General features: G+C 66.6%; 215 protein-coding genes, 6 tRNA genes and 1 pseudogene (2 of these 222 cut by a window edge). 134 read left to right on the top strand and 88 right to left on the bottom strand.

The features are described 5' to 3' along the window. Positions 1-31, bottom strand: the 5' end (the start) of a protein-coding gene (locus KK131_RS04870; protein WP_214555568.1) for an energy transducer TonB. Its footprint begins 839 nt before the window's first position; only the first 31 of its 870 coding nucleotides appear in the window; the start codon lies at positions 29-31; its stop codon lies off the left edge, out of view. Next, positions 28-1,005 (bottom strand): glutathione synthase, encoded by a 978-nt coding sequence (gene gshB / locus KK131_RS04865; RefSeq protein WP_214555567.1) that lies wholly within the window; start codon positions 1,003-1,005, stop codon positions 28-30. Before gshB ends, KK131_RS04870 begins: the two co-directional genes overlap by 4 nt. 351 nt (positions 1,006-1,356) lie before the next feature. Here gshB and KK131_RS04860 point away from each other — a divergent pair, with 351 nt between their 5' ends. The 7 genes from KK131_RS04860 (at position 1,357) to KK131_RS04830 (ending at position 13,165) form a co-directional block, all read left to right on the top strand. Beyond that, positions 1,357-1,767 carry a response regulator gene (locus KK131_RS04860; RefSeq protein WP_345777213.1) on the top strand — a complete coding sequence of 137 codons (411 nt, stop codon included), beginning with the start codon at positions 1,357-1,359 and terminating at the stop codon, positions 1,765-1,767. Between the two features lie 22 nt (positions 1,768-1,789). Further along, complete coding sequence (locus KK131_RS04855; protein WP_214555566.1) at positions 1,790-2,161, top strand: response regulator; 372 nt, start codon at positions 1,790-1,792, stop codon at positions 2,159-2,161. Continuing rightward, a complete protein-coding gene (locus KK131_RS04850; protein WP_214555565.1) occupies positions 2,158-2,697 on the top strand; it encodes a chemotaxis protein CheW in 540 nt (179 codons plus the stop codon). Before KK131_RS04855 ends, KK131_RS04850 begins: the two co-directional genes overlap by 4 nt. A 129-nt stretch (positions 2,698-2,826) precedes the next feature. Beyond that, positions 2,827-4,857, top strand: a complete 2,031-nt coding sequence (locus KK131_RS04845) for a methyl-accepting chemotaxis protein (protein WP_214555564.1) — start codon at positions 2,827-2,829, stop codon at positions 4,855-4,857. 103 nt (positions 4,858-4,960) lie between these two features. Next, positions 4,961-10,951: an Hpt domain-containing protein gene (locus KK131_RS04840; protein ID WP_214555563.1), complete on the top strand. Its 5,991-nt coding sequence runs from the start codon at positions 4,961-4,963 to the stop codon at positions 10,949-10,951. Then, positions 10,944-12,659, top strand: coding sequence for a chemotaxis protein CheB (locus KK131_RS04835; RefSeq protein ID WP_214555562.1), 1,716 nt, complete (start codon positions 10,944-10,946; stop codon positions 12,657-12,659). Before KK131_RS04840 ends, KK131_RS04835 begins: the two co-directional genes overlap by 8 nt. Beyond that, complete coding sequence (locus KK131_RS04830) at positions 12,656-13,165, top strand: chemotaxis protein CheW (RefSeq protein WP_214555561.1); 510 nt, start codon at positions 12,656-12,658, stop codon at positions 13,163-13,165. Before KK131_RS04835 ends, KK131_RS04830 begins: the two co-directional genes overlap by 4 nt. A gap of 21 nt (positions 13,166-13,186) precedes the next feature. Here the strand turns inward: KK131_RS04830 and KK131_RS04825 are convergent, their stop codons facing one another. Next, positions 13,187-13,921 carry a 16S rRNA (uracil(1498)-N(3))-methyltransferase gene (locus KK131_RS04825; RefSeq protein WP_214555560.1) on the bottom strand — a complete coding sequence of 245 codons (735 nt, stop codon included), beginning with the start codon at positions 13,919-13,921 and terminating at the stop codon, positions 13,187-13,189. A 176-nt stretch (positions 13,922-14,097) separates the two neighbouring features. Between KK131_RS04825 and KK131_RS04820 the strand changes: the two genes are divergently transcribed. Next, entirely contained in the window at positions 14,098-14,403 is a 306-nt protein-coding gene (locus KK131_RS04820; protein ID WP_214555559.1) for a hypothetical protein, read from the top strand. A gap of 12 nt (positions 14,404-14,415) precedes the next feature. Here KK131_RS04820 and KK131_RS04815 read toward each other — a convergent pair whose 3' ends face one another. After that, a complete protein-coding gene (locus KK131_RS04815) occupies positions 14,416-15,780 on the bottom strand; it encodes an adenosylmethionine--8-amino-7-oxononanoate transaminase (RefSeq protein WP_214555558.1) in 1,365 nt (454 codons plus the stop codon). 67 nt (positions 15,781-15,847) lie between these two features. On the opposite strand from KK131_RS04815, the gene KK131_RS04810 reads away from it, so the two are divergent. The 5 genes from KK131_RS04810 to mazG are packed head-to-tail and all read left to right on the top strand — an operon-like array spanning position 15,848 to position 19,633. Beyond that, the gene (locus tag KK131_RS04810) at positions 15,848-16,633 is read left to right on the top strand and encodes a type II secretion system protein N (RefSeq protein WP_214555557.1); all 786 of its coding nucleotides are present in this window, start codon (positions 15,848-15,850) and stop codon (positions 16,631-16,633) included. A 15-nt stretch (positions 16,634-16,648) separates the two neighbouring features. Further along, positions 16,649-17,425 carry an inositol monophosphatase family protein gene (locus KK131_RS04805; RefSeq protein ID WP_214555556.1) on the top strand — a complete coding sequence of 259 codons (777 nt, stop codon included), beginning with the start codon at positions 16,649-16,651 and terminating at the stop codon, positions 17,423-17,425. 23 nt (positions 17,426-17,448) lie between these two features. Next, positions 17,449-18,006 carry an ADP compounds hydrolase NudE gene (gene nudE / locus KK131_RS04800; protein WP_214555555.1) on the top strand — a complete coding sequence of 186 codons (558 nt, stop codon included), beginning with the start codon at positions 17,449-17,451 and terminating at the stop codon, positions 18,004-18,006. After that, positions 18,003-18,824 (top strand): 3'(2'),5'-bisphosphate nucleotidase CysQ, encoded by an 822-nt coding sequence (gene cysQ / locus KK131_RS04795; RefSeq protein ID WP_214555554.1) that lies wholly within the window; start codon positions 18,003-18,005, stop codon positions 18,822-18,824. The genes nudE and cysQ overlap by 4 nt, the downstream gene beginning before the upstream one ends. After that, positions 18,821-19,633 (top strand): nucleoside triphosphate pyrophosphohydrolase, encoded by an 813-nt coding sequence (gene mazG / locus KK131_RS04790; protein WP_214555553.1) that lies wholly within the window; start codon positions 18,821-18,823, stop codon positions 19,631-19,633. Before cysQ ends, mazG begins: the two co-directional genes overlap by 4 nt. Positions 19,634-19,684: 51 nt before the next feature. Here mazG and KK131_RS04785 read toward each other — a convergent pair whose 3' ends face one another. Continuing rightward, positions 19,685-20,182, bottom strand: coding sequence for a hypothetical protein (locus KK131_RS04785; RefSeq protein WP_214555552.1), 498 nt, complete (start codon positions 20,180-20,182; stop codon positions 19,685-19,687). A gap of 139 nt (positions 20,183-20,321) precedes the next feature. Between KK131_RS04785 and KK131_RS04780 the strand changes: the two genes are divergently transcribed. Continuing rightward, positions 20,322-21,098 carry a DUF4097 family beta strand repeat-containing protein gene (locus KK131_RS04780; protein WP_214555551.1) on the top strand — a complete coding sequence of 259 codons (777 nt, stop codon included), beginning with the start codon at positions 20,322-20,324 and terminating at the stop codon, positions 21,096-21,098. A gap of 2 nt (positions 21,099-21,100) precedes the next feature. On the opposite strand, the gene KK131_RS04775 is transcribed toward KK131_RS04780, so the two are convergent. The 4 genes from KK131_RS04775 to KK131_RS04760 all read right to left on the bottom strand — a co-directional run bounded on the left by KK131_RS04775 (position 21,101) and on the right by KK131_RS04760 (position 26,126). Beyond that, a complete protein-coding gene (locus tag KK131_RS04775; RefSeq protein ID WP_214555550.1) occupies positions 21,101-22,234 on the bottom strand; it encodes an SLC13 family permease in 1,134 nt (377 codons plus the stop codon). A gap of 84 nt (positions 22,235-22,318) precedes the next feature. After that, positions 22,319-22,813 (bottom strand): AmiS/UreI family transporter, encoded by a 495-nt coding sequence (locus KK131_RS04770; RefSeq protein WP_214555549.1) that lies wholly within the window; start codon positions 22,811-22,813, stop codon positions 22,319-22,321. 131 nt (positions 22,814-22,944) lie between these two features. Then, the gene (locus tag KK131_RS04765; protein WP_214555548.1) at positions 22,945-25,428 is read right to left on the bottom strand and encodes an FtsX-like permease family protein; all 2,484 of its coding nucleotides are present in this window, start codon (positions 25,426-25,428) and stop codon (positions 22,945-22,947) included. Beyond that, a complete protein-coding gene (locus tag KK131_RS04760; protein ID WP_214555547.1) occupies positions 25,425-26,126 on the bottom strand; it encodes an ATP-binding cassette domain-containing protein in 702 nt (233 codons plus the stop codon). The genes KK131_RS04765 and KK131_RS04760 overlap by 4 nt, the downstream gene beginning before the upstream one ends. Here KK131_RS04760 and KK131_RS04755 point away from each other — a divergent pair. From KK131_RS04755 to KK131_RS04745, 3 genes are all read left to right on the top strand, one after another. Beyond that, a complete protein-coding gene (locus KK131_RS04755) occupies positions 26,125-26,736 on the top strand; it encodes an arylesterase (RefSeq protein WP_214555546.1) in 612 nt (203 codons plus the stop codon). The two genes, KK131_RS04760 and KK131_RS04755, sit on opposite strands and share 2 nt — an antisense overlap. Positions 26,737-26,845: 109 nt before the next feature. Beyond that, positions 26,846-27,577, top strand: a complete 732-nt coding sequence (locus KK131_RS04750; RefSeq protein WP_214555545.1) for a response regulator transcription factor — start codon at positions 26,846-26,848, stop codon at positions 27,575-27,577. Positions 27,578-27,613: 36 nt separating this feature from the next. Then, a complete protein-coding gene (locus KK131_RS04745) occupies positions 27,614-28,633 on the top strand; it encodes a HAMP domain-containing sensor histidine kinase (RefSeq protein ID WP_214555544.1) in 1,020 nt (339 codons plus the stop codon). A gap of 40 nt (positions 28,634-28,673) precedes the next feature. On the opposite strand, the gene KK131_RS17720 is transcribed toward KK131_RS04745, so the two are convergent. Then, complete coding sequence (locus KK131_RS17720) at positions 28,674-30,035, bottom strand: 3-oxoacid CoA-transferase (protein ID WP_214555543.1); 1,362 nt, start codon at positions 30,033-30,035, stop codon at positions 28,674-28,676. 189 nt (positions 30,036-30,224) lie between these two features. Here KK131_RS17720 and KK131_RS04735 point away from each other — a divergent pair, with 189 nt between their 5' ends. From KK131_RS04735 to KK131_RS04705, 7 genes are all read left to right on the top strand, one after another. Further along, complete coding sequence (locus tag KK131_RS04735; protein ID WP_214555542.1) at positions 30,225-31,223, top strand: sulfate ABC transporter substrate-binding protein; 999 nt, start codon at positions 30,225-30,227, stop codon at positions 31,221-31,223. 5 nt (positions 31,224-31,228) lie between these two features. Beyond that, positions 31,229-32,053 carry a sulfate ABC transporter permease subunit CysT gene (cysT, locus tag KK131_RS04730; RefSeq protein WP_214555541.1) on the top strand — a complete coding sequence of 275 codons (825 nt, stop codon included), beginning with the start codon at positions 31,229-31,231 and terminating at the stop codon, positions 32,051-32,053. Further along, on the top strand, positions 32,050-32,901 hold the full coding sequence (cysW, locus tag KK131_RS04725) for a sulfate ABC transporter permease subunit CysW (RefSeq protein ID WP_214555540.1): 852 nt from the start codon (positions 32,050-32,052) through the stop codon (positions 32,899-32,901). The genes cysT and cysW overlap by 4 nt, the downstream gene beginning before the upstream one ends. A 10-nt stretch (positions 32,902-32,911) precedes the next feature. Next, entirely contained in the window at positions 32,912-34,048 is a 1,137-nt protein-coding gene (locus KK131_RS04720) for a TOBE-like domain-containing protein (RefSeq protein ID WP_214555539.1), read from the top strand. A 100-nt stretch (positions 34,049-34,148) separates the two neighbouring features. Then, entirely contained in the window at positions 34,149-34,520 is a 372-nt protein-coding gene (locus tag KK131_RS04715; RefSeq protein ID WP_214555538.1) for a BlaI/MecI/CopY family transcriptional regulator, read from the top strand. Further along, positions 34,507-36,060: a M56 family metallopeptidase gene (locus KK131_RS04710; RefSeq protein WP_214555537.1), complete on the top strand. Its 1,554-nt coding sequence runs from the start codon at positions 34,507-34,509 to the stop codon at positions 36,058-36,060. Before KK131_RS04715 ends, KK131_RS04710 begins: the two co-directional genes overlap by 14 nt. Before the next feature lie 98 nt (positions 36,061-36,158). Then, positions 36,159-37,160 (top strand): isoaspartyl peptidase/L-asparaginase, encoded by a 1,002-nt coding sequence (locus KK131_RS04705; RefSeq protein WP_214555536.1) that lies wholly within the window; start codon positions 36,159-36,161, stop codon positions 37,158-37,160. Between the two features lie 6 nt (positions 37,161-37,166). Here KK131_RS04705 and KK131_RS04700 read toward each other — a convergent pair whose 3' ends face one another. The 6 genes from KK131_RS04700 to KK131_RS04675 form a co-directional block, all read right to left on the bottom strand. Further along, the gene (locus tag KK131_RS04700) at positions 37,167-37,628 is read right to left on the bottom strand and encodes a hypothetical protein (protein WP_214555535.1); all 462 of its coding nucleotides are present in this window, start codon (positions 37,626-37,628) and stop codon (positions 37,167-37,169) included. Next, on the bottom strand, positions 37,625-38,791 hold the full coding sequence (locus tag KK131_RS04695) for a sialidase family protein (protein WP_214555534.1): 1,167 nt from the start codon (positions 38,789-38,791) through the stop codon (positions 37,625-37,627). Before KK131_RS04695 ends, KK131_RS04700 begins: the two co-directional genes overlap by 4 nt. Continuing rightward, complete coding sequence (locus KK131_RS04690; protein ID WP_214555533.1) at positions 38,791-41,049, bottom strand: TonB-dependent receptor; 2,259 nt, start codon at positions 41,047-41,049, stop codon at positions 38,791-38,793. The genes KK131_RS04695 and KK131_RS04690 overlap by 1 nt, the downstream gene beginning before the upstream one ends. Before the next feature lie 152 nt (positions 41,050-41,201). Next, positions 41,202-41,786: a response regulator transcription factor gene (locus KK131_RS04685; protein WP_214555532.1), complete on the bottom strand. Its 585-nt coding sequence runs from the start codon at positions 41,784-41,786 to the stop codon at positions 41,202-41,204. A 72-nt stretch (positions 41,787-41,858) separates the two neighbouring features. Further along, positions 41,859-43,133: an ATP-binding protein gene (locus tag KK131_RS04680; RefSeq protein ID WP_214555531.1), complete on the bottom strand. Its 1,275-nt coding sequence runs from the start codon at positions 43,131-43,133 to the stop codon at positions 41,859-41,861. A gap of 66 nt (positions 43,134-43,199) precedes the next feature. Continuing rightward, complete coding sequence (locus tag KK131_RS04675; protein ID WP_214555530.1) at positions 43,200-44,750, bottom strand: oligopeptide:H+ symporter; 1,551 nt, start codon at positions 44,748-44,750, stop codon at positions 43,200-43,202. Between the two features lie 275 nt (positions 44,751-45,025). Between KK131_RS04675 and KK131_RS04670 the strand changes: the two genes are divergently transcribed. The 4 genes from KK131_RS04670 (at position 45,026) to KK131_RS04655 (ending at position 47,483) form a co-directional block, all read left to right on the top strand. Beyond that, complete coding sequence (locus tag KK131_RS04670) at positions 45,026-45,400, top strand: diacylglycerol kinase (protein WP_214555529.1); 375 nt, start codon at positions 45,026-45,028, stop codon at positions 45,398-45,400. Between the two features lie 84 nt (positions 45,401-45,484). Next, a complete protein-coding gene (locus tag KK131_RS04665; RefSeq protein WP_214555528.1) occupies positions 45,485-46,102 on the top strand; it encodes a LemA family protein in 618 nt (205 codons plus the stop codon). Beyond that, on the top strand, positions 46,102-46,980 hold the full coding sequence (locus KK131_RS04660) for a TPM domain-containing protein (RefSeq protein WP_214555527.1): 879 nt from the start codon (positions 46,102-46,104) through the stop codon (positions 46,978-46,980). The genes KK131_RS04665 and KK131_RS04660 overlap by 1 nt, the downstream gene beginning before the upstream one ends. Continuing rightward, positions 46,980-47,483, top strand: coding sequence for a TPM domain-containing protein (locus KK131_RS04655; RefSeq protein ID WP_214555526.1), 504 nt, complete (start codon positions 46,980-46,982; stop codon positions 47,481-47,483). Before KK131_RS04660 ends, KK131_RS04655 begins: the two co-directional genes overlap by 1 nt. Before the next feature lie 111 nt (positions 47,484-47,594). Here the strand turns inward: KK131_RS04655 and KK131_RS04650 are convergent, their stop codons facing one another. Next, entirely contained in the window at positions 47,595-49,562 is a 1,968-nt protein-coding gene (locus KK131_RS04650) for a S9 family peptidase (RefSeq protein WP_214555525.1), read from the bottom strand. Positions 49,563-49,792: 230 nt separating this feature from the next. Between KK131_RS04650 and lgt the strand changes: the two genes are divergently transcribed. Further along, positions 49,793-50,608, top strand: coding sequence for a prolipoprotein diacylglyceryl transferase (lgt, locus tag KK131_RS04645; RefSeq protein ID WP_214555524.1), 816 nt, complete (start codon positions 49,793-49,795; stop codon positions 50,606-50,608). A gap of 68 nt (positions 50,609-50,676) precedes the next feature. Here lgt and KK131_RS04640 read toward each other — a convergent pair whose 3' ends face one another. After that, a complete protein-coding gene (locus tag KK131_RS04640; protein ID WP_214555523.1) occupies positions 50,677-51,690 on the bottom strand; it encodes a TIGR00266 family protein in 1,014 nt (337 codons plus the stop codon). A gap of 92 nt (positions 51,691-51,782) precedes the next feature. Between KK131_RS04640 and KK131_RS04635 the strand changes: the two genes are divergently transcribed. The 3 genes from KK131_RS04635 (at position 51,783) to KK131_RS04625 (ending at position 53,617) form a co-directional block, all read left to right on the top strand. Beyond that, complete coding sequence (locus tag KK131_RS04635) at positions 51,783-52,577, top strand: thymidylate synthase (RefSeq protein WP_214555522.1); 795 nt, start codon at positions 51,783-51,785, stop codon at positions 52,575-52,577. A 126-nt stretch (positions 52,578-52,703) separates the two neighbouring features. Then, a complete protein-coding gene (locus KK131_RS04630; protein ID WP_214555521.1) occupies positions 52,704-53,192 on the top strand; it encodes a dihydrofolate reductase in 489 nt (162 codons plus the stop codon). A gap of 26 nt (positions 53,193-53,218) precedes the next feature. Beyond that, positions 53,219-53,617 carry an NUDIX domain-containing protein gene (locus KK131_RS04625; protein WP_214555520.1) on the top strand — a complete coding sequence of 133 codons (399 nt, stop codon included), beginning with the start codon at positions 53,219-53,221 and terminating at the stop codon, positions 53,615-53,617. On the opposite strand, the gene coaE is transcribed toward KK131_RS04625, so the two are convergent. The 5 genes from coaE to pilB form a co-directional block, all read right to left on the bottom strand. Next, positions 53,607-54,227, bottom strand: coding sequence for a dephospho-CoA kinase (coaE, locus tag KK131_RS04620; protein WP_214555519.1), 621 nt, complete (start codon positions 54,225-54,227; stop codon positions 53,607-53,609). The two genes, KK131_RS04625 and coaE, sit on opposite strands and share 11 nt — an antisense overlap. Further along, positions 54,224-55,081 carry an A24 family peptidase gene (locus KK131_RS04615; protein WP_214555518.1) on the bottom strand — a complete coding sequence of 286 codons (858 nt, stop codon included), beginning with the start codon at positions 55,079-55,081 and terminating at the stop codon, positions 54,224-54,226. Before KK131_RS04615 ends, coaE begins: the two co-directional genes overlap by 4 nt. A 14-nt stretch (positions 55,082-55,095) precedes the next feature. After that, positions 55,096-55,488 carry an endonuclease domain-containing protein gene (locus tag KK131_RS04610; RefSeq protein WP_214555517.1) on the bottom strand — a complete coding sequence of 131 codons (393 nt, stop codon included), beginning with the start codon at positions 55,486-55,488 and terminating at the stop codon, positions 55,096-55,098. Between the two features lie 150 nt (positions 55,489-55,638). Further along, a complete protein-coding gene (locus KK131_RS04605) occupies positions 55,639-56,910 on the bottom strand; it encodes a type II secretion system F family protein (protein WP_214555516.1) in 1,272 nt (423 codons plus the stop codon). Positions 56,911-57,055: 145 nt separating this feature from the next. Beyond that, entirely contained in the window at positions 57,056-58,777 is a 1,722-nt protein-coding gene (pilB, locus tag KK131_RS04600) for a type IV-A pilus assembly ATPase PilB (protein ID WP_214555515.1), read from the bottom strand. Positions 58,778-59,146: 369 nt separating this feature from the next. Between pilB and KK131_RS04595 the strand changes: the two genes are divergently transcribed. From KK131_RS04595 to KK131_RS04570, 6 genes are read left to right on the top strand one after another with little or no spacing between them, the layout of a single operon-like run. Further along, positions 59,147-60,001, top strand: coding sequence for a glycosyltransferase family 2 protein (locus tag KK131_RS04595; protein WP_214555514.1), 855 nt, complete (start codon positions 59,147-59,149; stop codon positions 59,999-60,001). Next, positions 59,994-61,154 carry a glycosyltransferase family 4 protein gene (locus KK131_RS04590; protein ID WP_214555513.1) on the top strand — a complete coding sequence of 387 codons (1,161 nt, stop codon included), beginning with the start codon at positions 59,994-59,996 and terminating at the stop codon, positions 61,152-61,154. Before KK131_RS04595 ends, KK131_RS04590 begins: the two co-directional genes overlap by 8 nt. Then, positions 61,147-61,914 (top strand): class I SAM-dependent methyltransferase, encoded by a 768-nt coding sequence (locus KK131_RS04585; RefSeq protein WP_250887058.1) that lies wholly within the window; start codon positions 61,147-61,149, stop codon positions 61,912-61,914. The genes KK131_RS04590 and KK131_RS04585 overlap by 8 nt, the downstream gene beginning before the upstream one ends. Continuing rightward, positions 61,911-62,984: a glycosyltransferase family 4 protein gene (locus tag KK131_RS04580; RefSeq protein WP_214555512.1), complete on the top strand. Its 1,074-nt coding sequence runs from the start codon at positions 61,911-61,913 to the stop codon at positions 62,982-62,984. Before KK131_RS04585 ends, KK131_RS04580 begins: the two co-directional genes overlap by 4 nt. Continuing rightward, entirely contained in the window at positions 62,977-63,996 is a 1,020-nt protein-coding gene (locus KK131_RS04575) for a class I SAM-dependent methyltransferase (RefSeq protein WP_214555511.1), read from the top strand. Before KK131_RS04580 ends, KK131_RS04575 begins: the two co-directional genes overlap by 8 nt. Then, positions 63,993-64,844, top strand: a complete 852-nt coding sequence (locus KK131_RS04570) for a glycosyltransferase (protein WP_214555510.1) — start codon at positions 63,993-63,995, stop codon at positions 64,842-64,844. Before KK131_RS04575 ends, KK131_RS04570 begins: the two co-directional genes overlap by 4 nt. On the opposite strand, the gene KK131_RS04565 is transcribed toward KK131_RS04570, so the two are convergent. From KK131_RS04565 to KK131_RS04515, 11 genes are all read right to left on the bottom strand, one after another. Then, positions 64,841-66,022, bottom strand: a complete 1,182-nt coding sequence (locus tag KK131_RS04565; protein ID WP_214555509.1) for a polysaccharide biosynthesis C-terminal domain-containing protein — start codon at positions 66,020-66,022, stop codon at positions 64,841-64,843. The genes KK131_RS04570 and KK131_RS04565 overlap by 4 nt on opposite strands. A 71-nt stretch (positions 66,023-66,093) precedes the next feature. Then, positions 66,094-68,088: a hypothetical protein gene (locus tag KK131_RS04560; protein WP_250887059.1), complete on the bottom strand. Its 1,995-nt coding sequence runs from the start codon at positions 68,086-68,088 to the stop codon at positions 66,094-66,096. Beyond that, on the bottom strand, positions 68,085-70,058 hold the full coding sequence (locus KK131_RS04555; RefSeq protein ID WP_345777214.1) for a tetratricopeptide repeat protein: 1,974 nt from the start codon (positions 70,056-70,058) through the stop codon (positions 68,085-68,087). Before KK131_RS04555 ends, KK131_RS04560 begins: the two co-directional genes overlap by 4 nt. Before the next feature lie 114 nt (positions 70,059-70,172). Then, positions 70,173-70,616 (bottom strand): pilin, encoded by a 444-nt coding sequence (locus KK131_RS04550; protein ID WP_214555507.1) that lies wholly within the window; start codon positions 70,614-70,616, stop codon positions 70,173-70,175. 342 nt (positions 70,617-70,958) lie between these two features. Beyond that, on the bottom strand, positions 70,959-71,399 hold the full coding sequence (locus KK131_RS04545) for a pilin (protein WP_214555506.1): 441 nt from the start codon (positions 71,397-71,399) through the stop codon (positions 70,959-70,961). Between the two features lie 119 nt (positions 71,400-71,518). Further along, positions 71,519-72,913 (bottom strand): glycosyltransferase family 39 protein, encoded by a 1,395-nt coding sequence (locus KK131_RS04540; protein WP_214555505.1) that lies wholly within the window; start codon positions 72,911-72,913, stop codon positions 71,519-71,521. 142 nt (positions 72,914-73,055) lie between these two features. Continuing rightward, the gene (locus KK131_RS04535; protein ID WP_250887060.1) at positions 73,056-73,412 is read right to left on the bottom strand and encodes a GtrA family protein; all 357 of its coding nucleotides are present in this window, start codon (positions 73,410-73,412) and stop codon (positions 73,056-73,058) included. Positions 73,413-73,446: 34 nt separating this feature from the next. Then, a complete protein-coding gene (locus KK131_RS04530; RefSeq protein WP_214555503.1) occupies positions 73,447-74,181 on the bottom strand; it encodes a class I SAM-dependent methyltransferase in 735 nt (244 codons plus the stop codon). After that, positions 74,171-75,217 (bottom strand): glycosyltransferase family 2 protein, encoded by a 1,047-nt coding sequence (locus tag KK131_RS04525; protein ID WP_250887061.1) that lies wholly within the window; start codon positions 75,215-75,217, stop codon positions 74,171-74,173. Before KK131_RS04525 ends, KK131_RS04530 begins: the two co-directional genes overlap by 11 nt. 90 nt (positions 75,218-75,307) lie before the next feature. Beyond that, positions 75,308-75,997 carry a nucleotidyl transferase AbiEii/AbiGii toxin family protein gene (locus KK131_RS04520; protein WP_214555502.1) on the bottom strand — a complete coding sequence of 230 codons (690 nt, stop codon included), beginning with the start codon at positions 75,995-75,997 and terminating at the stop codon, positions 75,308-75,310. Continuing rightward, on the bottom strand, positions 75,990-76,478 hold the full coding sequence (locus KK131_RS04515) for a helix-turn-helix domain-containing protein (RefSeq protein WP_214555501.1): 489 nt from the start codon (positions 76,476-76,478) through the stop codon (positions 75,990-75,992). The genes KK131_RS04520 and KK131_RS04515 overlap by 8 nt, the downstream gene beginning before the upstream one ends. Positions 76,479-76,616: 138 nt before the next feature. Between KK131_RS04515 and KK131_RS04510 the strand changes: the two genes are divergently transcribed. From KK131_RS04510 to KK131_RS04500, 3 genes are all read left to right on the top strand, one after another. Next, a complete protein-coding gene (locus tag KK131_RS04510; protein WP_214555500.1) occupies positions 76,617-78,746 on the top strand; it encodes a S9 family peptidase in 2,130 nt (709 codons plus the stop codon). 316 nt (positions 78,747-79,062) lie between these two features. Next, entirely contained in the window at positions 79,063-79,353 is a 291-nt protein-coding gene (locus tag KK131_RS04505; RefSeq protein WP_214555499.1) for a nucleotidyltransferase family protein, read from the top strand. Continuing rightward, entirely contained in the window at positions 79,350-79,697 is a 348-nt protein-coding gene (locus KK131_RS04500; RefSeq protein ID WP_214555498.1) for a HepT-like ribonuclease domain-containing protein, read from the top strand. Before KK131_RS04505 ends, KK131_RS04500 begins: the two co-directional genes overlap by 4 nt. 274 nt (positions 79,698-79,971) lie before the next feature. Here KK131_RS04500 and KK131_RS04495 read toward each other — a convergent pair whose 3' ends face one another. From KK131_RS04495 to cdd, 3 genes are all read right to left on the bottom strand, one after another. Then, complete coding sequence (locus tag KK131_RS04495; protein ID WP_214555497.1) at positions 79,972-80,877, bottom strand: 5'-3' exonuclease H3TH domain-containing protein; 906 nt, start codon at positions 80,875-80,877, stop codon at positions 79,972-79,974. Continuing rightward, a complete protein-coding gene (locus KK131_RS04490; RefSeq protein WP_214555496.1) occupies positions 80,874-81,443 on the bottom strand; it encodes a nitroreductase in 570 nt (189 codons plus the stop codon). The genes KK131_RS04495 and KK131_RS04490 overlap by 4 nt, the downstream gene beginning before the upstream one ends. 62 nt (positions 81,444-81,505) lie before the next feature. After that, positions 81,506-81,922: a cytidine deaminase gene (gene cdd / locus KK131_RS04485; protein ID WP_214555495.1), complete on the bottom strand. Its 417-nt coding sequence runs from the start codon at positions 81,920-81,922 to the stop codon at positions 81,506-81,508. A gap of 133 nt (positions 81,923-82,055) precedes the next feature. On the opposite strand from cdd, the gene KK131_RS04480 reads away from it, so the two are divergent. Beyond that, positions 82,056-83,156 carry an NAD(P) transhydrogenase subunit alpha gene (locus KK131_RS04480; protein WP_214555494.1) on the top strand — a complete coding sequence of 367 codons (1,101 nt, stop codon included), beginning with the start codon at positions 82,056-82,058 and terminating at the stop codon, positions 83,154-83,156. Between the two features lie 28 nt (positions 83,157-83,184). Here the strand turns inward: KK131_RS04480 and KK131_RS04475 are convergent, their stop codons facing one another. The 3 genes from KK131_RS04475 to KK131_RS04465 are packed head-to-tail and all read right to left on the bottom strand — an operon-like array spanning position 83,185 to position 84,701. Then, positions 83,185-83,736 (bottom strand): DUF3106 domain-containing protein, encoded by a 552-nt coding sequence (locus KK131_RS04475; RefSeq protein ID WP_214555493.1) that lies wholly within the window; start codon positions 83,734-83,736, stop codon positions 83,185-83,187. Between the two features lie 3 nt (positions 83,737-83,739). Beyond that, on the bottom strand, positions 83,740-84,120 hold the full coding sequence (locus KK131_RS04470; protein WP_214555492.1) for a DUF3619 family protein: 381 nt from the start codon (positions 84,118-84,120) through the stop codon (positions 83,740-83,742). Continuing rightward, positions 84,117-84,701, bottom strand: a complete 585-nt coding sequence (locus KK131_RS04465; RefSeq protein ID WP_214555491.1) for an RNA polymerase sigma factor — start codon at positions 84,699-84,701, stop codon at positions 84,117-84,119. Before KK131_RS04465 ends, KK131_RS04470 begins: the two co-directional genes overlap by 4 nt. Positions 84,702-84,851: 150 nt before the next feature. On the opposite strand from KK131_RS04465, the gene KK131_RS04460 reads away from it, so the two are divergent. Together KK131_RS04460 and KK131_RS04455 are read left to right on the top strand one after the other, a co-directional pair. Next, a complete protein-coding gene (locus tag KK131_RS04460) occupies positions 84,852-85,157 on the top strand; it encodes an NAD(P) transhydrogenase subunit alpha (protein ID WP_214555490.1) in 306 nt (101 codons plus the stop codon). Then, the gene (locus KK131_RS04455) at positions 85,157-86,614 is read left to right on the top strand and encodes an NAD(P)(+) transhydrogenase (Re/Si-specific) subunit beta (protein WP_214555489.1); all 1,458 of its coding nucleotides are present in this window, start codon (positions 85,157-85,159) and stop codon (positions 86,612-86,614) included. Before KK131_RS04460 ends, KK131_RS04455 begins: the two co-directional genes overlap by 1 nt. A gap of 16 nt (positions 86,615-86,630) precedes the next feature. Here KK131_RS04455 and KK131_RS04450 read toward each other — a convergent pair whose 3' ends face one another. Next, the gene (locus KK131_RS04450; protein WP_214555488.1) at positions 86,631-87,059 is read right to left on the bottom strand and encodes a hypothetical protein; all 429 of its coding nucleotides are present in this window, start codon (positions 87,057-87,059) and stop codon (positions 86,631-86,633) included. A 204-nt stretch (positions 87,060-87,263) separates the two neighbouring features. Here KK131_RS04450 and sufT point away from each other — a divergent pair, with 204 nt between their 5' ends. Together sufT and KK131_RS04440 are read left to right on the top strand one after the other, a co-directional pair. Beyond that, positions 87,264-87,821, top strand: coding sequence for a putative Fe-S cluster assembly protein SufT (gene sufT / locus KK131_RS04445; protein ID WP_214555487.1), 558 nt, complete (start codon positions 87,264-87,266; stop codon positions 87,819-87,821). 481 nt (positions 87,822-88,302) lie between these two features. Next, positions 88,303-90,441: a pre-peptidase C-terminal domain-containing protein gene (locus tag KK131_RS04440; RefSeq protein WP_214555486.1), complete on the top strand. Its 2,139-nt coding sequence runs from the start codon at positions 88,303-88,305 to the stop codon at positions 90,439-90,441. A gap of 103 nt (positions 90,442-90,544) precedes the next feature. Here the strand turns inward: KK131_RS04440 and KK131_RS04435 are convergent, their stop codons facing one another. Both KK131_RS04435 and KK131_RS04430 read right to left on the bottom strand, forming a co-directional pair. After that, the gene (locus KK131_RS04435) at positions 90,545-91,036 is read right to left on the bottom strand and encodes an asparaginase domain-containing protein (RefSeq protein ID WP_214555485.1); all 492 of its coding nucleotides are present in this window, start codon (positions 91,034-91,036) and stop codon (positions 90,545-90,547) included. Positions 91,037-91,102: 66 nt separating this feature from the next. After that, on the bottom strand, positions 91,103-92,746 hold the full coding sequence (locus KK131_RS04430; protein ID WP_214555484.1) for an acyl-CoA dehydrogenase family protein: 1,644 nt from the start codon (positions 92,744-92,746) through the stop codon (positions 91,103-91,105). A 266-nt stretch (positions 92,747-93,012) separates the two neighbouring features. Between KK131_RS04430 and KK131_RS04425 the strand changes: the two genes are divergently transcribed. The 4 genes from KK131_RS04425 to KK131_RS04410 all read left to right on the top strand — a co-directional run bounded on the left by KK131_RS04425 (position 93,013) and on the right by KK131_RS04410 (position 95,473). After that, positions 93,013-93,780: a thioesterase family protein gene (locus tag KK131_RS04425; protein WP_250889385.1), complete on the top strand. Its 768-nt coding sequence runs from the start codon at positions 93,013-93,015 to the stop codon at positions 93,778-93,780. Positions 93,781-93,986: 206 nt separating this feature from the next. Continuing rightward, positions 93,987-94,721: a hypothetical protein gene (locus KK131_RS04420; protein ID WP_214555482.1), complete on the top strand. Its 735-nt coding sequence runs from the start codon at positions 93,987-93,989 to the stop codon at positions 94,719-94,721. A 76-nt stretch (positions 94,722-94,797) separates the two neighbouring features. Further along, positions 94,798-95,091, top strand: a complete 294-nt coding sequence (locus KK131_RS04415; protein ID WP_214555481.1) for a hypothetical protein — start codon at positions 94,798-94,800, stop codon at positions 95,089-95,091. Further along, positions 95,084-95,473, top strand: a complete 390-nt coding sequence (locus KK131_RS04410; protein WP_214555480.1) for a hypothetical protein — start codon at positions 95,084-95,086, stop codon at positions 95,471-95,473. The genes KK131_RS04415 and KK131_RS04410 overlap by 8 nt, the downstream gene beginning before the upstream one ends. A gap of 118 nt (positions 95,474-95,591) precedes the next feature. On the opposite strand, the gene KK131_RS04405 is transcribed toward KK131_RS04410, so the two are convergent. Together KK131_RS04405 and wrbA are read right to left on the bottom strand one after the other, a co-directional pair. Continuing rightward, a complete protein-coding gene (locus KK131_RS04405) occupies positions 95,592-95,969 on the bottom strand; it encodes a DUF2069 domain-containing protein (protein ID WP_214555479.1) in 378 nt (125 codons plus the stop codon). Continuing rightward, the gene (gene wrbA / locus KK131_RS04400; RefSeq protein ID WP_214555478.1) at positions 95,966-96,568 is read right to left on the bottom strand and encodes an NAD(P)H:quinone oxidoreductase; all 603 of its coding nucleotides are present in this window, start codon (positions 96,566-96,568) and stop codon (positions 95,966-95,968) included. Before wrbA ends, KK131_RS04405 begins: the two co-directional genes overlap by 4 nt. A gap of 106 nt (positions 96,569-96,674) precedes the next feature. Between wrbA and KK131_RS04395 the strand changes: the two genes are divergently transcribed. The 3 genes from KK131_RS04395 to KK131_RS04385 are packed head-to-tail and all read left to right on the top strand — an operon-like array spanning position 96,675 to position 98,700. After that, positions 96,675-97,952 (top strand): YihY family inner membrane protein, encoded by a 1,278-nt coding sequence (locus tag KK131_RS04395; RefSeq protein ID WP_214555477.1) that lies wholly within the window; start codon positions 96,675-96,677, stop codon positions 97,950-97,952. Further along, positions 97,949-98,434, top strand: a complete 486-nt coding sequence (locus KK131_RS04390; RefSeq protein ID WP_214555476.1) for a TlpA disulfide reductase family protein — start codon at positions 97,949-97,951, stop codon at positions 98,432-98,434. Before KK131_RS04395 ends, KK131_RS04390 begins: the two co-directional genes overlap by 4 nt. Continuing rightward, positions 98,434-98,700, top strand: coding sequence for an acylphosphatase (locus KK131_RS04385; protein ID WP_214555475.1), 267 nt, complete (start codon positions 98,434-98,436; stop codon positions 98,698-98,700). The genes KK131_RS04390 and KK131_RS04385 overlap by 1 nt, the downstream gene beginning before the upstream one ends. Here the strand turns inward: KK131_RS04385 and ppk2 are convergent. From ppk2 to hemA, 3 genes are all read right to left on the bottom strand, one after another. Continuing rightward, positions 98,697-99,461, bottom strand: a complete 765-nt coding sequence (gene ppk2 / locus KK131_RS04380; RefSeq protein WP_214555474.1) for a polyphosphate kinase 2 — start codon at positions 99,459-99,461, stop codon at positions 98,697-98,699. The two genes, KK131_RS04385 and ppk2, sit on opposite strands and share 4 nt — an antisense overlap. A 220-nt stretch (positions 99,462-99,681) precedes the next feature. After that, the gene (prfA, locus tag KK131_RS04375) at positions 99,682-100,761 is read right to left on the bottom strand and encodes a peptide chain release factor 1 (RefSeq protein WP_214555473.1); all 1,080 of its coding nucleotides are present in this window, start codon (positions 100,759-100,761) and stop codon (positions 99,682-99,684) included. A gap of 94 nt (positions 100,762-100,855) precedes the next feature. After that, positions 100,856-102,133: a glutamyl-tRNA reductase gene (hemA, locus tag KK131_RS04370; RefSeq protein ID WP_214555472.1), complete on the bottom strand. Its 1,278-nt coding sequence runs from the start codon at positions 102,131-102,133 to the stop codon at positions 100,856-100,858. A gap of 99 nt (positions 102,134-102,232) precedes the next feature. Between hemA and KK131_RS04365 the strand changes: the two genes are divergently transcribed. The 8 genes from KK131_RS04365 to ychF all read left to right on the top strand — a co-directional run bounded on the left by KK131_RS04365 (position 102,233) and on the right by ychF (position 109,735). Continuing rightward, positions 102,233-103,984, top strand: a complete 1,752-nt coding sequence (locus KK131_RS04365) for a tetratricopeptide repeat protein (protein ID WP_250887062.1) — start codon at positions 102,233-102,235, stop codon at positions 103,982-103,984. After that, positions 103,981-104,586 (top strand): lipoprotein insertase outer membrane protein LolB, encoded by a 606-nt coding sequence (lolB, locus tag KK131_RS04360; RefSeq protein ID WP_214555471.1) that lies wholly within the window; start codon positions 103,981-103,983, stop codon positions 104,584-104,586. Before KK131_RS04365 ends, lolB begins: the two co-directional genes overlap by 4 nt. A gap of 50 nt (positions 104,587-104,636) precedes the next feature. Further along, positions 104,637-106,019, top strand: a complete 1,383-nt coding sequence (gene ispE, locus KK131_RS04355; protein WP_214555470.1) for a 4-(cytidine 5'-diphospho)-2-C-methyl-D-erythritol kinase — start codon at positions 104,637-104,639, stop codon at positions 106,017-106,019. A gap of 48 nt (positions 106,020-106,067) precedes the next feature. Then, positions 106,068-106,144 (top strand) — tRNA-Gln (locus KK131_RS04350). A gap of 51 nt (positions 106,145-106,195) precedes the next feature. After that, on the top strand, positions 106,196-107,137 hold the full coding sequence (locus KK131_RS04345; RefSeq protein WP_214556646.1) for a ribose-phosphate diphosphokinase: 942 nt from the start codon (positions 106,196-106,198) through the stop codon (positions 107,135-107,137). Positions 107,138-107,251: 114 nt separating this feature from the next. Then, on the top strand, positions 107,252-107,923 hold the full coding sequence (locus KK131_RS04340; RefSeq protein ID WP_214555469.1) for a 50S ribosomal protein L25/general stress protein Ctc: 672 nt from the start codon (positions 107,252-107,254) through the stop codon (positions 107,921-107,923). 54 nt (positions 107,924-107,977) lie between these two features. Further along, on the top strand, positions 107,978-108,565 hold the full coding sequence (pth, locus tag KK131_RS04335) for an aminoacyl-tRNA hydrolase (protein ID WP_214555468.1): 588 nt from the start codon (positions 107,978-107,980) through the stop codon (positions 108,563-108,565). 81 nt (positions 108,566-108,646) lie between these two features. Continuing rightward, positions 108,647-109,735: a redox-regulated ATPase YchF gene (ychF, locus tag KK131_RS04330; protein ID WP_214555467.1), complete on the top strand. Its 1,089-nt coding sequence runs from the start codon at positions 108,647-108,649 to the stop codon at positions 109,733-109,735. A 93-nt stretch (positions 109,736-109,828) separates the two neighbouring features. Here the strand turns inward: ychF and KK131_RS04325 are convergent, their stop codons facing one another. From KK131_RS04325 to KK131_RS04315, 3 genes are all read right to left on the bottom strand, one after another. Next, positions 109,829-112,894 (bottom strand): TonB-dependent receptor, encoded by a 3,066-nt coding sequence (locus tag KK131_RS04325; protein ID WP_214555466.1) that lies wholly within the window; start codon positions 112,892-112,894, stop codon positions 109,829-109,831. A 100-nt stretch (positions 112,895-112,994) separates the two neighbouring features. After that, entirely contained in the window at positions 112,995-114,074 is a 1,080-nt protein-coding gene (locus KK131_RS04320) for a FecR domain-containing protein (RefSeq protein ID WP_214555465.1), read from the bottom strand. Further along, complete coding sequence (locus tag KK131_RS04315) at positions 114,052-114,639, bottom strand: sigma-70 family RNA polymerase sigma factor (RefSeq protein ID WP_214555464.1); 588 nt, start codon at positions 114,637-114,639, stop codon at positions 114,052-114,054. Before KK131_RS04315 ends, KK131_RS04320 begins: the two co-directional genes overlap by 23 nt. Before the next feature lie 130 nt (positions 114,640-114,769). Between KK131_RS04315 and KK131_RS17620 the strand changes: the two are divergent. Next, positions 114,770-115,576 (top strand): annotated as a pseudogene (locus tag KK131_RS17620) (cyanophycinase); the annotation flags it as partial. A gap of 189 nt (positions 115,577-115,765) precedes the next feature. Continuing rightward, a complete protein-coding gene (locus KK131_RS17615; protein ID WP_250887125.1) occupies positions 115,766-116,767 on the top strand; it encodes an isoaspartyl peptidase/L-asparaginase in 1,002 nt (333 codons plus the stop codon). A gap of 11 nt (positions 116,768-116,778) precedes the next feature. Here the strand turns inward: KK131_RS17615 and KK131_RS04305 are convergent, their stop codons facing one another. After that, complete coding sequence (locus KK131_RS04305; protein WP_214555462.1) at positions 116,779-117,168, bottom strand: STAS domain-containing protein; 390 nt, start codon at positions 117,166-117,168, stop codon at positions 116,779-116,781. After that, positions 117,165-119,474 (bottom strand): SpoIIE family protein phosphatase, encoded by a 2,310-nt coding sequence (locus KK131_RS04300; protein ID WP_250887063.1) that lies wholly within the window; start codon positions 119,472-119,474, stop codon positions 117,165-117,167. Before KK131_RS04300 ends, KK131_RS04305 begins: the two co-directional genes overlap by 4 nt. A gap of 148 nt (positions 119,475-119,622) precedes the next feature. Here KK131_RS04300 and KK131_RS04295 point away from each other — a divergent pair, with 148 nt between their 5' ends. From KK131_RS04295 to KK131_RS04065, 47 genes are all read left to right on the top strand, one after another. Then, positions 119,623-120,111 carry an acyl-CoA thioesterase gene (locus KK131_RS04295; protein ID WP_214555460.1) on the top strand — a complete coding sequence of 163 codons (489 nt, stop codon included), beginning with the start codon at positions 119,623-119,625 and terminating at the stop codon, positions 120,109-120,111. Between the two features lie 93 nt (positions 120,112-120,204). Beyond that, a tRNA-Tyr gene (locus KK131_RS04290) sits at positions 120,205-120,290 on the top strand. A 327-nt stretch (positions 120,291-120,617) separates the two neighbouring features. Then, a tRNA-Gly gene (locus tag KK131_RS04285) sits at positions 120,618-120,691 on the top strand. A gap of 123 nt (positions 120,692-120,814) precedes the next feature. After that, positions 120,815-120,890 (top strand) — tRNA-Thr (locus KK131_RS04280). A gap of 77 nt (positions 120,891-120,967) precedes the next feature. Continuing rightward, positions 120,968-122,158 (top strand): elongation factor Tu, encoded by a 1,191-nt coding sequence (tuf, locus tag KK131_RS04275; protein WP_214555451.1) that lies wholly within the window; start codon positions 120,968-120,970, stop codon positions 122,156-122,158. A gap of 104 nt (positions 122,159-122,262) precedes the next feature. Next, a tRNA-Trp gene (locus tag KK131_RS04270) sits at positions 122,263-122,338 on the top strand. Positions 122,339-122,419: 81 nt separating this feature from the next. Next, positions 122,420-122,815, top strand: a complete 396-nt coding sequence (gene secE, locus KK131_RS04265; protein WP_214555459.1) for a preprotein translocase subunit SecE — start codon at positions 122,420-122,422, stop codon at positions 122,813-122,815. Between the two features lie 7 nt (positions 122,816-122,822). After that, on the top strand, positions 122,823-123,383 hold the full coding sequence (gene nusG / locus KK131_RS04260; RefSeq protein ID WP_214555458.1) for a transcription termination/antitermination protein NusG: 561 nt from the start codon (positions 122,823-122,825) through the stop codon (positions 123,381-123,383). A 219-nt stretch (positions 123,384-123,602) separates the two neighbouring features. Further along, entirely contained in the window at positions 123,603-124,031 is a 429-nt protein-coding gene (gene rplK / locus KK131_RS04255) for a 50S ribosomal protein L11 (RefSeq protein WP_007514532.1), read from the top strand. A gap of 3 nt (positions 124,032-124,034) precedes the next feature. Further along, entirely contained in the window at positions 124,035-124,742 is a 708-nt protein-coding gene (gene rplA / locus KK131_RS04250; RefSeq protein ID WP_214555457.1) for a 50S ribosomal protein L1, read from the top strand. A gap of 347 nt (positions 124,743-125,089) precedes the next feature. Then, a complete protein-coding gene (gene rplJ, locus KK131_RS04245) occupies positions 125,090-125,623 on the top strand; it encodes a 50S ribosomal protein L10 (RefSeq protein ID WP_214555456.1) in 534 nt (177 codons plus the stop codon). A 48-nt stretch (positions 125,624-125,671) separates the two neighbouring features. Further along, positions 125,672-126,040: a 50S ribosomal protein L7/L12 gene (gene rplL, locus KK131_RS04240; protein ID WP_214555455.1), complete on the top strand. Its 369-nt coding sequence runs from the start codon at positions 125,672-125,674 to the stop codon at positions 126,038-126,040. Between the two features lie 265 nt (positions 126,041-126,305). Continuing rightward, positions 126,306-130,466: a DNA-directed RNA polymerase subunit beta gene (gene rpoB / locus KK131_RS04235; RefSeq protein ID WP_214555454.1), complete on the top strand. Its 4,161-nt coding sequence runs from the start codon at positions 126,306-126,308 to the stop codon at positions 130,464-130,466. Positions 130,467-130,491: 25 nt separating this feature from the next. Next, positions 130,492-134,706, top strand: coding sequence for a DNA-directed RNA polymerase subunit beta' (gene rpoC / locus KK131_RS04230; RefSeq protein ID WP_214555453.1), 4,215 nt, complete (start codon positions 130,492-130,494; stop codon positions 134,704-134,706). 177 nt (positions 134,707-134,883) lie between these two features. Next, positions 134,884-135,258, top strand: a complete 375-nt coding sequence (gene rpsL, locus KK131_RS04225) for a 30S ribosomal protein S12 (protein ID WP_056386848.1) — start codon at positions 134,884-134,886, stop codon at positions 135,256-135,258. Between the two features lie 68 nt (positions 135,259-135,326). Beyond that, complete coding sequence (gene rpsG, locus KK131_RS04220) at positions 135,327-135,794, top strand: 30S ribosomal protein S7 (RefSeq protein ID WP_007514548.1); 468 nt, start codon at positions 135,327-135,329, stop codon at positions 135,792-135,794. A gap of 247 nt (positions 135,795-136,041) precedes the next feature. Continuing rightward, positions 136,042-138,159 carry an elongation factor G gene (fusA, locus tag KK131_RS04215; RefSeq protein WP_214555452.1) on the top strand — a complete coding sequence of 706 codons (2,118 nt, stop codon included), beginning with the start codon at positions 136,042-136,044 and terminating at the stop codon, positions 138,157-138,159. A 112-nt stretch (positions 138,160-138,271) separates the two neighbouring features. Next, entirely contained in the window at positions 138,272-139,462 is a 1,191-nt protein-coding gene (gene tuf, locus KK131_RS04210) for an elongation factor Tu (protein ID WP_214555451.1), read from the top strand. Between the two features lie 445 nt (positions 139,463-139,907). After that, the gene (gene rpsJ, locus KK131_RS04205) at positions 139,908-140,219 is read left to right on the top strand and encodes a 30S ribosomal protein S10 (RefSeq protein ID WP_007082173.1); all 312 of its coding nucleotides are present in this window, start codon (positions 139,908-139,910) and stop codon (positions 140,217-140,219) included. A gap of 20 nt (positions 140,220-140,239) precedes the next feature. Beyond that, complete coding sequence (rplC, locus tag KK131_RS04200; protein WP_056386844.1) at positions 140,240-140,881, top strand: 50S ribosomal protein L3; 642 nt, start codon at positions 140,240-140,242, stop codon at positions 140,879-140,881. An 11-nt stretch (positions 140,882-140,892) separates the two neighbouring features. Further along, positions 140,893-141,495: a 50S ribosomal protein L4 gene (gene rplD, locus KK131_RS04195; RefSeq protein ID WP_214555450.1), complete on the top strand. Its 603-nt coding sequence runs from the start codon at positions 140,893-140,895 to the stop codon at positions 141,493-141,495. Next, positions 141,492-141,785: a 50S ribosomal protein L23 gene (gene rplW / locus KK131_RS04190; RefSeq protein WP_056386840.1), complete on the top strand. Its 294-nt coding sequence runs from the start codon at positions 141,492-141,494 to the stop codon at positions 141,783-141,785. The genes rplD and rplW overlap by 4 nt, the downstream gene beginning before the upstream one ends. 17 nt (positions 141,786-141,802) lie before the next feature. Continuing rightward, complete coding sequence (gene rplB, locus KK131_RS04185; RefSeq protein ID WP_007808200.1) at positions 141,803-142,627, top strand: 50S ribosomal protein L2; 825 nt, start codon at positions 141,803-141,805, stop codon at positions 142,625-142,627. A gap of 12 nt (positions 142,628-142,639) precedes the next feature. Continuing rightward, positions 142,640-142,912 carry a 30S ribosomal protein S19 gene (gene rpsS, locus KK131_RS04180; RefSeq protein WP_056386835.1) on the top strand — a complete coding sequence of 91 codons (273 nt, stop codon included), beginning with the start codon at positions 142,640-142,642 and terminating at the stop codon, positions 142,910-142,912. Further along, on the top strand, positions 142,912-143,247 hold the full coding sequence (gene rplV, locus KK131_RS04175; protein WP_056386833.1) for a 50S ribosomal protein L22: 336 nt from the start codon (positions 142,912-142,914) through the stop codon (positions 143,245-143,247). The genes rpsS and rplV overlap by 1 nt, the downstream gene beginning before the upstream one ends. A 15-nt stretch (positions 143,248-143,262) precedes the next feature. After that, positions 143,263-144,018: a 30S ribosomal protein S3 gene (rpsC, locus tag KK131_RS04170; RefSeq protein WP_056386831.1), complete on the top strand. Its 756-nt coding sequence runs from the start codon at positions 143,263-143,265 to the stop codon at positions 144,016-144,018. 11 nt (positions 144,019-144,029) lie between these two features. Next, the gene (gene rplP / locus KK131_RS04165; protein WP_214555449.1) at positions 144,030-144,443 is read left to right on the top strand and encodes a 50S ribosomal protein L16; all 414 of its coding nucleotides are present in this window, start codon (positions 144,030-144,032) and stop codon (positions 144,441-144,443) included. Beyond that, entirely contained in the window at positions 144,443-144,628 is a 186-nt protein-coding gene (rpmC, locus tag KK131_RS04160) for a 50S ribosomal protein L29 (protein ID WP_007513354.1), read from the top strand. The genes rplP and rpmC overlap by 1 nt, the downstream gene beginning before the upstream one ends. Positions 144,629-144,640: 12 nt before the next feature. Further along, the gene (gene rpsQ / locus KK131_RS04155; RefSeq protein ID WP_027485136.1) at positions 144,641-144,901 is read left to right on the top strand and encodes a 30S ribosomal protein S17; all 261 of its coding nucleotides are present in this window, start codon (positions 144,641-144,643) and stop codon (positions 144,899-144,901) included. 14 nt (positions 144,902-144,915) lie between these two features. Next, positions 144,916-145,284, top strand: a complete 369-nt coding sequence (gene rplN / locus KK131_RS04150; RefSeq protein WP_007513359.1) for a 50S ribosomal protein L14 — start codon at positions 144,916-144,918, stop codon at positions 145,282-145,284. Between the two features lie 14 nt (positions 145,285-145,298). Further along, positions 145,299-145,613, top strand: coding sequence for a 50S ribosomal protein L24 (gene rplX / locus KK131_RS04145; protein ID WP_077442341.1), 315 nt, complete (start codon positions 145,299-145,301; stop codon positions 145,611-145,613). Positions 145,614-145,622: 9 nt separating this feature from the next. Next, on the top strand, positions 145,623-146,165 hold the full coding sequence (rplE, locus tag KK131_RS04140; protein WP_200935632.1) for a 50S ribosomal protein L5: 543 nt from the start codon (positions 145,623-145,625) through the stop codon (positions 146,163-146,165). Between the two features lie 12 nt (positions 146,166-146,177). Beyond that, positions 146,178-146,483 carry a 30S ribosomal protein S14 gene (gene rpsN / locus KK131_RS04135; protein ID WP_214555448.1) on the top strand — a complete coding sequence of 102 codons (306 nt, stop codon included), beginning with the start codon at positions 146,178-146,180 and terminating at the stop codon, positions 146,481-146,483. Positions 146,484-146,707: 224 nt separating this feature from the next. Further along, a complete protein-coding gene (gene rpsH / locus KK131_RS04130) occupies positions 146,708-147,103 on the top strand; it encodes a 30S ribosomal protein S8 (protein WP_214555447.1) in 396 nt (131 codons plus the stop codon). Between the two features lie 11 nt (positions 147,104-147,114). After that, positions 147,115-147,642, top strand: coding sequence for a 50S ribosomal protein L6 (gene rplF, locus KK131_RS04125; protein ID WP_214555446.1), 528 nt, complete (start codon positions 147,115-147,117; stop codon positions 147,640-147,642). Positions 147,643-147,739: 97 nt separating this feature from the next. Continuing rightward, positions 147,740-148,099: a 50S ribosomal protein L18 gene (gene rplR, locus KK131_RS04120; RefSeq protein WP_214555445.1), complete on the top strand. Its 360-nt coding sequence runs from the start codon at positions 147,740-147,742 to the stop codon at positions 148,097-148,099. A gap of 107 nt (positions 148,100-148,206) precedes the next feature. Then, complete coding sequence (gene rpsE, locus KK131_RS04115; RefSeq protein ID WP_056387080.1) at positions 148,207-148,716, top strand: 30S ribosomal protein S5; 510 nt, start codon at positions 148,207-148,209, stop codon at positions 148,714-148,716. Continuing rightward, on the top strand, positions 148,709-148,906 hold the full coding sequence (gene rpmD / locus KK131_RS04110; RefSeq protein WP_007513375.1) for a 50S ribosomal protein L30: 198 nt from the start codon (positions 148,709-148,711) through the stop codon (positions 148,904-148,906). The genes rpsE and rpmD overlap by 8 nt, the downstream gene beginning before the upstream one ends. Positions 148,907-148,911: 5 nt before the next feature. Further along, complete coding sequence (gene rplO, locus KK131_RS04105) at positions 148,912-149,343, top strand: 50S ribosomal protein L15 (protein WP_250887127.1); 432 nt, start codon at positions 148,912-148,914, stop codon at positions 149,341-149,343. A gap of 4 nt (positions 149,344-149,347) precedes the next feature. Beyond that, positions 149,348-150,670: a preprotein translocase subunit SecY gene (gene secY, locus KK131_RS04100; protein WP_214555444.1), complete on the top strand. Its 1,323-nt coding sequence runs from the start codon at positions 149,348-149,350 to the stop codon at positions 150,668-150,670. A gap of 125 nt (positions 150,671-150,795) precedes the next feature. Then, positions 150,796-151,152 carry a 30S ribosomal protein S13 gene (gene rpsM / locus KK131_RS04095; RefSeq protein ID WP_056386816.1) on the top strand — a complete coding sequence of 119 codons (357 nt, stop codon included), beginning with the start codon at positions 150,796-150,798 and terminating at the stop codon, positions 151,150-151,152. An 84-nt stretch (positions 151,153-151,236) separates the two neighbouring features. Further along, positions 151,237-151,623: a 30S ribosomal protein S11 gene (gene rpsK / locus KK131_RS04090; protein WP_007513384.1), complete on the top strand. Its 387-nt coding sequence runs from the start codon at positions 151,237-151,239 to the stop codon at positions 151,621-151,623. Between the two features lie 78 nt (positions 151,624-151,701). After that, complete coding sequence (gene rpsD, locus KK131_RS04085) at positions 151,702-152,328, top strand: 30S ribosomal protein S4 (RefSeq protein WP_214556644.1); 627 nt, start codon at positions 151,702-151,704, stop codon at positions 152,326-152,328. A gap of 15 nt (positions 152,329-152,343) precedes the next feature. Continuing rightward, positions 152,344-153,342 carry a DNA-directed RNA polymerase subunit alpha gene (rpoA, locus tag KK131_RS04080; protein ID WP_056714883.1) on the top strand — a complete coding sequence of 333 codons (999 nt, stop codon included), beginning with the start codon at positions 152,344-152,346 and terminating at the stop codon, positions 153,340-153,342. A 186-nt stretch (positions 153,343-153,528) separates the two neighbouring features. Next, on the top strand, positions 153,529-153,912 hold the full coding sequence (rplQ, locus tag KK131_RS04075) for a 50S ribosomal protein L17 (RefSeq protein WP_214555443.1): 384 nt from the start codon (positions 153,529-153,531) through the stop codon (positions 153,910-153,912). 186 nt (positions 153,913-154,098) lie between these two features. Further along, positions 154,099-154,602, top strand: a complete 504-nt coding sequence (locus KK131_RS04070) for a disulfide bond formation protein B (RefSeq protein ID WP_214555442.1) — start codon at positions 154,099-154,101, stop codon at positions 154,600-154,602. Positions 154,603-154,621: 19 nt separating this feature from the next. Further along, on the top strand, positions 154,622-155,992 hold the full coding sequence (locus KK131_RS04065) for a 3-deoxy-7-phosphoheptulonate synthase class II (RefSeq protein WP_214555441.1): 1,371 nt from the start codon (positions 154,622-154,624) through the stop codon (positions 155,990-155,992). Between the two features lie 61 nt (positions 155,993-156,053). Here KK131_RS04065 and KK131_RS04060 read toward each other — a convergent pair whose 3' ends face one another. Beyond that, positions 156,054-157,667, bottom strand: coding sequence for an amidase (locus KK131_RS04060; RefSeq protein ID WP_214555440.1), 1,614 nt, complete (start codon positions 157,665-157,667; stop codon positions 156,054-156,056). Positions 157,668-157,765: 98 nt separating this feature from the next. Between KK131_RS04060 and KK131_RS04055 the strand changes: the two genes are divergently transcribed. Both KK131_RS04055 and KK131_RS04050 read left to right on the top strand, forming a co-directional pair. Then, positions 157,766-158,527: a c-type cytochrome gene (locus KK131_RS04055; protein WP_214555439.1), complete on the top strand. Its 762-nt coding sequence runs from the start codon at positions 157,766-157,768 to the stop codon at positions 158,525-158,527. After that, entirely contained in the window at positions 158,524-159,816 is a 1,293-nt protein-coding gene (locus tag KK131_RS04050; RefSeq protein WP_214555438.1) for a c-type cytochrome, read from the top strand. The genes KK131_RS04055 and KK131_RS04050 overlap by 4 nt, the downstream gene beginning before the upstream one ends. A 12-nt stretch (positions 159,817-159,828) precedes the next feature. On the opposite strand, the gene KK131_RS04045 is transcribed toward KK131_RS04050, so the two are convergent. Then, entirely contained in the window at positions 159,829-160,350 is a 522-nt protein-coding gene (locus KK131_RS04045) for a mismatch-specific DNA-glycosylase (RefSeq protein WP_214555437.1), read from the bottom strand. Continuing rightward, a complete protein-coding gene (locus tag KK131_RS04040) occupies positions 160,334-161,038 on the bottom strand; it encodes an ATP-binding protein (protein ID WP_214555436.1) in 705 nt (234 codons plus the stop codon). Before KK131_RS04040 ends, KK131_RS04045 begins: the two co-directional genes overlap by 17 nt. A 155-nt stretch (positions 161,039-161,193) precedes the next feature. Here KK131_RS04040 and rng point away from each other — a divergent pair, with 155 nt between their 5' ends. Together rng and KK131_RS04030 are read left to right on the top strand one after the other, a co-directional pair. After that, on the top strand, positions 161,194-162,672 hold the full coding sequence (rng, locus tag KK131_RS04035) for a ribonuclease G (RefSeq protein ID WP_214555435.1): 1,479 nt from the start codon (positions 161,194-161,196) through the stop codon (positions 162,670-162,672). A 36-nt stretch (positions 162,673-162,708) separates the two neighbouring features. Further along, complete coding sequence (locus KK131_RS04030) at positions 162,709-166,677, top strand: YhdP family protein (protein ID WP_214555434.1); 3,969 nt, start codon at positions 162,709-162,711, stop codon at positions 166,675-166,677. A gap of 9 nt (positions 166,678-166,686) precedes the next feature. Here KK131_RS04030 and KK131_RS17715 read toward each other — a convergent pair whose 3' ends face one another. Then, positions 166,687-167,889: a sterol desaturase family protein gene (locus tag KK131_RS17715; protein ID WP_214555433.1), complete on the bottom strand. Its 1,203-nt coding sequence runs from the start codon at positions 167,887-167,889 to the stop codon at positions 166,687-166,689. A gap of 131 nt (positions 167,890-168,020) precedes the next feature. Here KK131_RS17715 and tldD point away from each other — a divergent pair, with 131 nt between their 5' ends. Next, a complete protein-coding gene (gene tldD, locus KK131_RS04020; RefSeq protein WP_214555432.1) occupies positions 168,021-169,460 on the top strand; it encodes a metalloprotease TldD in 1,440 nt (479 codons plus the stop codon). Positions 169,461-169,706: 246 nt separating this feature from the next. Then, the gene (locus tag KK131_RS04015) at positions 169,707-171,050 is read left to right on the top strand and encodes a cytochrome C (protein ID WP_250887128.1); all 1,344 of its coding nucleotides are present in this window, start codon (positions 169,707-169,709) and stop codon (positions 171,048-171,050) included. Here the strand turns inward: KK131_RS04015 and KK131_RS04010 are convergent. After that, entirely contained in the window at positions 171,029-171,247 is a 219-nt protein-coding gene (locus KK131_RS04010; protein WP_214555431.1) for a hypothetical protein, read from the bottom strand. The genes KK131_RS04015 and KK131_RS04010 overlap by 22 nt on opposite strands. A 245-nt stretch (positions 171,248-171,492) precedes the next feature. Here KK131_RS04010 and KK131_RS04005 point away from each other — a divergent pair, with 245 nt between their 5' ends. After that, positions 171,493-173,124 carry a S53 family peptidase gene (locus KK131_RS04005; protein WP_214555430.1) on the top strand — a complete coding sequence of 544 codons (1,632 nt, stop codon included), beginning with the start codon at positions 171,493-171,495 and terminating at the stop codon, positions 173,122-173,124. Positions 173,125-173,445: 321 nt separating this feature from the next. Here KK131_RS04005 and yjgA read toward each other — a convergent pair whose 3' ends face one another. Both yjgA and KK131_RS03995 read right to left on the bottom strand, forming a co-directional pair. Next, positions 173,446-174,000 (bottom strand): ribosome biogenesis factor YjgA, encoded by a 555-nt coding sequence (yjgA, locus tag KK131_RS04000; protein WP_214555429.1) that lies wholly within the window; start codon positions 173,998-174,000, stop codon positions 173,446-173,448. A 29-nt stretch (positions 174,001-174,029) separates the two neighbouring features. Then, complete coding sequence (locus KK131_RS03995; protein ID WP_214555428.1) at positions 174,030-174,314, bottom strand: DUF1653 domain-containing protein; 285 nt, start codon at positions 174,312-174,314, stop codon at positions 174,030-174,032. 106 nt (positions 174,315-174,420) lie between these two features. On the opposite strand from KK131_RS03995, the gene pmbA reads away from it, so the two are divergent. Together pmbA and KK131_RS03985 are read left to right on the top strand one after the other, a co-directional pair. Beyond that, positions 174,421-175,803, top strand: coding sequence for a metalloprotease PmbA (gene pmbA / locus KK131_RS03990; protein WP_214555427.1), 1,383 nt, complete (start codon positions 174,421-174,423; stop codon positions 175,801-175,803). A gap of 132 nt (positions 175,804-175,935) precedes the next feature. Continuing rightward, a complete protein-coding gene (locus KK131_RS03985) occupies positions 175,936-176,337 on the top strand; it encodes a DUF4870 domain-containing protein (protein WP_214555426.1) in 402 nt (133 codons plus the stop codon). 64 nt (positions 176,338-176,401) lie between these two features. On the opposite strand, the gene KK131_RS03980 is transcribed toward KK131_RS03985, so the two are convergent. The 5 genes from KK131_RS03980 to KK131_RS03960 all read right to left on the bottom strand — a co-directional run bounded on the left by KK131_RS03980 (position 176,402) and on the right by KK131_RS03960 (position 180,691). Then, positions 176,402-177,301, bottom strand: coding sequence for a farnesyl diphosphate synthase (locus tag KK131_RS03980; protein WP_214555425.1), 900 nt, complete (start codon positions 177,299-177,301; stop codon positions 176,402-176,404). Then, positions 177,285-177,542, bottom strand: coding sequence for an exodeoxyribonuclease VII small subunit (locus tag KK131_RS03975; protein ID WP_214555424.1), 258 nt, complete (start codon positions 177,540-177,542; stop codon positions 177,285-177,287). The genes KK131_RS03980 and KK131_RS03975 overlap by 17 nt, the downstream gene beginning before the upstream one ends. Positions 177,543-177,617: 75 nt before the next feature. Further along, positions 177,618-178,919: a tRNA lysidine(34) synthetase TilS gene (gene tilS / locus KK131_RS03970; RefSeq protein ID WP_214555423.1), complete on the bottom strand. Its 1,302-nt coding sequence runs from the start codon at positions 178,917-178,919 to the stop codon at positions 177,618-177,620. Continuing rightward, positions 178,916-179,656, bottom strand: coding sequence for an NYN domain-containing protein (locus KK131_RS03965; RefSeq protein ID WP_214555422.1), 741 nt, complete (start codon positions 179,654-179,656; stop codon positions 178,916-178,918). Before KK131_RS03965 ends, tilS begins: the two co-directional genes overlap by 4 nt. A gap of 78 nt (positions 179,657-179,734) precedes the next feature. Beyond that, positions 179,735-180,691, bottom strand: coding sequence for an acetyl-CoA carboxylase carboxyltransferase subunit alpha (locus KK131_RS03960; RefSeq protein ID WP_214555421.1), 957 nt, complete (start codon positions 180,689-180,691; stop codon positions 179,735-179,737). A gap of 164 nt (positions 180,692-180,855) precedes the next feature. Here KK131_RS03960 and KK131_RS03955 point away from each other — a divergent pair, with 164 nt between their 5' ends. Further along, a complete protein-coding gene (locus tag KK131_RS03955) occupies positions 180,856-181,236 on the top strand; it encodes a YajD family HNH nuclease (protein WP_250887129.1) in 381 nt (126 codons plus the stop codon). 8 nt (positions 181,237-181,244) lie between these two features. Here the strand turns inward: KK131_RS03955 and dnaE are convergent, their stop codons facing one another. From dnaE to rpsB, 17 genes are all read right to left on the bottom strand, one after another. Continuing rightward, positions 181,245-184,784, bottom strand: coding sequence for a DNA polymerase III subunit alpha (gene dnaE / locus KK131_RS03950; RefSeq protein WP_214555420.1), 3,540 nt, complete (start codon positions 184,782-184,784; stop codon positions 181,245-181,247). 110 nt (positions 184,785-184,894) lie between these two features. Beyond that, complete coding sequence (locus KK131_RS03945; RefSeq protein WP_214555419.1) at positions 184,895-185,434, bottom strand: TlpA disulfide reductase family protein; 540 nt, start codon at positions 185,432-185,434, stop codon at positions 184,895-184,897. Between the two features lie 97 nt (positions 185,435-185,531). After that, on the bottom strand, positions 185,532-185,729 hold the full coding sequence (locus tag KK131_RS03940) for a hypothetical protein (RefSeq protein WP_214555418.1): 198 nt from the start codon (positions 185,727-185,729) through the stop codon (positions 185,532-185,534). A gap of 217 nt (positions 185,730-185,946) precedes the next feature. Continuing rightward, on the bottom strand, positions 185,947-186,600 hold the full coding sequence (gene rnhB / locus KK131_RS03935; RefSeq protein ID WP_214555417.1) for a ribonuclease HII: 654 nt from the start codon (positions 186,598-186,600) through the stop codon (positions 185,947-185,949). Further along, on the bottom strand, positions 186,593-187,801 hold the full coding sequence (lpxB, locus tag KK131_RS03930) for a lipid-A-disaccharide synthase (RefSeq protein WP_214555416.1): 1,209 nt from the start codon (positions 187,799-187,801) through the stop codon (positions 186,593-186,595). The genes rnhB and lpxB overlap by 8 nt, the downstream gene beginning before the upstream one ends. Before the next feature lie 72 nt (positions 187,802-187,873). Next, a complete protein-coding gene (gene lpxA, locus KK131_RS03925; RefSeq protein WP_214555415.1) occupies positions 187,874-188,647 on the bottom strand; it encodes an acyl-ACP--UDP-N-acetylglucosamine O-acyltransferase in 774 nt (257 codons plus the stop codon). Then, positions 188,644-189,117 carry a 3-hydroxyacyl-ACP dehydratase FabZ gene (gene fabZ / locus KK131_RS03920; protein ID WP_214555414.1) on the bottom strand — a complete coding sequence of 158 codons (474 nt, stop codon included), beginning with the start codon at positions 189,115-189,117 and terminating at the stop codon, positions 188,644-188,646. Before fabZ ends, lpxA begins: the two co-directional genes overlap by 4 nt. Next, positions 189,110-190,138 (bottom strand): UDP-3-O-(3-hydroxymyristoyl)glucosamine N-acyltransferase, encoded by a 1,029-nt coding sequence (lpxD, locus tag KK131_RS03915; protein WP_214555413.1) that lies wholly within the window; start codon positions 190,136-190,138, stop codon positions 189,110-189,112. The genes fabZ and lpxD overlap by 8 nt, the downstream gene beginning before the upstream one ends. 135 nt (positions 190,139-190,273) lie before the next feature. Next, positions 190,274-192,700: an outer membrane protein assembly factor BamA gene (gene bamA, locus KK131_RS03910; RefSeq protein ID WP_214555412.1), complete on the bottom strand. Its 2,427-nt coding sequence runs from the start codon at positions 192,698-192,700 to the stop codon at positions 190,274-190,276. 198 nt (positions 192,701-192,898) lie between these two features. After that, entirely contained in the window at positions 192,899-194,245 is a 1,347-nt protein-coding gene (gene rseP / locus KK131_RS03905; RefSeq protein WP_214555411.1) for an RIP metalloprotease RseP, read from the bottom strand. A gap of 36 nt (positions 194,246-194,281) precedes the next feature. Then, the gene (locus KK131_RS03900; RefSeq protein WP_214555410.1) at positions 194,282-195,457 is read right to left on the bottom strand and encodes a 1-deoxy-D-xylulose-5-phosphate reductoisomerase; all 1,176 of its coding nucleotides are present in this window, start codon (positions 195,455-195,457) and stop codon (positions 194,282-194,284) included. 2 nt (positions 195,458-195,459) lie between these two features. Beyond that, positions 195,460-196,278, bottom strand: coding sequence for a phosphatidate cytidylyltransferase (locus tag KK131_RS03895; RefSeq protein WP_214555409.1), 819 nt, complete (start codon positions 196,276-196,278; stop codon positions 195,460-195,462). Between the two features lie 8 nt (positions 196,279-196,286). Then, complete coding sequence (uppS, locus tag KK131_RS03890) at positions 196,287-197,027, bottom strand: polyprenyl diphosphate synthase (protein ID WP_214555408.1); 741 nt, start codon at positions 197,025-197,027, stop codon at positions 196,287-196,289. A gap of 17 nt (positions 197,028-197,044) precedes the next feature. After that, positions 197,045-197,602, bottom strand: coding sequence for a ribosome recycling factor (gene frr / locus KK131_RS03885; protein ID WP_214555407.1), 558 nt, complete (start codon positions 197,600-197,602; stop codon positions 197,045-197,047). A 72-nt stretch (positions 197,603-197,674) separates the two neighbouring features. Then, positions 197,675-198,397, bottom strand: a complete 723-nt coding sequence (pyrH, locus tag KK131_RS03880) for a UMP kinase (protein WP_214555406.1) — start codon at positions 198,395-198,397, stop codon at positions 197,675-197,677. Positions 198,398-198,595: 198 nt separating this feature from the next. Further along, positions 198,596-199,477: a translation elongation factor Ts gene (gene tsf, locus KK131_RS03875; protein WP_214555405.1), complete on the bottom strand. Its 882-nt coding sequence runs from the start codon at positions 199,475-199,477 to the stop codon at positions 198,596-198,598. Positions 199,478-199,580: 103 nt separating this feature from the next. Continuing rightward, a complete protein-coding gene (gene rpsB / locus KK131_RS03870) occupies positions 199,581-200,453 on the bottom strand; it encodes a 30S ribosomal protein S2 (protein ID WP_214555404.1) in 873 nt (290 codons plus the stop codon). Positions 200,454-200,760: 307 nt separating this feature from the next. Here rpsB and map point away from each other — a divergent pair, with 307 nt between their 5' ends. The 3 genes from map (at position 200,761) to KK131_RS03855 (ending at position 204,816) form a co-directional block, all read left to right on the top strand. Continuing rightward, positions 200,761-201,525 carry a type I methionyl aminopeptidase gene (map, locus tag KK131_RS03865; protein WP_214555403.1) on the top strand — a complete coding sequence of 255 codons (765 nt, stop codon included), beginning with the start codon at positions 200,761-200,763 and terminating at the stop codon, positions 201,523-201,525. 167 nt (positions 201,526-201,692) lie between these two features. Further along, entirely contained in the window at positions 201,693-204,305 is a 2,613-nt protein-coding gene (glnD, locus tag KK131_RS03860; RefSeq protein WP_250887130.1) for a [protein-PII] uridylyltransferase, read from the top strand. A gap of 61 nt (positions 204,306-204,366) precedes the next feature. After that, positions 204,367-204,816, top strand: coding sequence for a CopD family protein (locus KK131_RS03855; protein WP_214555401.1), 450 nt, complete (start codon positions 204,367-204,369; stop codon positions 204,814-204,816). 65 nt (positions 204,817-204,881) lie between these two features. Here KK131_RS03855 and KK131_RS03850 read toward each other — a convergent pair whose 3' ends face one another. After that, positions 204,882-205,889, bottom strand: a complete 1,008-nt coding sequence (locus KK131_RS03850) for an NAD-dependent epimerase (protein WP_214555400.1) — start codon at positions 205,887-205,889, stop codon at positions 204,882-204,884. Between the two features lie 251 nt (positions 205,890-206,140). On the opposite strand from KK131_RS03850, the gene thrS reads away from it, so the two are divergent. The 9 genes from thrS to KK131_RS03805 all read left to right on the top strand — a co-directional run bounded on the left by thrS (position 206,141) and on the right by KK131_RS03805 (position 213,932). Further along, on the top strand, positions 206,141-208,042 hold the full coding sequence (gene thrS, locus KK131_RS03845; protein WP_214555399.1) for a threonine--tRNA ligase: 1,902 nt from the start codon (positions 206,141-206,143) through the stop codon (positions 208,040-208,042). A gap of 152 nt (positions 208,043-208,194) precedes the next feature. Then, positions 208,195-208,734, top strand: a complete 540-nt coding sequence (infC, locus tag KK131_RS03840) for a translation initiation factor IF-3 (protein ID WP_214556641.1) — start codon at positions 208,195-208,197, stop codon at positions 208,732-208,734. Positions 208,735-209,090: 356 nt separating this feature from the next. Beyond that, on the top strand, positions 209,091-209,288 hold the full coding sequence (gene rpmI, locus KK131_RS03835) for a 50S ribosomal protein L35 (protein WP_008213504.1): 198 nt from the start codon (positions 209,091-209,093) through the stop codon (positions 209,286-209,288). An 11-nt stretch (positions 209,289-209,299) separates the two neighbouring features. Continuing rightward, positions 209,300-209,659 (top strand): 50S ribosomal protein L20, encoded by a 360-nt coding sequence (gene rplT, locus KK131_RS03830; RefSeq protein ID WP_056386711.1) that lies wholly within the window; start codon positions 209,300-209,302, stop codon positions 209,657-209,659. A 110-nt stretch (positions 209,660-209,769) separates the two neighbouring features. After that, on the top strand, positions 209,770-210,765 hold the full coding sequence (gene pheS, locus KK131_RS03825) for a phenylalanine--tRNA ligase subunit alpha (protein WP_149364270.1): 996 nt from the start codon (positions 209,770-209,772) through the stop codon (positions 210,763-210,765). A 22-nt stretch (positions 210,766-210,787) separates the two neighbouring features. Continuing rightward, positions 210,788-213,166, top strand: a complete 2,379-nt coding sequence (pheT, locus tag KK131_RS03820; protein ID WP_214555398.1) for a phenylalanine--tRNA ligase subunit beta — start codon at positions 210,788-210,790, stop codon at positions 213,164-213,166. A gap of 1 nt (position 213,167) precedes the next feature. Continuing rightward, positions 213,168-213,467, top strand: a complete 300-nt coding sequence (gene ihfA, locus KK131_RS03815) for an integration host factor subunit alpha (RefSeq protein ID WP_149364272.1) — start codon at positions 213,168-213,170, stop codon at positions 213,465-213,467. Then, positions 213,448-213,804 carry a MerR family transcriptional regulator gene (locus KK131_RS03810; protein WP_056386704.1) on the top strand — a complete coding sequence of 119 codons (357 nt, stop codon included), beginning with the start codon at positions 213,448-213,450 and terminating at the stop codon, positions 213,802-213,804. Before ihfA ends, KK131_RS03810 begins: the two co-directional genes overlap by 20 nt. Before the next feature lie 51 nt (positions 213,805-213,855). Beyond that, positions 213,856-213,932, top strand: a tRNA-Pro gene (locus KK131_RS03805). Positions 213,933-214,008: 76 nt separating this feature from the next. Here KK131_RS03805 and serA read toward each other — a convergent pair. Next, positions 214,009-215,241, bottom strand: coding sequence for a phosphoglycerate dehydrogenase (serA, locus tag KK131_RS03800; RefSeq protein ID WP_214555397.1), 1,233 nt, complete (start codon positions 215,239-215,241; stop codon positions 214,009-214,011). Between the two features lie 122 nt (positions 215,242-215,363). Between serA and KK131_RS03795 the strand changes: the two genes are divergently transcribed. After that, positions 215,364-216,755 carry an FAD-binding oxidoreductase gene (locus KK131_RS03795; RefSeq protein ID WP_214555396.1) on the top strand — a complete coding sequence of 464 codons (1,392 nt, stop codon included), beginning with the start codon at positions 215,364-215,366 and terminating at the stop codon, positions 216,753-216,755. A gap of 12 nt (positions 216,756-216,767) precedes the next feature. Here KK131_RS03795 and bla read toward each other — a convergent pair whose 3' ends face one another. Continuing rightward, a complete protein-coding gene (gene bla / locus KK131_RS03790; RefSeq protein ID WP_214555395.1) occupies positions 216,768-217,787 on the bottom strand; it encodes a class A beta-lactamase in 1,020 nt (339 codons plus the stop codon). 200 nt (positions 217,788-217,987) lie between these two features. Between bla and pip the strand changes: the two genes are divergently transcribed. Then, positions 217,988-218,944, top strand: a complete 957-nt coding sequence (gene pip, locus KK131_RS03785; RefSeq protein WP_214555394.1) for a prolyl aminopeptidase — start codon at positions 217,988-217,990, stop codon at positions 218,942-218,944. Between the two features lie 25 nt (positions 218,945-218,969). Here the strand turns inward: pip and upp are convergent, their stop codons facing one another. The 3 genes from upp to KK131_RS03770 all read right to left on the bottom strand — a co-directional run. Continuing rightward, on the bottom strand, positions 218,970-219,614 hold the full coding sequence (gene upp / locus KK131_RS03780) for a uracil phosphoribosyltransferase (protein ID WP_214555393.1): 645 nt from the start codon (positions 219,612-219,614) through the stop codon (positions 218,970-218,972). Positions 219,615-219,717: 103 nt separating this feature from the next. After that, entirely contained in the window at positions 219,718-220,074 is a 357-nt protein-coding gene (locus KK131_RS03775; RefSeq protein ID WP_214555392.1) for a PsiF family protein, read from the bottom strand. A 154-nt stretch (positions 220,075-220,228) separates the two neighbouring features. Continuing rightward, positions 220,229-221,569 carry the 3' portion of an aminotransferase class III-fold pyridoxal phosphate-dependent enzyme gene (locus KK131_RS03770; RefSeq protein ID WP_214555391.1) on the bottom strand. It continues 156 nt past the right edge of the window, so only the last 1,341 of its 1,497 coding nucleotides appear in the window; its start codon lies off the right edge, out of view — the gene reads right to left on this strand; the stop codon is at positions 220,229-220,231.

Below are 221,569 nucleotides of genomic sequence, written 5' to 3'. Positions count from 1 at the left end.
GTGGGGAATTGACGGTTGCGGTGGCGCTCACGCTTTGCGGTTTCCGGTGGCGTGCTGCTCGATGGCGTCGAACAGCTGGCCGGCAATGTTAAGCCCGAACTGCGCGTCGAGTTCACGCACGCAGGTCGGGGATGTGACGTTGATCTCGGTCAGGTAGTCGCCGATCACGTCCAGCCCCACGAACAGCAGGCCGCGCCGGCGGAGTTCGGGCGCCACTTGGCTCACGATCCAGCGGTCGCGCTCGGACAGCGGCACGCCGACGCCGCGCCCGCCGGCGGCCAGGTTGCCGCGGAATTCGTCGCCCTGCGGGATGCGCGCGAGCGCGTACGGCACCGGTTCGCCATCGACCACCAGGATGCGCTTGTCGCCGGCGCTGATCTCCGGGATGTATTTCTGCGCGATCGCGAACTGCCGCCCCCCGCCGTGGGCGTCGCCGCCGAGCAGGGTTTCCAGCATGGAGTTGAGGTTGCTGTCGCCGGCCTTGACCCGGAAGATGCCGCGCCCACCCATGCCGTCCAGCGGTTTCAGCACCACTTCGCCATGTTCGGCGGTGAACCGGCGCAGTTCGCCGGCATCGCGGGAGACCAGGGTCGGGGCGATGCATGGCGGAAACGCCAGCGCGAACAGCTTCTCGTTGCAATCGCGCAGCGAACGCGGGTCGTTGATCACCGCCACGCCGCCGCGCTGGGCCGCCTCCAGCACCATCGTGTCGTAGATGAACTGGGCGTCGACCGGCGGGTCCTTGCGCATCAGCACCACGTCGAGTTCGCGCAGGTCGCGCCACTGCGCCGGGCCCAGCGTATGCCAGCGCTGCGGGTCCTCGCGCACGTCGAGCGGCGCGATCCGCCCCCACGGCTCGCCGTCGCGCAGCGCCAGGTCGCCCTGTTCGAAGTAGTGCAGCGAGTGGCCGCGGCGCCGGGCTTCCAGCAGCATCGCGAAGCTGGTGTCCTTGGCCATCTTGATCGCGCCGATGGGGTCCATCAGCACGCCGACCGAAAGGGTCATCGTGGTTCTCCGTGGGTGGATTGCCCGTGGGGGGCGTGCAGCGTCAGCCCGCTATACTAAGACCGACGGCTGCCCAGGCCACCGAATTGCGACAAAGCCGACATCCCTGCCGCTGTCGCCGGTGGCCAGATGGTGCCAATATGGGTCACCTTGTGCGTCGGCGGGTGGTGCGGGCGATTATTGCTTGACAGTCTCGGCGGGCAGGCAGTAAACAACAAAGCCATTGGATTCACCGTCATAGAACGGCTGCCGGTGTCACGTTTTCGACTTTTTTACATGCGCACTGTCCGGCATGGCTGTTGCATGCCTTGGTGCCTATCCTGAGCTCGGGGCGGGCCGCAGGGGGAGTAAGTGAATTTGAACATGAGTGCTAATGACTTGGCTGGTCTCAAGGTCATGGTGATCGATGACTCGAAGACCATCCGCCGCACCGCGGAAACCCTGCTGAAAAAAGAGGGTTGCGAGGTGTTGACCGCCGTCGACGGCTTCGAGGCATTGGCCAAGATCTCCGACCAGAAGCCTGCGATCATCTTCGTCGACATCATGATGCCGCGGCTGGATGGCTATCAGACCTGCGCGCTGATCAAAAACAATCCGCAGTTCCGCGCCACGCCGGTGATCATGCTGTCCTCCAAGGATGGCCTGTTCGACAAGGCGCGTGGCCGTATCGTCGGTGCCGAGCAGTATCTGACCAAGCCGTTCACGCGGGACGAACTGCTTGGTGCCATCCATCGCCACGTCAGCACGGTATCGAGCCACTGACTGCAGATTCTGAGGGGGACCTGTGGCCACTATTCTCATCATCGACGACTCGCCGACCGACGTGCGCGTGTTCACCACGCTGCTTGAACGGGCCGGGCACCAGGTCGTCGCCGTCAGCACGGCCGAGGAGGGCATCGAGCGCGTGCGCGCCGACATGCCCGACCTGGTCATCATGGACGTGATCATGCCCGGCATGAACGGTTTCCAGGCCACGCGCACGCTCACGCGCGATCCGAAGACCCAGAGCGTGCCGATCGTGATGATCACCACCAAGTCGATGGAAACCGATCGCGTCTGGGGCCTGCGCCAGGGCGCCAAGGCCTTCATCACCAAGCCGGTGAACGAAAAAGAGCTGCTGGCCTGCATCAACGAATTGTTGCCGAGCGAGAAATGAACCAGTCCGTCAACCGTACTCCCTTCGAGATCCTGGCCCATTACGAGCGACTGTCGCTCGGGCATGCGTCCGATACGCAGGACAAGCTCGAGGCGCCCGGGTTGTGGCGCGGGATCGGTTTCCGGGTCGGTTCGCGCCTGCTGGTCAGCGGCATCGACGAGATCAACGAGCTGCTGGCGGTACCGGTGCTGACGCCGGTGCCGGGCACCCAGCCGTGGCTGCTCGGCGTGGCCAACGTGCGCGGCAACCTGGTGCCGGTGATCGATTTCGGCCGTTTCCTGTTCGGCGATCGCACGCAGCACACCGAGCGCGCCCGCCTGCTGGTGGTGCGCCAGGGCGGCGGCAACGTGGCGTTGCTGGTGGACGAGGTATTCGGCCAGCGCACGGTGGACGAAGAACAGCGGCGCGAGGCGGGGCGCGAAGACGATCCGCGACTCGCCCGCTTCGTCGACAGCCGGGTGGGCGAGCAGCAGTTGGCCGTTTTCAGCATGAACCGGCTGGTGCGCGCACCGGATTTCCGGCAGGCCGCGGCCTGACACCGGGGCAGGCTGCAGTGACATGAAGGGCCGGCGCCCGCGCGGGCCGGAAACTTGGGACAAGCATTCCCTGGCCGATACCCGCTCCGCGGGGCCGGCAGCGTAATCAGTTAGACGGATGAGGTGAACATGAGCACTACAGGGGGCGTCAGCAGGGAACGCGGTTACACCGCACTTATTGTCCTGCTGCTGATTGCGATCGGCTTCGCGGCGCTGGACTTCTTCCTGCTCAACCAGAAGAACGGCGAGGATCGCCAGGCGATCGCGCTGACCACGCAGATCCAGGTGCTGTCACAGCAGACGGCGAAATTCGCGCTGGAATCGGCGGACGGCAACACCGACTCCTTCAAGGAACTCGAATCCACCCGCAACGCGATCGATTCGGCCGTGCAGCGACTGGACAAGGGCGACCCCAAGAGCGGCATGCAGCCCTATGCGGACAACAACGCCACGCCTGCCGGTCGCGCCGTAAGCGCGCTCGACGCCTCCTGGAAGCAGCTCGACGCGGACATCGGCAAGATCCTGTCCAACAAGGCGGTGGTGCTCGATTCCGGGCAGCGCGCGGGTACCCTTTCGCAGCAGATGCCGTTGCTCAACTCGAGCATGGAGCAGGTGGTCAACATCCTGCAGCAGCGCAACGGCAGTTCCGAACAGATGCTGGGCACCTCCCGCCAGATGCTGTCCGCTGACCGCATCATCCGCCGCGTGCAGGAAGTGCTGCAGGGCGGCGACAGCGCCCAGTCGGCAGCCGACGGCCTGTCCCGCGACGCGCAGCTGTACGGCAACGTGCTGAAGGGCCTGATCGAGGGCAACCCCGACAGCGGCGTGAAACCGATCAACGACGCGAATGCGCGCAAGATCCTCACCGAGATGGACGCCAGCTGGGCCCAGCTGGCCGACCCGGTGGCCAAGCTGGTCGCCGCCGCCGGCAACATCGCCGACGTGAAGCGCGCGGGCAACCAGGCCTCGCTGGATTCGCAGACCGTGCTGCTGCGCGCGAACGACCTGTCCGAACAGATCGGCAAGCTGCCGCTGCGCCGGCTGTTCCCGAACGTGTGGTGGGGCCTGCTCGGCGCGATCGCGGCGGTGGCGTTCGCGTTGCTGCTGGTCATCACCCTGGTGCGCGACCAGCGCCGCCGGTTCGCCCAGAGTACCGAGCTGAACCAGCGCAACCAGGAGGCGATCATGCGCCTGCTGGACGAGATGGGCTCGCTGGCGGAAGGCGACCTGACCGTGAAGACCACGGTGTCGGAGGACATCACCGGCGCGATCGCCGACTCGGTGAACTACGCCATCGACGAGCTGCGTTCACTGGTGACGACCATCAACGAGACCTCCGAGCAGGTGTCGTCCTCGGCGCAGGAAAGCCAGACCACCGCCCGCCACCTGGCCAACGCGGCCGAGCAGCAGGCGCGGCAGATCAGCACCGCGACCTCGGCGATCAACCAGATCGCCAGCTCGATGGATGACGTGTCGAAGAATTCCGCCGAGTCGGCCGACGTGGCCGAACGCTCGGTGAAGATCGCCTCGCACGGCGCCGAGGTGGTGCGCGAGACGATCTCCGGCATGGACTCGATCCGCGACCAGATCCAGGAGACCTCCAAGCGCATCAAGCGCCTGGGCGAATCCTCGCAGGAGATCGGCTCGATCGTGGAACTGATCAACGACATCGCCGAGCAGACCAACATCCTGGCGTTGAACGCGGCGATCCAGGCCGCTTCGGCCGGCGAGGCGGGTCGAGGCTTCGCGGTGGTGGCGGACGAAGTGCAGCGACTGGCGGAACGCTCGACCAGCGCAACCAAGCGCATCGAGACGCTGGTGCAGACGATTCAGTCCGATACCAACGAAGCGGTGAACTCGATGGAGCAGACCACCGCCGAGGTGGTCGCCGGTGCGCGCCTGGCGGAGGACGCCGGCAGCGCGCTGGGCGACATCGAGCGCGTGTCGCACGATCTGTCCGCGCTGATTCAGAACATCTCCACGGCGGCGCGCGAGCAGTCCGCGGCGGCAACCGATATTTCGGTGTCAATGAACGCAATTCAGGAAATCACCTCGCAGACCTCGCAGGGCGCAAGCCAGACGGCCGACTCCATCGGTACGCTGGCGCAACTGGCGAGCGACCTGCGGCGATCGGTGGCGCACTTCAAGCTGCCGGGTTGACATCGGCCGTGGCGGTTTTCGGTTCGATTGAGAAAAGCACAAGACAGGGGGCAGTCTCGCTGGTTGCAGGATGCTTGCGTTGTGCAACCGTTGAGAGAGGCGCATGAGACTTCAAGACCACATCGATTTCACCACGCTGCAGTGGGTCAAGCCGGAGCTCGACGACACCTTGTCGATCGCCCGCGAGGCACTGGAGTCGTACGTCGACAATCCGGGCAAGCGCGACTACATGCGTACCTGCGCGGATCACCTGCATCAGGTGCAAGGCACCTTGCAGATGGTCGAGCTGTACGGTGCGGCGATGGTGACGGCGGAGATGGAGGCGCTCGCCATCGCCCTGCTCGAGGATCGCGTCACCTATCGCGAGGAAGCCTACGCCGCGCTGATGCGCGGCCTGATGCAGCTGCCCGACTACCTGGAGCGGCTGTCCAGCGGCCACCGCGACGTGCCGGTGGTGCTGCTGCCGCTGCTCAACGACCTGCGTGCGAGCCGCGAGCTGGAACCGTTGCCCGAGTCGGCGATGTTCCACCCCAACCTCGACGCGTTCCTGCCGGAGCAGGCGCCCGCGGCGATGAGCGAGGCGTATGCCGAAGCGCACCGCGGCGAGCTGGTGGACCTGCGGCTGCGCTTCCAGCAGCAGCTGCTCGGCTGGTTCCGCGGGCAGAATGCCGCGCAGCAGCTGGTCAACATGCGCAAGACCCTGCTGGCGATCACCGCGCGCTGCCATCACGTGCATGGCCGGCGCCTGTGGTGGATCGCCGCCGGCGTGCTGGAAGGCCTGGAACAAGGTTCCCTCAAGGGTTATGCCGGCGAAGTGCGCCAGCTGATCGGCAAGGTCGACCGCAACATCCGCCTGCTGATCGAGCAGGGCGAAGACAGCCTGCGCGGCGGCGATGCGGACGACGTGGCCTGCAAGCTGCTCTACATCGTGGCCCAGGCCAAGCAGCGCAGCCCGCAGATGGAGCTGTTGCGCAGTACCTACGCGCTGGACGGCCTGCTGCCCGATGCCGGCGAACTGGAGCACGCCCGCGGCTCGATGGCCGGGCACAACCGCGCGCTGCTCGATTCGGTGTCGCGCGCGCTGAAGGACGACCTGCTGCGCGTCAAGGAGGCGCTGGACCTGTTCCTGCGCCAGCAGAACGGCGACCCGGCGCAGCTGGCCGCGCAGGGCGAAGTGCTCGAGCGCGTCGGCGACACGCTGGGCATGCTGGCGCTGGCGGTGCCGCGCCGGGTCGTTACCGAGCAGCGGCGCGTACTCGACGAGATCGCCAACCGCATGCGCGCGGCCGACGAGGAGACCCTGCTCGACGTGGCCGGTGCCCTGCTGTACGTCGAGGCATCGCTGGACGACCACATCGAGAGCCTGGGTTCCGAGGACGAGGCGGGCACCGGCGAAACGATGCACGCCCTTCCGCGCAGCGAGGCGCTGGGCGTCGTCACCACGCTGATGCAGGAAGCGATTGCCAATACAGGCAAGGTCAAGGACGCGATCGTGGCGTTCGTCGAATCCGGCTGGGAGCACGACCGGCTGGGCGGTGCGCCGGTCCTGATGGACGAGGTCGCCGGCGCGATGCGCATGCTGTCGTCGCCGCGCCCGGCCGAATTGGCCCAGGGCGTGGGCCGCTTCATCGGCTACGAATTGCTGGAAGACCGGCGCGTGCCGAGCGGTGCGCAGATGGATCAGCTGGCCGATGCGCTGGCGGCGCTGGAGTATTACCTGGAGGCCGCGCGCGAGCATCGCGGTGGCCTGGAACACATTCTCGACGTGGCCGAGCACAGCCTCGGCCTGCTCGGCTACTGGCCCGTGCCGTCGGCGCGCGCGGCGTCCATGGCAGCCTTCGCGCCGGAAGCGGCGGCGCCTGCCGGGTACGCCGGCGGGGACGAGGAGCATCCGGAGCTGTCCGAGTCCGTCAGCCTGTTGTCGGGCGACGACCTGGGCCACCTCTTCATCGGCGACAGCCAGACGCCTGCCGCTCCCATGCATGACCTGGACGGGCTGCGCCTGGCGCAGACCGAAGCGACCGCACCGGCCGCACTGGATCGCGCCGGGCCCGACGAGCCGGGCGACGACTGGATCGAAGTCGAGGAAGAAGTGGTCGAGCAGGTGCCGGTGCGCGACGCGCTGGCGGCGAATACCAGTTTCAACATCAACGCCGAAGGCATCGACGACGATATCCGCGAAATCTTCCTGGAGGAGATGCAGGAGGAGATCGACAACCTGCGCAGCGCCGAAAAGGTCTGGCTGGCCGATCCCGCGCAGACTTCGTCGCTGGTCGGCATTCGCCGGTCGTTCCACACGCTGAAGGGGTCGGGCCGGCTGGTCGGCGCCGGCGTGCTCGGCGAGTTCGCGTGGAAAGTGGAGGACATGCTCAACCGCGTGCTGGACAACACCATCGAGCCGGGCACCAACGTGCAGGCGCTGGTGCGGCACGCGATCGATGCCTTGCCGCCGCTGCTGGCCGCACTCAAGGGCGAAGGTGCGCCGAACGTGCCGCTCGGCGCGATCATGCACACCGCCGAGCAGCTCGCCGCCGGCAACCAGGCGCGCCTGGAAGACCATGCGCCGCAGGCCATGGAAACCGTGCGCCGCATCGTGCGCCGGCGCGTGCCGCGTGCCGACGTGGCGGCAGAAGCGGCCGAAGCCGTGCCCACCGCGAGCCTGACGGATGCGGGTGCCGTATCCGCCATGCCGGAGCCGGCTGAACCCGCGCAAGCCATGGCGATGCCGGTGATGCCGCCGGTGGATCCGGTGCTGCTGGAGATCCTGCGCAGCGAAGTGGCGCAGTACCTGCAGACCATCCGCGCCGCGGTCCAGCGTTGCGACGACGAATTGACGATCGGCGAAGAACTGCTGCGGGCCGTGCATACACTGCATGGTGCGATCGCGATGGTCGACATCCCGTTGCTGACGCAACTGCTGTCGCCGCTGGAAGGCCTGTTCAAGCGCCTGCGCGCCGCCAACCTGCCGCTGTCGTCCGACGGCGTGCGCCTGCTGAGCCAGTCGGTCGACGTGGTCGATCACGTGATGGGCCAGTTCGACGTGGCCGAGCCGCAGCTGCCGAACGTCGATGCGCTCACCGCGCAGATCACCAGCATGCGCGACTACTACCCCGAATCGAAGGTGGCGCACGTCGTGTTCGAACCGCAGGCCGACGAAGTCGAGCCGGCGGAGGCCGTCACCCCGGCAGATCATGCCGAGGCCGATCAGGCGATCATGGCCGCCTCGCTGGAGGCCGGCATGTCCGAGGCCATGGCGGCGCAGGCCGAGGCGGCAGCCACCGGGGCTTCGGCCGATGCCGGCGAAGCACAGGAAATCCACCCCGACGAAGCACGCCATGCCGAGCTGACTGCCGAATTGGTGGCGGCGCTGGATGCCTTCGAACCCGAGCAGGCGGCTGCCGAACTGGCAGCCGCCGAAAAGCTGGCGGCCGAGCAGGCCGCGGCGGCGCAAGCCGCGGCGGAAAAGCTGGCAGCCGAGCAGGCAGCCACAGAGAAATTGGCCGCGGAACAGGCAGCAGAACAGGCTGCCGCCGAGCGGGCAGCCGCCGAAAAGCTGGCGGCCGAGCAAGCAGCGGCCGAACGAGCCCAGGCGGAAAAACTGGCGGCGGAAAAGATCGCCGCCGAAAAGCTGGCCGAGGAACGGGTTGCCGCCGAGCGGGCAGCCGCCAGCCGTGCCGCGGAAGAGGTGACTGACGCCGCGGCGCAGGAGCCTGCCTATGCCTTGGCCGGGTCCGGCCAGATCGATGCCGATCTGCTGGAAGTCTTCATCGACGAGGCGCGCGAGATCCTCGACCACGCCGATGGCGTGCTGGCGCAGTGGCATGCCGAGCCGGCCGAGCTGGCGCACGTGCCGGAACTGCAGCGCGACCTGCATACGCTCAAGGGCGGCGCGCGCATCGCTGGCCTGGTGCCGGTGGGCGATCTCAGCCACGCGATCGAGACGCTGCTCGAGAAGCCGATCCGCGATACCTCGAAGACCGGGCCGCTGATCGCCGCCATGGAGGCGAGCTTCGACCAGTTGCACGCCCTGGTCCAGCAGGTGGCGCAAGGCCAGGCCACCGATTACCCGCAGGCCATGATCGACCACCTGTTGGCGCTGGCCGGCGAAACGGCGCTGGCCGACGACGTGGCGCCGGCGCCCATGCCGGTTCCGGCGGCGCCATTGCCGGCGGTTTCCGTGGCGGGCGATCTCGACCTGCCCGAACTGATGCCGGAGGCAGAGGAGGAAGTCCGCTCCTCGCAGGAACAGATCCGCGTTCGCGCCGACCTGCTCGACAGCCTGGTCAATCATGCCGGCGAAGTGGCGATCTACCGTTCGCGACTGGAGCAGCAGGTCGCGGGCTACCGCTTCAACCTGGTCGAGCTGGAACAGACCGTCGCGCGCTTGCGCAGCCAGCTGCGCATGCTGGAAATCGAGACCGAGGCGCAGATCATCGCGCGCTTCCAGCGCGAGCATCGCGAAGCGGGCCTGACCGCGTTCGATCCGCTCGAGCTCGATCGCTATTCGCAGCTGCAGCAGTACTCGCGTGCGCTGGCCGAGTCGGTATCCGACCTTGTGTCGATCCAGAACATGCTGGACGAGCTGACCCGCCAGGCCGAGACCCTGCTGATCCAGCAGTCGCGAGTCAGTACCGAACTGCAGGACGGTCTGCTGCGCACGCGCATGCTGCCGTTCGACACGATGGTGCCGAACCTGCGCCGCACGTTGCGCCAGGCCGCCCAGGAGCAGGGCAAGAACGCCCAGCTTCACGTGGACGGCGCCCACGGCGAAATGGACCGCAACCTGCTCGATCGCATCAAGGCGCCGTTCGAGCACATGCTGCGCAACGCGATCGCGCACGGCATCGAGACCCCGGCCGAACGCCGCAAGGCCGGCAAGCCGGCCGAGGGCGCGGTGCACATCACGGTGGCGCGCGAGGCCACCGAGGTGGTGGTGCGGGTCAGCGACGACGGCCGCGGCCTGAATCGCGAGGCGATCCGCAAGCGCGGCATCGAACGCGGGCTGCTGCGAGCCGAGACCCGGCCCACCGACAACCAGTTGCTCTCGCTGATCACCCAGACCGGCTTTTCCACCGCCAGCCAGGTCACCCAGCTGGCCGGTCGCGGCGTCGGCATGGACGTGGTGGCGAACGAGATCAAGCAGCTCGGCGGTTCGCTGTCGATCGAGTCGGAAGAGGGCAAGGGCACCACCTTCGTGCTGCGCCTGCCGTTCACCCTTGCGGTGACCCAGGCGATCCTGGTGCGCATCGGCGAGGCCACGTTCGCGATCCCGATGACCTCGGTGCAGGGCGTGGCAAGGGTCAATCCGGACGACCTGGCCGAGCTGATGGCCGAGGACGAGCCGTCGTTCCAGTACGGCAACGAGGCCTACGGCATCCATGACCTGGCCGAATTGCTGGGCCTGCCGCCGGGCCTGCCGACCGAGGAAGAACAGCAGCCGCTGCTGCTGACCCGCGCGGGCGACCTGCGCGCGGCGATCCGCATCGACGCGGTGCTCGGCTCGCGCGAGATCGTGGTGAAGTCGGTCGGCCCGCAGATCAGCTCGGTGCCGGGCCTGCTCGGCGCGACCATCATGGGCGACGGCTCGGTGCTGATCATTCTGGATCTGGCGCCGCTGGTGCGCCACGGCATCATCCGCCGCGAGCAGCGCCTGGCCGAAGGCCTCAGCGCGGTCCAGGCGCCAGTGGTCGAGGAAGTGCAGGTGCGGCCGCTGGTGATGGTGGTGGACGACTCGATCACCATGCGCAAGGTCACCAGTCGCGTGCTGGAGCGTCACGAGTACGAAGTCAGCACGGCGAAGGACGGCGTCGATGCGCTGGAGAAACTGCACGAGCGCGTACCCGACCTGATGCTGCTGGACATCGAGATGCCGCGCATGGACGGCTACGAGCTGGCCACCCACATGAAGGCGGATCCGCGACTGCGCGACGTGCCGATCATCATGATCACCTCGCGCAGCGGCGACAAACACCGCCAGCGCGCGTTCGACATCGGAGTGGACCGCTACCTCGGCAAGCCGTACCAGGAGGCCGAGTTGCTGGTGCAGATCGGGGAGGTGCTGGAGCAGCGTGCGGTGGAGCCGGTTCATGATTGACACGGTTCCTGCGGTTGCCCTGCTGTTTGACGACACCGAACTGGGCGGCCAGCTGCGCGAGGCGCTGCGCGAACGCGGCGCGCGGATCGTGCACGAAGGCGGGGTGGCCAGCCTCAGCCGCGAATTGCTGCAGCGGGTGGGCGCCGACGTGCTGGTGGTCAACCTGGACGACAGCGCCGACGACGCGCTCGATCGCCTCTACGAGGTGATCGACGACGACCGTCCGCGCGTGGTCTTCAACGACGCGCAGGCCAGCCGTGCGCTGGTCGGCTGGGATCGCGCCCGCTGGGCGCGCCATCTGGCGGTCAAGGTGATGGCGGAGGGTGATATCGACCCGCCGCGGCCAGGCGGTGCCCCCGGCGTCGAAGCGCCGGCAGCCGCACCGGCGGAAGCGGCGGCGCTCGGGGCCGCCCCGGTCGCGCAGCCGATGAGTACCGAGGCAGTGGCGGAACCGATGGCCGAAACGGCGGCCGGGCCAGTCGTGGATTCCGGACTGGAACCCGATTTCCTGGTGCACGACGACCTCGACGGCCAGCGCGGGCAGATTGCGGCGGCGGAATCGGAGAGCCTGGCGGCAGAACTGGAAGCTTTGCTGGCTTCCGGCGACATGCCGGCGGATGACGACGCGGAATCCGGCCCGGGCCTGCGCTTTGTCGACGACGAGGAATTGCCGCCCCTGCACGATGGAAACTTCGGGGCGCCGGCGGTGGATGCGGCTGCTGCGGCGCCGGTCGAAGCCGCCCCCGTGGCGGCGCCGGCCCCTGTGACGCCACCGACGTTCCAGGTGGATCACCTGCAATTGTCGTCGCTGGCAGACGCCCCGGTTGCCGCGGTACCGGCTTCAGCGGCGCAGCCGGCGATGACCGACAGCGCGCCGCGCGTGCGTGCGCCCGAAGGCTGGGCGCTGGTGGACGACGATGCTGCGCAGGCCGCCCCGGAAGCTCCTGAAAGGTTTGATGCCGCGGTGTTCGGGGTCGAGAAGCTGAGCGCTGCCGATTTCCTCGCGCCCGACGTCGAAGCAGTCGCCGCCGATCTCGAACCGAGGATGAGCCTCGAACTGGTGTCGATGGAGGAGGCGATCGCGCCGCAGGCATACGTGCACGAACACGAACACGAACACGCGATGGTGCTCGACGAACTTGGCAGCGCGTTGAGCCGGGTCGTCCTGCTGGGCGCGGCGATCGACGGCATCGACGCGGTATGCACGTTCCTGGCGGCGCTGCCCGCATCGACGCGGTTGACCTTCCTGCTCACCCAGCACTTGGGCGGGCAGTCGGATGCCTCGCTGGTGGCGGAATTTGCCGCGAACTGCGCGTTGCCGGTGCGGCTGGCCAAGGGTGGCCGAGCCAAGCCCGGCGAGGTGCTGCTGGTGCCGGCCGGGCAGCAGGTGCGGTTGCGTCGTGACGGCAGCATCGACCTGCAGGCGAACGACGCCGAGGCGGCGCCGGAGCCGTCGATCGACGCCAGCCTGACCATGGCGGCCAATGCGTTCGGCCGCGATGCGCTGGCGATCGTGTTCGCCGGGCGCGGCAACGATGCCGTGGCCGGTGCGCAGGCGATCCACGATCGTGGTGGCCAGGTCTGGGTAGAGTCGTCGTCCGGGGAGCATTTTGCCGACATGGTCAGCGGAATCTTCGCCGAGCGACTGGTCAGTTTTTCCGGTACGCCGCCCGAACTGGCGGCGCACCTGCTTGAGGTGTTTCCATGAGTGATCCACTGCCGCGTGAAATCCGCTGCGTCCTGGTGCCGGTGGGCAACCTGCGCCTGCTGCTGCCCAACGCCACCATCGCCGAGGTGATCACCCAGAGCACGCCCGAGCCGGTGGCTGGCGCGCCCGCCTGGCTGCTTGGCCGGATCGCCTGGCGCGGCTGGCGCGTGCCGCTGGTGTCGTTCACCGAACTGGCCGGCACCGAGGAGGGCGATGCCGAGCTGAGCGTGCGCGTGGCCGTGCTGAAAGCGCTCGGCGGCAATCCGAAACTGCCGTTCATCGCCGTGCTGACCCAGGGCTTCCCGCGCCTGACCACGCTGAACGCGGAGCTGATCATTCCCACCCACGACGGCAAGCCGCTGCCGCCGGGTGTGCGCGCGCACGTGCTGGTGCGCGACGACGTGGCGATGATCCCCGACCTGGAATGGATCGAGGCCACCTTGCTGAACCTGCTCGACACCGCCGAGCCGGCCGAGTCCATGGAGTCGTCCGACGCGGACGACTGAAGCCAGCCGGCAGGCGCCGGACTAGCCGTCGCCGTGCAAGGCCTGCAACGCCGCCAGCGCGGCCAGCCCCGCGGTTTCCGTGCGCAGGATGCGCGGCCCCAGCCGCAGGCCGTCGAAACCGGCCGCCGTCAACGCACCGATATCGCGTTCGCCCAGCCCGCCCTCCGGCCCCACCACCAGCAGGCCGCCGGCTGCCGTGAATCGCAGCTCGCGGGACGAACGGCTGGCCTCCGGCAACAGCGCCAGGCGCAGCGCGCCGTCATCGGCAAGGGTGTCCAGCCACGCAGCCAGCGGCAATGCCGGGACGATCTCGGGCAGGCGCGCTCGGCCGCTCTGCTCGCAGGCACTGGCCACCACCGCGCGCCAGTGCGCCAGCCGCTTTTCCGCGCGGGCGGCATCCAGCTTCACCTCCGAGCGCTCGGTCAGCAGCGGCACGATGCGCGCCACGCCCAGCTCGGTCGCCTTCTGCACGATCAAGTCCATTTTCTCGCCGCGGGCCACGCCCTGGGCCAGGGTCAGCGGCAGCGGCGACTCGTTCCGCAAAGCCTGCTTCGACTCGACTCGCACGGTTACCTCACGCTTGCCCACCGCGAGGATGACCGCGGCATAGTCGTGGCCGTCACCGTTGAACAGGGTGAGCGGGTCGCCGGGATTCATGCGCAGTACGCGCGCCACGTGTTCGGCGGCTTGCGCTGGCAGGTTCGGTTCGCCGGAGACGGCGAGCGGCTGGTCGACGTGGATACGGATCGTGCGCATCGGAACGGGCTGGGCGGGAACGGCCGCCCAGCATAGCGCGGCGCGCGCCTGCCATGTCCCGGCGGATGGCCGCGGGACGATGCGGCATCACGGCTTGCACCCGTTGGCGCGTCGTATCAGCATGGATGGCACTCCCCATGCGCGCTCGCCGCATCCCCCTGCGAGCTGGAGGCCACATGTCCAGGTTCGTTTTCGTTTCCGCCATGCTGCTGGCAGGCTGCGGCGCAAGCACCATGCTGCTGGCACAGGATTCGCCGACTTCGCCGCCGTCCGCCGGATCGTCCAGCCAGCGGCAGGTCGCGCGGCCGGACGACCGCAACTGCATCCGCGATACCGGCAGCCATATTCCGGTGAAGAAGGGACACTGCCTGCCGGTGAACGGGCGCAGCTACAGCCAGCAGGATCTGCAGCGCACGGGCGAACCCGAACTGGGCCGGGCACTGCAGAAACTCGACCCCCGCATCACCGTTCGCGGGCACTGAACGGCTCCGGATTCAGTCCGCGACGGCGCGCTCGACCCCGGCGATCGCGGTGTCGACCAGCAGATCGATGTCCGACGCGTCGACCACGTAGGGCGGCATGAAATACACCACGTTGCCGAGCGGGCGCAGCAGCACGCCGTGCTGCAGGCCGTGCAGGTAGACGCGCAGGCCGCGCCGTTCCTCCGCGGGATACGTTCGCCGGCCGGCCTTGTCGGCGACCAGCTCGATCGCCGCGATCATGCCGGTCTGGCGCACGTCGGCGACGTGCGGATGCGCGCGCAGCGGCTCCAGCCGGCGAGCCAGGTGGGCGGCCAGCTGGCGGTTGCGTTCCAGTACCGGCTCGTCGCGGAAGATCGCCAGCGTCTCCAGCGCCACGCGGCAGGCCAGCGGATTGCCGGTGTAGCTGTGCGAATGCAGGAACGCCTTGCCGGCACTGTACTCGGCGTAGAACGCCTGGTAGATCCGCTCGCTGGTGAGCACCGCCGACAGCGGCAGGAAGCCGCCGGTGAGGCCTTTCGACAGGCACATGAAATCGGGTGACACCATGGCCTGTTCGCAGGCGAACAGCGTGCCGGTGCGGCCGAAGCCCACCGCGATCTCGTCGGCGATGAAGTGCACCGCAAACTCGTCGCACAGCGCGCGCAGGCCGGTCAGGTAGCCGGGGTGATACATGCGCATGCCGCCGGCGCACTGCACCAGCGGCTCGACGATCACCGCGCAGGTCTCGTGTGCGTGGCGTTCCAGCAGCGTGCGCAGTTCGCCTAGACGGCGTTTGGCCGTCTGTTCCGGCGACTCGCCGGGCTCGCCTTCGTAGGCGTCCGGCGACGGCGCCAGGAACGGGGTCAGCAACAGCGGCGCGTAGGTCTTGCGATACAGCGCCACGTCGCTGACCGAGAGCGCGCCCAGCGTCTCGCCGTGATAGCTGCCGGTCAGCGCGATGAAGCGGGTCTTCTCGCCATGGCCCCGGTTGAGCCAGTAGTGGAAGCTCATCTTCAGCGCCACTTCGATCGCCGCCGAACCGTTGTCGGCGTAGAACACCCGATCCAGCCCGGGCGGGGTGATCCGCACCAGTTCCTCGGCCAGTTCGACCGCCGGTTCGTGGGTGAAGCCGGCGAAGATCACGTGTTCCAGCGTGCGCGCCTGCTCGGCCAGCGCGGCGGCGAGGCGCGGATTGGCGTGGCCGAACAGGTTGGTCCACCACGAACTGATGCCGTCCAGGTAGCGCCGGCCGTCGGCGTCGATCAGCCAGGCGCCTTCGCCGCGCACGATCGGCACCATCGGTACGCTCTCGTGGTCGTGCATCTGCGTGCAGGGATGCCAGACGCGTCGCAGGTCGCGCTCGGCGAGCGCGGCGTTGCCGCTTGCGGAGTTGTTCATCCGGCTATCATCGGCGTTGCGTGGCGGGCGCTCAAGTCCGCGCATGGACCATCCCGGGAATCGATGCTTGAAGCCACTGCGAAAATGCCTGATCGGCCTCGGAGCGCTGACGCTGGCCGCCGCCGTGCTGCTGTGGTTCCTGCTGGCGCGCTGGGCGGTGCCGTGGATCGAGCCGCAGCTGCACGGACTGCATCTGCAGCAGGTGCAGGGCACGCTGTGGCGTGGCCGGGCCGGCGAGGTCGTGGCCGCCGACGGGCAGGCGCTGGGGCAACTGCAGTGGCAGTTGTCGCGTCGGGCCCTGCTCGGGCAGGTGCGGTTGCAGTTGCAATTCGAAGGGCCTCAACTCGCGTTTTCCGGCGGGGTCCGGCGGCTGCCGGACGGCCAGGTCGAAGTGAGCGGCGCGAATGTGCGTGCAGAGCTATCGGCGTCGGTCCATGGCGCGGCGTCGCCCTGGGGGCAGCCACGCGGCGAGCTGCAGGTGACGATCGACCACGCCCTGCTGCAGGGCGGCTGGCCCATGCAACTGCAGGCGCAGGCGCAATGGCCGCAGGCGGTCATGCATACGCGCGACGGCGACGTGGCGCTGGGCACGCTGCAGGCACAGGCACGTGCGCAAGGTGGCGTGATCCGGGCGCAACTGCACGATGACGGGCACGGCCCGCTGCACGTCGACGGCAAACTGCAGCTGAGCCCGCTTGGCTGGCGACTGGACGCGACGCTGCGCGCCCGACAGACTGGCCCGGCATTGCGCCGCTGGCTGGCCAGGCTGGGTCCGCCGGCGGCTGACGGCAGCGTGCGCATCCAGCGCCGCGGCGGACTGGCCGGCAGCGCGCCGGCCCCATCCACGAACTGAAGGACGCGAGACAGTATGAACCCGGATATCGCCGCAACGGCCCTGGCGGCCGCCCGCGAGGCCGCCGCGGCCGCGGCCGAGGTGATCAGGCACTACTGGCGGCGCGGCGTCGAGGTGGAGCTGAAGTCCGACGCGACCCCGGTGACGATCGCCGACCGCGAGGCCGAGCAGGCGATCCGACGGATTCTCCAGATGGCGCTGCCGCAGGCGTCGATCTATGGCGAGGAGTTCGGTCTGGACGGCGAGCGCGGCGGCCTGCTGTGGCTGGTCGATCCGCTCGACGGCACCAAGAGCTTCGTGCGGCGCACGCCGTTCTTCTCCACCCAGATCGCGCTGATGGACGGCGACGAGCTGGTGCTGGGCGTGTCCAGCGCGCCGGTCTACGGCGAGACGATGTGGGCCAGTGCCGGCGATGGCGCGTGGCTCGACGGCGAGCGCGTGCGCGTGGCGGACACGGCGCAGATGGCGCAGGCCTCGATCTCGACCGGCAACGTCAGGACGCTCACCGGCGACGCCCGCTGGACCGCGCTGGGCGCGCTGATCCGCGACTCGAACCGCATCCGCGGCTACGGCGATTTCTGCCATTACCACCTGCTGGCGCGCGGCAGCCTGGACCTGGTGATCGAGTCGGACGTGAACATCCTCGACGTCGCCGCGCTGGCGGTGATCGTGCGTGAAGCCGGCGGCGTGTTCACCGACCTGGACGGCGCGCCGCCGACGCTGGATACGCGCAGCGTGCTGGCCGGCACGCCGGCGATCCACGCACAGGCACTGCAGCGCCTGCGGCGTTGATCGGCCCGAGCTAGAATGCGTGGATGCCCAAGCTACCGATCATCCATGCCACGCGTGACGTCAGCGACAGCCGGTTTCTGCAGGTCGAACAGCTCGACCTGGAGTTCTCCAACGGCGTGCGCCGCACCTACGAACGATTGAAAGGCAGCGGCCTGGGCGCGGTGATCATCGTGCCGATGCTGGACGACGACACCGTGCTGCTGGTGCGCGAGTATGGCGGCGGCGTCGGCCGCTACGAACTCGGCCTGCCGAAGGGCCGGCTGGATCAGGACGAAACCGCCGAGCAGGCTGCCGAGCGCGAGCTGAAGGAGGAGGTCGGCTACGGCGCGCACAGGCTGAAGATCCTGCACAACCTGTCGCTGTCGCCGTCGTACATGACGCACATGGCGCACGTGGTGCTGGCGCAGGACCTGTATCCCGAGAAACTGGCCGGCGACGAGCCGGAAGAACTCGAAGTGGTGCCGTGGAAGATGTCCGAACTGCATACCCTGCTCGGCCGCGACGACGTGACCGAAGGGCGTTCGATCGCCGCGCTGTTCATGGCCCGCGAGTATCTCGCCGGGCGCTTCCAGCGCACATGAGCACGCCGCCCGGAAATACGCCGCCCGAACTGGCCCGGCAGGTTGGCGCGATTGCCCGCGCCGCCGGCGCAGCCATCCTCGATGTCTACCACAGCGATTTCGCGGTGCAGACCAAGGCGGACGCGTCGCCGCTGACCGCCGCCGACCTGGCCGCCCAGCACGTCATCATGGCCGGCCTGGCCGCGCTCGAGCCGGTACTGCCGGTGCTGTCGGAAGAAGCGAAGACCCTGCCGTGGTCCGAGCGCCGGCACTGGTCGCGCTACTGGCTGGTCGATCCGCTCGACGGCACCCGCGAGTTCGTCAAGCGCAACGGCGAGTTCACCGTCAACATCGCCCTGATCGACGATCGTCGCAGCGTGCTCGGCGTGGTGCTGGCGCCGGTCAGCGGCGAGCTGTATGTCGCCGCGCTGGGGCAGGGCGCCTGGCTGCAGATGCGGGCCGATGATTCCTGGCAGCGCATCCACACGCGCCCGTTGGGGAGACCGCCGCTGGTGGCCGGCAGCCGTTCGCATGGCGGCGCGCAGGGCAGCGTGCTGGAGCGGTTGATCGGCAGCGACTACCAACTGGTGCCGCTGGGCTCGTCGCTGAAATTCTGCCTGATCGCGCGCGGTGCGGCGGACGTCTACCTGCGCCTCGGCCTCACCAGCGAATGGGACACCGCCGCCGCGCAATGCGTGCTGGACGAGGCCGGCGGCGCGGTGCTCGACCTGGCCGGCCAGCCGTTCCGCTACAACCGCGGCGAGTCGCTGCTGAATCCCGAATTCATCGCCGTCGGCGACGGCACGATCGACTGGGCCGCGCGGTTGCAGGCGCCATGAGCGAACCGTCCCGGCACAGCCTGGACGACCTGCTCGCGATCATGGCACGCCTGCGCGATCCCGAGCGCGGTTGCCCGTGGGACGTGCAGCAGGATTTCGCCTCGATCGCGGCGTACACGATCGAGGAAGCCTACGAGGTCGCCGACGCGATCGACCGCCGCGACTGGCACGACCTGCGCGACGAGCTGGGCGACCTGCTGCTGCAGGTGGTGTTCCATGCGCAGATGGCGGCCGAGCAGGGCTTGTTCGATTTTGCCGACGTCGCCCACGCGATCAGCGCCAAGATGCTGCGGCGCCATCCGCACGTTTTCGGCGACGTGCGCTATGCCGACCTGGCGGCGCAGATACAGGCTTGGGAAGAGATCAAGACGGCCGAACGCGCAGACAAGGGCGAGCCGGCCGACGCCAGCGCGCTGGCGGGCATCTCGGCCGGTCTGCCGGAATGGAAGCGCGCGCAGAAGCTGCAGCAGCGCGCCGCGGCCACCGGATTCGCGTGGCCCGATCCCGCGCCGGTACTGGCCAAGCTGGCCGAGGAAGTGGACGAGGTGCGCGCGGAATTCGCCGACGGCGCCGACCCGGCGCGCTTGCAGGACGAGATCGGCGACGTGCTGTTCGTGATGGTGAACCTGGCACGTCATGCCGGCGTCGATTTCTCGCAGGCGTTGCGGCATGCCAATGCGAAATTCGAACGGCGCTTCCGGCAGATGGAGCAGCTGGCGGCGGCCGACGGCACGGCGTTCGACGAACGCACGCTGGGCGAGCAGGAACAGCTGTGGCAGCGCGCCAAGCAGACGGAACGCAAGCCCTGAACCTGCGCGATGGCGCCTGGCCATCGCGCAGGTCGTGGCCTTTCGTGGAAGTTACTTGGCCGCCGGTACCGTCTTGTCGGCACGGTGCTGCTGCCAGGCGGCGCGCATCTTTTCGCGCTCGGCACGCATCTTCGCCTCGTTGGCAAGGTTCTCGTCCAGCCCCTTGCGCAGCGTGGCGATCGCCTGGTCGACGTTGACCGGCTGCGCCTGCAGGCGGGCCAGGCGCTTGTAGACGTAGTCGCGCACGCGCGGATCCTGCGACCTGGCCAGCACGTCGTTGTAGACCGACGCCATCTCCTTGCTGCGGCCGGCTTGCATGTACAGCCGCTCCAGGCCGCGCAGGTCGCCGATCACGCCGCTGCGCTGATGGTCGAAGCGGTGCATGCGCATGCCGTGGTCACGGTCGCCGTGATGCGCGCGCATGTCCTTGCCGGCCATCGCGGACGGAGCCGACGACGGCGGGGGCGGCGTATTCTGGGCCATCACGAACGAAGTCGATCCGGCGATCAGCACGGCCAGCGCGGAAGCAAGCAGGGTTTTGCGGTGCATGGTGTGTCTCCTCGGTAGGTAGACTGGAAAACGCGGCCGGCTGCGGCGCGTTGACCGGCGCGTTCATGCTTCCGTCAGGCTTGCAACCCTTTTGCCGCTGGCCGCATCTCAGCCAGGTCGACCACCCAAGGAGAGTTCCATGCGCCGTCTTTTCACCGCAGCCCTGCTGCTCGCTCCACTCGCCGCCTTCGCCGCCAGCCCGTGCAAGTACGAGGCGCCGCGCAACCTGCAGCTCGACCTGGCCGGCGTGCGCAGCGTGCAGATCGACGTGAACAGCCAGGACCTGCACCTGACCGGCAGCGACAACGCCAGGGGCCTCACCCTCACCGGCCGCGCCTGCGCCTCCGAACAGGCGATGCTGGACAAGCTGCAGGTCACCCAGCGGCGCGAAGGCGACCAGCTGCTGATCGACATCGGCAACACCGGCGGTTTCAGTTTCAGCCTGTTCGGCGGCAGTTCCTATTCGAGCCTCGATGTCACCGTGCAACTGCCGGCGAACCTGCCGGTCACCGTGCGGGTAGGTTCCGGCGACGCCGACGTTAGCGGTGTGCAGCAGCTGCAGACCAATGTGGGCTCGGGCGACCTGCACGTGCGCCAGGTATCCGGCAAGTTCGGCACCAGCGTGGGTTCGGGCGACGTCAGTGCCACCGACATCGGCAGCCTGGACCTGGGTTCGGTGGGCTCCGGCGACTTCAAGGCCGAAGGCATCAAGGGCGACGCCCGCATCGGAAGCATCGGCTCCGGCGACGTCACGTTGCGCAACGTCGGCGGCAGCGTGCATGCCGATACGCTGGGTTCGGGCGATCTCGGCGTTAGCGACGTCGGCGGCGATTTCAGCCTCGGCGCCAAGGGCAGCGGCGACGTCAACCACTCCGGCGTGAAGGGCAAGGTCAGCGTGCCGCACGACGACGATTGACGTCAGCCCAGCCAGCGCCAGGCCAGGTACACCAGCGGCGCGCACACCAGCAGGAACGGAATCGACACCAGGTGCAGCAGCCGCAGCCCATGCGGCTGCTTCGCCAGGCGCAGCGCGATCAGGTTCGCCAGCGAACCGATCGCCACGCCGAAGCCGCCCACGTTCACCGCCACCGCCAGCGCGATCGCGTCGGGCGTGCGCTCCAGCAGCAGCACCGTCGCCGGCACGTTGCTGATCAGCTGCGAGGCGACGATGCCGCTGGCGTACAGCGTCAGCGGCTGGCCGAAGTCGAGCCGGTCCAGCGCCTGGTGCACCAGGGGCAGGTTCGCGAAATGGCCGAGGCCCAGGAAGATCGCGGCGAACGTGAGCGGCAGTAGCCAGTCGATCCGCGCCAGGCTCGACTGCGCCAGCAGCGCGAACAGCGCCAGCAACAGCAGCGCGCCCAGCGGCGCCTGGCCGTGTTCCATCAGCAGCACCATGCCGACCAGCGCGGCCATCGAGCACGCGCCGAGGCGGGCCGATGTCACCGTACTGTCGATCCGTTCGGGTATCAGAGCCACCCGGTCGCGTGGCAGCCACAGCCAGGCGAACGCCGCCACCAGCACGAACATCACCGCCGCCGCCGGCAGCATGGCCGCCGCGAAGTGCAGGAACGGCAGCTGCGAGTGCTGCCACAGCAGCAGGTTCTGCGGGTTGCCGATCGGGCTGAGGGTGGAACCTGCGTTCACCGCCAGCGCCTCCAGCACCACCATGCGCAGCACCGGCAGGTTGGAGACACTGCCGATTGCCAGGGTCAGCGGCACGATCAGGAACAGGCTCACGTCGTTGGTCAGCACCATCGACAGCAGCGCCGTCGCGGACACCAGCAGCAGGCCCAGGCTGCGCAGCGAATGCGCGCGTGCCACCACGGCCACGGCCGCGTGCTGCACCAGGCCGCTGTCGCGGATGCCCTGGATCGCGATCAACAGGCCCATCAGGCCGGCCAATGTCGGCAACTGCAGCCAGCGCCGGTAGTCGCTCGCGGGACGGGGATCAAGCACGGCAAGCGCCAGCGCCAGCAGCGCGAACACCAGCAGCAGCCACTCGTTCTGCAGGTGCCGGGCCCAACCGGGTGGCTTTGGCGTGGGTGGATTCATGGTTTCAACGCGGACCTGGAAACCACGCCATCATCGTGCATGCCCTGCATCGGGGTGCTTTTCAGTGAACCGGACGGCCGGGCATCACCAGCGCGCCAGCAGCATGAGCATGCCGGGTATCCAGCAGGTGACGATCCCCACGATCACCGCATAAGGCGCGAGGAAGCGTTTCACCAGCACGCCGGTGCACAGGTCGATGAAGAACAGCAGCCACAGGCTCGACCAGATCAGCCAGATGCCGGCCATGCGCAGCTCGCCGAGGGTGTACGCGTCCCAGCTCAGGGGCAGCGCGGTGATCGCGACGAACAGGCAGTACCAGCCCAGCCCGGTGCCGCTCAGCTTGAACCAGTGCACGCCGGCCACGTACAGGTAAGTGAACGCAAACAGCAGGCCCGAACCCACGGCGAGAAAATCCGCCGGCGTGGAGGCCTGGATGGCGCCCAGCACGGCGGCGAATGCCGAGAGGCTGCCGACCAGCAGGTTGAGCAGGGCGGCTTCCTTCGCCTCGATGCGTCCGGCGAGGGTCAGTCCGTTGACGATCAGGATGACACCGACAAAAAGCAGTACGACGCCGAGCATGGCGGACTCTCATGGCTGAAGTTGGAAATGGCAGGATGGCCTGGCGAAACCGCGGCGCGTGCGTCGCGGCTGCCAGTCTCGCATGGCTTCGTTGTGGTGGCGATGGCCGCCCGGACGGGGGTCTGCTGCCTTCAGCCCTCACGCAACAACCGCATCGGCGGCGTGCGGCTGACCTTGCGGGTGCCGGCCAGGCCCAGCAGCATCACCACGAGTGCCGCGCCCGCGGCGCCGCCGAGCAGCGGCCACAGCGGCGGCACGAAGTTTTCGATGTGGAATACCGCCTGGCCCAGCCACAAGCCCGCGCCAGCGGCACCGAGCGAGGCAGTGAGGCCGGCGACCAGGCCGAGCAGGGCGAACTCGCAGGCGGCGGCCACGCGCAATTGCGCGCGGCGTGCGCCCAGCGTGCGCAGCAGGGCGGCTTCGTGGCGGCGCTCGGCGGCGCTGGCGGCCAGCGCGGCGGCCAGTACCAGCGCGCCGGCGAGCAGGCTGAAGCCGAGGATCCAGCGCACCGCGTTGCCGACCCGGTCGACGATCTCGCGCACGCGATCGAGCAGCGAGTCGACGTCGACCAGGCTGAGGTTGCTGTAGTCGCGCGACAGCTGCGCGAGTTCGCTGGCGTGCCCGCGCGGCAGGTGGAAGCTGGCCAGCCAGGTGTGCGGCAGCTCGCCGGCGTGGGCCGGGTCGAGCAGCAGGAAGAAGTTGACGCGGAACGAGCTCCAGTCGACCTTGCGCACGCTGCTGACCTTCGCGTCGATGCTGCCTTCGCCCACGTCGAAGCGCAGCGTGTCGCCCAGCTTCAGCGCGAACATGTCGCGCCACATGGTGTCGATCGACACCTCGGCCTGGGCCGGCTGCGCGCCCTGCCAGCGGCCGGCGATCACGTCGTTCGCGGGCGGCAGTTCGGCGGACCAGGACAGCCGCAGCTGGCGGTCGGTCCAGTCCTTCGCGCGCTCGTCGGCAAAGGCGAGCTGGTCGATCGGGCGGCCGTTGATCGCGGTGAGCTTGCCCACCGCCAGCGGCAGCATGTTGAGCTGGTCGCCGCCGGTCCTGGCCAGTGCCTGCTCGAAGCCGGCGCGCTGGTCGTCCTGCAGGTTCAGCGCGAACCAGTTCGGCGTATCCGCCGGCAGCTCCTGGCGCCAGCCCTGCAGCAGCGCCGGCGCCACGATCGCCAGCAACAGCAGCGCGCACAGGCCCAGGCTTAGCGCGGTGGCCTGGATCACGCTCAGCGCAGGTCGCCGCGCCAATGCGGCCAGGCCCAGCCGCAATGCCGGGTGTGCGCCCGGCGCAATGCGCCGGGCCAGCCACAGCAGCGCTCCGGCCAGCAGTGCCGCGATCGAGGCCACGCCGAGCAGGCTGGCGGCGAGTATGCCGGCCAGGGTGAGCGAGCTGCTCTGGCTCCAGATCAGGCCCAGCGCCACCAGCGCGGGGATCAGGTACAGCGCATCGAAACGCCGTACCCGCCGCTGCATGCTCTGGCGGAACACCGCCACCGGGGGCACCTCGGCCAGCCGCGCCAGCGGCGGCAATGCGAAGCCGACCAGCACGGCGATGCCCATCGCGGCGGCGGCGAACGACGGCGCCAGCGGCAGTACGGTCGGCACGTTGCCGAACAGCTGGCTGGCCAGCAGCCAGGCCAGTTGCGACAAGCCCAGAGCGAGCAGCATGCCGAGCGCGGCGGCCGGCACGGCGAGGGCGCCCAGCGTGCCCAGCAGCAGGCCCAGCACGCGCCGGCGCGGTGTGCCCAGCGCACGCAGCAGCGCCACTTCGGCGGTCTTGCGCCGCGCGTAGCGCTGCGCGGACAGCGCTATCGCGATGCCGGCCAGCAGCGCCGACAGCAGGGCGGTGAGGCGCAGGAACGCACCGGCGCGGTCGAACGACGTGCGCATGCGTTCCTGGGTCTGCTCCGGCGTGATCAGCTCGGCGCCCTGCGGCAGTGCGGTCGCCTGCGCCCAGTCGCGCCAGGCCTGCACCGCCGTCGGCGCGCCGGCCAGCAGCAGGCGGTGGCGGGCGCGGCTGCCGACGCCGAGCAGGCCGGCTTGTTCGGCGTCGGCCAGGCTCATCAGCGCGCGCGGCGCCAGCGCCAGCAGCTCGCCGCCGTCGGGCTGGCGCAGCAGTTCGGCGGCAATGGTCAGCTCGCGCCCGCCGAGTTGCAGCGGCTGGCCGACCTGGAGGCCCAGCGCCACCAGGGCGCGATGGTCGAGATAGACCTCGCCCGCGGCCGGGGCGTGGCCGTTGCGCGTGCGGCCGGCGGCATCGCGCAGCTCCAGCTTGCCGCGCAGGGGATAGCGCGCATCGACCGCCTGCACGTCGAGCAACTGGGTCTGCTGGTGGGCGAACGCCACGCTGGGGAAGCCGGCGGTACGGGCGAGTTGCAGGCCGTCCTGGCGCGCCTTGTCGGCGAACGCCTGCGGCAGGGCCTGCGGCGACGACACGCCGATGTCGCCGCCGATCAGTTCGGCGGCGCTGGCCAGCATGCCGCGTTCGATCCGCGTCGCCAGCGTGGCGACCACGCCCAGCGCCACCACCGCCAGCACCAGCGAGGCGGCCAGCGTGCGCAGTTCCGGCAGGTGCCATTCGCGGCGCAGGCTGCGCAGGGCGAGCAGCAGCATCTTCATGCCTGCGCGTCCGTGCCGGATGAGACGACGCGGCCTTCCTCCAGCTCGATCCGGCGGTCGCAACGCGCGGCCAGGGTCGCGTCGTGGGTGACCAGCACCAGGGTGGTGTGGTGGTCGCGGTTCAGCGCGAACAGCAGGTCGCAGATGTGGTGGCCGGTGCGCTGGTCGAGGTTGCCGGTGGGTTCGTCGGCGAACAGCACGCGCGGGCCGTGCACGAACGCGCGGGCGATCGCCACGCGCTGCTGTTCGCCGCCGGAGAGCTGAGCCGGGTAGTGCCGCCGCCGCGCGCCCAGCCCTACCGCTTCGAGCGCGTCGCGCGCGCGCTGGCGTGCATCGCTGCTGCCTTCCAGTTCCAGCGGCAGCATCACGTTTTCCTCGGCGGTCAGCGCGGGCAGCAGGTGGAACGATTGGAACACGAAGCCGACCAGGCGCCGGCGCAGGTCGGCGCGGGCCTCCTCGTCCAGCTGCTGCAATGCGTGGCCGTCCAGCGCGATGCTGCCGCCGTCCGGCGTGTCCAGCCCGGCCAGCAGGCCGAGCAGGGTGGTCTTGCCGGAACCGGAGGCGCCGACGATGGCGAAACTCTCGCCTGGCCGCACCTGCAGGCTGACCTGGCTGAGGATCTCCAGTCTCCCCTCGGGGCCGTTGACCGACTTGCTAACATCGCAGGCTTCAAGAAGAGGCCGGGAAGAATCACTCATGCGTCGATGCCTGTGGTTGCTGGTTTTTCTGTGTGGCATCGGCGGCGCCCAGGCGGCGGCGCCGAAAACCGTGCTGGTCCTGGGTGATTCGTTGTCCGCCGCGCACAACATCCCGGTCGAGGCCGGCTGGGTGCATCTGCTGGATGCGCGTCTCAACCAGATGGTGCCGAAATGGACCGCGATCAATGCCAGCATCAGCGGCGAGACCTCGCTGAGCGGGCGCAACCGCCTGCCTGCGCTGCTGGCGAAGTACCGGCCGGGCGTGCTGGTGCTGGAACTGGGCGCCAACGACGGTTTGCGCGGCCTGCCGCTGCCGGCCCTGCGCGCGAACCTGGACGCGATGATCGCGGCGGCGCAAAAAGCGAAGGTGCGCGTGCTGCTGGTCGGCATCGAGCTGCCGGTGAACTACGGGCCGCAATACCGCGACGGTCTGCGCGCGGTCTATGCCGACCTGGCGCGGACCCGCCGTACCGCACTGGTGCCGTTCCTGCTCGAGGGAATCGCACTCAATCCCGCGCTGATGCAGGACGATGGCCTGCATCCGGTCGCCAGCGCCCAGCCGCGGGTGCTGGACACCGTCTGGAAACCGCTGCGGCCGCTGCTGCATTGAGCGGTGGCAAACAGAACCTGCTCTGAACCTCGTTTTCCTGTTTCACGCTACCCTCACCCGGTCGCCGCTTAGATTTTCACGTATGTGAAATCATGGCAAGGAGGACGATATGACCGTACATGACGAGCAAGCGGGATTGATTCTGCTGGTCGAGGACAACCGCCAGATTGCCGAAATGGTGGGCGAGTTCCTGGAGCGGCGCGGTTATTCGGTCGACTATGCCGCCGACGGGGTCAGCGGCCTGCACCTGGCCGTGTCCAACAGCTACGACGTGCTGGTGCTGGACCTGATGCTGCCGGGCCTGGATGGGCTGGAGGTCTGCCGCAAGCTGCGCAAGGAGGCCAAGAAGTCCACGCCGGTACTGATGCTGACCGCCCGCGACACGCTGGAGGACAAGCTGTCCGGGCTCGAGGCCGGCGCCGACGATTACCTGGTGAAGCCGTTCGAGGTGCGCGAGCTGGAGGCGCGGCTGCGCGCGCTGATCCGCCGCGACCGCCGCCAGGTCTCCACCGAGGTGCTCAGCGTCGGCGACATGACCCTGGATACCGCCACGCTGCGCCTCACCCGCGACGGCCAGGAACTGACCGTGTCGCCGATCGGCCTGAAGCTGCTGGCGATCCTGATGCGCGAGTCGCCGCGGGTGGTCAGCCGGCGCGACATCGAGCGCGAGATCTGGGGTGATACGCTACCCGACTCGGACACCTTGCGCTCGCATCTGTACAACCTGCGCCGGGTCATCGACAAACCCTTCGCGCGACCCCTGCTACACACGATCCATTCGGCTGGCTATCGTCTCGCGGATCTCGAATCGGAAGTGGCCTCTTCGCCCCAGACGGCCTGACATCGACACGCGCATACAGGTAGGCGCACACAGGTAATGGATAGCAGGGTCAAAGCAGTCACCTTTCGTGTGGGTGCCTTTCGCCGGCGCATTGCGCGGGTGTTCGCACTGCAGTTCCTGATCGTCGCCGTCGTCTGCATCCTGGGCATCTACGGCGTTGTTCCCACGGCCATCGTGATTGCGGTGATCGTGATCACCACCGGCCTCGCCTGGCTGGCCACCCGGCGCGAGTGGCGGCCGGTGCGTGCCTTGGCCCGGCTGGTGAACCGCTGGGATGGCCAGTCGCCGGATCCGGAGTCGCTGAACCTGGCGCAATTGGCCACCCACACCGACGCCGACGTGGCTTCGCTGGCGCAGGGGCTGCACGGTTTCGCCATGCGCCTGGCCAGTTACAACCAGCGCGAGCGCAGCTTCACCCGCGATGCCAGCCACGAGCTGCGCAGCCCGCTCACCGTGATCAAGATGTCGGTCGACATGCTCGGCGAGGAGGAGGGCCTCAGCGATTTCGGCGTGCGCTCGGTGCGCCGGATCAAGCGTGCCACCCGCGAGATGGAAGTGCTGGTGCAGGCGCTGCTGATCCTCGCGCGCGAGACGGACGCTTCGGCCGACGACCAGTATTTCGTCGTCAACGACGCGTTAAGCAAGGAATTGGAATCCGCCCGCGAACTGCTGTCCGGCCGGCCGATCGAGCTTGTGCTGGAGGAGCCGGCCCGCTTTGCGCTGCAGGGCTCGCCGCAGGCGTTCTCGGTATTGTGCTGGCAGCTGATTCGCAATGCCTGCCAGCAGACCGAGCAGGGCAGCGTGGTGATCAGCGTGTTGCCCGGCGTGGTCAGCGTGCGCAACCGGACGACACCGCAGCTGTCTGGCGACGGCGGTCGCCCGCTGCGCGCTCATGGCGTCGACCGGCACGGTTTCGAGCTGGCCATTGCCCAGCGGATCAGCGACCGCTTCGCATGGCCGCTGGAGCTGCAGACAGGCTACGGGCAGGAAAACATCGCCCGCATCCGCTTTCCGCACCCTCTGCCGGCCGATGGCTCGGCAGAATCCGCTTTATAGGTTCATGGGGCGGCACTGTCCGCCCGTGCAGAGCTTTGCGTCAGCCAGCTTGCAGCGCCGGGGCCACCGCGAAGGTGCAACCGGTCTTCGCCTTCACGTCGCCGAGGCTGACGCCGTCGTTGAGTTCGATCAGGGTCAGGCCCTTGCCCTTCTCCACCTCGAACACGCACAGGTCGGTGATGATCAGGTCCACCACCTGCTTGCCGGTCAGCGGCAGGTCGCACTCGGTCTTGATCTTCGGGCTGCCGTCTTTCGCGCAGTGCTCCATCAGCACCACCACGCGCTTGACGCCGCTGACCAGGTCCATCGCGCCGCCCGGGCCCTTGACCATCTTGCCCGGCACCATCCAGTTGGCCAGGTCGCCGTGGGCGGACACTTCCAGGCCGCCGAGGATCGACAGGTCGATGTGGCCGCCGCGGATCATCGCGAACGAGTCGGCGCTGGAGAAGAAGCTGGAACCGGGCAGGGTGGTGATGGTCTGCTTGCCGGCGTTGATCAGGTCGGGGTCGAGCTGGTCCTCGGTCGGGAACGGGCCGATGCCGAGCAGGCCGTTCTCCGACTGCAGGGTGACGCTGACGCCTTCCGGAATGTAGTTCGCCACCATGGTGGGAATGCCGATGCCGAGGTTCACGTAGAAACCGTCGCGCAACTCCTTCGCGGCGCGCCTGGCCATCGCCACGCGGACCGGGCTTTCCTTGCCCGCGGCGACACCGGCGAGCGTGCGGAACTCGATCCGCTTTTCGTACTTCGCGCCCTGCACGATGCGATCGACGTAGATGCCCGGCACATGGATGTTGTTCGGATCCAGTTCGCCGACCGGCACCAGGTGCTCCACCTCGGCCACGCAGGCCTTGCCGCAGGTGGCGATCATCGGGTTGAAGTTGCGCGCGGTCTCGCGGAACACCAGGTTGCCGTGGGCGTCGCCCTTCCACGCCTTGACGATGGATACGTCGGCGTGGATCGCCTCTTCCAGCACGTATTCCTTGTCGCCGAAGCGCCTGGTTTCCTTGCCCTCGGCCAGCTTGGTGCCGAACGCGGTGCGGGTGTAGAAGCCGGGGATGCCGGCGCCGCCGGCGCGCAGCTTCTCGGCCAGGGTGCCCTGCGGGGTCAGGTGCAGTTCCAGCTCGCCGGCCAGCACCTGGCGCTCGAATTCCTTGTTCTCGCCCACGTAGGACGCGAAGACGCGCTTCACCTGGTGCGTCTTCAGCAGCGGACCCATGCCGAAATCGTCCACGCCGGCGTTGTTGCCGACGATGGTCAGCCCCTTGGTGCCGGCCTCCAGCAGCGCGCCGATCAGGTTCTCGGGGATGCCGCACAGGCCGAAGCCACCGGCGGCGATCGTCATGCCATCGAACAACAGGCCATCGAGGGCTTTCGCCGCGCTGGGGTAAACCTTGTCCATTGCCGTGCCTTCCTCAGGGAGAGTCAGCTGCCAAGGATACGACGGATTGGCCGCGGCCGGCCTGGTACCAAGGTCGCAGGCCGGTCCGCCGGCGCGGTACGGACGCTCATAACCATATGCCATTTCGCAAGTTCGCAGCGGGGCGCCGAGTCGATAGGCTGATCTTCCCCGACCGGACCGGAGACGGCGATGATCAAGCTCCCTGCATGGCTGGCACTCGCGGCAACCCTGGTGGCGACGACGGCGATCGCCAGGGACGTGACCCTGCTGAACGTGTCGTACGACCCCACCCGCGAACTCTATCGCGACGTGAATGCGGCTTTTGCCGCGCAGTGGAGGGCGCAGCACGGCGACAACGTCACCATCGAGATGTCGCATGGCGGTTCGGGCAAGCAGGCGCGCTCGGTGGCCGACGGCCTGCCGGCCGACGTGGTCACGCTGGCGCTGGCCGGGGACGTCGACGCCATCGCCGATCACGGGTTGCTGGCGAAGGACTGGCAGCGGCGGCTGCCGCAGAACGCCTCGCCGTACACGTCGACCATCGTGTTCCTGGTGCGCAAGGGCAATCCGAAGGGCATCCGGGACTGGCCCGACCTGATCAGGCCCGGCGTGCAGGTGATCACGCCGAACCCGAAGACCTCCGGTGGCGCGCGCTGGAACTTCCTGGCAGCGTGGGGCTACGCGCTGAAGCAGCCGGGCGGCAACGAGGCGAAGGCGCGCGCGTACGTGCACGAACTGTTCAAGCACGTGCCGGTACTCGACACAGGCGCTCGCGGCGCCACCAATACCTTCGCCCAGCGCGGCGTCGGCGACGTGCTGCTGGCGTGGGAGAACGAGGCGCTGCTGGCGCAGCGCGAGCTCGGCAAGGACACGTTCGAGATCGTGGCGCCGTCGGTGAGCATCCTGGCCGAGCCGCCGGTGGCGGTGGTGGACCGGAATGCCGACAAGCACGGTACGCGCGCGGTCGCCGAGGCCTACCTGAAATTCCTGTACTCGCCCGAGGGCCAGGCGATCGAGGCCAGGCGCTTCTACCGGCCGCGTTCGCCGCAGGTGGCGCAGCAGTTCGCCGCGCAGTTTCCCAAGGTAAACACCTTCACCATCGACGAGGTGTTCGGCGGCTGGCGCCAGGCGCAGGCGAAGTTCTTCGCCGACGGCGCGATCTTCGACCAGATCGGTCCGGGCAGTTGAGCCGCATGCGCCGCCGCCTCCTGCCGGGGTTCGGCCTCAGCCTGGGTTACGCGCTGGCGTACCTCGGACTGATCGTGCTGCTGCCGCTGGCGGCGCTGGCGTGGAAGGCCTCCGGCATCGGCTTCGCCGGCCTGCTGCACCTGCTGGCGTCGCCGCGCACGCTGAGCGCACTCAGGCTCAGCTTCGGCGGCGCATTGCTGGCGGCGTCGATCAATGCGCTGGCCGGCCTGCTGGTGGCGTGGGTGCTGGTGCGCTACCGCTTTCCGGGGCGGCGCCTGTTCGACGCGCTGATCGACCTGCCGTTTGCCTTGCCGACGGCGGTGGCGGGCATCGCGCTGACCACGCTGTACGCGCCGAACGGCTGGCTCGGCGGCTGGCTCGCCACGCTCGGCGTCAAGGTGGCGTACACGCCGCTGGGCGTGCTGCTGGCGATGGTGTTCGTCGGCTTTCCGTTCGTGGTGCGCACGCTGCAGCCGGTGCTCGAATCGCTCGAGCGCGACGTGGAGGAGGCCGCCGGGAGCCTGGGGGCGCGGCGCTGGCAGACCTTCCTGCGGGTGATCCTGCCGCTGCTGCTGCCGACCCTGCTGACCGGCTTTGCGCTGGCGCTGGCGCGCGCGGTGGGCGAATACGGTTCGGTGATCTTCATCGCCGGCAACATCCCCATGCGCTCGGAGATCGCGCCATTGCTGATCGTGCAGAAGCTCGAACAGTTCGACTACGCCGGCGCCGCCGCACTCGGCGTGGTGATGCTGCTGGCCTCGTTCGTGCTGCTGCTGGCGATCACGCTGCTGCAGCGCTGGAGCAGCCGCTGGACGGAGCCGGCACGATGAGCGCGCGTCGGCCGGACGCTTGGCGGCAACTGCTGCGCAGCGCGCTGGTGCTGGCGGCGGTCGGCTTCATGGCGCTGTTCCTGCTGTTGCCGCTGGCGACGGTGTTCATCGAGGCGTTGCGTGCCGGCGTGCGCGCATGCCTGGCCAGCATCCGCCAGCCCGAAACGCTGGCGGCGATCCGGCTGACCCTGCTGGTGGCGGCGGTCGCGGTGCCGCTCAACCTGGTGTTCGGCGTGGCGGCGGCGTGGCTGATGGCGCGCTTCGAGTTTCGCGGCAAGGCGCTGCTGGGCGCGCTCATCGACCTGCCGTTCTCGGTGTCGCCGGTGATCGCCGGCCTGGTCTACGTGCTGCTGTTCGGTGCGCAGGGCTGGTTCGGGCCATGGTTCGACTCGCACGGGGTGCGCATCGTCTTCGCCGTGCCGGGGCTGGTGCTGGCGACCGTGTTCATCACCCTGCCGTTCGTGGCGCGCGAACTGATCCCGCTGATGCAGGCGCAAGGCAGCGAGGAGGAGCAGGCCGCGCGCGTGCTTGGGGCGAACGGCTGGCAGATGTTCTTCCGGGTCACCTTGCCGAATATCCGCTGGGCGCTGCTGTACGGCGTGCTGCTGTGCAATGCCCGCGCGATGGGCGAGTTCGGCGCGGTGTCGGTGGTGTCCGGCCACATCCGCGGGTTGACCACCACGATGCCGCTGGAAGTGGAGATGCGTTACAACGAATACGACTTTGCCGGCGCGTTCGCGGTGGCCTCGCTGCTCGCGCTGCTGGCGCTCGTCACGCTGGCCGTGAAGACCCTGCTGGAATGGCGCTATGGCAACGAGATCGCCGCCCATGCGCCCGGCGGGCACTGAAGGACGCCGCATGACTTTGGAACTTTCCCGCCTGCGACGCCGCTACAGCGACTTTGCCGCGCTGGACGATGTCAGCCTGACGATCGCGCCGGGCGAGTTCCTTGCCCTGCTGGGGCCGTCCGGCTCAGGCAAGACCACCTTGCTGCGCATCCTGGCCGGGCTGGACCATCCCGACAGCGGCGGCGTACGGCGCGATGGCGAGGATTTCCTCGCGATGCACGCGCGCGAACGCGGCGTCGGCCTGGTGTTCCAGCATTACGCGCTGTTCCGCCACCTGAGCGTGACCGAGAACATCGCCTTCGGCCTGCGCGTGCGGCCGCGGCGCTCGCGCCCGCCGCGCGCCGAGATCGAGGCACGGGTGCAGCGGCTGCTGCAGCGCGTGCAGTTGGACGGCTTCGGCAGCCGCTATCCGGCGCAGCTGTCCGGCGGCCAGCGCCAGCGCGTGGCGCTGGCCCGCGCGCTGGCGGTGGAGCCTGACCTGCTGCTGCTGGACGAGCCGTTCGGCGCGCTGGACGCACAGGTGCGCGTCAGCCTGCGCCGCTGGCTGCGCGAGCTGCACGAGGAGCTTGGCCTGACCACGGTGTTCGTCACCCACGACCAGGAGGAGGCGCTGGAACTGGCCGACCGCATCGCGGTGATGAACCACGGGCGGATCGAACAGGTCGGTTCGCCCGCGGCGATCTACCGGCAGCCGGCCACGCCGTTCGTGTGCGAGTTCATCGGCAAGGTCAACCGGCTGCCGTTGCGCCGCGAAAGAGGCCGGCTGGCAGCCGGCGGCTGGGCGCCGGGCGACGATCCCTGGCGTGGCCGGTACGAGCATGCGGTCGCCTATGTGCGGCCCGAGCATCTCGCGCTGGCCGTACCGGCCGCGCAGCCCGGCTGGACGGCGTGCCTGCGGCACGTCTATCCCGCCGGCAGCGTCGCCCACCTGGAGCTTGTGGTGGATTCGCTGCGCCAGACCCTGGAGGCGGATGTCGCCACCGACGACCTGGCCAGGCTCGGCCTGCATGCCGGCATGTCGTTGCGCGTGGCACCGCGCAGTGCGGTGGTGTTTGCGCAGGCGGAAGACGGCACGCCGTTGCCCGGCGAGCGCTGGAGCTGGCAGGCCGGGCACGTCGCCCCATTGCGGCATTGCGTAACCCTGTAATCCGGAATCGGCCGCGTTCCGGCGGTACACGCAGGCACCGCTTGACGCGATAGTTTACGCGTGTAAACATAATATCACTTACACGCGTAAACGGTGATCCATGGCAATCAGCGAAGCCGAAGCGGTGGTGATGGACGTGTTGTGGCGTGCGGCGCCGCGTACGGCCGAGGAGATCCTGGCCGAAGTCGGTCCGGCGCAGGACTGGCAGGAAGGCACGGTGAAGTCCCTGCTCAACCGCCTGCTCAGGAAAAAGGCCGTGCACGCCGAGCGCGACGGTCGCCGTTATCTCTACACGCCCTTGCTGACGCGCGAGCAATACGTCCAGCAGGAGAGCAAGGGCCTGCTCGATCGCCTGTTCGGCGGACGCGTGGCGCCGCTGGTGGCGCACTTCTCCGAGCAGCGCAAGCTGTCGAAGAAGGACATCGCCGAACTGCGCAAGCTGCTCAAGGAGCTCGACGATGAACAGCATTGAGCTGGCCGGAATGGATGGAATCGGGATCGACTGGCTCGGCCGCGGCTGGCTGCTGCTCCTCGCCTTCACCGCCGCCACACTGCTGGTGGCCGCGCTGCGCAAGCCGTGCCGGCGCCTGTTCGGCACCGAACGCGCGTTCCAGCTGTGGCTGCTGCCGCCGCTGGCGCTGCTGGCCAGCCAGCTGCCGCATGCGGCCGACGCGCCGAGCACGGCGTTGCCGCCGGTGGTGTTCGCGATTACTTCGGTGACGGCCACGTTGCCGGCATACGCCACGGCGGCAAGCGTGATCGACTGGCGCATCGGCGCGGCGCTGCTCTGGTTGTCGGGCATGCTCGTCAGCCTCTGGCTGGCCGCAGTCGCGCAGTCGCGCTATCGCACCCGCCTGCACGGTGCTTCGGTGGTGAATGGGTTGCGCTCGCCGCGGCTGGTACTGCGTGCCAGCGGTACGGACGTCGGGCCGGCGTTGGTTGGCGCCTGGCGTAGCCGGATCGTGCTGCCCGCCGATTTCGAACAGCGCTACGACGCCATTGAGCAGGCACTGGTTCTCGCCCACGAAGTTGCCCATGCGCGCCGTGGCGATGGCTGGTGGTGCCTGCTCGCGCGACTCCTTGCCGCGCTGTTCTGGTTCCACCCGCTGGCGTGGTGGGCGCTGGCCGCGCTGCGCCACGATCAGGAACTGGCCTGCGACGCCGCGGTGTTGCGTGAGCACGGTGCGCAGCGGCGCAGTTATGCGAATGCGATGTTGAAGACCCAGTCGTCCGCGTTCGCGCTGCCGGTGGGTTGCCCCTGGTCACCCCGTCATCCCGTCACGGAGCGTATCGCCATGTTGAAACTGCCTTCACCGAACCGCCGTCGCCGAAATGCCGGAATGATCGCCGGCTTCGCACTCGCCATTGCCGTGGCCGGCTCGGTCTATGCCGTCACTGCGCCTCAAGTGCCGCATACGATCCAGAAAAGCCAGAATACCGATTACCAGCTAGACATGATGATCGAGCTGGCTACCGACGACGGCCACAAGCGTCATACGGAGGCTGCAGATTTCGCGTTGTGTGCGGCGCCCGGCAAGGTTGCGATGGCAAGCGTTGGGGACTTTGAGGTGGAAACTACGACCATACCCGATGGTGATGGGCAGGTACGCATCGACCTTGCCGTGACCCGAACCGGCCTGTCGCCGGTTGCGCATAACCTGCTGCACGCTGCGCTTGGCAAGACGCAGCATTTGACGGGTACTGCAGTGGATGGCAAGCATACGTATGCCATCGATCTCACGCCGCAAGCAGGTTGTCCAGCGCGTGTGATTGCCGAGGCCTCACCGGTGAAGGTTACCGAGCACGTCAAGAACGGCACGGCGCGCATGGTGGCGGAGTCGATAGTGGCGAAAACGGGCTGGACGCTGGTCAACCCGGGCGCGTTGGGCAGTGCGCCCGTCACGCTGTCGTTCAACGACATGCCGGCGGGCACGGCGTTGCAGCAGGTGGCCGATCTGATCGGCATGAAGCTGGTGCTGGACGGCAAGCAGGTGCGCTTCGAGCCGAAGTGACAGGCGGGGCTGGCTATACTCTCCCAGTCACCGATCGGGAGAGTGTCGTGAAGCCGCGTCATCTGCTTGTTGCCCTTGCCACCCTTGGAGTCACTGCCATGAGCCACGCCGCCGTTTCGCCCGTGCTGGTGATCCATGGTGGCGCCGGCGTGATCAAGCGCGACGTGACGCCGGCGAAGGAGCAGGCGGTGCGCGCGGCGATGACCCAGGCGCTGCAGGATGGCTACGCCCAGCTCAAGGCGGGCAAGAGCGCGCTGGATGCGGTCGCCGCGGCGATCACCGTGCTGGAGGACGATCCGAACTTCAATGCGGGCAAGGGCGCGGTGTTCACCCACGAAGGAAAGAACGAGTTGGATGCGGCGATCATGGACGGCAACACGCTGCGTGCCGGGGCAGTGGCTGGCGTGCAGCGCGTGAAGAACCCGATCCTGCTGGCGCGTGCGGTGATGGAGCACTCGCCGCACGTGATGCTGTCCGGCGATGGTGCCGAGGCATTCGCGAAGGAGCAGGGCATCGCCCTGGTCGACCCGGCGTACTTCCGCACCGAGGAGCGCTGGCAGCAACTGCAGAAGGCGCTGAAGGAGGATGTCGCGAAGCAGCCGCATGCGGACGTCGAGACGGCCAGACACTTCGGCACGGTCGGCGCGGTGGCGCTGGACGCGCAGGGCCGCCTCGCCGCCGGCACCTCCACCGGCGGGATGACCGACAAACGCTGGGGCCGCATCGGCGACTCGCCGATCATCGGCGCCGGAACCTACGCCAACAGCGGTTGCGCCGTGTCCGGCACCGGTTGGGGCGAGTTCTACATCCGCACCGTGGCCGCGCACGAGATCTGCATGAAGGTCACCCAGATGCGCGTGCCGCTGAAGCGCGCCGCCGCCGAAGTGATCAACCAGGAAATCCCCTCGATGGGCGGCAACGGCGGCGCGATCGCGCTGGACGCGGAAGGCCACATCTCGATCCCGTTCAACACCGACGGCATGTACCGCGGCTGGATCGGCGCCGACGGCGTGCCGCACGTGGCGATCTACGACGACGAGGACGACGGCACCGCGGAGTTGCCGGCGCCGGCGCCGGCCGATAGCGTCGCGCAGCCCTGAGGCGGGTCAGGGCAGGAGTTTGTGCAGCTGCGCGGGCGTCAGCGCGCCGCTGATGCCGCGGCGGCTGCCGTCGGCACGGATCACCAGTACACGCGGGGTTTCGCCGCCCCAGTCCGGGTCGAGCAGGAAGTTGATGCGTTCGGGCGAGGCTTCGGTGTAGGCGCGCGCGGGATAGCCGTCCATCTTCATGCTGCGCAAACGCGCCTCGATCGCCGTGTGCAACTGGATGCTGTCGGTCGTCACGGTGACCAGTTCGATTTCGCGCGGGTCGGCGCGTTGCAGTGCGGCCAGCGCTTCGAGGTTCGGTTCGCAGTAGGCGCAGTCGAGCGACCACAGCGCGACGATGCGCGTGCCGTGCGCCGGCGGCCGCAGCAGGGCAGGAACGTCGGCGGCGGCCAGCGGCTGCAGCGTTCCGGCGCAGGCCAGCGCCGGCAGCCACAGGGCGAAGGCGAACAACAGGCGTTTCATCGCGGCACCTCGACCAGGCGGAAGCCGGCGGCGGTGTTCCAGGCCACGAACGCGCGGCCCTGTTTCAGCAGCAGTTGCGGCGAGCCCACTGCGCCGCCGCTGCGGGCGATTTCGCGTGGGGCATCGAAGTGGTCGCCGTCGTCGGTCGAGCGGCGCAGCATCAGCGCGTAGCCGTCGGCGCCGACCTGGTTCCAGGCCACCCACACGGTGCGGCCGTGCACGGCCACGTCGGCATGGCTGGCGCCGGCACCGGCGATCGCCAGCGGATGTTTCGGTGCGTGGCCGGGATCGAGCTGGCCGTACCGGATCGTGGGCTGGCCCTTGGCCTCGTACCACACGGCGTGGCGGATGCCGTCGCGGTCGATCGCCAGGCCGGGGCCGTGGTGCGGGCAGCCGGCGATCTGCCAGCCGCTGAAGGTGGCGCGGGCGACCTGGCTGGTTTGGCCGTCCGTACGCAACACGGCGTACGCGTGGTCGCGGATGTTGTCGCCGTAGATGCCGCGGAAGAACGCGGCGACCTCGCCATCGGGCGTGCGCGCCAGCGCGATGCGGCAGCACTCGCAGCTCTGGTCGACCAGCTTGCGTTCGGGCGCGAAGCTGGCGCCGCCATCGTCCGACCAGCTGTAGTAGATCGCGGCACCCAGGTACGGCTTGCCGTGGGCCTCGGCGGCGAGCAGGTCGCGCTTGTCGATCCACGCGACCACGATGCGGCCGCGGCCGTCCACCGCCAGCGCATCGAAGCGGTGGGTGATCTCGGCGCGGTCGTGGTGCACGGTCAGCGGGTCGCTGAAGTGTTCGCCGCGGTCCAGCGAGCGGGCGAAGCGCACGAAGCCGGTCCATGGTTCGGCGCGCGGCTGCGACCAGCTCACGTAGATTTCGTCGTGCGGCCCGAACGCGATCTTCGGGCGGTTTTCGCCTTCGGCGTAGATACGCTCGGCCGTGGCGTTCACTTCGACCGGCGCGCTCAGCGTGCGGCCGTCGTCGTCGGAATGGCGCAGCCGCACGTGGCCGTCCGCCGTGTCCACCAGCCACAGCCGGCCGTGGCTGTCGAACGCGGCGCTGGCGCCCAGCTCGGGACCTTTCGGCATCTCCATGCGCATGCCGTCGTGCGCCAGCAGCGCGGGCGAGAGCAGGCAGAGCAGGGCGATCAGCAGACGGCGCATCACAGCTCCCAGCGCAGCTCGCCGAACCAGGTGCGGCCGGCGTAGGGATGGTAGACCCAGTAACGTTCGTTGGTGAGGTTGTCGACGCCGAGCGCGGCGGTCCAGCCGGGTGAGAATTTCCAGCGCAGCTTCGCGTCGGCCACGGTGAAGCGGCTCACCGCGCCGTAGCTGTCCACGTAGTCGCTGTTGTCCAGCGTGCCGTACTGGCGGCCGGAGTGGCGGATGCCGAGCGAGGCGTCCCACCGCGGCGCGAAGCGGTAGTCGGCGAACACGCTGGCGCGGATCTTCGGGATGCGCGGGAAAGTCTTGCCGTTGGCCAGCGGATACTGGCGATCCTGCAGCGTCTTCGCATGGTTGTAGGCGAGGCTGGCTTGCAGGTCGAGGCCGTCCAGCCAGAGGTCGGTGAGGTTGATCTCGCCCTCGATCCCGCGGCTGCGCATTTGGTCGATGTTCTGCACGCTGGTGACGGTGGGGGTGACGGTGATGTCGGTCTGCGAGTACAGCGAGTCGGCGATGCGGTCCTGGTACAGCGAGACGCGCCAGTGGCCGTGGTCAAGATGGCGGGTCAGCGTGAGGTCGGTGGATTCGTCGGTCTCGGGTTTGAGGTCGGGGTTGTTGTTGACGATCGCGTTGGCCGACAGGCTGCCCTGGAACAGTTCGGTCACGGTGGGGTAGCGCACCGCCTTGCCGTGGGCCAGGCGCAGTTCCCAGCCGTCGGCGAGGTCCCAGCTCAGCGCAGCCTTGGGCGAGAAGTCGGTGCGCTTGCGGTCGGCGTAGCGCAGCGTGTCGGTCGCGTTCGCGCGCAGGCCGCCGTAGGCACGCCACTGTTCCAGCCGGCCGCCGAGGGTCAGCGCCCAGGCGTCGGCGAAGCTCCACACGTCCTGCAGGTACAGCGCGCGGGTCTGCGTGCGGCCGGCGAACGCGCTGACCTGCGCGCCGTCGGCATCGCCGCGCCAGTCGCTGGCGTTGCGCACGCGGCTGTCCAGCACGTAGCGGTCGCCGTGCACGCCGGCGTACAGCATGTGGCGGTCGCCGAGCGGGCCGGAACTGCGCAGGTCGAAGGTGTCCCAGCCGGAGCCGGCCTTGTCGGCGATCGTGCCGGGGCCGCCGCTGGGCGCGCCGGGTTCGGCCAGGTTGGCGGTGGCGGCCTGCGAACGCTGGAAGTCGTAGTGGCTGGCCACCGCGGTCCAGCGCCAGCCGTTGTCGAGGCGGCCGTTCAGCTCAATGCCGTACAGCAGGTGGATATCGTTGGCCGAGGAGGGCGCCAGGCCGCTGGCCGGCAAGGTCCAGGTCTGCCCGCCTGCGCTGATGACGCCGCCGGCGACCGGGTTGCCGGCGGCGTCGCGGATCAGGCTGCGGGTGCGGTCCTCGGCGCGGTTGTGCCACCAGCCGACGGTGAACAGCGCGGCAACTTGTTCGTTGATGTCCACGCCGACCTTCAGTTTCGCCTGGTCCTGCACCGTGTGTTCGATGCTGTTGGCGCCATACACCAGCCGCGGTGAGCCGTTCGGGTTGCGGTCCAGCACGGCGCCGCTGACCGGCACCGCCGCGGCCGCATCGCCGCCGGCCTTGGCGGTGGCGTACTGCATCGGCTGGCCGCGGTTGTCGAGCCGGCTGAATTCCAGCAGCCAGCTGAAGCGACCCTGTTTGTCGCCCAGCGTGGCGGCGGCCTGGTGGCCGTTGTAGTGGCCGCCGGCGCCGTACGCGTCGCGGTAGTCCTGGCTGAAGAACTGGGTGCTCACGCTGGCCGTCAGCTGCTGTGGCAGCACGGTGTGGATCAGTACGGTGCCGCCCAGCGAGTTGCCCGGGTACAGCGCGGAATAGGGCCCGTACTGGATGTCGACGGCGCCGATTTCCTCGGGTGCCACCATGCCCCAGCGCGGCGCGCCGTCCCAGCCGTTTGTCATCAGGTTGGAGAGCAGCAGGCCGTCGGCGTAGACCAGGCTGCGCGCGCTCTGCAGGGTGCCGGCGTTGCGGCCGCTGATCACCGCGTTCGGATCGCCGATGTAGCGTTTGCGCACCTGCATGTTCGGCGCGTACTTCAACGCGTCGGCGCTTTCGGTGACGTTCTGCTGCTGCAGCTTCTGGCGCGCGACGCGCACCTGCACGCTGGGCGTTTCCATCACCATGGTGTCGCTGGCGTGCACCGAGACCGGGGCGAGCGTGGTGGTGGCGGGGGCGGGTTCATCGGCGGCCAGCAGCGGGTGGCCGGCAACTGCAAGCGCGATTGCGCAAAGGCCGAGCGGGAGGGCGTTCAAGCGGCACTCTGGATGGGGATCTAGGGTTGCAAGGATAGTCCGCTGCCGTGCGCGCGACAGATGGCGCGTTGTCGCAGCGGGGGTCGGCGATAGGATGCGCGGGCATGCGAAAGGTGCCCGGCTCGGGATGCGTTCCTACGGGTGGCGCGCGATCACTCTTCGCGGTCGGGGCGTTCGCGTACCGGGTGCTTGCTCAACTTGCGCTGCAGGGTGCGGCGGTGCATGCCGAGGCGGCGGGCGGTCTCGGAGATGTTGCCGTCGCACTCGGTGAGCACGCGCTGGATGTGCTCCCATTCCAGCCGGCGCAGGGCCAGCGGTTGTTCGGGGGCGTCGGGCGGGTCGCTGTCGTCGCTGTCGTTGTCGCCATCGAGCAGGGCACGTACCACGGCGTCGGCATCGACCGGCTTGGCCAGGTAGTCGTGGGCGCCGCGCTTGATCGCCTCCACCGCGGTGGCGATCGAGGCGTAGCCGGTCAGCAGCAGCACGCGCAGGTCGGGCACCAGGGTATGCAGCTCGGGGATCAGGCGCAGGCCGTTCTCCTCGCCCAGCTTGAGGTCGAGCACGCAGTAGCGCGGGTTGTGCCGGCGCGTCAGCGCACGCGCTTCGTCGAAGTTGGTGGCCGTGACGACCTCGAAGCCGCGCGAGCCGAGCGCACGCGCCAGCACGCGCAGGAAGGTGGCGTCGTCGTCGACCAGCAGCAGCGGGCGCGCCGTGGCGGCATGGGGCAACTCGGTCATCGGTGGTGTTTCCTGAGTGTGGATCAGTGGCTCATTCTTGCCCGAAGCGGCAGGACTTGCACGTCCGGCGCGCTATTTTTCCGCGATGACCGCCAGCGGCAGGCGCAGGCATACCTCGGCGCCGCGTTCGGCATTGCGCGCGATCAGTTCGCCGTTGAGCCGCTCGGCGGTGGCTTCGGCCAGGGCCAGGCCGATGCCCAGCCCGGTCTGCTTCTGCGAATAGCCGAGCAGGGTGAGTTCGCCGCCGGCGCCGAAACCCGGGCCATGGTCGCGCACGCTCAGCTGCAGCCAGTCGCCGTCGCGCGAGACCTGCAGGGCCACCGCGTGCGAGTGGTTCACGGCCGAGGCGTCGGCGGCGTTGTTGAGCAGGTTGAGCAGCGCGTGGCGCAGGCCCGGCGGGGTGCGCAACACGGTTTGCGCGATGTCCCGATCCAGCGTCAGGATCAATTCCGCCTCGGGCCGCAGCAGTTGGAATCGCTCCAGGCAGCCGTGGATGAACGCGGCCACGGTGAGCCGTTCCGGTTCCTGCGACAGCTGGGCCTTGCCGAACGCGACCATTTCGCGAAGGATCGTGCTGCAGCGGTCGACCTGGCCTTCCAGCAGTTCCAGGTCCTCGGCCAGCGAGGTGTCGCCGGCGTGCTCGCGGCGCAGTTCGGGCAGCAGGGTGCGCATGGTCGACAGCGGCGTGTTGAGCTCGTGCGCGGCGCCGGCGGCCTGGGTGGCGATCGCCAGGATGCCTTCGTCGCGCAGCGCGCGTTCGCGCACGCGTTGCACTTCGAGCTGCTGCAGCCGCAGCACGTGGGCCAGCCGGCTGATGAAGAAGCTCAGCAGCGCCGCCATGATCACGAAGTTCACGCCCATCCCGGCCACGTGCAGCGAGAAGCGGCTGGGCGAGTTCTCGTGCAGCGGCATCGGCAGCGGCACGTGCGAATACAGCAGGATCACGTAGGCGACACCGGCCAGCGCCGCCACCGCCAGCACCGACCGCCCCGACAGCGCCGCCGCGCTGAGCGCGATCGGCACCAGCAGCAGGGTGATGAACGGGTTGCTGGCGCCTCCGGTGAAGTACAGCAGGTAACCCAGCACCAGCGTATCGAAGGCGATGTGGCCGACGGCTTCCCACTCGCGCGGCGGCCACGGCTGGGTCAACCGCCACGCGGCGAACACCGAGAACACCGCGAGCAGGCCGATGCCGAGCAGCAGCGGCAGCAGCGGGATGTCCAGATGCATCCACCAGGCGCAGACCAGCACGGCGGTGCTCTGGCCGGCGATGGCGCAGATCCGCAGCCAGGCCAGCGTGCGTATCAGTGCGAACGGGCCGATGCGTTGGGTGGGCCGGTGCGGCATGGCGATCTTCCAGGCTTGCCGGAGCCTCGCGAACCCCGCCGCGCAACGCGCGACGGGGCCGGCGGATCACGCCGGCGTGTTGAATTCCTCGCTGCGCACGGCCGGCAGCGGGTTGTTGGCGACGGAATCGGAATGGCTGCTCGACAGCTTCTTCATCAGCGGCAGCATCGCCAGCGCGATCACCGTGCAGGCGATGCCGGCGAAGCCGAGCTTGTTGAACAGCGCGGTGTAGATCGGCAGCGACACCAGCGGGTCCTTGATGTCGGTGGGGATGCTGGCGAAGTTCGCCACCACGCTGCCCAGGTACTGCGAGATGCCGGACGCGACGTAGTAGGCGCCCATCATGAAACCGCCCATCCGCGCCGGCACGTAGCGCGCGATCATCGCCAGGCCGAGGCCCGACACCAGCAGCTCGCCCAGCGAATACAGGCCGTAGCCCCACACCATGATCCACGACGAGACCTGGCCGTTCACCGCGAAGCGGGCGCCGACGCCGTAGATGAAGAAGCCGATCGCCACCGCGGCGAAGCCCCAGGCGAACTTGGCCGCCACCGACGGATTCCTGCCGACCTTGCCCATGGTGTTGTAGATGAACACCAGCACCGGGCTCAGCAGCACGATCCAGATCGCATTGAGCGACTGGAACTGCTCGGGAATCCAGTTGAACAGGTGCAGGCCGAACAGGTCGAACGAGAGGTCGACGTTGCGCTGCGCGAACAGGTTCAGCGAGGTCGACATCTGCTGGTAGAAGATGAAGAAGAAGATCGTCTGCACGGTCAGCACCAGTGCTGCGATCAGGCCGGCGCGCTCATGCTGCTCGCTGCTGCTGATCAGGTACGCGAAGATGCCCAGGATCACCACGCCGGCGGCGTACACGCACCATTGGGCGACGGTCTGGTCCTGCAGGATGAAGGCAGAGACGAACACCATGCCGATCGCGGCCAGCAGCACCACGCCGAGGCGCTTGACGTCCACCGGCTTGTCGTCGGCCGGCGAGCCGATGTGCGCCAGCGTGCGATGCATCAGCGTGTAGTTGACCAGGCCGAGGATCAGGCCGATCGCGCAGACGCCGAACGCGGTATGCCAGCCCCAGGCGTCGCCGTATTTGGCGCCCACGTAGTCGCGGATCCACGGGGTCAGCAGCATCGAGATGGTCGAGCCGACGTTCACCGCCATGTAGTAGATGGTGAAGGCGCTGTCGATCTTAGTGTCGTCGCCCTCGTAGATCTTGCGCACCAGGTTGCCGGCATTCGGCTTGAAGAAGCCGTTGCCGACGATGATCACGCCGAGCGCGATGTACAGGAAGTAGGCGTTGTTGGTGGGAATCCACAGCATCGCGTAGCCCAGCGTCAGCACCACGGCACCGAGCAGCATGGTGCGGCGGGTGCCGATCAGCTTGTCGCCGACCCAGCCGCCGATCGCCGGCGTGGCGTAGATCAGCGCCGCGGCGGCGCCCCAGATCAGGTTGGCCTTGCTGTCGGCGAAGCCGAGCCGCTTCACCATGTAGGTGACCATCAACACCTGCATGCCGTAGAAGCCGAAGCGCTCCCACATTTCGATCAGGAAGACGGTGCTGAAGGACCGCGTCTGCGAGACGGGCGGATTCTGGGTTGCCATAGGTTTTCCGTGCGTGATCCAAACGGTGGCGCGTGCCGGCACGCGCCAGTGCCATGTGGCCCATGGACGGGCCACAACCGGCGAAGCGTAACCCATTCGCCATCACGCTGTAGCTGCACTGCGGCAAGACGCCAACCCGCGCCGAACGCCCGCTGCCGGCGCTTGTGGCATCATCGGCCGCTCGAACCGGCCTGTTCCAGGGGAGTTTTGCCGTCCATGTCCACCATTGCATTGACATTGCCGGAGCGTTCGCGGCCAGCCGGGCGTCGCCGCTGATGGCCGCCGAGGGTTTTCGCGGTCCGAAACAGGTCTGGAATGCGTTCCTGTGGTCGATGAAGGGGCTTCGGGCCGGTTGGCGGCACGAGGCCTCGTTCCGGCTGGAAGCCTGCCTGGCGGTGGTGCTGATCCCGCTCGGATTGTGGCTGGGGCACGGCGGGGTGGAAAAATTCATCCTGATCCTGGCGCCGATGCTGGTGCTGTCGGCCGAGCTGCTGAATTCGGCGATCGAGGCGGTGGTCGACAAGGTAAGCCCGGAATTCAACGAACTGGCCGGTCGCGCCAAGGACATGGGCTCCGCCGCGGTATTCGTGTTGCTGATGCTGGTGGTGCTGAGCTGGGCGTTGATCCTCGGGCCGCGCCTGTTCGGTTAGCGCGCGCGTTCACTCCGTGCTGACACGATTGCGGCGGATGGCGTGGGATGATGGAATGGCCTTCCACCGGATCGGAGCGACTCCATGAAACTTCTGCGCCATCTCGTGCTGTTGCTGCTTGCCTTCGGCCTGAGCGGCTGCGGCTACAACGCCATCCAGAAGCAGGACGAGGCAGTCAAGGCGGCCTGGTCCGAAGTGCTGAACCAGTACCAGCGCCGCGCCGACCTTGTGCCGAACCTGGTCAATACGGTCAAGGGCTACGCCCAGCACGAAGAGAAGGTCTTCATCGAAGTGACCCAGGCGCGTGCCAAGGTGGGCAGCCTGCAGGTCAATGCCGATTCGCTGAACGATCCGCAGAAGCTGCAGCAGTTCCAGGCCGCGCAGGGCGAGCTGGGCAACGCGCTGTCGCGGCTGATGGTGGTCAGCGAGAACTACCCGCAGCTCAAGGCCGACGGCCTGTTCCAGAACCTGCAGGCGCAGCTGGAAGGCACCGAGAACCGCGTCACCGTGGCGCGCAACCGCTACGTGCAGGCGGTGCAGGCATACAACGGGATGATCCGCACCTTCCCGAACAACATGACCGCGAAGATCTTCGGCTACAAGGTGAAGCCGAACTTCACCGTGGACAACGAGAAGGCGATTTCCACCGCGCCGAAGGTGGACTTTGGCACCACCGCGCCGGCACCTGCCGCGACGCATTGATGATGCCCCGGCGCTGCCCGCGCCACTGGCTGCTGCTGGTACTGCTGCTGCCGGTGCTGCTGCACGCGGCCGCTGCCGTGCCGAAACTGGCACGGCACGTCACCGACCTCACCGGCACGCTGACCACGCAGCAGGTCGACCAACTGGACGCGCAGCTGACGGCGCTGGAACGGGCCAAGGGCGCGCAGCTGGTGGTGCTGATGGTCGGCAGCACCGGCGAGCAGGATATCGAGGGCTATTCGCTGGCGGTGGCCGAGGCGAACAAGGTGGGCCGCAAGGGTACCGACGACGGTGTCCTGCTGCTGGTCGCGAAGGACGACCGCCGCGTACGCATCGAGGTGGGCTACGGCCTGGAAGGCGCGATTCCCGATGCGGCCACCGCGCGGATCATTCGCGAATACATCGCGCCGAAGTTCCGCGGCAACGATTACTTCGGCGGCATCAGCGATGCGGTCGGCGCGCTGACCCAACTGATCGACGGCGAGCCGCTGCCGCCGCCGGTGCGGGGCTCGCCCGGCGACGGGCGTTCCGGCCTCGGGCTGGAGCAGGGCTTGATGATTGCCGTGTTCGCGGCGCTGTTCCTGCGCGGCATCTTCGGCCGGGCCAGGGCGTGGCTGCGCGCGCCGCTGGGTGCCGTGGCGGTCGGCGGCTTGCTGTGGCTGCTGATCTCGATGGGTGCCGGCATCCTCGGTGCGTTGATCGGCGGCGTGCTGATGCTGATGCCCGGGGGCGCCGGCCGCTCGATCGGCGGCGGTGGCTGGGGCGGCTTCGGTGGCGGCGGTTGGGGTGGCGGCAGCGGCGGCGGAAGTTTTGGCGGCGGCGGCTTCAGCGGTGGCGGCGGCAGCTTCGGCGGCGGCGGTTCTTCGGGGAGCTGGTGATGGCGCGCATGCAGCGATTGTGGACGAACCTGTTCGGCGGCTGGTTCCAGCTGTCGCGGCGCTTTCCGGCGGCGCTGCTGGATGAGATGGCCGCGACGATCGCTGCGGGCGAACGCCGTCACCTGGGCGAAATCCGCTTTGCGGTCGAATCGCGACTGGCGCCGCTGGCCGTGCTGGATGGCCTCGACGCCACGACCCGCGCGCGCCAGGTATTTGCCCAGTTGCGGGTATGGGATACCGAGCGCAACAGCGGCGTGCTGTTCTACGTGCTGATGGCCGAGCACCGCATCGAGATCGTCGCCGACCGCGGCATCGCGGCGAAAGTGGCGGCGGACGAGTGGGATGCGGTCTGCGCGCGCATGCGCGAATGCTATGCACGCGGAGAGTGGCGCCAGGGCAGCCTCGCCGGCATCGCCGCCGCGAACGCGTTGCTGGAGCGGCATTTCCCCGGCGACGGCAAGGCCAATCCCGACGAGCTGGCGGACCGGCCGGTGCTGCTTTGAGAGAGGAACGCTTCGCAGATAGTCCGGTTGCCGGGTGTCTCGCGCAATCCGGCGTGCCCGAAAAACAGGGAAGGCGCCGAAGCGCCTTCCCCATCCAGCCTGCCCGAATGATCAGGGAGCGGATGCGCCGGGCCCGATGTTCTTTTCCAGAAATGCCTGCAGCCGGTTGTAGAACTCGATGTTGTTCTTCTCGTCGTAGAAGCCGTGGCCTTCGCCCGGCTTGCTCAGCCACTCGTACGGCTTGTGCGCGGCGTCGAGCGCGGCCCGCATCGCCTTGGCCTGCGCGAACGGCACGCGCTTGTCGTCTTCGCCGTGAACCAGCAGTACCGGTACGTCGATCTTGTCGGCCAGCTTGTCGGGCGAATTGGCGTCGAGGTCGGCATCATTCTTGCCGATGACCATATTCAGGTAGCTGCGGCCCGATTCGCTTTCGCGGATGTCGCCTTTCTTGTACATCATCTTCAGGTCATAGACGCCCGCGTAGCCCACCGCGCACTTGAACATGCCTGGCGCGCGGATCGTGGTCATCATCGCCGAGTAGCCGCCGAAGCTGCCGCCGTAGACGCAGACCCGCTTGGGATCGGCATAGTTCTCCGCGATCGCCCACTTCACGCCGTCGATCAGGTCCTGCTGGATGCGGGTGCCCCATTTCAGGTAGCTGGCCTCCTGGAAGTCCTCACCGCGGCCGCTGGAGCCGCGATAGTTCACTTGCAGCACGAGATAGCCGCGGTTGGCGAGGAACTGGGCGTTGTTGTCGTAAGACCAGTCGTCCTGTACGCCGATCGGGCCACCGTGCGGCAGCAGCACCATGGGCAGGTTGCTCTCGGCGACGCCACGGGGGATCGTGAGTATCGCCTCCAGCTCCAGACCGTCGCTGGCCTTGAAGTGCAGCGGGCGACGCTCGGCCATCTTCGCTGGATCGATCCACGGCGCCGTGGCGAACAGCTTGAACACCTTGTAGTTGTGCGTGTCGATCAGGTAGTAGGTGCCCGGATCGCGGTCACTGCTCACCTCGAACAGCACCTTGCCGCCATCCTCGCTGAAATCGATGAAGTGGACGTAGTTGCCGGGGAATTTCAGGCTCAACGCGCGATGCAGTTTTGCTATGGGCATGTTCGGATCGATGTAACTGACCTTTGGTACGCCGGTGGCCGGCGCCGTGGCGAACGGCTGGTACGGAAAAGCTGTCCATTGGATATCGCCGATGCTGCTGAAGCTGTCGCTGGCGAGCACCTTGCGGTTGCCACCGTTCTCATCCTGTTCCACCAGCGCAGTGGGACCGCCGCCAGCGTTGTATTCAGCGTAGATGCCCTGTTTGTCCGGAGTGAAAAAGATCGGTGTAAAGCTGCCGCCAACCTGGGCGGGCGTCATCCTTGTCCAGCCCGCTGCCTGCTGGTGGTAGACGACGTAGTCGTAGTTGTCGTTGCGCCCGTAAGCAAAGTGGGCTTTGCCATCGGCGCCGACCATGAAACTCATGCCGCCGACGTTGACTTGGCCGATCAGATGACGGGTGTTCTTGCTTGCGTCGACGTCGTACAGCGTGCTGGTATCGGTGTTCTCCCAACTCTGCGTGCCCATGTAGAAGTGGCCATTGGCTGGCAGCGGCTTACTTTCGACGAAGCCCCAGCCGCGATCGGTGCCACGCGTTGCGGCACGCGTGCCGTACTTCAGGCTATCGCGGCCGTAGAGATAGTCCTGATTCTTGCCGTCCAGATCGGTGGCGATTACTTCACCGGTCAGGAAAGGCTTGTCAATCGAGCCGTACACCTTGCCTTTGTCCACTACCAGCCGGGTATTGCTGACCCAGGTGATATCGGCAGCAATCTCGTATTTTGGCATGCGCAATATGCTCACCGGCTGCTTCATGTCATCCACCGTGTAGACGGCCAGCATGTGCGAATCGCTGTCTGGGTCGTTCATGTTCACGGCGAGGTACTGCCCATTCGGTGATAGCCGCGGCATCGTCAATAGCGGATGGTGCGCGAAATCTTCTACCGGGATCAGATCGGCCGCTGCGGCAGCGGCAGGCAGCAACAGGCAGGCAGCGGCCAGCGCGGTCCGCGCAAAACGGTAGGACATCGGATTTCCCCCTGATACGCTCCGTGTGTGGTGAGTCGACTCGTCTGGAGCGGCAGCGAGCCGGCTGAATGCGGACATCCCCGATCACAGTAACCACTGCCTCTCCCGTCCCCAGGTGCAGGCAGCGTTCCCAGCGATTCTAGCGCCCGCGCTGTCCGGATAAAAAGAGCGACTGACGCGAAGCATTCCCGGCCCGCTACACTTGTGTTTTGTCAGCCGGCCTGGTCGCCATGTCCCAGCCCTTCATTGTCGATTTCGATCCCGTCGCCTTCCACCTCGGCCCGGTCCAGGTGCATTGGTACGGCCTGATGTACCTCCTCGGCTTTTTCTTCGTGGCGGTGCTGGGCGAATACCGGCGCAGGCGCGGGCGGCTCCCGGTCAGCCGCGATGCGCTGGGCGACCTGCTGTTCTACGGCATGCTGGGCGTGATCGTCGGTGGGCGCGTGTGGTACATGCTGTTCTACGCCGACATCGACTGGATCTGGACCGCGCCGCAGACGCTGTTCAAGGTGTGGGACGGCGGCATGAGCTTCCACGGCGGCCTGCTCGGCGTGCTGGCCGCGGGCTGGTGGTGGTCGCGCAAGCAGAAGCTGCACTTCTTCGACACCATCGACTTCGTGGCGCCGCTGGTGCCGATCGGACTGGGGCTGGGCCGGCTCGGAAACTTCATCAATGGCGAGCTGTGGGGCAAGCCCAGCGACGTGTCGTGGGCGATGATCTTCCCGCAGGCGCCGGACCGGCTGCCGCGGCATCCCTCGCAGTTGTACGAGATGCTGCTGGAAGGCGTGGTGCTGTTCGCGGCGCTGTGGCTCGTCTCGCTGAAGCCGCGGCCGCGCTACCTGGTGTCCGGCCTGTTCGCGTTGCTGTACGGCTGCTTCCGTTTCGCAGTGGAGTTCGTGCGCGTGCCCGATCCGCAGCTCGGCTACCTGTTCGGCACGCAGTGGGTGACGATGGGGCAGATGCAGTCGCTGCCGCTGATCGCGGTCGGGCTGGTGCTGCTCGCGCTGTCGCGTCGCGCGCCGACCTTGCCGCTGGCCAGCGCCTGACGCAGCTCCCGCAGGGCGGGCAGTGCCCGCCCTGCGCAACCGAGTTCAGGTGAGCCGGTAGGGGTGGATCAGAAGTTGCGGTCGCCGCCGATGATGTCGCCCAGGCCGCCAAGCAGCGAGCCCTCGCCGCGGCGCTGGCCGCCGCCTTGCGGCGCTGCCGCCAGCATGCGCCCGGCCATGCGCGAGAACGGCAGCGACTGCAGCCATACCGTGCCCGGCCCGGTCAGCGTGGCGAGGAACATGCCTTCGCCGCCGAACAGCATGCTCTTGATGCCGCCGACGGGCTTCACGTCCATGTTCACCGTGTCGTGGAACGCGACCACACAACCGGTGTCCACGTCGAGCCGCTCGCCAGCCTTCAGCTCACGCTGTACCACGGTGCCGCCGGCGTGCACGAACACCCAGCCGTCGCCTTCGAGTTTCTGCATGATGAAACCCTCGCCGCCGAACAGGCCGGTGAGGATCTTGCGCTGGAAGAAGATGCCCAGCTGCACGCCGCGCGCGCCGGCCAGGAACGCATCCTTCTGGCAGATCAGCCGGCCGCCGTGGTCGGACAGCTTCATCGCCATCACGGTGCCGGGGTAGGGCGCGGCGAACGCCACCTTCGCCTTGCCCTGGCCGGCATGCGTGAACACCGTGGTGAACAGGCTCTCGCCGGTGATCACGCGCTTGCCGGCGGACAGCAGCTTGTCCATCAGGCCGCCGCCGCTCTGGCCGCCGCTGGATCCGTCGCCGAACACGGTATCCATCTGCACCGCGGACTCCTTGTACATCAGCGCGCCGGCCTCGGCGATCGCGCTTTCGCCGGGGTCCAGCTCGATCTCGACGAACTGCATGTCGGTGCCGACGATGCGGTAGTCGATCTCGTCGGCGCGGCCGCTGCCCATCGACGCCGGCATCGGCGGCGGCGCCAGCGGCGTGCCGCCGAGCTCGGCCACGCTGCGGATCGGCTTCCATTCGGCAAACCCTTCGCACCAGCAATAGCCGTCCGGCTGGCGCTGGGCCTGTGCCCGCGCCGCGGCGTCGTCGAGCGGGCCGATCCGGTCGGTGTTCTTGCCGTAACTGAAAAACCACTGCGCCATGGTCCATCTCCTGGTCGAAAGGCCCGAGTCTAGGACGGGAAAGTGCGCTGCGGGAGTGACCGTTGTCATGCCCCACGGGCTAGAATTCGGCGATGCACGCCTATCTCGACCTGCTCCGCCATGTCCTCGACCATGGCACCGAAAAGACCGACCGCACCGGCACCGGCACGCGCAGCGTGTTCGGCTGGCAGATGCGCTTCGATCTCAACGAAGGCTTCCCGCTGGTCACCACCAAGAAGCTGCACCTGAAGTCGATCGTGCACGAGCTGATCTGGTTCCTGCGCGGCGACACCAATATCGCCTACCTGAAAGAACACGGCGTGCGCATCTGGGACGAGTGGGCCGATGCGCACGGCGACCTCGGCCCGGTCTACGGTCAGCAGTGGCGTGCCTGGCCTACCGCCGACGGCGGCGTGGTCGACCAGATCGCCTGGGTGGTCGACGAGATCCGGCGCAACCCGGACTCGCGCCGCCTGATCGTCAGCGCCTGGAACGTGGGCGAACTGTCGAAGATGGCGCTGATGCCCTGCCACACCATGTTCCAGTTCTACGTGGCGGACGGAAAACTCAGTTGCCAGCTGTACCAGCGTTCCGGCGACATCTTCCTCGGCGTGCCTTTCAACATCGCCAGCTATGCGCTGCTCACCCACATGGTGGCGCAGGTCTGCGGCCTGGGCGTGGGCGACTTCGTGCACACGCTGGGCGACGCTCACCTGTACAACAATCACCTGGATCAGGCGCGGCTGCAGTTGAGCCGCAAACCCTTGCCGCTGCCGCGGCTGAAGCTCGATCCCGCGGTGCGCTCGATCTTCGATTTCCGTTACGAGGACGTCGCGATCGAAGGCTACCGGTCGCATCCGGCGATCAAGGCCGCCGTCGCCGTATAGCGGCCGCGCAGGAACATGCGGAACCGGCGCGGCGCCGCCGCGGCCTGTTAATATCCGGCGTTGTCGGCGGCGTCATCCGCGGACGCGGGCCGTCCCACTGACCATCCAGCCTTCCAAGGATTCGCCATGGCTATTTCGCTGATTGCCGCACTCGACGAAAACTTCGCGATCGGCCGCAAGGGTCAGCTGCCCTGGCACCTGCCCGACGACCTGCGCTGGTTCAAGCAGCTGACCACCGGCAAGAACGTGCTGATGGGCTACAACACCGCCCTGTCGATCGGTCGCGCGCTGCCGGACCGGGTCAACCTGGTGCTGACGCGCCGCCACGAGGCGCCGTACCCGGGCCAGATCACCGTGCGCTCGATCGATGAAGCGCAGGCACGCTGCGACAACACCGGCCTGATCGTGATCGGTGGCGGCCTGGTGTTTGCCGAAGCGCTGCCGCGCGCCCGCCGCATGTATCTCACCTGGGTCAGTGCCGCGGTCGACGGCGCCGACGCGTTCTTTCCCGGCGTGCACTTCAGCGACTGGACCGAGGTCTCGCGCGTGCACCACAAGGCCGACGCCGAGCACGCCTACGACTTCGACATGGTCGAATACCTGCGCAGCAGCTGATGCCTGCATCCGTGTCGTGTGCAGTCATGCACGTGATGGCAGGGCTGCTGCTGGACGCCGACGGCCGCGTGCTGTTGGCGCAGCGTCCGCCCGGCAAGCACCTGGCCGGGTTGTGGGAGTTCCCCGGCGGCAAGCTCGAACCCGGCGAGACGCCGCTGGCGGCACTGGCGCGCGAACTGCGCGAGGAGCTGGGCGTCACGCTGCAGCACGCCGAACCGCTGATCGCGCTGCCATGGAATTACGGCGGACGCGGACTGCTGCTCGATGCCTGGCGGGTCGATGCGTGGATCGGCGAGCCGCGCCCGCTGGAAGGGCAGGCGCTGCAATGGCAGTTTCCCGCCCTGGTGGACATGGCGATCCTCACCCCGGCGGACTGCCCGGTTTTGCAAGCCCTGATCGAGGCACGCGGCGCTCCTACCGGTTGAGTGCCAGGGTCAGATAGCGCCGGTGCAGTTCGGCCACGGCGGTGTCGAGGGCGGCTTCGTCGCCGCTGTTCTCGATCACGTCGTCGGCCAAGGCCAGGCGTTCGGCGCGGCTGGCCTGGTGGGCCAGCATGCGGCGGGCGAGGGTTTCGCCGATGCCGTCGCGGGCGATCAGGCGGGCGATCTGCACGGATTCGGGGGCGTCGACGAGCAGCACGCGGTCGACCCAGCGGTAGTGTTCGATGTTCTCGGCCAGCAGCGGAATCGCCAGCAGGCAATACGGCCCGCGCTCGGCCAGCGCGCGTTCGTGCAGCCACTGGCGCACGCGCGGATGGATGATCGCCTCCAGCGTCCTGCGCGCCGCGGGATCGGCGAACACGCGCTGGCGCATGGCCGCGCGATCCAGCCGGCCCGAACCATCCAGCGCCCCCACGCCGAACGCGTCGATCACTTCGGCCAGCCCGGGCGTGCCCGGTTCGATCACCTCGCGGGCGGCCACGTCGGCATCGTGCACGTGCACGCCCAGCGCCTCGAAACGCCGCGTCACCGCCGTCTTGCCGGCGGCGACGCCACCGGTCAGGGCGACTGCCAGGGCGTGCGGCCGCGCGTTCACCGCAGGCCGGTCAGTTGCATGTAGCCCTGCAGCAGGTCCGGGCCTGCCACGAACCAGACCCAGCCGGCGGCGGCGATGAACGGGCCGAACGGCATCGGGATCTCGCGTTCATGCTTGCGCAGCGCGATCAGGGTACCGCCGACCAGCGCGCCGATCAGCGACGACAGCAGGATGATCGGCAGCAGCGCCACCGGCCCCATCCACGCGCCCAGCGCGGCGAGCAGCTTGAAGTCGCCGTGGCCCATGCCTTCCTTGCCGGTGAGCAGCTTGAACACCCAGTACACGCTCCACAGGCTCAGGTAGCCGATCGCCGCGGCCAGGATCGACGCCGGCGCGGTGACGAACATCGGCAGCAGCGACAGCAGCAGGCCCAGCCACAGCAGCGGCAGGGTCAGCTGGTCGGGCAGCAGCTGGGTGCGGAAGTCGATGCCGGACAGCGCGATCAGGGTCCAGGTCAGCGCCAGTCCGGCCAGCGCGGCCCACGACGGCCCGAACTTCCACACGATCACCGCGCTCAGCACGCCGCTGAGCAGTTCCACCAGCGGGTACTGGATCGAAATCCTCGCCTGGCAGTAGCGGCAGCGCCCGCGCAGCAGCAGCCAGCCGAACAGCGGGATGTTGTCCAGTGCCGACAGTGGATGCTTGCAATGCGGGCAGTGCGACGGTTCGCGCACGATGCCCGGCGGCAGCGGCGCGACGTCGGCCTGCAATTCCAGCACATCCCGCGCCTCCTGCCGCCATGCCGCCGCCATGCGCGCGGGCAGGCGCAGGATCACCACGTTGAGAAAGCTGCCTACCAGCAGCCCGAGCACGCCGGCCAAGGCGATCCACAGGGCAAAGGGAAGTTCGGGCATGCGTCGGCCTTGCTCTAAAGCCCCTCCCCCGTCGGGGGAGGGGTTGGGGAGAGGGTACGGTCAAGCGCGACGGTCAAAATCGCCTCGAGCACCGCGTCGGTTTCCTGCAACACCTGATTGTCCCAGAATCTCAGGACAAGCAAACCCTGACGTTCGAGAGCATGTGTACGCGTGTTGTCGATTTCTTCGCTGTGCTGTGAACCGTCCAGCTCGATGACCAACTTGAGCTCATCGCAGTAAAAGTCCACGACGTAGGGCGGTATGGGATGTTGACGGCGAAACTTGAATCCACTCAGGCGTCGCGCACGCAGGTGGTACCACAGCTTGTGTTCCGCATCAGTGCCTGCGGTTCGCAGCGACTTCGCCGTATTGAGCGTGTGCGTGGGTAGTGGCGGCTTGGGGTCCATCGCTCGAGCGTACCCTCTCCCCCACCCCTCTCCCGAGGGGAGAGGGGCTCCAGAAGCAGGTGCGGGATTTCTGAAAGCGCCTCTTCCTTCGGGAGAGGGGTGCGGGTTTGCCGCGATGCTTGATTCCCCAAGCATCAGCAATGTCAGGAATCAGAACGTGCCGGCGAGCTTGAAGATCGGCAGGTACAGGGCGATCACCATGCCGCCGACCAGGGTGCCCAGCACGACCATGATGATCGGTTCGAGCAGGGTGGACAGGGTGTCGACGGCGTTGCTGACCTCTTCCTCGTAGAACTCGGCGACCTTGAACAGCATGTTGTCCAGCGCGCCGGACTCTTCGCCGATGGCGGTCATCTGCACCACCATGTTCGGGAACAGGCCGGTCTGCTTCATCGCCAGCTGCAGCTGGTGGCCGACCGAGATGTCGTCGCGCATCTGCTTCACGGCATCGCCGTAGACCACGCTGCCGGTGGCGCCGGCCACCGCATCCAGCGCCTCGACCAGCGGCACGCCGGCGCGGAACGTCACGCCCAGGGTGCGGGCGAAGCGGGCGATCGCCGAGTTGCGCACGATATTGCCCATCACCGGCATCTTCAGCGCCATGCGGTCGAGGAAGTGGGCGAATTTCACCGAACGTTTCTTGGCGATGATGAGTGCGGCAATGCTGCCGCCGATCACGCCGATCACCACCCACCAGTAGCTCTGCATGAACTCCGAGGCGGTCACCAGCAGCTGGGTCGGGGCGGGCAGCTGGGCGCCGGCGTCCTGGAAGGTCTTGGCGAACACCGGCACCACGAACAGCAGCATGATCAGGCAGACCATGAACACCACGGCCAGCACCATCATCGGGTAGAACAGCGCCTTCTTGATCTTCTTCTTGATCGCCTCCGTGCGCTCCTTGTAGGTCGCCACGGTGTCCAGCACGGTATCCAGCACGCCGGACGTTTCGCCGGCGTGCACCAGGTTGCAGTACAGCTCGTCGAACTGCACCGGGTAGCGCGCCAGCGCCTCATGCAATGCCGCGCCGCCCTCGATGTTCTGCTTCACGTCGAGCAGGATGTTCTTGAAGCGGACGTTCTTCTGGCCGTCGGCGATGATGTCGAAGGACTGCACCATCGGCACGCCGGATGCCATCATGGTGGCGATCTGGCGGCTGAACACGGCCACGTCGCCCGGCTTGACCGTACTGCCGCTGGCGCCGAACAACGGCTTGGCACGCTCGCGCACGGTCTGCGGGTTCATGCCCTGGCGGCGCAATTCGGCCTTGACCAGCGAGGCGTTCTTCGCCGGCATGTCGCCCTTCATGCGCTTGCCGCGCTTGTCCAGCGCAACCCACTCGTACGTGGTCAGCTTGCTGACCTCGGCGCGCTGGGCACCGAGCTCACGCGCCTTGTTGATGTTCGTTGCGGTAGCCGTGGCCATGCGCATCTTCCCCCAGTGGTCCAGTCCCGGAGCCGTCCTTTGCGGGCGGCTGGCAAGGTATTGATACAGCTTATGTCATTTTTACGGCGCCAAACCGTGGCGCCGGACGCAAGTTCGATGCAACGGAGGTCCCAGAATCCGCCGCTTATTCCTTGGTGACGCGGTCGATCTCGGTCAGGCTGGTCAGGCCCTGCTTCACCTTGAGCAGGGCCGACGCGCGCAGGTCGTTGATGCCGGCGGCCTTGGCCACCTCGGCGATCTGCAGCGCATTGCCGCCTTGCAGGATGATCTTCTGGATCTCCTCCAGCATCGGCATCACCTGGTAGATGCCCACGCGACCCTTGTAACCCTCGTTGCAGCCGTCGCAGCCGACGGCCTCGTAGATGGTCAACCCCGCGTCGATGTCGGCCTGGGTGAAGCCGGCGTCCAGCAGCACCTTGGGCGGCAGCTCGATCGGCTTCTTGCATTCGTGCAGGCGCCGCGCCAGGCGCTGGGCGATGATCAGGGTCACCGACGAGGTGATGTTGTACGGCGCGATGCCCATGTTCATCAGGCGCGAGATGGTCTGCGCGGCATCGTTGGTGTGCAGGGTGGACAGCACCATGTGGCCGGTCTGCGCCGCCTTGATCGCGATTTCGGCGGTCTCCAAATCGCGGATCTCGCCGACCATGATCACGTCCGGATCCTGGCGCAGGAACGAACGCAGCGCACTGGCGAAGGTCATGCCGCGCTTCACGTTCTGCTGCACCTGGTTGATGCCCTCGACGCGGATTTCCACCGGGTCTTCCACCGTCGAGATATTGCGCTCGGCGGTGTTGAGCATGTTCAGGCCGGTGTACAGCGACACCGTCTTGCCCGAGCCGGTGGGGCCGGTGACCAGCACCATGCCGTAGGGCTTGTGGATCGCGTCGACGTACAGCTTCTGCTGGTCCGGCTCGTAGCCCAGCTTCTCGATACCGATCTTTGCCGACGAGCCGTCCAGGATGCGCAGCACGATCTTCTCGCCGAACAGCGTCGGCAGCGTGCTCACGCGGAAGTCGACCGCGCGGGTCTTGGACAGGTTGAGCTTGATGCGGCCGTCCTGCGGCACGCGCTTCTCGGCGATGTCGAGCTGGGCCATCACCTTGATGCGCGAGGAGATGCGGTTGGCCATCTTCATCGGCGGGTTGGCCACCGCCTTCAGCATGCCGTCCATGCGCAGGCGCACGCGGTACTGGGTCTCGAACGGCTCGAAATGGATGTCCGAAGCGCCGCGGCGGATCGCGTCGACCAGGATCTTGTTGACGAACTTCACCACCGGCGCATCGTCGTTCGCGTTCGCGTCGACGCCGGTGGATTCGGCCTCGTCGTCGCCGACCTCGATGTCCAGCTCGTCCAGCTCGCCGCCGCCCATGTCGGGCATGGTGTTGCGCAGATTGTTGAGCAGGCTCTCGATCACCCGCTGCAACGAGCCGCGTTCCACCAGGATCGGTTCCACCATGCAGTTGGAGTGGAACTTGATCTCGTCCAGCGCATGCGACTGCATCGGATCGGCGATGCCCACGTACAACCGCTTGCCGCGGCGGAACAGCGGCAGCGCCTGGTGCTTGGTGATCAGCGCCTCGCTGATCAGGTCCAGCGGCATCGTCGCCGGGTTCAGCACGCTCACGTCCATCATCGGCATGCCGAACTCGGCCGAGGCGATCCGCGTCAGCTCGGCGCCGTCGACCAGGTTGTGGTCCAGCAACCAGGCCCCCAGCGTGGCCTTCTGCTGGCCGCTGTCGGTCATGGCCTTGCGGACCACGTCCTCCGGCATCACCCCTTCCGACACCAGCCGGCGCGCCATGCCGGACAAGCCCATGAGCGACGGTTGCAATTGAGATGACATAACCTACTCGACCTTGCCCCTGTATGTTGTTGAATCTACCGCAGTCCGGCGCGCAGGTCACCCATTCCCTGCAGCTTGGAGACAGCAGGGTGATGCGGTGCACAAACTGCGCTCGTCCGCTGTTGCTCGGCCTTCTCTTTACCCTGGCTTGTCCCGCAGGAGCTTCCTTCGGTCCCCGGGGAGGTTGGCGACCACAGGGAGTCCTTCAGGTGATGGGGTAGCGCCTTTGCCCTCTGCCCAAGAACGACCCCGCCAGCCCTCCCTGGCGGGAGCAGAGCGCAGCCAGGCGTTCCCTCCAAACCCCGACCCCGTCCTCAACCTCTACCCAGCCTTCACGCTATGATCCCCCTTCACACGGGGAGCCATCTGTTGAACCGCCTGAGCATCATCCTGCCCGCCAAGAACGAGGCGCCCGCGTTGGCCGTCCTGCTGCCGCGCCTGCGCGTCGCCCATCCGGAGGCCGAGATCATCGTGGTCGACGACGGCTCCACCGACGACACCCGCGGCATCTGCAAGAGCAGCGGCGTCGAATGCCTGTCATCGCCGTACTCGATGGGCAACGGCGCGGCGATCAAGCGCGGCGCCCGCGCCGCCACCGGCGACATCCTGGTCTTCATGGATGGCGACGGCCAGCACGACCCCGCCGACATCAAGCGCCTGCTCGACCAGCTGGACCGCGGCTACGACATGGTGGTGGGCGCACGCGGCTGGGGCAGCCAGGCCGGTGTGGGCCGCGGCCTGGCGAACACCATGTACAACTGGCTGGCCACCCGCATGACCGGCCACCAGGTCGCCGACCTCACCTCCGGCTTCCGCGCCGCGCGCGCGGACAAGTTCCGCGAATTCCTGCACCTGCTGCCGAACGGCTTCAGCTACCCCACCACCAGCACCATGGCGTTCTTCCGCAGCGCCTACCCGGTCGCCTACGTCCCGATCAAGGCCGCCCAGCGCGTCGGCAAAAGCCACATCAGGCCCCTGCGCGACGGCCTGCGCTTCCTGCTGATCATCTTCAAGATCGCCACGCTGTACTCGCCGCTGAAGCTGTTCGTGCCGGCGAGCGTGGTGTTCTTCCTGATGGGTTGCGCCAACTATGCCTGGACGTTCGTGCACGAAGGCCGCCTGACCAACGGCAGCACGCTGCTGTGGAGCGCCGCGGTGATCGTGTTCCTGATCGGCTTGGTGTCCGAGCAGATCACCGGGTTGATGTATCGACGCGATGCCTGACGACCGTCAATCAAGTCCGCTGGCGTTGCTGGTGACGCGTAATTTTCCGCCGCTGCTCGGCGGCATGGAAAAGGTCAACCAGCATCTGCTTGCCGCATTGCGGCCGATTTGGCGCACTGCGCTATGCGGGCCGGCCGGGTGCGCTGAATACGTGCCGCCGGAAACGGAAGTCAGGCAAAGCAGGGTAAAGCCGTTGCCGGCGTTTGTGGTCGCCGCCCTGTGGCACACAGTTCACTTGGCATGGCGACGCAAACCCGAATGGGTCATTGCCGGCAGCGGTCTCACCGCACCGATTGCCTGGTTGGCGGCGCGATGTGCCGGGGGCAGGGCGGCCGTCTATCTGCACGGACTCGACGTCGTGGCGCCCAGTCGCGCGTACCAATGGTTATGGCTGCCTTTCATCCGGCGCTGTGACCTGGCTCTGGTGAATAGCGCAAACACGGCACGATTGGCACATGGTAACGGCGTGCGGTCTGACAGATTGCACGTGCTGCATCCGGGGACCGATTTGCCCGAGCTGGATGCCAAGGCGGCGCGTGATTTTCGCGAGCGCCATGGTTTCGGGCAGCGGCCGCTGTTGCTTTCGGTGGGGCGGTTGACCCAACGCAAGGGACTGGCCGAGTTCGTGGCGAAAGCGTTGCCGATCATTGTTTCCCATTATCGGGAAGCACTGCTTGTGGTCATCGGTGACGAGGCCAGTGATGCCTTGCATACGCGGACAGGTTCGGAGCGCGAGCGCATCCTCGCCGCGGCCCGCGATGCTGGCGTCGAGAGGAACCTGCGCTTTCTCGGACGCTGTGACGAGGCAACCCTTGGCGCGGCCTACCAGGCTGCCAACCTTCACATCTTCCCCGTACTTGAGTTGCCTGGCGATGTGGAAGGCTTTGGCATGGTGGCGCTGGAGTCGGCGGCACACGGTTTGCCCACCATTGCCTTTGCAGTAGGCGGTGTGTCCGATGCGGTGCAGGATGGACGGACCGGCACCCTGATCGAAACGGGTGACTACGGCAGTTTGGGCGAGGCGGTGATTCGCCAGCTTGCACAGACAAGCGATGGCTCGACTACAGCCATCTGCCGTGATTTCGCAGCCGGCAAGGCGTGGCCGGCCTTCGGCGAACGCCTGCGCAAGCTGCTGGGTGCGCCAAATGTCTGATACCCCATCGAACAACCATGGCAGTGACGTAAGCGACACGTCGATGGTGCGTCAGCCACACGCTGTACTCGATCTGCCATCACGTTGTTTCAAGGGCCTGAAGATCGAGCGACTGCTGGATCTGGCCAATCGCCCGCAGCCGATACGCATGCTTGAAGTTGGCACGGGCTCGGGGGGCATCGCCCATTACTTCGGTACGCACCCACGGTTGCGTTGCGATATCGATGCGGTGGACGTCCATGACAACCGACTGGTTACCGAGGGCTATCGTTACCACCAAGTGCAAGACACGCGATTGCCGTTCACCGATGAGTCTTTCGACGTCGTGCTGACCAATCATGTCATCGAACATGTCGGCGACGAGCAGGCGCAGCGTGCGCATCTGGCGGAACTGCATCGTGTACTGCGCCCCGGTGGCGTGGGTTATCTCGCCGTACCCAACCGCTGGATGCTGGTCGAGCCGCACTACAAGCTCGCCTTTCTCAGCTGGTTGCCACATGCATGGCGTACGCCGTATTTGCGTGCGATGGGGAGAGGCAGAGCGTATGACTGTGAGCCGCTGCAATTGGGCCAATTGGAGGGTTTGTTTGCGGGAGCAGGATTCAAGTACAGCAATCTCTGTATCGACGCCTTGCGTGCAACATTCGAGATCGAACGACCACAGGCGGCGACAACCCGCGTCTTGCGCAAGATCCCAGATGGCTTATTAGTACCGTGGTGCCGCATTGTTCCGACCTTGATTTATCGGTTCTGGTCATGATTACGGTTCCAGAAGGATCATCTGAAAGGCTGCGTGTCTGGTTGCCTGCGATCCGTGCCGGCAGTGGTGCTGATGTGTTCACGCTGCGACTGGCCGAGGCGTTACGCAAAGCAGGGCATGAGCCTTTGCTGCAATGGTTTGATCATCGCTACGAGCTTATGCCGTGGCGTTTAAAGCAAGTGGCTGCACCATCTGATATCGACTTGGTGCATGCGGGCAGCTGGCAGGGGTTTGCTTTCAAGCGTTCAGGGATTCCCTTGGTAGTGACAGAGCATCAGTATGTTGCCCATCCCGATTTCGCGCCCTATCGCAGGTTGCCCCAAGCGCTTTACCATCGTTTTTTTTGCGAACGCTGGGCCAGGCGCTCCTACGCGGTTGCCGATGCCGTCGTGACCGTTAGTGAGTACTGCGCTACCGCCATGCGGGCGGATATGGTCAAGCCGGTGACGGTGATTCACAACTGGGTTGATACCGAACGCTTTTCACCGGCGGATGCGGCTATTGACCATGGGTACGGCCGATTGCCGACCGACAGGTCGTTCCGCCTTCTTTTTGTGGGTAATCCATCACGTTGGAAAGGTGCCGACCTACTCCCCACGATCGCCTCTTTGCTTGGGGCGGAATTCGAAATTCATTGCATCGGCGGGCTGCGTACCAGCTTCGATATAGCTAGTTTGCCAAAGAACATGAAGTTGCTGCCCCGAATGGCTCTGGAGCGGATGCCTGAGTTGTATCGGTCAGTCGATGCGGCACTGATTCCCACACGTTATGAGTCTTTTGGTTATGTTGCTTTGGAGGCTATGGCGTGTGGATTGCCGGTACTTGGGTTCGATAGCTCTGGAACTGCCGAGGTTTGCCTGCAAGGCAAGACGGCGCTTCTGACGGAGGTGGACGATATACAGCAATTGGCGGCCCATGCCAGGCGGCTGCTTGCCGATCCTTCCCTATGCGTAGGAATGGGCGCGGCTGGGCGCCAGCGTGCGATCGCATGTTTCGGTGAGGCGCAGGCAATTGCCGCGTATCTGGATGTCTATCGACGGGTTACGGGAAAAGGGATGAGTCATGTCTGATTTGCAGAGCGCGGCCTGCTGGAGTGCCAGCGAGCTGGAGGTCGTGCCGGCATGCCCCGCGTGTGGCGCCGCGTCAGGTGGCTATCGTTATCAAGGATTGCACGATCAATTGGAGGGTGTACCGGGAGAGTGGAGCCTGCGTGATTGCTGCGCATGCGGCAGTCTGTTTCTCGACCCACGGCCAACGTTGCAATCCATCGGCAAGGCATATGCGTCCTATTACACGCATGGCTCGGGCACGTCGGCGTATGCCGATGACAACGGTCATTCGGTGTTCTGGAAGCTGGCCAATGGCTACATGAACGCGCGTTACGGCTCGCAGCGCTCACCGGCATTGGCGTCCGGAAGGTTTTTGCTTCCGTTAGCGCTTCCACTACGCCAGCAACTCGATTTTTTCTACCGGCATCTGCCCGTAAATCCGGGGCGCCTGCTGGATGTTGGCTGTGGTAATGGAGTGTTCCTGCTGCGGGCAAAGGCGGCTGGATGGAAGGTCATGGGGCTTGAGCCTGACCCGCTTGCTGCCGCAACCGTCCGGCGAGGTGGATTGGATGTTCATATCGGTACGCTGGATACCTTTTATGGGGCAGCATCATTCGATGTAGTTACTGCATCGCATGTCATCGAGCATGTGCACGATCCACGAATTTTCTTGAAACAGGTGTTCAAGCTATTGCATACCGATGGAACCATATGGCTTGCCACGCCCAACGTGCGGAGCTTGGGGCATCACCGATTCGGCAGGTCGTGGAGGGGGTTGGAGCCGCCTCGGCATCTCACGATATTTTCTGCGAAGGCTCTCAGGGCGATGTTGGTTGAAGCGGGCTTTTCGAATATCCGGTTTCGTCGTCGTGGTCGTGGAGCCGGCTATATCCTTCGGGCATCTCGCGAGCTGGTGCGGCAAGAAAAGGCCGATGCTCCAGTGTTGTCGACGAACCTGGTTGACCTGCGGGCTACCGCGGTAGCGACTGCGGCTGAGGAATTGGTTGTCACTGCCCGTAAGCTACACGAATGAGCAGACAAGTTGTCGGCCTTCTACTGAACTACCTGGATGCTGGGCGCAGTATTCGTTGTATCCAGTCACTGCTTGATGAGGGTGTATCGAAGGTTGTCGTATGGGACAACTCAGCCGATGGTGGCATGTCGGTCGATGCGATTCGTGTCGCCTTCGGTGACGATGAGCATCTCGATATACGTACAAGTGCTGTCAATCTCGGCTTTTCGGCAGGGGTCAACCGCGCCTTGGAGCATTGCGCAAAGTTTTTTCCGGGTGCGTGGGTTCTGCTGATCAACAACGATGCGCGTTTGTTGCCGGGTGGCCTGTCCAAGCTTGTCGACGCACTTGCGGTGAACCCGGTGGCGAAGCTTGCCTTCCCCAACATCAATCATGGAGGTCTTATCCTTGGTCGAGCCTATTGCCATCGGTTGACGGGCTTGTTGTCGTGGCGACCACGACGAGGCTTTTTTCCCTATGCCAGCGGTTGTTGCATGTTGGTCGCTACGGATCGGATCGAATTGCCCTTGTTTGATGAAGATTTTTTCATGTACGGCGAGGATTGGGAGTTGGGGTGGCGGTTCACCCTGCAGTCGGCTGTTGTCGAGCATATCGATGAAACACTGGTCGAACATGAAGGAGCCGCGAGCAGTGGACTGGGTTCGCCGTTCTATGAGGCGTCTATGGTGGCGGCACATTTAATACTGGCCCACAAGCTTGCAAAAACTCCTCTCGATGCATGTGTGCTATATGTGCTACGCGCAATCATGCTGGTCGCTCGCGCACTAATGCGTTCGATTCGCTTCCACTCATTCACTCCGTGCAAGGCGTTGTGGCATGGCGCGCGAATTGCTTTTGGAAAACGTTAGTCGTCGTTCTGCCACATTGTTTTTGCACTGCGAATCAAGTGATGACGGACCAGCCACCAGCCGATCACAGCCATGCTGAGTTCGGCAATGACCAGCGCCATGGCAAGCCCCCGGATTCCAAAATGTGGCGTCAGCACCAGCATGCCGACAACCAAGGCAAACACACCGCACAGCTCGAAGCCGATCCGTTCGCCAGGTCGTCCACGTGCGACAAGTATGGTGCCGGCCGCAAGGCGTAGCGACAAAAACGGAGCGACCGCAGCCAGCCAAGGCATCAATTTGGCTGTGCCGATAAAAGATTCGCCGAATAGCCAGGGCAGCAGCGGGCTGCACAAGGTCAGCATAAGCCCGCTGACCGTCCCCCAGGCTAGTGCCAGTATCAATATCAGATAGATCAGCCGGCGCCCCTCGCGAGTCGGCTCGCGAGCGTGACGAAACAAGCGCGGCTGCGAGGCAAGCAACATAGCGAATACGGGCGTCACTGCCGCCGCCATCACGCGTGAGGTAGCGGCGTAGACACCAGCGTCGTGGGTGCCTATTGCACGCACGGCGATGATCTTGTCCAGTTCGGATGGATTTGCCGCGACCAGATTCATGGCAGCGTAGGACGCACCTTCACGGAACTCATGCAGTGTGGCACGGCGTGGCCGCCAGTCGAGCTTGACGTATCGACGGGTGATCCATAGGCCGAGTCCAGCGCCAAGCATCGAGGCAAATAGCTGAAGTGTGGCGTACGCAGAGAGCCGCTGTTCGTCCACAAACCAGAAACACGGTAACGTGGCCACTATTTTCAGGCCCAGCGGCAACCATTGCACAGCTTGACTCAGCGGTACCCTCTCACGAGCCTGCAACGCAAAGCTCAACAGCATGGTGAACGGTGTCAGCAGCAATTCGGAAGCACCCAGCGCCAACAGGATATGCATCGATAACGACGGACGAGTGATGTAACCAGCCGCGATGACGTAAGCCACTAATAGAAATAAACCAAGCAATACCGTCATGGGCCATGCGTAACGCCATACATCAGCGGTTCCAGAGTCATCGTTTGTGTTGCGCGCAAGCATTACGAAGCCTGCGCCGAGGTTTGGCAGTAACCCAAGCACAACCGCGAGCGATGCCACCGCGGCGAGACTGCCATAGATGCGTGGCCCTAGGAGCCGTGTCAGAAGCACCAGCACGGCCGCCTGCGTCAGTATGCGCAAACCAAGTAGAGCGCTCGTTTGCAGACTGCTTCGTGCCAGTCTGCCTTTCACTCGATGCCCGGCATGCGGTTGGTTGTAGACGGAGGGATTTGGACTTGCAACTCTGCCAAGCTGCTGTCTAGGCGACCACCGATGTTCAGTGTTTCCAGTTGTCGGTAGGCATCCCTCGCCTTGTCCGTTTTGCCCAGCGCAATCAGCATCCGGATCAGAGTGATCTGATAGGCAGGTTCGTCCGGGCTAGTCTTGACGGATTCTTCAGTCATGCGTTCTCCGAGTGCGTGGTCATCCAGCACATTCCAAGCGTAGTCGCCGTATGTGGCAAGTAGACGGGCGCTAGGATTGGGGTGCGCCAGTGCGGCGATGAACGAATCCATCATGCGCCCACTGGGCAATTTGCAACGGTCTTCGCGTGCGCATTGAGTCAATGCGCCGAGTGAACTTTCATCTTGTACGCCGGGCTTGTGCGCTTGCAGCTTGGCAATCATGCTGTCCCACCAGGCATCCTTCAGCGGCAACTTCATGCGAGCATTCATGAAGATCAGCGCCTGTTCCGGCAGGATCGATGAGTTGGGTAGTGACGCAGACTTTTCCAGCGGCGCATAGGCTAGCTTGGTGAAGGGTGAGGCAGGGTCGTAGTGCGAATAAATGATGTAGGTGCGGCCCAGTTCGTATTGGGCCCGCGGTGATTGCGGCGCACGCGAAGCCAGATCCTCGGCCAATCGTAGAGGATTGCCCCAGGCGTAAGCCGTCATCGCAGTGAGTGCTGTCCAGCACAGCAGAAGCCCGGCAAGCAGTGTATGCCGCGGCAGCGCGAATGGCTGGCTGCGCGGAACAGCGAGCGGCGGTGTGATTGCCAGCAGCAAGCCAAAGCTGGCGAAGTAATTGCGATGTTCGTAGATCAGCTCCAAGGGCAGGATGGTGCCGGTAAGCAGCTGGCAGCCGAGGAACAAGGCGATGCCGAGCGCGGCCAGCGGGCGACGTGGGCGTAGCCACCATACCAATGCGATCAGGGCGGCAAGAACTACGATGGTTACTAGCGTGCTCCACGGCGTCAGAAGCCCGGTTGAGATCCGGAAATCGTCGTGGTAGAACGACAGCGCGTTTGGCGTGGGCAGCAGGATCCACGCAACGTAGTCGGTGACGATGCGTGCTTCGCTGAGTAGGCGTGTGCCGAGAGTAAAGTCGCGTGCCGCCCAGGTTTCCGGTTTCAGCACGCCGGGCAGCAGCCAGACCAATCCCAAAGCCATCGGCAGGGCGAGGACCAGAAGGAACAGGCCGATCAGGCGCAGATCTCGACGTCGTGAACGCCCTGTTTGATGCTCTACCGAGGATAGTGACGTTTCCCGTGGTCCGCCGAAACGAAATAGCGTCCATTCGATCAGCAGAGCGTACAAGGGCAGCATCACCGCAGTTTCCTTGGCCAGGATGCCGAAGACGGTCGGTACAGTGATGCTGGCCGCGCAAAGGATGAAGCCACCCCAGCGCGGTCCTTTCCGGCAAGGTGGGGTCAGCATGTGGTGGCGACCGGCGACGTAGCCGAGTAGCCCCAGTAGTACGAGGAGGTTGGCCATGCTCTCCATGCGCTGCACCACGTACAGCACGGCGGTGAGGTTGATCGGCAGCAGCATCCAGCCGGCGGCGATCAGCACGGCAACGAGGGAGGCGCGCGGATGCTTGCGGGCGGGATCGGATCGCAGCAGCGCCAGTGAGAGCAGATATACCAGCCAGCCGTTCAGCAGATGGATCAGCAGGTTGGTCAGCTTCATCCAGTAGGGATCAAGCCCGGTTGCCAGATAGTTGATGGCGAAGCTCAACGAGGCCAACGGACGCTTGAAGTCGCTGGCCGGCGAGGAAAGCGCGGCGCCGGCCAGTGATGAGAGACTGGCATCGTGTGGCTGTACGCCTTTGTTGTCGACGATGTTGGGGTAGTCGTCGAACAGGAAGCCGCCGGAGAGCCCCGGCCAGTACACGAGCAGGGTGATGGCGAAGGCGGCAAGCAGCGCTAGGAGACGCCACGGTGAGCGGCGAAGGAAGTCCGTCAAGCTGGGGCACCCGGTTGGAGGGAATGACTGGAAGTATTCCCGGAGCCCGCCTCGGCGTCGAGGGTGAGCTGATGCCGCAAGTGATCCAGTTCATGTTGCCAGTAATGCTGGCGTTTGAGTATCCAGGCATGCAGCCATGGCATGCCGAAGTCGGGTTTCATAGTATTTCCACTGACGGCCTCGTAATGGTCAAGCAGGCGCAGGCCGTGTGACGGGTAGCCGGTGCGACCCAGGGTCGCGGCAGCTTCGAGGGCCATGCCCGGTCGTACCTGCAGGTCGAGCGCACGGGTGAAAGCGGCCAGAGCCACATCCGGCTGGCCCTGTGCGAGCGCGATCTTGCCGCGCAGGTAGGTCAGATCCTGTTGCGGCCCGGCAGCGGACAGTTTCGGATTCTCAAGCCCGGTGTCGATCAACTTCTGCAGGCCTTGTGCAGTCAACCCGGGGCACCCGTCCGACATCGCCACAGGCAGCGTGCGCTCGAACCAGTTTGCGAAGAGGGTGCCGGTATTCGGTGTGCCTTGCATGGCGAGTTGCGCTGCAGCGAGATCGGTAGCTGTGATGCCGCCGGTCATGCAGCGCGCGCCGATCAGGTTGAAGGCGAGTTGCACCTGGCTTGGCTGGTTTGCGAGCAGCTTTTCCAGGCGCCGTATGGCCGCTTGCGGTTGCCCGGCCTGCATCTCGATCTGCGCGGCATTGGTTTGGGCGCGTGCCGAATCGGGGTTGATCCTGGCCCACAGCAAAGCTTGGTTGTGCACGTTGCCCCATAGTTCGGCGCGGGCGTGAGTCATCCAGGCCAGGCCCAGCGGCAGCGCCAGCATCAAGGTGTACTTGAACAGGCGTAGGCGGCGCGCATCGGCCAGCCACAGACCGAGCGGCCAGAACATCAGCAAGGCAGGCAAGTAGTTGCGATGCTCGAAATAGAGCTCCAGCGGTATCGAGGTGGACTCTAGCAACTGGCCGGCGAAGTAGAACAGTATGGCCAAGGCGAGCGCGGGGTGCCGCCGGCGTTGCCACCAGGCAAGCCCCACCAGGCCGAACACGGCCAACATGGCGGGCAGGGTGGTGACTGGCTGCAGCCACGAGGTCGAGGCGACGTACTGGTCATTGAAAAGTCCGCTGGAGAACGGGCGTGGCAGCCACAACAATTGCAGGTAGTCCAGCAGCACGCGCGGCTCGGTGAGCAGGCGCTGGCCGACACCCCATGGACGAAATCCGACCGGGCCATCGGCAAGCGCGCCATGGAGGCCGGTCCAGAGCAGGTAGCTGAGGATGGCGGCTGAAGGGACAATGCCGAAGGCGAGCAGTACCAAGCGATACGCTTGCCGCGCGCCTCCGTGGTGCATGGCGTGCCGTGGGGCGAGCACAACCAGCTCGATCAGCAAGGTAAGCATCGGCAGCAAGGCGCCGTTGGCCTTGGCCAGCACCCCAAGCACCGTGAAGCCTCCCAGGCCCAGCATGCTCCAGGTCAGTCCGGCCGCGGTTCTGCCCTGAGCCAATTGATGGCGGCCGTGCAGCCAGAGCAGCAGGCCGGCCATGGTGCACGTGGCCGGCAGCATGGCCTCGCGCTGCACGATGTACAACGTGGTGGAGACCAGCAGGGGATGCAGCAGCCAGAGTGCTGCCCCCAGCACGGCGGCTGTCTGGCTGCGCAGGTCTTCATGGCCCAGCAAGCGACCCAGTCGAGCCAGCAAGACGTAAAGCAAGACCCCATTGAGCAGGTGCAGGATCAGGTTGGTGCGCTTGAACGGGAACGGATCCGCGGGCCAGTCGTGGGTGTCAAGCAGGAACGTCAGTAGCGTCAGTGGGCGTCCCGTGGGGTCGGCGATGCCGGAAGTGATGTAGCGCCAGAATATCGGCCAGTTGTCCACCGGGCCGCCGGCTCCCAGCGTCGGCAGGTTACCGAAATCGTCGAACAGAAAACCGCCGTACAGGCCCGGGCGATAGGCCCAGATGGCGATGACGAGGGTCACACCAGTGAGTAGCAGGATAAGTAAGGTGCCAGCACGAGATCGCATAACCGTTCCGGATCAAAAGAGAAGGGCCGCACAGGGCGGCCCTTCGGGATCATCACTTGAAGGATGCGATTACTTGCGGCACGAGGTCGGCAGGTACTTCGGGTTGATGGTGGTGTATGTGGCGTTCGCACAGGTCCACTCGGTCGAGCCGGCGTGGGTGATCGCCGACAGGCCGAAGAACAGGCCAGAGATGTTGGCGTTTGCGCTGTTGCCGAATGTTACCTTGATGATGCCGCGATTAGTGGTGGCATCAACTGAGGTCACATACTTGCCCTTAATGTCGGTCGCGGCAGGAAGGCCGGCCGATGCCTGGACACCGGGGAATGAGCCAAGGTTGGAGTAATACTCGGAGATCGCTGTCTTGGAGCCATCGGCCAAGGTCGCAGCCTCGGACACCTGTGAGCGAACCAGGTAATCCTGATAGGCCGGGATGGCGATGGCGGCGAGGATCGCGATGATCGCAACCACGATCATCAGTTCGATCAGGGTAAAGCCTTTCTGCATGCTCTTCATGGTGGTTCCTCTGTATTGGTTAGCTAACCGTGTGATGCCCCCTGAGTCCCAGTCCCGTATCCCCCTAGACGGGATCGGACCCCATACGCATGGTCGGAACGACCAGGAAGCTCGCGGCAAAGTCAAGCAGCTTATGTGCCACGTTTGCCGCAAGTGTATTCCCTCACAACCGTAGGCCTAGGGATTGTGCCCGTCGTCACGAAAGCCCGCAAGCGACGTCGACGATACCCCAATGGATTCGGAAATTGTGACTTTGTTCGACATTGTAGAAGCATGTCAAAAACAGGCAAAAAGTGACGCTGATTGTCAGTTTGTGTGTGCTGCAGTGTCGCTTATTAACAACTATTTGCGACAAGAGGAGGGCAGATACTTGTTGTCTAATGTACTAGGTGTGCAAGTCCACGTAATACTGCCGGCATGGGTAACCGCCGAAAGTATCAAGACCTGGTTCTGGATGCTCAGGTTTGCTCGGGGGGCTTTGAAGGCCACCGTGATCTGGCCTGCGGGAGCCAAGTCAACGCTGGAAACATAACTGCCGGTAATCAAAGTGCTCTTAGCGAGACCGGCAGACTGGTTGGTTGCGGGAAGTCGCCCAGTGTTGGAAACAAAATCCCATACGGCGCTTTTGGCGCCACTCGCCAAACTCATGCCTTCAGTGACCTGCGCACGGATGAGGTAGTCCTGGTAGGCTGGAATGGCAATGGCGGCCAAGATCGCGATGATCGCCACGACGATCATCAATTCGATCAAGGTGAAACCGGCGGAAATGCGCTGGCGCAACATGGTGAACTCCCCTGTGAGTGCACCGGAGACAGGCACGTTTTGTACCAATCGTAATTTGGTAACGTGCGTTTCATCACGCTCGCAACATGTCGTGGCGATGATTTTCGCCCCCAGTGTCTCTACGTCGTGGGGGTGACAGTGGCTTGTTCACTGGCGTGTTTGTGTTGCAGCCAGGTAGTGATCCCACAAAGAGTAGTAACGGCCAGCAGCATCTCGAACGTTCGGAACGGTATGGAGTAGCGCGGTTCGGCTTGCAACGTGGTGTAGACCAACGTTGCGAACGTCAGCAGGCAGGTCACCGAGATCAGCGAGGTGTGACCAGCTTGCATGCCCTGCCCCAGTACACTATGTCGACGTAGCCACGGCGCCAGCAAGCTTGCCAATGCCAGCAACATCAGCAGCGGGTTGAGGGCGTGGCAAACCGCGGCCAGCGCGATCCAGGGCGGGCTGATCTGGAACGGTGCGTTTCTGGTCGGGTAGACATAAATATCCCCTTGCCCAATGACGACACCCCAGCCCCACAGCTCTTGAGGCTTCTCAAGCAGGTACCAAGCGGCATACCGCCAAGGGTGCTGACCAAAACGCCGCATGATTGTCTTGGCGCCATCCATGGGCGAGTCCCGTAGTGCAGCGTATTCCTCGTCGACGGTGTGCAGCGTATCGCGTGCATGTGCTTGGGTAATGGCATCGCCGAATATTGAATCCCGATACGCGTCGTGGAAATTCGGCCATGCACCCTGTGCGAAGTTCTGCAACGCGCGGTCTTTCGACGAATTGCCGGCAGTTGGGGCAGGGATCTGTGTGTTGCGGATGGCCCAAGCCCCTGGCAGCAGCAGCGCCCCCACCGCCAGCGCTACGCAAATTTTTCGGGGAGCGAGTTTACGCCACGCCAGGAAACCCGCCAGCAGGATGCCGAACGGAAGCAGCACGGCGTTGGTTAACGTTGCTGCACCCAGTGCCAGACCCGCGGCGGCTGCCCACCAAATGCTTCCGCGCAGGCATGCTCGAGCGAACAACAGCAAACCGAGCGCACACAGAAATCCAAACAGTGTTTCGGTAAGCAGATAGCCGTTGATCGTGACGCTGTGTGGCCAAACGGCCATCAGCAAACCACTGGCGATAGCCCAGCCCGTTGGTAGCCATTGCTTGCCAAGCTGGGTGGCCAGGGTAACGGTCAGCGCTCCCAGCAGCGCCTGACATAACAAGACGGCGGCATACCAGGCATCCCCTGCACCCAGCATCTTCATCCAGAGCGCTAAAAATAAGGGGTAGCCGGGGTCGCGATAGTTGTCGGGGCTGAGTAGTGCGGCACCCGGAGCGTCTTTGGCGAAGATGCCGTGATTTGCCAGGTTCCACGCATATGCGTAGTACTGCGTGGCGTCTCCACGTACCGGGTTCAGCACCTGTGCGGTGCTTACGTAGTACCAGCGCAGCGCAAGCGCCAGCAGGGTGACGGCCGACAGCGCCAACAGCCAACGCCAATGCTTTTCGGGAGTGGGGGCGGAAGTGGCCATGCGTGGCTATCTGCGGTTGTCCAAATGTCAAGTATGCATGACCTTGCCAAATTGGCGTAATGGCGGTCGTCGCTTGAATGAGCGAGTTTAGTGCGGGGCGGCGCTGGTCGATGCGGAGCGGTATGGTGCGGCTGCGATGAAGTCAGCGGGCCGATCGGTAGGTCCAGAGACTGTGCAGCGCAAAGGTGGCCGGCGTGACCAACGCGATCACCAGCAATATTCCAATACGGTAGTCCAGATGTGCGGCTTCGGCGGCAGCGGCTATTGCCATGGTGGCGAGACAGCCGAACAGGGAGACGCATGCATAGCGCAATAGAGTAGGGCGACTCATTCGACTGGAAAAACTCCACAGCGTGTTGGTGGCGTAGGAGAACCCGGTTGCGGTCAGAAATGCGATCGGATTGGCCATATAAGGGAGCATGCTCAGCCGGGTGATCAGCGTCACGGCGACAACCACGTGGATGCCGGTTGCCATCAGCCCGGTGATGCCGAATCGCATGAGTCGCATGAACCAGGGTGGTCGTCGCCACCTTTCAGTTTGCACGGGCAATGCCCAACAGCGAGACGCCGGCAGGAAGGTTGAAGCTCGTCAGCATGTGCCGTTCGCTGGAAAAAATGGCGTAGAAGATCGAATTGATGAGCGGCAATGGGATTCCTGTGCCGGACGATCTTTTGCGTGAGACGATTCGGTCCTTCAATCGCGCCAGTGCCGCCAGCGGCAGCAGCAGCGTATTGAAATAGGTGATCCTGTCGATGTGCAGGCCGCTCTCGTTGAAAACGTGGCGCAAAACTCGGGCGGTATAACGACGCTTGTGGTGCAGGAAGACATCGTGCGCGCTCCACATCCACGGGTAGGCGGGCACGGTAATCAGCATTCGCCCGCCCGGCGCGAGGTGTTTTCGGAGAGCGGCAAGCGTCTCCACATCCTCATCGATGTGTTCGAGTACGTCGAACATGCATATGAGATCGAACTGCTCGCCCTGAAAAGGTATGTCGTCCGGGCAGTTGCCGGCACGTATGGTGAATCGCCCTTGGGTTTTCTCGGATGAAAGCTTTCTGGCGTTTTCGTCCATTTCGAGGGCGCTCACGCTCCCATGCTGGGATAGCATCGCCAAGTTGCCACCGGTTCCCGAGCCCACCTCTAGAATGCGCGCTGGACGTGGCAGCCCCATGGTCCCGATGACGTGTTCGAGGATTTTTCGACGCGCGCGGAACCACCAGTGTCTGGATTCCGTGGTTGCCATTTCCACATAGGCTTCAGGGTTCACGGCTGCCACCGTAGACCCGACGCACTACGTATACCGGGCGTTGCTTTGATTCGGCATATATCCGGCCAATGTACTCGCCTAGGATTCCGACACTGACCAGTTGCAGGCTTCCAAAAAACAGAATGGTTACCAACAACGAGGCGTAACCGGGCACGTCGATGCCATAGACCAGCGTTCGGATGACAGTGAATATCAGGTAGGCAAGTGTGAACAACGTACTGAATGAACCAATGTAGGTCCATATGCGCAGTGGTGCGCTGCTGAAACTGGTGAACCCCTCGAGTGCGAAATTCCACAGTTTCCAGCCGGTGAACTTGCTTGAGCCTATGGATCTTGCCGGACGTGTGTAGTCAACCACTTCAGTGCGAAATCCGATCCATGCAAACATGCCTTTCATGAATCGCTGTCGCTCGGGCAGGCGCTTCAAGGCATCGACGGAGGCACGGTTCATCAGTCGAAAATCGCCTACGTTGGCGGGTATTTCCACGTGGGAAACGCGGTTATGGATCTTGTAGAACAGGTTTGCGGTACCACGTTTCGCCATTGAGTCACCGTGGCGATCAATGCGCCGTGCCAGCACCACGTCAGCGCCAAGGCGCCACTTTTCGATCATCTGTATGATCAATTCGGGCGGATCCTGAAGATCTGCATCCATCGGGATCACCGCATCGCCCATCGCTGCATCCAGGCCTGCGGTCAAGGCCGCTTCCTTGCCGAAGTTTCGCGACAGCTCAATGACTTTTATCCGGGAATCGGATTGTGATGCCGAGAGCAGTCGCGCGAGCGTGTCATCTTTGCTGCCGTCGTCAACACAGACGATTTCGAATGAAATCGAGTCGAGGCTTGTGAGCGTGGCATCGATAGTTTTAAGGAATATGTCAACACCGGCGCCCTCGTTGTAGAAAGGGACGACTAGCGACACGACGGGGCCTGCTTGCATGTCCAATACTCGTTGCCGGTAGCTCGGGGTGGCGTCCGCGTTTAGGTAGAGATGGTAACGTATTGTTTCTGGATCGCGGCGGAGCTGGATGGCCATGACCTGCCCGTAGCGGGCGGGGCGCTTACCGTCATCGCTTAGCCACCAAGGGTCTCTCTATGAGATCTGATTGCCACATCCAAGGAGCATCTACGGGCGGGACTGGCGCGATTGCTGTTCATCGAGCGTAGCAATGATGCCGGCGCCCAGGCTGGGCGTCATTGCCATGGCTTTCAGGCATTCGTCGCGATAGCGGTCATCGCGCAGCTGTTCCAGTCCCCGGTCGAAGTGGTCATAGGTGGAGCGGCCATAGGCGCCTTCCGCTTTTTTCAGGGCGCCCGGCGGTATCGGCCCCACGCCTGGATCATGATAGCCAAGTCGATCAGGTCGCGGCTCATCTGTGAGCGGTCCAGGGTCGGCGTTGGCCAGCAGTTTTTCGGCGTACATGCCGTCGCGGGCAAGTACCGGTACGCCCAGGTCAGGGTCGAGGGCGCCATCTATGGCGATGCGTCCTTCCAGTACGAATTCCACTCGGACGGGTACGCCGTCGACTTCCAGAAACGTGGATATCTTGTCGCGCTGAGTGCGCACATCGCGAAGATGCTTTACCGGCGAACGGAGTGCCGCACCCAAGGTCGGCGGCGTGATTGCGTTGCGCAACAGCCTGTAGCCGTCCTTGTCCGAGCACAGGAAATTGATATCGACCGACTCGCGATACTCGCCCAACTTGAGCGTGATCGCCGTGCCGCCGCCGAAATAGCACTTCGCCTGCGTCAACAGTTCGCCGTCCATGCTGCGCAGGAGCTTTGCGACTTTTTGATGGCGGGGGCGCTCAAACATGCAGAACCCCTTGGCCGTATTTGTCGACCAGCCGCTGCAGCAAGATGCGCTCGTGCGCAGTCATCTGGTCGACGTCGACCAGATCCCAGTGGCGTTCGTAGATGGCCAGGGCGTCGCGTTCGGCGAGCACTTCCGCGCCGGGACGATTCCAGGTCAACCGCTTGAGCTGCGGATATTCCTCGATGCGGACTTCGGCAGGCTTGACTGCTGGCACCAGATCGAGCGCGTCCATGGCGGCGGCGTAAGCGGCCAGTGCCACGCCAGGCTTGCCTTGCTCGACCTGGATCAGCTTTTGTCGGGTCATGCCGGCGCGACGCGCCAGTGCAGCTTGGGTCAGGCCCAGGCGCTTGCGTTCGGCACGCAAGGCGTCGCCGAGTTGGCGAGCAAGTTGCAGCGTGGCTGTGGCCTTGGTCATGTCGCGAATATAGGACTTTGGATGAGATAAGTCATGAATTACTGACTTTTCAGCGTGACCGCTCATTCCGGGCCACTCGGACCCGGTGCGCGCTGAAAAACTCGCTTGAATCAATCCTGGTAGCCGCGCTCTGGGTATCGCCAGTCTTGCCTGTTGCAGGCTCGCCCCGTACCGTCGCCTTTTCAACCAGCACAAGGGACTCCCATGAAACCTCTGATTGCCGCGCTGCTGCTCGCGCTGGTGGCGGCACCCGCGATGGCGGGCGACGTCGTGGATACCAGCTTCGTCAAGGCCGAGGGCGCGCATGCGTTCAACGTGCGCGACCTGGTGATGATGGATCGGGTCAGCGACCCGCAGCTGTCGCCGGATGGGCGCCATGCGGCGTTCGGCGTGCGCAGCACCGACTACGACGCGAACAAGGGCATCAGCGCGATCTATGTGCTGGACCTGGGCAAGGGCGGCCAGCCGGTGAAGGTGGTCGACAAGGGCGGCTCGGCACGCTGGTCGGCGGATGGTCGCAGCCTGTATTTCGTGGCGCCGGCCAAGGGCGTGGCGCAGTTGTGGCGGGTGGACCTGGACGCCAAGGGCGCCCTGAACCTGGCCAAGCATGCTCCAGCCGTGCAGGTCAGCCACGGGGTGCTGGACGTTGGGGGCTACAAGCTGTCGCCGGATGGCAAGCAGGTGCTGTTGTCGTACGAGGTGTTCACCGATTGCGCCACGCTTGCGTGCACGCAGCAGCGCGCCGACGCGCGCGCGAAGGACAAGGCCAGCGGCACGCTCTACGACAAGCTGTTCGTGCGGCACTGGGACACCTGGGCCGACGGTCGGCGCAACCAATTGTTCGTGGCCCGCTTCGACGGCAAGGGCCAGATCGCCGGCGAGCCGAAACTGCTGAGCCGCGGCATCGACGGCGACGTGCCGAGCAAGCCGTTCGGCGACGAGAGCGAGTTCGGCTTCGCGCCGGACGGCAAGACCGTGTACTTCGGCGCGCGCATCGCCGGCAGCAGCGAGCCGTGGTCGACCAATTTCGACGTGTACAGCGTGCCGGCCGACGGCTCGGCCGCGCCGCGGAACCTCACTGCCGACAACAAGGCGTGGGATGCCTACCCGGTGGCCTCGCCGGACGGCAAGACGCTGTACTACCTGGCGATGAAGACCCCCGGCTTCGAGGCGGACCGCTTCGCGATCATGGCGCTGGACCTGGCCAGCGGCGCGAAGCGCGAGGTGGATCCGAACTGGGATCGCTCGCCCGGCGGCCTGACGGTTTCCGCCGACGGCAAGACGCTGTACGCCACCGCCGACGACAATGGCCAGCACCCGCTGTTCGCGATCGACGCGGCCAGCGGCAAGGTCAGCCAGCTGGTCGGTGATGGCACGGTGGGCGGCTTCTCGCTGGCTGCCGGCAAGCTGCTGCTGACTCGCGACGATCTGAAGCGGCCGGCCGACGTCTATCTCGCCGCCGCCGACGGCAGCGGCCTGAAGCAGGTCACCCACTTCAACGCGGCGGACCTGAAGAACGCGAAGGTGGGCGACGCCGAGTTCTTCACCTTCAAGGGCTGGAACAACGAGACCGTGCAGGGTTACGTGGTGAAGCCGGTCGACTACCAGCCGGGCAAGACCTACCCGGTCGCGTTCATCATCCACGGCGGCCCGCAGGGCGCGATGAGCAACGGCTGGAGCTACCGCTGGAACCCGCAGACCTACGCCGGCCAAGGCTTCGCGGTGGTGACGGTGAACTTCCACGGTTCCACCGGCTATGGCCAGGCGTTCACCGACTCGATCTCCGGCGACTGGGGCGGCAAGCCGCTGGAAGACCTGAAGCTGGGCTGGAAGGCCGCGCTGGACAAGTACAGCTTCCTCGACGGCGACCGCGCCTGCGCGCTCGGCGCCAGCTACGGCGGCTACATGGTGTACTGGATCGCCGGCGTGTGGAACCAGCCGTGGAAGTGCCTGGTCGACCATGACGGCGTGTTCGATGCGCGCGCGATGTACTACGACACCGAGGAACTGTGGTTCGAGGAGCGCGAGAACGGCGGCACCCAGTACGAGCACCCGGAGAACTACGAGAAGTTCAACCCGCTCAACCACGTCAAGGACTGGCGCGTGCCGATGCTGGTGATCCATTCCGCCAAGGATTTCCGCATCCCCGACACCCAGGGCCTGGGCGCGTTCACCGCGCTGCAGCGCCGCGGCATCCCCAGCCAGTTGCTGCATTTCCCCGACGAGAACCACTGGGTACTGAAGCCACACAACAGCGTGCAGTGGCACGACGCGGTGAACGCCTGGCTGAAGCAGTGGACGGCCAAGGACGCCCCGAAAGCCGCCTCGCATTGAGCCGGTTCGCATGATGAAAACGGCGGCCTCCGGGCCGCCGTTTTTTGCACCTCCCTGCAAGGCCATGGAGAGGTAAAGCCGCCCCCTCACCCTTCCCTTCCGTTCGTCCCATTCCCCTCCGTTCGTCCTGAGCTTGTCGAAGGATGGACGGAGGGCCCGCAGGCTGGCCTCCCGCGAACGCCCTTCGATAGGCTCAGGGCGAACGGGGGTTATGGTGGGGGTTATGGTGGGGTAGCTCCGGGCTGGCGAGCTGCGGAAGGCATGCAGTAGGATCAAACTGTTGCATGGGCCAAGCCCGTTCACAGGAACGTCAGTCATGTTGCTCGATGCGCTGCACGCACAGAAAGACGCAATCAATTCCGCATGCCGCCAATATGGTGCGCGGCGAATTCGTGTGTTCGGTTCAGTGGCGAGAGGCGAGGAACGGCCTGACAGTGACATCGACTTCCTGGTCGATTTTCCGCGCGGTTACGATCTCTTCGCGCAACGTATGGCGCTGGCCGAGCGGCTGGTCGAAATTACCGGACGCCAACTGGACGTCATTCCCGAGCACGAGTTGAGCCGCCATATCCGGGCACGCGTGCTGCGAGAGGCGGTTGATCTGTGACCAAGGCATGGCAGGCCTATGCCCAACATGTTCTGGATACCATCGGGAAAATCAACCGTATCCAGCAACGTGGCGACCTGACACGTGACGAAGTGTTGTACGACGCCAGTCTGCGCAATCTGCAAACCCTGTCGGAAGCCACCCAGCAGTTGCCAGCGGTCATCAAGGCCCAATACCCGACGATTCCCTGGAAGCAGATCAGCGGTTTTCGCAACATCCTGGTGCATAACTATCTGGGTGACATCGATGCGCAAACCGTGTTGATGGTGGTACAGAAACATCTTCCGCCATTGGAGTCGGCTGTGCGCGCAATGCTCACGGCAAATCCCGATGACAAGGCATAGCCCGCATGATTCCTCCCCCTGCATGCAGGGGGAGGCTAGGAGGGGGTTGCCCCGGGCTGGCGGGGGAGATCAAGAGCACCCCACCCCAGCCCTCCCCCTACGATGCAGGGGGAGGGAGCAAAGCCGCGTCCTCACCCTTCCCTTCCGTTCGTCCCATTCCCCTCCGTTCGTCCTGAGCTTGTCGAAGGATGGACGGAAGGGCGTGGCAGGCTCAGGTATCTCGCAGACGCCCTTCGACAGGCTCAGGGCGGAACGGGAGGGTGGGCAAGCTTGGTCAGCGCAGCAATGCGCGCAAGCGGCTGCGGGTGAAGGCGCCGAAGCGGAGTTGTTCGCACAGGGTTTCGAGCTGGTCGGGCTGGCGGGGACGGCGCAGCAAGGCGTCGACGGTGCTGGCGCCGGGGGCGTCGAGGGCGATGCGGGTGAGGCGGCGGTAGAGTCGCGCCTGTTCGGCGTGTTCGCGCAGTCTGGCGGCGCAGGCCACGGCGCCGCGCAGGCGTAGGAAGGCGACTTCGTCGATGCGGTCGAGCAGGGTGTCGAGGCTGCCGAAATGGCTGAGCAGGGCGGCGGCCGTCTTCGCGCCGACGCCGGGTACGCCGGGGATGTTGTCCACGCTGTCGCCGCACAGGGCCAGGTAGTCGGCGACCTGGTGCGGGTGCACGCCGAGTTTTTCGTGCACGCCGGCGGGCCCCCAGCGCAGGCCGCGGGCGTAGTCCCACTGCTCGTCGTGTTCGCCCAGCAGCTGGCCGAAGTCCTTGTCGGCGGAGACGATCACGCTGCGCCAGCCTTGCGCGCGCAGGTTCCACACGGTGCTGCCGATCAGGTCGTCGGCCTCGAAGCTGTGGTCGATCATCAGGTGCACGCCGAGCGCTTCGGTGATCGCGCGGCACTGCACGAACTGCCGCTCCAGGTCGGGCGGCGGCAGCTCGCGGTTGGCCTTGTACGGCGGGTAGATCGCGTTGCGGAACGAGCTGGTCAGCGAGGCGTCGAACGCCACCGCGATGTGTTCGGGCTGCACGCGTTCGAGCAGTTCGCACAGGAAACGGGTGTAGCCGTGCACCGCGTTGACCGGGTGGCCGTCGGCGTCGAAGAACTCGTCCGGCATCGAGTGCCAGGCGCGGAAGACATACATGCTGCCGTCGATCAGATGGACGGCTGGACGTCCGTTCGCTGGCGTGTTCACGGCGCCCAGGTGCTCAGCAGGTCGGTCAGCGCCGGGCGGTCGCGGTCGGGCACGTCGATCTGCGGCGTGCCGAGGTGGACGAAACTGACCACGTGCTCGTGTTCCGCCAGGCCGAGGATGCCCGCCACCTCGCGGTCGTAGGCGGCCCAGCCGGTCAGCCATTGCCCGCCGTAGCCCAGTGCGTAGGCGCCGAGCAGGATGTTGTAGGCCACGTTGCCGGCACACAATTTCTGTTCGATCTCCGGCACCTTGCTGTCGGCATGCAGGCGGGCGACCACGGCGATCACCAACGGCGCGAAGGTATAGCGCAGGCGCTCCTTCTCGAGCTTGGCGTCGGACATCTCCGGGTGGTTGCGGATCGCGATCGCCGCCAGCCGCTCGCCGAACGCCAGCTTCGCCTCGCCCTGCAGGCGGATCAGCCGGAACGGCACCAGCTTGCCGTGGTCGGGCACGCGGATCGCCGCTTCCAGCAGTTCGTGCAAGATCGCCTCGTCCGGCGCCGGCTCGCCGAGCTGGCGCGAGGGGACGGAATGGCGTTGCTGGAGCAGGGACAGGGCAGCGGGCATGGAGCGGTTCTTTCGATGGGGGAATGCCCATGCTAGCGGGCGGGCCAGTGACGCGCGAACCGTCACGCCGACAGCGGCAGCTTGAACGAGCCGGGCAGCAGGGCGGCCACGCTGGTCTGCCGGATGTCGCCGTGCAGGTTCGCCAGCAGCACCGGCATGGCGTCGTCGCACAATTCGGACATCACCTGGCGGCAGGCGCCGCAGGGGCTGACCGGGTTGTCGGTATCGGCGACCACCGCCAGTGCGGCGAAGTCGCCGGGCCGGCAGCCGGCGGCGACCGCGCTGAACAGGGCGGTGCGTTCGGCGCAGTTGCACAGTCCGTAGGAGGCGTTTTCCACGTTGCAGCCGCTGAAGCGGCGGCCGTCGCGGGTCAGCAGCGCGGCACCGACCTGGAAGTTGGAGTACGGCGCGTAAGCCTGTTCGCGCGCACTGCGCGCCAGGGTCAGCAGGTCGTCGAAAGCATCGGAAATGACGGGCATCGGGAACTCCGGCGATGACCCCGGCGCGGCGCGGACTGCCTATGCCGGCGGACCAGCTTACTCTTTTGCGCCGGCCCGGATCAAAGCTCCCGAGTCCCGCTAAGATGGCCAGACCATTCGAAGGGGATTGACCATGCCGATCACCGTTGCCGCCTTGCGCGAGACTGCCGCCGGGGAGCGGCGCGTGGCGATCACGCCCGAGATGGCGAAGAAGCTGCGCGGCAAGGGCCTGCGCGTGCTGCTGGAACGTGATGCGGGCCGCGCCGCCGGTTTTCCCGACGGCAGCTATGCCGAGGCCGAGTTTGCCGATGCCGCCGGGGTACTGGCGCAAGCGGACGTATTGGCCTGCGTGCTGCCGCCGGCCGACGCGGTGTTCGCCGGCCTGCGCGAAGGCAGCGTGGTGGTCGGCCAGTTGCGCCCGTACGGCGCGGCCGAACGCATCGCCGCACTCACCGCACGCAAGCTCACCGCCTTCTCGCTGGAGCTGCTGCCGCGCACCACCCGTGCGCAGGCGATGGACGTGCTGAGCTCGCAGGCGGCGGTGGCCGGTTACCGCGCCATGCTGATCGCCGCCGAAGCCTCGCCGAAGTTCTTCCCGATGCTGACCACCGCCGCCGGCACGATCCGGCCGTCGAAGGTGCTGGTGATCGGCGCCGGCGTGGCCGGCCTGCAGGCGATCGCCACCGCGCGCCGGCTTGGCGCGCAGACCGAGGGCTACGACGTGCGCCCGGAGACGCGCGAGCAGGTCGAATCGCTGGGCGCGAAGTTCCTCGACCTCGGCGTCAGTGCCGCCGGCAGCGGCGGCTACGCGCGCGAGCTGTCGGCGGAGGAGCGTGCCGCGCAGCAGCAGGCGCTGGCCGATCACCTGAAGTCGTTCGACGTGGTGGTCAGCACCGCCGCGGTACCGGGGCGGCCGGCGCCGAAGATCCTCAGCGCGGCGATGGTCGCAGGCATGAAGCCGGGCGCGCTGGTCGTCGACCTGGCCGCCGAAAGCGGCGGCAACTGCGAGCTGACCCGGCCGGGCGAGCGGGTCGAGCACGGCGGCGTGGTGATCCTGGGCCCGCTGAACCTGCCGGCCGGCGCGCCGCTGCATGCGTCGGAGATGTACGCGCGCAACGTGTTCAACTTCGTCGAGCTGCTGGTGCGCGATGGCGAATTGAAGCCGGATTTCGACGACGAACTGGTGGCGAAGAGCTGCCTCAGCCACGCCGGCGAGACACGCTTCACCGGCTGAATTGATTGAGCAGTGCCCGCCCCGCAAATCAGGGGTGGTCCGGGCCGCCAGGCGGAGGCGGCGGTGGCGGACGGTCGTGGCCGCGCCGCTCGTCCCAGTGCAGGCGTTCGGCGGGCGGCAGCGCGTGCCATTCGCGGATCAGCCGCTCGCGCTGTGCCGGCGGCAGTTGCTGGAAACGCTCGAAGGTGGCGTGCAGCTGTTCGCGCTGCTGCGGCGAAAGCTCGTTGAATTTCCGCCGGTTCTCGCGCGCCTGCCGACGCTCGTCCGGCGTCATCTGCTGCCATCGGGCAATGTGCTGGCGGACTTCCTCGCGCCTTTCCGGCGACAGCGTGACCCAGTGCTCGGCCCGCTGCAGCATGCGCGCCTGCTTGCGCGGCGACATGCCGTCCCACGTTTTCTGCAGCGGCGCCAGTACGTCGCGCTGGGCCGGGTCGAGGCTGCTCCACGGGCGCGGCGGCGGTGGCGGCATGTCGCCATGCGGTGGCGGCGGTGCGGCCTGCGCGTGCAGCGGCGCCACGGCGACGCTGCCGAGCAGGGCGGCAAGCAGCAGGAGCAGGATCGGGCGAAGGATTCGGGTCATGGCTCAGCGGGCTGCCGTGTGGCTGTCGGTGGAAGCCAGCCAGCCGTAGAAGTCGAGGTTCTGGTAGAGGTTCGGATCGGTCTTGTCGGCATCCGGCGGCAACTCGTTGTCCAGGTCGTCGGCGCCGCTGGCGGCGTGCATCGCGCTGGCCGCGTGGTGCTGCGGCAGCGGCTGCCACACCATCATCGCGGCCAGCGCGATCGCGGCGAAGGCGCCGGTGGGGATCAGCCAGCGGACGGCGCGGTGCGCGGGCGCCTTGGCTGTCTCCAGCGCCTGCCGCCGGGCCGCGCGCAGGCGTCCGGCGGTGGCCGGGTCGATGCGCTGGGCAGCCTCGCGCCAGAGTTCGCGGGCGCGCTGTTCGAAATGTTCGTCGGGCGAAGTCATCGCCAGTCCTCCAGTTGGTCGCGCAGATGGTGCATCGCGCGCGACAGATGGGTTTTCACGCTGCCTTCGGAGCAGCCCATGGCGCGGGCGGTTTCCGCCACGTCCAGTCCTTCCAGCATGCGCAGCATGAAGGCCTCGCGCTGGCGCTGCGGCAGCTGCCTGACCGCGGCGGCCATGTCCGCGTACGACTGCACGTCGTGCAGGCGGCCCAGCGGATCCTGGCCGGGGTCGGCCGGCTCCCACGAGGGCATCTCGTCGCCGTCGTCGTCGCGGCCGCCGCCGAGCCAGCCCACCACGATCGAGCGCACCTTGCGGCGGCGCTGCAGGTCGACGACGCGCCGGCGCAGGATGCCCCAGAACAGCGGCGCCCATTCCGCGGCGGGCTTGTCGCGGTAATGCCTGACCAGCCGCAGCATGGCGTCCTGCACCGCGTCCATGGCGTCCTCGCGGTGGCGCAGCTGCAGCTCGGCCATGCGGAACGCGCGCCGCTCGACCTGCGCCAGGAACGCATCCAGCGTGGCGGGCGTTTCGCGGGCGTCGCCGAGCAGGTCCGTGTCGAGCGTGCCGACCACGCTGTTCATGGACTCGTCGGCCGCGGCGTCGGGTGCAGCATCCTCGGGCTCCGTCGGTGGGTTCCCGATATTCAACGCGGCAGGCTCGCACGGGTTGACCCGCACCCGTATGATGCGAACTCGACGTCCTGGCGGGCGGCTCTCACGGGGGATGGGGTCATGATCGACGGTTTCCTGGCGCTGTATATCTTCATGCTGGCCGCGTTTACCGGCTATGAAATCATCGCGCGGGTGCCGGTGATCCTGCACACGCCGCTGATGTCCGGCTCCAACTTCGTGCACGGCATTGTGCTGGTCGGGGCGATGATCGCGCTAGGCCATGCGCAGACGCCATTCGAGATGACGATCGGCTTCGTCGGCGTGCTGCTGGGCGCGGGCAACGCCGCCGGCGGCTACGTGGTGACCGAGCGGATGCTGGAGATGTTCAAGTCCAGCAAGCCGGACGCCGGCAAGGGAGCCAGGTGATGGCCTGGTTGCCGACGTTGATCAAGGCCTGTTATTTCCTTGCCGCGCTGCTGTTCATCCTGGGCCTCAAGCGCATGAGTTCGCCGCGCACCGCGCGCGGCGGCATCGTCTGGGCCGGCTTCGGCATGCTGCTGGCGGTGCTGGCCACGTTCTTCCTGCCGGACATGCACAACCGCGGGCTGATCGTCGCCGCGGTGCTGGTCGGCGTGGCCGCCGCCTGGTGGAGCGGCCGCCGCGTGGCGATGACCGCGATGCCGCAGATGGTGGCGCTGTACAACGGCATGGGCGGCGGTGCGGCAGCGGCGATCGGCGCGGTCGAGCTGATCGGCTACGCACGCGGACTGGGCCTGCTGCAAGCGGTGCCGGATACCTCGCCGCTGCGGCCGGAAGCCTGGGCGGTGAACGGCCTGCCGCCCACGCTGTCGCCGACCGAGCTGGCGCTGGGCGTGCTCGGTGCGCTGATCGGCGCGGTGAGCTTCTCCGGCTCGCTGATCGCGTTCGCGAAGCTGCAGGGCTGGCTGGACAAGCGCTTCGTGTTCCCCGGCCAGCGCGTGGCCAACCTGTTGCTGCTGGCGGCGGCGGTGGTCGTGGGCGTGCTGCTGGCGACAAGCCACGCCAGCGTGCCGTTGATCGCGCTGTTCTTCGCGCTGGCGCTGCTGTTCGGCCTGATGATGACCTTGCCGATCGGCGGCGCCGACATGCCGGTGGTGATCTCGCTGTACAACGCGTTCACCGGCCTGGCGGTGGCGTTCGAGGGGTTCGTGCTGGGCAACGAGGCGATGATCATCGCCGGCACCGTGGTCGGCGCGGCCGGTACGCTGCTGACCCAGTTGATGGCCAAGGCGATGAACCGTTCGATCGGCAACGTGCTGTTCGGCAGCTTCGGTGCGGCCGGCGGCGAGGCGCAGGCGATCGAGGGCGCGCAGAAACCGGTCGACGCCAGCGACGCGGCGGTGATGATGGCGTACGCCGAGCGCGTGGTGATCGTGCCCGGCTACGGCCTGGCGGTGGCGCAGGCGCAGCACAAGGTGTGGGAGTTCGCTCAGCTGCTGATCAAGCGCGGGGTGAAGGTGAAGTTCGCGATCCACCCGGTGGCCGGCCGCATGCCCGGGCACATGAACGTGCTGCTGGCCGAGGCCGGCGTGCCGTACGACCTGATCGCCGACATGGACGACATCAATCCGGAGTTTCCGGCCACCGACGTGGCGCTGGTGATCGGCGCGAACGACGTGGTCAACCCGCTGGCGAAGACCGATCCGGCCTCGCCGATCTATGGCATGCCGATTCTCGACGTCAGCGCGGCGAAGCACGTGATCGTGATCAAGCGCGGCAAGGGCACCGGCTTTGCCGGCATCGAGAACGCGCTGTTCTACGCCGACAACACGCGCATGCTGTACGGCGATGGCCAGGCGGCGGTGGGCGAGCTGGTGGCGTCGCTGAAGGAGATCGACGCCTGATCGGCGATGGGCCGCTTCAACGCCGGCGCGGCTGGCGCCAGGCCAGCCACGCGGCCAGCAGCATGCCCAGCGCGGCATAGCCGAAATCCGCCGGCGACAGCGCCATCCGTGCCAGTTGCCACAGCATGCCGAGGCCGGCGGTGCGCATTGCCTCGATCAGGCCCATGCCCATGTTGCCGGCGATCAATACGCCGGCGATCAGCACGTTGACGTAGAACGCAGCCAGCAAGGTGGCGCCCGCGGCCAGCAGCGCCGCGCTGGTGCCGGCCGGGCGCACGCCGGCGCGGATGGTCCAGGCCAGCAGCGCGCCGATCGGCAACGCCAGCCACGGCAGCGGGTGCCGCAGGTACAGCGCCATCACCATCCAGACGGCGCCGGCGGCCAGTCCCAGCATGGCGGCGCTGAACAGCACGAACACCGACAGCGATACGGTGCGCACGCTCATCGGCGACGACATGTCAGGAGGGCAGGGCGCATGCGTTTTTCCGTCGGATAAAGCGGCCATCATAACGTGTTGCCGGCGCGTGTTCCCTTGAGTTTCCGTGGTTCCGGCCTGATCTGGGACAAGCGGCCGCGCGCGGCGGACGGCATAATAGACAACCAGGGTTCGACGCATGGCCGTGCCCGCAGATACAGGATTGGCGTTGGCATGAGCGGTTTCAGTCTGAGCAGCGAACCCTTCACTTTGATGCGCGATTGCAGCGCCGTGATGGTGCCGCAAGGCGACGTGGTGACCCTGCCGGCCGGCCAGATCGGCTACATCACCCAGGCGCTGGGCGGCAGCTTCACCGTCTACGTGGAAGGCAACCTGTTCCGCATCGCCGGCGACGACGCCGACGCACTGGGCAAGGAACGGCCGGCGCCGATCGAGGTGCCGGCGAACGCCACCAACGAGGACGTGGAAAAACTGGCGTGGGACCAGTTGCGCACCGTGTTCGATCCGGAGATCCCGGTGAACGTGGTTGAGCTGGGGCTGGTCTACGACCTCAGCCTGGAGCAGACCGAATCCGGCGAGCGCAAGGTCTACGTGAAGCTCACCCTGACCGCGCCCGGTTGCGGCATGGGCGACATCCTGGTCGACGACGCACGCACCAAGCTGGAGATGATTCCCACGGTGGTCGAGGCGGATGTGGACCTGGTGTTCGACCCGCCGTGGACCCATTCGATGATGTCCGACGCGGCGAAGCTCGAAACCGGCATGCTCTGACTCCGAGCAGCCGTGCCCGCGAAAGTTGCCGGGGACTTCCCGGTCGCGCGCATTCCATCCATTCCCGCATGACTGCCGACTTCGTGGCACGCGGCGGCGTGTCGCACGCGCCGTCACTTTTTCTTCGCGCGTCGTTCACGCCCGTGACGCCGCAGATCCCGCGCCCTGTGACTGCTGTCACCTTGCGTAGGAAAAAGTCAGATTGTTGCGATGCTTCGCAAGGAATAACGTAACCGGATTCGTCATCGGGGAGGTTGACGGATGATCCTTTGGCGGCGTGATCGCCGTCTTGCAACTACGCGTCCACGCGCTGCCCATGCAACGGAATGCCAGGGGGAGGCAGCCGAGCCGGACGTACTTTGGGATCGCTAGACAGCACACGAAAAAAAAGGGGCCGTGCCTCGCACGGCAATTCTTGCATGGGGTCTACGTGGCCGCATCGGGCCCGTTCGTCCCGAAAAATAGTGTCTAGGAGTTTTCAATGCCCAATCATTACCGTCTGAAATTGCTGGTCGCCGCGATCGGCATGGCCACGGCGTCCGTGGCCACTGCCGCCAACACGAAGACCTTGCATGCACAGAACCTCGGTGCGGTGCCGGCCAGTTCGCTGGCTGCCCAACTGAACCTTGGCCAGAACATGTCGCTGGTGCCGCGCAGTGCGGTGGCCATCTCCGGCGGGCACAAGGTCGTGCGTCAGCAGCAGATGTTCCGCGGCGTGCCGGTTTACGGCCGCAGCATTGCCGTGGTGCAGGACGCCAATGGCAATGCGCTGCGTGCCACTGGCGAGCTGATGCAGGACGCCCAGCTCGGCCTGGCCTCGGTCGCGCCGAAGCTGAATGCAGCCCGCGCCATCGCGGCGCTGCAGTCGCACGCGCACACCACCCTGATCGGTGGCGCCGCCGTCAGCAACCAGAAGACCGACCTGTTCGTGTATCCGCAGGACAACGGCACGGCACGCCTGGTCTACCGCGTGTCCTACTTCGTCGGCGGCGCGAATCCGTCGCGCCCGACCGCGATCGTCGACGCCAACACCGGCGAGGTGATCAAGAGCTGGAACGGCCTGACCGACGCCTCCGCCACCGGCCCCGGCGGCAACACCAAGACCGGCAAGTACCTCTACGGCACCGACTACGCCGCACTCGACGTGACCCAGTCCGGCAGCACCTGCACGCTGCAGAACGCCAACGTCAAGACCAACAACCTGCACCAGGGCACCAGCGGCTCGGTGGTCAGCTTCACCTGCCCGAACAGCGACACCGACGCGATCAACGGCGCCTATTCGCCGGTCAACGACGCGCATCATTTCGGCGGCGTGGTGCATGACATGTACACCGCCTACACCGGCGCGGCACCGCTGAGCATCCAGCTGGTGATGAACGTGCACTACAAGTCGAACTACGAGAACGCGTTCTGGAACGGCAGCGCGATGTACTTCGGCGACGGCGCCAGCACGTTCTACCCGCTGGTGTCGCTGGACGTGACCAGCCACGAGATCAGCCACGGCTACACCGAGCAGAACTCGGCCCTGGAATACAGCGGCCAGTCCGGCGGCATGAACGAGGCGTATTCGGACATCGCCGGCGAAGCGGCCGAGTTCTACGACCGCGGCGCCGCCGACTTCCTGGTCGGTGCGGACATCGTCAAGACCAGCGCCGGCATCGGCGACGCGCTGCGCTACATGTGCAACCCGCCGCAGGACGGCGGCTCGATCGACAACGCCGCGAACTACACCTCCAGCATGGACGTGCATTACACCAGCGGCGTGTACAACAAGGCGTTCTGCCTGCTGGCCAAGACCAGCGGCTGGGACGTGAAGAAGGCGTTCCAGGCTTTCGCGCTCGCCAACAAGTCGTACTGGACGGCCACGTCCACCTTCAACTCCGGCGCCTGCGGCGTGGAATCGGCGGCAACCGACCTGGGCTACAACGCGAACGACGTGATCGCCGCCTTCACTGGCGTGGGCGTGAGCTGCGCGGGCGGCGGCGGTGGCGGTACCACCACCGAGCTGCAGAACAACGTGGGCGTCACCGGCGTGGCCGCGGCCGCGGGCGGCGACAACGACTACTTCATCACCGTGCCGGCCGGCGCCAGCAACCTGGTGATGTCGATCTCCGGCGGCACCGGCGATGCCGACCTGTACACCAAGTTCGGCAGTGCGCCGACCACCAGCAGCTACGACTGCCGCCCGTACAAGGCCGGCAATGCGGAAAGCTGCACCGTGGCCGCGCCGCAGGCCGGCAAGTACTACATCAAGGTGCACGGCTACTCGGCGTACTCCGGCGTCACCGTCAAGGCGTCCTACAGCACCGGCGGCGGTACCGGTGGCCTGCAGAACGGCGTGCCGGTAACCGGCCTGGCCGGTTCCTCGGGCCAGGAGCTCAGCTACACGGTCACCGTGCCGTCGGGCAGCAACCTGGCGATCGCGATCTCCAGCGGCACCGGCGATGCAGACCTGTACGTCAAGAAGGGTTCGGCGCCGACCACCAGCAGCTACGACTGCCGCCCGTACCGGACCGGCAACAACGAGACCTGCTCGTTCAGCGCGGCCTCGGGTACGTACTACATCAAGGTGCGCGGCTACACGGCCTTCTCCGGCGTGTCGCTGAAAGCCACCTGGTAGGCCCCCTGACGGGCCAGGGACGGTCCGCCGTTTCACTCAAGGAGCAGTAATCGGCAACGCGGGCCCGGTCGGATCGACCGGGCCCGTTTTTCATGCGCGAAAGTCAGCCGGCGGCTTCCTCGAAGCGGTTGGCGTCGCGGTTCTTGCGCACCTTGGCCGGGTCCCACACGCGGCCGTTCATGGCGATGTAGACGCCGTCGGGCAGGGTCTGCACCGCGGCCACCGCGCAGCCGATGTTGAACACCGCGTCGGAGCCCTGGAAGCGCGCCGGGTTCAGCGCGCCGGTCAACACGATCACCTTGCCCTTGATGCTGGCCAGTTCGCGCGCGGTCTCGACCATGGTGTCGGTGCCGTGGGTGACCAGCACGTGGCGATGCGGCTGCGCCTCGATCGTCGAGCGCACCAGCGCGCGGTCCTCGGCGCCCATGTGCAGGCTGTCCTTGCGCAGGATCGGGATCACGTCGAACTGGAACGCCACGCCGAGCTGGCCGAGGATCTCGCCGATCTGCGGCGCACCGATCTTGTAGTCCGACTTGTCGTCGAAGTAGATCTTGTCGATGGTGCCGCCGGTGGTGACGATGGTCAGGTGCTGCATGTCGGTGGGCCGTGGGAGAGTCCCGGCATTTTAGCCCGTGCGGGTGCGGATCGGTGGCGGAGCGCGTCAGCCCAGCAGCAGGGCGGTGTTGTCGGCGTCCGGTGCGACCAGCCGGTCGAGGCCCAGCGCGACGAAGCGGTGCCGCGCCGCGGCCGGGCGCCGGTCGCCGTGGCGATCCGACCAGGTGGCCTGGCGTGCCAGCAGCGCCGCCGCGGCGCAGCGCGCCAGGGTGAAGGCGAGGCCGCGCGCGCCGGCTTCCAGCGTGTCGCGCGCGGCCGCATGCTGGTCGAGCCAGCGCGCCGCGGCGTCCAGCGTCTGCCGGATCGCGCTGGCCGCGTGCATGTCGTCGTTGCCGTCCAGCCAGCTCGCGCAGGCCGTGCGCAAGGCGCCGAGGCTGTCGCCGGCCAGCGCGCGCAGGCTGTCCAGCGACAGCACGTTGGTGGTGCCTTCCCAGATCGCGTACACCTGCGCGTCGCGCAGCAGCTGCGGCAGGCCGGTGTCCTCGATGTAGCCGGCGCCGCCGAAGCACTCCAGCGCTTCCGAGCACATCTGCACCGCCAGCTTGCCGGTCCACAGCTTGGCCAGCGGCGTGAGCAGGCGCAGCAACTCGGCCTCGTGCGGCGCCGCCGCGCCGTGTTCGACCCGGCCCAGCAGGTGCGCGACTTCGAACGCCAGCGCGAACGCGCCCTCGAACTCGGCCTGCATGTCGGCCAGCGTCTGCGCGTGCAGCGGCTGCTCGATCAATGGACGGCCAAACGCGCGCCGGCGCCCGGCGAAGTCGCGCGCCAGGGCGATCGCGCGGGCCATGCTGGCGACCGCGCAGACCGCGTTCCACGTGCGCGTGACGTTGAGCATCGGCGCCACCTGGCGCACGCCGTTGGCAAGCTCGCCCAGCGGCCAGGCGGGCAGGCCGTCCAGATGGATTTCCGCGGTGGGCAATTCCTGCGTGCCGAGCTTGTCCTTCAGGCGGTCGATCACCAGTTCGCTCTTGCGCCGCGCGCCGTCCATCGTCTCCACGTAGAACAGCGCCAGCGCCGCGGTGCCCGCGGCAGCCGCGCCTTCGGGCCGCGCCAGCGCCAGCGCCGCCTCGCCGACCACCGCCGAGCTGAACCACTTGCGGCCGTACAGCCGCCACTGGCCGGCGGCGTCCTGCCGCGCGAGGGTTTCGGTATCTCCCACGTCGGAGCCACCGGCGGTCTCGGTCATCCATTGGCCACTGAGCCAGAACGTGGCCGGATCGCGGCTGAGGAAATGCGGCAGCACGCGCTCGATCAGTTCGCGGTTGCCGGAGGCCTTGAGCGCGGTGGCGGCGCCGTCGGTCATCGCCAGCGGGCAGGTGTAGAACTCGCTGGCGAGGTGGTACAGGTAGACACGGGCAAATTCCTCCAGCCGCCCGTGCGCGCTGTCGCCGTGGCCGGCGGCGAGTACCGCATGCCGCGTCGTCAGCGCCGCGCCTTCCTGCCACGCCGGCGTCAGCTCGATGCGATCCACCCGCCGACCCCACGCATCCCACTGCGTGAGCACCGGCTTGCGCCGCGTCGTGGTGCATGCGCGCAGCCATGCCATCAACGCGTAGTCGCCCAGCGCGTCGAGGTCGGCATCCAGCGCCGCGCGGCGCTCGGCCGGCAGCGCCCGGTCGAGCAAGGCCAGCAGCGCACGGTCGCTGCGGTACGGGTGCGGCAGTTGCGGTGAATCCTGCAGGAAGGCCATGGCGCGCTCCGTCCAGAGTCGAGGTGTCGAGTATAGGCACGTTGAATGATCCCATCCCGAACCCGTCATTCCAGCGAAAGCTGGAACCCAGTGCCGTGGCACTTCTTCGAGAGCCTGGAGTCGCTGGGTTCCAGCTTTCGCTGGAATGACGTTGGTGGGAAGGTTTTCTGAAGCTCGCGCAGGTACGCATGCATACGCCCCGCTGCGCTGGCATCATCGGAGTCCTTTTCCTCAGCGCAAGACCCACCATGCACTTTTCCGAAGCGATGCGAAGCGTGACGCGCCACGGCGAGCACTGGCAGGCCACGGTGAGCGAGGACTGGCTGCAGGGGCGCAGCGCCTTCGGCGGCCTGCAGGCGGCACTGGCCCTGCGCGCCATGCGCGAGCTGGTGCCGGCGGACATGCCGCTGCGCACCCTGCAGGTGACTTTCATCGCGCCGGTGCCGGCCGGCAGCGTGGTCATCCGCGCGCGACTGCTGCGCGCAGGGCGCAGCGTCATCCAGGTCGAGGCCAGCCTGTGCGACGGCGAGCAGACGCTGTGCCGGCTGTTCGGCGTATTCGGCAGCGCGCGCCCCTCGGTGCTGGACTTCCAGCCCGAACAACCGCCTGTCGTGGCGGTGACACCGCAGGAACTGCGTTACGTCGAAGGCCGCATGCCCGCTTTCACCCAGCACTTCCGCGCCAACTGGCTGCGCGGCGACCTGCCGTTCAGCGGCGGCCGCCAGCGCGACAGCGTGCTGCAGCTTTCGCTGCGCGACGACGGTCCCGTCGACGAAACCCACGTGCTCGCCTTCGCCGACTTCATCCCGCCGATCGCCCTGTCGATGTTCGCCGCGCCCGCCCCCGGCAGCTCGCTCACCTGGATGCTCGAACTGCTGCGCGACCGCCACGACGACCTGGGCCTGGACGACTGGCGCGTCGACGCCGAACTGATCGCCGCCCGCGACGGCTACACCAACCAGAGCGTGAAGCTGTGGGGGCCGCGCGGGGAGGCGGTGGCGTTGAGCAGGCAGAGTATGGTGGTGTTTGGGTGAGGGGTAGGAGTGTCTCGTTTACGGTGTCCGCGCCGTGATCGTGCACTGGAAAACACTGCGGGATTAGGCGGCGGGATTAGGCTGCACCAAGCGCAGCAACTTATTGATCTGTGTAGACCTGAGCCCTGTCGTGTACGGTGACGAGTGCGGGATAGGTTGCAGGGTTACACTTCATTTTGAAATCTACATGGCGTTATACATCACTGATGATTACGGCAGGCACACTGGCAGCAAAAATTGCTAGCTTCATCGCTGGTAAGGCGGCTACACATATCGGTTCGCTGGCGCTCGATAAGCGGCGCAAGGCCTGCCGCGCGCTTACAAAGCTCTACTTCTGCGTTAGTGCTCTTGACGAGGCAGGCGCCGATATCCTCGTGACGTTTGAGGGCTTCCGCTCGGACAGCAATGCGTTTTCCTTTCCTTTGATGAACGCGCTAAACAATCACATGCATGAAGTCGCTCATGCGACAAACATGTTTGTGGATCTGGGCTATGAGCTTGAGGCAGGGCTACGCATCATAGATCCGGCGCTTGCGGCAACTTGCCACACTCTGTACCGAGGTAAGTTCGATTTTCTATTGTTCCTATCCAACTGCATTTCGTGGGACCGTCAAGGCGAAAAGTCTAAGATCATTGTCAAATTTCCAACAGGAAAGCTGGACGAGGTCGATCTCGAAGTACCTTACCGGGAGTCGCAAATGGCGCTCGGCTCTGGAGAGAAGGTTTATTGGCCTGAGTCGGCTTTGGATGACTTTCGAGCCGGATTCGAAGACGTATCGATTGAGTGGGATGATGAAAATACGGCGAGGAGAGTTCACGAGATGCTTGTCTCTCAGAAGACCGCTCTGGAGGATGCGCGAGAGCGACTTCGCAGACTTCTGTCTGAGAAATTTAGCGTCCATGAAATACTGTTTCAGTCGGACAGCCACCCATACCGGTGACGTATAACAATTCGTTCAAACCGAAGCCGCTTCGCGGCTCGGCTTAACTCAAGCGTTAGGGAGCAGGGGAACACCTATGGCGAAGTTTGACTCAAGCAAAGCAGTAGCCCACCTCCAATCGAAATGGGGTAGTAGGTCGTGTCCGATGTGTGGGAAAGGGCCGTGGAACGTACAGGATTCCACCTTCCAACTGGCCGAGTTTAATGAAGGCAATCTTGTCTTGGGCGGGCCTGTCATTCCTGTCATTCCTGTCATGTGCAACAACTGCGGCTATGTTGCTTTGGTAAATGCAATCTTTGCCGGGGTACAGGAACGTCAAAAAGAAGCTCCTGCCCCGGAAAAGCAGCACGAGGAGAAGTCTCATGACTGACGGCTCATTTCAAATGTCCCAAGGTTATGAAGTCCTTCCGCCCCGGTCATCCAAGGCATACCCAATTCCATGTGATGAATGGAATCTACTAAAGGACAAAATATCAAAAGCAACTAACGAACCTTGGCTTTTTCATACTTTGGGCTCGGCGCTGGTCGGTATGGCGCTTTCGGCTTTGCTTCCGATTGTCACAAATGCCTTTAAGCTTCCGGAGCAACAGCAAAGTCTGAACATTACATGGGTTGTACTCATATGCGCTGGCGCCGTCGGTATTGCGTGCCTGTATTTTGCGCACAAACAGAGAGGCATGAATCGTGAGCGAGCAGCTGATGTTGCGGCTCAAATGCAGGTAATTGAGCAGCGGTACCAGAGTGCTCCCTAATAGGTCACTCCAGCCGACCGTCGCCCCGCTACGCGGACTGCCGGCGGCTGAGTTCCACCGAACGGGGTCACCGAACGGGTCAGGTTCACTTATCAATGGTCAGGCGTGACGCCGGCGGTCAATCGCGCGTTGGCGGCGTAGCCGGCGGTCGCCGCTTCACCCCGGCGCCCAGCGCCGCGATCAGCAGCACGGTCAGCACGATTTCCGCGATCGCCAGCCAGCGCTCGCCCGCCGAACTCCAGGCCTCGGACACGCCGTGGCAGAAGTAGAACAGGCTGAGGATGCCGACCCAGAGCAGGGCGCGGCGCACGTCGCGGATCGCCAGCAACGGCAGCAACAGGGGAATCACGGTGATCGCCAGCACCAGCCAGGCCGGCAGGCTCTGCGGCGGGAACAGCCAGGCATGCCAGGCGAGTTGCAGTACGACGAGCAAGGCCCAGGCGGCCAGGCCGACGCGATAGACGGGCAGGATGGGTGCGCGCGTGGCCGCGGTCATGGCGTATCCGCCAGGCGGCGGGCCACGTCGGCCAGGCGCCGGCCCAGCGCACGTGCCAGTTCGCGTTCGTGGTCGCTGATCGGGTTGTCGCCCTTGGCGCCGGCGACGTGGCTCGCGCCGTAGGGGGTGCCGCCGCTTTGCGTGGCGGTCAGCGCCGGCTCGGTATACGGCACGCCGAGCAGCAGCATGCCGTGATGCAGCAGCGGCAGCGCCATGCTCAGCAACGTGGTTTCCTGGCCGCCGTGCATGGTGCTGGTGGAGGTGAACAGCGCCGCCGGCTTGCCGACCAGCGTGCCGCTGGCCCACTCGGCGCCGGTGGTGTCGAGAAAATATTTCAGCGGCGCCGCCATGTTGCCGAAGCGGGTGGGGCTGCCCATGGCCAGCCCGACGCAGTCGAGCAGGTCCTGCTTCTGCACGTACGGCGCGCCGTCCTCGGGTTCCGGCGGTTGTGCGGTTTCGGTCACCGGCGCCACCGGCGGCACCTGGCGCAGGCGCGCGCGCATGCCGGGCACTTCCTCGACGCCGCGGGCGACCAGCCGCGCCAGCTGGGCGGTGTGGCCGCTGCGGCTGTAGTACAGGACCAGGATCTCGTGATTCATGTGGCGTCGACTCGTGCGTTTGAGGCATTCACAGCCAATACGCTAGTGTACCGGCCGGTACCCACGATGTTGGTGGTCAGCCCAGGCCGCCAGCGAAAGGACAGCGATGATCCGGCGCTTCAACCGCGAACGCACGAAGAGCTTCAGCCGCTTCATCTGGCAGCGCTTCGTCGACGACAAGTGCTTCGAGACGGCGGGTGCGTTGTCGTACACCACCCTGGTCTCGCTGGTGCCGCTGACGGTGGCGGTGTTCGCGATGTTCTCGGCGTTCCCGGTGTTCCAGCCGGCGCGCGACACGCTGATCAACTTCGTGTTCGAGAATTTCGTGCCGTCGACCGGCGAGGCGGTGCAGGCGACCATGCTGGGGTTTGCGGCGAATGCCAGCAAGCTCACCGGCATCAGCATCCTGGTGATGCTGTTCAGCGCGTTGTCGATGATGATCAGCATCGAGGACCGGCTGAACCGGATCTGGCGCGTGCACCAGGCGCGCAGCTGGGGTTCGCGCCTGCTGCTGTACTGGGCGGCGCTGACGCTGGGGCCGATCCTGGTGGTCGGCGGCATCGCGGTGACCTCGTACGTGACCGCGGCGCCGCTGCTGCACAGCGCCGCCGACCAGCTCGGCGGGGTCACCCAGAGCCTGCTGGGCACGCTGCCGTTCCTGGTGACGTTCTTCACGCTGTGGCTGATGTATTCGGTGATCCCGAACTGCAAGGTGTCGCGCCGCGACGCGGCGATCGGCGCGCTGCTCGGCGCGGTGCTGTTCGAGATCGCGCGCTGGGGTTTCGGCCAGTTCGTGCAGCAGGCGCAGACCTACCAGCAGATCTACGGCGTGCTGGCGGCGATCCCGATCTTCCTGCTGTGGATCTACCTGTCGTGGGTGATCGTGATCCTGGCTGCGTCGATCGCGGCCTCCGCATCCGCGTTCGAATACCACGCACCGATGCAGACGCTGCCCGAAGGCGCCGAGTTCCTCGGGCTGCTGGTGGTGCTGCGCCATTTCGTCGAGGCCCAGCGCAGCGGCGACTGCGTGGACCCGGCCGACCTGCGCGTGCGCGAGCCGTACCTGCGCAGCGCGCTGATCGCCGACTACTTCGACGACCTGCAGCAGGCCGAGCTGATCCGGCGCGGCGAAACCGGCGGCTGGCTGCTGTGCCGCAGCCTGGACAGCACCGACCTGCTGCGCGTGTACCGGCACACCGACTACCGTCTGCCGCTGCGGCCGCAGGAAGAGGCGGCCGCACTGGGCATCGCGCTGCCGCCGGAACTGCTGGCGCTGCTGGCCGAACTGGCCGCGGCGCTGCAGGCCAAGCTGGGCACCCGGCTCGACCAGATCTATCCCCCTGCCGCCGGCCCGGCGGCTGACACCGAGGAACTCCCCGCATGACCGTGCTCTCCTTCCTGTCCCGCCCGGCGGCCGTCCTGGCCGCAGCGTTCGCGTTCGCCATGCCCGTGCAGGCGGCGATGCCGGCGCAGCCGACCCTGCACGTCACCACGCTGGACGGCAAGACGTTCGACCTGGCCGCGCAGCGCGGCAAATGGGTGATCGTCAACTACTGGGCGACCTGGTGCGTGCCGTGCATCAAGGAGATGCCGGACATCTCGCGCTTCGTCGCCGCGCACAAGAACGTGGTGGCGATCGGGCTGGCCTACGAGGACAGCGAACCGGCCGACATCAAGGCGTTCCTGGCCAAGCATCCGGTGGCGTACCCGATCGCCCAGGTCACCCTGGACCAGCCGCCGAAGGATTTCGACGAGCCGCGCGGCCTGCCCACCACCTACCTGATCGGCCCCGACGGCAAGGTGGCCAAACACATCGTGGGGCCGGTGACCGAGGCGTCGCTGGAAGGCCTGATCGGAGGCAAGTGATGCCGACGGCGCGGTTCATCGTCAGCGGTCGGGTGCAGGGCGTGTGCTATCGCGCCAGCGCCCGCGAGCAGGCGTTGGCTCTTGGCCTTGCCGGCCATGCGAAGAACCGGCGCGACGGCAGCGTCGAGGTGCTGGCCGGCGGCACGGCGCAGGCGCTCGATGCGCTGGAACGCTGGCTGCGGCGGGGACCGCCCGCCGCACGGGTCGAGTCGGTCGGCCGCGAGGACTTGCCGGAGCAGGATCTGCACGGCTTCCACACCGGCTAGAACGTATCGGGCACCCACGACGCCTGGTCGGTGACGTGCTCGTTCTTCGGCTTGCCCTTGAGCTTCGGCAGTTTCACCGCAGGCATGGCTTCCTCGTGCAGCGGCGGCTGCTGCAGCAGGTGGCGGATCAGGTTGATCCGGCCGCGCTTCTGGTCGTTGAAATCGACCACGAACCACGGTGCATGGTCGGCATGCGTGCGCTCGATCATCGCGTCGCGCAGCCGGCCCATCTCGGCGTACTTCTGGCGCGCGACCAGGTCCACCGGCGAGAGCTTCCAGCATTTCAGCGGATCGTCGGCGCGCTCGGCGAAGCGCTGTTCCTGCTCGGCTTGGTCCACCGCGAGCCAGTACTTGATGAGGATGATGCCGTCGTCGGCGAGCAGCTTTTCGAACGCCGGTACGGCGTCGAGGAAGGCTTCGTACTGGTCGCTGCTGCAGAAGCCCATCGCCGGTTCCACCACCGCGCGGTTGTACCAGCTGCGGTCGAACAGCACGAACTCGCCGGCGCCGGGCAGGTGGGCGACGTAGCGCTGGAAGTACCACTGGCCGGCTTCGGCCTCGCTGGGTTTGGGCAGGGCCACGATGCGGTAGCCTCGGGTGTCCAGGCTCTCGGTGATGGCCTTGATGGTGCCGCCCTTGCCGGCGGCATCACGGCCTTCGAAGATCACCAGCAGCCGCTTGCCGCTGCTGCGCAGGCCGTGCTGCAGCCGCACCAGGTCGAGCTGCAGTTTCTTCATCGCGTTGCGGTAGCGCTTGCCCATGGGGTTCTCCAGCTTGCAAACCTATCCACCTCAAACCTCTCCACTTCGTCATTCCGGCGAAGGCCGGAATCGCTCTTGCGATGTGCGAAAGTCGAAATGCGATTCCGGCCTTCGCCGGAATGACGACAAGGGGGGGCGCAGGGGCGCAGGGTGCCCCGGCCTGCCGTGACGACAAGGAGATTTGCTGTGCAGGGTAACCCGGCGCCCCGTGACGGTGTTGTCAGGCGCTGCCCAGCGCCTGCAGCAGGTCGGCCTGGTGTTCGCGGGTCAGCGTGTCGATCAGTTCGCCCAGGTCGCCCTGCATGATCTCGGGCAGGCGGTACAGGGTGAGGTTGATGCGGTGGTCGGTGATCCGGCCCTGCGGGTAGTTGTAGGTGCGGATGCGCTGGCTGCGGTCGCCGGAGCCGACCTGCAGGCGGCGTTCCTGCGCCTGCGCCGCGCTCTGCTTGCTCTGCGCCTCGTCGAGCAGGCGCGCCTTCAGCAGGCCCATCGCGCGGGCGCGGTTCTTGTGCTGGCTGCGCTCTTCCTGGCACTCCACCACGGTGCCGGTGGGCAGGTGGGTGATGCGGATCGCCGAGTCGGTCTTGTTGACGTGCTGGCCGCCGGCGCCGGAGGCGCGGAAGGTGTCGACCTTGAGGTCGGCCGGGTTGATCTCGATGTCGTCGATCTCGTCCAGTTCGGGCAGGATCGCCACGGTCGCCGCCGAGGTGTGGATGCGCCCCTGCGACTCGGTTTCCGGCACGCGCTGCACGCGATGCGTGCCGGATTCGAACTTCAGCCGCGAGTACGCGCCCTTGCCCTCGATGCGCGCCACGACCTCCTTGTAGCCGCCGTGTTCGCCTTCGTGCTCGCTGAGGATCTCGACGTGCCAGCGGCGGCTTTCGGCGTAGCGCAGGTACATGCGCAGCAGGTCGCCGGCGAAGATCGCCGCCTCGTCGCCGCCGGTGCCGGCGCGCACTTCGAGATACAGGTTGGCCTCGTCGCGCGGGTCCTTCGGCAGCAGCAGGAGCTGCAGTTCGTCGTCGAGGTCGAGCAGGCGCTGCTCCAGCCGGCGCACGTCGTCGACCGCCATCTCGCGCAGCTCGGGGTCGTCCAGCATCGCGCGGGTCTCGGCCAGCTCGCGTTCGGCCTGGTCGTGCTCGCGCAGCGAGGCGGCGACCGGTTCGAGCTGGGCGTATTCCTGCGACAGTTCACGGAAGCGCGTGTTGTCGGCGAGCACCTCGGGCTGCGACAGCAGCAGGCCTATTTCCTCATGGCGCTCGGCCAGTGCCTCGAGCTTGCGGCGGATCGAAGGAGTCATGGGATGAGAGACAAGTGGCGGGAGATGAGTGGCAAAGCAGCAGCGGCTTCACCGCGGTGACCGGGGCACGACGAGCGGCAGCCAGCCGCATTCGCTACTCGCCCCGCGTCCCGGCCTCTTCTTCGTCCAGCCCGTACAGCCGCCCGGCGGCGTGCAGCAGGTCGAGATCGCCGTTCAGCGCGGCCTCGCGCAGGCGCGCGCTGGGGTGGTGCAGCAGCTTGTTGGTCAGCGTGTTGGCGAGGAAGGCCAGCGCCTCGTCGGGCGACTTGCCGTGGGCCAGCATGGCGCGGGCCTTGCCCAGCACCTCGTCGCGATAGACCTCGGCATGCTGGCGCATGTCGACGGCCGGGTTCCTCAGGGTCAGCGCGCGGCGCCAGGCCATGTAGCGCTCCACCTGCAGGTCGATGATCGCCTCGGCCTCGTGCGCGGCGGCGGCGCGCGAGCGCAGGTTGTCGTCGATCACCTGGCGCAGGTCGTCGATGCCGTAGAGATAGACGTCGGGCAGCTCGCCCACGCTGGCCTCGATGTCGCGCGGCACCGCGATGTCGACCATGAACATCGGCCGGCGTTTGCGCACGGCCATGGCCTGCTCGACACAGGTTCGGGTCACGATCGGCTGCCGCGCGGCGGTGGAGGAAATCACGATGTCGGCTTCGGCCAGGTGCTGCGGCAGGTCGGCCAGCGCGATCGCGTAGCCGCCGTGGCGGCCGGCCAGTTCCTGCGCGGTTTCCGGCGTGCGGTTGGCGACGATCAGCCGGCGCACCTGCTTCTCGGCCAGGTGCCGCGCGGCCAGTTCGATGGTGTCGCCGGCGCCGATCAGCAGCACGCAGGCGTGCTTCAGGTCGGTGAACACCTGCTCGGCCAGGCGCACCGCGGTGAACGCGACCGACACCGTGTGCGCGCCGATGCGGGTGTCCGTGCGCACCCGCTTGGCCACCGCGAAGGTGTGCTGCAGCAGGCGATCCATCGGCGCCTTCAGCGACTGCGCCTCGCGCGCGAGCTGGTAGGCGTCCTTCACCTGGCCGAGGATCTGCGGCTCGCCCAGCACCATCGAGTCCAGCCCGGTGGCGACGCGGAACATGTGGCGCACGGCGTCGTCCTCGTCGTGCCGGTACAGGAACTCATCCAGCTTGCCAGGGGTCAGATGGTGATGACGATTCAGCCATGCCTGCGGGATGTCCTCCGCGCCTGCCGCGACGCCGACGTACAGCTCGGTGCGGTTGCAGGTGGACAGGATCATCGCCTCCTCCACGCCGGGTTCGCGCGCCAGCTCGTGCAGGGCCTCGCCCGCGGCGTCCGCGTCGAACGCCACCTGTTCGCGCAGGCTGACCGGCGCGGTGAGGTGATTGAGCCCAAGGGCGATCAGCGGCATGGTGGCGGGAACATCTCGGCGGCAGGGATCCGGCGGCGTAGGCTAAGCTTGGCGCAACGTCGCCAGGTGATGACTCGGGCGACCAGAACGGGCATGTGAATGGAGAGTAGTGTGCGGAGCGGTGCGGGCAAGTTCAAGCAACTGCGGCATTTTACGGCAGTAACGACGCTGGCGCTGGGTTTGGCCGGCTGTGCCGGCGCGCCGCTGCGTTCCGCCCCGAAAACGGCCTCTTCGCCGCAACCGCTGGCGCGGTTGACGGTGGTCACGCCGGATGCCGATCACGACGTGCTGGCGCAGTTGCTGGCCGGCGAGATGGCGCTGACCCGCACCGACCTGAAGGCCGCGTCCGGCCATTACGACAAGGCGATGGCCTTGAGCAACGACCCGCAGGTGGCCGAGCGCGCCGCCGGGCTGGCGATTGCCGTGCATGACGCCGCGGCCGCCCGGCGCGCGCTGGATCGCTGGCAGGCACTGGGCGCCAAGCCCGCCGCGATGGCCCAGGCGCGGGCCCAACTGGCGCTGGACCGCGGCGATGCCGCCGAGGCGCGACGCCAGCTGGAACTCTTGATCGGCAGCGGCGACAAGGACGCCTGGCGCCAGTTCGGCCGCGTGCTGGTGGGCGCCCGCGACCAGGCCCAGGCGGCCCGCCTGCTGGAGGCGCTGGCCACGCCGGCGCGCCTGCCCGGCGACGCCCGCGCCTGGCTGGCGATGAGCGAGCTGGGCGACCAGTTCGGCCGGCATGCCTATGCCGTGCAGATCGCCGACGCCGCGATGCGGCACTTCAAGAGCGCCGAGACTTACGCCTGGGCGGCGCAGATGAAGTTCAAGGACGGCGACCACGACGGCGCCCGCGCGCTGCTGCAGAAGGCGCTGGCGAAGGAGCCGGATAATGCCCAGCTGCGCCTGGCCTATGCCGGCATGCTCAGCCAGGCCGGCGACTATGCCGGTGCCAGCAAGCTGCTGGCGCATGGTCCGCAGAACGCCGACATTTATGCCATGCGCGCGGGATTGGCCGCGCATGATCGGGACGACAAGGCGCTGGCCTCGCTGTACCGGGAATTGCAGAAGGCGCCGCCCGAGGTTCGCGAAAACAGCGCCTACCTGCTCGGCCAGCTGGCCGAGATGCAGCATCGCGAGGCCGAGGCGCTGGCCTGGTATGACCAGGTGGGCGACACCGACGAGCACGCGTTCGACGCCGACCTGCGCAGCGCGATGATCCTGCATGCGCAGGGCAAGCGCGCCGATGCGCATGAATTGCTGGGCCAGCTGCAGCTGGCCTATCTCGACCAGCCCGCGCAGTTGCGCCAGGCCTGGCAGGCCGATGCCGAGCTGTACCTGCGCGAACAGAACTACGCGAAGGCCGAGGCCGCGTTCAGCCGCGCGCTGCAGGTGGTGCCGGACGACCCGGGGCTGCTGTACGGCCGCGGCCTGGCCTATGCCGAGGCCGGCCAGATCGACCAGGCGGTGCAGGATTTCCAGCATCTGCTGAAGATCAAGCCGGGCGATGTCGATGCCAGCAACGCGCTGGGCTACACCCTCGCCGACGCGAACCGCGACCTGCCCGAGGCCGAGCGGCTGATCCGCGCCGCCCGCGCCGCGAAGCCGGACGACCCGGCGATTGCCGATTCCTGGGGTTGGCTGCAGTACCGCAAGGGCAACCTGGAGCAGGCCGCGCAGACCTTGCGCAACGCCTGGCTGGCGCGCAAGGACGCCGACGTCGGCGTGCATCTGGGCGAGGTGCTGTGGAAGCAGGGTCACCAGCAGGATGCGCAACGAGTCTTCGATGAAGTGCGCAAGCTCGACCCGCACAACGTCGCCTTGCAGGAAACCCTGAAGCGGTTGCATCCATGAGGCGGCTGCGCCTCCTCGCCGTCGCCCTGCCGTTGCTGCTTGCCGCCTGCGTGCCGCAGGCGGTACGCGTGAAGGGCGACGCCGGCCTGCTCGGCGCTCAGCTCGCGCGCGAGCGGGCGCTGGCGCAGGCCGATCATTGGGTGCTGCAGGGCCGGCTCGGCGTTTCCAACGGCAAGGACGGCGGCAGCGGCAGCTTCAGCTGGACCCAGAACGGCGATCAGTACGAGTTCGTGCTGCGCGGGCCGGCGATCAGCGGCATGAACTTCCGCCTCAGCGGCGGTCCGGACGGCGCCCTGCTGGAAGGCATGGCGCACGGCCCGTTGCGTGGGCCCGATGCCGAGGCGCTGATGCGCAAGGCACTCGGCTGGGAGGTGCCGCTGCGCGACCTGCGTGCCTGGGTACTCGGCCTGCGCGCGGACAGCGGCCCGGCCGAACTGAGCTTCGGCGAAAACCGGCTGCCCTCGCTGCTGCAGCAGGATGGCTGGACGGTCGACTACCGCGAATGGGACGACGCGCGTCGGCCGCCGCTGCCGACGAAGGTGTTCGCCGCGAAAGCGCCGTACAAGGTGAAGCTGTCGATCGAGTCCTGGCAGTTCCGCTGATGGGTTAGGCTTGGCGCCCCGTTGACCGTCGCAGCAGCATCAGAACCCGCATGTCCTTCCCGATCGAACGTGCCGACCCCAGCCAGGTCGAGGCCCTGTGCGCGATCGAGCGCAAGGCCGTGCAGCTGTTCCGCGGCCACCCGGCGTGGAGCAGCTACGCGGCCGTGTCGATTCCGCCGGAATTGCTGCGCCAAGCGATCGGCCGCGGCCTGGTCTGGGTGGCGCTGGACGGAACGGGCGCGCCGGTCGGCTTCGTCTGGCTGGATACGGACCTGGCGGGCGGCGCGATCGGCGTCGCCGAGATCGACGTGCTGCCGGAGTACGGCCGGCGCGGCATCGGTGCGGCCCTGCTCGAACACGCCTGCGCATGGGCGCGTGCGGCCGGCTACCGGCGGGTGGACCTGGGCACGCTGGCCGATGTGCCGTGGAATGCCCCGTTCTACGCGAAACACGGTTTCGCCACGGTCGACAAGAACGATCCGTCGTTTGCGTTTGCGCGCCAGCGCGATCGCGAGAACGGCTTCCCCGACGATCTGCGCGTGTTCATGAGCCGGCCGTTGCCGCCGTCTGCGCCCGGCGAATGGACGATATGGCCGGCGCCGGCCAAGCTGAACCTGTTCCTGCGCATCGTCGGGCGGCGGGCGGACGGCTACCACGAACTGCAGACGGTGTTCCGCCTGCTCGACTGGGGCGACGAGGTGCGCCTGCGGGTGCGCGACGATGGCCTGATCCGGCGCACGCGCGAGGTGCCGGGCGTGCCCGAGTCCGCCGACCTGGCGGTGCGGGCGGCGCGGCTGTTGCAGGAATACGCGGGCACGCCGGTGGGCACCGACATCGAAGTGGACAAGCGCATCCCGATGGGCGGCGGGCTGGGCGGCGGCAGTTCCGACGCGGCGAGCGTGCTGATGGCGCTGAACCAGCTGTGGCAGCTGGGCCTGGACGAGGATGCGCTGGCGGAACTGGGGCGCCAGCTCGGTGCCGACGTGCCGGTCTTCGTGCGCGGCCGTTCGGCGTGGGCCGAAGGCGTGGGCGAACAGCTGACCCCGCTGGCCCTGCCGCCGCGCCATTACGTGGTGCTCGACCCGCACGAGCCGGTGCCGACAGCCGCGCTTTTTCAAGCGCCTGAATTGACACGAAATGCCCCGCGGGCGACAATTTCATCCTTTGCTTCCGGCGAAACGACGGAAAACGCCTTCGCGCCGGTGGTGCGCGCGCGGCACCTGCAGGTGGCCGCGGCGCTGGACTGGCTGGGCGGCTTCGGTCAGGCGCGGCTTTCCGGCAGCGGCGGTTGCGTGTTCCTGGAACTGCGTTCGCTGGAGCGGGCGCAGGCGGTGGCACGGCAATGTCCGGCGGCGTTCACGGCGCATGTCGCCATGGGTGTCGACGTGTCGCCCTTGCATGAGGCATCGGCGCGCCACCGGGGCGCGGCGTGACGGCGGCGGCAGAGACGGATCAGGCACGAGCAGATACACACATACCACTGGGGCGTCGCCAAGCTGGTTAAGGCACGGGATTTTGATTCCCGCATTCGCAGGTTCGAATCCTGCCGCCCCAGCCATTTCATGATGGCCAAGTTTTCGAGGTAACCACTGTGGACACGTCCACCCCGATGATGCTGTTTACCGGTAACGCACATCGTGCCCTGGCCGAGGATGTCGCCCATCGCCTGGGCGTGCCGCTGGGCAAGGCGCTGGTCGGCACGTTCAGCGACGGCGAAGTGCAGATCGAGATCGAGGAAAACGTCCGCAAGCAGGAAGTGTTCGTGCTGCAGCCGACCGGCGCGCCGAGCGCGGTCAACCTGTTCGAGCTGCTGGCGCTGACCGACGCGCTGAAACGCGCCTCGGCGGCCAGCGTCACCGCGGTGATCCCGTACTTCGGCTATGCCCGGCAGGATCGCCGGCCGCGCTCGGCGCGGGTGCCGATCACCGCCAAGCTGGCGGCCAGCATGATCGGCGCTGCCGGCGTCGACCGGGTGCTGACGGTGGACCTGCATGCCGACCAGATCCAGGGTTTCTTCGACATTCCGGTCGACAACGTCTACGCCTCGCCGGTGCTGCTGGCCGACATCTGGCGCAGCCACAGCATGGACGACCTGATCGTGGTCAGCCCGGACGTGGGCGGCGTGGTGCGCGCGCGCGCGATCGCCAAGCGGCTGGACGACGCCGACCTGGCGATCATCGACAAGCGCCGGCCGCGCGCGAACGTGTCGACCGTGATGAACATCATCGGCGACGTGGACGGCAAGACCTGCGTGATGGTCGACGACATCGTCGACACCGCCGGCACGCTGTGTGCGGCGGCTGCAGCCCTGAAGGAGCGCGGCGCCCGCAAGGTGGTTGCCTACTGCGTGCACCCGGTGCTGTCGGGTGCGGCGATCAGCAATATCGAAGGCTCCCAGCTCGACCAGCTGGTGGTCACCAACACCTTGCCGCTGCGCCCGGAAGTGCAGGCCTGCGCCAAGATCCGCCAGCTCTCGGTCGCCGAGCTGCTGGCCGAAACCATTCGCCGCATCGCCTTCGGCGAGTCGGTGAGCTCGCTGTATGTGGATTGATCCACGGATTTTCGCCGTGGCGGCTCAGCCGTCCGGCATCACCGGCTTTTCTGGTCGCGGAAAAGTCACGCAACTGCCGCGAGGCGGTTCTTAAAAAACCAAGGTAGCAACGAAATGTCCAAGACTCATGAAATCAAGGCGCAGAGCCGCAAGGACGAGGGGAAAGGTGCGAGCCGCCGCCTGCGTCGTGCGAGCTTCGTGCCGGCCGTCGTGTACGGCGGCGATCAGGCTCCGCAGAGCATCCAGATCGAGCACAACACCATCCTGCTCGCTGCCAAGAACGAGTGGTTCTTCTCCTCGGTGCTCGACCTGAACGTCGACGGCAAGGTGCAGAAGGTGCTGGTGCGCGACTGGCAGAAGCACCCGTTCAAGCAGCTGATGATGCACATGGACTTCCTGCGCGTGAACGAGAAGGAAGCGATCCGTGTCAGCGTGCCGCTGCACTTCCTGAACAAGGAAAAGTCCGCGGCCGCGAAGACCTCCGGCGTGGTGATCTCGCACAACCTGACCGAAGTGGAAATCACCTGCCTGCCGAAGGACCTGCCCGAGTCGATCGAGCTGGACCTGGCCGACCTGAAGCCCGGCGACATCATCCATCTGTCGCAGCTGAAGCTGCCGAAGAACGTCGAGCTGGTCGCGGCGCATGGCGGCGAAGGCCACGACATCGCCGTGGTCACGGCCAACACCGTGCAGGAAGAGGTCGAGGAAGCGCCGGCCGACGAGGCTGCTGCGCCGGCAGCGGCTCCTGCCGCCGCCGCGCCGGCCAAGAAGGACGACAAGAAGTAAGCCGCGTCGACCCGCGCTCCGCTGGCGCGCGGGTCGTCACTGCTGCTTGTCCGCATGGCTGGTTTGCGACTCATCGTCGGGCTGGGCAATCCCGGTGCCGAATACCTCCGAACCCGGCACAACGCCGGGTTCTGGCTAGTTGATGCCCTCGCCGGCGGGCAGGGCGAGCGCTTCGCCTTCGACGGCAAGCTGCACGGCGAAGCCTGCCGCGTGCGCCTTGGCGGCGAACCGGTCTGGCTGCTGAAGCCGGCCACCTTCATGAACAAGAGCGGCATCGCCGTGGTCTCGGCGCTGCGCTACTACAAGATCGAGCCGGAGCAGTGCCTGGTCGCGCACGACGACCTGGACCTGCCGCCCGGCACCGTGCGCCTGAAGTTCGACGGCGGCCACGGCGGCCAGAACGGCCTGCGCGACATCATCGGCCACCTCGGCCACGGCAAGTTCCATCGCCTGCGCGTGGGCATCGGCCATCCCGGCCACCGCGACCAGGTCACGCCGTGGGTGCTGGGCCGGCCGTCGGCCACGGACGAGGATGCGATCCTCGACGGCATCGCCCGCGCGCTGGACGTGCTGCCGCTGGCGGTGGACGGCCAGTTCGACAAGGCGATGCAGCAGTTGCACACGGCAGGGAATAGGGAATAGGGAATAGAGAATCGCCAAGGCGTTCCGTATCCCGCTGCCCCTATTCCCTACTCCCTATTCCCTATTCCCGGAATCAAATCCATGGGCATCAAATGCGGCATCGTCGGTCTGCCCAATGTCGGCAAGTCCACCCTGTTCAACGCGCTGACCAAGGCCGGCATCGCCGCGGCGAACTTCCCGTTCTGCACGATCGAGCCGAACGTGGGCGTGGTGCCGGTGCCGGACCCGCGGTTGAACGCGCTGTCGGAGATCGTCAACCCGCAGAAGGTGGTGCCGACCGCGGTGGAGTTCGTCGACATCGCCGGCCTGGTCGCCGGCGCGTCGAAGGGCGAAGGCCTGGGCAACAAGTTCCTGGCGCACATCCGCGAGGTGGACGCGATCGCCCACGTGGTGCGCTGCTTCGAGGGCGACGTGATCCACGTCGCCGGCAAGGTCGACCCGATCTCCGACATCGACACCATCGACACCGAGCTGGCGCTGGCCGACCTGGAGTCGGTGGACAAGGCGCTGAACCGCGCCGAGCGCGCGGCCAAGGCGAACGACAAGGAAGCCATGGCGCGCAAGCCGGTGTTGCAGAAGCTGGCTGCCGCGCTCAACGAGGGCCGCTCGGCGCGCAGCGTCGGCCTGGACGAGGAAGAGAAGGCGCTGGTGCGCGACCTGTTCCTGCTCACCCTGAAGCCGCTGATGTACATCGCCAACGTCGCCGACGACGGCTTCGAGGACAACCCGTTGCTGGACGCCGTGCGCGAGCGCGCCGTCGCCGAGGGCGCCGAGGTGGTGCCGGTGTGCGCGGCGATCGAGGAGGAACTGGCGCAGCTCGACGAGGCCGATCGCGACGAGTTTCTCAAGGACATGGGCCTGGCCGAGCCGGGCCTGAACCGGGTGATCCGCGCCGGCTACAAGCTGCTCGACCTGCAGACCTATTTCACCGCCGGCGTGAAGGAAGTGCGCGCGTGGCAGGTGAAGCGCGGCGCCACCGCGCCGCAGGCCGCCGGGGTGATCCACACCGACTTCGAGCGCGGCTTCATCCGCGCCGAGACGGTCGGCTACGACGACTTCATCCAGTACAAGGGCGAGGCCGGCGCCGCGGCGGCCGGCCGCCTGCGCAAGGAAGGCAAGGAATACATCGTCAAGGACGGCGACGTGCTGCACTTCCTGTTCAACGTCTGACGCACCGACAACCGGGCTTCGTCGGGGGCGGGCACTGCCCGCCCGACGAAGCCGCAGAAGCACGCATGGCGCTCCTGCGGCCAGGCAACGGGGTTACAGCGCGCTGCCGCCGAACTTGTAGGTGAACTGCAGGTAGTAGCTGCGCCCGGCCGCGTCGAACCACGAGATGTCGTAGTACGGGTACGACGTGTAGGTGGGGTCGCGCGGCGGCATCTTGTCGAACAGGTTGTCCACCGCCAGCGACAGCTGCGCGTGGTCGCTGAACTTGTACTGGATCGAGGCGTTGTAGCGGTAGGTGGCGTGGACCCAGGCCGGCTCGCCGGCCGAGGTGTCCACGATCTGGTCGTACGAATCCGAGTTCGGCAGCCGCCCGAGGCGCATGCCGAACAGCGTCGCCGACCAGGCCTTGCGCTCCCACGACACGCTGGCGCTGGTTTTCTCGCGCGGGATGTCGAAGCCGCTGTTGACCGCCAGCTCGTCCAGCGTGGCGTCGCCCGGATACTGCTGGAACAGGTGGTTGCGGGTCCAGGTGTGGTTGCCGCTGAGGCGGAACGTGCCGATCGCCGTTTCCAGCTTGTAGTGCGCGCTGGCGTCGATGCCGCTGGTGCGCTCGTTGGCGACGTTGATCGGGTTGACGTAGATGCCGTACAGGCGACCCGTACCGGAATTACGGTTGACGCGCGCCACTGCGTCCACGCAGCTGGGCGAATTCGCATCCACCGGGTTGCCGTTGATGTCGCTGCCGATGCGGCAATTCGCTTCCAGCTGCAGGATGCGGTCGGTGCTGAGGTCCTGCACCTGATTGCGCATGCGGATGTTGAAGTAGTCGACCGAGAAGTCCAGGTGCGGCGTCGGCGACCAGACGAAACCGGTGGTCCACGAGGTGCTGGTCTCGGAATCGAGATCGCGATTGCCCTGGCGCGTGCGGATCAGGCCCTCGCCCGCATAGTCGCAGTCGGTGATGTCGACGCCCGGTTCCTCGGTGCGGCAGCGGTAGTAGTCGTTGCCCGAGGTCTCGTCGTTGCCGATGCCGGCGTAGACGTAGTGCAGGTCCGGCGCGCGGAACGCGGTGCCGTACGAGCCGCGCAGCAGCAGGGTGTCGAACGGGCGCCATTCCAGTCCGCTGCTGTAGGTCAGCTTGCCGGTCTTGTGGCCGGAGAAACGGTACTGGTCGTAGCGGCTGGCCAAGCTCAGGTTGAGCGTGTCCAGCAGTGGCAGGCGCAGTTCGCCGGCGGCGGCCCAGCGGTTGCGGCTGCCGTGGCCGTCGGAGTCCTTCCAGCTGTAGTAGTAGTACTGCGTGGCCAGCGGGTCGGGGTTGAGGTCGTAGGCCTGATTGCCGACCTCGACCACGCCGGCGAAGCCGGCCGGCCCGGCCGGCAGCTGGAACAGGTCGGTGTTGGTGAGGGTGAACGCCAGCGTGTCGCTGCGCGATTCCGGGTGGTAGTTCGTGCGCGCGGTGATCGAGTCGTACTCGGCGCGGGTCAGCGGCGTGTACAGGCGGGCCGGGTCGGCGTCGAAGATCGGCAGGCCGCTGTCGGCGTCGACGCCGAGCTGCGGGCCGAGGTAGAGGTCGTTGGCCTTCGACGCCACGGTCTGCGGCCAGCTGATCAGCGCCTTGTACTGCGAATGGCTGAGCGCGGCCTCGTAGTCCCAGCGTTCGCCGAACGTGCCCTTGAAGCCGGTGGTCAGGCTGAAGGTCCGCTGCGTGTTCTCGATCATGCCGCGGCCGAGGCCGCCCATTTCCTCCGGCGTGAACTGGCGGTACCAGTTCTCGATGCCGCCGCTGTGCGCGTTGTAGAAATAGCCGTCCTCGTTGCCGTCGGGTGCCTGGTAGTTCCATTGCTCGACGTCGCGGAACAGGCTGACCTTGCTGTAGCCCAGCTGCATGTCGCCGAACCAGGACAGCGTGTCGCTGATCTTCAAATTGGCCGAGGTGTAGGTGTTGATGCCGCGGCGCTGGCTGAGGATGGTGCCGTAGCCGATCGACTCGGCGCTGCCGCAGAAGTTGCCGTAGCGCGGCCGGTTCGCGTACACCGTGGTGCCGCCGTTGAGGTAGGCCAGCGCATCGCAGGCGGCCTGGCCCGGGTCGATGTAGTCGTCGTTCCAGTCGCCGTTGAGGAAGGTGCGCCGCGGCACCCGCGAGCGCGCGGTGGGCGCGTCGGCGGTGGAATCCTGGATCTTGCGCTGGTAGGCCCACAGCGGCTGCTGCGCGAGCAGTTCGGCGCCGAACACCAGGTTGAAGTCGCCGTGCGAGAAGCCGGTGGAAAAGTTCAGCTTGGTCGACGCGCCGCCGCCGCGGGTGGTGTCGCCGTAGCGCAGGTCGATGGTGGTGCCGTCGGCGTGATCCTTCAGGATGAAGTTGACCACGCCGGAGATCGCATCCGAGCCGTACACCGCCGAGGCGCTGCCGGTGAGCACCTCGATGCGTTCGATCATGCCGATCGGGATGTTGGAGATGTCGGTGAAGTTGCTGCGGCCCTTGAACGGCAGCGGGAAGTCGGCGATGCGCCGGCCGTTGACCAGCACCAGGGTGTGGTTGGGGCCGAGTCCGCGCAGGTCCACTTCCTCCGCACCGGGCGAAAAATCGGCGCCACTGGAGGATTGCTGGCTCTGCGTCTCGCCGCTGTTCTGGGTGATCGCGCGCATCACGTCGGGCACGCTGGCGAAGCCGCTGGCCTTGATGTCGCTGGCGGTGATCACGGTGACCGGCGCCGGCCCCTCGACCTGCGCGCGCGGGATGCGCGAGCCGGTGACCTGGATCTCCTCCAGCCTGGTAGCCTCCTGCGGATCCGCGACGGCTGCGCTGCGGCTGCTGGCCGGGGCCGGCGGTGCCGACGGCTGGGCCGGCTGGCCGGCACCCTTCACGATGACGACGGCGCCGGAGTCGTCGCGGTGCACGGTGAAGCCGCTGCCGGCCAGCAACCGCCCCAGCGCGGCGTCCGCCGACAGCGTGCCGTGCACGCCGGAGGTGCGCAGGCCCCTGAGCTGGTCGGCCTGGTAGATGAATTGCGCGCCGGACTGGCGGGCCAGGGTATCCAGCGCGGTGACCAGGTCACCGGCCGGGATGTCAATCGGTCGGACTGCAGCGGTTTGCGCGGATGCCATGGCGGACACCGAACAAGCCAGCACGAACATCGCGCCGCGTAGCGAACGGATCATCGTCACCTCTCCCCAGGTGGGCGCACACGATGTGCGCCATGTACGCCGAGACGAACGGGCGGCGCAAATCCCGCCCGCACTCGGCCGCCGCGTATTTGCGTCAGCGCCGGGTCAGCACGATGCTGTCGCCCTGCCGGCGGGCCTTGATCGGGAAGCCCTGTGCCAGCAGCCGCACGAAGGCGTCGGTGTTGGACCAGCGGAAGTTGCCGCCCACCCGCATGGCGCCGACGCTGGCATCGCCGATCACGATCTTGCGGGCGTTGTAGCGGTTGAACTCGGCGGCGGCAGCGGCCAGCGGGGTGTCGTGGAAGTTGACGAAGCCGCTGCGCCAGCTCAGGTATTCCTCGGCCTGCTGCACCGAGCCGGAGTGCACCACCACGCCGGTGTCGCTGGCCAGCGCCACGCTGCCGGCGGGCAGCAGGGTGGTGGGCTGGCGATGACCGCCCGGCAGGCGGTCCGATTCCAGCCGCACCAGGCCCTGGGTCACCACCACGCGCAGGTCGGCCGCATCGCGGCGCACGGAGAAGCGGGTGCCGACGGCCGTCACCCGACGATCGCCGGTGCTGACCACGAACGGCCGTGCGAGGTCCTTGGCCACCACGAAGAATGCCTCGCCCTGCTGCAGGTCGACGTGGCGCTCGCCGTGCGACAGAGTGACCAGGATGCGGCTGTCGCTGCTCAAGGTGGCGGTGGAGCCGTCGGCCAGCGGCACTTCCTGCAGGTCGCCGATCGCCGTGCGGTAGGACGCCTGCTCTACCGCGGTGTAGTGGCGCCAGACCAGCGCCAGCGACACCAGCAGCGCCAGCATCGCGGCGGTGGCGAGATGGTGCAGCAGGGAGTGGCGTTTCCCCCGGTGCCGGTGGGTGGTGCGCCACGGCGCGTGGGCATGCACGGGGCGCGGGTGGTGCGGCTCGTCCGCATGGTCGTCGGCGGTGCCGAACGGCGAGGGCGTCCAACTACCGCGCGCCGGCACCACGCCCGCGGGCACGCCCGCGCCCAGCGCCTTCAGCCGGTCGCTCTGCCGCCATGCCGCGTCGAGCCGGACGAAGGCGACGCGGTGGGCCACGGACGCGTCCAGCCACGCATCCAGCTGTCGCTGGTCGCGCTCGCTCCAGCCGCCGGCGTCGCGCCTGGCGAGCCAGGCGGCGGCGGCGTGTTCAATCTCCCTGCTGCTGGCCATGTCCATTCCCGTATGCGGTATCCGTCGCGTCGTCGTGGGCCGGGCGGCGCGCGTGGCTGCCGCCGTAGAAATACTCCGCGATCAGCCGCGCGCCCTTGGCGACCTGCTTCTCCACGGTCTTTTCGCTGATGCCCATGCGCGCCGCCACCTGCTTCTGCGACAGCTCCTCGACCCGGCGCAGCCAGACCACTTCGCGGCAGCGGTCGGGCAGGCGGTCGAACGCATCGGTCAGGCGTTTCAGCTCCTGCCGCGCGCCCATCCGCCGTTCCGGCGAGACTTCGTCTACCAAGACGTTCAGCGCGTCCATATCACCTACGGCCTCGATCGAGACGACGCGGCCGCGGCGCAGGCGGTCGGTCATCAGGTGGCGCGCGGTGGTGAACAGGAAGGACTTCGGCATCGCCGGTCGGGCCTTCGCCGCGGCCTCGTAGATGCGCACGTAGATTTCCTGGCGCAGGTCGTGGATCTCCTCGCGTCGGAACCAGCTGCGCAGCAGATAGCGCATCAGCGCGCCTTCGTGCGCGAGGATTTCGCGGGCAAACCAGTTGTTGAGGGAGTCGTCCACACGGCGACCTTAGCGTCAAACCGCGGCGGAAATACAGCCATGGGGGAAATGCCGCGCCGGTTCGTCTCGGCCTTGAGCGCGCCGCGTTTTTGCAGCGCCTCCTGCCATCCGCGTCCGGGGGACCGAACCCATGTTTCCGACCAAGCGACTGCCCGGCTTCCTGCGCCCGGCCACTTTGTGCCTGCTGGCCCTGGGCCTTGCGCTGATCGGCGCGAACGCGCCGGCGAGGGCGGCGGACCCCGCCGCCGCGCGCGACGGCTACGAGTACTACCGGATCGGCGACCTCGAGGCGGTCCGGCCCAGCGCCACCGAGCCGGCGCTGCTGCTGATGGGCGGCGGCGGGTGGCCGCACCAGGCGTTCGCCTGGCTGGCGGCGAAGAGCGGGCACGGTCATTTCCTGATCCTGCGCGCGTCCGGCGACGACGACCTGCAGAAGGAGCTGTACCACGACGTCGGCGGCGTGGCCTCGGTGCAGACGCTGGTGTTCCACAGCCGCGCGGCGGCCAGCGATCCGCGGGTGCTGGAGATCGTGCGGAAGGCCGACGGCATCTTCATCGCCGGCGGCGACCAGGCCAACTACGTGCGGTTCTGGAAGGGCACGCCGCTGAATGCGCTGCTGGACCGGCACGTCGCCGAGGGCAAACCGATCGGCGGCAGCAGCGCTGGGCTGGCGATCCTCGGCGGCCATGCCTACGGCGCGATGGACGGCGGCAGCATCACGTCGCCCGAAGCGCTGGCCGACCCGCTGGGCAAGGGCGTCACCCTGGTCGACGGTTTCCTGCACATGCCGCGCATGCAGCAGGTGATCACCGACACCCACTTCGACGCGCGCGCGCGGCAGGGCCGGCTGGTCGCGTTCGTCGCCCGCTTGCGGCACCAGGGCCATCCGGACGTGGTCGGGCTGGGCGTGGATGAAGGGACGGTGCTGGCCGTCGATGGCAACGGTATCGGCCGGGTGTTCACGTTGAACAACGGCTTCGCCTGGCTGCTGCGCCCGCAGGGCCAACCAGAGCGGGTCGAAGCGGGCAAGCCGCTGGACTACCGCGGCGTGCGGGTGACCGGCATCGGCACGCAAAGCCGGATCGACATGCGCGACCTCAGCGTGCAGCGGCCGGCGTTCGAGACGATGGCCGATGTGCGCGGCGGCAAGCTGGACCTGCATGGCGAGGTGCCGCCGCTGCTGGTGATCCATGGCGGCGCCGGGGTGGAGCGTGCGCAGATGACGCCGCAGATCGAAGTTGCCGCGCGCGCCGCGCTGGAACGGGCGCTGCGCAACGGCTACGCGCAGCTGAAGGCAGGCAAGCCCGCGTTGGATGGGGTCACCGCAGCGATCGCCGTGCTGGAGGACGATCCGCTGTTCAACGCCGGCAAGGGCGCGGTGTTCACTCACGACGGCAGGAACGAGCTGGACGCGTCGATCATGGACGGCTCGACGCTGGCCGCCGGCGCCGTGGCGGGCGTGCATCGGGTGCGCAATCCGGTGCTGCTGGCACGCGCCGTAATGGAGCATTCGCCGCATGTGATGATGGTCGGCGGCGGCGCGGAGCAGTTCGCCGCCGAGCAGGGCGTCAAGCTGGTCGATCCCGCGTATTTCCGTACCGAGAAGCGCTGGCAGGATCTGCAGAAGGCGCTGAAGGAAGACGCCGCAGGCGAGAAGCTGACGGCGCGACTGGCGGCGCTGAAGCACTTCGGCACGGTCGGCGCGGTGGCGCGCGACAGCGAAGGCCGCCTCGCCGCGGCGACCTCGACCGGCGGCATGACCGACAAGCGCTACGGCCGCGTCGGCGATTCGCCGATCGTCGGTGCCGGCACCTATGCGAACGCCGCTTGCGCGGTGTCGGGCACGGGTTGGGGCGAGTTCTACATCCGGGTTTCCGCCGCGCGCGAGATCTGCCTGCGCATGGCGATGCTCGGCGAATCCGCGCAGCAGGCCGGGCAGGCGGTGATCAACGACGAGATCCCGCAGATGGGTGGCGATGGCGGCGCGATCGTCCTGGGCGCGGACGGCAGCGTGTCGATGCCGTTCAATACCGAAGGCATGTATCGCGGCTGGATCGGCGCGGACGGCGTGCCGCACGTGGCGATCTACAGCGGCGATCCGCTGGCGTTGCCCGCGCCGGCACGCTGACGGCGTGCCGCTCAGGCGTCGTCGTCGCCTTCGGTGACCTGCCGCTGCATGCGGTCGAGGTAGGCGTCGAGCTCCTGCGTGCTGGTGAAGACCTCGTTCACCGGCACGGCCTTGACGATGTCGAACACCTTGCGCACCTGCGGCTGCGGGTTCAGCAGCAGGGTGTGGCCGTTGCGGGCGCGCATGCTCTTGCGGATCCGGGCGAAACTGCGCAGTCCGGCGCTGCTGACGTATTCCAGCCCGGCCAGGTCGACCACCACGGTGCCGCCGTCGCCGAGCCGGGGCAGCAGGGCCAGCATGGCTTCATCGAGTTCGCCGAAGGTCATCGCGTCGAGGCGGCCGCCCACCTGCACGACGACACGATCGGGCGCGGAGAATTCATGGTGCAGGCTGAGCGTCATGGCGGAGATCCATCCAGGTTCGGGTAGGTGAAGCGAAGCAGCAGGTGGTTGCCGTCGGCATCCCGTGTATAGCGCATTTCGCTGGCCATGGTGCGCGCGAGATGGATGCCGAGACCGCCGACCTGTTCACGGTCGGCGAGGTCGCCGGTGAGATCCGGAGTGGCCGACTGCAGCGGGTCGAAGGCGACGCCATCGTCGATCAACTCGATCGCGACGGCATCCGGCTGGGGCTGCAGCAGGATGCGGATCTGGCCGGGGCGTCCGTCGGGATAGCCATATTCGACCGTGTTGACCATCAGCTCCTCCAGCACCAGGCGCATGTCGCTGCGCAACGCGGCCGGCACGTCGGCCTCCTGCAGCAGGTTCTCGCAGCGGTCGAGCGCACCGAACACGTCGGCCAGCTGGTTGCCGATGCATATCTCGGTGCCCGGTGCCGTGGCGCCATGCCAGGTCAGCGCCAGCACGGTGATGTCGTCGGCCTGCGCGGCTTCCGCCACGAAACGGTCCACGTCGCCCAGCAGCCGTTCGATGTAGCCGGCGGTGGGGGCCGTCGGCGGCACCTGGGCGAGGCTTTGCACGGTGCGTTCGATGCCGTACATCTGTTGCTCGTGGTCGCTGGCCTCGGTGATGCCGTCGGTATACATCAGCAGGGTTTCGCCCTGGCGCAGGCGCAGGCGGTGTTCCGGGTAGTCGGAGTCCTCGTACAGGCCGAGCACCGCGCCGGTGGGGAAGTCCAGCAGTTGCGGCGCGCCGCGGCCGCACAGGATCGGCGGCTCGTGTCCGGCGCTGGCCAGCACCAGGCTGCCGTTGCCGGTGTCCAGCAGGCCGCACAGCAGGGTGACGAACATGCAGCTGTCGTTGCCACGGCAAAGCTCGAGGTTGAGCAATCGCAGCAGGTTCTGCGGCGTCTGTGCGCGGGGCGCCAGCGCCTTGGCCAGGGTGATCGTCTGCGCCATGAACAGGGCGGCCGGAATGCCCTTGTCGGAGACGTCGCCGACCATCACGAAGAAGCGCTGCGGGTCGAGCATGAAGTAGCTGTAGAGATCGCCGCCGACCGCCCGGGCCGGGCGCAGCGCCGCATGCAGCTCGAAGTAGGCGCAGACGGCGTCGAGATAGTGTTCGCTCGGCAGCAGGCCGATCTGGATCTGGTGGGCGATCTCCAGTTCGCTGGCCAGCCGCTGCTTTTCCCGTGCGACCCGGGCAAGGTTCTCCAGGTGCAGGGCCAGTTCGCGGCGCATCTGGTCGAAGGACTGGGTGAGGCGCCCCACCTCGTCGGGGCGGCGCGGCGGCGGCAGCTCGAAATCCAGTTCGCCGCGGGCGACGTGCTCGGCGCGGTCGGCGAGCACCCCCAGCGGCGCCATCGTGCGGCGGATGGTCAGCAGCGTGATCAGCGCGACGCCCAGCAGGGCCAGCAGACCCAGGGCCAGGCTCAGCACGAAGATGCGCCTTACCCCGGCATAGATCTGGTATTCCGGAACCACCAGGCCAAGCCGCCAACGGGTACCTTCGATCGGGGCGGAATACACCCAGACCGCTCCGTGCACGCGCGGGTTTTGCGCCACCGGCAAGCGCTTCGATTCGGGCTGGTCGCTGGCCAGGGCGCCGAGCAGGGCGGCCGCGCCACGCTTGCCCACGAGGTCCGGGTTGTCGTGCGCCAGGTAATTGCCGTCGCTGTCCAGCACGAAGGCATAGGCGCCCTCGGGCTTGGCCAGGCTGCCGAGTATCTGGTGCAGCCAGTCGAGCGTGACGTCGGCGTTGATGATGCCGGCCGGGTGCCCGTCGCGACTGATCGCCACGGAATAATTGATCAGCTGGCGGTGCCGGGACTGCGAAAAGAACGCTCGCTGCCAGCAGCCGTTGCCGCAGCCGAGTCCGCCGAGGAACCAGTTGCTGTTCCAGTAGGGGCTGGCGTCGCGCGAGAGGTCGCGGCTGGTCAGGCTGCCGTTGTCCAGCCGGCTCACGAACGGCGAATACGGCGGGGCGTCGGCCGGGTTTGGCGAGGGCCTGAACACCGCAGCCAGCCCGTCCATGTCCGGGTTGGCGGCCAGGGTGTCGCGCAGCAGCGGTTCGGCGTCGTCCTGGCGGGTGTCGATGATCGCCGCAAGCATCCGTGCGGAAACTGCGACACGGTCGATCCTTGCCTGGATCTGGCTGCCGGCATGGGCCGCCAGGGCGGCTGCCTCATGGTGGGTGTGTTCGAGGATCTGCGTGCGGGTGAGGTTGAGCAACAAGGCGCCCATGGCTGCCAGCACCAGGGTGGAGCCGATCAGGACCCACAGCGCCGTCCGTGATGCAATGCTGCGCAAGGCCAATGCTGACTCCCCCCGTTCCCTTTTGGCATCTAGCCATGAAGCAGGGCGGGCCGCAAGCCGGCAAACTGTGCCCTGGTGCGGGGAAATGCATGCAGTCGGGCATAATCCCGGTTTCCGATTCCGCCCGCGAGATGCCAGCCCCATGTCCGGAAAGCAGCACGAAGTGACGTTCCGCTTCCTCGCCCAGCCCACCGATGTCAACTTCGGCGGCAAGGTGCACGGCGGCATGGCGATGAAGTGGATCGACCAGGCCGGTTATGCCTGCGCGGTGGGCTGGAGCGGGGCGTATTGCGTCACCGCCTCGGTCAGCGGGATACAGTTCGTGGCGCCGATCCTGATCGGCGACCTGGTCACGGTGCGGGCGCGCCTGATCCACACAGGCACCAGCAGCATGCACATGGCGGTGGACGTGATGGCCCGCGACTTGCGCAAGGACGAACAGCGTCTGGCGACCAGTTGCGTGATGGTGTTCGTGGCGCTGGACAGCCCGGACGGCAAGCCCACCCCGGTGCCGCACTGGGAGCCGCGCGACGACGGCGAGCGCCGGCTGCAGGCGCAGGCGAAACAGCTGCTGGAGTTGTCCAAGGGCATGGAGCAACTGGTCGATCTGCACGCGGCTTCGCTGGACTGACATGTCCGCGGAATAATCGCTGCCGCGGGTGGAATCGGCGCCGCAAGGTGTTGACAGTTCGGGGCCTGATCCACACAATACGCGTTCTTTGTTGGAGGGATACCCAAGCGGCCAACGGGGGCAGACTGTAAATCTGCTGGCTTACGCCTTCGGTGGTTCGAATCCACCTCCCTCCACCAGCTTGAGTGCCATCGGTAGTCAAGTTTGTAGAGATCCGACATGCAGGGCCGTGGAGGTGGGTGAGATCCGCCGCCGCGGTTCGACAAGATCGCCAGGAGCGATCTTGAACAGCCGAAGCCTGGCCCGATGCGAGTAGCGCATTGGGCGAGTCTCGGGACGAGACGAGTACAAGATCGCAGGAGCGATTTTGAACGCGACGCGAAAGCGGCGCGGCCCCGGAGGGGCGGAGGGCGGGATGCCCGGAGTAATCCACCTCCCTCCGCCAGTGTGGCAAGTGGTACCACGCGACGCGCAAGTGGCGCGGCCGGCATAGAGTTCCGCACAGGGCGGGAGTAGTTCAATGGTAGAACATCAGTTTTCCAAACTGATTACGCGGGTTCGATTCCCGCCTTCCGCTCCATTGCCCTGCAACTGCCAAGCGCTGCCGATCGAAGCGGTTGCCACCTAGGATCGACGCTTTTTTGAATTGTCCAGCATGGATGCCGGTTTGTTCTTTGCCATCATGGAGGATGGCTAAAACTTTGCTCATGTAGCTCAGTCGGTAGAGCACTTCCTTGGTAAGGAAGAGGTCACAGGTTCGATTCCTGTCATGAGCACCACATCATTCGGCCGTCATGGCCAGCCCCGAAACGGGCGGGTTCCTTCAATTCATTGACTCCATCGGGGTTTAGCGCGCATGGCAAAGGGTAAATTCGAACGCACCAAGCCGCATGTCAACGTCGGCACGATTGGTCACGTGGATCACGGCAAGACGACGCTGACGGCGGCGCTGACGAAGGTCGGAGCGGAGCGCTTCGGTGGCGAGTTCAAGGATTACAGCGCGATCGACGCGGCGCCGGAAGAGAAGGCTCGCGGCATCACGATCTCGACGGCGCACGTGGAATACGAGTCGCCGATCCGCCACTACGCGCACGTGGACTGCCCGGGCCATGCGGACTATGTGAAGAACATGATCACGGGTGCGGCGCAGATGGACGGCGCGATCCTGGTGTGCTCGGCCGCGGATGGCCCGATGCCGCAGACGCGCGAGCACATTCTGCTGTCGCGCCAGGTGGGCGTGCCGTACATCGTGGTGTTCCTGAACAAGGCGGACATGGTCGACGACGCCGAGCTGCTCGAGCTGGTCGAGATGGAAGTGCGCGAGCTGCTGAGCAAGTACGACTTCCCGGGCGACGACACGCCGATCATCCACGGTTCGGCGCTGAAGGCGCTGGAAGGGGATCAGAGCGAGATCGGCGTGCCGGCGATCATCAAGCTGGTGGACGCGCTGGACAGCTACATTCCGGAGCCGGTGCGCGCGATCGACAAGCCGTTCCTGATGCCGGTGGAAGACGTGTTCTCGATCTCGGGCCGCGGCACGGTGGTGACCGGCCGTATCGAGCGCGGCATCATCAAGGTGGGCGACGAAATCGAAGTGGTCGGCATCCGCGACACGCAGAAGACGACCGTCACCGGCGTGGAGATGTTCCGCAAGCTGCTGGACCAGGGCCAGGCGGGCGACAACGCCGGTCTGCTGCTGCGCGGCCTGAAGCGTGACGACGTGGAGCGCGGCCAGGTGCTGGCCAAGCCGGGCACGATCACCCCGCATACGGACTTCGAGGCCGAGGTGTATGTGCTGTCGAAGGACGAGGGTGGCCGTCATACGCCGTTCTTCAAGGGCTACCGCCCGCAGTTCTACTTCCGCACGACGGACGTGACGGGCGCCGTGACCCTGCCGGAAGGCGTGGAGATGGTGATGCCGGGCGACAACGTGAAGATGGTGGTGAGCCTGATTCACCCGATCGCGATGGACGAAGGCCTGCGTTTCGCCATCCGCGAAGGCGGCCGTACCGTCGGCGCCGGTGTGGTGGCCAAGGTCATCAAGTAATATATAGCGGGATTCGGGATTCGGGATTCGGGATTCGAAAGGGCAAGCTTCACGCCGTTTCGCTTTTCACGAATCCCGAATCTCGAATCCCGATTCCCGTTCATACGCCAGTAGCTCAATTGGCAGAGCAGCGGTCTCCAAAACCGCAGGTTGGGGGTTCAAGTCCCTCCTGGCGTGCCACTTCCCCGAGGATCGAGACGGGTGACGATGGCAAGGTCGGCCGCAAGGCACGGCATGCTGCTGACACCCGGTCACTAGTGCATGAATACCAAGGCAGAACAGTCCAAGGGCACGAACGCCGCCGACATCGGCAAGCTGGTACTGGCGGGTCTGGTGCTGGCTGGCGGTATCTTCGCCTATTCCTGGTTCGGCCGGGACGGCAGCATTTCCTCGTCGGTACGCCTGCTGGGCGTGCTGGCCGCGATGGTGGTTGCGCTGGCGATCGCCGCGTTCACCGCGCTGGGCCGGCGGGTGCGGAACTTCATCGCCGAGTCGCAGTTCGAAATGCGCAAGGTGGTCTGGCCGACCCGTGACGAGACGATCAAGACGACCGGCATCATCATCGTGGTGGTGATCGTCCTGTCGCTGCTGCTGGGTCTGATCGACCTGATCCTGAAGTCGGTCATTCTCGACTGGCTGCTGAAGCTGGGTGGCTGAGGTGAGCATGAGCAAGCGTTGGTACGTGGTGCACGCCTATTCGGGCTTCGAGAACCAGGTGAAGCGTTCCCTCGAGGAGCGCATCAAGCGCGCCGCGATGGAGGAGAAGTTCGGCGAAGTGCTGGTGCCGACCGAGGAAGTGATCGAGATGCGCGGCGGCCAGAAGCGCCGCAGCGAGCGCAAGTTCTTCCCGGGCTACGTGCTGGTGCAGATCGAGACGAATACCGAGGGCAAGTCGCCCCGGATCGACGACGAATGCTGGCATCTGATCAAGGAAACCCCGAAGGTGATGGGTTTCATCGGCGGCACTGCCGACCGCCCGCTGCCGATCCGCGACAGCGAGGCCGAGGCGATCCTCAGCCGCGTGCGCGAAGGCGTCGAGAAGCCCCGTCCCAAGGTGCTGTTCGAGCCGGGCGAGATGGTGCGCGTCACCGAAGGCCCGTTCAACGATTTCAACGGCGTGGTCGAGGAAGTCAACTACGAGAAGAGCCGCCTGCGCGTCGCGGTGTTGATCTTCGGTCGTTCGACCCCCGTGGAACTGGAGTTCGGTCAGGTCGAGAAGGCCTGAGCGGGCTATTTCGGCCGGGGCGACCCGGCTACCGATCCGGCGACCTTGGCACGGGGCTTGCTGACGATCCAGTAAATCTCTATACTGCGCGGTTCACGCGGGGTCTTTTTGGCCCGGCGTGTCCGCGTTTTGGATCTGCACGAGGCAGATCTTCCCTCCATCCATGGAACGGTGAACAGCGAGGAGCCGCAAGGCGCCTGGACTCGCGAGGAAAATCCAATGGCAAAGAAAGTTGTCGGTTACATCAAGCTGCAGGTCAAGGCCGGCCAGGCCAACCCGTCGCCGCCGGTGGGCCCCGCCCTCGGTCAGCGCGGCCTGAACATCATGGAATTCTGCAAGGCGTTCAATGCCGCCACGCAGAAGCTGGAGCCGGGTCTGCCGATCCCGACCATCATCACCGCGTACTCCGACCGCAGCTTCACCTTCATCACCAAGACTCCGCCCGCCACCATCCTTCTGAAGAAGGCCACCGGTGTCGCCAAGGGCTCGCAGAAGCCGAATACCGACAAGGTCGGCAAGGTCACCCGCAAGCAGCTGGAAGATATTGCGAAGCAGAAGGAGCCGGACCTGACGGCTGCCGACCTTGACGCCGCGGTGCGCACCATTGCCGGTAGCGCCCGCAGCATGGGCCTGACGGTGGAGGGCTAAGACATGGCAAAGCTCACGAAGCGTATGAAGGCCGCGCAGGCCGCGGTGCAGCCGGGCAAGTTCTACGCCCTGGAAGAGGCCCTGAAGATCGTCAAGGACAACGCCAAGGCGAAGTTCGCCGAGTCGGTGGACGTGGCCGTGCGCCTCGGCATCGACGCGAAGAAGTCGGACCAGGGCGTGCGTGGCTCCTCGCTGCTGCCGCATGGCACCGGCAAGACCGTCAAGGTCGCCGTGTTCTGCCCGCCGGGCGAGAAGGCCGAAGCCGCCAAGGCCGCCGGTGCCGACGCCGTCGGCATGGACGACCTGGCCGAGCGCATGCAGGCCGGTGATCTCGACTTCGGCCGCGTGATCGCCACGCCGGACGCGATGCGCGTGGTCGGCAAGCTGGGCCAGTTGCTCGGCCCGCGCGGCCTGATGCCGAACCCGAAGGACGGTTCGGTCACCGCCGACGTCGCCACCGCGGTCAAGAACGCCAAGGCCGGCCAGGTGAAGTTCCGCAACGACAAGGCGGGCATCATCCACGCCACCATCGGCAAGGCCAGCTTCGAGGCCGCCCAGCTGGCGGACAACCTCAACGCACTGATCGCCGACCTGCTGAAGGCCAAGCCGGCCACGGCGAAGGGCCAGTTCCTGCAGAAGGTGGCGTTGTCCAGCACGATGGGCGTCGGCGTTGCCGTCGATACCTCGTCGCTGGCCATCTCCGCGAAGTAAGACTCAAGCCCCGCTCGACGCTTTGTCGATGCGGGCAGTTTTTGAGGGTAGCCCCGGTTCTTCGCATGAAGGTCGGGGCCGCTGTCAAAGACCGCAGGCGCGTTCAGCGCGCGACGACGACGGGCAGGGAGCTCGTGCAAGGCAGGGAATCGCCGTCGCCGCCAGCGGGATCGCTTAATCGGGTTTCTCGCAAATCCGGCCTGCGCAGATGGTGCTGCCCCTTCTGGAATCGTTCGACTTCTGGAAAGGCCAACACCCGGGACCACCGCGTCCCCGACGTCACGGATGGCGTCGCCCAGGACCGCAAGCGGCAGGAGCCGTAAGCGGAGTTCATTTGGAGGAGTGCAATGGCTCTCAATCTGTCTCAGAAGCAAGAAGTAGTCGCCGAACTGGCAGAAGTTGCCGCGAAGGCTCACTCCCTGGTCGCTGCCGAGTATGCGGGCACCACGGTCGAACAGATGACCGCGATGCGCAAGAAGGCCCGCGAATCCGGCGTGTACTTGAGGGTTGTCAAGAACACGCTGGCGTCGCGCGCCGTGGCCGGTACCGAATTCGAGGTCGTCAAGGACGCCCTGGTCGGTCCGCTGCTGTACGCATTCTCGACGGAAGAACCCGGCGCTGCCGGGCGTCTGATCAAGGAATTCGCCAAGGGCAACGACAAGCTGAAGGCGAAAATCGTCTCGGTGGAAGGCAAGCTGCTGCCGGCTGCGCACGTCGACGTGCTGGCCGCGTTGCCGACCCGCGAACAGGCGCTGGCCATGCTGGCCCGCGTGCTGGCCGAACCGGCCACGATGTTCGCCCGCGTCGTCAAGGCCGTGGCCGACAAGCAGGGTGGTGGCGAAGTCGCCGCCGAAGCCCCGGTCGAAGCCGAACCCGCCTAAGTTCAACGTCTCACAAACCGAATCGAATCAATTCCAGAGGTAAATCAAATGTCCCTGACCAACGAACAGATCGTTGAAGCCGTCGCCGCCAAGTCGCTCATGGAAGTGATGGACCTGGTGAAGGCCATCGAAGAGAAGTTTGGCGTGACCGCCGCTGCCCCGGTTGCCGTGGCCGGCCCGGCCGCTGCTGCCCCGGTTGCCGAAGCGCAGACCGAGTTCGACGTCGTCCTGAAGACCGCCGGCGCCAAGAAGGTCGACGTGATCAAGGCTGTCCGCGCGATCACCGGCCTGGGCCTGAAGGAAGCCAAGGACCTCACCGAGGCCGGTGGCGTCCTGAAGGAAGGCGTGTCGAAGGAAGATGCCGAGAAGTTCAAGAAGGAACTCGAAGCTGCCGGCGCCACGGTCGAACTGAAGTAATCGGCGCCCTTGCGCGTCGTCAGTTTGATCTAGCGTCAAGCAAGCCTGGGGGCGCGAGCCCCCGGGCTTTGCCTGCTTTTGGTGGGAATGGGGAATGGAGAATAGGGAATCGTCAGCAGCACCGGCCTTCGGGCCTTGACCGATTCCCTATTCTCGATTCCCAAATCCCTGGCCGGATGGCCTTGGCCATCCGGCAAAGAAAGTCTTTTTCATTCAGCCGGTGTGTGCACCACCGGCGTCACTGCGAACCGAGGCGCTACCGATCATGGCCTACTCGTTTACCGAGAAGAAACGCATCCGCAAGGACTTTGGCAAGCGTCCGCCCGTACTGGGCGTGCCGAACCTGCTGACCATCCAGACTGATTCCTACCGGGAGTTCCTGCAGGAGCACGTCGCGCCGAAACAGCGCGGCGAGAAGGGTTTGCATGCCGCGTTGAAGTCGGTGTTCCCGATCTCCAGCTATTCGGGCAATGCAGCGCTTGAATACGTCGACTACCGCCTCGGCGAGCCGGCCTTCGACGAGCGCGAGTGCCGCAACCGCGGCATGACCTACGGCGCGCCGCTGCGCACCACCGTGCGCCTGGTCATCTACGACAAGGACAGCCCGGCCTCGAAGAAGGTGGTCAAGTACATCAAGGAGCAGGAGGTCTACATGGGCGAGATTCCGCTCATGACCGACACCGGCACCTTCATCATCAACGGTACCGAGCGCGTGATCGTCTCGCAGCTGCATCGTTCGCCGGGCGTGTTCTTCGACCACGACCGCGGCAAGACGCACAGCTCGGGCAAGCTGCTGTTCTCGGCCCGCGTGATCCCCTACCGCGGTTCCTGGCTGGACTTCGAGTTCGACCCGAAGGACGCGCTGTTCACCCGCATCGACCGCCGCCGCAAGCTGCCGGTGACGGTGCTGCTGCGCGCGCTCGGCTACAGCAACGAGGAGATGCTGGGCATCTTCTTCGAGCACAACGTGTTCCACCTGGGCAAGAAGGGCGGCACCACGCTGGAGCTGGTCGCCGAGCGCCTGCGCGGCGAGACGCTGAGCTTCGACCTGGCGATCGGCGGCAAGGTGCTGGTGGAGGCCGGCAAGCGCATCACCGCGCGCCACGTGCGCCAGCTGGCGGCCGAGAACATCACCGCGCTGGAAGTGCCGGACGACTACCCGGTCGGCCGCATCGTGGCGACCGACATCGTCGACGCGAAGACCGGCGAACTGCTGGCCTCGGCGAACGACGAGATCACCGCCGAGCAGCTGGAGAACTTCCGCAAGGCCGGCATCGAGATCGTGCCGACGCTGTACGTCAACGACCTCGACCGCGGCGCCTACATCTCGCACACCCTGCGCATCGACAACACCAAGACGCCGCTGGAGGCGCTGGTGGAAATCTATCGCATGATGCGCCCGGGCGAGCCGCCGACCAAGGATGCCGCGCAGAACCTGTTCTTCAACCTGTTCTTCACCTTCGACCGCTACGACCTGTCGAGCGTGGGCCGGATGAAGTTCAACCGCCGCGTGGGCCGCAAGGAAATTCTCGGCCCGGGCGTGCTGTACGACCACAAGTACTTCAGCGAGCGCAAGGAAGACGCGTCGCAGGCGATGGTCAAGGAACTGGGCGAAAGCTCCGACATCCTCGACGTGCTGAAGGTACTGATCGACATCAAGAACGGCCACGGCACCGTCGACGACATCGACCACCTGGGCAACCGTCGCGTGCGTTCGGTCGGCGAGATGGCCGAGAACACCTTCCGCATCGGCCTGGTGCGCGTCGAGCGCGCGGTGCGCGAGCGCCTGTCGCTGGCCGAGGCCGATGGCCTGACCCCGCAGGACCTGATCAACGCCAAGCCGGTCGCGGCCGCGGTGAAGGAGTTCTTCGGCTCCTCGCAGCTGTCCCAGTTCATGGACCAGAACAACCCGCTGTCGGAAGTGACGCACAAGCGCCGCGTCTCCGCGCTCGGGCCGGGCGGCCTGACCCGCGAACGCGCCGGCTTCGAAGTGCGCGACGTGCACCCGACCCATTACGGCCGCGTCTGCACCATCGAAACGCCGGAAGGCCCGAACATCGGCCTGATCAACTCGCTGGCCGTGTACGCCCGCACCAACTCGTACGGCTTCCTCGAGACGCCTTACCGCAAGGTGGCGAACAGCAAGGTCACCGACAAGGTCGACTACCTGTCGGCGATCGAGGAGGGCGACCACGTGATCGCGCAGGCGAACTCGCCGCTGGACAAGCACGGCGCGTTCCTGGAGGACTTCGTGTCCTGCCGTTTCCGCGGCGAATCCGAGCTGCGTCCGGCGTCCGAGGTCGACTACATGGACGTCTCGCCGATGCAGACCGTGTCGGTCGCGGCGGCACTGGTGCCGTTCCTTGAGCACGATGACGCGAACCGCGCCCTGATGGGCGCGAACATGCAGCGCCAGGCCGTACCGACGCTGCGTTCGCAGACTCCGCTGGTGGGTACCGGCATCGAGCGCGCGGTGGCGCGCGACTCCGGCGTCATCGTCAGCGCCAAGCGCGGCGGCGTGATCGACCAGGTCGACGCGGCGCGTATCGTGGTGCGCGTGAACGAGGAAGAGGTCGGCGACAACGACGCCGGCGTCGACATCTACACGCTGACCAAGTACACCCGCTCCAACCAGAACACCAACCTCAACCAGCGCCCGCTGGTGAACGTCGGTGACGTGGTGGCGAAGGGCGACACGCTGGCCGACGGTTCGTCGACCGACCTGGGCGAGCTCGCGCTCGGCCAGAACATGCTGATCGCGTTCATGCCGTGGAACGGCTACAACTTCGAAGACTCGATCCTGCTGTCCGAGCGCGTCGTGCAGGAAGACCGCTACACCTCGATCCACATCGAGGAGCTGTCCTGCATCGCGCGCGACACCAAGCTGGGCGCCGAGGAAATCACCGCCGACATCCCGAACGTGGGCGAGCAGGCGCTGGCGCGGCTGGACGAGAGCGGCATCGTCTATATCGGCGCCGAGGTGAAGGCCGGCGACATCATGGTCGGCAAGGTCACGCCGAAGGGCGAGAGCCAACTGACCCCGGAAGAGAAGCTGCTGCGCGCGATCTTCGGCGAGAAGGCGTCGGACGTGAAGGACTCGTCCTTGCGCGTGCCGCCGGGCATGGACGGCACCGTCATCGACGTGCAGGTGTTCACCCGCGACGGTATCGAGAAGGACAAGCGCGCCAAGCAGATCGAGGAAACCGAGGTCAAGCGGGTCCGCAAGGATCTGGACGACCAGTTCCGCATCCTCGAAGGCGCGATCTACAGCCGCATGCGTACCCAGCTGGTCGGCAAGTCCGCGATGAGCGGTCCGGGCGGCCTGAAGCGCGGCGCCGAAATCACGGATGCTTATCTGGACGGCCTGAAGAAGGACGACTGGTTCAAGATCAACGTCAAGGACGAGGAAGTCACCGAGTTCCTCGAGCGCGCGGCCGATCAGGTCAAGCGCCACAAGGAGGAGTTCGACAAGCGCTTCAAGGAGAAGCAGGGCAAGATCACCCAGGGCGACGACCTGGCACCGGGCGTGCTGAAGATGGTCAAGGTGTTCCTGGCCGTGAAGCGCCGCATCCAGCCGGGCGACAAGATGGCCGGCCGCCACGGCAACAAGGGCGTGGTGTCGAACGTGGTGCCGGTGGAGGACATGCCGTACTCCGCCGACGGCGTGCCGGTCGACATCGTGCTGAATCCGCTGGGCGTGCCGTCGCGCATGAACATCGGGCAGATCCTGGAAGTGCATCTGGGCTGGGCCGCCAAGGGCCTGGGCAAGAAGATCCAGAAGATGCTCGAAGCGCAGGAGAAGGTGGCCAAGATCCGCGAGTTCCTCGACCAGATCTACAACAACCACGTCGCCGGCGCGGTGCAGCACGTCGATCTGAAGTCGCTCACCGACAAGGAAATCTTCGCGCTCGCCAGCAACCTGCAGGAAGGCGTGCCGATGGCGACGCCGGTGTTCGACGGTGCGGAAGAGACCGAGATCAAGGCGATGCTGAGGCTGGCGGATCTGCCCGAGTCGGGCCAGACCACGCTGTACGATGGCCGCACCGGCGAGGCGTTCGATCGCCCGGTCACCGTCGGCTACATGCATTACCTGAAGCTCAACCACCTGGTCGACGACAAGATGCATGCGCGCTCCACCGGTCCGTACTCGCTGGTCACCCAGCAGCCGCTGGGCGGCAAGGCGCAGTTCGGCGGCCAGCGCTTCGGCGAGATGGAAGTGTGGGCGCTGGAAGCCTACGGCGCGGCCTACACCCTGCAGGAAATGCTGACGGTGAAGTCCGACGACGTGCAGGGCCGCAACCAGATGTACAAGAACATTGTCGACGGCAACCACGAAATGTCCGCGGGCATGCCGGAGTCCTTCAACGTGCTGGTGAAGGAAATCCGCTCGCTCGCCATCGACATCGATCTGGAAGAGATCAAGTGATCCGCGCAGTCACCGGAGATTTCGAATGAAAGACCTGCTCAATCTGTTCAACCAGCAGCGCGCGACGCCGGATTTCGACGCGATCAAGATCGCGCTCGCGTCGCCGGAGCTGATCCGCTCGTGGTCGTACGGCGAAGTGAAGAAGCCGGAAACCATCAACTACCGCACCTTCAAGCCGGAGCGTGACGGCCTGTTCTGCGCCGCGATCTTCGGACCGGTGAAGGACTACGAGTGCCTGTGCGGCAAGTACAAGCGCATGAAGCATCGCGGCGTGGTCTGCGAGAAGTGCGGTACCGAGGTCACCCTGGCCAAGGTGCGCCGCGAGCGCATGGGCCACATCGAGCTGGCCAGCCCGACCGCGCACATCTGGTTCCTCAAGTCGCTGCCCTCGCGCATCGGCCTGATGCTGGACATGACCCTGCGCGACATCGAGCGCATCCTGTACTTCGAGGCCTTCGTGGTGATCGATCCGGGCATGACCGCGCTCGAGCGCGGCCAGCTGCTCAGCGAAGACCAGTACCTGGAAGCGACCGAAGAACACGGCGACGAGTTCGACGCGCGGATGGGCGCCGAGGCGGTGTTCCACCTGCTGAAGTCGCTCGACCTGCCGGGCGAAGTCATCCGCCTGAAGGAAGAGATCGCCTCCACCAATTCCGAGACCAAGCTGAAGCGGCTGACCAAGCGCGTGAAGCTGATCGAGGCGTTCCTGGAATCCGGCAACAAGCCGGAGTGGATGGTGCTGACCGTTCTTCCCGTGCTGCCGCCGGACCTGCGCCCGCTGGTGCCGCTGGACGGTGGCCGCTTCGCCACTTCCGATCTGAATGACCTGTACCGTCGCGTCATCAACCGCAACAACCGCCTGAAGCGGCTGCTCGAGCTCAATGCGCCGGACATCATCGTGCGCAACGAGAAGCGCATGCTGCAGGAATCGGTCGACGCGCTGCTCGACAACGGCCGTCGCGGCCGTGCCATCACCGGTACCAACAAGCGCGCGCTGAAGTCGCTCGCCGACATGATCAAGGGCAAGCAGGGCCGCTTCCGCCAGAACCTGCTCGGCAAGCGCGTGGACTACTCCGGTCGCTCGGTGATCGTGGTCGGTCCGACCCTGCGTCTGCACCAGTGCGGCCTGCCCAAGAAGATGGCGCTGGAGCTGTTCAAACCGTTCATCTTCGCCAAGCTGCAGGCGCGTGGCGAAGCCACCACCATCAAGGCGGCGAAGAAGCTGGTCGAACGCGAGGAAGGCCAGGTGTGGGACATCCTCGAAGAGGTGATCCGCGAGCATCCGGTGCTGCTGAACCGTGCGCCGACGCTGCACCGCCTCGGTATCCAGGCGTTCGAACCCAAGCTGATCGAAGGCAAGGCGATCCAGCTGCATCCGCTCGTGTGTACCGCGTTCAACGCCGACTTCGACGGCGACCAGATGGCCGTCCATGTGCCGCTGTCGATCGAGGCGCAGCTGGAAGCGCGCACGCTGATGATGTCGTCCAACAACATCCTCAGCCCCGCCAACGGCGAGCCGATCATCGTGCCGACCCAGGACGTGGTGCTGGGCCTGTACTACATGACCCGCGAGCTGATCAACGTCAAGGGCACCGGCATGGTGTTCTCCGGCATCGCCGAGGCGCGTCGCGCCTATGACAACCGCGCGGTCGAGCTGCACGCCAAGGTCAAGGTGCGCCTGAAGCAGGTGCATCTGGCCGAGGACGGCACCCGCACCAGCGAGACGAAGCTGGTCGAGACCACGGTGGGTCGTGCGCTGCTGGCCGAGATCCTGCCCGAGGGCCTGCCCTTCGTGCTGGCCAACACCGAGTTGACCAAGAAGAACATCTCGCGCCTGATCAACTCCAGCTACCGTCTGCTGGGACTGAAGGAAACCGTGGTGTTCGCCGACAAGCTGATGTACACCGGCTATCGTTTCGCGACCCGCGCGGGCATCTCGATCGGCATCGACGACATGCTGATCCCGGCCGAGAAGAAGACCATTCTTGACGAAGCCGAGAAGGAAGTCGTCGAGATCCAGCAGCAGTACCAGTCGGGCCTGGTCACCGCCGGCGAGCGCTACAACAAGGTGGTCGACATCTGGTCGCGCACCAGCGAGCTGGTGGCCAAGGCGATGATCGACGGCATCGGTACCGAGAAGGTCATCGACGCCGACGGCAAGGCGGTCAACCAGAAGTCGATGAACTCGCTGTACATCATGGCCGACTCCGGCGCGCGCGGTTCGGTGGCGCAGATCCGTCAGCTGGCCGGCATGCGCGGCCTGATGGCGCGTCCGGACGGCTCGATCATCGAGACCCCGATCAAGGCCAACTTCCGCGAAGGCCTGAACGTGCTGCAGTACTTCAACTCGACCCACGGCGCCCGCAAGGGCCTGGCGGATACTGCGTTGAAGACCGCGAACTCCGGTTACCTGACCCGCCGCCTGGTCGACGTGGCGCAGGACGTGGTCATCACCATGGACGACTGCGGCACCGAGGACGGCATCATCATGCAGCCGATCGTCGAAGGCGGCGACGTGGTCGAGCCGTTGCGCGAGCGCGTGCTGGGCCGCGTGGTGGTCGAGGACGTCTACGCCCCCGGCGACGACGACCTGCCGATCGTGACGCGCGACACTCTGCTCAACGAGGCCCTGGTCGAGAAGCTCGACAAGGCCGGCGTGCAGATCATCAAGGTGCGTTCGCCGATCACCTGCGAAGCCGCGCATGGCGTGTGCAAGCTGTGCTACGGCCGCGATCTGGCCCGTGGCCATCTGGTCAACATGGGTGAGGCCGTGGGCGTGGTCGCCGCGCAGTCGATCGGCGAGCCGGGTACCCAGCTCACCATGCGTACGTTCCACATCGGTGGTGCGGCTTCGCGTGCGGCGGCGGTGGACAACGTGACGGTGAAGACCACCGGCTCGCTGAAGTACAACAATCTGAAGTCGGTGCAGCACAAGCAGGGTCACTTGGTCGCGGTGTCGCGTTCGGGCGAACTGAGCGTGATCGACTCCAGCGGCCGCGAGCGCGAGCGTTACAAGGTGCCGTACGGCGCCACCATCGCGGTCAAGGACGGTGCGCCGGTCAAGCCGGGCCAGACCGTGGCGAACTGGGATCCGCATACCCATCCGATCGTCACCGAGGTGGCCGGCGTGGTGCGCTTCATCGACTTCCTCGATGGCGTCACCGTGCAGAGCCAGACCGACGAACTGACCGGCCTGGAATCGGCGGTGGTCACCGATCCGAAGCGCCGCGGCGCGCAGGCGAAGGACCTGCGTCCGATCGTGCGCCTGGAAGACGCCAAGGGCCGCGAGCTGAAGCTGCCGGGCACCGACATCGCCGCACAGTACTTCCTGCCGGCCGGTGCGATCGTGTCGATCCAGAACGGCGCCGAAGTGGGCGTGGGCGACGTGGTTGCCCGTATCCCGCAGGAAAGCTCGAAGACTCGCGACATCACCGGCGGTCTGCCGCGCGTGGCCGACCTGTTCGAGGCGCGCAAGCCGAAGGAGCCGGCGATCCTGGCCGAGCGCTCCGGCATCATCAGCTTCGGCAAGGACACCAAGGGCAAGCAGCGCCTGGTCATCAAGGACGTCGACGGCAACGAGCACGAGGAGCTGATTCCGAAGTGGCGCCAGGTCATCGTGTTCGAAGGCGAGCATGTGGAGAAGGGCGAAACCGTCGTCGACGGCGAGCCGAGCCCGCATGACATCCTGCGCCTGCTGGGCGTGGAGCCGCTGGCCTCGTACCTGGTCAAGGAAATCCAGGACGTGTATCGCCTGCAGGGCGTGAAGATCAACGACAAGCACATCGAGGCGATCATTCGCCAGATGCTGCGCAAGGTCGAGATCGTCGAGCCGGGCGACAGCCATTACCTGCGTGGCGAGCAGATCGAGCGCGTGCGAATCAACGGCGAGAATGAGCGCGCGATCGCCAAGGGCGAGCGTCCGGCCGAATACCAGTCGATCCTGCTGGGCATCACCAAGGCGTCGCTCGCGACCGAGTCGTTCATCTCGGCCGCATCGTTCCAGGAAACCACCCGCGTCCTTACCGAGGCGGCGGTTCGTGGCACGCGAGATACCTTGCGTGGCCTGAAGGAAAATGTTATCGTCGGACGTCTTATTCCGGCAGGCACGGGCCTGGCGTACCACGCATCGCGTCGTCGCCAAGGCGGTTTGACCGCCACGGAACTGGAGACTCTTTCCAGTTCCGCGCCTGCAGTCTCGTTCGCCGAGGCTCCGGCCGGTAACGAAAACGGTGTCGAGTAAGCCCGTCCGGGGTTTTGCTCGCTGACATACGAAATGAGGTGCAGGGACGCACCTCGTGTTCGGGTCCAGGACGGCTGAGCACTGGCTTGCCTATGGCGGGCTGCTCATGTTAAATTCCCGCTTCTTGGCAGACCGAGCTTATTCGGGCTGCCTTTATGTTTTCAGGAACAGCTTCGCATGACGACAGTCAACCAATTGGTGCGCAAATCCCGCAGCCCCAAGACCTACAAGAGCGGGTCGCCGGCCCTGCAGAGCAGCCCGCAGCGTCGTGGCGTCTGCACGCGCGTTTACACGACCACCCCGAAAAAGCCCAACTCGGCCTTGCGCAAAGTTGCCAAGGTGCGCCTGACCAACGGCTTCGAGATCATCAGCTACATCGGTGGTGAGGGCCACAACCTGCAGGAGCACTCGGTGGTGCTGATCCGCGGCGGTCGCGTCAAGGATCTGCCCGGTGTGCGCTACCACACGGTGCGCGGCAGCCTCGACTGCGCGGGCGTCACCAAGCGGCGTCAGTCGCGCTCGAAGTACGGCGCCAAGCGCCCGAAGAAATAATGTCTGCGGCCCTCGCTGGCCGCTTTACAGGCGGGCAGGAATGTCCGCAAAAATAACGGACAACAAACATGTCGCGTAAAGGTTCACATCCCGCCCGTCTGGTCCTGCCGGATCCCAAACATGGCAGTCAGCTGATCGCCCGCTTCATCAACATGGTGATGAAGAGCGGCAAGAAGTCGGTCGCTGAAAGCATCGTTTACGGTGCCCTGCAGCATATCGGTGAAAAGAATGCCGAGCCGGTGGCTCTGGTCGAGAAGGCGCTGAACAACATCGCTCCGGCGGTCGAGGTGAAGTCCCGCCGTGTCGGTGGCGCCACCTACCAGGTGCCGGTCGAAGTGCGCCCGGGTCGCCGCATGGCGCTGGCGATGCGCTGGGTCATCGACGCGGCCCGCAAGCGTGGCGAGACCTCGATGCCGCGCAAGTTGGCCGCCGAATTGCTGGAGGCCTCCGAAAGCCGCGGTGGTGCTGCCAAGAAGCGCGAAGAAACGCATCGCATGGCCGAAGCCAACAAGGCTTTCTCGCATTATCGTTGGTAAGTGTTTTTTCCTGTGTCGTCATTCGTGGCGGCACAGTACCAGCCCGCCGTCCGTGGCGGAGTCTTGGGATTCAGGCCGTCTTCCTTAAGGCGGCAAGAACAAATCGGCATTCATGCCGAATGTTGATTCAGGCCGTCTTCCCTGACGGCCGAAAGAACACGCCGCCGTCCATGGCGGACTCTTAAATAAGGCGTGGCCCGGACGGCTGCATAGAATCGGGCAGGTAGCCCGGCACAGGTAAATATCAATGGCACGCACCACTCCCATCGAGCGCTATCGCAACTTCGGCATCATGGCTCACATCGATGCCGGCAAGACCACCACCACGGAGCGCATCCTGTTCTACACCGGCGTCAGTCACAAGATTGGCGAGGTGCACGATGGTGCGGCCACGATGGACTGGATGGAGCAGGAGCAGGAGCGCGGCATCACCATCACGTCGGCGGCGACGACGGCGTTCTGGAAAGGCATGGATCGTTCCATGCCAGAGCATCGCTTCAACATCATCGATACCCCGGGACACGTGGACTTCACCATCGAAGTCGAGCGTTCGCTGCGCGTGCTTGACGGCGCGGTGTTCGTGCTGTGCGCGGTCGGCGGCGTGCAGCCGCAGTCCGAGACGGTGTGGCGCCAGGCCAACAAGTACAAGGTTCCGCGCCTTGCCTTCGTCAACAAGATGGACCGTACCGGCGCCAATTTCGACAAGGTGGTCGACCAGCTGAAGGCCCGTCTTGGCGCCCATCCGGTGCCGATGCAGGTGCCGATCGGCGCCGAGGACGGCTTCGAGGGCGTGGTCGACCTGCTCAAGATGAAGGCGGTCATCTGGGACATGGAATCCCAGGGCATGAAGTTCGAGTACCAGGACATCCCTGCGCATCTGGCCGACAAGGCTGCAGAAGCGCACAGCTTCATGGTGGAGTCGGCTGCCGAAGCCACCGAAGAGCTGATGAACAAGTACCTCGAAGGCGGCGACCTCAGCGAAGCCGAGATCATCGCCGGCCTGCGCCAGCGCACGCTCGCGAACGAGATCATCCCGGTGTTCTGCGGTACCGCGTTCAAGAACAAGGGCGTCCAGGCAATGCTCGACGCGGTGGTGCAGCTGCTGCCGTCGCCCGCCGACCGCCCGCCGGTCGCCGGCATCGACGAGAACGATCAGGAAGCCACGCGCAAGGCGGACGACGCCGCGCCGTTCTCAGCGCTCGCGTTCAAGATCATGACCGACCCGTTCGTCGGCTCGCTGACGTTCTTCCGTGTCTACTCGGGCACGCTGAACTCCGGCGATGCCGTGTACAACCCGGTCAAGAGCAAGAAGGAGCGCATCGGCCGCATCCTGCAGATGCACGCGAACGAGCGTCAGGAACTGAAGGAAGTGCATGCGGGCGACATCGCCGCGGCAGTCGGCCTGAAGGACGTGACGACCGGCGACACGCTGTGCGCGCAGGACCACGTCATCACCCTGGAGCGCATGACGTTCCCGGAGCCGGTGATCTCGATGGCGGTCGAGCCGAAGACCAAGTCGGACCAGGAAAAGATGGGCGTCGCCCTCGGCCGTCTGGCCGCGGAAGATCCGTCGTTCCGCGTGCGTACGGACGAAGAGTCGGGTCAGACGATCATCTCGGGCATGGGCGAGTTGCACCTGGACATCCTGGTCGACCGCATGCGTCGCGAGTTCAACGTCGAGGCCAACGTCGGCAAGCCGCAGGTGGCTTATCGCGAGACGATCCGCGCGTCGGACGTCAAGTCGGACTACAAGCATGCCAAGCAGTCAGGCGGCAAGGGCCAGTACGGTCACGTCGTGATCGAGCTGTCGCCGATGACCGAGGCCGATCGCGCCGATCCGAACGTGAAGGATGACTTCCTCTTCATCAACGACATCACCGGCGGCGTGATTCCGAAGGAATTCATCCCGTCGGTCGAAAAGGGCCTGCGCGAGACCATCACCAGCGGTCCGCTGGCCGGCTTCCCGGTTGTCGGCGTCAAGGTGAAGCTGGTGTTCGGCTCGTACCACGACGTCGACTCGTCCGAAATGGCGTTCAAGCTCGCCGCCTCGATGGCGTTCAAGCAAGGTTTCGCGAAGGCGAACCCGGTGCTGCTCGAGCCGATCATGAAGGTCGAAGTGGTGACGCCGGAAGAGTACGTCGGTGACGTCATGGGCGACATGAGCCGTCGCCGCGGCCTGCTCCAGGGCCAGGACGACACGCCGTCGGGCAAGACCATCGATGCGATGGTTCCGCTGGGCGAGATGTTCGGTTATGCAACGACCATCCGTTCGCTGACCCAGGGGCGCGCCACCTTCACGATGGAATTCGACCATTACGCCGAGGCGCCGAACAACATCGCCGAGCAGGTCATGAAGAAGGCCTGACAAGGCCGACTTTTCCACGCTTAATTAGTGCGATCGTTCCTTGGTCGCGAAGATCAGAAAGCGGCCTTCCATGGCCGCACTAATCAACTAGTTCTTTCTAGAGGTCAGAGTCATGGCAAAGGGTAAATTCGAACGCACCAAGCCGCATGTCAACGTCGGCACGATTGGTCACGTGGATCACGGCAAGACGACGCTGACGGCGGCGCTGACGAAGGTCGGAGCGGAGCGCTTCGGTGGCGAGTTCAAGGATTACAGCGCGATCGACGCGGCGCCGGAAGAGAAGGCTCGCGGCATCACGATCTCGACGGCGCACGTGGAATACGAGTCGCCGATCCGCCACTACGCGCACGTGGACTGCCCGGGCCATGCGGACTATGTGAAGAACATGATCACGGGTGCGGCGCAGATGGACGGCGCGATCCTGGTGTGCTCGGCCGCGGATGGCCCGATGCCGCAGACGCGCGAGCACATTCTGCTGTCGCGCCAGGTGGGCGTGCCGTACATCGTGGTGTTCCTGAACAAGGCGGACATGGTCGACGACGCCGAGCTGCTCGAGCTGGTCGAGATGGAAGTGCGCGAGCTGCTGAGCAAGTACGACTTCCCGGGCGACGACACGCCGATCATCCACGGTTCGGCGCTGAAGGCGCTGGAAGGGGATCAGAGCGAGATCGGCGTGCCGGCGATCATCAAGCTGGTGGACGCGCTGGACAGCTACATTCCGGAGCCGGTGCGCGCGATCGACAAGCCGTTCCTGATGCCGGTGGAAGACGTGTTCTCGATCTCGGGCCGCGGCACGGTGGTGACCGGCCGTATCGAGCGCGGCATCATCAAGGTGGGCGACGAAATCGAAGTGGTCGGCATCCGCGACACGCAGAAGACGACCGTCACCGGCGTGGAGATGTTCCGCAAGCTGCTGGACCAGGGCCAGGCGGGCGACAACGCCGGTCTGCTGCTGCGCGGCCTGAAGCGTGACGACGTGGAGCGCGGCCAGGTGCTGGCCAAGCCGGGCACGATCACCCCGCATACGGACTTCGAGGCCGAGGTGTATGTGCTGTCGAAGGACGAGGGTGGCCGTCATACGCCGTTCTTCAAGGGCTACCGCCCGCAGTTCTACTTCCGCACGACGGACGTGACGGGCGCCGTGACCCTGCCGGAAGGCGTGGAGATGGTGATGCCGGGCGACAACGTGAAGATGGTGGTGAGCCTGATTCACCCGATCGCGATGGACGAAGGCCTGCGTTTCGCCATCCGCGAAGGCGGCCGCACCGTCGGCGCCGGCGTGGTGGCCAAGGTCATCAAGTAAGTACGGTTATCCCGGCAGCAAGCTGCCGGGATAACTCCTGCCGTCGATCCGGCCGGTTGGATCGGATAACGCCAGGGAGGCGGCGCGGGCGAATCGCTCGTACCTCTTCACTAATTGCAGATTTACCGGTATACTTCGCAGCTCACTTGTCGGACAGACGCGTTTCTGGTCGACCAACCGCGAAATGAGGCGCAGGACGTGCTTCGAGTTCGCTGGCCGTGGATCGGCCCTCGCAAGTCGACGTGATCACAGGACAAGTCCTGGCGACACGTCCTTTTGCGCGAGATTCGAATTGTGCCAGGCGAGCGGATTGTTGCTCGCCTGGCCTTTTTCAAAGGCATCGCGCAATGAATCGCGCGATGCCGATGTGGTGGCAAAGGGTAGTGCGGGGCGGTGAGAAGCCGCTTCGTTTCACATTACGTTCTTTCGACAACAGGACACGGTTATGGCGAACCAGAAGATTCGGATTCGGCTGAAGGCGTACGATCACCGGCTGATCGACCGCTCGGCCAGCGAGATCGTCGAGACGGCTAAGCGCACGGGTGCCACGGTACTCGGCCCGATTCCGCTTCCGACCAAGATCGAGCGTTACACCATTCTGACGTCGCCGCACGTCGACAAGGATGCACGCGACCAGTACGAGACCCGTACCCACAAGCGTGTGCTCGACATCGTCGACCCGAACGACAAGACCGTGGACGCGCTCATGAAGCTTGATCTCGCCGCTGGCGTCGATGTTCAGATCAAGCTCGGTTGAGCGACAGACAGGATACGAAGATGAGTATCGGATTGGTTGGCCGCAAATGCGGCATGAGCCGACTCTTCACTGAAGATGGCCGCTCGATTCCGGTGACGCTGATTGAAGCGACGCCGAACCGCGTGACCCAGTTGAAGACGGATGATAACGATGGCTACAGCGCCGTCCAGGTTTCTGCGGGCAGCAAGCGCGCGAACCTGTTGACGCAGCCGCTGAAGGGTCATTACGCGAAGGCCAAGGTTGAGCCGGGTCGTGGTTTGTGGGAGTTCCGCGTGTCTGCCGACGATCTCGGCAAGTACACCGTGGGCGCCGAGATCAAGGCGGACGACGTGTTCTCCGTCGGCCAGATCGTCGATGTCGCCGGCGTGTCGAAGGGCAAGGGCTTCCAGGGCACGATCAAGCGCTGGAACTTCAAGATGGGTGACGCCACCCACGGTAACTCGCTGTCGCATCGCGCGCCGGGCTCCATCGGTCAGCGCCAGACGCCGGGTCGCGTGTTTCCGGGCAAGAAGATGGCCGGTCACATGGGTGCCGTGCGCCGTTCGGCGCAGGGCCTGGAAGTGGTCAAGGTCGACGCCGAGCGTCACCTGATTGCGGTGAAGGGCGCGGTACCGGGTGCAACCGGTGGCGACGTCATCATCCGCCCGACGACCAAGGGTTGAGGAGAGTCGCCATGGAATTGAATGTCATTGGCGCCAAGCCGCTCAGCGTGTCGGACGAAGTGTTCGGCGGTGAGTACAAGAAGGCCCTGGTCCATCAAGTCGTGGTTGCCTACCAGGCGGCCGGTCGTGCCGGCACCCAGTCGCAGCTGTCGCGCGGCGAGATGTCCGGTACCACCAAGAAATTCAAGAAGCAGAAGGGCGGCGGTGCCCGCCACGGTGATTACCGTGCGCCGATCTTTGTCGGTGGTGGCCGCACCTTCGCGGCGAAGCCGCGCAGCTACGAGCAGAAGGTCAACCGCAAGGCCTACCGCGTCGCGATCCGCTCGATCTTCTCCGAACTGGTCCGTCAGGGCCGCCTGAAGGTCGTCGAGAGCTTTGGCGTCGAGACGCCGAAGACCTCCGCGATGGTGGCCAAGCTGGCCGAGCTGGAAGTTTCCGGTCGCGTGCTGCTGGTGTCGGAAGACGCCTCCGAGGCGGTGTTCCTGGCCGCCCGCAACATCCCGTATATCCATGTGCTGGACGTGATGGCCCTGAATCCGGTCAGCCTGGTCGGTTCCGATCAGGTGGTGATGACGGTTGAGGCCGTGAAGAAGGTCGAGGAGTGGCTGGCATGAACAACGAACGCATTCTCGACACGCTGCGCGCGCCGCACATCTCCGAGAAATCGGCGCGCCTGGCCGAGCACAACCAGTACGTATTCGTGGTCGCCCCCGCGGCGACCAAGGCCGATGTCCGTGCTGCCGTGGAGAAGCTGTTTGACGTGAAAGTCGAGCAGGTGAACCTCGTCAACACCAAGGGCAAGGTCAAAGCCTTCCGTCAACGCGCTGGCAGCCGCCAGGGCAAGCGCAAGGCCTACGTGCGTCTTGCCGATGGCCAGACCATCGACGTGTCCGCCAAGGCCTGAGCCAGGAGTTCTGTGAGATGGCACTAATCAACCACAAGCCGACCTCGCCGGGTCGTCGCGACGCAGTCAGCGTCAAGACGGAAGGCCTGTACAAGGGCGCGCCGTACGCGGCGTTGACCGAGTCGCAGTCCCGCACCGGCGGTCGCAATCATCATGGTCGCATCACCGTGCGTCATCGCGGTGGCGGTCACAAGCAGCATTACCGCATCATCGACTTCAAGCGTGACAAGGAAGGCATCGCCGCCCGCGTCGAGCGCATCGAATACGATCCGAACCGCACCGCTCATATCGCGCTGCTGTGCTATGCCGACGGCGAGCGCCGTTACATCATCGCGCCGAAGGGCGTGCAGGTGGACGATCGCCTGGTGTCCGGCCGCGATGCGCCGATCAAGGCCGGCAACTGCCTGCAGCTGCGCAACATCCCGATGGGCAGCACGATCCACTGCATTGAATTGCGTCCGGGCAAGGGCGCGCAGATCGCCCGCAGCGCCGGCGCCTCGGTGCAGCTGGTCGCCCGCGAGTCCGGTTATGCCACGCTGCGTCTGCGCTCCGGCGAGATGCGTCGCGTCTCGGTCGATTGCCGCGCCACCATCGGTGAAGTAGGCAACGGCGAGCACAGCTTGAAGAAGCTCGGCAAGGCCGGCGCCAAGCGCTGGCTGGGTATTCGCCCGACCGTTCGCGGCGTGGTGATGAACCCGGTCGACCATCCGCACGGTGGTGGTGAAGGCAAGACTTCTGGCGGTCGTCATCCGGTCAGCCCGTGGGGCACGCCGGCCAAGGGCTACAAGACCCGTAACAACAAGCGCACGCAGCAGTTTATCGTGCGTCGTCGTACCAAGTAACAGGAAGCCGACATGCCTCGCTCTTTGAAGAAAGGTCCGTTCGTCGACCTTCACCTCGTGAAGAAGGTGGAAGCTGCGGTTTCCGCCCACAACAAGCGCCCGATCAAGACCTGGTCGCGCCGCTCGATGATCCTGCCGGAAATGGTCGGCTTGACCATCGCCATCCACAACGGCCGTCAGCACGTGCCCGTCCTGATCAACGAGAACATGGTCGGGCACAAGCTCGGCGAGTTCGCGGTGACCCGTACGTTCAAAGGCCATGTCGGCGACAAGAAGGGCAAGTGATGAGCACTGAAGCCAAAGCGATCCTGCGCGGCGCCCGCATTTCGGCGCAAAAGGCACGCCTGGTGGCTGATCTGGTCCGCGGACTCCCCGTGGGCCGGGCCAGCGACGTGCTCACCTACACCAACAAGAAGGCCGCGCTCCTTGTCCGCAAGGTGCTGCTGTCGGCCGTCGCCAACGCCGAGAACAATCTCGGCGCCGACGTCGACGAGCTGAAAGTGGCCAGCATCTTCGTCGACGAAGGTCCGGCGATGAAGCGCATGTATGCCCGCGCCAAAGGCCGCGGTTCGCGCATTCTCAAGCGCACCAGCCACATCACTGTGGTTGTTGGTAACTGACCGGGGACATAGACGATGGGTCATAAAGTTCATCCCACCGGTATCCGCCTCGGCATTGCCAAGGACTGGAACTCGAAGTGGTACGCAAACAAGGCTGACTACGCCAAGTATCTCGTGGCCGACATCAAAGTCCGCGACATGCTGAAGAAGAAGCTGGCTGCCGCCGGCATCTCGAAGATCCAGATCGAGCGCCCGGCCAAGACCGCGCGCGTGACGATCCACACCGCCCGCCCGGGCGTGGTGATCGGCAAGAAGGGCGAGGATATCGAGAAGCTGCGCAAGGAAGTCAGCGACATGATGGGCGTCCCGACGCACATCAACGTCAGCGAAGTGCGCAAGCCCGAGCTGGACGCCCAGCTGGTGGCCGAGTCGATCGCGCAGCAGCTGGAGCGCCGCATCATGTTCCGCCGCGCGATGAAGCGCTCGGTCGGCAACGCGATGCGCCTGGGCGCGCTGGGCATCAAGATCAACGTGTCCGGTCGTCTGAACGGCGCCGAGATCGCCCGCTCCGAGTGGAGCCGCGAAGGTCGCGTGCCGCTGCATACGCTGCGCGCGGACATCGACTACGGCTTCGCCGAGGCGAGCACAACCTACGGCATCATCGGCATCAAGGTGTGGGTCTACAAGGGCGAGATCTTCGACCTGACCCAGATCGGCCAGGAGTCGAAGGACGAGTCGTCCTCGCAGCCGCGCCGCGAAGGTGGCGAAGGTCGTCGTAATGATTCGCGTCGCGAGGCCGGTGACGGCCGCCGCGAGCGGTCTGCGAAGTAAGGAGAGTTGCCATGTTGCAACCCAAGCGAACCAAGTACCGCAAGCAGTTCAAGGGCCGTAACGACGGTCTGGCGCAGTGCTCCAATCTCGTCAGTTTCGGCGAGTACGGCCTGAAGGCCACGACCCACGGTGCGCTCACCGCGCGCCAGATCGAGGCCGCCCGTCGTTGCATCACCCGCTTCGTCAAGCGTGGCGGCAAGTTGTGGATCCGCGTGTTTCCGGACAAGCCGATCACCAAGAAGCCGATCGAAGTCCGCATGGGCGCGGGCAAGGGCAGCGTCGAGTTCTGGGTCGCGCCGATCCAGCCCGGTCGCATGCTCTATGAAATCGAGGGCGTCGACGAGTCGACGGCACGCGAGGCGTTCCGCCTGGCCGCTGCCAAGCTGTCGGTGCAAACCCAGTTTGTGACCCGGGCGGTGATGTGATGGCCAGCAAAGATATCAACAACCAGTCGGCCGAAGAGTTGCAGCAGCATCTGCTGGACCTGCGCAAGGAGCAGTTCAATCTGCGCATGCAGAAGGGTTCCGGCCAGCTCACTCAGCCGCACCAGCTCCGCCGCGTTCGGCGTGACATCGCCCGCACGAAGTTCGTGCTCGGCGGCAAGAAGTAAGGGACGGCCGACATGAGCGACAACAACAAGCAGACGCGCACCCTCGAGGGTCGCGTCACCAGCAACAAGATGGACAAGACGGTCACCGTCCTGGTCGAGCGCCAGGAGCAGCACTGGCTGCTCGGCAAGATCATCCGCCGGTCGACCAAGCTGCACGCGCAGGACGATCTCGGTGCAAACGAGGGTGACCTCGTGCGTATCGCCGAATGCCGTCCGTTGTCCAAGACCAAACATCACCGCGTGGTTGAAATCATCACGCGCGCCAACGTCTAAGGGAGGGTGCAGACATGATCCAGATGCAAAGCACGCTTTCCGCAGCGGACAACAGCGGCGCGAAGGAACTGATGTGCATCAAGGTGCTCGGCGGCTCCAAGCGCCGTTACGCCGCGATCGGTGACGTGATCAAGGTCACCGTGAAGGATGCGATCCCCCGCGGCAAGGTCAAGAAGGGCGAGGTGTACAATGCCGTGGTGGTACGCACCGCCAAGGGCGTGCGCCGTCCCGATGGTTCGCTGATCCGTTTCGACGGCAATGCAGCGGTCCTCCTCAACAACAAGCTCGAGCCGATCGGCACCCGTATTTTCGGGCCGGTTACCCGCGAGCTGCGCAGCGAGAAGTTCATGAAGATCGTCTCGCTTGCGCCCGAAGTGCTCTGAGCGGAGTCAAGACAATGAACCGTATCCGCAAGGGTGATCAGGTCCTCGTGATCACCGGCAAGAACAAGGGTCAGCGCGGCGACGTGCTGCGTGTTGCAGGCGAGCGCGTGTTCGTCTCCAACGTGAATCTGGTCAAGCGCCACACCAAGCCGAATCCCCAGGCCAACCAGGCTGGCGGCATCGTCGAGCGTGAGGCCTCGATCCATCTCTCCAACGTGCAGCTGTTCAACCCCGCCACGAACAAGGGTGAACGCGTCGGCACCAAAACGCTCGAAGACGGGCGCAAGGTTCGCGTGTTCCGTTCGACTGGCGAGGTCGTGGACGCGTAAGGAATCACGATCATGACCCGCCTCGAAAATTTCTACAAAGAGCAGGTAGTCGCCAAGCTCACCGAGCAGTTCGGCTACCAGAACGTGATGCAGGTTCCCCGCATCACCAAGATCACGCTGAACATGGGCGTGGGCGAAGCCGCTGGCAACAAGAAGGTGCTCGAGAACGCCGTGGCCGATATGGCCAAGATCTCCGGCCAGAAGCCGATCACGACCAAGGCGCGTGTTTCCGTGGCCTCGTTCAAGATCCGCGACGGCTGGCCGATCGGCTGCAAGGTCACCTTGCGCCGTGCGCAGATGTTCGAGTTCCTCGATCGCCTGATCAACATCTCGCTGCCGCGCGTGCGCGATTTCCGCGGTGTTTCGGGCAAGGCCTTCGACGGCCGCGGCAACTACAACTTCGGCATCAAGGAACAGATCATCTTCCCTGAAATCGACTTCGACCAGGTCGATGCGCTGCGGGGTATGGATATTTCCATCACCACCACCGCCAAGACCGACGAAGAGGCGAAAGCCCTGCTGGCCGCGTTCAGCTTCCCGTTCCGCAACTGATAGGCGTAATCCATGGCCAAGACATCAATGGTGAACCGCGATATCAAGCGGACCAAACTCGTCCAGAAGTTCGCTGCCAAGCGCGCTGAACTGAAGGCGACCGTGCTGAGCCCCAGCTCCTCTTATGAGGAGAAGATGGAAGCCCAGTCCAAGCTGCAGAAGCTGCCGCGCGACGCCAGCCCGGTGCGCCAGCGCACTCGTTGCGCGTTGACCGGTCGCCCGCGTGCGGTCTACGCCAAGTTTGGCCTGGGTCGCAACAAGCTGCGCGAAGCAACCATGCGCGGCGACGTGCCCGGTCTGCGCAAGGCCAGCTGGTAACAACCACTTGCAGGACCGGCTGACGGGGCGAAGCTCCGTGGCCGGTTCACCCGGCTGCATCGACCTGCAGCCGCGGGATGCGATTACCGCATCGTTATTCGCCAAAACCTGAAATTGCTGTTATAGTCGGCGGTCTGCGCAAAGCAGGTCGGCGTCCGTGCCGGCTCACAATCTGATTGATTTCCGGTTTTATCGGATATCGGTGCACTCTGAAGGATGTTTTCATGAGCATGACTGATCCCATCGCCGATCTGTTCACGCGCGTCCGCAATGCCCAGGCCATGGGCAAGCCGACCGTGCGTATGCCGTCGTCGAAACTGAAGGTGGCGATCGCCGACCTTCTCAAGAACGAGGGCTATATCCTCGACGCCAAGACTTCCGCCGAGGAAGGCAAGCAGGTGCTCGAGATCAAGCTCAAGTATTTCGAGGGCCAGCCGGCCATCGAGCGTATTTCCCGTGTCAGCCGCTCCGGCCTGCGTGTGTATCGCGGCAAGGACGAGCTGCCGAAGGTCCTTGGCGGCCTGGGTATCTCGATCATCTCGACTTCCGCTGGTCTGTTGACCGATGCACAGGCCCGTGCCAAGGGTCTGGGCGGCGAAGTCATCGGCCAAGTGGCATAAGGAGTCTTTCGATGTCACGTGTTGCCAAACAACCAATTTCCCTGCCCAAGGGCGTCGAAATGGCCGTCGGTAGCGACAGCATTTCGGTGAAGGGCCCGAAGGGCACACTGTCCGTGCATCACCTGCCGGGCGTCAGCGTCGCCGTGGACAATGGCGTTGCGAACATCAGCCTCGTTGATGGCGCCGACGACAAGTTCGGCGGTACCGCGCGTGCGCTGCTGTCCAACATGGTCACCGGTGTCTCCACCGGCTACGAGCGCAAGCTCGAACTGGTCGGCGTCGGCTACCGCGTTTCCATGCAGGGCAAGTCGCTTAACCTGAGCCTGGGCTTTTCCCACCCGGTGGTTTTCGAGGCGCCGGAAGGCATCAGCATCGAGACCCCGACGCAGACCGAAGTCCTGATCAAGGGCGCGGACAAGCAGGCGGTGGGCCAAGTGGCGGCCAAGATTCGCGGGTTCCGCCCGCCGGAGCCGTACAAGGGCAAGGGCGTGCGCTATGCCGGTGAGAAGATCACGCTGAAGGAAGCCAAGAAGGCTTAAGTGCGCTGTCCCTGCGCGGAAGACCGGCCATCCATGGCCGGACTCTTCACCAAGAGCAGCTGACAGTCATCCCAAGCCGATCCGCTTTCGAGGAATTATGACGATGAACAAGAACGAAAACCGCCTGCGCCGTGCCAAGTCCACGCGTGCCCACATCCGCAAGCTGGCCGTGGCCCGCTTGTCGGTGCATCGCACCGGTCAGCACATCTATGCGCAGGTGTTCGATGCCTCCGGCAAGAACGTGGTGGCCGCCGCCTCCACCGTGCAGAAGTCGGTCGCCGAGGGCCTCAAGGGCACCAAGAACCTGACCGCCGCTGCGGCGGTGGGCAAGGCAGTCGCCGAGCGTGCGAAGGCCGCGGGCATCGAGTCGGTCGCGTTCGACCGCTCCGGCTTCCGCTACCACGGCCGCATCAAGGCGCTGGCCGATGCGGCACGCGAGGCAGGCTTGAAGTTCTAAGCAGCACCCGGGTCAGGGCACGGCCCTGATTTCCACAGCGACACCTACAACTCCAAGCGGCTCAGCCGCAAGCAAAGTCCCGGTTCGCCGGGCACATGGAAAAGAACATGTCTTCTACCGATCGCGAAAATTCCGACGGCCTGCTGGAAAAGTTGATTGCCGTCAACCGTGTGGCCAAGACCGTCAAGGGTGGCCGCCAGATGAGCTTCACCGCACTGACCGTGGTCGGTGACGGCGAGGGCAAGGTTGGCTTCGGTTATGGCAAGGCGCGCGAAGTGCCGGTGGCCATTTCCAAGGCCATGGAGCGCGCCCGCCGCCAGATGGTGAACATCGAGCTGAACAACGGCACCCTGTGGTATGCCGTGAAGGCGAACCACGGCGCGGCCCGCGTCTACATGCAGCCGGCTTCCGAGGGTACCGGCGTGATCGCCGGCGGCGCCATGCGTGCCGTGCTGGAAGTGGTCGGCGTGAAGAACGTGCTGGCCAAGGCGGTCGGCTCGCGCAACCCGATCAACCTGGTGCGCGCCACCATCAAGGGCCTGCAGGCGGTCGCCTCGCCCAAGAAGATCGCCGCCAAGCGTGGCAAGACCCTGGAAGAGGTGCTGGGCAATGGCTAAGAAGAACGAAACCGCCGCCACCGTGCGCGTGCGCCTGGTCAAGGGCCTGCGCGGCGTGCAGGCACGCCATCGCCTGAGCGTCAAGGCGCTGGGTCTGGGCAAGATCGATGACGTCCGTGAGTTGAAGGACAGCCCGCAGGTCCGTGGCCTGATCAACACGGTCTACTACCTGGTTCGGGTCGAGGAGTAATCATCATGCGTCTCAATGACATCAAGCCGGCAGCCGGTTCCCACAAGACGCGCCTGCGCGTCGGTCGCGGCATCGGTTCGGGCATGGGCAAGACCGCCGGCCGTGGTCACAAGGGCCAGCATGCCCGCGCGGGCGGTACCCACAAGTACGGCTTCGAGGGCGGCCAGATGCCGCTGCAGCGCCGTTTGCCGAAGGTCGGTTTCCGTTCGAAGAAGCAGGCCGAGAGCCAGGAAGTGTTCCTGTATCAGCTGGCCAATCTCAAGGGTGACGTGATCGACGTCGTCGCGCTGCATCAGGCTGGCCTGATCAATAGCCGCGCCAAGAAGGTCAAGGTCGTCCTCAAGGGTGAAATCGGTCGCGCGGTGAAGTTGTCCGGTCTGCTGGCTACCGCCGGCGCCAAGGCAGCCATCGAGGCTGCCGGCGGCAGCGTGGAGTAATCAGGTGGCAGCAGCCCAGGGCAACGCACTCGGCAAGCTCGGCAAACTGACGGAGCTTCGTCAGCGCATTTTCTTCGTGATCGGTGCGCTGGTGGTGTTCCGGCTCGGCTCGTTCATTCCGGTTCCCGGCGTCAATCCGGAAGCGATGACCAACCTGGTCAACGGCAACGGCCTGATGGACATGTTCAACATGTTCTCGGGTGGTGCGCTGGAGCGCTTCTCGGTGTTCGCGCTCGGCGTGATCCCGTACATCTCGGCGTCGATCGTGTTCCAGATGATGGGCGCGGTGGTGCCGAGCCTGCAGAGCCTGCGCAAGGAAGGCGAGGCCGGCAAGCGCAAGATGACGATGTACACGCGCTATGCCACGGTGGCCCTGGCGGCGTTCCAGTCGTTCGGTATCGCGGTGGCGTTGCAGGGACAGGTCGCAGCGGGTGGCGCGCCGGTGGTCTACACGCCGGGTTTCGGCTTCATCTTCTCGTCCGTGGTCGGGCTCACTGCCGGCACGATGTTCCTGATGTGGCTGGGCGAGCAGATGACCGAGCGCGGTGTCGGCAACGGCATTTCGCTGCTGATCTTCGCCGGCATCGTCGCCGGCCTGCCGGGAGCGGTGGTGCACACCCTGGGCATGGCCAGCAACGGTGAATTGTCGCTGATCAGGTTGTTGATGGTGTTTGGCCTGGCGCTGGCGGTGACGGCGTTCGTGGTGTTCATGGAGCGCGCCCAGCGGCGCATCACGGTGAACTATGCGCGGCGTTCCGGTGGGCAGAAGGCCTACATGAACCAGAGCTCGAACCTGCCGCTGAAGATCAACATGTCGGGCGTGATCCCGCCGATCTTCGCCTCGAGTCTGCTGATGTTTCCGGCGACCGCGGTGAGCTGGTTCAGCACCGGCCAGCAGTCGCGCTGGCTGCAGGATCTGACCCAGGCGCTGAGTCCCGGCAACCCGTTGTACGAGACAGTGTTTTCGGTGTTGGTGATCGGGTTTGCGTTTTTCTACACGGCGATCGTGTTCAACGCCGATGAGACGGCCGACAACCTCAAGCGGTCGGGCGCGCTGATCCCTGGCATCCGCCCGGGCAAGGCCACGGCCAGCTACATCGATGCGGTGATGACGCGTTTGACCGGTGTCGGTGCGTTGTATCTGGTGGCGGTGTGTCTGGTGCCGTCGTTCATGCAGAACGCCTGGCATGTGCCGTTTTACTTCGGTGGCACGTCGTTGCTGATCGTGGTGGTGGTGGTGATGGATTTCACGTCTCAGGTGCAGGCGCACCTGGTCAGTCACCAGTACGAAAGTCTGCTCAAGAAGGCCAATCTCCGCCGCAGCTGAGGCTGCGGATGGTTGGTCAAAGTCGGGGAGTGGCGACACCACGGTGTCGCAGGGCTTTCCAGTTAGGGTAATTCAGGTTAAAATTGCGCGTTTACCGCGCACGAAACGCATCGGAGAAGTACATCATGGCGCGCATCGCGGGTGTCAATTTGCCGGTCCAGAAGCATGTCTGGGTTGGTCTGCAGAGCATTTACGGTATCGGCCGCAGCCGGGCCAAGAAGGTCTGCGTGGATGCTGGCGTGGTTCCGACCACCCAGATCAAGTCCCTCAGTGAAGGCGAGGTGGAGAAGATCCGCCACGAGATCGCCAAGTACACCGTCGAAGGCGATCTGCGCCGTGAGGTGGGCATGGCCATCAAGCGTCTGATGGACCTGGGTTGCTACCGTGGCCTGCGCCACCGTCGCGGCCTGCCGGTACGCGGCCAGCGCACGCGTACCAACGCACGTACCCGCAAGGGCCCCCGTCGCGCGATCAAGAAGTGATTGCACCAGTGCGATCTTCCCTGATCGCGAAGATCAAAAAGCGGCCGTCCGTGGCCGCACTGATTAACAAAGAGCCTCTAAACCATGGCTAAGCCGGTCAAGACCAAGAAGAAGATCAAGCGCGTTGTCACGGATGCCGTGGCCCACGTGCAGGCCTCCTTCAACAACACCATCGTCACCATCACCGACCGCCAGGGCAATGCCTTGTCGTGGGCCACTGCCGGCGGCGCCGGTTTCCGTGGCTCGCGCAAGTCGACCCCGTTCGCCGCCCAGGTTGCCGCCGAAAAGGCTGGCCGCGCGGCAGGCGACTATGGCGTGAAGACGGTGGAAGTACGCATCAAGGGCCCCGGCCCGGGCCGCGAGTCGGCGGTGCGTTCGTTGAATGCGTTGGGCTACAAGGTGCTCAACATCATCGACGTCACGCCGATTCCGCATAACGGCTGCCGTCCTCCCAAGAAGCGTCGAGTCTAAAGGTTGTTTTTTGCGATCATCCCTGATCGCGAGAATCAAAACCGGCCATCCGTGGCCGGACTATTGAAGAGAAAAAACATGGCCCGTTATCGTGGAGCTACCTGCAAACTCGCCCGCCGTGAGGGTGCAGATCTCAGCCTGAAGAGCCCGGCGCGCGCGCTGGATTCCAAGTGCAAGCTGGAAAACAAGCCCGGCCAGCATGGCGCGAACAAGCGCATGCGCATGTCCGACTATGCCGTGCAGCTGCGTGAAAAGCAGAAGGTCAAGCGCATCTACGGTGTGCTCGAGCGCCAGTTCAGCAACTACTACACCAAGGCGTCGACCCTCAAGGGCAACACCGGTGAGAACCTGCTGCGCTTGCTCGAAAGCCGCCTGGACAACGTCGTCTATCGCATGGGCTTTGCGGTGACCCGCGCCCAGGCCCGCCAGCTGGTTGCCCACAAGGCGATCCTGGTGAACGGCAAGAAGGTGAACATTCCTTCGTATCAGGTCCGTCCGGGCGACGCGATCGCGCTGACCGAGCGTGCCCGCAGCCAGCTACGCGTGCAGGAAGCGGCGACCGTGTTCGACACCATGGACCTGCGTCCGGTCTGGGTCGAAGTCGACGCCAAGAAATTCGAAGGTACGTTCAAGTCGGTGCCGGATCGCGGTGATCTGCCGTCCGACATCAATGAAGCATTGATCATCGAGCTTTACTCGAAGTAATTACCGGAGCTCTGCATGGCAGTTTCGTCAACTAGCGTGCTGCGGCCTCGTGGCCTCAGCGTCGAACAGCTCGGAGCCAACCGCGCCAAGGTGGTGGTCGAGCCGCTCGAGCGTGGCTTCGGCCACACCCTGGGCAACGCGCTGCGCCGCGTGCTGCTCTCCTCGATTCCTGGCAGTGCCATCGTCGAGGTCGAAATCGATGGCGTGCTGCACGAATACACCACCCTGGAAGGCCTGCAGGAGGACGTCATCGAAGTCCTGCTCAACCTCAAGGACGTGGCGATTCGCCAGCATACGGGCGATGAAGTCACCCTGACCCTGTCCAAGAAGGGCAAGGGCGTGGTCACGGCCGGCGATATCGTCGTCGATCACTCGGTGGAGATCATCAACCCCGAGCACGTGATCTGTCACCTGACCAAGGACATCGCGCTCAACATGCGCCTGAAGGTGCGTCGCGGCGTCGGCTACCAGCCGGCCAGCACGCGCCAGCATCCGGATGACGAGGCACGTCCGATCGGCCGTCTGCAGCTGGACGCGTCGTTCGCGCCGGTGCTGCGCGTGGCCTACGAAGTGGACGCCGCTCGCGTCGAGCAGCGCACCAACCTCGACAAGCTGGTGCTGGACATCGAGACCAACGGCACGATCGGTGCTGAAGACGCGGTCCGCAAGGCCGCCGAGATCATCAACGACCAGCTGTCGGTGTTCGGTGACTTCTCGCGCCGCGAGAGCGCCACCGACAAGGCGGAGAAGAGCGGTTTCGACCCGCTGCTGCTGCGCCCGATCGACGATCTGGAGCTCACCGTGCGTTCGGCGAACTGCCTGAAGGCCGAGAGCATCTACTACATCGGCGACCTGGTGCAGAAGACCGAGGTCGAGCTGCTGAAGACCCCGAACCTGGGCAAGAAGTCGCTGACCGAAATCAAGGACGTGCTGGGCGGGCGTGGTCTCGCACTGGGCATGAAACTCGAGAACTGGCCGCCGCCGGGCCTGTCGCACGGCATGCAGCTGGGTTGATGCAAGGCGCGGCCATGGAATTGGCCGCGTGACGACGGCAGGAATCGATGGTTCGATCCTGCCGTTGTCCAGCTAGTGCAGCGATCAGGGATGATCGCATTGATACAAGCACACAAAAGCGGATTACCGCGGAAAGTCGGACACAAGAGCCGGCTTTTCATAACAACAGACAGAGAGTTTTTCGCCATGCGCCACCAAAAATCCGGACGCAAACTCAACCGCACCAGCAGCCATCGCGAAGCCATGTTTCGCAACATGGCCTCGTCGCTGGTGAAGCATGAGCTGATCCGCACCACCCTGCCCAAGGCGAAGGAACTTCGCCGCGTCGCCGAGCCGCTGATCACGCTGGCGAAGACCGACGGCGTGGCCAATCGCCGCCTCGCCTTCTCGCGCCTGCGCGACAAGGAAGCGGTCGGCAAGCTGTTCGTCGAGCTGGGCCCACGCTACAAGGAGCGTCCCGGCGGCTACCTGCGCATCCTGAAGTGCGGCTTCCGCGACGGCGACAATGCGCCGATGGCGTACGTCGAACTGGTCGGTCGCCCGCAGGTCGAAGCTGTCGACGCCGAGTAAGCCGATCGGCGCGGCCGCCCAGACAGGCATTCAGACGTCCAAACATGAAACCCGGCCGGGCGACCTGCCGGGTTTCGTGCATGTGGGCCTCAAGGAACCGGATATTTTCTGCGGGATGCCGCAAGCCTGCTGACAGCGCCCCGGCGAACAGGTAATGTCATGAGTTCCGCAACGCAGCAATTTGTCATGAATCCACTCCACTGGTCGTTCCGCATCGGTTTTCTTGTCGGCTTCCTGATCTGCGCAGGTCTGCTCGGTTTCGCGCTGTATGCCGAATACGGACTGGGCATGACGCCTTGCCCGCTGTGCATCTTCCAGCGCATCGCGTTCCTGTTCATGGCGCTGTTCTTCCTGCTGGGCGGGCTGCACGCGCCGCGCGGCAACGGCCGCTGGGTTTATGCGGGGCTGGTGCTGGCGGGTGCCGTGGGCGGCATCGTTACCGCCGGCCGCCACCTCTGGCTGCAGAGCTTGCCGGCCGACCAGGTGCCTTCCTGTGGTCCCGGGCTGGGCTACATGCTGGATGCGTTTCCGTTCTCCAAGATGCTGAAGCTGGTATTCACCGGCTCCGGCGAGTGCGCCAAGGTCGAGCCGATCCTCGGCCTGCCGATGCCGGCCTGGACCCTGCTGTGGTTTGTCGCGCTGGGCGTGCTGGCGGTCTTGGCCTCGCGGCGCCGGGCCGCATCGAAGTGAGTATTGCCAAGGCTGTGCGATGAATCCTGCTGCGCCGAACGTGTTCACGCCCCGTGACTGGACCCCGAGTTCCTGGCAGCAGCGCGTGGCGCTGCAGCAGCCGCATTACGACGATATGGGCGAGCTGGCCCGGGCCGGCGTGCATCTCGCGCAGTTGCCGCCGCTGGTGACCTCGTGGGAGGTGCTGGCGCTGAAGCAGGCGCTGGCCGAGGCGCAGGAAGGCGGGCGATTCCTGCTGCAAGGCGGCGACTGCGCGGAAAGCTTCGCCGACTGCACCAGCCCGGTGATCTCCAACCGGCTGAAGGTGCTGCTGCAGATGAGCCTGGTGCTGGTGCACGGGCTGAAGAAGCCGGTGCTGCGGGTGGGCCGCTTTGCCGGGCAGTACGCGAAGCCACGTTCGACCGACACCGAGACCCGCGACGGCGTGACCCTGCCGAGCTTTCGTGGCGACGTGGTCAACAGCCCGGCGTTCACTGCCGAGGCACGTCGTCCCGACCCGCAACGGCTGATCCAGGCGCATGCGCATTCCGCGCTGACGATGAACTTCGTGCGCGCGCTGATCGACGGCGGCTTCGCCGACCTGCATCACCCGGAATACTGGGACCTGGCCTGGGTCGAGCATTCGCCGCTGGCTGCCGAGTACCGCCAGATGGTCGCGGCCATCGGTGATTCGCTGCGCTTCATGGAGACCCTGGCCGGCCCGATCGCCGGGTTCTCCAAGGTGGATTTCTTCACCTCGCACGAAGCGCTGCTGCTGCATTACGAGCAGGCGCTGACGCGCCAGGTGCCGCGCCATCCCGGCTGGTTCAACCTGTCCACCCACTTCCCGTGGATCGGCATGCGCACGGCGGCGCTGGACGGCGCCCACGTGGAATATTTCCGCGGCATCCGCAACCCGGTCGCGGTGAAAGTCGGTCCCTCGGTGACGCCCGGGCAACTGCTGCCGCTGATCGATGCGCTTAATCCGGATGACGAGCCGGGCCGGCTGACCCTGATCCATCGCATGGGCAATGCGAAGATCGCTGCCGCGCTGCCGCCGCTGCTGGACGCGGTGAAGCGCGAGGGCCGGCGCGTGCTGTGGGTGGCCGATCCGATGCACGGCAACACCGAGAGCACCTCAAACGGTCACAAGACCCGTCGCTTCGACAACATCCGCGGCGAGCTGGAACAGGCATTCGACATCCATGCCGCGGCCGGCACCCGGCTCGGCGGTGTGCATCTGGAACTCACCGGAGAGGATGTCACCGAATGCATGGGCGGCGCCCGCGACCTGTCCGAGGCCGACCTCGACCGTGCCTACAAGTCGATGGTCGATCCGCGCCTGAACTATGAACAGTCGCTGGAGCTGGCGATGCTGATCGTGCGCAAGTCGGTGGGCGGACAGGGCTGACGCGTCAGATCGGGACGTTCGATGGAAAGGCGGCCAACGGCCGCCTTTCCTCGTTGCATGCTCAGTGAACGGTTGTTACCGGCTTGCCGCCGACTGTGTCGAGAAACTGCGGCGGCTGCCATGCCCTGGCGTGTTGCTCGAAACCGTAGGCGATCGAGATCAGCGCCGGCTCGCTCCACCTCGCGCCGAACAGCACGATGCCGACCGGCAGGCCGTGCGCCCAGCCGGCCGGCACGGTGATCGAGGGATAGCCGGCCACGGCCGCCGGCTGCGAGGCGCCGCCGACGGTGGGGTCGCCGCTGACGATATGGTCGCCCAGCACCGGATCGGTCATGAAGGCCGGTCCCCATGACGGCGCCAGCAAGGCGTCAAGGTGCTGCGCCTTCAAGGCCGCGTCGATGCCCTGCGGACCGGACAGCCGCTTCGCCTGTGCCAGCGCTTCCGTGTACGCCTTGTCGCTGAGCGGCCCCTTCTTCTCGGCCTGCTCGAACAGTTCCTGGCCGAACCAGGGCATCTCTTCGCCGGCATGCGCCTGATTGAACGCGATCAGGTCGGCCAGCGTCTTCACCTTGAGGCCGCTGCGGCCGGCCAGGTAGGCATTGATGTCGTGCTTGAAGTCGTACAGCAGCACGGTGATCTCCGGCTTGCCGAGCTCGGCCAGGTGCGGCAGGGTGACCGGGTCGACGATGATCGCGCCTTGCGCCTTCATCAGCGCGATCGACTGCTCGAGCACGCGGTCGGCATTCGGTTCGGCGCCGGCGAGCTGGCGCACCACGCCGATGCGCTTGCCCTTCAGTCCGTTCGGGTCGAGGAACTTCGTGTAGTCGGTGGCGTGCCTGTCCGCTTCGGCGGTGGCCGGGTCGCGCGGGTCGCTGCCGGCGATCACGCTGAGCAGGGCGGCAGCGTCGGCCACGCTGCGCGCCATCGGGCCGGCGGTGTCCTGGCTGTGGCTGATCGGCACGATACCGGCGCGGCTGACCAGGCCAAGGGTGGGCTTGATGCCGACGATGCCGTTCATCGCGGCGGGGCAGATGATCGATCCGTCGGTCTCGCTGCCGATCGCCACCGTGGCCAGGCCGGCCGCCACGGCGGCGCCGGAGCCGGCGCTGGAACCGCACGGGTTGCGGTCGAGCACGTAGGGGTTCTTCGTCTGCCCGCCACGTCCGCTCCAGCCGCTGCTGGCGTGGTTGGAGCGGAAGTTGGCCCATTCGCTGAGGTTGGTCTTGCCCAGGATCAGCGCACCGGCCTTGCGCAGCCGCTCGACCAGGCCCGCATCGCGCGGCGCCGGCGCATCGGCCAGCGCCAGCGAGCCGGCGGTGGTGAGCATGCGGTCGCCGGTGTCGATGTTGTCCTTCAGCAGTACCGGGATGCCGTACAGCGGGCCACGCGCCTTGGCGCTGCCGCGTGCGTCGTCGAGCGTGCCGGCCAGTTGCAGCGCGTCGGGGTTCGTCTCGATCACCGCGCGCAGGGTCGGGCCGGAACGGTCCACCTGCTGGATGCGCTCGAGCAACTGCCGCGCCAGCTGGCGGCTGTCCAGCGTGCCGGCATCCATGCGCTGCTGCAGCTGGTCGATGGACGCGTAGGCGACGCTTGGCGGCGCGACCTCGGCAGCCAGCGCGGGGCCGGCAAGCAAGGCAGTGACGAGCGCGGCGAGATGGACGGCTGAACGGTTCACGGTAACCCCCGGTTTCGACGATGCGGCATGTTGTCGCGTGGTCCCAGCTTAGCGCCGGTCCGGGATGGGCGCTGCGGTCGCGAGCGTACAATTGCCGGATGAATACGAACGCCAGCCTGTGTCATGCCAAGCCGTTCGGTGTCGCCATCCTGTTCGCGGTCGCCCTGTTGTGCGGCACCGCCAGCCATGCCGCCGATACTCCGACGACCGCCCCCGCGGTTCCCGACACCTTGCAGCAGCGCATCGCCGCCTGCACCGCCTGCCATGGCGTGCATGGCGAGGGCACGCCCGGCAGCGGCTATTTCCCGCGCCTCGCGGGCAAGCCCGCGGCCTACCTGGCGCGCCAGATGCAGGATTTCCAGAACGGCCTGCGCAAGTACGCGCCGATGGAATACACCGTGCGCCAGCTGCCGCCCGCATACATGCGCGAGATCGCCGAATACTTCGCCGCGCAGCGGGTGCCGTACGGCCGTTCGCCGTTGCCGCCGGTGTCCGCCGCGACGCTGCAGCGCGGCGAGCAACTGGTCAGCAAGGGCGACCCGGCGCGCAAGATTCCGGCCTGCGCCAGCTGTCACGGCAGCCAGCTGACCGGGGTGGAGCCGTCCACGCCGGGGCTGGTCGGCCTGCCGTATGACTACATCAGCGCGCAACTGGGCTCCTGGCGCACGCATACCCGCGCCACGGTGGCGCCCGACTGCATGGCGACGGTGGCGAACCGGCTGAGCGAGTCGGACATCACCGCGGTGGCGGCGGCGCTGGCCAGCCGCGAGTTGCCGGCCGACACGCACGCGCAACCGGCCGGCTCGGTGACGCCGCCGTTGGCCTGTGGCGTGCTGGGCGCGACGGGAGACCCGTCATGAAGTGGCTGCGTTGGCTGTTGCCGCTGATCGCGCTGCTGGTGGTGCTGGCGCTGGGCTGGGTGTTGTTCGGCGGCAGTGGCAGCCGCCCGACCCCGCCGGCCGCGAGCAAGGTCGCGGCGACCACCTTGCGCGATCCGGCACTGATCGCGAAGGGCGAATACCTGACCATGGTCGGCGACTGCGCCGGCTGCCATACCGCGCAAGGCGGTGCGCGCTACGCCGGCGGGCGTTCGCTGGCCACGCCGTTCGGCGATATCCCGGTACCCAACATCACGCCCGATCGCGAGACCGGCCTAGGCGACTGGAGCTTCGAGGACTTCTGGCAGGCTTTGCACAGCGGCAAGGGCCGTCATGGCGAACTGCTGTATCCGGCGTTCTCGTACACCTCGTACACCAAGGTGAACCACGACGATGCACTGGCGATCTTCGCCTACCTGCGGTCGCTGGCGCCGGTGCACCAGCCGGCCGTCGCGCCGGCGCTGGCGTTTCCCTACAGCGTGCGCAACAGCCTGAAGGCCTGGCGCACGCTGTACTTCCGCGAAGGCGAATTCAAACCGGATCCGGCGCAGTCGGCCGAGTGGAACCGCGGCGCCTACCTGGTGCAGGGCCTGGGCCACTGCAACGAATGCCATGCCGCGCGCGACTCGCTCGGCGGCACGCCGCAGGACGTGCACCTCACCGGCGGCCAGATCCCGATGCAGAACTGGTACGCACCCGACCTGAGCACCCGCAAGAACGGTGGCCTGGAAGGCTGGGGCGCGCAGGACATCGTCGACCTGCTGAAGACCGGCCAGTCCGCCAGGGGCTCGGCGTTTGGCCCGATGGCCGCGGTGGTGTCGGACAGCACCCAGCACATGAGCGACGCCGACCTGCGCGCGATCGCCACCTACCTGCAGTCGCTGCCGCCGCGGGGGCAGCCGGCACCGCCGACGACGCCATTCGACGCCAGGACGCTGGCCGAGCAGGGCGCGAAGGTCTACGCGAAACACTGCGCCGAATGCCATGGCAAGCGCGGCGAGGGCGTGGCCGGAGTCTATCCGCCGCTGGACGGCAATTCCTCGGTAACCGAACCGACCGGCATCAACGCGACCCGCATGGTCCTGCTCGGCGGCTTCGCGCCGGTCACCGCGGCCAACCAGCGACCGTACTCGATGCCGCCGTTCGCCCAGCAGCTGAGCGACGGCGAAGTGGCGGCGGTGGTCACCTACATTCGCCGCACATGGTCGAACCAGGCCTCGATCGTGCGCGCCGAAGCTGTCAGCAAGTACCGGCACACGCCGGTCGAGTGAGGCCGCGGGCCCCTACGGAGCGGCGTGGACGGTGCGGTACAGCTTGCTCAACGCCAGCCATGGCGCCAGGTCCCAGTGTCCGCGTGCCTGGCCGGACGGCGACGGCAGCACGAACAGCCGCGTGCCGCCGATGGTTTCGTCCAGCAGCCCGTAGCCGGTCGCGTGGCCGAGTGCGGCGCGCGCCGCGTTCTTGCTGGTGAAGGCGAGCAGGCGCGGGGCGTGGCGTTCGATCTTGGCGAGCAGCGCGGGTGCGTCGAAGGCGTCGCGCGGCAGCTCGTCGTCGTTGCCCGAGTGGCGCTTGGCCAGGTCGGTGAGGCCGATGCCGTAGCGGGGCAGCAGCGGGAACTCCGCCGGCATCAGCAGGCGCGGGGTCAGGCCGGCCTCGAACAGCGCGCGCCAGAACAGGTTGCCGGGGTGGGCGTAGTAGGCGCGTTCGGCGGCCGAGCGCCTGCCCGCGGCGGTGCCGCAGAACACCAGCGCCAGCCCGGGCTGCAGCAGGTCGGGCAGGATGTGACGTTCAGTCCGCCGCGGCATGCTCGTCCAGCAGGAAATCGGTGAACTGGAAACGCCCGTCGCGCAGCACCGATTCGCCGCGGCGCAGCTTGAGCGGCCTGCGGAACAGCGGCCCGGCGTAGCTCAGCGTGTGGAATTCGCCGCGTTCGCCGCAGGGGTCGACGCCGGCCGGCAGCGCGTCGAGCAGGGCGGCGTCGTAATCGCGGCCGCAAAAGTCCGCGTCGAGCTGCTGGGTATCCACGCAGCACAGCACCGCGCGGTGGCCTTCGCCGACGAAGCGGCGCGCCAGCGCGGCGGTGTCCTGGCCCCACAGCGGGAACACCGCGCGCCAGTTTTCGCGGCCGAGCTGGCGTACGCGGTAGTCGCGCACGTCTTCCAGGAACAGGTCGCCGAACGCGCAGTGGCGGATCCCCGGCCAGCGCATCCGCGCCTCGGCCAGCGCCTGCGCGTGGGCCGCCTCGTAGGCTTCGTTGCTGCCGGGCCAGTCCAGCATCACCTCCAGCAGCGGCAGGCCCAGCGCGGCGGCCTGCGCCTGCAGCACCTCGCGCGGCGTGCCGTGCATGGCCACGCGCTGGTAGTTGCGGTTGACCGTGGTGAGCAAGGCGGCCACCTGCCATTGCGGGTCGGCCAGCAGCCGCTGCAGGGCCAGCAGGCAGTCCTTGCCGCCGCTCCAGGCCAGCAGGGTCGGCGTCGGCGTGGGCATCGTCATGCGTTCAGTTCCAGGGTGGTTGGTCGGGTGGCGGCACTCCGCGCTTCAGCGTCCATTTTGCGTTATCCGGCCCGGTCATGCGGATTCCATGCCGTGGTTCATCGACAGCCCGTGGCCGCACCGCTATAAAGATCATCTGTCCGGGGGAGTATGCGGTGAGCGAAGAAATCCTGATCAACGTGACCCCGCGCGAGACGCGGGTCGGGGTGGTCGAGAACGGCATGCTGCAGGAGGTGCACGTCGAGCGGGCGTCCCGGCGCGGCTATGTCGGGAATATCTACAAGGGCCGCGTGCAGCGGGTGATGCCGGGCATGCAGGCGGTGTTCGTGGAGATCGGGCTGGAGCGTGCGGCGTTCCTGCACGCTTCGGACATCGTGCGCCCGCTGCCGCCCGAAGGCGGCGAATCGAACGGCAACGGCAATGGCCACGTGCCCTCGATCAGCGAACTGGTGCACGAAGGCCAGGAGATCGTGGTGCAGGTGGTGAAGGACCCGATCAGCACCAAGGGCGCGCGGCTGTCGGCGCACCTGTCGATTCCCTCGCGCTACCTGGTGCTGCTGCCGTATGCCCGGACCCTGGGCATTTCCGCGCGGATCGAGGACGAGGCCGAACGCCAGCGGCTGCGCGACGTGCTGACTCCGCTGATCGGCGACACCCCACTCGGCTACATCGTGCGCACCAATGCCGAGGGCCAGAGCGCCGAGTCGCTGGCGTTCGACGTGGCCTACCTGACCAAGGTGTGGCGGGTGGTGCAGGAGAACATCGCCAAGGCCAGGGTCGGCGAGCGCGTGTACGAGGAATTGTCGCTGCCGCTGCGCAGCCTGCGCGACATGCTCAACGAGGACATCGAGAAGGTGCGGGTGGATTCGCGCGCCACGTTCGAGAAGGTGGTCAAGTTCGTGCACAAGTTCATGCCGAACCTGGACGACCGCATCGAGCACTACGACGGCGAGCGGCCGATCTTCGACCTGTACGGCGCCGAGGACGAGATGCAGCGCGCGCTGAAGAAGGAAGTGCCGCTGAAGTCCGGCGGCTACCTGATCGTCGACCAGACCGAGGCGATGACCACGATCGACGTCAACACCGGCGCCTACCTGGGCACGCGCAACCTGGAAGAAACGGTCTACCGCACCAACCTGGAGGCGGCGCAGGCGGCGGCGCGCCAGCTGCGCCTGCGCAACCTGGGCGGCATCATCATCATCGACTTCATCGACATGAGCGATGAGGAACACAAGCGCCAGGTGCTGCGCATGCTCGGCAAGGGGCTGGCGCGCGACCACGCCAAGACCACGGTGTACCCGATGTCGGCGCTGGGCCTGGTCGAGATGACCCGCAAGCGCACCACCGAAAGCCTGGCCCGCCAGCTGTGCGAGCCGTGCCCCACCTGCAACGGCCGCGGCGTGCTGAAGACCGCCGAAACGGTGACCTACGAGATCTTCCGCGAGATCACCCGCGCGGTGCGCCAGTTCAACGCGCAGAAGCTGCTGGTGATGGCGAACCCGGCCGTGGTCAACCGGATCCTGGAAGAAGAATCCAGCGCCGTCGCCGAACTGGAAGAGTTCATCTCCAAAAGCATACGCTTCCAGGCTGAAGAGCATTATTCGCAGGAACAGTTTGATGTCGTCTTGCTGTAAATCCGGCTGCCGTGGATTCGACCGGGATCGCCGCGCGTGAACGCGTTGTGGCAGCGGCGGCTGCATCGTTGCGCCCGCGCGTCGGGCTGGACCGCCGGGGTCGCGCTGATCCTGCTCGCCGTCGTCGCGGCGCTGGCCCAGTTGCTGCTGCCGCTGCTGGCGCGGCACCCGGACTGGGTGGCTGCGCAGCTCAGCGCGCGGCTGCAGCGTCCGGTCAGCTTCGCCTCGATGGAGGGGCGCTGGACCGGCTCCGGCCCGGAATTCGTGATGCACGGGGTGACCATCGGCGCGGCGGCCGGCGAGAGCGGCGCCGTGCTGCAGCTGCCCGAATCCGAACTGAAGTTCGACTTCGGCGGCTGGCTGCTGCCGTCGCGGCACCTGCTCAACCTGCACGTGCGCAACCTGCAACTGGACCTGCTGCACGACGCCCGCGGCTGGCACGTCAACGGCATCGGCGTGGCCGGTGGCGGCGGCCGGCAACCGCTGTCGCTGGGCCGGCTGTCGGCCGACCTGTGGCTGGAAGACCTGCGCGTGGTGGTCACCGACGCCACCCTGGACAAGCACTACACGCTGCTGTCGAAACAGCTGCGGCTGAGCCACCAGGGCAGCCACATCCGCTTCGGCGGCGTGCTGCGGCGCGATGGCGTGAGCGCGGCGGTGCGCACCGCCGGCCGCTTCCGCGATGACGGCAGCACGGGCCAGGTGTGGGCCAGCGTCGATGGCACCGAACTGAAGCCGTTGCTGGACGGCATCGACATGGGCGGCTATACGGTCGACCACGGCCGCGGCCAGCTGAGCGCGTGGCTCGACTGGCGCAGGGGGCGGCTGAGCCGCAGCCTGATCCGTTTCGACCTGGACACGCTGGCGGTGATCGCGCCCACCGGCGGCAGGGCCAGCGTGGCGTCGCTGCACGGATTGGCCGGCGTGCGCCATGTCGACGACGGCTACGACGTGCGCTGGGCCGGCGATGACGGCAGCGCGCTGGTGCTGGGCGTGCATCAACCCGGCACCGACAACGCCAGTGTGGACGTCGCCGCGCGCAAGCTGCAGCTGGCGCCGCTGCTGCCGTGGCTGGCGCTGAAACCGGCGCTGTCGCCCGCGCTGGCCCAGTGGCTGGGCAGCGGCCATCCGCGCGGCGAACTGGGCCGGCTCGCGCTGCACTGGAATCATGCCGAGGGACTGCATTCGGTCGGCCTGGCGTTCGACGGCCTGGGCATCGACCCGGTCGGCAAGCTGCCGGGCGTGAGCAGCCTGCACGGCGAGTTGCGCGGCGATGCCGAGGCGCTGTCGCTGGAACTGCCGGCGCAGGCCGCCACGCTGAGCTTTCCGCATGAGTTCCGCGAGCCGTTCGTGATGTCGGCGCTGGCCGGCACGCTGGCGTTCTGGCCGCAGGACGGCGACTGGCACATCGGCGTCGACGCGCTGGATTTCACCGGCGCCGGCTATGCCGGCCAGGCCCGTGGCGAGCTGGTCCTGCCGGCGCAGGGCAGCGCTCCGTTCATGGACATGTACGCGAAGCTGGACCACGCCGACGTGGCCGCCGCCAAGCTGTTCTGGCCGCTGGGGTCGATGTCGCCCGGCACCATCGCCTGGCTCGATCGCGGCCTGCAGGCGGGCCGCCTCGACGAAGCGCAGGTGCTGCTGCGCGGCGACCTGCACGACTGGCCGTTCCGGCACAACGAAGGGCGCTTCGAGGCGCGTGCGGTGATCAGCGACCTCACCCTCGACTACGGCAAGGGCTGGCCGCGCGCCGAAGGCGTCAGCGCGGTGGCCAACTTCATCGACAACGGCATGCTGGTCGAAGCCAGCGACGGGCACTCGCTCGGGGTGAAGGCGGAGCGGGCGGTCGCCGTGATCCCGGACTTCCACGACGCGCTGCTCGACCTCAACGTGCAGGGCAGCGGCAGCGGCGCCAGCCTGATGGAGTTCGTGCGCAAGAGCCCGATCGGCAGCCGCGAGGCCGACACCCTGGCCAAGCTGAAGCTGGGCGGCAGCGGCACGTTCGACTTCCACCTGGCGCTGCCGTTGAAGGCGGGCGGGGAACCGCAACTGGACGGCCTGGCCCAGCTGAAGGACGCCGACCTCAGCGCGCCGGAATGGAAACTCAAACTGGACAAGCTCAACGGCCCGCTGAAGTTCGATGCGCACGGCATGCAGGCCGGCCCGCTGGACGCCGGCTTCCGCGGCCAGCCGTCGACCCTGCAGCTGGCGATCGCGGCGGCCAACCGCGACCCGGCCACCGTGCTGTCGGCGCAGCTGCGCGGCAACTACCGCATGGCCGAGCTGGTGCAGGACTATCCGTCGCTGGGCTGGATCGGCCAGCTCGCCGACGGGCGCAGCGCGTTCGACATCGGCTTCGCCATCGCCCGCGTGCCGGGCAGCGATGCGCTGGCACAGACCCTCAGCGTCGATTCGTCGCTGGACGGCATCGCGCTGGACCTGCCGGCGCCGCTGCACAAGCCGGCCGCCGCCAGCCTGCCGCTGCACTTGAGCATGAGCCTGCCGGTCAGCGGCAGCGCGCTGCGGATCAGCCTGGGCGATGCGATGCGCGGCTACCTGCGTCTGGCCGACGGCGAGCAGCGGCCGCTGGCGGGCACCCTGGCGTTCGGCGGCCAGATGCCCGAGACCTTGCCGGATCGCGACCTGCGTATCCGCGGCCACGCCAGCCGGCTCGACGTTACCGGCTGGGTACAGCGCGCGGTGGCCGGCAGCGGCAGCGGCGGGCCGGGACTGGAGAGCCTCGACGTCAGCACCGACCAAGCCGAATGGTTCGGCCGCGAGCTGGGCGCGTTGAAGCTGCACGCCACGCTGCAGCCGGACGTGCTCAGCGTGGACGTTGACGGCCCGGCGATGCTCGGCAACTACAGCGTGCCGACGAAGGAACTGGACAAGCGCGGCGTCACCGCGCGGCTGAAGCGGCTGTACTGGCCGAAGGACCCTGCGGCGGAGACAACCAGCCATCCGGCCAAAACCACCGCCGGCGCCACGACACCGGCCGCCGCGGCTCCTGCCGTTCCCGCCCCCGATCCGGCCAATACCGGGATCAACCCGGCGGCGCTGCCGCCGTTCCACGTGTGGGTGGGCGACCTGCGCATGGGCGACGCGAAGCTCGGCGAAGCGCGCCTGGAAACCTGGCCGACCGCGGACGGCCTGCACATCGAACAGTTGCGTGCGCTGTCCAGCCGCGTGCAGATCAACGCCAGCGGCGACTGGAACGGCAACGCCAGCAGCAGCCGTACCCACATGCGAATCAACTTCGCCGCCGAGGATCTCGGCGCGATGCTGGGCGCGCTCGGTTTCGACGGACTGGTCAACGGCGGCAAGACGCGCGACCAGCTCGACGCCAGCTGGCCCGGTGCGCCCAGCGGACTGTCGCTGGCCACCATGGACGGCACGCTCAGCATCCAGGTCAACGACGGCCGCATCCCCGAGGCGGCGTCGCCCGGCGTGGGGCGGCTGCTCGGCCTGGTCTCGCTGACCGAACTGCCGCGCCGGCTCACCCTGGATTTCGGCGACGTGTTCGGCAAGGGGCTGGCGTTCGACTCGATCACCGGCGACTTCAAGCTGGCCAACGGCAACGCCACCACCGACAACCTGGTGATCGCCGGCCCGGCGGCGAACATCAGCGTCACCGGCCGCACCGGCCTGCGCGCGAAGGACTACGACCAGCAGATGCTGGTGGTGCCGCATGTCGGCAACAGCCTGCCGCTGGTCGGCGCGGTGGTCGGCGGCCCGATCGGCGCGGCGGCCGGCTTCGCCGTGCAGGGCCTGCTCGGCAAGGGTTTGAACCAGGCCGCCAGCGCGCGCTACCGCGTGACCGGCAGCTGGGACAACCCGGTGATGACCCTGCTGGAGAAGCGCGGCGCCACGCCGCCGGCTGCGCCACTGCTCAATCCCGCCGGCAACCTGCCTGCCGCCGGCCGCGTGCCGTTGCCGGTGCTCGGTCTGCCGGCCGCCGCGGGCAGCGCCGCGGCACCGGCCAAGGCCGGCTCGGTCCAGCGCTGACCGGCGCGGTCATTCCGGCGATTCGGCGGGTGCCTTGCCGCCGCGGAACGGAAACAGCTGCTGCCGGACGAAACCGTCGGGCATGTAGTCGCCGACCACGCCGTAGCGCTCCGGAAACTTCTTCGTCGACTTCACCGCGGTGCCGAAAAGGTAGTCGATGAACGCGTAGTGCGCGGCGTAGTTGCGGTCGATCGCCTCGTCGTCGGAGGCGTGGTGCCAGTGGTGGAAGTCCGGCGTCACCAGCACGTATTTCAGCGGCCCCCACGGCAGGTGCACGTTGGCGTGGTTGAATACCGCCTGGAAGCCCACGATCAGGATGTAGCCGTTCATCACGGCCTCGCTGAAACCGAGGATGTACAGCGGCGCCAGCACGCACACGCGGGTGGCGATCAGCTCCAGCATGTGCTGGCGCGAGCCGGCCAGCCAGTCCATCGTCTTCACGCTGTGGTGCACCGCGTGGAAGCGCCACAGCAACGGCACCTCGTGATATGCGCGGTGCGTCCAGTATTGCGCCATGTCCGCCACCAGCACGCACAACAGCAGCTGCGGCAGGAACGGGATGTGCTGCACGGCCTGCTGGAAATCGCTGCTGACCAGCCAGCCGAACAGATGGTGCAGCAGGAAATTCACCGTGAGCAGCGCCAGCCCCACGATGAAATGGTTCACCGCGAAATGCTTCAGGTCGGTCTGCCATTCCTTGCGGAAGATCGCCTGGCCCCGGTACAGCGGAAACAGCTTCTCGATCACCACGAAGATCAGCGTCGAGCCGAGCAGGTCGAGGATGAACCAGTCCAGCCCGATATACGGCGTGTGATCGGGAAAGCTGCCCACCGGTACCCGCGAGCCGCCCAGCGCCACCGCCGCGATCACCAGCACGAAGGCCACGATGTTGAGGTTGCGCTGGCGATTCAGGATCAGGTTGCCCAGCGACATGCCGCCCGCCACCAGCAGCGCGACCAGCAGCAGCTGGCGCAGCACGTCCACCGAATACTTGTGGCGCAGATCCGGCGTGGTCAGGTATTGCGGAAAGTGGAACGCGAGCACCGCCAGCAGGCACAGGAAGCCCAGCGAGAGCGCGATCACGCCGCTGATCTTGCCCAGCCCCGGTTTCAGCCCGCCGTCGCGATGCAGCAGTTCGCGAGTTTCCCGCACCGGTTGCGCGGCCCGCTCGATGACGCCGCGGGCGGCTTCGCGCTTCGAATATTCGCTCACGGGTGATCCTTCACGTTGGGCGCCGGCCGGCGCCTCCGGCATGGTAGCGGACCGGCGCGAAGGCTTTAAAGGCGCCGACGCCAGCCCCATGTGAGATAGTTCCGGATCGACCACAGACAAACGAAAGCCCCATGGATTCCCTGATCGCCCTCGCCGAAAGCAAGTTGTTGTCCCCCGGCGGCATCGCTACCGGCGACCTCGACCGCGTGTTCGCCCAGCTGATGGGGCCGTCGATTGACGCCGCCGACCTGTACTTCCAGCATTCGCGCAGCGAGTCGTGGACGCTGGAAGAGGGCATCGTCAAGGACGGCAGCCATTCGATCGAGCAGGGCGTGGGCGTGCGCGCGATCAGCGGCGAGAAGACCGGCTTCGCCTATTCCGACGAGATCGTGCTGCCGCAGCTGCTGGAAGCGTCGAAGGCCGCGCGCGCGATCGCGCACGACGGCAACGGCGCCGGCAAGCCGCTGGCGCTGAACGGCGCGCGAGCGCTGTACCCGGCGATCGACCCGGTCGAGAGCCTGCCGAATCCGGACAAGATCGCGCTGCTGCGCGAGGTCGACGCGTACGCGCGCTCACGCGACCCGCGCATCAAGCAGGTCATCGTCAGCCTCGCCGCGACCATGGACACCATCCTGATCGCCGCCTCCGACGGCACTCTGGCCGCCGACGTGCGCCCGCTGGTGCGCATCAACATCCAGGTGATCGCCGAGCAGAACGGCCGGCGCGAACAGGGTTACTCCGGCGGCGGCGGACGCTACGGCTACCGCGAACTGATCGAGAACGGCCGTGCGCTGGCGTTCGCCGACGAGGCGGTGCGCCAGGCGCTGGTGAACCTGGACTCGGTCGATGCGCCGGCCGGCCAGATGACCGTGGTGCTCGGCCCCGGCTGGCCCGGCGTGCTGCTGCACGAGGCTATCGGCCACGGCCTCGAGGGCGACTTCAACCGCAAGGGCAGCTCCGCGTTCTCCGGCCGCATCGGCCAGCGCGTGGCGGCGAAGGGCGTCACCATCGTCGACGACGGCACCCTGGCCGGCCGCCGCGGTTCGCTCAGCATCGACGACGAAGGCACGCCGACCGAATGCACCACCCTGATCGAGGATGGCATCCTGAAAGGCTACATGCAGGACAAGCTCAACGCGCGCCTGATGGGCATGGCGCCCACCGGCAACGGCCGCCGCGAATCGTTCACCACGCTGCCGATGCCGCGCATGACCAACACCTACATGCGGGCCGGCTCGCACGATCCGGCCGAGATCATCCGCTCGGTGAAGAAGGGCCTGTACGCGCCGAACTTCGGCGGCGGCCAGGTCGACATCACCAACGGCAAGTTCACCTTCTCCGCGTCCGAGGCCTACCTGATCGAGGACGGCAGGATCACCCGCCCGGTGAAGGGCGCCACGTTGATCGGCTCCGGCCCCGAGGTGCTCAACCGCGTCTCGATGATCGGCAACGACCTCGCGCTGGATGAAGGCGTGGGCGTGTGCGGCAAGGACGGGCAGAGCGTGCCCGTGGGCGTGGGCCAGCCGACGCTGAAGATCGACTCGATGACGGTGGGCGGCACCGCCTCGTAATCGCGCGAGAGGGTTGGTTCGCCATCGGCGCAGCCGCGAATTCGAAAGTATTTGCGCGCCCGTGCGTGGCCGGCGCGATGGCGACCTGTCACGGCGAAACGGCGGCTGCGCCGTTCATCGGGTTGCTTGATCGAAGTCAACACGTCGTGCATCCATCAGCTCAGGCTGGCGACATTCTTCCCGGCGGCGGAGCGGATGCGCATGAACGGTCACTGCAAGGGCCACGCTGGTGGCCGGTTCGCCCCCATGCGCCTGCCGCGGCGCTGGATGTTGCTGACGGTGCTGGCGTGGCTGGCGGTCGTGCCCACCCTGGCGCTGGCAGTGCCCTCCTATGCGCGGCAAACCCAACTCGCCTGCGTGGCGTGTCACGTCGGCGCTTTCGGCCCGGAGCTCACCGCGTTCGGGCGGCAGTTCAAGCTGATGGGCTACACCATGAAGGTCGGCGACTCGAAGGAGTTGCCGCTGTCGGCGATGCTGGTGGAATCGTTCACGCATACGCGGAAAGCCCAGCCGGAAGCTCCGGCCAAGGGCTTCGGCAGCAACGACAACACCGAGCTGCAGCAGGCCTCGGCGTTCCTGGCCGGGCGCTTGAGCGAGCACATCGGCGTCTTCGCCCAGGCCACCTATTCCGAGAACGGAGGGCTGCTTGGCTGGGACAACGTGGACCTGCGCTACGCGCGCATGTTCAGCCGCGGCAGCCACTCCGGCATCTGGGGCATCACGGTCAGCAACAACCCCACCGTCAGCGATGTGTTCAACACCGCGCCGGCGTGGATGTACCCGTACATGTCGGCGGATCTGGCGCCCGGCGCTCCGGCTCAGCCGATGCTGTTTGGTGGCCTGGGCGGTCAGGTGATCGGCGCCAGTGCCTACGTGCAACTGGATGGCGCCTTGTACCTGGAGGCCGGCGGCTATCGCTCGCTGTCGCCGGCATTCCTGCGCCGCGTCAATGCCGATTACGGCGGACGCCTGAGCGGGATCACGCCGTACGCGCGCGTGACCTACACCTGGAACCTGCCCCGGGGCGACTTCACCGTCGGCGGATTCCTGCTGAGCATGCGCCGCGGCCTGGTCGGCACCAATGACGCGGGCGACGCGGTGCCCGCGGCCGGGCCAACGGACCGCTTCCGCGATATCGGGCTGGATTCCAGCTACCAGTATGCGCATGCCGATCACAGCTTCAGCGCAAGCGCGCTGTACGTGCACGAGCAGCAACGCCTGGACGCCACCTACGCCGACGGTGGCGCCGACCATTTGCACGACAGTCTGCGAGCGTTCAATCTCAAGGGCAGCTACTGGTATCGCCAGACCTATGGCGTGACCCTGGCCTCGTTCGTCGACAACGGCAGCAACGACGTCACCCTGTACGGCAACAACGGCTCGCCGGATACCCGCGGCGGCATCGTCGAACTCAACTACAACCCGTTCGGCCAGTCCACTTCGTGGCGGCAACCCTGGGCGAATGTGCGGCTGGGCCTGCAGTACACGTACTTCACCCGCTTCAGCGGGCTGGTGCACAACATCGACGGGGCAGGGCGCAGCGCCAGCGCCAACAACACGCTCTACTTTTACGTGTGGCTGGCGATCTGAACCGCGGCGTCGTGCCTGTTCACCCGAAGCGTAGCCAACCCGCCGCCGGCAGGAAAATCCATTCGCCCGAGTGAAGTCGCAGGCGTTTGCCGCGATGCGATCCGGTGCGGCAGCCCGTTGGCTGCATCCGGAATGAAGAGTTTCTTCAGGCTTGGAGACAGGAAGCACCGCACGTAGGCGGCCTGGCGCATGCGCATCAAGCCGGATTCGGTGCTGTCGCGAAGGGGTTGCTAGTTCCTGCGGTTTCGTAAAGTCTTGCGAATCAATGGCTTGTTTGCATTTTTTTGACGAGGACACGGATCATTCAGGGGCGCGGCGTGTTAGCGTCGAGGACTGGCGGGGTCGGGAATTTGTCCGGGGGGACCAAGGCCGCGTCATGCGATTCCGGTCCGTTGGCGACCGGGATTTTTTTTGTTCGCACCATCAATTTCGGGGATGAACCATGCAGATGAAGAAGACTTCGCTGTGTCTGGCGATGGGGGCAATCTGGGCGCTGGCGTCCACGGTCGCAACGGCGGCCGGCGTCGACGCCACCTGGAGAACGACGGCCACGCACGCCCACGTGCCGGCCGCGTCGGTGAACATGAGTGACCTGGTGGCATTCGACATGCCGCTGCACGTGCAGGTGGCGCTGAAGATCCAGAACAAGGGCGCGCTCGACGATTTCATCGCCGCTGCGCACAACCCGGCCAGCCCGCTGTTCCGCGCCAGGCTGCAGGCGGGCGATGTCGCCGCGAATTTCCTGCCGAGCCAGATGCAGGCGCAGGCCGTGGCCGATTACCTGAGCCGGGCCGGCTTCACCAACGTCAGCGTGTCGGCCAACCGTCTGCTGGTTTCGGCGGACGGCACGGCCGCGAGTGCTCGGGCAGCGTTCGGCACACGCTTCGTCAAGGCCACCGACGCAAACGGCCATGCGGCATACGCCAACATCGACGACGCCAAGGTACCGGCGGCGCTGGCCGATTCCGTGCTGTCGGTGAGCGGCCTGCAGACCGTGACGCATCCGCACACCATGATCGTCAAGGCCGCGCTGCAAAACAGTGGCACGACGACCCACGGCCGGCCAGGCGGTGGCAGCACGCTGGTCGGCCACAACCCGACCACGTTCCCGACGATCTACAACGTGGGCGGCACGCCGGCCGCTTCGACGATCACCGTGGGCATCATCAGCGACGGCGACATGACCCAGCCGCTGAAGGACCTGACCAGCTTCACCACCGCCAACCATCTGCCCGCGGTGAACACCCAGGTAGTGACGGTGGGCACGCCGGGCACCGACACCAGCGGCACGCCCGAGTGGGATCTGGACAGCCAGGATATCGTCGGCATGTCCGGCGGCGTCGGCAAGCTGATCTTCTACGCGGCCAACTCGCTGACCAACAGCGCGCTCACCGCGGCGTTCAACCGCGTGGTCAGCGACAACGTGGCGCAGGTCATCAACGTGTCGCTCGGCGAGTGCGAAACCGGCGCCTACCAGGACGGCTCGATGGCGGCGGACGACCAGATCTTCGCGCTGGGCGTGGCGCAGGGGCAGACGTTCTCCATCTCCACCGGCGACGCCGGCTCCAACGAGTGCGGCAAGTCGCCCGGCGGCACCACGCCGAGCTATCCGGCCAGTTCGCCCTACGTGGTGGCGGTGAGCGGCACCACGCTTACCACCGGCACGTCGAACAGCTGGGTGAGCGAGACGCTGTGGAGCAAGGCCGGCGGCAGCCCGAGCACGGTGGAACCCAAACCGAGCTGGCAAACCCAGGGCGGCGGCACCACCCGCGACGTGGCCGACGTGGCGTTCGATGCCGACCCGAACTCGGGCTCCATCATCATCGTCAACGGCAGCAATGCGCAGTACGGCGGCACCAGTCTGGCGGCCCCGCTGTTTGCGGCCACCTGGGCGCGCATGCTCGCGGCGCACCCGACGCTGGGCTTCGCGGCGCCGCACCTGTACACGGTGTCCACCGCCAGTTACCACGACATCACCTCGGGCAGCAACGGCGGCGAAACCGCCACGGTCGGCTGGGACTACGCCAGCGGCTTCGGCAGCGGCATCGTGAGTGCGTTGAACGCGGGGCTGTAACTTCCGCGATGCGCCATGCGCGGGCGTCCGCCGCGAGGAGGGCGCCCGCGCTGTATGTGGCTCATGTGTAATTGCTGCGCGGTCTGTCGACTTCGCTTCACCGCCGCACACGGTGCCTTTTTGCCGTATCCGGAGCGGAGAGCTTTCGTCTGCCTGCGGCAGCCGACCGCTCTGCTTCGGGCAACAGAGGCAAGAGCGATTCCGACCTTCGCCGGAATGACGAGTTGGAGAGGCTGAGGCGGAACCGCCTTTCGCCGGAATGACGGCGATGGGCGCCCAGGTTTCTCCGCGCGTTCCGCAATAAGCGGTAGGGCGAATCGCTCAGCTTTCGGTCGAATCGTCCGCCTGTGCCAGGTCCTTCAACAACTGAAAGATCTCCCGATACGCCCGCGGCGGCTTGTTCGGCGTGTCCTTCTCGATGCGCGCCTGGCGCACCAGCGAACGCAGGTGCTGGCGGTCGACCTGCGGATGCTCGGCGATCAGCTCGGACAGCGCGGCTTCGTCCTCGGCGACCAGGCGGTCGCGCATCGCTTCAAGGCGATGCATTGCCGCGGTTTCCTGGCGCTGCTTCTCGCGGTTCTCGCCGAGTTCGGCGCGCACGGCGGCGAAGTCTTCTTCGCCGTAGCGGCGCATCACCTTGGCGAGGAAGGCGAGTTGGCGTTTCTTCGCGCCGTGCGAGGTGATGCGGCGGGTGATGTCGATTTCGCGGCGCACGTCGTCCGGCAGCGGGAGCTTGGCCAGGCGGCTCGGCTGCAGATCGACCAGTTGCTGCGCCAATACCAGCACGGCGAGTGCCTCGCGGCGCTGCTGGGTGCGGCTGGGACCGTAGTCCTCGTCGTCGAGTTCGGTCTGGTTGCGGCTGCGGCTCGGGCTCACGGGTTCGTTCCAGAAGAAAAGCGGGTGGATCAGGCGTGCGGGTCGTTGCTGGCCAGCCCGGCCGGGCCTTGTTCGGCCGGGTCCAGTTCGGCAGGGTCCAGTTCGGCCTGTTCCAGCGCGAAGCGGGCGATCGGCTCGCCGTCCAGTTCGATGGTCTCGCTGAATATCGCGGCGGGGCGCACCCACAGGCCGTGGTCGCCGTAGAGCGCCTGGTAGACCACCAGCGGCTCCATCGTTTCGCTGTGGTGCGCGGTGCCCAGCACGCGGTAGCGCTGACCCTTGTAGTGACGATAGATGCCGGCGGTGGGGTGCATGGGCGTTCTCCGCAGCTCTTTTCATTTCGCCGCCGCGCCCCCAACTCGGGAGCCTGCGGTCGCGAACCGCTTATTCTACCCGTCTAATCCCCAGGAAAGCCCAAACGTGAGCGAAGTTGCCATCAGCCAGGACCGCAACCTGCCGGACCGTAGCGAGTCCGAACTCGACCGCCTGGCGGAGCTGGCCGAGGACGTGATCCGCCGCGCCCGCGCCGCCGGCGCCAGCCAGGCCGAGGTGGCCGCCAGCGTCGACACCGGGCTCAGCGTGAACGTGCGCCTGGGCGAGGTGGAGACGGTGGAGCACACCCGCGACCGCGGTTTCGGGCTCACCGTGTACTTCGGCCAGCGCAAGGGTTCGGCCAGCACCGCCGACCTCAACCCCGATTCGATCCAGGCCACGCTGGACCAGGCTTGCGCGATCGCGCGCTTCACCGAGGCCGATCCGGCCGCGGGGCTGGCCGATGCGGCGCGCATGGCGACAGCGTTTCCCGATCTGGACCTGTGGCATCCGTGGGACATCGACACCGCGCGCGCGATCGAGCTGGGCATCGCCATCGAGGCGGCCGGCCGCGCGCACGCCGGCATCAGCAATTCCGACGGCGCCAGCGTGCAGGCCGGGCAGGGGCTGTCGGTGTACGCGAATTCGCACGGCTTCGTGGGGCGCGAGCGCGGCACGCGGCATTCGCTGTCGCTGGCGCTGATCGCCGGCGACGAGGACGGCATGCAGCGCGACTACTGGTACGACAGCGTGCGCGCCGCCGGCGATTTCATCAGCGCGCAGGCGCTAGGCGACAAGGCGGCCGAACGCACGCTGGCGCGGATGGGCGCGCGCAGCCTGTCGACACGGCAGTGCCCGGTGCTGTTCGCGCCGGAGCTGGCGCGCGGGCTGATCGGCCACCTGCTCGGCGCGGTCAGCGGCGGCGCGCTGTATCGCCAGGCCAGCTTCCTGCTCGACCATGTCGGCAAGCCGGTGATGCCGGCCTGGTTGAACATCGACGAGCGGCCGCACCTGCCGCGCGGCCAGGGCTCCGGCAACTTCGATGCCGAGGGCGTGACCACCCGCGACAGCGCGCTGATCGAAGGCGGCGTGCTGGCGCGCTACGTGCTGGGCAGCTACTCGGCGCGCAAGCTGGGGCTGCAGTCGACCGGCAATGCCGGCGGCATCCACAACCTGATCGTGGAGCCAGGCAGCGCCGACGGCGAGCGCAGCGATTTCGAGGGCATGCTGCAACGCCTGGGCAGCGGCCTGCTGGTGACCGAGGTGATGGGGCAGGGCGTGTCCACCGTCACCGGCGATTATTCGCGCGGCGCGGCCGGCTTCTGGGTCGAGAACGGCCGTATCGCTTACCCGGTGGAAGGGATCACCATCGCGGCGAACCTGCGCGAGATGTTCGCCGGCATCGTCGCGGTGGGCACGGATGTCGATGCACGCTCGCACATCCTCACCGGCTCGATCCTGCTGGAGCGGATGACGGTGGCCGGCGAGTAGCCCGCGGATTCCGGTGATTGCCGCCGGGCCGAAGATTCATGCGGCAAAGCGGCGCAAGGCTTGCTAGCATCGGCACAACCGGCCAGCGGCCGGCGAGCCGTCGACGCAAGTTCTGACTACAAGGAGATGCGCATGAGCGTTCCACCCGAGTCTGTCATTCCGCCCCCGCCGAACGAGCCGCCCATGGCCGGGGCCCCTTCCGCCGAAGAGCGTCAGTGGGCGATGTTCGCGCATCTGTCCGCGCTGGTCGGCGTGATCATTCCGCTGGGAAGCATCATCGGCCCGCTGGTGATCTGGCTGATCAAGAAGGACACCATGCCGTTCGTCAACGACCAGGGCAAGGAAGCGCTGAACTTCAACATCACCGTGGCGATCGCCGCCATCGTGGGCTGGATCCTGTGCTTCATCCTGATCGGCTTCCTGCTGCTGGCGGTGCTGGCGATCGGCTGGCTGGTGTTCGTGATCATCGCCACGATCAAGGCGAACGAGGGCACCACCTACCGCTACCCGTTCACGCTGCGGCTGGTCAACTGAAACAACGCTTCGCGTGATGAAACGAGGGCGGCGCAAGCCGCCCTTTTCATTGCGCGGGGTTCGATCAATAACGGCGGTGGGCGGCGTACAGCGCCAGCTCTTCCAGCAGCCCGGCACGCTTGCCCAGTGGCGCGATCGCGGCCAGCGCGGCGTCGGTCAGTTCGGCCAGCCGGGCGCGCGAGGCGTCGAGGCCGATGATCGAGGGGAAAGTGGGTTTGGCGGCGGCGGCGTCCTTGCCGGCGGTCTTGCCGATCACCGCCGATTCGCCTTCCACGTCGAGGATGTCGTCGCGCACCTGGAACGCCAGGCCGACCGCGTGGGCGTAGCGGTCCAGCGCCTGCAGGACATCGCCGGCAGCGCCGGCGGCGAGTGCGCCCAGCTGCACCGAGGCGCGGATCAGCGCGCCGGTCTTGCAGGCGTGCATGTGCTCCAGTTCGCCCAGCGTCAGCGGATGGCCGACGGCTGCCAGGTCCAGCGCCTGGCCGCCGGCCATGCCTTCGGCGCCGCAGGCGCGGCCCAGCGCGCGCAGCATCGCCATGCCGGTGGCGGTGTCGGTCTGGCGCGAGGTGTCGTCGGCGAGGATCTCGAACGCCAGCGCCTGCAGCGCGTCGCCGGCAAGGATCGCCATTGCCTCGCCGAACACGATGTGGCAGGTCGGGCGGCCGCGGCGCAGCGCGTCGTCGTCCATCGCGGGCAGGTCGTCGTGCACCAGCGAATAGGCGTGGATCAGTTCCACCGCGCAGGCGGCGGCGTCCAGTGACGGACCGTCTTCGCCCAGTGCGTGCGCGGCGGCGTAGACCAGCAGCGGGCGCAGCCGCTTGCCGCCGCCAAGCACGGCGTAGCGCATCGCGCGGTGAAGGTCGGCGGGGGATTGTTCGGTCGGTGGCAGGCTGCGATCCAGCGCCTGTTCGGCGCGGAGGATCAATGCTTGCAGGGCGGGACCAAGTTCAGAGTTCGGGTTCAAACGGTTCGGCGCTGTCGGGAGCATCGGGATCCAGCAGCAGGCGCACGCGCAGTTCGGCCTGCTCCAGCGACTGCTGGCAATGACGGAACAGGCCGATGCCGCGCTCGAACGAGGCCAGCGATTCGTCCAGGCTCATGTCGCCGCCTTCCATCTTCGCGACCAGTTGCTCCAGTTCGTCGAGGGAGTGTTCGAAGTCGGCGGCGGGCGGGGTCTTGCCGGGGGCGGGAGCGGTCTTGGCCATGACCCGCAACGCTAGCGCAGCGGGCGTCCGGAATCAATCCGCGCGGGCTGCGGAAAACCCCTGGCGTGACCTGGATCAGCGCCCCGGACGCCAGCGCGGCAGGGCGCCGGCGTGGCGGAAAATCGCGCTGCCGCGGGTGCTGATCCAGCGGTCGGCGACCGCGACCAGTTCGTCGCCGGCATACAGCAGCGGGCAGGCGTTGCGCTGCCACGGCGGCAGGCGCGATTGTTGGAACAGGTCGCGAAGTTCGCGCGTATGCGCGTCGCCATCCGGCTTGATGCGTTCGCCCCCTCGGCGCAGGCGCACCTGCAGCGGCCCGGCGAGGCGGATGCCGGCGACGGTCAGCCGCAGTTCGCCGCCGTCGGGTAGCGCCAATGCCTCGCCGTGCCAGGACGCCTGCCAGTCGGCGTCGACGACGCGCTCGGGTGGCAAGGCCCACAGCCGGCCTTTCCAGATGTGCAGTTCGGTGCCGGTCCAGCGGATGCACGGCAGCTGGCCCGCACGCGCGCCGCACTGGCGTTCGATCTGCCGCCGCTGCGCGCTGGTGGGGGCGGACAGGCCGCGCGCATGCAGCCAGTGATCGAGCAGCGGTTCGCGCAGTGCCGGAGCCAGCGCCAGCCAGCCACGGGCGTCCAGACTGCCGCTGGCGGGGTCGTGCAACGCATCGAATGCGGCCAGCCATTGCGTCTGCAGCGCATCCGCGGCGGCGCGGCACAGGGCGGCGCTGTGCAGGATCGAATCCACCGCCTGCGGCCAGTGCTGCAGGAGGCGCGGCAGGATTTCGTGGCGCAGCTGGTTGCGCGTCAGGCGGGTGTCGCGGTTGGACGGATCGTCGATGCAATCCAGCCGCTGTGCCTCGACGTAATCGCGCAGTTGCCGCCGCGACAGCGCCAGCAACGGCCGCCACAACTGGCCGCGGCCGAACGGACGCAGCGCGCGCATGCCGCCCAGCCCTTCCGGCCCGGCGCCGCGAAGCAGTTTCAGCAGCACGGTTTCGGCCTGGTCGTCGCGATGGTGGCCGAGCAACAGGTATTCGCCGTCGCGCAATGACGTAGCCAGTGCGGCGTAGCGCGCGTCGCGGGCGGCGGCTTCCACGCCCCTGCCGGCGTCGCCGTCGACCTGCACGCGCAGTACCTCGCACGGCACGTCCAGTGCGGCGCAGAAATGTTCGCAGTGCGCGGCCCAGGCCGCACTGTCCGGGAGCAGGCCGTGATCGACGTGCAGCGCGCGCAGTCCTCGCGCACGCGCTTCGGGCAACTGCGCCAGCGCGTGCAGCAGAGCGCTGGAATCCGGGCCGCCGCTGAACGCCACGCACAGCGGAGCCGGCGGCGCTGCCGCCAGCGCGGCGTGCAGGTGCTGGCGCAGCGGATCGTTCACTTCTTGCCGTCGCGGGGCCGCACGTAGATGTGTTTGCCGTTGCCGATCAGGCGCTCCTCGGTGTCGAACAGGCCGATGCCCTTGATCAGGCCGCTGAGCTTGGCGTAGCCGTAGTTGCGCGAGTCGAAGTCGGGCGACTGCTTGTTGACGATGCTGCCGATCGCGCCCAGGCCGGCCCAGCCGGTCTCGTCGGAGGCGGCCTCGATCGCGTTGCGCAGCAGGTTCATCAGGTGCGAATCGCCGCGCAGTTCCTTCGCCGAGCGCTGCTTGGGCGCGGCTTCGGTTTCGGCGGTACTGGCCGATGCCCCGGCGAGCACCTCGGTATAGATGAACTTGTCGCAGGCGGTACGGAATGGCTCCGGCGTCTTGCGTTCGCCGAAGCCGTAGACGGTCAGCCCGGATTCGCGGATGCGCGAGGCGAGCCGGGTGAAGTCGCTGTCGCTGGAGACGATGCAGAAGCCGTCGAAGCGCTCGGCGTAGAGCAGGTCCATCGCGTCGATGATCATCGCCGAGTCGGTGGCGTTCTTGCCGACGGTGTAGCGGAACTGCTGGATCGGCTGGATCGAGTGGCGCAGCAGCACTTCCTTCCAGCCGTTGAGGTCGGGCTTGGTCCAGTCGCCGTAGATGCGCTTGACGTGCGCGGTGCCGTACTTGGCGATCTCGGCGAGCAGGCCCTCGACGATCGCCGGGCGCGCGTTGTCGGCGTCGATCAGTACCGCAAGTTTGTCGTGGGCCATGACGGATCCCGGCAGCATGAAGGTGATGCCGATGGTAGCGCCAAGTGCGTGATGGCCGCCGCGTGACCGCGGCGGCGCTTATTCCTGGTAAGCGCCGTAGCCGCGCAGGCGCTTGTAGCGCTGTTCGAGGAGGTCGGCGAGAGGCATCGCCTCGAGTTCGTCGAGCTGCTTCAGCAGCACCGCCTTCAGGCGGATCGCCATCGAGCGCGGGTTGCGGTGCGCGCCGCCCAGCGGTTCGCGCACGACCTTGTCGATCAGGCCCAGTTCGAGCAGCCGCGGCGCGGTCATGCCCAGCGCCTCGGCGGCGTCCTTCACCTTGTCCGGGCTCTTCCACAGGATCGAGGCGCAGCCTTCCGGCGAGATTACCGAATAGGTCGAGTACTGCAGCATCAGCGTGCGGTCGCCCACGCCGATCGCCAGCGCGCCGCCGGAGCCGCCCTCGCCGATCACGGTGCAGATGATCGGCACCTTCAGCTCGGCCATCTCCAGCAGGTTGCGCGCGATCGCCTCGCTCTGGCCGCGCTCCTCGGCGCCGACGCCGGGGTAGGCTCCGGGAGTGTCGATCAGGGTCAGCAGGGGCAGGCCGAAACGCTCGGCCATCTTCATCAGGCGCAGCGCCTTGCGGTAGCCCTCGGGACGCGGCATGCCGAAGTTGCGGCGCACCTTGTCCTTGGTGTTGCGGCCCTTCTGGTGGCCGATGATCACCACCGGTCGGCCGTTGATGCGGCCGAGGCCGCCGACGATGGCCGCGTCTTCGGCATACATGCGGTCGCCGGCCAGTTCGTGGAATTCCTCGCAGATCACGCCGATGTAGTCGAGCGTGTACGGGCGCGCCGGGTGGCGCGACAGCTGGGTGGTTTGCCACGAGTTGAGGTTGCGGAAGATTTCCGCGGTCTTGACCTTCAGCTTCTCGCGCAGGCGGCCGACTTCCTCGTCGATATTGAACGCCTGGCCGCTGCTGGCATGGCGAAGCTCTTCGATCTTCGCGTCCAGTTCGGCAATGGGTTGTTCGAAATCGAGGAAGTTGGGGTTCATTCGCTGCAATTCATGGCACAGAAGCGGCTCAGTATACCGTCCCGCAGGAAAACGCGAGAACGCCGCCGTATGGCTGTGACGGGGTCGGCACATGCCTGCCGCAGGCCGGACGATTGCGCTATCGTCCGCCCCATCGAGCCCTTGGCTTTCGCCGGATCCACGCCATGCCCAGCAAACCCGTCATCGACAACGCCAAGCTCGACCGCATCGTGGCCGAGGCCCGGCGCAACGCGGAGCAGCGGGAGCTGGGCTATCGCGAGCGCGCGCTGAAGATGTATCCGTGGGTGTGCGGCCGCTGCGCGCGCGAGTTCACCCGCGCGAACCTGCAGGAACTGACCGTGCACCACCGCAATCACGACCATGACTACAACCCGCCGGACGGCAGCAACTGGGAATTGCTGTGCGTGTATTGCCACGACAACGAGCACTCGCGGCATATCGACCACGTGCGTGGCGGGGTGATGGCGGCTGAAGATGCGCCGCCGGCGACGGGCAATCCGTTTGCCGACCTGAAGGCGATAATGGAGAGCAGCAGCAAACGGTAGGCGGCCGGTCAATCCTGCTGCTTGACGATGCGCAGGCGCGCGGCTTGCACGCCGGGCAGGGCGCGTACGGCGCGCAGCAGTTCCGGGATGGCTTCCACGCGCCAGCCTTCGCCGAGTTCGAGATCGGCCTGGGCGTGGCGGTTGCGATAACCGTGCAGCGTCACGCTGGTGCGGCCGCCGCGGTAGCCGGCCAGCGCGTGCTGCAGTTGTTCGACGAAACCCGGGCCGATGCCGTTCAATTTCAGCTGCAGCAGACGCGCATGCCGGCGGCAGGCGTCGGCCAGCGAGCAGGCGCTGCGCGCGCGCAGCTGGAAGCCGCCGCCGGAGAATTCGTCGATGCGCAGGCCGCCATCCACGACCAGCATCTCGTCGCGGGTCAGCAGCGGCGCCATCTGCTGGTACAGCTCGCCGAAGAAGCTCACCTCGATGATGCCGCTGCCGTCCTCCAGGCGCACGAACGCATCGCTGTCGCCGCGCTTGCGCACGGCGGTGACCATGCCGGCGACGGTCCACGGCGTGTCGGGACCGCGGCGGAAACGGTTGCCGTCGTCGTTGTCGTTCCGGCGCGGCTTCGGCGGCTGGTAGCGGTCGACGATCTCGCCCAGCGGGCAGGTCGACAGTTGCGCCAGTTCGTCCTTCCACGGGTCGGTGGGATGGCCGGACAGGTAGTGCCCGAGCGTGTCGCGCTCGCCCTGCAGCTTCTGCTCCAGCGGCCATTCCGGCACGGTCGGCAGTTCGATTTCCAGCACCGGCGTGGCGCTGCCCATGGCGGCGCCGAACATGTCGTTCTGGCCGGACTGCCGGTCGCGCAGGTGCTGCTCGGCGGCCTTGATCGCGTCGGGCAGCTGCAGCATCAGGCTGGCGCGATTCGCCGCCAGCGCATCCAGCGCCCCGGACAGGATCAGCGCTTCCAGCACGCGGCGGTTGAGCCGGCTCGGATCGACGCGGCGGCAGAAGTCGGCCAGGTCGGTGTACTTGCCGTGGGCGCGCTCGGCGACGATGGATTCGCAGGCGCCCTGGCCGACGCCCTTGATCGCGCCCAATCCGTATTGAATCGTTTTCGGCTCGACCGCCACGAACATGTACTCGGACGCGTTGACGTCCGGCGGCTGCACGGTGATGCCGATCGCCTTCGATTCGTCCAGGAAGGTCACCACCTTGTCGGTGTTGTCCATGTCCGAGGAGATCGTCGCGGCCATGAATTCGGCCGGGTAGTGCGCCTTCAGCCAGGCGGTCTGGTAGGAGACCAGCGCGTAGGCGGCGGCGTGCGACTTGTTGAAGCCGTAGCCGGCGAACTTCTCCATCAGGTCGAAGATGGAATCGGCCTTCTCGCCGCTGAGGCCGTCCTTCGCCGCGCCTTCGCGGAACTTGGCGCGCTCCTTCGCCATTTCCTCCAGCTTCTTCTTGCCCATCGCGCGGCGCAGCAGGTCGGCGCCGCCGAGCGAGTAGCCGCCCACGATCTGCGCCATCTGCATCACCTGCTCCTGGTAGACCATGATGCCGTAGGTCTCCTTCAGGATCGGCTCGACGCGCGGGTCGGGATACTCCACGTCCTCGCGGCCGTGCTTGCGCGCGATGAAGCTGGGGATCAGGTCCATCGGGCCGGGGCGGTACAGCGCCACCAGCGCGATGATGTCCTCGAAGCGGTCGGGTTTCGCGTCCTTCAGCATGCGCTGCATGCCGGAGGATTCGAGCTGGAACACGGCGACGGTCTGCGCCTTCTTCAGCAGATCGTACGGTGCCGGGTCGTCCAGCGGCAGCGCCGAGATGTCCAGCGGCGCTTCGCCGGTTTTCGCGCGGCGGGCGTTGATCGCCTTCACCGCCCAGTCGATGATGGTGAGCGTGCGCAGGCCGAGGAAGTCGAACTTGACCAGGCCGACCGCTTCCACGTCGTCCTTGTCGTACTGGGTCACTACGCCGCCGCCGCCGGCTTCGCAGTACAGCGGCGCGAAGTCGGTCAGCGGGGTCGGCGCGATCACCACGCCGCCGGCGTGCTTGCCGGCGTTGCGGGTGAGGTTTTCGAGCTTCAGCGCCAGGTCGACCAGCGCGCGGGCGTCCTCGTCCTGCTCGTACGCTTCGCAGAACTCCCTGACGACGCGATCGGGTTCCTTCTTCGACTTCTCCGAGCGGCCCAGCGCATCGGACAGGGTAAGGTCGAGCGGCCGCGGCGGCACCATCTTCGCCAGCTTGTCGACCTGGCCGTAACCCATGCCGAGCACGCGGCCGGAGTCGCGCAGCACCGCCTTGGCCGCCATCGAGCCGTAGGTGATGATCTGGCTGACGCGGTCGCGGCCGTACTTGCGCGCCACGTAGTCGATGACCTCGTCGCGGCGATCCATGCAGAAGTCGATGTCGAAGTCGGGCATCGACACGCGTTCCGGGTTGAGGAAGCGCTCGAACAGCAGGTTGAACTGCAGCGGGTCGAGGTCGGTGATCTTCAGCGCCCAGGCGACCAGCGAACCGGCGCCGGAACCGCGGCCGGGGCCGACCGGAATGCCGTTCTGTTTGCCCCAGTTGATGAAGTCCGCCACGATCAGGAAGTAGCCGGGGAAACCCATCTTGACGATGACGTCCAGCTCGCGTTCCAGCCGCGCCTCGTAGTCGGCGAGCGTGTGGCCGGCGGCCAGCGGCGCGCTGGCCAGGCGCTCCTTGAGGCCTTGCCGCGACAGCTCGCGGATGTGGCTGTCGAGGTCGTGGCCTTCGGGCACCGGGAAGTCGGGCAGGTAGTAGGTGCCGAACTTGAGTTCCAGGGTGCAGCGTTTCGCCAGTTCGACGGTGTTTTCCAGCGCCTCGGGGATATCCGCGAACAGCGCGGCCATCTCGTCGGGTGTCTTCAGGTATTGCTGGTCGCTGTACTCGCGCGGGCGTTTCGGGTCGGCCAGCACGCGGCCCTGGTTGATGCACACGCGCGCTTCGTGCGCGCCGAAGTCGTCCTGCTTGAGGAAGCGCACGTCGTTGCTGGCCAGCACAGGCAGGCCGAGTTCGGCGGCCAGTGCCAGCGCGGCGGTATTCCAGTTTTCCTCGCCGTCGCGGCCGCAGCGGGTCAGCTCCAGGTACAGCCGCTCGGAGAACAGCCGCGCCAGCGGGCGCAGCTTCGCCAGCGCGGCCTCGGCGCCCTGGTTCAGCGCGATGCGGCCGACTTCGCTGTCGCGGCCGAGCAGGGCGATCAGTCCGCTGCTGGCGTCGGCGCTCAGCCAGCCGGCTTCGACCAATGCGCGGCCGCCGTGCTGGCCTTCCTGCCACGCGCGCGAGACCAGCCGCGACAGGTTGAGGTAGCCGTCGCGATCCTGGCACAGCAAGGTGAGCCGCCACGGGCGCGGGTCGTCCGGTGCGGAGATCCACAGGTCGCAGCCGCCGATCGGCTTGATGCCGGCCGCACTGCAGGCCTTGTAGAACTTCACCAGCGCGAACATGTTGCTGTCGTCGGTCAGCGCCACTGCCGGGATGCCGTCGCGCACGCAGGCGGCGACCAGCGCCTTGATGCGGATGGTCGAATCGACCAGCGAATATTCGCTGTGCAGGTGCAGGTGGGTATAGCGGACGGTCATGCGTTCTTGCGCGGTGAGTCTCCGCAGGCTACCCGGCGCCTTGCCCAGCGGCAAGATTGACTTATGCGCGGTTTGCGCGAAGCGCGGCGGCGCCTCGCCGGAAGCCCCGCTCAGCCCGGCGCGGCGGCCACCGCCGGCGGCGCCGGTTCGGCCAGAAGCGCGTTGATCTCGGCGACCAAGCTGTCCAGCATGTCTTCGCCGTAGCCCACGTGCACATGGGCCACGGTACCGTCGCGATGCAGCATCACCATGACCGGGATGCCCTTGTCGGTGCCGTAGGGCTTGCCGAGGGCACCGTCATGGTCCCAGGTCATCAGCAGGCCGGGCAGGCGCGGGCGCAGGGCGCGAACGGTCCGCACGTAGGTCTGTCGATCTTCCTCGTGGTTGATGGTGACCACCTGCAGGGGCAGGCCGCGTTCGGTGGCCAGCGTCTGCAGGCCCGCCAGTACCGGCAGCTCCTTCATGCAGTAGCCGCACCAGGTGGCCCAGAAGCTGATCACCACGACCTTGCCGTGCAGGGACGAGACGGTCACCACTTGCCCGCGCTGGGTCGTACCCAAGGCGTCCGGCGGCGCTTCGCCGGGTTTCACGTCGGCCCTGGCGTTGAAGCAGAGCATGAGGCCCAACAGTGCGACGCCGATCCTGCGCATGTCATCCATCCCACGATTGATGACGCCAGCGTAGCAACATGCCTGGCGCCGAGAAAGGGACAGCGGTCAGCGCATGTCGCGGGACGGCCGGTGGCCATCAGACCACGTGAAACCGTTCGTTTTCGTCGAGGCGGATGACGTAGTGGTCGAGGCTGTCCACCGCCAGCGGGCGGAGGTTGTAGTCGGCGTGTGGCGTCACGGGGGCGTGGGCGGCGTCGCGCGTGTCGTCCGCCGGTAGCGTGAAGGCGGGGGTCGGCATCGGTGGCGCGATGGGGCGGTTGGTGGGAAGCATCATGGCACGACTCCTGCTACTGGGTGCGCTTGTGACCGTGCCCGGCGAGTCTCGTAGGGACGACGGGCCGGTGTTGCCGGTGCGTCCGTGCTGATCGCGATTCCTGTAGCGAATGATGCGCCCGCGCGAGGAAAAGTTGCATAGACGAATGGGCTATGCGGATCAATCTCAGCGGGTTCGCGACCGGGCCGTTCGAGCATGGGAATCCCGCGCCGATCGGTCAGAACAATCGCGCCTGGTCCAGCAGCAGGCGTACCGGCGCGAAGCTGCGGCGGTGTTGCGCGCACGGCCCGAGCTGCTGCAGCGCGGCCAGGTGCGCCGGGGTCGCGTAGCCCTTGTGCGCGGCAAAGCCGTAGCCGGGATGCACGCCGTCCAGCGTGACCATCACGCGGTCGCGGCTGACCTTGGCCAGGATCGACGCCGCGCTGATCGCCGGTTCCAGCGCGTCGCCGCCGACGATGGCGCGGCCGGGGCAGGGCAGGTCCTTCGGCAACTGGTTGCCGTCGATCAGGGCCTCGTGGGCGACCGGTGCGAGACCGGCCACGGCGCGGCTCATGCCGGCCATGGTGGCCTGGAAGATATTCAGGCGGTCGATCTCGTCCCGCTCGATCAACACGATGCAGTACGCCAGCGCGCGCTCGATGATCAGCGGATATAGCGCTTCGCGCTTCGCTTCGCTGAGCTGCTTGGAGTCGTTCAGCCCGACGATCGGGCGGGCCGGATCGAGGATCACCGCGGCCACCGCCAGCGGTCCGGCCAGCGGGCCGCGGCCGGCCTCGTCGACGCCGGCGATGAAGATGCTCCTTGCGTTCGCCCGCTCCTCTTCCCGAGCGGGCGGTTCGGGGCAGCAGGTATTGGACAGGCGCTTATCCATCGGTACGTTTCGCGTCGATCAGCTCGGCGATCGCCGCTGCCGCACGATCCCCCGCGTGGCCTTCCAGGCCGCCGCGCAGGGCCTGGTGCAGTTGCTCGAACGCGGCGACGATCGCACCGCGCCGCTCGCTGTCCTTGAACAGCGCCAGCGTGGCGGCGGCCAGGTTCCCGGCGGTGCAATCGTCCTGCATCAGTTCGGGCACCAGCGGGCCGTCGCCGAGGCCGGCGGCACGCGCCAGGATGTTCGGCAGCGCATAGACGTCGGTCTTCAGCATCTTCAGCGCGCGGGCGATGCGGTAGCTCAGCGGCGCGACGCGGTAGCCCACCACCATCGGCCGCTTGGCCAGCATCGCCTCCAGCGTGGCGGTGCCGGAGGCCAGCAGCACCACGTCTGCGGCCAGCATCGCCTCGTGCGCCCGGCCGTCCAGCAACAGCGGCGCGGTTTCGTCCTGCGGCCCGCGGGCCAGCAGTTCGCCGAGCCTGGCATGCACCTGCGGGTTGGCGGCCGGAATCACCACGCGCAGCCCGGGCACGGCGGCGGCCACGCGGTTCGCCGCATCGATGAAGACCTGGCCCAGCCGGCCGACTTCGGACAGCCGGCTGCCGGGCAGCACGGCCAGCACCGGCGCCTGCTGCGGCAGCTGCAGGATCTCGCGCGCGCCGACGCGGTCGGACACCAGCGCGAAACGGTCGGCCAGCGGGTGGCCGACGAAGCGGGCGTCGACGCCGTGCTTCGCGTAGATCGCCGGCTCCATCGGGAACAGGCACAGCACGCGGCTGGCGCTGCGGCCGATCTTCTCCGCGCGCTTCTCGCGCCAGGCCCAGACCGACGGGCTGACGTAGTGCACGGTCAGCACGCCGGCCTGCTTCAGGCGCTGTTCCACGCCGAGGTTGAAGTCGGGCGCGTCGATGCCGACCACCACGGCCGGCTGCGCCTGCAGCAGGCGCGCGACCAGCGCCTTGCGCAGCCGCAGCAGGCGGGGCAGGTGGCGGATCACCTCGCTGAAGCCGAACAGCGACAGTTCGCGGATGTCGTACCAGGAGTCGAAGCCCTCGCGCTGCATGCGCGCGCCGCCGATGCCGACGAAGCGCGCCTGCGGGTAGCGCTGGCGCAGCGCCACGATCAGGTCGGCGCCGAGCTGGTCGCCGGAGTCTTCGCCGGCGAGGATGGCGATCAGGGGGGAGGCTTCGCTGGTTTGCATGTCAACGCCTCCGGCTTTACGTCCAAATGAGGGCAAGAGCGCGTGTTTGATTTCCCGATAAGCGTTTCACGCTTATCGGGCAAGCGCACGCTCGCTGTGGTCGATGAATTCCAGCATGGCGCGCACGTCGTCGCTTTCGCGTGCCTGCTCGACCAGCTTCTCGCGCGCCTCGGGCAGCGGCAGGCCGGCCATGTACAGCGTGCGGTAGGCGCGCTTGATCGCGGCGATGCGCGTGGCGTCGAAGCCGCGGCGCTTCAGGCCCTCGCTGTTGATGCCGCGCGGACGGCCCTGCTGCTCGTTCGCCATCATCACGAACGGTGGCACGTCGTGGCCGACCAGGCAGCCCATGCCGATGAACGCGTGCGCGCCGACCTTGCAGAACTGGTGCACGCCCGAATAGCCGGACAGGATCGTCCAGTCGCCGATGGTGACGTGCCCGGCCAGCGCCGAGTAGTTGGAGAACACCACGTTGTTGCCGATCTGGCAGTCGTGCGCCACGTGCACGTAGGCAAGCACCCAGTTGTCGTCGCCGATGCGGGTGATGCCGCCGCCATGGCCGGTGCCGCGGTTGATGGTGGTGAATTCGCGGATCAGGTTGCGGTCGCCGATCACCAGTTCGGTGCGTTCGCCCTGCCATTTCTTGTCCTGTGGCGCGCCGCCCAGCGAGGCGAACTGGGTGATGCGGTTGTCGCGGCCGATCTTCGTGGGCCCTTCGATCACCACATGCGGACCGATCTGCGTGCCGTCGCCGATTTCGACCTCGGCGCCGATCACGCTGTACGCGCCGACGCTGACGTTGGCGCCGATGATGGCGGAAGGGTCGATCAGCGCAGTGGGATGGATCATTTGTGGGCCCTCGCGGCGCACATCAGTTCACAACTGGCCACTTCCTTGCCGTCGACCAGGCTGCGGGCCACGAACAGGCCCATGCCGCGCACCAGGCGCTTCTGGCTGACTTCGAAACGCAACTGGTCGCCGGGAACCACCGGTGCGCTGAAGCGCGCGTTGTCGACCTTGACCAGATAGAACAGCGGGCTGCCCTTGTCACCCTTGAAGCGGCGGCTCAGCTGGGTCAGCAGGCCGGCGGCCTGCGCCATCGCCTCGATGATCAGCACGCCGGGCATCACCGGGTGGCCGGGGAAGTGGCCCTGGAAGAACGGTTCGTTGATGGTCACGTTCTTCAACGCGACCACGCTGGCGTCGGGCACGATCTCGACCACGCGGTCCACCAGCAGGAACGGGTAGCGGTGCGGCAGCAGTTCCTGGATCTGCTCCACGTTGATCGGCAGTGCCATGAAGTCGCTTTTCTCACTCATTGTTGCTGTCCTTCTCCAGCGCCGACAATCGGCGCGCGTACTCGTCCAGATGCTTGAAGCGCGCCGCGTTCTTCCGCCACTGGCGGTTGTCCTGCAGCGGCACGCCGGATGAATATTCGCCGGGCTCGCGGATCGAATGCGTGACCAGGCTCTTGGCGGTAATGGTAACCCGGTCGGCCAGTTCGAGATGGCCGAGCACGCCGGCGTTGCCGCCGATCATGCAGTAGCGGCCGATCTTCGCGCTGCCGGCCACCGCCGCGCAGCCGGCCATCGCGGTGTGCGCGCCGACGTGCACGTTGTGGGCGATCTGGATCTGGTTGTCCAGCCGCACGTCCTCTTCCAGCACGGTGTCGTCCAGCGCGCCGCGGTCGATCGTGGTGTTCGCGCCGATCTCGCAGTCGTCGCCGATGCGCACGCCGCCGAGCTGCGGCAGCTTGATCCAATGGTCCTTGTCGAAGGCGAGGCCGAAGCCGTCCGAGCCGATCACCGCGCCGGGATGCACCAGCACGCGCTGGCCGAGCGTGACCCGGGTGACCAGGGTGACCCGCGCCACCAGCCGCGACTGTGCGCCGACCGTGCAGTCTTCGCCGATGATGCAGTGCGGGCCGAGCACGACGCCGTCGCCGATCACCGCGCCGTCGGCGATCACGCAGCCGGGGCCGATGCTGGCGCTGGCGCTGACCTGCGCCCCGGCGGCAACCACGGCGCTGGGGTGGATGCCCGCCGGTGCGGCCGGCATCCGTTCGAACAGCGCGGCGATGCGCGCATAGGCGACGTACGGATCCCGCGCGATCAGCGCCGCCGTCGGGCAGTCGGCGAGGTTTTCCTCGCGCAGCACGATCACGCCGGCGCGAGCGGCGGCCAGTTGGGCGGTGTACTTGCTGTTGGAGAGGAAGCTCAGCTGGCTGGGGCCGGCGCCGGCCAGCGTGCCGACGCCGTCGATGACCCGCGCGCCATCGCCGCTGAAGCTGAGGCCGAACCGCTCGGCCAGTTCGGCCACCGTGTAGTTGATTGCGCTCATGCGTACTCCGGAACCTGCCGGCCATTGTAGGGGGTGGCGCCGCGGCGTGCAGTGCGCCAAGCCGGCGAAAGCAGGCCGGCAAAAGAAAGCGCGGCCTGGCCGCGCTTTCTTCGGTCCCCCGATCTCCGGATCAGGTCAGAACTGGCTGCCGAAGGTGAACTGGATGCGCTCCTCGTAGTGGCGGTCCGCGTCCTTCGAGCGGAATGGCACGGCGAGGCTGATGATCAGCGGGCCGATCGGCGCCTGCCACTGCAGCGAGATGCCGGTGGACGCGCGCAGCTCGGAAGCATCGAAGCTCTTGTAATCCTTGTAGACGTTGCCGACGTCCATGAACCAGGACACGCGCGCGGTGTTGACGTCCTTCAGGAACGGCAGCGGCAGGAACACCTGCGCGGTGCCGAGCACCTTGAACGCGCCGCCGATGGGCTGCGCGTAATACGCGCCGTTGTTGCACATGCCGCCCGCGTTGGGAGTGCTGCCGTCGATGCAGACCCGCGGCCCCAGCGTGTTGTCCTGGAAGCCGCGCACGTCGCGCACGCCGCCGGCGTAGGAGTTCTGCCAGAACGGCAGGTCCTGGCGCATGTCGGTGATGATGTGGCTCTGGCTGGGGTTGTCGGCCTTGCTGGCCGCCGCCAGTTGATCGTAAGCCTCGTCGCTGATGCCGTTCTTGCCGTAGGTCTTGCCGTATTCGACCCGGCCATCCAGATACAGCACGAAACCCTTGCCGATCGGCCAGTAGTGGTTCGCCTCGGTAGAGAGCTTCCAGTACTGCACGGTCGAGCCGGGCAGGGCGACGTCGGTCGAGGCCGAGAGCAGGCCGCCGCGGGTCGGCGCCCAGTAGCCGTTGCGGGTGTCGTGGTTCCAGCCCAGCGTGCCGGTCCAGGTGTGGATGGTCTTGTTGCCGATCTCGTTCTGGTAGTCGATCAGCACCAGCGGGCTGTAGCCCGGGAACAGGTTGACCTTGTTGCTGCTGATGCCCAGGCCCACGCGCAGGCCGTCGGTCTCGCTGATCGGGATGCCGAGGTAGGTGGAGAAACTCTTCGCGCTGGTGGCGTAGTTCGCGAAATCGGTATTGCCGTAGTCGGTCTTCGAGTACGAGGCGCTGTAGCCGATGCCGATGCCGCTGTCGGTCAGGTAGGGGTTGTAGTAGTTGAGGCCGAGGCGGGTGTAGTAGGTGCTGCGCTCACCGCTGATCGAGAAGCTGTCGCCGCTGCCGAACAGGTTGTTCTGCGACACCGAGGCATTCAGGATGATGCCGGAGTACTGCGAATAGCCGATGCCGAACTGCATGCTGCCGGCGGACTGCTCCTCGACCTTGACCGTGACATCGACCTTGTCCTGGGTGCCCGGTACCAGCTTCTTGTCGATGTCGACCGTCTTGAAATAGCCCAGCCGCTGCAGACGGACCTTGGAGCGGTCGATCGCCGCCTGCGAGTACCAGGAGCCTTCGAGCTGGCGCATCTCGCGGCGCAGCACGCCGTCCTCGGTGCGCGTGTTGCCCTGGAACACCACCCGCCGCACGTATACGCGCTGGCCGGGCTCGACGTACAGGGTCAGGTCGACCGTGCGCTTTTCCTTGTCCAGCTTCGGGATCGGGGTGACCTTGGCGTAGGCGTAGCCGATATTGGCCAGCACCGCCTTGATCGCCTTGCTGCTGGCTTCGACCGCGGCGCGGTTGAAGGTTTCGCCGGCCTTGACGAAGACCAGCTGGCGCATGGTCTTCTCCGGCAGGATCAGCTCGCCGAGCAGCTTGACGTCGGCGACCTTGTAGATCTCGCCTTCCTTGATGCTGGCGTCGATGTACATCGCGCGCTTGTCCGGCGCAATGGCCACCTGGGTGGAGTCGACGCCGAAATCGGCGTAGCCGCGATCCATGTAGTAGGACTGCAGCTTCTCCAGGTCGCCGGAGAGCTTCTCGCGCGAATACTGGTCGTCCTTCGAATACCACGACATCCAGTTGGTGGTGTCCGATTCGAAGCCGTCGCGGATCTGCTTGTCGGTGAACGCGTGGTTGCCGAGGATGTTCAGTTCCTTGATCTTGGCCGCCTTGCCTTCGCGGATCTCGATCTCGACGGCGACGCGGTTGCGGTCCAGCCGGGTCACGTGCGGGTCGACCGACACGTTGTACTTGCCGCGGTTGTAGTACTGCCGGATCAGTTCCTGCTGCACGTTGTCCAGCGCCAGGCGGTCGAAGGTCTCGCCTTCGGTGAGGCCGATTTCCTTCAGGCCCTTCTTCAGGTCGTCGGTCTTGATGTCCTTGTTGCCGCGCAGGGTCAGCTTGGCGATCGAGGGCCGTTCGACCACCTTGATCACCAGGATGCTGCCTTCGCGGTCGAACTCGACGTCGCTGAAGAACTTGGTCCGGTACAGCGCGCGGATGGCCCGCTGGGCCCCGTCGTTGGTCAACTGGTCGCCCTTGTTGATCGGCAGGTAGTTGTACACGGTGCCGGCGGAAATCCGGCTGAGGCCGTCGATGCGGATGTCCGTCACCACGAACGGGTCGAACGCGAACGCATTGGCGGAGAGGGAGGCAAGCAAAATCAGCGCGGCGATACGCTTCATCGTCGGTTCCGTTGGGTTATTTCGATGGAGCGGCCAGCGCAGCCGCCCCGATCAACGCATGAGGCAGGGACAGGCCCTGCCTCGAAAGGGAATCCGCACCCCACCAGGGGAGTGCACGGGTTGACACGCCGCCGCGCCATGCTGCGGCTGGCGCAGGCAGGCGTGTCGTCGGCATGCTGCAGTCGCCGGGCATCGGCATCACGACAGCAGCATGCGGTGGATATCGTTGTAGAACGCCAGCCCCATAAGGGTGAACAGCAACGCCAGGCCGATGTACTGGCCCACGACCATCGCCTGCTCGCTGACCGGGCTGCCCTTGATCAACTCCACAAGATAATACAGCAGGTGTCCGCCATCCAGGACCGGGATCGGCAGCAGGTTGAGGATCGCCAGGCTCAGCGACACCAGCGCCAGGAACTGCAGGAACCAGGGCAGGCCCATGCTGGCCGAGGCGTTCGCCACTTCGGCGATGCCGATGACGCCGGACAGGTTCCGGGTCGAGGCCTCGCCGGTCAGCATCTTGCCGAGCATGCTGAAGGTCTGCGTGGTGTTGCGCCATGTGGTGCCGAACGAAGCGGCCAGCGCCTTGACCGGGCCGTAACTCACGGTGGCCGTTTCGGCCGGCGGGGCGCCGACGCCCATCACCCATTTCTGCGGCTGGCCTTCCAGCGATTCCCACTTGGCGGTGACGTCGAGCTGCTGCGGCCGGCCCGCGCGTTCGATGCCGATCGCCAGTCTGGGCGACTTGACGGCTTCGGCCTGCACCAGCTTGCCGAACGCGATGAAGTCGCTCACCGGCTGGCCGTTGACGCTGACGATGCGGTCGCCGCCCTGCATGCCGGCCAGCGCGGCCGGCTGGCCGGGCATCACGGTGGCGGCGATTGCCGGCGGCGGCGCCAGCTTCAGGCCGAGCTTGCCCAGGTACTGGCCCACGTCCTGGCCCGGCGGCAATTCGTCCAGCGGCAGCACCAGCTCGCGCGATCGCCCATCCTGGCCGCGCACGGTGAGCGGCAGCGGCGCGCGCCCGAGCAGGGCGTTGGCCACCACGTCCATCGAATCGGTCCAGGTGGTGACGGTGCGGCCATCGATGCTGAGGATGCGGTCGCCCGGCTGGATGCCGGCGCTGGCGGCGAGGCTCTGCGGCGCCGCGGTCACCACCGGCGCCACGTCCGGGCGGCCCAGCATGAACATCAGCCAGAACGCGACGATGGTGAAGATCAGGTTGAAACCCGGCCCGGCGGCGACGATGGCGATGCGCTTCCACACCGATTTGCCGGTGAATTCCTGCTCGCGCAGCGCGGGGTCGACCTCGCCCTCGCGCGCGTCCAGCATCTTGACGTAGCCGCCCAGCGGGATCGCGGCGATCTGGTACTCGGTGCCGTCGCGGCCGATGCGTTTCCAGATCGCGTTGCCGAAGCCGACCGAGAAGCGCAGCACCTTGACCCCACAACGGCGCGCGACCCAGTAGTGGCCGAATTCATGGAAGGTCACCAGCACGCCGAGCGTGACCAGCAACCAGAACACCGAGCCGAAGAAGGAAGTCATCAAGTACCGTGGCGAAAAGTCATCGAAGCAAGAATATCAGCAAGCATTGCGCAGAACGCGGCGAGCCGCCTCCCGGGCCGTGCGGTCGCGTTCACAAAGGGTTTCAACATCGACCACGGCTTGCGCCGGCAGTTCCGCAAGCACCGCCTCGACCACGTCGGCGATCGACAGGAACGGCAGCGCGCCGGCCAGGAACGCTTCCACCGCCGCCTCGTTGGCGGCGTTCAGCACGGCCGGGGCGTCGCCGCCGGCACGCAGTGCCTGGAACGCCAGCGCCAGGCAACGGAAGGTGACCAGGTCCGGCGGCTCGAACTGCAGCGGAGCGCAGGCGGCCAGGTCCAGCGACGGTACGCCGGATTCGACCCGCTCCGGCCACGCCAGCGCGTGCGCGATCGCGGTGCGCATGTCCGGGTTGCCGAGCTGGGCCAGCACCGAGCCGTCGACGTACTCGACCATCGAGTGCACCAGGCTCTGCGGGTGCACCACCACGTCGATCGCCGCGGCCGGCGCGCCGAACAGGTGGTGCGCCTCGATCACCTCCAGTCCCTTGTTCATCAGGGTGGCCGAATCGACCGAGATCTTGCGGCCCATCACCCAGTTCGGATGCTTGCAGGCCTGGTCCGGCGTGATGTCGGCCAGCTCGGCGCGCGTGCGTCCGCGGAACGGGCCGCCGGAAGCGGTCAGGATCAGCCGGCGCACGCCGCTGCGGCGCAGGTCGGGGCGCCCGCCCGGCAGGCACTGGAAGATCGCATTGTGTTCGGAATCGACCGGGATCAGCGCGCCGCCACCGGCGGCGACCGCTTCCAGCAGCAGCGGGCCGGCCATCACGATGGATTCCTTGTTCGCCAGCAGCAGGCGCTTGCCGGCGCGCGCGGCGGCCAGCGTGGATTCCAGCCCGGCGGCGCCGACGATCGCGGCGACCACGGTGTCGCACAGGTTGCCGGCGGCGGCTGCGGTCAGTGCGGCGTGGCCGCTGGCCACTTCGCAGCGCACGCCGGCGGCAGCCAGCCGGCGCGACAGGTCCGCTTCCAGCGCCGGGTCGGCGATCACCGCCAGGTCCGGCCGATGCCGCACGCACAGGGCCGCCAGCGCCTCGACCTGGCGATGCGCCGTCAGCACGCTGGCGCGAAAGCGCTCCGGGTGACGCGCGATGACGTCAAGCGTATTGCCGCCGATCGAACCGGTGGCGCCGAGAACGGCGATGTTGCGCATCTTCAGATGTCCAGCAAGAGCAGGCCGGCGGCGAACACCGGCAGCGCGGCGAACACGCTGTCCAGCCGGTCCATCAGGCCGCCATGGCCGGGGAAAATGGTGCCCGAATCCTTCACCTGGGCATGCCGCTTCATCAGGCTCTCGATCAGGTCGCCGACGATCGACACCGCCACCGTCATCGCGGCCAGCAGCGCCAGCGCCAGCAGCGCGGCGCCGCGCACGCCGAGCAGCCAGCCGCCGGCCTCGGCGACCAGCACGCCGGCCACCATCGCGCCGTACGCGCCGGCCCAGGTTTTGCCGGGGCTGATCTGCGGTGCCAGCTTGCGCTTGCCGAATGTACGGCCGCTGAAATACGCGCCGATGTCGGACGCCCACACGATCACCAGCGCGAGCAGGGTCCACCAGTGGCCGTGCGGCGCGCGGGCGTGGATGCTGACCAGGGCGACCCAGGTCGGGAAGATCACGAACGCGCCGGCGAGCAGCTTCAGCGCGAGGTTCTCGCGGGTCGGCGCCGCGGCGAACGCGAAATGGCGCAGCCACAGGCAGGCCAGCAGCCACCAGGCTATGCCGGCCGCCAGCAGCAGCGGGGTCAGCAGCGTGGCATGGGCGTGCCACAGCAAGGCGAACGCGGCCGCCGCCACGACGAGCAGGGTGATGCGCCATGGGCGGCTGTTCAGGCCGCTCAGCTCGGCCCATTCCCACCAGGCGGCCAGGAACGCCAGCGCAACGATGGTCGCGAAGATGCCGGTCGGCGGCAGCAGGATGATCAGGATCGCCAGCGGCGCGAGCACCAGGGCGGTGAGAATGCGCTGAAGCAGCATGGAAATCCTCAGGAAGTGGTGGCGACCTGCTCGCCGGTGCGGCCGTAACGGCGCTCCCGGCGGGCATAGTCTTCGATGGCCCGACGCAGGCAGGCCTGGTCGAAATCGGGCCACAAGGTATCGGTAAAGTACAGTTCGGCGTACGCGACCTGCCACAACAGGAAGTTGCTGATGCGGCACTCGCCGCCGGTACGGATGAACAGGTCCAGCGGCGGCAGTTCGGCCAGGCTCATCCACTGGCCAAGCCGGGCCTCGTCGATCTGGTCCGCGCGCAGCTCGCCGCGCGCCACCGCGGCGGCGGCCTGGCGGCTGGCCTGCACGATGTCCCAGCGGCCGCCGTAGCTCACCGCGATGTTCACCTGCAGCTTGTCGTTGCCGGCGGTGCGGGTCATCGCGGCCTGCATGCGCTCACGCAACGCCTCGTCGAACGCGGCCAGATCGCCGATGAAACGCAGGCGCACGCCGTGGCCATGCAGTTCGTCCACTTCCTTGTCCAGCGCGCGCACGAACAGACCCATCAGCGCGCCGACTTCTTCCTGCGGGCGCTGCCAGTTCTCGCTGGAGAAGGCGAACAGGGTCAGCGCCTGCACGCCCTCGCGCAGGCACGCCTCGATCACTTCGCGCACGGCCTTGCGGCCGGCGTTGTGGCCGAAGCTGCGCGGACGGTGACGAGCCTTGGCCCAGCGGCCGTTGCCGTCCATCACGATGGCGATGTGGCGCGGAACCTTGGCGGCTTCGGCGCCGGACATGATGGAAACGACGGCGCTCAGAGCGCCATCAGCTCCTCTTCCTTCGCCTTGACCACGGCGTCGACGTCCTTCACTGCGCGATCGGTGAGCTTCTGGATCTCGTCGTCGATGCGGCGGTCGTCGTCCTCGGTGATCAGCTTTTCCTTGAGCAGGTCCTTGACCTGCTGCAGGGCGTCGCGGCGCACGTTGCGGATCGCGATCTTGGCGTTCTCGCCCTCGTGGCCGACGTGCCTGGCCAGTTCCTTGCGGCGCTCCTCGGTGAGCGCGGGCATGTTCAGGCGGATCACGGTGCCGGCGGTGGTCGGCGTGATGCCCAGGTCGGAGGCCATCAGCGCCTTCTCGATCGGCGCCACCATGGCCTTTTCCCACGGCGTGATGATGATCGTGCGCGCGTCGGACAGCGACACCGAGGCGACCTGGGTCAGCGGCATGTCCGAGCCGTAGTAGGCGACCTTGATGCCGTCCACCAGCGCCGTGCTGGCACGGCCGGTGCGGATGCGGGTGAGGTCGTGCTTGAGTGATTCGATGCTCTTGCCCATGCGGGTCTGGGCGTCGTTCTTGATGTCGTTGAGCATGTGGCGCTTCCCGGTGAATCTGGCAACGTTCGATTATAGCAGCGGCAGGGAACGGGGCTTGCTGCGGCGCGGTCAGCCGCCGTCGACCAGGGTGCCGATCGACTCGCCGCGCATGATCCGCATCAGGTTGCCCGGCGCGGTCATGTCGTAGATGCGCAGCGGCATCTGCTGGTCGCGGCACAGCGCGATCGCGGCGGTGTCCATCACCTCCAGCTTGCGCTCGATCACGTCGTCGTAGCCGAGCCGGTCGTAGCGGGTGGCGTCGGCGTGCTTGGCCGGGTCGGCGGTGTACACGCCGTCGACCTTGGTCGCCTTCAGCAGCAGGTCGGCGCCGATCTCCACCGCACGCAGCGCGGCGGCCGAATCGGTGGTGAAGAACGGGTTGCCGGTGCCGGCGGCGAACAGCACGATGCGGCCCTTCTCGATGTGGCGGATCGCGCGGCGGCGGATGTAATCCTCGGCCACGTCGTGGATCTGGATCGCGCTGGTCACGCGCGCGAAGCCGCCGCGTTTCTCGATCGCGTCCTGCATCGCCAGCGCGTTCATCACGGTGGCCAGCATGCCCATGTGATCGCCGGTGACCCGGTCCATGCCGGCGGCGGCGAGGCCGGCGCCGCGGAAGATGTTGCCGCCGCCGATCACGATGCCGATCTGCACGCCGGCCTTCTGCACCTCGATGATCTCGTCGGCGAGCCGGCCGATCACCTTCGGGTCGATGCCGTAATCGGCCTCGCCCATCAGTGCTTCACCGGAGAGCTTGAGCAGGATGCGGCGGTACTTGGGCTGGTCGCTCATGGATTCTCCGGATTGTGTGGGGCAAACCGGCGCATTGTAGCGGAGAGCAGTGGTCGGGGACGAGGAGTGAGAAACGAGGGTGCGTGCCGCCAGGCTCCCGGCAACCGCGGAAATGAAAAGGGCCGCGGTTTCCCGCGGCCCTTGATTCGAAGCGCTGCCTTTTCTGAACAGTCCGGCCACGGGCCGGTTTGCCAGTTATTACCTCAGACCGGCCTGCTTCATCACTTCGGCGGCGAAATCCTCTTCCACCTTCTCGATGCCTTCGCCGACGGCCAGGCGGGCCACCGAGACGACGTCGGCGCCTTCCTTCTTCAGCGCCTCGGCCACGGTCACGTTGGTGTCCAGCACGTAGGGCTGGCCGAGCAGGGTCACTTCGGACACGATCTTGTGGATCTTGCCGGCGATGATCTTCTCCAGGATCTCGGCCGGCTTGGCCTTTTCCTTGTCGGACATCAGGCTCAGCGCGATCTCTTTTTCCTTGGCCAGGAATTCGGCCGGCACGTCTTCGGCGCGGATGTGTGCCGGGTTCATCGCCGCCACGTGCATCGCGATGCCCTTGGCCAGCTCCTCGGAGCCGCCCTTGAGCGCCACCAGCACGCCGATGCGGCCGCCGTGGATGTAGCTGCCGATCACGCCGTCGCTCTCGACGCGGGCCATGCGGCGCACGTCGATCTTCTCGCCGATGGTGGCGATCAGCGCCTTGGCGGCTTCCTCGACGTTGCTGGCGCCCGGATAGGCGGCAGCCTTCAGCGCGTCGACGTCGGCGGCGCCGGAGTTCAGCGCGACGTCGGCGACGGTGTCGCTGAACTTCAGGAAGCTGGCGTCCTTGGCGACGAAGTCGGTCTCGCAGTTGATCTCGACCAGCACGGCCTTGCCGGCGGCCTGGGCGGCCACGATGCGGCCTTCGGCGGCGACGCGGCTGGCCTTCTTGTCAGCCTTGGCCAGGCCGGACTTGCGCAGCCATTCCATCGCGGCGTCGATGTCGCCGTTGTTCTCGACCAGCGCCTTCTTGCATTCCATCATGCCGGCGCCGGACCGCTCGCGCAGCTCCTTGACCAGTTGTGCGGAAATATTGCTCATCGGTAATCCTCTAATGCTTGAATGCGCCGCAGCCACTCGTGGCTACGGCGCGGTTATCGCGTGCGGATGCGACGGCGGCGGTGAACGTCCGCCGTCGTCGCGCTTACTTGGCGGCAGGCGCGCCGTCGTTGCGCGGGCCGCGGCCGCCGTCACGGCCGCCGTCGCGGCGCGGGGCGCTCTTGCGCGGGGCGGCGTCGCGGCGCGGGGCCGGCTTGCGATCGATCTTGGCGACCGGGTTGCCTTCCTCGTCCAGCTCGACGAAGTCGTTCGCGTCGCCCTGGGCGGCGGCCGGCGCGGCAGCCTTGCCTTCGAGGATCGAGTCGGCGGCGGCACGGGCGTACAGCTGGATCGCGCGGATCGCGTCGTCGTTGCCCGGGATCGCGTAGTCGACCAGTTCCGGGTTGTAGTTGGTGTCGACCACGGCGATCACCGGAATGCCGAGCTTCTTGGCTTCCTGCACGGCGATGTCTTCGTGGCCGATGTCGATCACGAACAAGGCATCAGGCAGGCGGTTCATGTCCTTGATGCCGCCCAGCGAGGCCTGCAGCTTCTCGCGCTCGCGGCGGCGGGCCAGCACTTCGTGCTTGACCAGCTTGTCGAACGAACCGTCGGTCTCGGCCGCTTCCAGTTCCTTCAGGCGCGAAACGGACTGCTTCACGGTGCGGAAGTTGGTCAGCATGCCGCCGAGCCAGCGCGAGGTGACGAACGGCATGCCGGCGCGCGCAGCTTCCTCAGCCAGCGGCTCGCGGGCCGAACGCTTGGTGCCGACGAACAGGATGGTGCCGCGCTTCTGCGCCAGGCCCGACAGGAAGTTCATCGCGTCGGTGAACAGCGGCAGGGTCTTTTCGAGGTTGATGATGTGGATCTTGCCGCGGGCGCCGAAGATGTACGGGGCCATCTTGGGGTTCCAGTAACGGGTCTGGTGACCGAAATGGACGCCCGCTTCGAGCATCTGGCGCATGGTGACTTGGGCCATGGTGTAACTCCGAATTGTATGGGCTCGACGAGCCCGGGGGTTGGGACCTCCACGCATCCCCGGCTTCGACCGCGACTGGCCCGATTTTTGGTGGGCGTGCCGCAGCACCCCGAAGGCGGTGCCGATGCGTGTGTGGCGTTGGTTTGGGTGTTGTACCGCTGCGGGTTACAATCCCGGTTCGCTTTGCGCCGGCCGACCACGAAACGGACACGTCAGCCCTGCAAAACTCCGAAATTGTAGCCGGTATGCCGGCGGCGCGGCAAGTTGCTGGATTTCAAGGACTTCTGCCGCCATATGAGTGGAACACATGGCCATTACCCTGAAATCCCCCGAAGACCTCGAAGGCATGCGCGTCGCCGGCAAGCTGGCGGCCGAAGTGCTGGCGATGCTCAAGGAGTACGTCAAGCCCGGCGTCACCACCGAGGAGCTGGACCGGCGCGCCTACGAGCACATCGTCAACGTGCAGAAGGCGATCCCCGCCAACGTCGGCTACCACGGCTTCCCCAAGACCCTGTGCACCTCGGTCAACCACGTGATCTGCCATGGCATCCCGAACGAGGGCAAGGTGCTCAGGGACGGCGACATCGTCAACCTCGACGTTACCGTGATCAAGGACGGCTGGCACGGCGACACCAGCCGCATGTACATCGCCGGCACCCCGTCGGTGCTGGCCAGGCGGCTGGTCGACACCACCTTCGAGGCCATGATGCGCGGCATCCAGGCGGTACGCCCGGGCGCCACGCTGGGCGATGTCGGCCATGCGATCCAGCAGCATGCCGAGGCGGCCGGTTTCTCGGTGGTGCGCGAGTATTGCGGGCACGGCATCGGCAAGGTCTACCACGACGAGCCGCAGGTGCTGCACTACGGCAAGCCCGGCACCGGCATCGAACTGAAGAAGGGCATGACCTTCACCGTCGAGCCGATGATCAACGCCGGCAAACCGCAGACCCGCCAGCTGCCGGACGGCTGGACCGTGGTGACCAAGGACCACTCGCTGTCGGCGCAATGGGAGCACACGCTGGCGGTGACCGACGACGGTTTCGAGATCCTCACGCCCTGGCCGGATGCCTGAGAGCCGGGATGACCAGACGTTCGTCTGTTGAAAGCCGGGAGTAGGGATTCGGGATTCGGAAGAGCGGTGTTGCCGCCAGGGTACGGCATCTGCCCGGTGCGGCGTGGCAGACTGGTGATCCTTCTCCGCTGTCCCGGGCCCCGCCAATGAGCGTCGTGCTTCCGCCCATGCCGCGCCTACCGTCCGCCGTGCCGCGCTCGGGCGTTTCGGCCGAGGCGCGGCAGGCCTTGCGGCAGTTGCTGGGCGACGTCGACCGCGCGCTGGCCACCGCGTTTCGCGATGGCGCCGACGCCAGCGCGCTGGCGCGGCGCCGGGGCGAGTCGGTGGCGCGCATCGTGGCGCACGTATGGATGGCCTGCCTCGGCGAGGTGACCGGAGCGGCGCTGTTCGCGGTCGGCGGCTTCGGCCGTGGCCTGCTGTTTCCGTACTCGGACGTGGACCTGCTGGCCCTGGTGCAGGCGCCGGAACCGGCGCGCCTGCGCGCGCTGGAGCAGTTCTTCGCCACGCTGTGGGACGTCGGCCTGAAGGTCGGCCATGCAGTGCGCGATCCCGCGCAGTGCCGCGCGCTGGCCGCGCAGGACGCCAGCGTGTTCACCAGCCTGCTGGACGCACAGCGGCTGGCCGGCGATCCGGCGTTCGATGCGCGGCTGCGGGCCATCGTCGAGGACCCGGCGCTGTGGCCGCCGCAGGCATACCTGGCTGCCCGGCTGGCCGAGCGCAATGCGCGGCATGCCCGCTTCGACGACACCGCCTACAACCTCGAACCGAACCTCAAGGACGGGCCGGGCGGCCTGCGCACGCTCGATTCGCTGCGCTGGATGGGGCGGCGGCTGGCGCATGCGAACGACTTGCCCGACATGGTGGTCGAGGGCTTGCTCGATCCCGCCGAACAAGCCGCGCTGGAGCAGTCCGAAGCCGTCCTGCGCCGCTACCGCTACGCGTTGCACCTGGAGGCGGGCCGGGCCGAGGAACGGCTGCTGTTCGACTACCAGCGGGCGCTGGCCGCGCGGCTGGGCTTCGAGGACGAGCACGAGAAGAACCTCGGCGTCGAGCAGTTCATGCAGGGCTATTACCGCGCCGCCAGCCAGGTCGAGCGGCTCGGCGTGCAGGTGGCCGAGCGCTTCGAGGAGATGCTGGAACTGCCGGACGAAGCGGTGCCCGTGGGTGTCGATTTCATCCGCTACGGCAAGCGTCTGGCGGCGCGTGACCCGCAGCTTTTCATGCGCCGGCCGGCGGCCCTGGTGGAGATCTTCATCGCCCGCATGGACCAGCCCGGCGTGCTCGGTTTCAGCGCCGACACCATGCGCCGCATCCACCAGGCCACCGCCGCCCATGGCGATGCGCTGGCCGACGAGCGCGAGGTGCTGGCCGTCTTTCTGCAACTGCTGCGGCGTGGTGCGCCGGCGGTGGAGGCGCTGTGGCGGATGAACCGGCACGGCCTGCTGGCGGCGATCCTGCCTGCGTTCGGCAAGGTGTTCGGGCGCATGCAGTACGACCTGTTCCACGTCTACACGGTCGACGAACACACCTTGCGCGTGCTGCGCAACCTGGCGCGCTTCGCCGACCCGTCGGCGCAGCGCGAGTTTCCGCTGGGTTGCGAAATCTGGGCCGGCCTGCCGGTACCCGAGGTGCTGCTGCTGGCGGGACTGTTCCACGACATCGCCAAGGGCCGCGGCGGCGACCACTCGGTACTGGGCGAGCAGGACGCGCGCGCCTTCTGCACCCGGCTCGGCTTGCCGCCCGGCGATGTCGAGCGGGTGGCCTGGCTGGTGCGCTGGCACCTGCTGATGAGCACCACGGCGCAGCGCCAGGACATCACCGATCCGGACGTGGTGCACCGGTTTGCGGAAGTCGTCGGCAATCGCGAGCGGCTCGGCCAGCTGTACCTGCTGACCATCGCCGACATCATCGGCACCAGTCCGCGGCTGTGGAACGGCTGGAAAGACCGCTTGCTGGCGGACTTGTACACCAGCACCCGCTATGCCTTGCGCAGCGACGTGGAACTGCCGCGCGACATCGGCGTGCGCGTGCACGAGTGTTCCGAATATGCGCTGGCGCTGCTGTTGAACGAGGGCCATGCCGAGGCCGACGTGATGCGCGTGTGGGCCGACTTTCCCCAGCTCAGCTTCCTGCGTCATCGGCCCGAACAGATCGCCTGGCAGACCACGGCGATCCTGCGCGCGCAGGGGGCGCTGCCGCTGGTGGCGGTGCATCCGCTGTCGGTGCGCGGCAGCACCGAGCTGTTCGTCTACACGCCCGATCGCGACGGCCTGTTCGCCACCGTCACCGCAGTGCTGGACCGGCTGCGCTTCTCGGTGATGGAGTCGCGCATCCTCAGCTCGCCAACCGGGATGGCGCTGGACACCTTCCTGCTGCTCGACGCAGACAGCCAGCAGCCGGTCAGCGCGGCGCGTGCGGAGGAACTGCAGCAGCGGCTGCAGCGCGCCCTGGCGCAATCCGCCGGCGTGCAGCCGAGCAAGCGCGGCATGTCGCGCCACCAGAAACACTTCCAGATGACCCCGAAGATCAGCTTCCACGCCGCCGGCGACCGCACCCAGCTGGCCCTGGTCGGCACCGATCGTCCCGGCTTGCTGGCCGCGGTGGCCCAGGTGATGCTGGCCACCGGGGTGCGCGTGCACGACGCGCGCATCGCCACCTTCGGCGAGCGGGTGGAGGATTTCTTCCAGATCACCAACCGCCACGATGCGCCGCTCGATGCGGCCCAGCAGGACCGCCTGCTGCATGCACTGCTGGAGCGCATCGGGCCGGCGCGGGATTGACCGGCGATCCCCGCGCTATCATCGCGAGTGCTGCGCGTCGCAGCGGCCACGCGTCCTTGCCATGACCTATCTGCTGATCAAGTCGCTGCACCTGTTGTTCGTCATTGCCTGGATGGCCACGGTGTTCTACCTGCCGCGGATCCTGGTGAACCTGGCCGAAGCGGCGCATGAGCCGGCGGTGCTGGTTCGGCTGCAGTTGATGGGGCGGCGGCTGTACAAGTTCGGCCACAACATGTTCGGCATCGCGTTCCTGTTCGGGTTGGCCCTGTGGCAAGGCTGGCGGGTATTTCCGCGGGCGTTGCCGAACGTCACCGCCGGTACGCACTGGATCGACGCCAAGCTGACCCTGGTCGCCGTGTTGCTGGCCTACTTCATCTGGGCCGGGCGCGTGCTCAAGCGCAGCGAGAAAGGTGGTGCGCTGCCGTCCTCGCGCACGCTGCGCTGGCTCAACGAGCTGCCGGTGCTGCTGTTGCTGGGCGTGATCTTTCTGGTGATTGCCAAGCCGTTCTAGGATAGAAACGGGAAAGAGGAGCGAGAGGCGAGCAGGGCCATCTCTCGTTTCTCACTCCTCTCCACTCACTTCCCGTAGTACTCCCGATACCACTTGACGAAGCGCGCCACCCCATCCTCGATCGAGGTGTTCGGCGCGTAGCCCACGTCGCGGCGCAGCGCCGACACGTCGGCCCAGGTATCGGGAACGTCGCCCGGCTGCATCGGCAGCAGGCGTTTCTCGACCGTGCGCCCGAGGTTCTGTTCCAGCAGCTCGATGAAGCGCAGCAGCTGCACCGGCTGGTCGTTGCCGAGGTTGTAGACGCGGTACGGCGCGCTCGACGTGCCGGGATTCGGCCGTTCGGCGTCGTACGCCGGATTGGGTTCGGCCGGGTGGTCGAGCGCGCGGATCACCCCCTCGACGATGTCGTCGATATAAGTGAAGTCGCGGCTGTGGTGGCCGAAGTTGAATACGTCGATCGGCTCGCCGCGGCTGATCCGGTCGGCGAACAGCATCGGCGACATGTCCGGCCGGCCCCACGGCCCGTACACGGTGAAGAAGCGCAGACCGGTGCTGGGCAGGCCGTACAGGTGGCTGTAGGTATGCGCCATCAGCTCGTTCGCTTTCTTGCTGGCGGCGTACAGGCTGACCGGATGGTCGACCGCGTCCTCCACCGCGAACGGCAGCTTGCGGTTGGCGCCGTAGACCGAGCTGGAGGAGGCGTAGACCAGATGCTCCACGCCGCCGTGGCGGCAGGCCTCGAGGATGTTGACGAAGCCGACCAGGTTGCTTGACACGTAGGCCTGCGGGTTCTGCAGCGAATAGCGCACGCCGGCCTGCGCGGCGAGGTTCACCACGCGCTGCGGCTTGAACGTGGCGAACGCGCGATTCACCGCCTCGGCGTCGGCCAGGTCGGCGCGCTGATGGATGTAGTTCGGATGATCGGCGAAGCGCGCCAGGCGGGCTTCCTTCAATGCCGGATCGTAGTAGCTGTTGTGGTTGTCGTAGCCATGGACCGTGTCGCCGCGCGCCAGCAGGCGCTGCGCCAGGGCGGCGCCGATGAAGCCGGCGGTGCCGGTAACCAGGATGCGCATGGAGTGTCCTCGGGAGATCGCGGGCATTCTACCGCCCGGGCACAACCGGCAAGGCTGCGTCGGGCGAGGATTGACAGGCAATCTGGGCTAAACTAGCGTTTCGATATCGTCCAAGACCCGAGGTGGCCCGCGCTTGCGCCGGCCGAGTGTGCGACATGGCAACTACCCGCTTCCACAACTGACCGCCACCACGCCTTCGTTTACAAAAAAAAGGGCGTCATGCCCTTTTTTGCTTTTCCAGAGAAGCTTCCATGATTGAAATCACGCTACCCGACGGCAGCAAGAAGCCGTTCGATCATCCTGTCACCGTGCAGGACGTGGCCGCCTCGATTGGCGCCGGCCTGGCCAAGGCGACGCTGGCCGGCAAGGTCGACGGCAAGCTGGTCGACGCCAGCTTCCCGATCGAGCACGACGCCAGCCTGCAGATCGTCACCGAGAAGAGTCCCGAGGCGCTGGAAATCCTGCGCCACTCCACCGCGCACCTGATGGGCCAGGCGGTGCAGCGGCTGTTCCCGGGCGCACAGGTCACGATCGGTCCGGTGATCGAGAACGGCTTCTACTACGACTTCGCCTACGAGCGCCCGTTCACCCCGGACGACCTGCCGAAGATCGAGGCGGAGATGCACAAGATCGTCGACGAGCAGCTGCCGGTGACGCGCAGCGTGAAGTCGCGCGACGAGGCGGTGGCGTTCTTCCGCGGGCTGGGCGAGAGCTACAAGGCCGAGATCATCGAGGGCATTCCGGCCAGTGAAGATCTGTCGCTGTACTCGCAGGGCGAGTTCACCGACCTGTGCCGCGGCCCGCACGTGCCGAACACCGGCAAGCTGCATTCCTTCAAGCTGATGAAGGTGGCCGGCGCGTACTGGCGCGGCGATTCCAGCAACGCGATGCTCAGCCGCATCTACGGCACCGCCTGGCTCAACGACAAGGATCTGAAGGCTTACCTGTACCAGCTGGAGGAGGCCGAGAAGCGCGATCACCGCAAGATCGGCAAGCAGCTCGACCTGTTCCACCAGCAGGAGGAAAGCCCGGGCATGGTGTTCTGGCACCCGAACGGCTGGGCGATCTGGCAGCAGGTCGAGCAGTACATGCGCGGCGTCTACAAGAAGAGCGGCTACCAGGAAGTGCGCTGCCCGATGGTGCTGGACGTGTCGCTGTGGAAGAGGTCCGGGCACTGGGACAACTACAAGGAGAACATGTTCTTCACCGAGTCGGAGAAGCATACGTTCGCGCTGAAGCCGATGAACTGCCCGGGCCATGTGCAGGTGTTCAACACCGGCCTGCACAGCTATCGCGAGCTGCCGATCCGCTACGGCGAGTTCGGCGGCTGCCATCGCAACGAGCCGTCCGGCGCGCTGCACGGCATCATGCGCGTGCGGGCGTTCACCCAGGACGACGGCCACATTTTCTGCACGCCGGAGCAGGTCGAGGAGGAAGTCACCGCGTTCCATCGGCAGGCGATGAAGGTGTATGCCGACTTCGGTTTCACCGACCTGGCGATCAAGCTGGCGCTGCGGCCGGACAAGCGCATCGGTTCCGACGAATTCTGGGATCGCACCGAGGAAATGCTGCGCCGCGCGCTGCGTGCCGCCGGCGTGGAATGGGAGGAATTGCCCGGCGAGGGCGCGTTCTACGCGCCCAAGATCGAGTACCACCTGAAGGACTCGATCGGCCGCGCCTGGCAGGTCGGCACCATGCAGGTCGATTTCATGATGCCCGAGCGCCTCGACGCCGAATACGTCGACGAGCACTCGCAGAAGCGGCATCCGGTGATGCTGCACCGGGCCATCGTGGGCTCGATGGAGCGTTTCATCGGCATCCTGATCGAGCATCACGCCGGCCTGTTGCCGGCCTGGCTGGCCCCGCTGCAGGCGGTGGTGCTCAATATCACCGACGCGCAGGCCGATTACGTCCGCGAAGTGACGCAAGCCCTTGTCGACAAAGGTTTCCGGGTACAATCGGATTTGCGCAACGAGAAAGTCGGCTATAAAATCCGCGAGCATACGCTGCAGAAGGTGCCTTATCTTCTCGTGATCGGTGATCGCGAGAGGGAAACGGGTGCCGTTTCTGTGCGTACCCGTTCCGGCGAAGACCTGGGCAGCATGCCGCTGGCCAGCTTCGTCGAACGGCTGGAGACCGAAATCCGGCGCTGAGCGCCGGGCGTTGATGGATATTCAAGCGGTGCAGGATGCACCGCACGCGGATCGGGCTCGCCCGATCCGGCGGAGCCGGTTCCGGACATGTGCCGGAGCCGGCGAGTCGAAGAGATGCGGGAAAGCATCTCTTCGACATTGTGCAAACACTTCTGGAGGATCGTGGTATCGCTACCACCGACAACAAGGGCAATCGTCGTAACCTGGAAATCCGCGTGCCGCGCGTGCGCGTGATTGGCGCTGACTCGGAACAGCTTGGCATTCTCAGCCGTGACGAGGCGCTGAGCCTGGCGCAGGAAGCAGGCATGGATCTGGTCGAGATCCAGCCGAACGGCGACCCGCCGGTCTGCCGCATCATGGATTACGGCAAGTTCAAGTTCGAAGCCCAGAAGAAGGCGCAGGCCGCCAAGAAGAAGCAGAAGCAGGTCGAAATCAAGGAAGTGAAGTTCCGCCCGGTGACGGACGTGGGCGACTACCAGATCAAGCTGCGCAACATGCTTCGCTTCCTGGAAGAGGGCGACAAGGTCAAGGTCACCATCCGCTTCCGCGGCCGCGAGATGTCGCACCAGGACCTGGGCCAGAACCTGGCCAGGAAGATCCAGGAAGACGTCGGCGAGAACGGCCAGATCGAGTCGTTCCCGCGGCTGGAAGGGCGCCAGATGGTCATGATGATCGGGCCCAAGAAGAAATAAGCCGCCATCAGTGCGTCGGAGCCCGCTTGCGGGCGACGATCTTTCGCGTCGCATCGCGTGAAAGCGGCTGTTCCATTGGGCTGCGCGGCAAGCCCCGCACCCTCGCCTCAATCCTCTCGCCCGCAAGGGGCTCCCAAGGTCGCCGCAGGGAGAGGAGGCAGTGGTCAGCACTTCGTGCTGGCGTTGAGCTTTATGAACCCGTATGATTACGGGTTCGACCCGCCTGGATGGGTCGTGCACCGATCGTGGCAGGACGGAAAGCGTGGCCAGATCCCTTCGGGGGTGCCGCCACCGCCAGATCAGTCAGAAACCGGGGCTGTCCGCGCAGGACGAGCCCCCATACAAGGAGCATTACCATGCCCAAGATCAAGACCAACCGGGCGGCTGCGAAGCGTTTTCGCAAGACCGCATCGGGCAAGATCAAGTGCGGCCACGCGTTCAAGTCGCACATCCTGACCAAGAAGTCGACCAAGCTCAAACGTGGTCTCCGTGCACCGAACCACCTCAAGGCGTGCGACGCCCCGGGCGTGGCTCGCATGCTGCCGTACTTGTGAGGAGATAGACCATGGCTCGTGTAAAGCGTGGCGTTACCGCCCGTCGTCGTCACAAGAAAATCATCGGCCGCGCCAAGGGCTACTACAATGCCCGCCGCAAGGTCTTCCGCGTTGCCAACCAGGCCGTCATCAAGGCCGGCCAGTACGCCTACATCGGCCGCAAGCAGCGCAAGCGCCAGTTCCGTGCGCTGTGGATCGTCCGCATCAACGCCGCCGCGCGCATGTTCGGGCTGTCCTACAGCCGTCTGATCAATGGCCTGAGCAAGGCCGGCATCACCGTCGACCGCAAGGTCCTCGCTGACATTGCCGTGCACGACATCAAGGCGTTTGAAGTGATCGCCGAGAAAGCGAAGGCCAGTCTGGCCGCTTGATCGTCGGACGCTTCTGCGTCAGCGCGATATGATGTAAAGCAAGCGGGGAGGAGGCCAACGCCTCCTCCCCGTTTTCGTTTTTGTGGGGTCCTCAAGTGGAAATCGTATCGATGGACGACCTGGACAGCCGCGCCGCGCAGGCGCTGGCCGATATCGACAAGGCCGACACGCTGGAGGCGCTCGATGCGCTGCGCGTCGGGCTGCTGGGCAAGAATGGCATCGTCACCGCCGCACTGAAGACGCTTGGTGCACTGGCGCCGGATGAACGCAAGGCGCGCGGCGCCGAAGTGAACCGCGTGAAGGATCGGCTCGCCGACGCGCTGGCCGCGCGCAAGCAAGTGCTGGAGCAAGCCGAGCTCGATCGTCGCCTCGCCTCCGAGAAACTCGACATCAGCCTGCCGGGGCGCGATGGCGAGCGCGGCGGCATCCATCCGATCACCCGCGCGCTGGAACGTATCGCGTCGATCTTCGCGCGGCTCGGCTACCAGCGTGCCGACGGCCCGGAGATCGAGGACGACTGGCACAACTTCGAGGCGCTGAACTTCCCGCCGCACCATCCGGCGCGCGCCATGCACGACACCTTCTACTTCGGCGACGGCCGCCTGCTGCGCACGCACACCTCGCCGGTGCAGATCCGCAGCATGGCCGGCCGCCAGCCGCCAATCCGCATCATCGCGCCGGGCAAGGTCTACCGCAGCGATTCGGACCAGACCCACTCGCCGATGTTCCACCAGATCGAAGGCCTGCTGGTCGACGAAACCTCCAGCTTCGCCGATCTGAAGGGCACCCTGGCCGAGTTCATCCGCGCGTTCTTCGAGCGCGATTTCGAGATGCGTTTCCGCCCCAGCTACTTCCCGTTCACCGAGCCTTCGGCCGAGGTGGACATCCGCTGGGATGCGGAGGACGGCTCCACCCGCTGGCTGGAAGTGCTGGGCTGCGGGATGGTGCATCCGAACGTGCTGAAGAACTGCGGCATCGACCCGGAGCGCTACACCGGATTCGCGTTCGGCCTCGGCGTGGAACGCTTCGCCATGCTGCGCTACGGCGTGTCCGACCTGCGCGCGTTCTTCGAGAACGACCTGCGTTTCCTCAAGCAGTTCGCCTGATCGCATCCAGGAATCCACAAGCATGAAATTCTCCGAGAACTGGCTGCGCGAGCTGGTCGAGATCAAGGCCGACCGCGCCGAACTGGCCCACGCGCTGACCATGGCGGGACTGGAAGTGGAAGAACTCACGCCGCTTGGCGACGGCCTGGATGGCGTGGTGGTGGCCGAGATCGTCGCTGCCGAAAAGCACCCGCAAGCCGATCGGCTGCAGGTGTGCAAGGTCGATGCGGGGCAGGGCGAGCTGCTGCAGATCGTCTGTGGTGCGCCCAACGCACGCGTCGGCATCAAGGTGCCGTTGGCGACGGCCGGCGCGACTCTTCCCGGCGGGGTTTCCATCAAAGCGGCGAAGCTGCGCGGCGTCGAGTCGTTCGGCATGCTGTGTTCGGCGAAGGAGCTGGGCATCGACGCCGACGCCTCCGGTTTGCTGGAGCTGCCGGTGGATGCTCCGGTCGGCCAGGCGCTGGCCGACTACCTCGGCCTGCCCGACGCCAGCTTCGAGCTCAAACTCACCCCGAACCGGCCCGACTGCCTCGGCCTGGTCGGCCTGGCGCACGACGTGGCCGCATTGTTCGGCAGCACGGTGAAGGTGCCGGTACAAGCGGCAGCGCCGGTTGCCGGTACCGCACGTCGCGGCATCCGGCTGGAAGCGGGCAAGGATGCGCCGCGTTATCTCGGCCGCATCGTCGAGGGCATCGATCCGGCCGCGCGCACGCCGCTGTGGCTGGCCGAACGCCTGCGCCGCGCCGGCCTGCGCCCGATCAGCGCGGTCGTCGACGTCACCAACTACGTGATGCTCGAACTGGGTCAGCCACTGCACGCCTTCGACAACGACGCGCTCGAGGGCGACATCGTGGTGCGCCATGCGCGTGCCGGCGAGACGCTGAAACTGCTCGACGGCAGCGAGGCGAAGCTGGATGACGGCTTCGTGCTGATCGCCGACGAGAAGAAACCGCTCGCGGTCGCCGGCGTGATGGGCGGCTTCGACTCGCGCGTCACCGACGCCACGCACAACATTTTCCTGGAATCCGCGCACTTCGCGCCGGCCGCGATCATGGGCCGTGCACGCAAGCTCGGCCTGCACACCGATGCCTCGCACCGCTTCGAGCGAGGCGTCGATCCGGAACTGCCGCGCCGCGCGCTGGAGCGCGCCACCGAATTGCTGCTGGCGATCGTCGGCGGCAAGGCCGGGCCGGTGCTGGCGGCGGAGAACCTGGCCGACCTGCCGGTGCCGGCGGCGGTGACCTTGCGCCGCGCGCGCCTGAAGCGCGTGCTCGGCGTGGAGGTGGCGGATGCCGAAGTGGCGCGCATCTTCACCGCGCTGGGCATGCAGGTGGCAGCGACGACCGACGGCTGGCAAGTCACCGCGCCGAGCAGCCGCTTCGACATCGAGCGCGAGGAGGACCTGATCGAGGAGGTCGCGCGGATCTTCGGCTACGACAACATCCCCACCGCGACGCCCGCCGGCGCGCTGACCCTGGCGATCGAGCCGGAGGCGCGCATCGGCGAGCTGGCGCTGCGCGAACAGCTGGCTGCGCGCGGCTACTACGAGGCGGTGAATCTGTCCTTCGTGGCGGCCGACCTGCTGGCGGATTGGGGTTTCACCGAGCGTCTGGTGCCACTGGCCAATCCGCTGTCGGCCGATCTGGCCGTGATGCGGCCATCGCTGCTGCCGGGGCTGATCGAGGCGTTGCGCCACAACCGCGCGCGCCAGCAGGAACGGGTGCGGCTGTTCGAGGTCGCACGGGTATTTGGTGCAGGCGATCCCCCGGTGGAAACGCCGAGCCTGGCCGTCGTGGCCTGCGGCCATGCCCGTGCCGAGCAGTGGGGCGAGCCGGCGCGGGCGCTGGATTTCCATGACCTCAAGGGCGACCTGGATGCCTTGATCGCCTGGGGCGGCGAGCCGCAGCGCTGGTCGGTGCATGCCGATGGCCTGCCGGGCTGGCTGCACCCGGGACGTGGCGCGCGGGTGGTGCGCGATGGCGCGACCGTGGGCTATCTCGGTGCGCTGCATCCGCAGCTGGCCAAGGCACTGGACCTGGCCGCCGACGTGCACGTGCTGGAGCTGGCGCTGGAGCCGCTGCTGGCGCGCCGCCTGCCGCAGGCACGGGCGGTGCCGAGGTTCCCCACGGTACGCCGTGACATCGCAGTGGACCTGCCGGAAACGGTCAGCTGGTCACAGATCGAGCAGGTGGTTCGTCACACGCTGGGCGAGCGGCTGAAGGAATTGCGCCTGTTCGACCGTTACAGCGGCAAAGGAGTCGAAGCGGGCCGAAAAAGTCTCGCTATGGGCTTGATTTTACAGGACGCTTCACGCACGCTTACCGACGATGACGCGGACCGTTGCGTACATGAAGCGATAGCTGCGTTGGGGCAATCATGCAAGGCAAAGCTGCGAGGGTGAAATGGCGCTGACCAAGGCGGAAATGGCCGAGCGGCTTTTCCTCGACGTGGGCCTCAACAAGCGCGAGGCGAAGGAATTCGTGGACGCCTACTTCGAGGTGGTCCGCGGAGCACTGGAAAGCGGCGAACAGGTGAAGTTGTCCGGTTTCGGCAATTTCGATTTGCGGTTGAAGAACCAGCGGCCAGGACGCAACCCGAAAACCGGCGAGGAGATTCCAATCTCCGCCCGGCGCGTGGTGACGTTCCGACCGGGACAGAAACTCAAGGTAAGAGTCGAGGGCTATGCTGGATCAAGGGAATAACACCGAACTGCCTGCCATCCCGGCCAAGCGCTACTTCACCATCGGTGAGGTCGGCGAGTTGTGCGGTGTGAAGCCCCATGTGCTGCGCTACTGGGAGCAGGAGTTTCCTGCGCTCAATCCGGTCAAGCGCCGCGGCAACCGCCGTTACTACCAGCGCCACGACGTGCTGATGATCCGCCAGATCCGCTCGCTGCTGTACGACGAGGGTTTCACCATCACCGGCGCGCGCGCGCGGCTGGAAGGCCCGCAGGCACGGATGGAGGCGAGCATCTCGCACCAGATCGTGCGCCAGGTGCGGATGGAACTGGAAGAAGTGCTGACCCTGCTGCGCCGCTGAAGGCTTCCGGACGCGCCGCACAAGCTGCTAGACTTGCCAGCTTGCCGTAGTCGGGGCGTAGCGCAGCCTGGTAGCGCATCTGCCTGGGGGGCAGAGGGTCGTCGGTTCAAATCCGGCCGCCCCGACCAATTCGGTGAAGCATGATGACGGCGCCCTTGGGCGCCGTTGTCGTTTCCACGCCGGGTCCTTCGCAGGTGCGCGCGCTCAATACAACACGCGGCTGCGCAGCGTCCCGGGAATCGCCGCCAGTTTCGTCTTCAGTTCGCTGGCCTGGGCCTCGTCGGCGCTGACGTCGATCACCACGTAGCCCACTTCGCCGTCGGTCTGCAGGAACTGCGCGTCGATGTTGATGTTGCCGGCCGAGAACAGTTCGTTGATGCGCGACAGCGTGCCCGGCACGTTGCGGTGGATGTGCAGCAGGCGGCGGCTGTGCGGGTGTTCGGGCAGGGCGACTTCGGGGAAATTCACCGCCGACAGGGTGGAGCCGTTGTCGCTGTAGCGGACCAGCTTGCTGGCGACCTCGATGCCGATGTTGTCCTGCGCCTCCAGCGTGCTGCCGCCGATGTGCGGGGTCAGGATCACGTTGTCCAGGCCGATCAGCGGCGAGACGAAGGGATCGTCGTTGCCTTTCGGTTCGAGCGGGAACACGTCGACCGCGGCGCCGGCCAGGTGGCCTGCGCGCAGCACCGCGGCCAGCGCGTCGATGTCCACCACGCTGCCGCGCGAGGCGTTGATCAGCATCGCGCCGGCGCGCATCTTCGCCAGTTGCTCGCGGCGGATCATCAACTGCGTGGCGGGGGTTTCCGGCACGTGCAGGGTGACCACGTCGGCGCGTTCCAGCAGTTCGTCCAGGCTGGACACGGCGCGCGCATTGCCCAGCGCCAGCTTGGTCTCGATGTCGTGGAAGATCACCCGCATGCCCAGGCTCTCGGCCAGCACGCCGACCTGGGTGCCGATGTGGCCGTAGCCGACGATGCCGAGCACCTTGTCGCGCGTCTCGTAGCTGCCGCTGGCCGACTTGGCCCAGCCGCCGCGGTGGCATAGCGCGTTCTTCTGCGGGATGCCGCGCAGCAGCATGATCGCCTCGGCGATCACCAGCTCGGCCACGCTGCGGGTGTTGGAATAAGGTGCGTTGAATACCGGCACGCCGAGCTTGCGCGCCGCGCCCAGGTCCACCTGGTTGGTGCCGATGCAGAAGCAGCCCACCGCGATCAGCCGCTTGGCCTGTGCCAGCACTTCGGCGGTGAGCTGGGTGCGCGAGCGGATGCCGACGATGTGCGCGTCGCCGATGCGCCGCTTGAGCTCATCCTCCGGCAGCGATTTCGCATGCAGCTCGACCTGGCTGTAGCCGGCGCGGCGGAAGTTCTCGACCGCACTGGCGCTGACGCCCTCCAGCAGCAATACCTTGATGTCCTGGCGGGGGTAGGAGGTCTGCATGCGTCGGTCCTGGCTGGGGTGGAGCGCCTACTATGCCAGAGCCGAAGACAAATTGCGGCACTGCAACACTGGACGCGGCACGATGCGGCTGGCAGGCTGTGAAGATGATCCCGGAGTCCGACATGTCCGATCCCCGCCTTGCCGATTTGTCCCGCCGGTTGCCCGATCTGCGCCTGCTTACCGCGCCCGCCGACCTGGAGCATTACGGCCGCGACTGGACCCGCCGCTGGGTCCCGGCGCCGCTGGCGATCGCGCTGCCGGCCAGCACGGAAGAGGTGCAGGCCATCGTGCGCTGGGCGAACGAGCAGCGCGTGGCGATCGTGCCCTCCGGCGGCCGCACCGGCCTGTCCGGCGGCGCCGTGGCGGCCAGCGGCGAGCTGGTGCTGAGCCTGGAGCGGATGAACCGGGTGCTGGATTTCAACGCGGTCGACCGTACGCTCACTGTGCAACCCGGGATGATCCTGCAACACGTGCATGAAGCCGCCCGCCAGCATGGCCTGGTCTATCCGGTCGATTTCGCCGCGCGCGGCTCCTGCTCGATCGGCGGCAACATCGCCACCAACGCCGGCGGCATCCGGGTGATCCGCTATGGCAACACGCGCGAATGGATCGCCGGACTGAAGGCGATCGCCGGCAACGGCGAGTTGCTCGAACTCAACCGCGGCTTGGTCAAGAACTCCAGCGGCTACGACTTCCGCCAGCTGCTGGTCGGTTCGGAAGGGACGCTAGGCATCGTGGTCGAGGCCACGCTGAAGCTGGCCGATCCGCCGCCGCCGTCGCAGGTGATGCTGCTGGCGCTGCCGGACATGGATGCGCTGATGCAGGTGTTCGCGCTGTTCCGCGCACGGCTGGCCTTGCAGGCGTTCGAGTTCTTCACCGACCACGCGTTGCGGCACGTGCTGGCGCACGGCGCGCAACGCGCCATCGACGGCGACTACCCGTACTACGTGGTGACCGAGTTCGATGCGGCCGACGAGCGGCAGCAGGAGGCCGCGCTGGCCGCGTTCGAGCAGGGCATGGCGGAAGGCTGGATCGGCGACGGCGTGATCGCGCAGAGCGATGCGCAGGCTGCCGCGCTGTGGCGCTTGCGCGAAGGCATCACCGAGAGCCTGGCGTCACGACGGCCGTACAAGAACGACGTATCGGTGAGGGTCAGCGCGGTACCGGCGTTCCTGCACGAAATGCAGGCGCTGCTGGCGCGCGAGTATCCGCAGGCCGAAGTGGTCTGGTTCGGGCATATCGGCGACGGCAACCTGCACATCAACGTGCTGCGCCCGGACGGCCTGGCGGAAGACACGTTCATCGCCCAGTGCGAACACGTCACCAAACTGCTGGCCGCGACGCTGCAGCGTCACGGCGGCAGCATTTCGGCCGAGCACGGCATCGGCCTGGTCAAGCGGGCATACCTGGAAAGCACCCGTAGCCCCGCGGAGATCGCATTGATGCGAGGGGTGCGCAAGGTATTCGACCCGAACGGCATCCTCAATCCCGGCAAGCTGTTCGAACAGGATTGAAAGCGCGCCCCGTCAGGGATGCAAGGACGCCGCCACCGTACGCGCCAGCTCGGCGAACAGGGCATCACGCTCGACCTTGGAAGCGGGTGACGCGGTGAGGAAGGCAGCCACGACTACGCTGTGGCCGTCCGGCCAGGTCAGTACGCCGATGTCGTTGTAGGCGGCGGTGAGGTTGTCCAGGGTGTAGCTCGTACCGCATTTGTCCGCCAACTGGATGCCTGCGGGCAAGCCACTCCTGAGTCGGCGTGGCAGCGTCTGTGCCGTCAGCAACTCGATGAGATGGTGCGTCGAGGCGGGCGTGAGCAGTTCGTTGCGCCAGAGCTTGCGCAGAAAATCCGCCGCGGCATCCGGCGTGCTGCGATTGCGCGGGTCGGCGAGGAAGGCGCGGTAACCGCGTTGCAGGCGCCGGTCTTCCTGCTGCGCAGTCTCGTATGGGGCCGGCTCCTGATCCGGACCCAGGTCTTCGAAAATGCGCCCGATGCCGGCCTCGTCGAGGTCCACGCGCATGTCCGCAATACCATGCGCGCGGAGGAAGTCGGTGACGACCTGCGGGCCGCCAACGACGCGCATCAAGGCATTCACAGCGATGTTGTCGCTCTGGCTTACTGCGGCGGCAAGAAGCTCGCGCACAGTGAACGACATGCGTTCGCCATGAAAGTGCGCAGCGATGGACGAGTTGGCGGATCCTGTGCCCAGGTCGGCACGCGCCACGGTAACGGCCTGCGTCATCGGGAGCTCGCCCCGATCGATACGGGCCAGCACCGCGGCGGCAACCGGCGCCTTGAACACGCTCATCATCGGAAAGGCCCGATTGGCATTGACCCGCCAGTGGTCATCGCTTTGCAGGTCGATGACCGTGATGCCGAATTCGCCGGGATGTGCCCGCTGGGCCAACCCTTCCAGCTTTTGCTGCAACGAGATGCGATTCGCATGGTTCGTCGGGTGAGCGGCCGTGGCGGCCATCGCCATCGGCGCAACGACGGCAAGGGCGAAAGCAGCAAGTACGGGAGGAATCAGACGACAGGACTTCATGCGGCATCCATGGGCAGTGACAAAGGGAGGCCAGTTTCGTCGACGGCCAGGGCGCAATCATGGCAAAGCCATGATTGGAAGGGGAATGCCTCTTTGAGGAAAACCGCCCGCGCCGCAGGTGTCGATGCGCTCGCCGGAACATGAAGAAGCGGCCCGGCATGCTAGCCTAAACAGCCATCTATTCGCCCCGGAGACCAGGCATGTCGCAGGACCGCCGTTCGCTATACCCCGAGATCGAGCCGTTCGACAGCGGCATGCTCAAGGTTTCCGAACTGCACACGCTGTACTACGAGCAGTGCGGCAACCCGAACGGCAAGCCGGTGGTGTTCCTGCATGGCGGGCCGGGCGGCGGCACCAATGCGAAGTGCCGGCGCTTCTTCGATCCGGCGGTTTACCGCATCGTGCTGTTCGACCAGCGCGGCTGCGGCAAGTCCACGCCGCATGCGGAATTGACCGACAACACCACCTGGAATCTGGTCGCTGACATCGAGCGCGTGCGCGAGCACTTGAACGTCGACCGCTGGCAGGTGTTCGGCGGTTCGTGGGGTTCCACGCTGGCGCTGGCGTATGCGCAGACGCACCCGGACAAGGTCAGCGAACTGGTGTTGCGCGGCATCTTCATGCTGCGCCGCTGGGAACTGGAGTGGTTCTACCAGAAGGGCTGCGACGCGCTTTATCCGGATGCGTGGGAGACCTACCTCAACGCGATCCCCGCGGTCGAACGCGGCGACCTGATGAGCGCCTACCACCGCCGCCTGACCAGCCCCGACGCGAAGACGCGTACCGACGCCGCACGTGCCTGGTCGGTATGGGAGGGCGCCACCAGTTTCCTGTGGCAGGACAAGTCGCACATCGAATCCAGTGCCGAGGACGAGTTCGCGCTGGCGTTCGCGCGCATCGAGTGCCACTACTTCGTCAACGGCGGCTTCTTCGAACACGACGACCAACTGTTGCGCAACGTCGAGCGCATCCGCCATATCCCGGCGGTGATCGTGCAGGGCCGCTACGACGTGGTTTGCCCGCTGCGCAGCGCGTGGGACCTGCATCGCGCCTGGCCCGAAGCCGACCTGCACATCGTGCAGGACGCCGGCCATTCCGCGTTCGAGCCGGGCATCGTGCACGAACTGGTGGGGGCGACCGACCGCTTCGGCCGCTGAACCTCCAGCGGTTGCCGGAACCGCTTCAGTCGTTCGCCGGCAGCTGTTTGGTGCCGAAGATCTTGTCGCCGGCGTCGCCGAGGCCGGGCAGGATGTAGCCGCGTTCGTTCAGTCGTTCGTCGATCGCGGCGGTGTAGATCTCGATGTCGGGATGGGCGGCGGTGATGCGCTCGAGGCCTTCCGGCGCGGCGACCAGGAACAGCCCCTTGATACGCTTGCAGCCGGCCGCCTTGAGCATGTCGACGGTGGCGACCAGGGTGCCGGCGGTGGCCAGCATCGGGTCGACGATCAGCGCGATGCGTTCGTCCATGCGGCCGCTGAGCTTTTCGTAGTAGGTCGTCGGCTTCAGCGTCTGCTCGTCGCGCTGCAGGCCGACCACGCTGACCTTGGCCGCGGGGATCATGTCGAGCACGCCGGGCAGCATGCCCAGGCCGGCGCGAAGGATCGGCACGATGGTGATCTTCCTGCCCTTGATCCGGTGCACCTGCAGCGGGCCGGCCCAGCCCTGGATCTGCTCCTCGACGGTTTCCAGGTCCTTGGTGGCCTCGTAGGTGAGCAGGGCGGCGACCTCGGAGGCCAGCTCGCGGAACTCCTTGGTGCTGATGCCGGCGCGGCGCATCAGGCCGAGCTTGTGCCGGATCAGCGGGTGGCGCACTTCGACGATCTTCATGGGTGACTGTCTTCAGGGGCGGCGCAAGGTGCGCGACAGTCGGGGAGCTTAGCGAAGCAGCTTCACCCGCGCACGCACAGGCGTGCGCGGGCTGGCTGGCGGATTACGCCGCGGCGTGGCCTTTCAGGCATTCGCTCATGAAGGCCTTGCGCTCGGCACCCTTGAGCGCCTTGGTCTTGGCGTCGGCATTGCAGGTCGCCATCTTGCCCTGCTGGGTCGGCTTGACCGCCGGGGTGGCCGCGGTGCCTTCACCCTTCAGGCAGGAGCTCATGAAGGCCTTGCGCTCGGCGCCTTTCTTGCCGGTCGCCTGCTTGTTGCAGTCGATCATGCGCTGCTGCTGGGCGGTATGCGGCTTGGCAGCCGGTGCGGTGGCGGGGGTGGCAGCCGGGCTGGCCGCGAAGGCGGCGCCGGCAAAGGCGAAGGCGGCGCTGACGGCGAGCAGACGTAATGACAGTGACATCGTGAGTCCTCCCTGGGTGACCGGCAGCTGCCGGCCGGGCCAGTCTATGCAGGAGGCAACTCTCACGGGAGTCGGCAAGATCTTACGTGCATGAAGTATTCAGCTGCGGCGACGTGTCGTGCGTCGCCGCAGCCGGTGTGGGCCAAGCCGCCGGTCAGGCCGCTTCGGCCTTGGCCTTGCGCGGACCTTCGAGCAGCGCCTTGCGCACGTGGGCGATGATCAGGTCGACCTCGGCGCTGGTGACCTTGAAGTGCGGGGTGAAGCGTAGCGAATTGGTGCCGCCATGGATCACGCCGACGCCGTGCTCGCGCATGTATTCCTCGGTGGAGTCGGCGCCGTAGCACTTGTATTCGGACGCCAGCTCGCAGGAGAACAGCAGGCCGGTGCCCTGCACCTTGGTGATCAGGCCGCCCAGCTCGTTCTTCAGCGCGTTGAGCTTGTCGACGAATTCCTTGCCGCGCTCGCGGATGTTGTTGCGCACCTCGTCGCTGAGCTCGCCCAGCGTGGCCAGGGCCACGTCCAGCGCGCGCGGGTTGGCGGTCATGGTGTTGCCGTAGATGCCCTTGCGGTACAGCCCGGCGGCGCGTTCGCTGACGGCCAGCACCGACAGCGGATACTGGCCGGCGTTGAGCGCCTTGGAGAAGGTTTCCATGTCCGGCGGCGGCAGGCCCTCGAAGCCAGGGTAGTCCACGAACGACAGCACGCCGTGCGCGCGCAGGCCGGCCTGGATCGAGTCGACCAGCAGCAGGGTACCGTGGGATTCGGTCAGCGCGCGCGCGGCCTTGTAGAACTCCGGCGTCACCGCGCGGCCCGGGTCGCCTTCGCCCATCACCGGCTCCAGGAACATCGCCTCGATGAACCAGCCGTGCTTGTCGGCGTCGGCGAACGCCGCTTCCAACTGCGCCACGTCGTACGGCGCCACGGTGATCAGGGTGTCCTCGTGGCGATAGCTGGCAAGGTTCTGCTGATAGGTCTTGCGGCTGGAATCGGAGTACAGCGCCGGTGCCTCGGTGCGGCCGTGGAACGCGCCCTTCACCGCCAGGCGCTTGATCGTACGGCCGGCGTAGCGGGCGCCGGCATCGGTCATCGCCTTGGCGTTGACGTCGGCGATGCGGCAGGCCAGCGAGACCGACTCGGAACCGGAGTTCAGGCACAGGTAGCGCGCATACGGACTGCCGCCGCGGCTGCGGCCCAGCTCCTTGTCCAGCGCCGCGGTGAAACGCAGCTGCGACACGCTGGGCGACATCACGTTCGCCATCACCTGCGGGCGGGCCAGCGCGGCCAGGATCGCCGGGTCGTTGTGGCCGAAGCCGAGCATGCCGTAGCCGCCGTTGTCATGCACCACGGCGCCCTTCAGGGTGACGATCCACGGGCCGCGGGCGGCGGCCGGCAGGTACGGGTTGATCGCGTCGTCCGGATAGAAGTTGACGAAGCCGGCCTGTACCCGGGTGAGCTGTTCGGCTTCGTCCAGTTTCAGGAAGTCACCCAGGTCGGC

This window comes from Rhodanobacter sp. LX-99 (genome assembly GCF_018599185.1).
Taxonomy (GTDB): domain Bacteria; phylum Pseudomonadota; class Gammaproteobacteria; order Xanthomonadales; family Rhodanobacteraceae; genus Rhodanobacter.
The sequence above is the reverse complement of the archived record's forward strand: the minus strand, read 5'-3'. Positions and strand labels throughout refer to the sequence as shown.

What these genes read in the sequence shown, in the direction of transcription:
- gshB (WP_214555567.1), bottom strand. Translation starts at nt 1,005, where the DNA reads ATGACCCTTTCGGTCGGCGTGCTGATGGACCCCATCGGCGCGATCAAG.
- KK131_RS04850 (WP_214555565.1), top strand. Translation starts at nt 2,158, where the DNA reads ATGAACCAGTCCGTCAACCGTACTCCCTTCGAGATCCTGGCCCATTAC.
- KK131_RS04845 (WP_214555564.1), top strand. Translation starts at nt 2,827, where the DNA reads ATGAGCACTACAGGGGGCGTCAGCAGGGAACGCGGTTACACCGCACTT.
- KK131_RS04840 (WP_214555563.1), top strand. Translation starts at nt 4,961, where the DNA reads ATGAGACTTCAAGACCACATCGATTTCACCACGCTGCAGTGGGTCAAG.
- KK131_RS04835 (WP_214555562.1), top strand. Translation starts at nt 10,944, where the DNA reads ATGATTGACACGGTTCCTGCGGTTGCCCTGCTGTTTGACGACACCGAA.
- KK131_RS04830 (WP_214555561.1), top strand. Translation starts at nt 12,656, where the DNA reads ATGAGTGATCCACTGCCGCGTGAAATCCGCTGCGTCCTGGTGCCGGTG.
- KK131_RS04825 (WP_214555560.1), bottom strand. Translation starts at nt 13,921, where the DNA reads ATGCGCACGATCCGTATCCACGTCGACCAGCCGCTCGCCGTCTCCGGC.
- KK131_RS04820 (WP_214555559.1), top strand. Translation starts at nt 14,098, where the DNA reads ATGTCCAGGTTCGTTTTCGTTTCCGCCATGCTGCTGGCAGGCTGCGGC.
- KK131_RS04815 (WP_214555558.1), bottom strand. Translation starts at nt 15,780, where the DNA reads ATGAACAACTCCGCAAGCGGCAACGCCGCGCTCGCCGAGCGCGACCTG.
- KK131_RS04805 (WP_214555556.1), top strand. Translation starts at nt 16,649, where the DNA reads ATGAACCCGGATATCGCCGCAACGGCCCTGGCGGCCGCCCGCGAGGCC.
- nudE (WP_214555555.1), top strand. Translation starts at nt 17,449, where the DNA reads ATGCCCAAGCTACCGATCATCCATGCCACGCGTGACGTCAGCGACAGC.
- cysQ (WP_214555554.1), top strand. Translation starts at nt 18,003, where the DNA reads ATGAGCACGCCGCCCGGAAATACGCCGCCCGAACTGGCCCGGCAGGTT.
- mazG (WP_214555553.1), top strand. Translation starts at nt 18,821, where the DNA reads ATGAGCGAACCGTCCCGGCACAGCCTGGACGACCTGCTCGCGATCATG.
- KK131_RS04785 (WP_214555552.1), bottom strand. Translation starts at nt 20,182, where the DNA reads ATGCACCGCAAAACCCTGCTTGCTTCCGCGCTGGCCGTGCTGATCGCC.
- KK131_RS04780 (WP_214555551.1), top strand. Translation starts at nt 20,322, where the DNA reads ATGCGCCGTCTTTTCACCGCAGCCCTGCTGCTCGCTCCACTCGCCGCC.
- KK131_RS04775 (WP_214555550.1), bottom strand. Translation starts at nt 22,234, where the DNA reads ATGAATCCACCCACGCCAAAGCCACCCGGTTGGGCCCGGCACCTGCAG.
- KK131_RS04770 (WP_214555549.1), bottom strand. Translation starts at nt 22,813, where the DNA reads ATGCTCGGCGTCGTACTGCTTTTTGTCGGTGTCATCCTGATCGTCAAC.
- KK131_RS04765 (WP_214555548.1), bottom strand. Translation starts at nt 25,428, where the DNA reads ATGAAGATGCTGCTGCTCGCCCTGCGCAGCCTGCGCCGCGAATGGCAC.
- KK131_RS04755 (WP_214555546.1), top strand. Translation starts at nt 26,125, where the DNA reads ATGCGTCGATGCCTGTGGTTGCTGGTTTTTCTGTGTGGCATCGGCGGC.
- KK131_RS04760 (WP_214555547.1), bottom strand. Translation starts at nt 26,126, where the DNA reads ATGAGTGATTCTTCCCGGCCTCTTCTTGAAGCCTGCGATGTTAGCAAG.
- KK131_RS04750 (WP_214555545.1), top strand. Translation starts at nt 26,846, where the DNA reads ATGACCGTACATGACGAGCAAGCGGGATTGATTCTGCTGGTCGAGGAC.
- KK131_RS04745 (WP_214555544.1), top strand. Translation starts at nt 27,614, where the DNA reads ATGGATAGCAGGGTCAAAGCAGTCACCTTTCGTGTGGGTGCCTTTCGC.
- KK131_RS17720 (WP_214555543.1), bottom strand. Translation starts at nt 30,035, where the DNA reads ATGGACAAGGTTTACCCCAGCGCGGCGAAAGCCCTCGATGGCCTGTTG.
- KK131_RS04735 (WP_214555542.1), top strand. Translation starts at nt 30,225, where the DNA reads ATGATCAAGCTCCCTGCATGGCTGGCACTCGCGGCAACCCTGGTGGCG.
- cysT (WP_214555541.1), top strand. Translation starts at nt 31,229, where the DNA reads ATGCGCCGCCGCCTCCTGCCGGGGTTCGGCCTCAGCCTGGGTTACGCG.
- cysW (WP_214555540.1), top strand. Translation starts at nt 32,050, where the DNA reads ATGAGCGCGCGTCGGCCGGACGCTTGGCGGCAACTGCTGCGCAGCGCG.
- KK131_RS04720 (WP_214555539.1), top strand. Translation starts at nt 32,912, where the DNA reads ATGACTTTGGAACTTTCCCGCCTGCGACGCCGCTACAGCGACTTTGCC.
- KK131_RS04715 (WP_214555538.1), top strand. Translation starts at nt 34,149, where the DNA reads ATGGCAATCAGCGAAGCCGAAGCGGTGGTGATGGACGTGTTGTGGCGT.
- KK131_RS04710 (WP_214555537.1), top strand. Translation starts at nt 34,507, where the DNA reads ATGAACAGCATTGAGCTGGCCGGAATGGATGGAATCGGGATCGACTGG.
- KK131_RS04705 (WP_214555536.1), top strand. Translation starts at nt 36,159, where the DNA reads ATGAGCCACGCCGCCGTTTCGCCCGTGCTGGTGATCCATGGTGGCGCC.
- KK131_RS04700 (WP_214555535.1), bottom strand. Translation starts at nt 37,628, where the DNA reads ATGAAACGCCTGTTGTTCGCCTTCGCCCTGTGGCTGCCGGCGCTGGCC.
- KK131_RS04695 (WP_214555534.1), bottom strand. Translation starts at nt 38,791, where the DNA reads ATGCGCCGTCTGCTGATCGCCCTGCTCTGCCTGCTCTCGCCCGCGCTG.
- KK131_RS04685 (WP_214555532.1), bottom strand. Translation starts at nt 41,786, where the DNA reads ATGACCGAGTTGCCCCATGCCGCCACGGCGCGCCCGCTGCTGCTGGTC.
- KK131_RS04680 (WP_214555531.1), bottom strand. Translation starts at nt 43,133, where the DNA reads ATGCCGCACCGGCCCACCCAACGCATCGGCCCGTTCGCACTGATACGC.
- KK131_RS04675 (WP_214555530.1), bottom strand. Translation starts at nt 44,750, where the DNA reads ATGGCAACCCAGAATCCGCCCGTCTCGCAGACGCGGTCCTTCAGCACC.
- KK131_RS04670 (WP_214555529.1), top strand. Translation starts at nt 45,026, where the DNA reads ATGGCCGCCGAGGGTTTTCGCGGTCCGAAACAGGTCTGGAATGCGTTC.
- KK131_RS04665 (WP_214555528.1), top strand. Translation starts at nt 45,485, where the DNA reads ATGAAACTTCTGCGCCATCTCGTGCTGTTGCTGCTTGCCTTCGGCCTG.
- KK131_RS04660 (WP_214555527.1), top strand. Translation starts at nt 46,102, where the DNA reads ATGATGCCCCGGCGCTGCCCGCGCCACTGGCTGCTGCTGGTACTGCTG.
- KK131_RS04655 (WP_214555526.1), top strand. Translation starts at nt 46,980, where the DNA reads ATGGCGCGCATGCAGCGATTGTGGACGAACCTGTTCGGCGGCTGGTTC.
- KK131_RS04650 (WP_214555525.1), bottom strand. Translation starts at nt 49,562, where the DNA reads ATGTCCTACCGTTTTGCGCGGACCGCGCTGGCCGCTGCCTGCCTGTTG.
- lgt (WP_214555524.1), top strand. Translation starts at nt 49,793, where the DNA reads ATGTCCCAGCCCTTCATTGTCGATTTCGATCCCGTCGCCTTCCACCTC.
- KK131_RS04640 (WP_214555523.1), bottom strand. Translation starts at nt 51,690, where the DNA reads ATGGCGCAGTGGTTTTTCAGTTACGGCAAGAACACCGACCGGATCGGC.
- KK131_RS04635 (WP_214555522.1), top strand. Translation starts at nt 51,783, where the DNA reads ATGCACGCCTATCTCGACCTGCTCCGCCATGTCCTCGACCATGGCACC.
- KK131_RS04630 (WP_214555521.1), top strand. Translation starts at nt 52,704, where the DNA reads ATGGCTATTTCGCTGATTGCCGCACTCGACGAAAACTTCGCGATCGGC.
- KK131_RS04625 (WP_214555520.1), top strand. Translation starts at nt 53,219, where the DNA reads ATGCACGTGATGGCAGGGCTGCTGCTGGACGCCGACGGCCGCGTGCTG.
- KK131_RS04615 (WP_214555518.1), bottom strand. Translation starts at nt 55,081, where the DNA reads ATGCCCGAACTTCCCTTTGCCCTGTGGATCGCCTTGGCCGGCGTGCTC.
- KK131_RS04610 (WP_214555517.1), bottom strand. Translation starts at nt 55,488, where the DNA reads ATGGACCCCAAGCCGCCACTACCCACGCACACGCTCAATACGGCGAAG.
- KK131_RS04605 (WP_214555516.1), bottom strand. Translation starts at nt 56,910, where the DNA reads ATGGCCACGGCTACCGCAACGAACATCAACAAGGCGCGTGAGCTCGGT.
- pilB (WP_214555515.1), bottom strand. Translation starts at nt 58,777, where the DNA reads ATGTCATCTCAATTGCAACCGTCGCTCATGGGCTTGTCCGGCATGGCG.
- KK131_RS04590 (WP_214555513.1), top strand. Translation starts at nt 59,994, where the DNA reads ATGCCTGACGACCGTCAATCAAGTCCGCTGGCGTTGCTGGTGACGCGT.
- KK131_RS04585 (WP_250887058.1), top strand. Translation starts at nt 61,147, where the DNA reads ATGTCTGATACCCCATCGAACAACCATGGCAGTGACGTAAGCGACACG.
- KK131_RS04580 (WP_214555512.1), top strand. Translation starts at nt 61,911, where the DNA reads ATGATTACGGTTCCAGAAGGATCATCTGAAAGGCTGCGTGTCTGGTTG.
- KK131_RS04575 (WP_214555511.1), top strand. Translation starts at nt 62,977, where the DNA reads ATGTCTGATTTGCAGAGCGCGGCCTGCTGGAGTGCCAGCGAGCTGGAG.
- KK131_RS04570 (WP_214555510.1), top strand. Translation starts at nt 63,993, where the DNA reads ATGAGCAGACAAGTTGTCGGCCTTCTACTGAACTACCTGGATGCTGGG.
- KK131_RS04550 (WP_214555507.1), bottom strand. Translation starts at nt 70,616, where the DNA reads ATGAAGAGCATGCAGAAAGGCTTTACCCTGATCGAACTGATGATCGTG.
- KK131_RS04545 (WP_214555506.1), bottom strand. Translation starts at nt 71,399, where the DNA reads ATGTTGCGCCAGCGCATTTCCGCCGGTTTCACCTTGATCGAATTGATG.
- KK131_RS04540 (WP_214555505.1), bottom strand. Translation starts at nt 72,913, where the DNA reads ATGGCCACTTCCGCCCCCACTCCCGAAAAGCATTGGCGTTGGCTGTTG.
- KK131_RS04535 (WP_250887060.1), bottom strand. Translation starts at nt 73,412, where the DNA reads ATGCGATTCGGCATCACCGGGCTGATGGCAACCGGCATCCACGTGGTT.
- KK131_RS04525 (WP_250887061.1), bottom strand. Translation starts at nt 75,217, where the DNA reads ATGGCCATCCAGCTCCGCCGCGATCCAGAAACAATACGTTACCATCTC.
- KK131_RS04520 (WP_214555502.1), bottom strand. Translation starts at nt 75,997, where the DNA reads ATGTTTGAGCGCCCCCGCCATCAAAAAGTCGCAAAGCTCCTGCGCAGC.
- KK131_RS04515 (WP_214555501.1), bottom strand. Translation starts at nt 76,478, where the DNA reads ATGAGCGGTCACGCTGAAAAGTCAGTAATTCATGACTTATCTCATCCA.
- KK131_RS04510 (WP_214555500.1), top strand. Translation starts at nt 76,617, where the DNA reads ATGAAACCTCTGATTGCCGCGCTGCTGCTCGCGCTGGTGGCGGCACCC.
- KK131_RS04505 (WP_214555499.1), top strand. Translation starts at nt 79,063, where the DNA reads ATGTTGCTCGATGCGCTGCACGCACAGAAAGACGCAATCAATTCCGCA.
- KK131_RS04490 (WP_214555496.1), bottom strand. Translation starts at nt 81,443, where the DNA reads ATGCCCGCTGCCCTGTCCCTGCTCCAGCAACGCCATTCCGTCCCCTCG.
- cdd (WP_214555495.1), bottom strand. Translation starts at nt 81,922, where the DNA reads ATGCCCGTCATTTCCGATGCTTTCGACGACCTGCTGACCCTGGCGCGC.
- KK131_RS04480 (WP_214555494.1), top strand. Translation starts at nt 82,056, where the DNA reads ATGCCGATCACCGTTGCCGCCTTGCGCGAGACTGCCGCCGGGGAGCGG.
- KK131_RS04475 (WP_214555493.1), bottom strand. Translation starts at nt 83,736, where the DNA reads ATGACCCGAATCCTTCGCCCGATCCTGCTCCTGCTGCTTGCCGCCCTG.
- KK131_RS04470 (WP_214555492.1), bottom strand. Translation starts at nt 84,120, where the DNA reads ATGACTTCGCCCGACGAACATTTCGAACAGCGCGCCCGCGAACTCTGG.
- KK131_RS04465 (WP_214555491.1), bottom strand. Translation starts at nt 84,701, where the DNA reads ATGAACAGCGTGGTCGGCACGCTCGACACGGACCTGCTCGGCGACGCC.
- KK131_RS04460 (WP_214555490.1), top strand. Translation starts at nt 84,852, where the DNA reads ATGATCGACGGTTTCCTGGCGCTGTATATCTTCATGCTGGCCGCGTTT.
- KK131_RS04455 (WP_214555489.1), top strand. Translation starts at nt 85,157, where the DNA reads ATGGCCTGGTTGCCGACGTTGATCAAGGCCTGTTATTTCCTTGCCGCG.
- KK131_RS04450 (WP_214555488.1), bottom strand. Translation starts at nt 87,059, where the DNA reads ATGAGCGTGCGCACCGTATCGCTGTCGGTGTTCGTGCTGTTCAGCGCC.
- sufT (WP_214555487.1), top strand. Translation starts at nt 87,264, where the DNA reads ATGAGCGGTTTCAGTCTGAGCAGCGAACCCTTCACTTTGATGCGCGAT.
- KK131_RS04440 (WP_214555486.1), top strand. Translation starts at nt 88,303, where the DNA reads ATGCCCAATCATTACCGTCTGAAATTGCTGGTCGCCGCGATCGGCATG.
- KK131_RS04435 (WP_214555485.1), bottom strand. Translation starts at nt 91,036, where the DNA reads ATGCAGCACCTGACCATCGTCACCACCGGCGGCACCATCGACAAGATC.
- KK131_RS04430 (WP_214555484.1), bottom strand. Translation starts at nt 92,746, where the DNA reads ATGGCCTTCCTGCAGGATTCACCGCAACTGCCGCACCCGTACCGCAGC.
- KK131_RS04425 (WP_250889385.1), top strand. Translation starts at nt 93,013, where the DNA reads ATGCGAAGCGTGACGCGCCACGGCGAGCACTGGCAGGCCACGGTGAGC.
- KK131_RS04420 (WP_214555482.1), top strand. Translation starts at nt 93,987, where the DNA reads ATGATTACGGCAGGCACACTGGCAGCAAAAATTGCTAGCTTCATCGCT.
- KK131_RS04415 (WP_214555481.1), top strand. Translation starts at nt 94,798, where the DNA reads ATGGCGAAGTTTGACTCAAGCAAAGCAGTAGCCCACCTCCAATCGAAA.
- KK131_RS04410 (WP_214555480.1), top strand. Translation starts at nt 95,084, where the DNA reads ATGACTGACGGCTCATTTCAAATGTCCCAAGGTTATGAAGTCCTTCCG.
- KK131_RS04405 (WP_214555479.1), bottom strand. Translation starts at nt 95,969, where the DNA reads ATGACCGCGGCCACGCGCGCACCCATCCTGCCCGTCTATCGCGTCGGC.
- wrbA (WP_214555478.1), bottom strand. Translation starts at nt 96,568, where the DNA reads ATGAATCACGAGATCCTGGTCCTGTACTACAGCCGCAGCGGCCACACC.
- KK131_RS04395 (WP_214555477.1), top strand. Translation starts at nt 96,675, where the DNA reads ATGATCCGGCGCTTCAACCGCGAACGCACGAAGAGCTTCAGCCGCTTC.
- KK131_RS04390 (WP_214555476.1), top strand. Translation starts at nt 97,949, where the DNA reads ATGACCGTGCTCTCCTTCCTGTCCCGCCCGGCGGCCGTCCTGGCCGCA.
- KK131_RS04385 (WP_214555475.1), top strand. Translation starts at nt 98,434, where the DNA reads ATGCCGACGGCGCGGTTCATCGTCAGCGGTCGGGTGCAGGGCGTGTGC.
- ppk2 (WP_214555474.1), bottom strand. Translation starts at nt 99,461, where the DNA reads ATGGGCAAGCGCTACCGCAACGCGATGAAGAAACTGCAGCTCGACCTG.
- prfA (WP_214555473.1), bottom strand. Translation starts at nt 100,761, where the DNA reads ATGACTCCTTCGATCCGCCGCAAGCTCGAGGCACTGGCCGAGCGCCAT.
- hemA (WP_214555472.1), bottom strand. Translation starts at nt 102,133, where the DNA reads ATGCCGCTGATCGCCCTTGGGCTCAATCACCTCACCGCGCCGGTCAGC.
- KK131_RS04365 (WP_250887062.1), top strand. Translation starts at nt 102,233, where the DNA reads ATGGAGAGTAGTGTGCGGAGCGGTGCGGGCAAGTTCAAGCAACTGCGG.
- lolB (WP_214555471.1), top strand. Translation starts at nt 103,981, where the DNA reads ATGAGGCGGCTGCGCCTCCTCGCCGTCGCCCTGCCGTTGCTGCTTGCC.
- ispE (WP_214555470.1), top strand. Translation starts at nt 104,637, where the DNA reads ATGTCCTTCCCGATCGAACGTGCCGACCCCAGCCAGGTCGAGGCCCTG.
- KK131_RS04345 (WP_214556646.1), top strand. Translation starts at nt 106,196, where the DNA reads ATGATGCTGTTTACCGGTAACGCACATCGTGCCCTGGCCGAGGATGTC.
- KK131_RS04340 (WP_214555469.1), top strand. Translation starts at nt 107,252, where the DNA reads ATGTCCAAGACTCATGAAATCAAGGCGCAGAGCCGCAAGGACGAGGGG.
- pth (WP_214555468.1), top strand. Translation starts at nt 107,978, where the DNA reads ATGGCTGGTTTGCGACTCATCGTCGGGCTGGGCAATCCCGGTGCCGAA.
- ychF (WP_214555467.1), top strand. Translation starts at nt 108,647, where the DNA reads ATGGGCATCAAATGCGGCATCGTCGGTCTGCCCAATGTCGGCAAGTCC.
- KK131_RS04325 (WP_214555466.1), bottom strand. Translation starts at nt 112,894, where the DNA reads ATGATCCGTTCGCTACGCGGCGCGATGTTCGTGCTGGCTTGTTCGGTG.
- KK131_RS04320 (WP_214555465.1), bottom strand. Translation starts at nt 114,074, where the DNA reads ATGGCCAGCAGCAGGGAGATTGAACACGCCGCCGCCGCCTGGCTCGCC.
- KK131_RS17615 (WP_250887125.1), top strand. Translation starts at nt 115,766, where the DNA reads ATGGCCGATGTGCGCGGCGGCAAGCTGGACCTGCATGGCGAGGTGCCG.
- KK131_RS04305 (WP_214555462.1), bottom strand. Translation starts at nt 117,168, where the DNA reads ATGACGCTCAGCCTGCACCATGAATTCTCCGCGCCCGATCGTGTCGTC.
- KK131_RS04295 (WP_214555460.1), top strand. Translation starts at nt 119,623, where the DNA reads ATGTCCGGAAAGCAGCACGAAGTGACGTTCCGCTTCCTCGCCCAGCCC.
- tuf (WP_214555451.1), top strand. Translation starts at nt 120,968, where the DNA reads ATGGCAAAGGGTAAATTCGAACGCACCAAGCCGCATGTCAACGTCGGC.
- secE (WP_214555459.1), top strand. Translation starts at nt 122,420, where the DNA reads ATGAATACCAAGGCAGAACAGTCCAAGGGCACGAACGCCGCCGACATC.
- nusG (WP_214555458.1), top strand. Translation starts at nt 122,823, where the DNA reads ATGAGCAAGCGTTGGTACGTGGTGCACGCCTATTCGGGCTTCGAGAAC.
- rplK (WP_007514532.1), top strand. Translation starts at nt 123,603, where the DNA reads ATGGCAAAGAAAGTTGTCGGTTACATCAAGCTGCAGGTCAAGGCCGGC.
- rplA (WP_214555457.1), top strand. Translation starts at nt 124,035, where the DNA reads ATGGCAAAGCTCACGAAGCGTATGAAGGCCGCGCAGGCCGCGGTGCAG.
- rplJ (WP_214555456.1), top strand. Translation starts at nt 125,090, where the DNA reads ATGGCTCTCAATCTGTCTCAGAAGCAAGAAGTAGTCGCCGAACTGGCA.
- rplL (WP_214555455.1), top strand. Translation starts at nt 125,672, where the DNA reads ATGTCCCTGACCAACGAACAGATCGTTGAAGCCGTCGCCGCCAAGTCG.
- rpoB (WP_214555454.1), top strand. Translation starts at nt 126,306, where the DNA reads ATGGCCTACTCGTTTACCGAGAAGAAACGCATCCGCAAGGACTTTGGC.
- rpoC (WP_214555453.1), top strand. Translation starts at nt 130,492, where the DNA reads ATGAAAGACCTGCTCAATCTGTTCAACCAGCAGCGCGCGACGCCGGAT.
- rpsL (WP_056386848.1), top strand. Translation starts at nt 134,884, where the DNA reads ATGACGACAGTCAACCAATTGGTGCGCAAATCCCGCAGCCCCAAGACC.
- rpsG (WP_007514548.1), top strand. Translation starts at nt 135,327, where the DNA reads ATGTCGCGTAAAGGTTCACATCCCGCCCGTCTGGTCCTGCCGGATCCC.
- fusA (WP_214555452.1), top strand. Translation starts at nt 136,042, where the DNA reads ATGGCACGCACCACTCCCATCGAGCGCTATCGCAACTTCGGCATCATG.
- tuf (WP_214555451.1), top strand. Translation starts at nt 138,272, where the DNA reads ATGGCAAAGGGTAAATTCGAACGCACCAAGCCGCATGTCAACGTCGGC.
- rpsJ (WP_007082173.1), top strand. Translation starts at nt 139,908, where the DNA reads ATGGCGAACCAGAAGATTCGGATTCGGCTGAAGGCGTACGATCACCGG.
- rplC (WP_056386844.1), top strand. Translation starts at nt 140,240, where the DNA reads ATGAGTATCGGATTGGTTGGCCGCAAATGCGGCATGAGCCGACTCTTC.
- rplD (WP_214555450.1), top strand. Translation starts at nt 140,893, where the DNA reads ATGGAATTGAATGTCATTGGCGCCAAGCCGCTCAGCGTGTCGGACGAA.
- rplW (WP_056386840.1), top strand. Translation starts at nt 141,492, where the DNA reads ATGAACAACGAACGCATTCTCGACACGCTGCGCGCGCCGCACATCTCC.
- rplB (WP_007808200.1), top strand. Translation starts at nt 141,803, where the DNA reads ATGGCACTAATCAACCACAAGCCGACCTCGCCGGGTCGTCGCGACGCA.
- rpsS (WP_056386835.1), top strand. Translation starts at nt 142,640, where the DNA reads ATGCCTCGCTCTTTGAAGAAAGGTCCGTTCGTCGACCTTCACCTCGTG.
- rplV (WP_056386833.1), top strand. Translation starts at nt 142,912, where the DNA reads ATGAGCACTGAAGCCAAAGCGATCCTGCGCGGCGCCCGCATTTCGGCG.
- rpsC (WP_056386831.1), top strand. Translation starts at nt 143,263, where the DNA reads ATGGGTCATAAAGTTCATCCCACCGGTATCCGCCTCGGCATTGCCAAG.
- rplP (WP_214555449.1), top strand. Translation starts at nt 144,030, where the DNA reads ATGTTGCAACCCAAGCGAACCAAGTACCGCAAGCAGTTCAAGGGCCGT.
- rpmC (WP_007513354.1), top strand. Translation starts at nt 144,443, where the DNA reads ATGGCCAGCAAAGATATCAACAACCAGTCGGCCGAAGAGTTGCAGCAG.
- rpsQ (WP_027485136.1), top strand. Translation starts at nt 144,641, where the DNA reads ATGAGCGACAACAACAAGCAGACGCGCACCCTCGAGGGTCGCGTCACC.
- rplN (WP_007513359.1), top strand. Translation starts at nt 144,916, where the DNA reads ATGATCCAGATGCAAAGCACGCTTTCCGCAGCGGACAACAGCGGCGCG.
- rplX (WP_077442341.1), top strand. Translation starts at nt 145,299, where the DNA reads ATGAACCGTATCCGCAAGGGTGATCAGGTCCTCGTGATCACCGGCAAG.
- rpsN (WP_214555448.1), top strand. Translation starts at nt 146,178, where the DNA reads ATGGCCAAGACATCAATGGTGAACCGCGATATCAAGCGGACCAAACTC.
- rpsH (WP_214555447.1), top strand. Translation starts at nt 146,708, where the DNA reads ATGAGCATGACTGATCCCATCGCCGATCTGTTCACGCGCGTCCGCAAT.
- rplF (WP_214555446.1), top strand. Translation starts at nt 147,115, where the DNA reads ATGTCACGTGTTGCCAAACAACCAATTTCCCTGCCCAAGGGCGTCGAA.
- rplR (WP_214555445.1), top strand. Translation starts at nt 147,740, where the DNA reads ATGACGATGAACAAGAACGAAAACCGCCTGCGCCGTGCCAAGTCCACG.
- rpsE (WP_056387080.1), top strand. Translation starts at nt 148,207, where the DNA reads ATGTCTTCTACCGATCGCGAAAATTCCGACGGCCTGCTGGAAAAGTTG.
- rpmD (WP_007513375.1), top strand. Translation starts at nt 148,709, where the DNA reads ATGGCTAAGAAGAACGAAACCGCCGCCACCGTGCGCGTGCGCCTGGTC.
- rplO (WP_250887127.1), top strand. Translation starts at nt 148,912, where the DNA reads ATGCGTCTCAATGACATCAAGCCGGCAGCCGGTTCCCACAAGACGCGC.
- rpsM (WP_056386816.1), top strand. Translation starts at nt 150,796, where the DNA reads ATGGCGCGCATCGCGGGTGTCAATTTGCCGGTCCAGAAGCATGTCTGG.
- rpsK (WP_007513384.1), top strand. Translation starts at nt 151,237, where the DNA reads ATGGCTAAGCCGGTCAAGACCAAGAAGAAGATCAAGCGCGTTGTCACG.
- rpsD (WP_214556644.1), top strand. Translation starts at nt 151,702, where the DNA reads ATGGCCCGTTATCGTGGAGCTACCTGCAAACTCGCCCGCCGTGAGGGT.
- rpoA (WP_056714883.1), top strand. Translation starts at nt 152,344, where the DNA reads ATGGCAGTTTCGTCAACTAGCGTGCTGCGGCCTCGTGGCCTCAGCGTC.
- rplQ (WP_214555443.1), top strand. Translation starts at nt 153,529, where the DNA reads ATGCGCCACCAAAAATCCGGACGCAAACTCAACCGCACCAGCAGCCAT.
- KK131_RS04070 (WP_214555442.1), top strand. Translation starts at nt 154,099, where the DNA reads ATGAATCCACTCCACTGGTCGTTCCGCATCGGTTTTCTTGTCGGCTTC.
- KK131_RS04065 (WP_214555441.1), top strand. Translation starts at nt 154,622, where the DNA reads ATGAATCCTGCTGCGCCGAACGTGTTCACGCCCCGTGACTGGACCCCG.
- KK131_RS04055 (WP_214555439.1), top strand. Translation starts at nt 157,766, where the DNA reads ATGAATACGAACGCCAGCCTGTGTCATGCCAAGCCGTTCGGTGTCGCC.
- KK131_RS04050 (WP_214555438.1), top strand. Translation starts at nt 158,524, where the DNA reads ATGAAGTGGCTGCGTTGGCTGTTGCCGCTGATCGCGCTGCTGGTGGTG.
- KK131_RS04045 (WP_214555437.1), bottom strand. Translation starts at nt 160,350, where the DNA reads ATGCCGCGGCGGACTGAACGTCACATCCTGCCCGACCTGCTGCAGCCC.
- KK131_RS04040 (WP_214555436.1), bottom strand. Translation starts at nt 161,038, where the DNA reads ATGACGATGCCCACGCCGACGCCGACCCTGCTGGCCTGGAGCGGCGGC.
- tldD (WP_214555432.1), top strand. Translation starts at nt 168,021, where the DNA reads ATGGATTCCCTGATCGCCCTCGCCGAAAGCAAGTTGTTGTCCCCCGGC.
- KK131_RS04015 (WP_250887128.1), top strand. Translation starts at nt 169,707, where the DNA reads ATGCGCCTGCCGCGGCGCTGGATGTTGCTGACGGTGCTGGCGTGGCTG.
- KK131_RS04010 (WP_214555431.1), bottom strand. Translation starts at nt 171,247, where the DNA reads ATGCGCATGCGCCAGGCCGCCTACGTGCGGTGCTTCCTGTCTCCAAGC.
- KK131_RS04005 (WP_214555430.1), top strand. Translation starts at nt 171,493, where the DNA reads ATGCAGATGAAGAAGACTTCGCTGTGTCTGGCGATGGGGGCAATCTGG.
- KK131_RS03995 (WP_214555428.1), bottom strand. Translation starts at nt 174,314, where the DNA reads ATGCACCCCACCGCCGGCATCTATCGTCACTACAAGGGTCAGCGCTAC.
- KK131_RS03985 (WP_214555426.1), top strand. Translation starts at nt 175,936, where the DNA reads ATGAGCGTTCCACCCGAGTCTGTCATTCCGCCCCCGCCGAACGAGCCG.
- KK131_RS03975 (WP_214555424.1), bottom strand. Translation starts at nt 177,542, where the DNA reads ATGGCCAAGACCGCTCCCGCCCCCGGCAAGACCCCGCCCGCCGCCGAC.
- KK131_RS03965 (WP_214555422.1), bottom strand. Translation starts at nt 179,656, where the DNA reads ATGGCCCACGACAAACTTGCGGTACTGATCGACGCCGACAACGCGCGC.
- KK131_RS03960 (WP_214555421.1), bottom strand. Translation starts at nt 180,691, where the DNA reads ATGAACCCCAACTTCCTCGATTTCGAACAACCCATTGCCGAACTGGAC.
- KK131_RS03955 (WP_250887129.1), top strand. Translation starts at nt 180,856, where the DNA reads ATGCCCAGCAAACCCGTCATCGACAACGCCAAGCTCGACCGCATCGTG.
- dnaE (WP_214555420.1), bottom strand. Translation starts at nt 184,784, where the DNA reads ATGACCGTCCGCTATACCCACCTGCACCTGCACAGCGAATATTCGCTG.
- KK131_RS03945 (WP_214555419.1), bottom strand. Translation starts at nt 185,434, where the DNA reads ATGCGCAGGATCGGCGTCGCACTGTTGGGCCTCATGCTCTGCTTCAAC.
- KK131_RS03940 (WP_214555418.1), bottom strand. Translation starts at nt 185,729, where the DNA reads ATGATGCTTCCCACCAACCGCCCCATCGCGCCACCGATGCCGACCCCC.
- rnhB (WP_214555417.1), bottom strand. Translation starts at nt 186,600, where the DNA reads ATGGATAAGCGCCTGTCCAATACCTGCTGCCCCGAACCGCCCGCTCGG.
- lpxB (WP_214555416.1), bottom strand. Translation starts at nt 187,801, where the DNA reads ATGCAAACCAGCGAAGCCTCCCCCCTGATCGCCATCCTCGCCGGCGAA.
- lpxA (WP_214555415.1), bottom strand. Translation starts at nt 188,647, where the DNA reads ATGATCCATCCCACTGCGCTGATCGACCCTTCCGCCATCATCGGCGCC.
- fabZ (WP_214555414.1), bottom strand. Translation starts at nt 189,117, where the DNA reads ATGAGTGAGAAAAGCGACTTCATGGCACTGCCGATCAACGTGGAGCAG.
- lpxD (WP_214555413.1), bottom strand. Translation starts at nt 190,138, where the DNA reads ATGAGCGCAATCAACTACACGGTGGCCGAACTGGCCGAGCGGTTCGGC.
- bamA (WP_214555412.1), bottom strand. Translation starts at nt 192,700, where the DNA reads ATGAAGCGTATCGCCGCGCTGATTTTGCTTGCCTCCCTCTCCGCCAAT.
- rseP (WP_214555411.1), bottom strand. Translation starts at nt 194,245, where the DNA reads ATGACTTCCTTCTTCGGCTCGGTGTTCTGGTTGCTGGTCACGCTCGGC.
- KK131_RS03900 (WP_214555410.1), bottom strand. Translation starts at nt 195,457, where the DNA reads ATGCGCAACATCGCCGTTCTCGGCGCCACCGGTTCGATCGGCGGCAAT.
- KK131_RS03895 (WP_214555409.1), bottom strand. Translation starts at nt 196,278, where the DNA reads ATGCTGCTTCAGCGCATTCTCACCGCCCTGGTGCTCGCGCCGCTGGCG.
- uppS (WP_214555408.1), bottom strand. Translation starts at nt 197,027, where the DNA reads ATGTCCGGCGCCGAAGCCGCCAAGGTTCCGCGCCACATCGCCATCGTG.
- frr (WP_214555407.1), bottom strand. Translation starts at nt 197,602, where the DNA reads ATGCTCAACGACATCAAGAACGACGCCCAGACCCGCATGGGCAAGAGC.
- pyrH (WP_214555406.1), bottom strand. Translation starts at nt 198,397, where the DNA reads ATGAGCGACCAGCCCAAGTACCGCCGCATCCTGCTCAAGCTCTCCGGT.
- tsf (WP_214555405.1), bottom strand. Translation starts at nt 199,477, where the DNA reads ATGAGCAATATTTCCGCACAACTGGTCAAGGAGCTGCGCGAGCGGTCC.
- rpsB (WP_214555404.1), bottom strand. Translation starts at nt 200,453, where the DNA reads ATGGCCCAAGTCACCATGCGCCAGATGCTCGAAGCGGGCGTCCATTTC.
- map (WP_214555403.1), top strand. Translation starts at nt 200,761, where the DNA reads ATGGCCATTACCCTGAAATCCCCCGAAGACCTCGAAGGCATGCGCGTC.
- glnD (WP_250887130.1), top strand. Translation starts at nt 201,693, where the DNA reads ATGCCGCGCCTACCGTCCGCCGTGCCGCGCTCGGGCGTTTCGGCCGAG.
- KK131_RS03855 (WP_214555401.1), top strand. Translation starts at nt 204,367, where the DNA reads ATGACCTATCTGCTGATCAAGTCGCTGCACCTGTTGTTCGTCATTGCC.
- KK131_RS03850 (WP_214555400.1), bottom strand. Translation starts at nt 205,889, where the DNA reads ATGCGCATCCTGGTTACCGGCACCGCCGGCTTCATCGGCGCCGCCCTG.
- thrS (WP_214555399.1), top strand. Translation starts at nt 206,141, where the DNA reads ATGATTGAAATCACGCTACCCGACGGCAGCAAGAAGCCGTTCGATCAT.
- rpmI (WP_008213504.1), top strand. Translation starts at nt 209,091, where the DNA reads ATGCCCAAGATCAAGACCAACCGGGCGGCTGCGAAGCGTTTTCGCAAG.
- rplT (WP_056386711.1), top strand. Translation starts at nt 209,300, where the DNA reads ATGGCTCGTGTAAAGCGTGGCGTTACCGCCCGTCGTCGTCACAAGAAA.
- pheS (WP_149364270.1), top strand. Translation starts at nt 209,770, where the DNA reads ATGGACGACCTGGACAGCCGCGCCGCGCAGGCGCTGGCCGATATCGAC.
- pheT (WP_214555398.1), top strand. Translation starts at nt 210,788, where the DNA reads ATGAAATTCTCCGAGAACTGGCTGCGCGAGCTGGTCGAGATCAAGGCC.
- ihfA (WP_149364272.1), top strand. Translation starts at nt 213,168, where the DNA reads ATGGCGCTGACCAAGGCGGAAATGGCCGAGCGGCTTTTCCTCGACGTG.
- KK131_RS03810 (WP_056386704.1), top strand. Translation starts at nt 213,448, where the DNA reads ATGCTGGATCAAGGGAATAACACCGAACTGCCTGCCATCCCGGCCAAG.
- serA (WP_214555397.1), bottom strand. Translation starts at nt 215,241, where the DNA reads ATGCAGACCTCCTACCCCCGCCAGGACATCAAGGTATTGCTGCTGGAG.
- KK131_RS03795 (WP_214555396.1), top strand. Translation starts at nt 215,364, where the DNA reads ATGTCCGATCCCCGCCTTGCCGATTTGTCCCGCCGGTTGCCCGATCTG.
- bla (WP_214555395.1), bottom strand. Translation starts at nt 217,787, where the DNA reads ATGAAGTCCTGTCGTCTGATTCCTCCCGTACTTGCTGCTTTCGCCCTT.
- pip (WP_214555394.1), top strand. Translation starts at nt 217,988, where the DNA reads ATGTCGCAGGACCGCCGTTCGCTATACCCCGAGATCGAGCCGTTCGAC.
- upp (WP_214555393.1), bottom strand. Translation starts at nt 219,614, where the DNA reads ATGAAGATCGTCGAAGTGCGCCACCCGCTGATCCGGCACAAGCTCGGC.
- KK131_RS03775 (WP_214555392.1), bottom strand. Translation starts at nt 220,074, where the DNA reads ATGTCACTGTCATTACGTCTGCTCGCCGTCAGCGCCGCCTTCGCCTTT.